202 protein-coding genes, 3 tRNA genes and 3 pseudogenes are annotated in these 229,694 nt (G+C 65.8%); 118 read left to right on the top strand and 90 right to left on the bottom strand.

The features are described from left to right. Positions 1 to 339 (top strand): aldehyde dehydrogenase family protein (locus BLR03_RS02230; protein WP_139184455.1); only part of this gene is annotated, 339 nt, incomplete at its 5' end. A 26-nt stretch (positions 340 to 365) separates the two neighbouring features. On the opposite strand, the gene mmuM is transcribed toward BLR03_RS02230, so the two are convergent. Next, entirely contained in the window at positions 366 to 1,334 is a 969-nt protein-coding gene (gene mmuM / locus BLR03_RS02225; protein ID WP_091248768.1) for a homocysteine S-methyltransferase, read from the bottom strand. A gap of 205 nt (positions 1,335 to 1,539) precedes the next feature. Here mmuM and BLR03_RS02220 point away from each other — a divergent pair, with 205 nt between their 5' ends. The 3 genes from BLR03_RS02220 to BLR03_RS02210 are packed head-to-tail and all read left to right on the top strand — an operon-like array spanning position 1,540 to position 3,547. Next, on the top strand, positions 1,540 to 1,989 hold the full coding sequence (locus BLR03_RS02220) for a YqfO family protein (protein WP_091248767.1): 450 nt from the start codon (positions 1,540 to 1,542) through the stop codon (positions 1,987 to 1,989). Then, positions 1,986 to 2,738: a cyclase family protein gene (locus tag BLR03_RS02215; RefSeq protein ID WP_091248765.1), complete on the top strand. Its 753-nt coding sequence runs from the start codon at positions 1,986 to 1,988 to the stop codon at positions 2,736 to 2,738. The genes BLR03_RS02220 and BLR03_RS02215 overlap by 4 nt, the downstream gene beginning before the upstream one ends. A gap of 32 nt (positions 2,739 to 2,770) precedes the next feature. Then, the gene (locus BLR03_RS02210) at positions 2,771 to 3,547 is read left to right on the top strand and encodes an IclR family transcriptional regulator (RefSeq protein ID WP_091248763.1); all 777 of its coding nucleotides are present in this window, start codon (positions 2,771 to 2,773) and stop codon (positions 3,545 to 3,547) included. On the opposite strand, the gene BLR03_RS02205 is transcribed toward BLR03_RS02210, so the two are convergent. From BLR03_RS02205 to BLR03_RS02195, 3 genes are all read right to left on the bottom strand, one after another. Further along, positions 3,544 to 4,344 (bottom strand): IclR family transcriptional regulator, encoded by an 801-nt coding sequence (locus tag BLR03_RS02205; RefSeq protein ID WP_091248761.1) that lies wholly within the window; start codon positions 4,342 to 4,344, stop codon positions 3,544 to 3,546. The two genes, BLR03_RS02210 and BLR03_RS02205, sit on opposite strands and share 4 nt — an antisense overlap. A 37-nt stretch (positions 4,345 to 4,381) precedes the next feature. Next, positions 4,382 to 5,545 (bottom strand): alanine racemase, encoded by a 1,164-nt coding sequence (gene alr, locus BLR03_RS02200; RefSeq protein ID WP_091248759.1) that lies wholly within the window; start codon positions 5,543 to 5,545, stop codon positions 4,382 to 4,384. 81 nt (positions 5,546 to 5,626) lie between these two features. Further along, positions 5,627 to 7,066 (bottom strand): amino acid permease, encoded by a 1,440-nt coding sequence (locus BLR03_RS02195; RefSeq protein WP_091248758.1) that lies wholly within the window; start codon positions 7,064 to 7,066, stop codon positions 5,627 to 5,629. 301 nt (positions 7,067 to 7,367) lie between these two features. On the opposite strand from BLR03_RS02195, the gene BLR03_RS02190 reads away from it, so the two are divergent. From BLR03_RS02190 to BLR03_RS02180, 3 genes are all read left to right on the top strand, one after another. Continuing rightward, the gene (locus BLR03_RS02190) at positions 7,368 to 8,420 is read left to right on the top strand and encodes a homoserine dehydrogenase (RefSeq protein WP_091248756.1); all 1,053 of its coding nucleotides are present in this window, start codon (positions 7,368 to 7,370) and stop codon (positions 8,418 to 8,420) included. Continuing rightward, the gene (locus BLR03_RS02185) at positions 8,413 to 9,825 is read left to right on the top strand and encodes an aldehyde dehydrogenase family protein (RefSeq protein ID WP_091248754.1); all 1,413 of its coding nucleotides are present in this window, start codon (positions 8,413 to 8,415) and stop codon (positions 9,823 to 9,825) included. The genes BLR03_RS02190 and BLR03_RS02185 overlap by 8 nt, the downstream gene beginning before the upstream one ends. 106 nt (positions 9,826 to 9,931) lie before the next feature. Next, entirely contained in the window at positions 9,932 to 11,341 is a 1,410-nt protein-coding gene (locus BLR03_RS02180; protein WP_091248753.1) for an aspartate ammonia-lyase, read from the top strand. A 6-nt stretch (positions 11,342 to 11,347) separates the two neighbouring features. Here the strand turns inward: BLR03_RS02180 and BLR03_RS02175 are convergent, their stop codons facing one another. Beyond that, positions 11,348 to 11,815 carry an Lrp/AsnC family transcriptional regulator gene (locus BLR03_RS02175; RefSeq protein ID WP_091248751.1) on the bottom strand — a complete coding sequence of 156 codons (468 nt, stop codon included), beginning with the start codon at positions 11,813 to 11,815 and terminating at the stop codon, positions 11,348 to 11,350. A 76-nt stretch (positions 11,816 to 11,891) separates the two neighbouring features. Between BLR03_RS02175 and BLR03_RS02170 the strand changes: the two genes are divergently transcribed. Next, on the top strand, positions 11,892 to 12,647 hold the full coding sequence (locus BLR03_RS02170) for an HAD hydrolase-like protein (RefSeq protein ID WP_091248750.1): 756 nt from the start codon (positions 11,892 to 11,894) through the stop codon (positions 12,645 to 12,647). Positions 12,648 to 12,833: 186 nt separating this feature from the next. On the opposite strand, the gene BLR03_RS02165 is transcribed toward BLR03_RS02170, so the two are convergent. Then, entirely contained in the window at positions 12,834 to 13,451 is a 618-nt protein-coding gene (locus tag BLR03_RS02165; RefSeq protein WP_091248748.1) for a TetR/AcrR family transcriptional regulator, read from the bottom strand. A gap of 141 nt (positions 13,452 to 13,592) precedes the next feature. Then, a complete protein-coding gene (locus BLR03_RS24835; protein WP_302846561.1) occupies positions 13,593 to 14,018 on the bottom strand; it encodes a YegP family protein in 426 nt (141 codons plus the stop codon). Positions 14,019 to 14,366: 348 nt separating this feature from the next. Here BLR03_RS24835 and BLR03_RS02155 point away from each other — a divergent pair, with 348 nt between their 5' ends. The 4 genes from BLR03_RS02155 (at position 14,367) to BLR03_RS02140 (ending at position 16,449) form a co-directional block, all read left to right on the top strand. Continuing rightward, positions 14,367 to 14,729 (top strand): ArsR/SmtB family transcription factor, encoded by a 363-nt coding sequence (locus BLR03_RS02155; RefSeq protein WP_091248747.1) that lies wholly within the window; start codon positions 14,367 to 14,369, stop codon positions 14,727 to 14,729. A gap of 170 nt (positions 14,730 to 14,899) precedes the next feature. Further along, positions 14,900 to 15,136, top strand: coding sequence for a hypothetical protein (locus BLR03_RS02150; RefSeq protein WP_091248745.1), 237 nt, complete (start codon positions 14,900 to 14,902; stop codon positions 15,134 to 15,136). Positions 15,137 to 15,257: 121 nt separating this feature from the next. Then, complete coding sequence (locus BLR03_RS02145; protein ID WP_091248874.1) at positions 15,258 to 15,893, top strand: LysE family translocator; 636 nt, start codon at positions 15,258 to 15,260, stop codon at positions 15,891 to 15,893. 31 nt (positions 15,894 to 15,924) lie between these two features. After that, positions 15,925 to 16,449: a DUF2127 domain-containing protein gene (locus BLR03_RS02140; RefSeq protein ID WP_091248743.1), complete on the top strand. Its 525-nt coding sequence runs from the start codon at positions 15,925 to 15,927 to the stop codon at positions 16,447 to 16,449. 11 nt (positions 16,450 to 16,460) lie between these two features. Here BLR03_RS02140 and BLR03_RS02135 read toward each other — a convergent pair whose 3' ends face one another. Then, positions 16,461 to 17,432 carry a magnesium transporter CorA family protein gene (locus BLR03_RS02135; protein ID WP_091248742.1) on the bottom strand — a complete coding sequence of 324 codons (972 nt, stop codon included), beginning with the start codon at positions 17,430 to 17,432 and terminating at the stop codon, positions 16,461 to 16,463. A gap of 221 nt (positions 17,433 to 17,653) precedes the next feature. Here BLR03_RS02135 and BLR03_RS02130 point away from each other — a divergent pair, with 221 nt between their 5' ends. The 5 genes from BLR03_RS02130 (at position 17,654) to BLR03_RS02110 (ending at position 26,980) form a co-directional block, all read left to right on the top strand. After that, positions 17,654 to 18,820: an alkaline phosphatase family protein gene (locus tag BLR03_RS02130; RefSeq protein ID WP_091248740.1), complete on the top strand. Its 1,167-nt coding sequence runs from the start codon at positions 17,654 to 17,656 to the stop codon at positions 18,818 to 18,820. 168 nt (positions 18,821 to 18,988) lie between these two features. Further along, on the top strand, positions 18,989 to 21,664 hold the full coding sequence (locus BLR03_RS02125) for a PEP/pyruvate-binding domain-containing protein (RefSeq protein ID WP_091248738.1): 2,676 nt from the start codon (positions 18,989 to 18,991) through the stop codon (positions 21,662 to 21,664). Positions 21,665 to 21,860: 196 nt separating this feature from the next. After that, positions 21,861 to 22,886 (top strand): DUF6454 family protein, encoded by a 1,026-nt coding sequence (locus tag BLR03_RS02120; protein ID WP_091248736.1) that lies wholly within the window; start codon positions 21,861 to 21,863, stop codon positions 22,884 to 22,886. A 188-nt stretch (positions 22,887 to 23,074) separates the two neighbouring features. After that, positions 23,075 to 24,808 carry a phospholipase C gene (locus BLR03_RS02115; protein WP_091248734.1) on the top strand — a complete coding sequence of 578 codons (1,734 nt, stop codon included), beginning with the start codon at positions 23,075 to 23,077 and terminating at the stop codon, positions 24,806 to 24,808. 192 nt (positions 24,809 to 25,000) lie between these two features. Next, positions 25,001 to 26,980 carry an APC family permease gene (locus BLR03_RS02110; RefSeq protein ID WP_091248733.1) on the top strand — a complete coding sequence of 660 codons (1,980 nt, stop codon included), beginning with the start codon at positions 25,001 to 25,003 and terminating at the stop codon, positions 26,978 to 26,980. A 62-nt stretch (positions 26,981 to 27,042) separates the two neighbouring features. Here BLR03_RS02110 and BLR03_RS02105 read toward each other — a convergent pair whose 3' ends face one another. Then, positions 27,043 to 28,497, bottom strand: a complete 1,455-nt coding sequence (locus BLR03_RS02105; RefSeq protein ID WP_091248731.1) for a purine-cytosine permease family protein — start codon at positions 28,495 to 28,497, stop codon at positions 27,043 to 27,045. 346 nt (positions 28,498 to 28,843) lie between these two features. Between BLR03_RS02105 and BLR03_RS02100 the strand changes: the two genes are divergently transcribed. Both BLR03_RS02100 and BLR03_RS24675 read left to right on the top strand, forming a co-directional pair. Beyond that, the gene (locus BLR03_RS02100; RefSeq protein WP_091248729.1) at positions 28,844 to 29,728 is read left to right on the top strand and encodes a carbon-nitrogen hydrolase family protein; all 885 of its coding nucleotides are present in this window, start codon (positions 28,844 to 28,846) and stop codon (positions 29,726 to 29,728) included. Positions 29,729 to 29,927: 199 nt separating this feature from the next. After that, the gene (locus tag BLR03_RS24675; protein ID WP_217639729.1) at positions 29,928 to 30,170 is read left to right on the top strand and encodes a hypothetical protein; all 243 of its coding nucleotides are present in this window, start codon (positions 29,928 to 29,930) and stop codon (positions 30,168 to 30,170) included. A gap of 98 nt (positions 30,171 to 30,268) precedes the next feature. Here BLR03_RS24675 and BLR03_RS23845 read toward each other — a convergent pair whose 3' ends face one another. From BLR03_RS23845 to BLR03_RS02085, 3 genes are read right to left on the bottom strand one after another with little or no spacing between them, the layout of a single operon-like run. Beyond that, the gene (locus BLR03_RS23845) at positions 30,269 to 30,421 is read right to left on the bottom strand and encodes an LPXTG cell wall anchor domain-containing protein (protein WP_116766408.1); all 153 of its coding nucleotides are present in this window, start codon (positions 30,419 to 30,421) and stop codon (positions 30,269 to 30,271) included. Between the two features lie 10 nt (positions 30,422 to 30,431). Then, the gene (locus BLR03_RS02090; protein ID WP_139184454.1) at positions 30,432 to 30,782 is read right to left on the bottom strand and encodes a hypothetical protein; all 351 of its coding nucleotides are present in this window, start codon (positions 30,780 to 30,782) and stop codon (positions 30,432 to 30,434) included. 5 nt (positions 30,783 to 30,787) lie between these two features. Beyond that, complete coding sequence (locus BLR03_RS02085; RefSeq protein WP_091248726.1) at positions 30,788 to 31,045, bottom strand: hypothetical protein; 258 nt, start codon at positions 31,043 to 31,045, stop codon at positions 30,788 to 30,790. 271 nt (positions 31,046 to 31,316) lie between these two features. Between BLR03_RS02085 and BLR03_RS02080 the strand changes: the two genes are divergently transcribed. Beyond that, a complete protein-coding gene (locus BLR03_RS02080; protein WP_091248724.1) occupies positions 31,317 to 32,030 on the top strand; it encodes a TetR/AcrR family transcriptional regulator C-terminal domain-containing protein in 714 nt (237 codons plus the stop codon). 13 nt (positions 32,031 to 32,043) lie between these two features. Here the strand turns inward: BLR03_RS02080 and BLR03_RS02075 are convergent, their stop codons facing one another. Both BLR03_RS02075 and BLR03_RS02070 read right to left on the bottom strand, forming a co-directional pair. Continuing rightward, complete coding sequence (locus BLR03_RS02075) at positions 32,044 to 32,481, bottom strand: DUF1003 domain-containing protein (protein WP_091248723.1); 438 nt, start codon at positions 32,479 to 32,481, stop codon at positions 32,044 to 32,046. Positions 32,482 to 32,531: 50 nt separating this feature from the next. Then, positions 32,532 to 33,794: a S1C family serine protease gene (locus tag BLR03_RS02070; protein ID WP_091248721.1), complete on the bottom strand. Its 1,263-nt coding sequence runs from the start codon at positions 33,792 to 33,794 to the stop codon at positions 32,532 to 32,534. Between the two features lie 371 nt (positions 33,795 to 34,165). Between BLR03_RS02070 and BLR03_RS24290 the strand changes: the two genes are divergently transcribed. From BLR03_RS24290 to BLR03_RS02060, 3 genes are all read left to right on the top strand, one after another. Further along, positions 34,166 to 34,333 carry a hypothetical protein gene (locus BLR03_RS24290; RefSeq protein WP_175460373.1) on the top strand — a complete coding sequence of 56 codons (168 nt, stop codon included), beginning with the start codon at positions 34,166 to 34,168 and terminating at the stop codon, positions 34,331 to 34,333. Positions 34,334 to 34,435: 102 nt separating this feature from the next. Then, positions 34,436 to 35,059, top strand: a complete 624-nt coding sequence (locus BLR03_RS02065) for a PadR family transcriptional regulator (RefSeq protein ID WP_091248719.1) — start codon at positions 34,436 to 34,438, stop codon at positions 35,057 to 35,059. Between the two features lie 207 nt (positions 35,060 to 35,266). After that, the gene (locus tag BLR03_RS02060; RefSeq protein WP_175460372.1) at positions 35,267 to 36,463 is read left to right on the top strand and encodes an MFS transporter; all 1,197 of its coding nucleotides are present in this window, start codon (positions 35,267 to 35,269) and stop codon (positions 36,461 to 36,463) included. A gap of 18 nt (positions 36,464 to 36,481) precedes the next feature. On the opposite strand, the gene BLR03_RS02055 is transcribed toward BLR03_RS02060, so the two are convergent. The 5 genes from BLR03_RS02055 to BLR03_RS02035 all read right to left on the bottom strand — a co-directional run bounded on the left by BLR03_RS02055 (position 36,482) and on the right by BLR03_RS02035 (position 41,540). Continuing rightward, positions 36,482 to 37,603 (bottom strand): ABC transporter ATP-binding protein, encoded by a 1,122-nt coding sequence (locus BLR03_RS02055; RefSeq protein WP_091248716.1) that lies wholly within the window; start codon positions 37,601 to 37,603, stop codon positions 36,482 to 36,484. Positions 37,604 to 37,613: 10 nt separating this feature from the next. Next, a complete protein-coding gene (locus tag BLR03_RS02050) occupies positions 37,614 to 38,441 on the bottom strand; it encodes an ABC transporter permease (protein WP_091248713.1) in 828 nt (275 codons plus the stop codon). Then, positions 38,428 to 39,315, bottom strand: coding sequence for an ABC transporter permease (locus tag BLR03_RS02045; RefSeq protein WP_091248710.1), 888 nt, complete (start codon positions 39,313 to 39,315; stop codon positions 38,428 to 38,430). Before BLR03_RS02045 ends, BLR03_RS02050 begins: the two co-directional genes overlap by 14 nt. A gap of 1 nt (position 39,316) precedes the next feature. Continuing rightward, entirely contained in the window at positions 39,317 to 40,414 is a 1,098-nt protein-coding gene (locus BLR03_RS02040; protein WP_091248708.1) for an extracellular solute-binding protein, read from the bottom strand. Positions 40,415 to 40,721: 307 nt separating this feature from the next. Next, positions 40,722 to 41,540, bottom strand: coding sequence for a helix-turn-helix transcriptional regulator (locus BLR03_RS02035; RefSeq protein WP_254788110.1), 819 nt, complete (start codon positions 41,538 to 41,540; stop codon positions 40,722 to 40,724). A gap of 237 nt (positions 41,541 to 41,777) precedes the next feature. Here BLR03_RS02035 and BLR03_RS02030 point away from each other — a divergent pair, with 237 nt between their 5' ends. Continuing rightward, the gene (locus BLR03_RS02030) at positions 41,778 to 42,752 is read left to right on the top strand and encodes a class I SAM-dependent methyltransferase (protein ID WP_091248703.1); all 975 of its coding nucleotides are present in this window, start codon (positions 41,778 to 41,780) and stop codon (positions 42,750 to 42,752) included. A gap of 49 nt (positions 42,753 to 42,801) precedes the next feature. Here the strand turns inward: BLR03_RS02030 and BLR03_RS02025 are convergent, their stop codons facing one another. Next, positions 42,802 to 43,581 (bottom strand): MBL fold metallo-hydrolase, encoded by a 780-nt coding sequence (locus BLR03_RS02025; RefSeq protein WP_254788109.1) that lies wholly within the window; start codon positions 43,579 to 43,581, stop codon positions 42,802 to 42,804. Positions 43,582 to 43,847: 266 nt separating this feature from the next. On the opposite strand from BLR03_RS02025, the gene BLR03_RS02020 reads away from it, so the two are divergent. The 6 genes from BLR03_RS02020 to BLR03_RS01995 all read left to right on the top strand — a co-directional run bounded on the left by BLR03_RS02020 (position 43,848) and on the right by BLR03_RS01995 (position 51,911). Then, on the top strand, positions 43,848 to 44,909 hold the full coding sequence (locus tag BLR03_RS02020) for a hypothetical protein (protein WP_091248700.1): 1,062 nt from the start codon (positions 43,848 to 43,850) through the stop codon (positions 44,907 to 44,909). A 59-nt stretch (positions 44,910 to 44,968) separates the two neighbouring features. Next, the gene (locus BLR03_RS02015) at positions 44,969 to 45,853 is read left to right on the top strand and encodes a LysR family transcriptional regulator (protein WP_091248697.1); all 885 of its coding nucleotides are present in this window, start codon (positions 44,969 to 44,971) and stop codon (positions 45,851 to 45,853) included. 199 nt (positions 45,854 to 46,052) lie between these two features. Further along, positions 46,053 to 47,150 (top strand): tartrate dehydrogenase, encoded by a 1,098-nt coding sequence (locus BLR03_RS02010; protein WP_091248694.1) that lies wholly within the window; start codon positions 46,053 to 46,055, stop codon positions 47,148 to 47,150. 111 nt (positions 47,151 to 47,261) lie between these two features. Further along, positions 47,262 to 48,665, top strand: coding sequence for a C4-dicarboxylate transporter DctA (dctA, locus tag BLR03_RS02005; protein ID WP_254788108.1), 1,404 nt, complete (start codon positions 47,262 to 47,264; stop codon positions 48,663 to 48,665). Between the two features lies 1 nt (position 48,666). Beyond that, positions 48,667 to 49,824 (top strand): glycerate kinase, encoded by a 1,158-nt coding sequence (locus BLR03_RS02000; protein WP_091248691.1) that lies wholly within the window; start codon positions 48,667 to 48,669, stop codon positions 49,822 to 49,824. Between the two features lie 446 nt (positions 49,825 to 50,270). Then, positions 50,271 to 51,911: a S53 family peptidase gene (locus tag BLR03_RS01995; RefSeq protein ID WP_091248690.1), complete on the top strand. Its 1,641-nt coding sequence runs from the start codon at positions 50,271 to 50,273 to the stop codon at positions 51,909 to 51,911. A 172-nt stretch (positions 51,912 to 52,083) separates the two neighbouring features. Here BLR03_RS01995 and BLR03_RS01990 read toward each other — a convergent pair whose 3' ends face one another. After that, complete coding sequence (locus tag BLR03_RS01990) at positions 52,084 to 52,773, bottom strand: GntR family transcriptional regulator (protein WP_254788107.1); 690 nt, start codon at positions 52,771 to 52,773, stop codon at positions 52,084 to 52,086. 303 nt (positions 52,774 to 53,076) lie between these two features. Here BLR03_RS01990 and BLR03_RS01985 point away from each other — a divergent pair, with 303 nt between their 5' ends. From BLR03_RS01985 to BLR03_RS01960, 6 genes are read left to right on the top strand one after another with little or no spacing between them, the layout of a single operon-like run. Beyond that, positions 53,077 to 54,162, top strand: coding sequence for an ABC transporter permease (locus BLR03_RS01985; RefSeq protein ID WP_254788106.1), 1,086 nt, complete (start codon positions 53,077 to 53,079; stop codon positions 54,160 to 54,162). 36 nt (positions 54,163 to 54,198) lie between these two features. Then, complete coding sequence (locus tag BLR03_RS01980) at positions 54,199 to 55,923, top strand: ABC transporter substrate-binding protein (protein WP_091248687.1); 1,725 nt, start codon at positions 54,199 to 54,201, stop codon at positions 55,921 to 55,923. 60 nt (positions 55,924 to 55,983) lie between these two features. Continuing rightward, a complete protein-coding gene (locus tag BLR03_RS01975; RefSeq protein ID WP_091248684.1) occupies positions 55,984 to 56,985 on the top strand; it encodes an ABC transporter permease in 1,002 nt (333 codons plus the stop codon). Further along, positions 56,982 to 58,058: an ABC transporter ATP-binding protein gene (locus BLR03_RS01970; protein WP_091248682.1), complete on the top strand. Its 1,077-nt coding sequence runs from the start codon at positions 56,982 to 56,984 to the stop codon at positions 58,056 to 58,058. The genes BLR03_RS01975 and BLR03_RS01970 overlap by 4 nt, the downstream gene beginning before the upstream one ends. Before the next feature lie 8 nt (positions 58,059 to 58,066). After that, on the top strand, positions 58,067 to 59,098 hold the full coding sequence (locus BLR03_RS01965) for an ABC transporter ATP-binding protein (RefSeq protein ID WP_091248680.1): 1,032 nt from the start codon (positions 58,067 to 58,069) through the stop codon (positions 59,096 to 59,098). A 23-nt stretch (positions 59,099 to 59,121) separates the two neighbouring features. Beyond that, positions 59,122 to 60,363, top strand: a complete 1,242-nt coding sequence (locus tag BLR03_RS01960; protein ID WP_091248677.1) for an amidohydrolase family protein — start codon at positions 59,122 to 59,124, stop codon at positions 60,361 to 60,363. 78 nt (positions 60,364 to 60,441) lie between these two features. Here BLR03_RS01960 and BLR03_RS01955 read toward each other — a convergent pair whose 3' ends face one another. Continuing rightward, positions 60,442 to 61,758 (bottom strand): MFS transporter, encoded by a 1,317-nt coding sequence (locus BLR03_RS01955; protein WP_254788105.1) that lies wholly within the window; start codon positions 61,756 to 61,758, stop codon positions 60,442 to 60,444. 209 nt (positions 61,759 to 61,967) lie between these two features. Further along, on the bottom strand, positions 61,968 to 63,233 hold the full coding sequence (locus tag BLR03_RS01950) for a DUF3100 domain-containing protein (protein WP_254788104.1): 1,266 nt from the start codon (positions 63,231 to 63,233) through the stop codon (positions 61,968 to 61,970). A 392-nt stretch (positions 63,234 to 63,625) separates the two neighbouring features. Here BLR03_RS01950 and BLR03_RS01945 point away from each other — a divergent pair, with 392 nt between their 5' ends. After that, positions 63,626 to 65,113 carry a chlorohydrolase family protein gene (locus tag BLR03_RS01945; protein WP_091248672.1) on the top strand — a complete coding sequence of 496 codons (1,488 nt, stop codon included), beginning with the start codon at positions 63,626 to 63,628 and terminating at the stop codon, positions 65,111 to 65,113. Positions 65,114 to 65,193: 80 nt separating this feature from the next. Here BLR03_RS01945 and BLR03_RS01940 read toward each other — a convergent pair whose 3' ends face one another. Then, on the bottom strand, positions 65,194 to 66,333 hold the full coding sequence (locus tag BLR03_RS01940; protein ID WP_139184453.1) for an ROK family protein: 1,140 nt from the start codon (positions 66,331 to 66,333) through the stop codon (positions 65,194 to 65,196). A 310-nt stretch (positions 66,334 to 66,643) separates the two neighbouring features. Here BLR03_RS01940 and BLR03_RS01935 point away from each other — a divergent pair, with 310 nt between their 5' ends. Next, positions 66,644 to 67,915 carry a DUF1479 domain-containing protein gene (locus BLR03_RS01935; protein WP_091248669.1) on the top strand — a complete coding sequence of 424 codons (1,272 nt, stop codon included), beginning with the start codon at positions 66,644 to 66,646 and terminating at the stop codon, positions 67,913 to 67,915. A 105-nt stretch (positions 67,916 to 68,020) separates the two neighbouring features. Further along, positions 68,021 to 68,467, top strand: a complete 447-nt coding sequence (locus tag BLR03_RS01930) for an HAD family hydrolase (protein WP_254788103.1) — start codon at positions 68,021 to 68,023, stop codon at positions 68,465 to 68,467. Here BLR03_RS01930 and BLR03_RS01925 read toward each other — a convergent pair. Next, positions 68,396 to 69,139, bottom strand: coding sequence for an HD domain-containing protein (locus tag BLR03_RS01925; RefSeq protein ID WP_091248668.1), 744 nt, complete (start codon positions 69,137 to 69,139; stop codon positions 68,396 to 68,398). The genes BLR03_RS01930 and BLR03_RS01925 overlap by 72 nt on opposite strands. A 232-nt stretch (positions 69,140 to 69,371) precedes the next feature. Here BLR03_RS01925 and BLR03_RS24285 point away from each other — a divergent pair, with 232 nt between their 5' ends. Together BLR03_RS24285 and BLR03_RS01920 are read left to right on the top strand one after the other, a co-directional pair. Continuing rightward, on the top strand, positions 69,372 to 69,524 hold the full coding sequence (locus BLR03_RS24285) for a hypothetical protein (protein WP_175460370.1): 153 nt from the start codon (positions 69,372 to 69,374) through the stop codon (positions 69,522 to 69,524). A gap of 200 nt (positions 69,525 to 69,724) precedes the next feature. Then, positions 69,725 to 69,901, top strand: coding sequence for a CsbD family protein (locus BLR03_RS01920; protein ID WP_091248667.1), 177 nt, complete (start codon positions 69,725 to 69,727; stop codon positions 69,899 to 69,901). Positions 69,902 to 70,042: 141 nt separating this feature from the next. Here the strand turns inward: BLR03_RS01920 and BLR03_RS01915 are convergent, their stop codons facing one another. The 4 genes from BLR03_RS01915 to BLR03_RS01900 form a co-directional block, all read right to left on the bottom strand. Next, on the bottom strand, positions 70,043 to 71,800 hold the full coding sequence (locus tag BLR03_RS01915) for an acetyl/propionyl/methylcrotonyl-CoA carboxylase subunit alpha (protein WP_091248664.1): 1,758 nt from the start codon (positions 71,798 to 71,800) through the stop codon (positions 70,043 to 70,045). Next, entirely contained in the window at positions 71,800 to 73,539 is a 1,740-nt protein-coding gene (locus BLR03_RS01910) for a 5-oxoprolinase subunit B/C family protein (protein WP_091248863.1), read from the bottom strand. Before BLR03_RS01910 ends, BLR03_RS01915 begins: the two co-directional genes overlap by 1 nt. Before the next feature lie 47 nt (positions 73,540 to 73,586). Continuing rightward, positions 73,587 to 74,924, bottom strand: coding sequence for an MFS transporter (locus tag BLR03_RS01905; RefSeq protein WP_091248663.1), 1,338 nt, complete (start codon positions 74,922 to 74,924; stop codon positions 73,587 to 73,589). 148 nt (positions 74,925 to 75,072) lie between these two features. Further along, on the bottom strand, positions 75,073 to 75,831 hold the full coding sequence (locus BLR03_RS01900) for a LamB/YcsF family protein (RefSeq protein ID WP_091248660.1): 759 nt from the start codon (positions 75,829 to 75,831) through the stop codon (positions 75,073 to 75,075). A gap of 107 nt (positions 75,832 to 75,938) precedes the next feature. Here BLR03_RS01900 and BLR03_RS01895 point away from each other — a divergent pair, with 107 nt between their 5' ends. Beyond that, a complete protein-coding gene (locus BLR03_RS01895) occupies positions 75,939 to 76,703 on the top strand; it encodes a GntR family transcriptional regulator (protein ID WP_254788102.1) in 765 nt (254 codons plus the stop codon). Positions 76,704 to 76,763: 60 nt separating this feature from the next. On the opposite strand, the gene BLR03_RS01890 is transcribed toward BLR03_RS01895, so the two are convergent. The 4 genes from BLR03_RS01890 to BLR03_RS01875 form a co-directional block, all read right to left on the bottom strand. Beyond that, on the bottom strand, positions 76,764 to 77,318 hold the full coding sequence (locus BLR03_RS01890) for a hypothetical protein (protein WP_091248655.1): 555 nt from the start codon (positions 77,316 to 77,318) through the stop codon (positions 76,764 to 76,766). A 296-nt stretch (positions 77,319 to 77,614) separates the two neighbouring features. Next, complete coding sequence (locus tag BLR03_RS01885) at positions 77,615 to 79,213, bottom strand: glycoside hydrolase family 32 protein (RefSeq protein WP_091248652.1); 1,599 nt, start codon at positions 79,211 to 79,213, stop codon at positions 77,615 to 77,617. Positions 79,214 to 79,311: 98 nt separating this feature from the next. Beyond that, the gene (locus BLR03_RS01880) at positions 79,312 to 80,403 is read right to left on the bottom strand and encodes a LacI family DNA-binding transcriptional regulator (RefSeq protein ID WP_091248649.1); all 1,092 of its coding nucleotides are present in this window, start codon (positions 80,401 to 80,403) and stop codon (positions 79,312 to 79,314) included. Position 80,404: 1 nt separating this feature from the next. Further along, a complete protein-coding gene (locus BLR03_RS01875; RefSeq protein ID WP_091248861.1) occupies positions 80,405 to 81,655 on the bottom strand; it encodes a Gfo/Idh/MocA family protein in 1,251 nt (416 codons plus the stop codon). Between the two features lie 292 nt (positions 81,656 to 81,947). On the opposite strand from BLR03_RS01875, the gene BLR03_RS01870 reads away from it, so the two are divergent. From BLR03_RS01870 to BLR03_RS01855, 4 genes are all read left to right on the top strand, one after another. Next, positions 81,948 to 82,769 (top strand): carbohydrate ABC transporter permease, encoded by an 822-nt coding sequence (locus tag BLR03_RS01870; RefSeq protein ID WP_237563366.1) that lies wholly within the window; start codon positions 81,948 to 81,950, stop codon positions 82,767 to 82,769. 11 nt (positions 82,770 to 82,780) lie between these two features. Further along, positions 82,781 to 83,692, top strand: coding sequence for a carbohydrate ABC transporter permease (locus BLR03_RS01865; RefSeq protein WP_091248643.1), 912 nt, complete (start codon positions 82,781 to 82,783; stop codon positions 83,690 to 83,692). Positions 83,693 to 83,788: 96 nt separating this feature from the next. After that, positions 83,789 to 85,147, top strand: coding sequence for an ABC transporter substrate-binding protein (locus tag BLR03_RS01860; protein WP_091248642.1), 1,359 nt, complete (start codon positions 83,789 to 83,791; stop codon positions 85,145 to 85,147). Between the two features lie 139 nt (positions 85,148 to 85,286). Continuing rightward, on the top strand, positions 85,287 to 87,452 hold the full coding sequence (locus BLR03_RS01855) for an alpha-galactosidase (RefSeq protein ID WP_091248639.1): 2,166 nt from the start codon (positions 85,287 to 85,289) through the stop codon (positions 87,450 to 87,452). 76 nt (positions 87,453 to 87,528) lie between these two features. Here the strand turns inward: BLR03_RS01855 and BLR03_RS01850 are convergent. The 10 genes and pseudogenes from BLR03_RS01850 to BLR03_RS01805 form a co-directional block, all read right to left on the bottom strand. Beyond that, a pseudogene (locus BLR03_RS01850) lies at positions 87,529 to 88,216 on the bottom strand (hypothetical protein). Positions 88,217 to 88,233: 17 nt separating this feature from the next. After that, a complete protein-coding gene (locus BLR03_RS01845; RefSeq protein ID WP_091248859.1) occupies positions 88,234 to 88,950 on the bottom strand; it encodes an urease accessory protein UreD in 717 nt (238 codons plus the stop codon). A gap of 242 nt (positions 88,951 to 89,192) precedes the next feature. Next, entirely contained in the window at positions 89,193 to 89,810 is a 618-nt protein-coding gene (ureG, locus tag BLR03_RS01840; protein WP_091248638.1) for an urease accessory protein UreG, read from the bottom strand. A 49-nt stretch (positions 89,811 to 89,859) separates the two neighbouring features. Next, entirely contained in the window at positions 89,860 to 90,549 is a 690-nt protein-coding gene (locus BLR03_RS01835) for an urease accessory protein UreF (protein ID WP_091248635.1), read from the bottom strand. Next, complete coding sequence (ureE, locus tag BLR03_RS01830; protein WP_091248632.1) at positions 90,530 to 91,012, bottom strand: urease accessory protein UreE; 483 nt, start codon at positions 91,010 to 91,012, stop codon at positions 90,530 to 90,532. The genes BLR03_RS01835 and ureE overlap by 20 nt, the downstream gene beginning before the upstream one ends. Before the next feature lie 19 nt (positions 91,013 to 91,031). Then, complete coding sequence (gene ureC / locus BLR03_RS01825) at positions 91,032 to 92,801, bottom strand: urease subunit alpha (protein WP_091248629.1); 1,770 nt, start codon at positions 92,799 to 92,801, stop codon at positions 91,032 to 91,034. Then, a complete protein-coding gene (locus tag BLR03_RS01820; RefSeq protein ID WP_091248626.1) occupies positions 92,798 to 93,148 on the bottom strand; it encodes an urease subunit beta in 351 nt (116 codons plus the stop codon). Before BLR03_RS01820 ends, ureC begins: the two co-directional genes overlap by 4 nt. A 10-nt stretch (positions 93,149 to 93,158) precedes the next feature. Next, entirely contained in the window at positions 93,159 to 93,461 is a 303-nt protein-coding gene (locus BLR03_RS01815; protein ID WP_091248625.1) for an urease subunit gamma, read from the bottom strand. Between the two features lie 142 nt (positions 93,462 to 93,603). Next, positions 93,604 to 93,924 (bottom strand): DUF6221 family protein, encoded by a 321-nt coding sequence (locus BLR03_RS01810; protein ID WP_091248622.1) that lies wholly within the window; start codon positions 93,922 to 93,924, stop codon positions 93,604 to 93,606. A gap of 39 nt (positions 93,925 to 93,963) precedes the next feature. Continuing rightward, positions 93,964 to 94,713, bottom strand: coding sequence for a LysR family substrate-binding domain-containing protein (locus tag BLR03_RS01805; RefSeq protein ID WP_175460368.1), 750 nt, complete (start codon positions 94,711 to 94,713; stop codon positions 93,964 to 93,966). 78 nt (positions 94,714 to 94,791) lie between these two features. Between BLR03_RS01805 and BLR03_RS01800 the strand changes: the two genes are divergently transcribed. Together BLR03_RS01800 and BLR03_RS01795 are read left to right on the top strand one after the other, a co-directional pair. Continuing rightward, a complete protein-coding gene (locus BLR03_RS01800) occupies positions 94,792 to 95,196 on the top strand; it encodes a DUF5997 family protein (RefSeq protein ID WP_091248620.1) in 405 nt (134 codons plus the stop codon). Positions 95,197 to 95,339: 143 nt separating this feature from the next. Continuing rightward, a complete protein-coding gene (locus BLR03_RS01795) occupies positions 95,340 to 95,948 on the top strand; it encodes an NADPH-dependent FMN reductase (protein ID WP_091248618.1) in 609 nt (202 codons plus the stop codon). Between the two features lie 47 nt (positions 95,949 to 95,995). On the opposite strand, the gene BLR03_RS01790 is transcribed toward BLR03_RS01795, so the two are convergent. Beyond that, positions 95,996 to 96,373: a VOC family protein gene (locus BLR03_RS01790; protein ID WP_091248617.1), complete on the bottom strand. Its 378-nt coding sequence runs from the start codon at positions 96,371 to 96,373 to the stop codon at positions 95,996 to 95,998. A 207-nt stretch (positions 96,374 to 96,580) separates the two neighbouring features. Here BLR03_RS01790 and BLR03_RS01785 point away from each other — a divergent pair, with 207 nt between their 5' ends. Both BLR03_RS01785 and BLR03_RS01780 read left to right on the top strand, forming a co-directional pair. Next, entirely contained in the window at positions 96,581 to 97,276 is a 696-nt protein-coding gene (locus BLR03_RS01785) for a hypothetical protein (protein ID WP_091248614.1), read from the top strand. Further along, a complete protein-coding gene (locus tag BLR03_RS01780) occupies positions 97,269 to 97,907 on the top strand; it encodes an NADPH-dependent F420 reductase (RefSeq protein ID WP_091248611.1) in 639 nt (212 codons plus the stop codon). Before BLR03_RS01785 ends, BLR03_RS01780 begins: the two co-directional genes overlap by 8 nt. Before the next feature lie 48 nt (positions 97,908 to 97,955). On the opposite strand, the gene BLR03_RS01775 is transcribed toward BLR03_RS01780, so the two are convergent. The 4 genes from BLR03_RS01775 to BLR03_RS01760 form a co-directional block, all read right to left on the bottom strand. Then, positions 97,956 to 98,438: a pyridoxamine 5'-phosphate oxidase family protein gene (locus BLR03_RS01775; RefSeq protein WP_091248608.1), complete on the bottom strand. Its 483-nt coding sequence runs from the start codon at positions 98,436 to 98,438 to the stop codon at positions 97,956 to 97,958. A 122-nt stretch (positions 98,439 to 98,560) separates the two neighbouring features. Then, positions 98,561 to 100,093: an APC family permease gene (locus tag BLR03_RS01770; RefSeq protein ID WP_091248854.1), complete on the bottom strand. Its 1,533-nt coding sequence runs from the start codon at positions 100,091 to 100,093 to the stop codon at positions 98,561 to 98,563. A 14-nt stretch (positions 100,094 to 100,107) separates the two neighbouring features. After that, positions 100,108 to 101,031 carry a universal stress protein gene (locus BLR03_RS01765; protein WP_091248605.1) on the bottom strand — a complete coding sequence of 308 codons (924 nt, stop codon included), beginning with the start codon at positions 101,029 to 101,031 and terminating at the stop codon, positions 100,108 to 100,110. Positions 101,032 to 101,076: 45 nt separating this feature from the next. Beyond that, complete coding sequence (locus BLR03_RS01760) at positions 101,077 to 102,465, bottom strand: flavin monoamine oxidase family protein (protein WP_091248602.1); 1,389 nt, start codon at positions 102,463 to 102,465, stop codon at positions 101,077 to 101,079. Positions 102,466 to 102,648: 183 nt separating this feature from the next. On the opposite strand from BLR03_RS01760, the gene BLR03_RS01755 reads away from it, so the two are divergent. Further along, entirely contained in the window at positions 102,649 to 103,341 is a 693-nt protein-coding gene (locus BLR03_RS01755; RefSeq protein WP_091248599.1) for a TetR/AcrR family transcriptional regulator, read from the top strand. 198 nt (positions 103,342 to 103,539) lie between these two features. Here BLR03_RS01755 and BLR03_RS01750 read toward each other — a convergent pair. Beyond that, a tRNA-Leu gene (locus BLR03_RS01750) sits at positions 103,540 to 103,622 on the bottom strand. A 384-nt stretch (positions 103,623 to 104,006) separates the two neighbouring features. Here BLR03_RS01750 and BLR03_RS01745 point away from each other — a divergent pair. The 7 genes from BLR03_RS01745 to pknB are packed head-to-tail and all read left to right on the top strand — an operon-like array spanning position 104,007 to position 113,706. Further along, positions 104,007 to 104,756 (top strand): FhaA domain-containing protein, encoded by a 750-nt coding sequence (locus tag BLR03_RS01745; RefSeq protein ID WP_091248596.1) that lies wholly within the window; start codon positions 104,007 to 104,009, stop codon positions 104,754 to 104,756. Further along, positions 104,753 to 105,235 (top strand): FHA domain-containing protein FhaB/FipA, encoded by a 483-nt coding sequence (locus BLR03_RS01740; protein WP_091248594.1) that lies wholly within the window; start codon positions 104,753 to 104,755, stop codon positions 105,233 to 105,235. Before BLR03_RS01745 ends, BLR03_RS01740 begins: the two co-directional genes overlap by 4 nt. Before the next feature lie 2 nt (positions 105,236 to 105,237). Further along, on the top strand, positions 105,238 to 106,992 hold the full coding sequence (locus BLR03_RS01735) for a PP2C family protein-serine/threonine phosphatase (RefSeq protein WP_091248591.1): 1,755 nt from the start codon (positions 105,238 to 105,240) through the stop codon (positions 106,990 to 106,992). Then, positions 106,989 to 108,431 carry an FtsW/RodA/SpoVE family cell cycle protein gene (locus tag BLR03_RS01730; RefSeq protein ID WP_091248588.1) on the top strand — a complete coding sequence of 481 codons (1,443 nt, stop codon included), beginning with the start codon at positions 106,989 to 106,991 and terminating at the stop codon, positions 108,429 to 108,431. The genes BLR03_RS01735 and BLR03_RS01730 overlap by 4 nt, the downstream gene beginning before the upstream one ends. Next, positions 108,428 to 109,885 carry a peptidoglycan D,D-transpeptidase FtsI family protein gene (locus BLR03_RS01725; protein WP_091248585.1) on the top strand — a complete coding sequence of 486 codons (1,458 nt, stop codon included), beginning with the start codon at positions 108,428 to 108,430 and terminating at the stop codon, positions 109,883 to 109,885. Before BLR03_RS01730 ends, BLR03_RS01725 begins: the two co-directional genes overlap by 4 nt. Further along, a complete protein-coding gene (locus tag BLR03_RS01720) occupies positions 109,882 to 111,723 on the top strand; it encodes a protein kinase domain-containing protein (protein ID WP_091248583.1) in 1,842 nt (613 codons plus the stop codon). Before BLR03_RS01725 ends, BLR03_RS01720 begins: the two co-directional genes overlap by 4 nt. A 6-nt stretch (positions 111,724 to 111,729) precedes the next feature. Next, complete coding sequence (gene pknB, locus BLR03_RS01715; RefSeq protein ID WP_091248581.1) at positions 111,730 to 113,706, top strand: Stk1 family PASTA domain-containing Ser/Thr kinase; 1,977 nt, start codon at positions 111,730 to 111,732, stop codon at positions 113,704 to 113,706. A 36-nt stretch (positions 113,707 to 113,742) separates the two neighbouring features. On the opposite strand, the gene BLR03_RS01710 is transcribed toward pknB, so the two are convergent. Then, complete coding sequence (locus tag BLR03_RS01710) at positions 113,743 to 114,384, bottom strand: anthranilate synthase component II (protein WP_091248579.1); 642 nt, start codon at positions 114,382 to 114,384, stop codon at positions 113,743 to 113,745. Positions 114,385 to 114,554: 170 nt separating this feature from the next. Further along, a pseudogene (locus BLR03_RS01705) lies at positions 114,555 to 115,167 on the bottom strand (sortase). 167 nt (positions 115,168 to 115,334) lie between these two features. Here BLR03_RS01705 and BLR03_RS01700 point away from each other — a divergent pair. Both BLR03_RS01700 and BLR03_RS01695 read left to right on the top strand, forming a co-directional pair. Further along, positions 115,335 to 115,586: a cell division protein CrgA gene (locus tag BLR03_RS01700; RefSeq protein WP_091248577.1), complete on the top strand. Its 252-nt coding sequence runs from the start codon at positions 115,335 to 115,337 to the stop codon at positions 115,584 to 115,586. Positions 115,587 to 115,751: 165 nt separating this feature from the next. Beyond that, positions 115,752 to 116,357, top strand: coding sequence for a DNA-3-methyladenine glycosylase I (locus BLR03_RS01695; RefSeq protein ID WP_091248575.1), 606 nt, complete (start codon positions 115,752 to 115,754; stop codon positions 116,355 to 116,357). 1,182 nt (positions 116,358 to 117,539) lie between these two features. On the opposite strand, the gene BLR03_RS01690 is transcribed toward BLR03_RS01695, so the two are convergent. Next, the gene (locus BLR03_RS01690; protein ID WP_091248573.1) at positions 117,540 to 118,406 is read right to left on the bottom strand and encodes a rhomboid family intramembrane serine protease; all 867 of its coding nucleotides are present in this window, start codon (positions 118,404 to 118,406) and stop codon (positions 117,540 to 117,542) included. A 9-nt stretch (positions 118,407 to 118,415) separates the two neighbouring features. Then, complete coding sequence (locus tag BLR03_RS01685; RefSeq protein ID WP_091248570.1) at positions 118,416 to 118,961, bottom strand: peptidylprolyl isomerase; 546 nt, start codon at positions 118,959 to 118,961, stop codon at positions 118,416 to 118,418. A gap of 155 nt (positions 118,962 to 119,116) precedes the next feature. Here BLR03_RS01685 and BLR03_RS01680 point away from each other — a divergent pair, with 155 nt between their 5' ends. Together BLR03_RS01680 and BLR03_RS01675 are read left to right on the top strand one after the other, a co-directional pair. Continuing rightward, positions 119,117 to 120,112 carry a hypothetical protein gene (locus tag BLR03_RS01680; RefSeq protein WP_091248569.1) on the top strand — a complete coding sequence of 332 codons (996 nt, stop codon included), beginning with the start codon at positions 119,117 to 119,119 and terminating at the stop codon, positions 120,110 to 120,112. A gap of 177 nt (positions 120,113 to 120,289) precedes the next feature. Further along, positions 120,290 to 121,162: a glycosyltransferase family 2 protein gene (locus BLR03_RS01675; protein WP_091248566.1), complete on the top strand. Its 873-nt coding sequence runs from the start codon at positions 120,290 to 120,292 to the stop codon at positions 121,160 to 121,162. Positions 121,163 to 121,195: 33 nt separating this feature from the next. On the opposite strand, the gene BLR03_RS01670 is transcribed toward BLR03_RS01675, so the two are convergent. After that, positions 121,196 to 122,140, bottom strand: a complete 945-nt coding sequence (locus BLR03_RS01670; RefSeq protein WP_091248564.1) for a DMT family transporter — start codon at positions 122,138 to 122,140, stop codon at positions 121,196 to 121,198. 130 nt (positions 122,141 to 122,270) lie between these two features. On the opposite strand from BLR03_RS01670, the gene BLR03_RS01665 reads away from it, so the two are divergent. After that, on the top strand, positions 122,271 to 122,639 hold the full coding sequence (locus tag BLR03_RS01665; RefSeq protein WP_091248561.1) for a cupin domain-containing protein: 369 nt from the start codon (positions 122,271 to 122,273) through the stop codon (positions 122,637 to 122,639). Between the two features lie 75 nt (positions 122,640 to 122,714). Here BLR03_RS01665 and BLR03_RS01660 read toward each other — a convergent pair. The 11 genes from BLR03_RS01660 to dnaA all read right to left on the bottom strand — a co-directional run bounded on the left by BLR03_RS01660 (position 122,715) and on the right by dnaA (position 135,081). After that, positions 122,715 to 122,790: transfer RNA gene (locus tag BLR03_RS01660), tRNA-Ala, on the bottom strand. A gap of 70 nt (positions 122,791 to 122,860) precedes the next feature. Continuing rightward, positions 122,861 to 122,977 (bottom strand): DLW-39 family protein, encoded by a 117-nt coding sequence (locus BLR03_RS24670; protein WP_217639728.1) that lies wholly within the window; start codon positions 122,975 to 122,977, stop codon positions 122,861 to 122,863. A gap of 69 nt (positions 122,978 to 123,046) precedes the next feature. After that, positions 123,047 to 123,120, bottom strand: a tRNA-Ile gene (locus BLR03_RS01655). 97 nt (positions 123,121 to 123,217) lie between these two features. Beyond that, positions 123,218 to 123,850: a DUF3566 domain-containing protein gene (locus BLR03_RS01650; protein ID WP_091248559.1), complete on the bottom strand. Its 633-nt coding sequence runs from the start codon at positions 123,848 to 123,850 to the stop codon at positions 123,218 to 123,220. Beyond that, positions 123,847 to 126,594: a DNA gyrase subunit A gene (gene gyrA, locus BLR03_RS01645; RefSeq protein WP_091248556.1), complete on the bottom strand. Its 2,748-nt coding sequence runs from the start codon at positions 126,592 to 126,594 to the stop codon at positions 123,847 to 123,849. Before gyrA ends, BLR03_RS01650 begins: the two co-directional genes overlap by 4 nt. Positions 126,595 to 126,653: 59 nt before the next feature. Beyond that, entirely contained in the window at positions 126,654 to 128,699 is a 2,046-nt protein-coding gene (gene gyrB / locus BLR03_RS01640; RefSeq protein ID WP_302846560.1) for a DNA topoisomerase (ATP-hydrolyzing) subunit B, read from the bottom strand. A gap of 465 nt (positions 128,700 to 129,164) precedes the next feature. Continuing rightward, complete coding sequence (locus BLR03_RS01635) at positions 129,165 to 129,725, bottom strand: DciA family protein (RefSeq protein ID WP_091248553.1); 561 nt, start codon at positions 129,723 to 129,725, stop codon at positions 129,165 to 129,167. Further along, positions 129,722 to 130,939: a DNA replication/repair protein RecF gene (gene recF / locus BLR03_RS01630; RefSeq protein ID WP_091248549.1), complete on the bottom strand. Its 1,218-nt coding sequence runs from the start codon at positions 130,937 to 130,939 to the stop codon at positions 129,722 to 129,724. The genes BLR03_RS01635 and recF overlap by 4 nt, the downstream gene beginning before the upstream one ends. Positions 130,940 to 130,966: 27 nt before the next feature. Then, the gene (gene gnd / locus BLR03_RS01625) at positions 130,967 to 131,851 is read right to left on the bottom strand and encodes a phosphogluconate dehydrogenase (NAD(+)-dependent, decarboxylating) (protein ID WP_091248546.1); all 885 of its coding nucleotides are present in this window, start codon (positions 131,849 to 131,851) and stop codon (positions 130,967 to 130,969) included. Between the two features lie 98 nt (positions 131,852 to 131,949). Continuing rightward, the gene (dnaN, locus tag BLR03_RS01620) at positions 131,950 to 133,074 is read right to left on the bottom strand and encodes a DNA polymerase III subunit beta (protein WP_091248545.1); all 1,125 of its coding nucleotides are present in this window, start codon (positions 133,072 to 133,074) and stop codon (positions 131,950 to 131,952) included. A 585-nt stretch (positions 133,075 to 133,659) separates the two neighbouring features. Next, entirely contained in the window at positions 133,660 to 135,081 is a 1,422-nt protein-coding gene (dnaA, locus tag BLR03_RS01615) for a chromosomal replication initiator protein DnaA (protein ID WP_018775671.1), read from the bottom strand. A gap of 463 nt (positions 135,082 to 135,544) precedes the next feature. Here dnaA and rpmH point away from each other — a divergent pair, with 463 nt between their 5' ends. The 8 genes from rpmH (at position 135,545) to BLR03_RS01575 (ending at position 141,268) form a co-directional block, all read left to right on the top strand. Continuing rightward, positions 135,545 to 135,682: a 50S ribosomal protein L34 gene (gene rpmH, locus BLR03_RS01610; protein WP_003800212.1), complete on the top strand. Its 138-nt coding sequence runs from the start codon at positions 135,545 to 135,547 to the stop codon at positions 135,680 to 135,682. A 41-nt stretch (positions 135,683 to 135,723) separates the two neighbouring features. Further along, positions 135,724 to 136,164, top strand: a complete 441-nt coding sequence (rnpA, locus tag BLR03_RS01605) for a ribonuclease P protein component (RefSeq protein WP_091248542.1) — start codon at positions 135,724 to 135,726, stop codon at positions 136,162 to 136,164. After that, positions 136,161 to 136,538, top strand: coding sequence for a membrane protein insertion efficiency factor YidD (gene yidD / locus BLR03_RS01600; RefSeq protein WP_091248850.1), 378 nt, complete (start codon positions 136,161 to 136,163; stop codon positions 136,536 to 136,538). Before rnpA ends, yidD begins: the two co-directional genes overlap by 4 nt. A gap of 15 nt (positions 136,539 to 136,553) precedes the next feature. After that, positions 136,554 to 137,528 carry a membrane protein insertase YidC gene (gene yidC, locus BLR03_RS01595; protein ID WP_091248540.1) on the top strand — a complete coding sequence of 325 codons (975 nt, stop codon included), beginning with the start codon at positions 136,554 to 136,556 and terminating at the stop codon, positions 137,526 to 137,528. Then, positions 137,528 to 138,118 (top strand): Jag family protein, encoded by a 591-nt coding sequence (locus BLR03_RS01590; RefSeq protein ID WP_091248538.1) that lies wholly within the window; start codon positions 137,528 to 137,530, stop codon positions 138,116 to 138,118. The genes yidC and BLR03_RS01590 overlap by 1 nt, the downstream gene beginning before the upstream one ends. Before the next feature lie 16 nt (positions 138,119 to 138,134). After that, positions 138,135 to 138,785 (top strand): 16S rRNA (guanine(527)-N(7))-methyltransferase RsmG, encoded by a 651-nt coding sequence (rsmG, locus tag BLR03_RS01585; RefSeq protein WP_091248535.1) that lies wholly within the window; start codon positions 138,135 to 138,137, stop codon positions 138,783 to 138,785. An 87-nt stretch (positions 138,786 to 138,872) separates the two neighbouring features. Continuing rightward, a complete protein-coding gene (locus tag BLR03_RS01580; protein WP_091248533.1) occupies positions 138,873 to 139,940 on the top strand; it encodes a ParA family protein in 1,068 nt (355 codons plus the stop codon). Between the two features lie 68 nt (positions 139,941 to 140,008). Next, on the top strand, positions 140,009 to 141,268 hold the full coding sequence (locus tag BLR03_RS01575; protein ID WP_091248530.1) for a ParB/RepB/Spo0J family partition protein: 1,260 nt from the start codon (positions 140,009 to 140,011) through the stop codon (positions 141,266 to 141,268). A gap of 760 nt (positions 141,269 to 142,028) precedes the next feature. On the opposite strand, the pseudogene BLR03_RS01570 reads toward BLR03_RS01575, so the two are convergent. After that, positions 142,029 to 143,133 (bottom strand): annotated as a pseudogene (locus BLR03_RS01570) (IS256 family transposase). Between the two features lie 1,249 nt (positions 143,134 to 144,382). On the opposite strand from BLR03_RS01570, the gene BLR03_RS25265 reads away from it, so the two are divergent. Then, positions 144,383 to 144,931 carry a DUF5320 family protein gene (locus tag BLR03_RS25265; RefSeq protein ID WP_139184452.1) on the top strand — a complete coding sequence of 183 codons (549 nt, stop codon included), beginning with the start codon at positions 144,383 to 144,385 and terminating at the stop codon, positions 144,929 to 144,931. Between the two features lie 3,832 nt (positions 144,932 to 148,763). On the opposite strand, the gene trxA is transcribed toward BLR03_RS25265, so the two are convergent. The 5 genes from trxA to BLR03_RS01545 form a co-directional block, all read right to left on the bottom strand. Further along, positions 148,764 to 149,090, bottom strand: coding sequence for a thioredoxin (trxA, locus tag BLR03_RS01565; RefSeq protein WP_091248528.1), 327 nt, complete (start codon positions 149,088 to 149,090; stop codon positions 148,764 to 148,766). A 40-nt stretch (positions 149,091 to 149,130) separates the two neighbouring features. After that, the gene (trxB, locus tag BLR03_RS01560) at positions 149,131 to 150,087 is read right to left on the bottom strand and encodes a thioredoxin-disulfide reductase (RefSeq protein ID WP_091248848.1); all 957 of its coding nucleotides are present in this window, start codon (positions 150,085 to 150,087) and stop codon (positions 149,131 to 149,133) included. A 227-nt stretch (positions 150,088 to 150,314) separates the two neighbouring features. After that, positions 150,315 to 151,931: a protein kinase family protein gene (locus tag BLR03_RS01555; protein ID WP_091248526.1), complete on the bottom strand. Its 1,617-nt coding sequence runs from the start codon at positions 151,929 to 151,931 to the stop codon at positions 150,315 to 150,317. A gap of 171 nt (positions 151,932 to 152,102) precedes the next feature. Beyond that, positions 152,103 to 154,169: a murein biosynthesis integral membrane protein MurJ gene (gene murJ, locus BLR03_RS01550; protein WP_091248846.1), complete on the bottom strand. Its 2,067-nt coding sequence runs from the start codon at positions 154,167 to 154,169 to the stop codon at positions 152,103 to 152,105. A gap of 60 nt (positions 154,170 to 154,229) precedes the next feature. Beyond that, positions 154,230 to 154,778 carry an NUDIX hydrolase gene (locus BLR03_RS01545; protein ID WP_254788101.1) on the bottom strand — a complete coding sequence of 183 codons (549 nt, stop codon included), beginning with the start codon at positions 154,776 to 154,778 and terminating at the stop codon, positions 154,230 to 154,232. Positions 154,779 to 154,949: 171 nt separating this feature from the next. On the opposite strand from BLR03_RS01545, the gene BLR03_RS01540 reads away from it, so the two are divergent. The 5 genes from BLR03_RS01540 to BLR03_RS01525 all read left to right on the top strand — a co-directional run bounded on the left by BLR03_RS01540 (position 154,950) and on the right by BLR03_RS01525 (position 161,086). Continuing rightward, positions 154,950 to 156,428 (top strand): CCA tRNA nucleotidyltransferase, encoded by a 1,479-nt coding sequence (locus BLR03_RS01540; protein WP_091248522.1) that lies wholly within the window; start codon positions 154,950 to 154,952, stop codon positions 156,426 to 156,428. After that, complete coding sequence (locus BLR03_RS01535; protein ID WP_175460367.1) at positions 156,429 to 157,013, top strand: histidine phosphatase family protein; 585 nt, start codon at positions 156,429 to 156,431, stop codon at positions 157,011 to 157,013. It abuts the gene before it with no gap. Between the two features lie 739 nt (positions 157,014 to 157,752). Then, complete coding sequence (locus BLR03_RS24280) at positions 157,753 to 157,893, top strand: hypothetical protein (protein WP_175460366.1); 141 nt, start codon at positions 157,753 to 157,755, stop codon at positions 157,891 to 157,893. Between the two features lie 282 nt (positions 157,894 to 158,175). After that, positions 158,176 to 159,645, top strand: coding sequence for a glycosyltransferase family 87 protein (locus BLR03_RS01530; RefSeq protein ID WP_091248520.1), 1,470 nt, complete (start codon positions 158,176 to 158,178; stop codon positions 159,643 to 159,645). Beyond that, positions 159,638 to 161,086, top strand: a complete 1,449-nt coding sequence (locus BLR03_RS01525) for a phytoene desaturase family protein (RefSeq protein ID WP_091248516.1) — start codon at positions 159,638 to 159,640, stop codon at positions 161,084 to 161,086. The genes BLR03_RS01530 and BLR03_RS01525 overlap by 8 nt, the downstream gene beginning before the upstream one ends. Before the next feature lie 33 nt (positions 161,087 to 161,119). Here the strand turns inward: BLR03_RS01525 and BLR03_RS01520 are convergent, their stop codons facing one another. Beyond that, a complete protein-coding gene (locus BLR03_RS01520; RefSeq protein ID WP_254788100.1) occupies positions 161,120 to 161,902 on the bottom strand; it encodes an ABC transporter ATP-binding protein in 783 nt (260 codons plus the stop codon). A 44-nt stretch (positions 161,903 to 161,946) separates the two neighbouring features. Further along, positions 161,947 to 163,056, bottom strand: a complete 1,110-nt coding sequence (locus tag BLR03_RS01515; protein WP_091248514.1) for an ABC transporter permease — start codon at positions 163,054 to 163,056, stop codon at positions 161,947 to 161,949. A 188-nt stretch (positions 163,057 to 163,244) separates the two neighbouring features. Here BLR03_RS01515 and BLR03_RS01510 point away from each other — a divergent pair, with 188 nt between their 5' ends. The 14 genes from BLR03_RS01510 (at position 163,245) to BLR03_RS01445 (ending at position 185,359) form a co-directional block, all read left to right on the top strand. Then, complete coding sequence (locus tag BLR03_RS01510; protein ID WP_091248512.1) at positions 163,245 to 164,615, top strand: sensor histidine kinase; 1,371 nt, start codon at positions 163,245 to 163,247, stop codon at positions 164,613 to 164,615. Further along, positions 164,612 to 165,268 carry a response regulator gene (locus BLR03_RS01505; protein WP_091248840.1) on the top strand — a complete coding sequence of 219 codons (657 nt, stop codon included), beginning with the start codon at positions 164,612 to 164,614 and terminating at the stop codon, positions 165,266 to 165,268. Before BLR03_RS01510 ends, BLR03_RS01505 begins: the two co-directional genes overlap by 4 nt. Positions 165,269 to 165,384: 116 nt before the next feature. After that, entirely contained in the window at positions 165,385 to 167,415 is a 2,031-nt protein-coding gene (locus BLR03_RS01500) for a penicillin-binding transpeptidase domain-containing protein (protein WP_091248509.1), read from the top strand. A 103-nt stretch (positions 167,416 to 167,518) separates the two neighbouring features. Further along, positions 167,519 to 169,201, top strand: coding sequence for an ABC-F family ATP-binding cassette domain-containing protein (locus BLR03_RS01495; protein WP_091248508.1), 1,683 nt, complete (start codon positions 167,519 to 167,521; stop codon positions 169,199 to 169,201). Between the two features lie 130 nt (positions 169,202 to 169,331). Continuing rightward, positions 169,332 to 170,105 (top strand): DeoR/GlpR family DNA-binding transcription regulator, encoded by a 774-nt coding sequence (locus BLR03_RS01490; protein WP_091248505.1) that lies wholly within the window; start codon positions 169,332 to 169,334, stop codon positions 170,103 to 170,105. Further along, positions 170,102 to 171,289 carry an MFS transporter gene (locus BLR03_RS01485; protein ID WP_091248502.1) on the top strand — a complete coding sequence of 396 codons (1,188 nt, stop codon included), beginning with the start codon at positions 170,102 to 170,104 and terminating at the stop codon, positions 171,287 to 171,289. The genes BLR03_RS01490 and BLR03_RS01485 overlap by 4 nt, the downstream gene beginning before the upstream one ends. Before the next feature lie 74 nt (positions 171,290 to 171,363). After that, complete coding sequence (locus BLR03_RS01480; protein ID WP_091248499.1) at positions 171,364 to 172,860, top strand: bifunctional phosphatase PAP2/diacylglycerol kinase family protein; 1,497 nt, start codon at positions 171,364 to 171,366, stop codon at positions 172,858 to 172,860. Positions 172,861 to 173,040: 180 nt separating this feature from the next. Next, on the top strand, positions 173,041 to 173,982 hold the full coding sequence (locus BLR03_RS01475; RefSeq protein ID WP_091248496.1) for an ABC transporter ATP-binding protein: 942 nt from the start codon (positions 173,041 to 173,043) through the stop codon (positions 173,980 to 173,982). A 3-nt stretch (positions 173,983 to 173,985) separates the two neighbouring features. Further along, a complete protein-coding gene (locus BLR03_RS01470; RefSeq protein ID WP_091248495.1) occupies positions 173,986 to 174,876 on the top strand; it encodes an ABC transporter in 891 nt (296 codons plus the stop codon). 31 nt (positions 174,877 to 174,907) lie between these two features. Further along, positions 174,908 to 176,326 carry a sensor histidine kinase gene (locus BLR03_RS01465; RefSeq protein ID WP_091248490.1) on the top strand — a complete coding sequence of 473 codons (1,419 nt, stop codon included), beginning with the start codon at positions 174,908 to 174,910 and terminating at the stop codon, positions 176,324 to 176,326. Next, positions 176,286 to 177,029 (top strand): response regulator, encoded by a 744-nt coding sequence (locus BLR03_RS01460; protein ID WP_091248487.1) that lies wholly within the window; start codon positions 176,286 to 176,288, stop codon positions 177,027 to 177,029. Before BLR03_RS01465 ends, BLR03_RS01460 begins: the two co-directional genes overlap by 41 nt. A 340-nt stretch (positions 177,030 to 177,369) precedes the next feature. Further along, the gene (locus tag BLR03_RS01455) at positions 177,370 to 178,878 is read left to right on the top strand and encodes an amino acid permease (protein WP_254788099.1); all 1,509 of its coding nucleotides are present in this window, start codon (positions 177,370 to 177,372) and stop codon (positions 178,876 to 178,878) included. 158 nt (positions 178,879 to 179,036) lie between these two features. Next, on the top strand, positions 179,037 to 180,350 hold the full coding sequence (locus BLR03_RS01450) for a M18 family aminopeptidase (protein WP_091248485.1): 1,314 nt from the start codon (positions 179,037 to 179,039) through the stop codon (positions 180,348 to 180,350). Positions 180,351 to 180,712: 362 nt separating this feature from the next. Continuing rightward, entirely contained in the window at positions 180,713 to 185,359 is a 4,647-nt protein-coding gene (locus tag BLR03_RS01445) for a DUF4082 domain-containing protein (protein ID WP_091248482.1), read from the top strand. Between the two features lie 365 nt (positions 185,360 to 185,724). Here the strand turns inward: BLR03_RS01445 and BLR03_RS01440 are convergent, their stop codons facing one another. Then, positions 185,725 to 187,098: a hypothetical protein gene (locus BLR03_RS01440; protein ID WP_254788098.1), complete on the bottom strand. Its 1,374-nt coding sequence runs from the start codon at positions 187,096 to 187,098 to the stop codon at positions 185,725 to 185,727. Positions 187,099 to 187,399: 301 nt separating this feature from the next. On the opposite strand from BLR03_RS01440, the gene BLR03_RS01435 reads away from it, so the two are divergent. The 3 genes from BLR03_RS01435 to BLR03_RS01425 are packed head-to-tail and all read left to right on the top strand — an operon-like array spanning position 187,400 to position 190,717. After that, positions 187,400 to 188,671: an O-antigen ligase family protein gene (locus BLR03_RS01435; RefSeq protein WP_091248835.1), complete on the top strand. Its 1,272-nt coding sequence runs from the start codon at positions 187,400 to 187,402 to the stop codon at positions 188,669 to 188,671. A gap of 20 nt (positions 188,672 to 188,691) precedes the next feature. Next, positions 188,692 to 189,528 (top strand): YveK family protein, encoded by an 837-nt coding sequence (locus BLR03_RS01430; protein ID WP_091248480.1) that lies wholly within the window; start codon positions 188,692 to 188,694, stop codon positions 189,526 to 189,528. Then, complete coding sequence (locus BLR03_RS01425; protein ID WP_091248477.1) at positions 189,509 to 190,717, top strand: glycosyltransferase; 1,209 nt, start codon at positions 189,509 to 189,511, stop codon at positions 190,715 to 190,717. Before BLR03_RS01430 ends, BLR03_RS01425 begins: the two co-directional genes overlap by 20 nt. On the opposite strand, the gene BLR03_RS01420 is transcribed toward BLR03_RS01425, so the two are convergent. The 5 genes from BLR03_RS01420 to BLR03_RS01400 form a co-directional block, all read right to left on the bottom strand. Continuing rightward, positions 190,638 to 192,287, bottom strand: coding sequence for a glycosyltransferase (locus BLR03_RS01420; RefSeq protein ID WP_175460365.1), 1,650 nt, complete (start codon positions 192,285 to 192,287; stop codon positions 190,638 to 190,640). The two genes, BLR03_RS01425 and BLR03_RS01420, sit on opposite strands and share 80 nt — an antisense overlap. Next, the gene (locus BLR03_RS01415; protein WP_302846559.1) at positions 192,274 to 193,671 is read right to left on the bottom strand and encodes an oligosaccharide flippase family protein; all 1,398 of its coding nucleotides are present in this window, start codon (positions 193,669 to 193,671) and stop codon (positions 192,274 to 192,276) included. Before BLR03_RS01415 ends, BLR03_RS01420 begins: the two co-directional genes overlap by 14 nt. Before the next feature lie 184 nt (positions 193,672 to 193,855). After that, positions 193,856 to 194,977, bottom strand: coding sequence for a DegT/DnrJ/EryC1/StrS family aminotransferase (locus tag BLR03_RS01410; protein WP_254788096.1), 1,122 nt, complete (start codon positions 194,975 to 194,977; stop codon positions 193,856 to 193,858). Positions 194,978 to 195,250: 273 nt separating this feature from the next. Further along, positions 195,251 to 197,944 carry a helix-turn-helix transcriptional regulator gene (locus BLR03_RS01405; RefSeq protein WP_091248461.1) on the bottom strand — a complete coding sequence of 898 codons (2,694 nt, stop codon included), beginning with the start codon at positions 197,942 to 197,944 and terminating at the stop codon, positions 195,251 to 195,253. Positions 197,945 to 198,283: 339 nt separating this feature from the next. Next, positions 198,284 to 198,967, bottom strand: a complete 684-nt coding sequence (locus tag BLR03_RS01400; protein WP_091248459.1) for a DUF1345 domain-containing protein — start codon at positions 198,965 to 198,967, stop codon at positions 198,284 to 198,286. A gap of 274 nt (positions 198,968 to 199,241) precedes the next feature. Here BLR03_RS01400 and rpsF point away from each other — a divergent pair, with 274 nt between their 5' ends. From rpsF to BLR03_RS01370, 6 genes are all read left to right on the top strand, one after another. Then, positions 199,242 to 199,547 carry a 30S ribosomal protein S6 gene (rpsF, locus tag BLR03_RS01395; protein ID WP_091248457.1) on the top strand — a complete coding sequence of 102 codons (306 nt, stop codon included), beginning with the start codon at positions 199,242 to 199,244 and terminating at the stop codon, positions 199,545 to 199,547. 55 nt (positions 199,548 to 199,602) lie between these two features. Next, complete coding sequence (locus BLR03_RS01390) at positions 199,603 to 200,187, top strand: single-stranded DNA-binding protein (protein WP_091248454.1); 585 nt, start codon at positions 199,603 to 199,605, stop codon at positions 200,185 to 200,187. Between the two features lie 125 nt (positions 200,188 to 200,312). Then, positions 200,313 to 200,552 carry a 30S ribosomal protein S18 gene (rpsR, locus tag BLR03_RS01385; RefSeq protein ID WP_003800144.1) on the top strand — a complete coding sequence of 80 codons (240 nt, stop codon included), beginning with the start codon at positions 200,313 to 200,315 and terminating at the stop codon, positions 200,550 to 200,552. A 17-nt stretch (positions 200,553 to 200,569) separates the two neighbouring features. Continuing rightward, positions 200,570 to 201,022, top strand: a complete 453-nt coding sequence (gene rplI, locus BLR03_RS01380) for a 50S ribosomal protein L9 (RefSeq protein WP_018775331.1) — start codon at positions 200,570 to 200,572, stop codon at positions 201,020 to 201,022. A gap of 160 nt (positions 201,023 to 201,182) precedes the next feature. Further along, entirely contained in the window at positions 201,183 to 202,043 is an 861-nt protein-coding gene (locus BLR03_RS01375) for a PhzF family phenazine biosynthesis protein (RefSeq protein ID WP_091248451.1), read from the top strand. A gap of 162 nt (positions 202,044 to 202,205) precedes the next feature. Next, positions 202,206 to 202,832, top strand: coding sequence for an FMN reductase (locus BLR03_RS01370; protein ID WP_091248449.1), 627 nt, complete (start codon positions 202,206 to 202,208; stop codon positions 202,830 to 202,832). 44 nt (positions 202,833 to 202,876) lie between these two features. Here the strand turns inward: BLR03_RS01370 and BLR03_RS01365 are convergent, their stop codons facing one another. Both BLR03_RS01365 and BLR03_RS01360 read right to left on the bottom strand, forming a co-directional pair. Next, positions 202,877 to 203,449: a hypothetical protein gene (locus BLR03_RS01365; RefSeq protein ID WP_091248447.1), complete on the bottom strand. Its 573-nt coding sequence runs from the start codon at positions 203,447 to 203,449 to the stop codon at positions 202,877 to 202,879. A gap of 3 nt (positions 203,450 to 203,452) precedes the next feature. Next, positions 203,453 to 203,914 carry a hypothetical protein gene (locus BLR03_RS01360; RefSeq protein ID WP_091248444.1) on the bottom strand — a complete coding sequence of 154 codons (462 nt, stop codon included), beginning with the start codon at positions 203,912 to 203,914 and terminating at the stop codon, positions 203,453 to 203,455. Positions 203,915 to 204,700: 786 nt separating this feature from the next. Between BLR03_RS01360 and dnaB the strand changes: the two genes are divergently transcribed. Next, positions 204,701 to 206,086: a replicative DNA helicase gene (gene dnaB / locus BLR03_RS01355; protein ID WP_091248443.1), complete on the top strand. Its 1,386-nt coding sequence runs from the start codon at positions 204,701 to 204,703 to the stop codon at positions 206,084 to 206,086. A gap of 37 nt (positions 206,087 to 206,123) precedes the next feature. Here the strand turns inward: dnaB and BLR03_RS01350 are convergent, their stop codons facing one another. Together BLR03_RS01350 and BLR03_RS01345 are read right to left on the bottom strand one after the other, a co-directional pair. Beyond that, positions 206,124 to 207,098: an acyl-CoA thioesterase gene (locus BLR03_RS01350; protein ID WP_091248440.1), complete on the bottom strand. Its 975-nt coding sequence runs from the start codon at positions 207,096 to 207,098 to the stop codon at positions 206,124 to 206,126. A 181-nt stretch (positions 207,099 to 207,279) separates the two neighbouring features. Further along, complete coding sequence (locus tag BLR03_RS01345) at positions 207,280 to 207,714, bottom strand: DoxX family protein (RefSeq protein WP_091248439.1); 435 nt, start codon at positions 207,712 to 207,714, stop codon at positions 207,280 to 207,282. A gap of 198 nt (positions 207,715 to 207,912) precedes the next feature. Between BLR03_RS01345 and BLR03_RS01340 the strand changes: the two genes are divergently transcribed. The 3 genes from BLR03_RS01340 (at position 207,913) to BLR03_RS01330 (ending at position 210,419) form a co-directional block, all read left to right on the top strand. Next, complete coding sequence (locus BLR03_RS01340; protein WP_254788095.1) at positions 207,913 to 209,268, top strand: MATE family efflux transporter; 1,356 nt, start codon at positions 207,913 to 207,915, stop codon at positions 209,266 to 209,268. 99 nt (positions 209,269 to 209,367) lie between these two features. After that, positions 209,368 to 209,961 (top strand): hypothetical protein, encoded by a 594-nt coding sequence (locus tag BLR03_RS01335; protein ID WP_175460364.1) that lies wholly within the window; start codon positions 209,368 to 209,370, stop codon positions 209,959 to 209,961. Positions 209,962 to 210,104: 143 nt separating this feature from the next. Continuing rightward, a complete protein-coding gene (locus BLR03_RS01330; protein WP_344365304.1) occupies positions 210,105 to 210,419 on the top strand; it encodes a hypothetical protein in 315 nt (104 codons plus the stop codon). A 39-nt stretch (positions 210,420 to 210,458) separates the two neighbouring features. Here BLR03_RS01330 and BLR03_RS01325 read toward each other — a convergent pair whose 3' ends face one another. Beyond that, positions 210,459 to 211,001 (bottom strand): CGNR zinc finger domain-containing protein, encoded by a 543-nt coding sequence (locus BLR03_RS01325; RefSeq protein ID WP_091248433.1) that lies wholly within the window; start codon positions 210,999 to 211,001, stop codon positions 210,459 to 210,461. A 227-nt stretch (positions 211,002 to 211,228) separates the two neighbouring features. On the opposite strand from BLR03_RS01325, the gene BLR03_RS01320 reads away from it, so the two are divergent. Both BLR03_RS01320 and BLR03_RS01315 read left to right on the top strand, forming a co-directional pair. Beyond that, positions 211,229 to 212,176, top strand: a complete 948-nt coding sequence (locus BLR03_RS01320; protein ID WP_175460381.1) for an EamA family transporter — start codon at positions 211,229 to 211,231, stop codon at positions 212,174 to 212,176. Positions 212,177 to 212,264: 88 nt separating this feature from the next. After that, positions 212,265 to 212,537: a DUF2277 domain-containing protein gene (locus BLR03_RS01315; RefSeq protein WP_091248432.1), complete on the top strand. Its 273-nt coding sequence runs from the start codon at positions 212,265 to 212,267 to the stop codon at positions 212,535 to 212,537. 25 nt (positions 212,538 to 212,562) lie between these two features. Here the strand turns inward: BLR03_RS01315 and BLR03_RS01310 are convergent, their stop codons facing one another. The 4 genes from BLR03_RS01310 to BLR03_RS01295 form a co-directional block, all read right to left on the bottom strand. Next, on the bottom strand, positions 212,563 to 214,893 hold the full coding sequence (locus BLR03_RS01310; protein WP_091248430.1) for a heavy metal translocating P-type ATPase: 2,331 nt from the start codon (positions 214,891 to 214,893) through the stop codon (positions 212,563 to 212,565). Positions 214,894 to 214,954: 61 nt separating this feature from the next. After that, complete coding sequence (locus BLR03_RS01305) at positions 214,955 to 215,185, bottom strand: heavy-metal-associated domain-containing protein (protein WP_091248429.1); 231 nt, start codon at positions 215,183 to 215,185, stop codon at positions 214,955 to 214,957. 67 nt (positions 215,186 to 215,252) lie between these two features. Further along, the gene (locus BLR03_RS01300; RefSeq protein ID WP_091248426.1) at positions 215,253 to 215,594 is read right to left on the bottom strand and encodes a metal-sensitive transcriptional regulator; all 342 of its coding nucleotides are present in this window, start codon (positions 215,592 to 215,594) and stop codon (positions 215,253 to 215,255) included. A 215-nt stretch (positions 215,595 to 215,809) separates the two neighbouring features. Continuing rightward, a complete protein-coding gene (locus tag BLR03_RS01295) occupies positions 215,810 to 216,304 on the bottom strand; it encodes a universal stress protein (protein WP_091248424.1) in 495 nt (164 codons plus the stop codon). Positions 216,305 to 216,453: 149 nt separating this feature from the next. Between BLR03_RS01295 and BLR03_RS01290 the strand changes: the two genes are divergently transcribed. The 3 genes from BLR03_RS01290 to BLR03_RS01280 all read left to right on the top strand — a co-directional run bounded on the left by BLR03_RS01290 (position 216,454) and on the right by BLR03_RS01280 (position 218,207). Further along, on the top strand, positions 216,454 to 216,636 hold the full coding sequence (locus BLR03_RS01290; RefSeq protein WP_091248826.1) for a hypothetical protein: 183 nt from the start codon (positions 216,454 to 216,456) through the stop codon (positions 216,634 to 216,636). Positions 216,637 to 216,725: 89 nt separating this feature from the next. Continuing rightward, positions 216,726 to 217,850: a WD40/YVTN/BNR-like repeat-containing protein gene (locus tag BLR03_RS01285; RefSeq protein ID WP_091248422.1), complete on the top strand. Its 1,125-nt coding sequence runs from the start codon at positions 216,726 to 216,728 to the stop codon at positions 217,848 to 217,850. 54 nt (positions 217,851 to 217,904) lie between these two features. Further along, entirely contained in the window at positions 217,905 to 218,207 is a 303-nt protein-coding gene (locus tag BLR03_RS01280) for a MoaD/ThiS family protein (protein WP_091248824.1), read from the top strand. Positions 218,208 to 218,211: 4 nt separating this feature from the next. Here BLR03_RS01280 and BLR03_RS01275 read toward each other — a convergent pair whose 3' ends face one another. Continuing rightward, positions 218,212 to 218,448, bottom strand: coding sequence for a hypothetical protein (locus BLR03_RS01275; RefSeq protein WP_091248419.1), 237 nt, complete (start codon positions 218,446 to 218,448; stop codon positions 218,212 to 218,214). Between the two features lie 287 nt (positions 218,449 to 218,735). Then, on the bottom strand, positions 218,736 to 220,049 hold the full coding sequence (locus tag BLR03_RS01270) for an MFS transporter (RefSeq protein WP_091248417.1): 1,314 nt from the start codon (positions 220,047 to 220,049) through the stop codon (positions 218,736 to 218,738). A gap of 225 nt (positions 220,050 to 220,274) precedes the next feature. On the opposite strand from BLR03_RS01270, the gene BLR03_RS01265 reads away from it, so the two are divergent. The 9 genes from BLR03_RS01265 to BLR03_RS24665 form a co-directional block, all read left to right on the top strand. Beyond that, complete coding sequence (locus BLR03_RS01265) at positions 220,275 to 221,117, top strand: IclR family transcriptional regulator (RefSeq protein ID WP_175460363.1); 843 nt, start codon at positions 220,275 to 220,277, stop codon at positions 221,115 to 221,117. A gap of 184 nt (positions 221,118 to 221,301) precedes the next feature. Then, the gene (locus tag BLR03_RS01260; RefSeq protein WP_091248411.1) at positions 221,302 to 222,183 is read left to right on the top strand and encodes a shikimate dehydrogenase; all 882 of its coding nucleotides are present in this window, start codon (positions 221,302 to 221,304) and stop codon (positions 222,181 to 222,183) included. Then, positions 222,183 to 224,177: a bifunctional sugar phosphate isomerase/epimerase/4-hydroxyphenylpyruvate dioxygenase family protein gene (locus tag BLR03_RS01255; RefSeq protein WP_091248406.1), complete on the top strand. Its 1,995-nt coding sequence runs from the start codon at positions 222,183 to 222,185 to the stop codon at positions 224,175 to 224,177. The genes BLR03_RS01260 and BLR03_RS01255 overlap by 1 nt, the downstream gene beginning before the upstream one ends. A 96-nt stretch (positions 224,178 to 224,273) precedes the next feature. Continuing rightward, entirely contained in the window at positions 224,274 to 225,116 is an 843-nt protein-coding gene (gene pcaH, locus BLR03_RS01250) for a protocatechuate 3,4-dioxygenase subunit beta (RefSeq protein ID WP_254788117.1), read from the top strand. After that, entirely contained in the window at positions 225,109 to 225,684 is a 576-nt protein-coding gene (gene pcaG / locus BLR03_RS01245) for a protocatechuate 3,4-dioxygenase subunit alpha (protein WP_091248400.1), read from the top strand. Before pcaH ends, pcaG begins: the two co-directional genes overlap by 8 nt. Then, complete coding sequence (locus tag BLR03_RS01240) at positions 225,681 to 227,228, top strand: lyase family protein (protein WP_091248397.1); 1,548 nt, start codon at positions 225,681 to 225,683, stop codon at positions 227,226 to 227,228. The genes pcaG and BLR03_RS01240 overlap by 4 nt, the downstream gene beginning before the upstream one ends. Next, positions 227,221 to 228,039 (top strand): alpha/beta fold hydrolase, encoded by an 819-nt coding sequence (locus tag BLR03_RS01235; RefSeq protein ID WP_091248394.1) that lies wholly within the window; start codon positions 227,221 to 227,223, stop codon positions 228,037 to 228,039. The genes BLR03_RS01240 and BLR03_RS01235 overlap by 8 nt, the downstream gene beginning before the upstream one ends. Further along, positions 228,036 to 228,488 carry a 4-carboxymuconolactone decarboxylase gene (gene pcaC, locus BLR03_RS01230; protein WP_091248391.1) on the top strand — a complete coding sequence of 151 codons (453 nt, stop codon included), beginning with the start codon at positions 228,036 to 228,038 and terminating at the stop codon, positions 228,486 to 228,488. The genes BLR03_RS01235 and pcaC overlap by 4 nt, the downstream gene beginning before the upstream one ends. An 85-nt stretch (positions 228,489 to 228,573) precedes the next feature. Further along, a partial coding sequence (locus tag BLR03_RS24665; RefSeq protein ID WP_217639730.1) for a thiolase family protein occupies positions 228,574 to 229,694 on the top strand: 1,121 nt, incomplete at its 3' end.

The raw sequence follows: 229,694 nt of genomic DNA, 5'->3' as shown, positions 1-229,694 counted from the left end.
CCCAACGACGCGGAGATCCTGCGCCAGGAAATCTTCGGACCCGTCGCCCCCGTCACCACCTTCACCACCGAGCAAGACGCCATCCGGCTGGCCAACGCCACCGAATACGGGCTGGCCTCCTACCTCTACAGCCGCGACTTCAACCGGCTCCTGCGCGTCGCGGAACAGATCGAATTCGGCATGGTCGGCCTCAACGCCGGCGTCATCTCCAACGCCGCCGCCCCCTTCGGCGGCGTCAAACACTCCGGACTCGGCCGCGAAGGCGGCACCGAAGGCATCGCCGAATACACCACCACCCAATACATCGGCATCGCCGACCCCTGGGCCGCCAAGGGATGACTCGGGGAAGCCATTACCCGGCCCCTTTAGGGACTTACTGACAGCCTGGCCACGGCGGCAATATCCGCCGGGGTAGTTCGACAGCACCCGCCAACGAGCCGGGCGCCAAGTTCACGCCAGATGGGGGTTCCTTCCGCAAGGCTTGAGGGCTGTTTACCACCGCGTCCCGCTAGGGGGTGCCCCGTCGCGGCCGGCCGCCATGTCTTGGTGACTGCGTCGTAGCTTTCGCCCGAATTTGGATAGGCGATGAGGGGCGTATCGGTGGCTTTGCCCAGTGCCTCCAAGGAAGGCGAGACCAGCTCCAGCGGTACACAGTTCACGCCGATTGCCGCCACGAGCGGTTGCTCTCTGCACAGCAGAGCCACGTGAGCCAGCGGCGTACCGTCGCTGATGTGCCCTCCGTCCCGCAGCGTGAAGGAGAGCCAGCATTCGACGTCGAACTCTTCTATGAGTGTCAACAGGGCCTCGACCTCAGGCAATGAAGGCAGGGTCTCACAGGCAAGGAGGTCCACTCCCGCCTCCACCAGTGCCGCGATCCGAGGCCGGTGGAACTCCAGGAACTCGTTTCGGCTGAGAACGTAGTCACCCCGGTATTCGGATCCGTCCGCGAGGTACGCGCCGTAGGGCCCGACCGATCCTGCAATCAGCAGGGGGCCCGAATCCGGGTTTTCGGCCAGATATTCGCGGCGCGCCTCGTCGGCCAGGCGCACACTCAATGCCACTCGTTCCAAGGCCTCTTTCTCGCCAATGCCGCGCCGCGCAAAACCCAGGGGTGTGGCCTGATAGCTCGCCGTGATGGCGACGGCGGCTCCGGCGCGGAAGTAATCGTGGTGTACGCGTTTGATGAGCTGGGGCTGCTCCAGAAGGACTTTCGCCGACCACAAGGGGTCTCCCAGGTCGCAGCCATGCGCTTCAAGCTCGGTGGCGAGTGCACCGTCCACCGTCAGGTTCACTCCGGCGTCGAGCATGCGTGAAAGCTTGGTATTCGTAGGCATCGTTAGGGCTCCAAGCGGTTCGGTTCGTTCTTGCCTGCCGGTCGGACGTGCACCTCATGGTACGGCAATGCAACGTAGCACAAGGTGACGACCTCCGTCCGAAAGATGTGCGTAATAAGCATTTTTTAATGCTTGTAATGACCATCACTCTATGCCACCATGGCTGTCAAACACCTTTTGCGACCCGCTCAGGAAGAGGCCTCCCGTGAAAATTGAAATGAAATCAGTACGCAAGCTGCGCGTCCATTGGCCCATAGCGCCGGAAACCTTCTCGCGGCTCGCCACCGGCGACGTCGAAGCATTCACGGATGAAACGGGCATCGCGGCCCTGCTCCAGGCTTTGTCGGATTCCCCCGACTTAGGGGACTTTGGCAACTACCGGCATGTCTTCGAATCCGGCCTGGGTTTCGAGGGATTCACCTGCGCTGAAGGCGCTAACCCCACTTTGGGGCAAGTGGGCCAGCGGACAATTTCGCCTACCTTTGTCTGCACGACGTATTTCGATGCCGCGCTCGATGACGCTGCCGTGGAACGGTTCCTGCAGCACATCGTGGAGATCCACCCCTGGGAAGTACCGGTCATCGAACTGGCAGGGCCCATCAGCGTCTCCAGCACTGCCCTTCCGGCAGTCCTTGAGTGCGAGGCCGCATCATGATTGAAGCAGCAACGACCGGACTTTGGGACGGCTTGCAGTCGCTGCTTGCAGGCAGGTCCTTTACCGACCTGACGCACGCCTTTCACCCCGGCCAGCCGCATTTCCCGGCATTCCCCGACGAAACCCGGGAGACCGTTTTCGATCTGGATAAAGGCGACGGGTTCACCGCTCACCGTTATTCGATCATCGGCCAATGGGGAACACACGTTGATCCTCCCTCGCATTTCATCCGCGGGGGACGAACCCTGGACCAGATCCCTGTCGAGGACATGGTCCTTCCGCTGGTCGTCCTGGACATCACCGCACGGGTCACCGCCAATGCGGACGCCACCCCCACGATCGAGGACGTTCAGGCGTGGGAGCGCCGCAATGGTGCCATCGCGCCCGGGTCCTTTGTGGCGTTGCGGACAGGGTGGAGTCACCGTTGGCCCGACACTGGCGCCATGGCAAACAGGGATGATGAGGGTGTCAGCCACACTCCGGGATGGTCGCAGGAAGTCCTCTCCTTCCTGATCGAGGAGCGCTCGGTGACTGCCGTCGGCCATGAACAGACGGACACGGACCCGGGGAGTGCCACGTCCCGCCAGGATTTCAGCCTGGAGACGTACGTCCTGGCGCAGAACCGGTGGCAGATCGAGCTGATGGCGAATCTGGAGGGACTTCCGGAAGCGGGCGCAGCCCTCGTTGCGAGCTGGCCGAAGCCGCTGCAAGGCAGCGGCTTTCCGGCCCGGGTCTTCGCCATCCACTAGGACACGTTCGTCCAGTGACTAGAATCGGTTCCATGTCTAAGACGTCCAGCATGGGCCGGGGAATCATGGCTGTCCTAGCGGTGGGCGCCCGCAGCGCAGGAGGCCTGCCCGGCGGAACGGTCGCTGACATAGCAGCCGACCTGGGTAAGGACCGCAGCCAGGTTTCGCGCAGCCTGCGGACCGCCGAGCAGGAGGGGTTCCTGGCGCGCGGAGACCACCGGTCCTACACCCTGGATTGGTCGCTCCTGACAGACGCGCAGCTATTGACAGACCAACGGCTGCAGACCGATGGTGTGACCGCCCTGGAAGGCCTGGCGGGTGAAGCTGATGAGGGATGCTTCCTTGGCATTCTGCGCGGCGACAGTACGGTCACCATCGGTGAGCGTGTTCCGGAAAGTAGCAACATGGTCGGTTCCTGGCTTGGCCGGCCCTACCCGGCCTTTTGCAGCGATGCCGGCCAGGCACTGCTGTGGGAAGCCTCGGACGCCGAGGTCCAAACCATATTCTCCGGCGTTCCCTTCGTGCGCCATGGCCCCAATACTCCCCGTGACGTCGAGGACTTCCTGACACGACTGCGCGGTGCGCGGCAGCGGGGGTACTCCATTGTCGACGAGGAAGCCGAGCCAGGGCTGTACTCCCTGGCCGTTCCGATTCACGATTTCAAAGGCGACGTGGTGGCAGCGCTTCAGGTCGTGGGCCCCAAGATACGCCTGGAGCCAAAGCGGGAGTTCTGCGCCACGGCTCTCAGGTCTTGGGGAAAGTGGCTCGAGTCGGCGCTGGGCCATGCGGTACCGGAGGACCACCTTTAGCCGGCAAGGTCCTTCCGGCCCGCGGCGCCACGGATGCGGCCCTCGCAGGATCCCAGCCGTTCGGCAGCGGCCGTGAGGGCCTTGACGACATCATCGGTGTTGGACGCGATCTCAGCCCGGCTGCCCAGGACGCTGAGCGCGGCAAGAATGGATCCCTCAGCAGTGCGGACCGGCACAGCGAGTTCGTAGACTCCGTGCTCGAATTCTTCCTCCGCGACAATGAAGCCCCGGGCCCTGTCCCGTTCCATCAGTTCGGCGACTTCCTGGGACGAATGCGCCGCTCCCGGACCGCCCACTCCGATGAAATTGACGTCTTGGAGGAGGGCTTGAACGGCCGGCTGCTGCTCGTCCCACAGCAGCGCCCGGCCGGACCCGGTACACCATACGGGCGTCACCATGCCGGGTTTCACGAAGCTTCCGGGGACGGCGTCATTGCTGGAGGCACGCAGGAGAATGACCCGGAAGCCCTCGCGGACGGAAACTCTGGCTCTCAGGCCGAAAGAAGCCACCAAGGCCTCAAGTTCGGTTCTCGATTCGCGGACCCAGCCGGCATTCAGCACTGCGGCAAGGCTGAAGAAGCGTGGGCCGGTTCGAAATGGTCCGCGTTCGACACGTTCCAGCAGTCCCAGCTCGCACAATTCCTGCGTCAGCCGGGAGACACGGCTTTGTTCCATGTCCAGCTCGGATGCGAGCTGGGAAACTCCGAGAAGCCGCCTGCCCCACTTCTCCCGGTCTGCGACCAGCCGAACTATTCGAAGCCCTTGGGCCATGGACGACGCTTCCGAGGAAGAATCCATGCTCCATGCTCCTTCCGCCCGATAACTACGCCTATTCTCACATGTGTTCATCGTTGACCAGGACGCGGTTTCCTTGTGCCCACACGGTGTACAGGTCCGCGAGTATCGCTGAATTCGCTGCTTCCAGTTCAGCGGGAGCGATTTCTGCGCTTCCCTGCCGTCCGAACAGCACGACTTCGTCTCCAGGGGAAACGTCCGCCACGTCGGTGACGTCGACAACCATGGAATTCATCGAAACGACGTCGACAATGTCGGCGCGGCGTCCGCGGACAAGCACGCCGCCCTGTCGGGCCAGTGCCCGCCGGTAGCCGTCTCCGTATCCTGCTGTGACTGACGCCAGCTTGGAATCCCGGTCCAGGGTGCGGGTCAGCCCGTAGCCGACCTTAGTTCCGGCTGCGTAGCTGTTGATGGACGCGATCCGGGCCTTGAAGGCCAGGCACCGTTCGAAGGGCCCTGCTGTCGGATCCGAATCGCCGTAGAGGACTGCCCCGGCACGGACCATGTCCAGCCACGAGCCGCGCACGTGCAGGGCGGCGTAGGAATTGGCGCAGTGGAGCAGCACGTCCTCCCGGGGAGTCCCGGTCAGTTGGAGGAGCGTCAACGCTTGGCTTTGAAATCGCTGAAGAGCTGTTTCAACATGGCCGTTGTCGTCCTTGGGGAAATGGGTCATGATCCCGGCCAGTTGAAGTCCAGAGTGGCTCACGATCGCGACCGCAGAGGCGCGCCCAAGTGCGGACGAGACGTCGAGGCTATGCCTGCTGATCCCGGAAGAGTTGATATCGAGGTGGACGCGGACCAACTTCCCGGCTTCGGCAGCGATCTTGTGCATCTCCCACGCGCTCTGCGGGTCGGCAACGAGTTCTTCGATGTCGTGCGGCAGCCCGGCCTTGATCTCTTGCGGCGCCGCGGCCCGGACACGCAGGATCCGTCCCGTAAAACCGCAGCGGCGTGCGATGGCGGCCTCTTCGTTGCTCCCTACTCCCACGAAGGGAACCCCCAGACGGATAAGGGACGGCAGCAATAGCCCAGCTCCGTGTCCGTAGGCATTGGACTTCACCACTGCGCACAGGAGCGCAGTGTCATCGATCATGGTCAGGAGGTTCCGGACGTTTGATTCGAAAGCGGCGGCGTCGATCTCCAGCCAGCTGCCGGCGTCCTGGCCCGAACTGCTCACGTGGTGCATCAGGTCTTGTGAATTCATGGTTTATCCGTTGGACAGCTTCACGGCCGGGGACCAGAGTCCCCGGCCGTGAAGCTGAGTAGGCGTTGGCTGATGATGGCGTCAGGACAACTGGTCGGTGCGCGTCTTGCGTCCGTATTTGATGTGGAAGAAGGCGTAGCAGGCGCCCACAAATGCAACACCGAAATAGAGGGCTGCCACCTGGTTCGGATCAAAGGCGATGCCGACGAGGGAAATGAGGCAAAGCGAGAAGGCCAGGATCGGCACCAGCGGGAACAGCGGGGCCTTGTACCGAAGGGCAGCTACATCGCCGCCGTTCTTGACGAAGGACCTCCTGTGGAAAAAGTGCGAGGCGGTGATGGACATCCAAACCCCGACGACGGCGAAACCCGCCACAGAGACGAGAGCCAGATATACCGTTTCGGGCGCTACGACGCTGCTGATCAGTGACGCCAGGCCGCCGAGCATGCTCACCGATAGCGCGGTCATGGGGATCCCCCGCCGGGTCAGCTTCTTCAGCGCCCGGGGGGCGTGCCCCTCGTCGGCAAGGGAGTAGAGCATCCGCGCGCAGGAGAAGAGCCCGCTGTTTCCGGCCGAGAGGAGTGCAGTGATGATGACGAAGTTCATGATGTCGGCGGCAAAGGGAATGCCGATGGATGAGAAGACCGTCACGAACGGGCTCTCATCCAGTCCGACCTCCGCGAACGGGATGGTGGCGGCGATGACGGCGATTGCCCCGACGAAGAAGATCAGCAGACGGATCACTGTGCTGCGCATCGCCTTGGGGATGCTGGTGGCCGGATCGGCCGTTTCGCCCGCTGCCACGCCGATGAGTTCAGAGCCGGAGAAGGCGTAGAAAACTGCCAGCGCAGTGACCAGGACACCGGAGAAACCGTTGGGGAAGAGCCCGCCGGAGGTGTTGAAGTTCTCAAACAGGAAAGGGTGGTTTGCCCCCTCGCTGAGCGGGTGGAAGCCGAGCAGCGCCGCGCCGCCGAAAACGATGAGGACCAGGATGGCGCCCACCTTGACGATGGCGAACCAGAACTCGGACTCGCCAAAGAATTTCGACGAAACTGCGTTGAAGCCGAAGAGGACCGCGGCGAAGATGACGCACCAGACCCAGACGTCAACACCCGGGAACCACCGCTGCATGAGGAGACCGGAGGCCGTGAACTCCGATCCGATGGCCACTGCCCAGCACAGCCAGTAGAGCCAGGCGGTGGTGAACCCGGTGGCCGGCCCGATTGACCTCGCCGCGTAGATATGGAAGGCGCCTGAGACCGGATAAGCGATGGCCAGTTCGCCGAGGCACGCCATCACCAGGTACACAACAAAGGCGCCGATGAGATAGGCGATGACAGCCCCGAGGGGGCCGGCCTGGGAAATGGTGTAGCCCGAGCTCAGGAACAGCCCGGAGCCGATCACCCCACCCATGGCGATCATGACCAGATGCCGCGCCCCCATGGACCGCCGGAGCCCGGAGTCGGTCGGCGGGGGAATCGTGGGCTGTGGTTCTAGCTGGACGGACGATGAGGGTTCCATGGTTTCTCCCAGATGAGTGGACAGGTCTGATGCGAAGGGTGCGCCCGACGCCCCGGCGTGCGGGGCGGGCCGCTTCGAGCTGCGCAGCACCGATAGTGATGAAAGTAACACGAAAACCATTTTTTGGTCATTAAAAACATTTAAACATGCATATGTTGCACGCAGGTTACCTCGAGGTGTAGATGCCGAATCGGCAGTTAGATGGTCAATTCGCCCTGTTTTTCGGTCACAATCACATGCACTGACGGACATGGAATGCAGACAGCATTGGAGGACCGATGTAACTGATTGAAGGAGCACCATGACCACCTACGACATTGCGCTGATCGGCTTCGGCGGCGTTAACAGGACACTGGCCGAACTGATCGCAACACGTGGCGAGACACTCCACACCGATCTGGGCTTCGGCCTGCGGGTCGTGGCCATCACCGACCTGCGCCTGGGCTCCCTGGTCCAGCCCGAGGGCATCGACCTCTCCATCGCCCTCAAACTGGACGGTGGCAGCGAAACCTTCGCCAAGTACGGCGGATCCGCCGACACCAATAACGAATCAGTTATCCGCAACTGCACCGCTGACATCATCTGCGAGGCCACGTTCACGAATCCCGACGACGGCGAGCCGGCAGTTTCGCACGTGCGGTGGGCACTCGAATCCGGAAAGAGCGTCTGCACGACGAACAAAGGCCCCGTTGCCCTCCGCGGCGCCGAGCTGACCGCCCTGGCCGAACAGAACGGCGTGCACTTCGAGTTCGAGGGTGCCGTCATGAGCGGCACCCCCGTCATTCGCCTCGCCAAGAAGATGTTCGAGGGGCTGAAGCTGAACGGCTTCGAAGGCATCCTCAACGGCACCAGCAACTATGTGCTCGGACGGATGGAAGCCGGACTGGGCCTCGACGCTGCCATCAGTGAGGCACAGGACCTCGGCTACGCCGAGGCAAACCCCGCAGCAGACATCGAGGGGTACGACGTTCAGCTCAAGGTCCTCATCCTCGCCAATGAGCTGCTCGATGCAGGCATAGAACTCAAGGACGTCCAGCGGCAGGGGATTTCGGCCGTGACGCCGGAGAATATCCGGAAGGCAGCCCGCGAGGGACGCCGGTGGAAGCTCGTCGGTGCAGCGCGGCGGAACCCGGACGGGTCAGTGACGGCAGGCGTATCCCCCGTAGCACTCCCCCTCGACCATGGGCTGGCAGGGGTTTCCGGCGCGACCAATGCCGTGTCCTTCGACACCGACCTTCTGGGCGCGGTGACGGTCTCAGGACCGGGGGCCGGCCGTGTGGAGACCGCCTACGCTCTGCTCTCTGACATCATCGCCATGCACGCAGCCAGGACGGGAGCAGCCGCAAATGCCTGAATTCACACTGTGTTCGACGGAAACCGCGCTGCCGCAGTTCCGCGAAGTGACGAGCCCTTTTGACGGCAGAGTGGTCGGCGCGGTTTCGCTGACCGAATCCTCTGCCGGCAAAGCCGTGATCGAAACGGCCCGCATCGGCGCCCGGAAGGCACGGGCACTGTCCCGCAACGCACGCGGGAAGATACTGGACGGCGCCGCAACGGAGATCGAACAGCGCAACGAGGAGTTCGCGCAGACCATTGTGTCCGAAGCCGGTAAGACGATCCGTCAGGCCCGGAAGGAAGTACTGCGCGCGGTCAACACGCTCCGCCTCTCCGCTGCCGAAGCACGCCGGAACGCAGGCGAAGTCATCCCTTTTGACTCGTACGAGGGCTCAGAGGACCGCACCGGATGGTACTCGCGCGAACCCTTGGGCATCATTGCCGCGATCACTCCGTTCAACGACCCCCTCAACCTGGTGGCGCACAAGATCGGGCCCGCAATCGCGGGAGGAAACGCTGTGATCCTCAAACCCTCTGCACTGACTCCCCTGTCAGCCCAGATGCTCACGGACGCCCTTGTGAACTCCGGTCTTCCGCCCGAGGCCCTCACGATTGTTCATGGCGGCCGGGAAGTGGCCGAAACAATCATCAGGTCCCGGGATGTAAGAATGGTGTCCTTCACCGGGGGGTTCTCCACCGGTGAGAGTATCGCCCGCACCGCGGGCCTGAAGAAGCTTTCCATGGATCTTGGCGGAAACGCTCCCGTGATCGTCCTGGACGACGCCGACATCGAGAACGCAGTGGAATCCTGCGTCTCCGGAGCGTTTTGGGCCGCCGGCCAGAACTGCGTGGGAGTGCAGCGGATCCTGGTAGCCGCCCCGGTGTACAGCGCGTTCCGCCAGCGCTTCCTGGAGGCAACGGCACAGTTGGTTACCGGAGATCCAATGGATGAACAGACGGATGTCGGGCCGATGATCAGCCCCGCTGCCGTGCGCGAGTTGCAGTCCAAGCTGGACGAGGCACTCGACGCCGGCGCTGTCCTTCTCGCAGGCAATGTCACGGACGGCAATATGCTTCAGCCGACCGTCCTGGAGGCGGTCCGGACGGACAGCCGGTTGTGGAGGGAGGAGGTTTTCGGGCCAGTGGTCATGCTTCGTAAGATCAACACCTTCGAAGAGGCCATCGAAGTCGCCAACGCCATCGAGTTCAGTCTTCACGCGGGCATATTCACCGACTCCCTGGCCAGGGCCATGGAGGCAGCCCACCGTCTCGAAGCAGGCGGGGTCATGATCAACGACTCCTCGGACTACCGGTTCGACGGCATGCCGTTCGGCGGCGCCAAGTACGGGAGCTTGGGCAGGGAGGGCGTCCATTTCGCGTATGAGGAGATGACCCAGCCAAAGGTCATCTGCATCAAGAAATGATCGAAGCGGAGGGGCGCGGCCGGTCCTTGCGCCCCTCCACTTCCTCCGAGCAAAGCGGCACACAACTACGCCACCACCCACACTTTCACGCAGAGGATCGCAACCCATGACCACCCGCATCGAGACGGATTCGCTCGGGAACGTTCCCCTACCGGCCACAGCCTATTGGGGGGCACACACCGCCCGCGCCCTGGAGAACTTCACTATCAGCGGGATTCCCGTCTCCCGCCACCCGCATCTGGTGCGTGCTCTGGCGATGATCAAGAACGCTGCGGCGCAGGCCAACTGCGAACTGGGCATCCTCAACCCGCGGGAAGCGACAGCGATCCGCGAGGCATGCCAGGAAATCCAGGACGGACATCACCACGAACAATTCTGCGTGGACGTCATCCAGGGCGGTGCAGGCACCAGCACGAACATGAATGCCAACGAGGTGATCGCGAACATTGCGCTGGAAAAACTGGGCCACCAACGCGGTGAATACCAGCACCTGCACCCCATTGATCACGTCAACCGGTGCCAATCCACAAATGACACCTATCCCACAGCGATCAAGCTGGCACTGAATTTCGCTACCGCCGAACTCAATCGGGAGTTGGGGAAACTTGCCGAATCCGCCCGCGACAAGGGCGCCGAATTCGCCGACGTCGTGAAGATGGGCAGAACACAGCTCCAGGACGCCGTCCCGATGACCCTTGGGCAGGAGTTCAATGCCTTCGCCGCGACGCTGGAAGAAGACCGCTGCAGGCTAATGGAATCCACAGCGCTGATGCTCGAGTGCAGCCTCGGCGCCACCGCCATCGGGACGGGTATCACCGCCGCACCTGGATATCAACAACTCGTCCTTCGGGCGCTGTCCGAAGTGTCCGGCGTCCCGGTCTTTCCCGCCACTGATCTCATCGAAGCCACGTCCGACGTCGGCGTGTTCATTCACATGTCAGGCATGCTGAAACGCACGGCCATCAAGCTCTCCAAAATCAGCAGCGACCTCCGGCTGCTGTCGAGCGGTCCACAGAACGGCTTCGGCGAAATCATCCTGCCTCCGCGCCAGGCCGGGTCATCAATCATGCCGGGCAAGGTCAACCCTGTCATCCCGGAGACCATGAACCAGATTGCCTTCGCAGTGGCCGGAGCTGACCCCACAGTGACGATGGCTGCAGACAACGGGCAGCTCCAGCTCAATGCCTTCGAACCTGTCATTGCCCATGTCCTTCTTCAAAGCATTTCGTGGCTCGAACAAGGATCACGCGTTCTTCGTCGGTACTGCATGGAAGGCATTGAAGCGAACACCGAACGCCTCGCCCGCCAGACGGCAACCTCGGTAGGTCTCGCAACGGCCTTGATACCGGCCATCGGGTATGCCGCGGCTGCAGCGGTGGCCAAGGAAGCCCTCCAGGACGGGTCCGCCATCCTGGACATCGTCACCGGCAGGAACCTGTTGGACCGGGACGCAGCTCAGTTGCTGCTTGAATCCGCCGTACTGCCCGTCAGAACTGCGGACCTGTCCGGCGTCTGATCACTTTCACTCGCTGGCGCGGACCCCTCCGGTCCCCCGCCTGATGAAACTCGAAAGCGTCATGGCCGTCACCGTGTCCGTCACGCCGGGAATAGCCGCAATCTGCTCCCAGATCTCCTGAACCCTCTCCAGCGACCGGGCCTCGACCCTGACCAACAGGTCAAAGTCACCGCTCACGACGTCACACAGAACCACCTCCGGAATCGACCGCAAGACGGTGATGACGTCCGACCCCCGCACCCGGTCCTTCCTGTAAACCATCAGGAAGGCGGACACCGGACCTTGGCCCGGCGGCCCGGCAACAATCGTGTACCCCTGGATATACCCCTGCCGCTCCATCCGTTCGATCCGCTGGCGAACGGCATTCCTCGACAGGAGGACCTTGGTCGCCAGCTCCGCATGGCTCATGCGGGCGTTCTTGGTGAGCTCCGCAAGAATCCTCTGATCAATCTGGTCAAGACTCACTCGATCCACGCCTACCCTTCACCGCAACAATCCCCCGGGCACCACCGGAACGGAACCAATATCAAGACCGAAAGCCCTCGAAAAAATGACACCTCTGCACCAGGCCCGCCCCTCTCTCACTGGCGTTAGCTGCATCTTGTTCGACATGGACGGCACGCTCCTGGATTCAGCTCCCGGCGTGACAGCAAGTGCTGCCCAGGCCCTGGCGGCTGTACGTGCGCCAATCCCGGCGATGGACACTCTGCGCCGGTTCGTCGGCCCGCCGATGATCGAGTCCTTCAGAACAGTCTCACAGTTGGACGAAGAAACCGCCCAAAAGGCCCTTCAACATTACCGCAAAGCGTATGCCGCTCATGGCGCTGAACAGTCCAGTCCATACGACGGGATCAAAGACTTGCTTGAGCACCTACACACGGCCGGTATTCCTATGGCCGTAGCCACTTCCAAGGTGGAAGACCAAGCAGTACGACTTGCACGACGGTTTGGGATTGAGCGCCACTTCATCAACGTATGCGGGGCGTCGGACTCCGATGGAAGAGCGAGCAAGGCGGAGGTCATCGCCGAATTGCTGTTCCGGCTCCAACGCGAAGGCGTCGACATCTCCCGTCCCGCAATGGTCGGAGACCGAAGCTACGACGTCGCGGGAGCAGCCAAACACGGCATCCCCACGATATTCGCACGCTGGGGGTACGGGGAGGCCGAGGAAGCATCACAAGCGGCCGCCGTCGCTGCCTCCCCCGCGGCCTTGCTGCCACTGCTCCTGAATCACGACCGCCAGTCAGCCGCCCGGCATGAGAATCGCCCCTGCGATGAGTCCATGGCTTCGACCTTCGGGGATTAACGCTCCACTGTGTGCCAGAAAACTGTGGATTGGCCAGAGTCGCGGCAGTCAACGAAGACCCGCCTATTGGGGGTTAGACGGGCCTTCGCCTGCAACGGTACATCGCGCTGCCTCGGCCATCGAGTGTAGTAATCTCCGCATGGAGGGCGCCCGTCGTGCGGGGCTTGGTAACGAGTGGAACGCCGGTTACAGGCTCCGGTGGTGTTCGATCAACCAGCGGGCCATTTGCTGCGCCCGCTTGGAAGCCAGGATGTCGCCTTCGGTCGCCGAGATGATGGAGCCCTTCATCAGGATGTGCCACGAACGGGCAAATTCCTCGGGGCGGTTCAGCCCGGCTTCCTCGGCCAGAGCCTGGATGTGGTCCCTGATCCTGCTGAGATATCCGATGCTTGCCATCCCCAAGGGGTGCCCCGGTCCCATCTCCAACAGGACGTTGATGAACGTGCACGCCTCGAAGTCTTCTCGCTTGAACCAGTCCCCGAACACGTCAAAGACGGCGAGTAGCCGTTCCTCGGCGGTGTTGCCGCGGCGCCTGGCCTCGGCCACGATGAGGTCCACGGTCCACACCTGGTCGCGCAGCTCCAGGAAGGCAAGCACCAGCGCGTCCTTGGATGGAAAGTGCCGGTAGAACGTTGCTTTGGAGACGCCTGAACTGTCGATCAGCTCGTTGACCCCGACGTCGCGGATGCCGCGGCGGGAGAACAGTTCGTAGGCGGTGGAGAGAATGCGGTCGACTGGATCATCGCGACCGGCCATCGCCGCGGCGGGCAACAACGTGGGACTGGCAGCTTCGTTGGCGGTCATCGTGGAAGAAATTTTACACGGGACCCGCGGAGCGGATTTGTGTGTCGTAGGCCGGGCTTCCATCGCCTCATGCGGAAGAAGGCCGGCAGAACAAAGCTGCCCCGATGTCCTTCCAGAGGATGGCCCGGGAGAATCCGGGGCTCAGCAAGGGCTCAGCCCGGCCGGGGTGGCTGCCGCTCCCGGGGCTTGGCGCCACCGCATCATCATCTGGTGATTCCGGGCAAGGGCCCGCCCGCCCAGAAAATGTGCGGCGGAAGGGATACGGATGCGTGGCAGCCGGGCACGGGCCCCGGACGCTCGATCAGCGGCCGGGCTCTCCTGCCGGACCCGATTCTGTGCAGTGGCCCCCGACGGAACCTGGACCGCCGCGGGTTCCTTTACGCCGTCGTCTCCCGGTGCCGAGATTTCACAAACCAGCCCCATTCCGGCGTACTCCCGTACCGCGGCGATTCCTGCAACTGCGGACGGCTTGTCGGGGAATGACCTGGAGAGCGCCATCACCGTCCCGTCCGGGGCAGTCAAACGAAATCGATAGGAAGCGTCGGAGCCGGTGAACAGTTCGAACATTCCTGCCATTGAACCCTCCTGAAAGTTGGGATCATTCTGCTCCGGTGACGCCGTTGTCACCGGAGCAGAATGAATCCACCTGTAGGACACCGGCCGCTAGCAGAGGGCCGGATCGGATTGATGAATTCATGAAAGTCTGAACTACGCCCGCCGTCTGCGCAAGGGGTGCCCACACACACCTGCCGCTGGCGGCGACACGACGGCAGTCCGACGCTACGATGTATCTGCGAGCGGGACCGCCCGGACGAGTGGGAGACAGACTTTTCTGTCTCGCGTGTGCTAATTTCCTCGGACCAGGTCCGGCACGGGCCTCGGGCCGTGAGTATTGGATGCGAAGGAGAAGGCCCCATGGCGGACGGATTGCCTGCAGGTCTTGTCCTGTCCGATGTGAAGGCCGAACTCTTCAAGGCGATGGGGCACCCTGCACGGGTCCAGCTCTTGGAAATGCTCGCTGACGGCCCAGTGGCCGTGAGCACGCTGCGCCACAACACCGGCCTCGAACCCTCCAATCTGTCCCAGCATCTCGGTGTGCTGCGCCGCCAGCACCTGATTCTCCCGACCCGGCGGGAAGGGCGACTATTTTATGAGCTTGCCTGCCCCGAAGTGAACACCCTGCTGGGCGACGCCCGCTCCTTGCTCGGAGCCCTCCTTCGCACCGCCCGGTTGAGCCTCCCCCAGGGCGAAACCTCAACGGACGACGCGATCCTGTAGGTACCGGCGTGCCGAGACGAGCGGCCGCCCTGCGGTTTCGACACGAACGCGAGACAGACTGGTCCAACGTTCGATATCCTTTCCTGACCGCCGGGTGCGGCCCGTCATCGGGCACGAATCGCTTCCCGGCTCAACTGCAATGAGGCAGAGACGGGACTGGAGGACAACCGGTGATCGATAGTGAAATCCTGGCTGTGGAAGCGGCTGCGGCCCGGCTTGAGACATCCAGAACCAGCGAGGAGAACGCGGCCAACCTGCAGTCCGCCGTCGCCGCGGCAGTCACGCACGGCAAGTCCATCAGGGACGTGGCCGCCGCGGCACACCTCACGGCGCTGGAGGTCCTGGACGCCGCCGACGCAGTCACCTACCCGGGACCGGCGTTGCAGGCGCCGAAGATGGCGCAGTGAGCGTCACCCGCCCCACACATATTCGGAACGCCGGAACGCCTGCTGTCTTCCCGGGCCTCTCGTCCGGGCCGGACGTTGCCGCCGTTGCGCCCGGGCAGCCGGCACCCGGACAATGGTGCTCATGACCGTCGTGACCTTGCTGGCCTTTGCGGGGCTGTGCCTCCTGCTCTCCGTTACCCCCGGCCCGGATACGTTCCTGGTGCTGCGGATCTCGCTGCAGAGTGCCGGGGCAGGCCTTGCCGCCGCGCTCGGCTCGGCCGTGGCATCGATGGTCTGGGCCGCGCTGGTGGGCGTGGGGCTCGCCGCCGTCCTTGAGGAATCCGCGGAAGTGTTCCGCTGGCTCAAGATCGCGGGCGGGCTGTACCTGCTGTACTTGGGAATTTCATCGCTGATCCGGGCCCGCCGCACAAAGTCCTCCGCGACGGCCGGGCACACTCCCCGCCGAAGCTACAGCCGGCGGGCAGGGTTCGGCGCCGGCGGTCTCTCCACGCTGCTCAACCCCAAGGTGGGACTGTTCTACCTCGCCGTCGTGCCGCAGTTCATTCCGCACGGCGGCAACACGCTGGACACCGCCATGGTGCTGGGTGCCATCGAAAGCGCCATCGGGTTCCTCTACCTGGCGGCCGTATCCATCGCGGCGGCGAAGGCCATGGCGTGGCTGCAGCGCCCCCGGGTGAGCAGTTGGCTCGAACGCGGCAGCAGCGGCACCATCGCCGCGCTCGGCCTGGGCGTGCTGGCATCCAGCGCCAGCTCGTAGCCGTGCCGAAAGTCCGTGCCGGGGGTTTGCGGTGACGTTGGCTAAAGCCAGTACCGGCAGGACGTTGCTGGACAAGACCTTCCGGGTCAGCCTGATTCTCAAAGGCCTTGACGGACTCTTGGAACTCGTGGGAGGGATTCTTCTTCTGCTGGTCTCCCCCGCGCAGATCGGCGCCTGGGTCCGGTTACTGACACAGCACGAACTCTCCGAAGATCCGCATGATCTCGTTGCCACCACCCTGGTGCACTGGGCCGGGACCATGACCGTCTCGGCGACCCTCTTCGGCGCCATCTACCTGCTGTTGCACGGAGCGGTGAAGGTGGTCCTGGTCTGGGCGGTGCTCAGGGACAAATTGTGGGCTTACCCATGGATGATTGCCTTCCTGATGGCCTTCATCCTCTACCAAAGTTATGAACTCGTGGTTGCCTTCTCCTGGGGGCTAGCCCTCCTGACAGCCTTCGATGTCTTCATCGTCTGGCTCACCTGGCACGAATACAGGGCCCACCGCGCCCGCAGCGCGAACACCCCCGCCGGCAACGCTGCGCGCCAGGCATAACACTGGCCGGTCTAGATCCAATCCCGCCTCTTGAACCCCAGATACAGGAACACTGACCCGGTGACCATCAATGCGGTGGACAACCAGAGACCGTAATCGCTCTGGAAGCCGAAAAACGGCACGTTCTGCCCGAAGAATCCCGTGACCGCGGTGGGTACAGCGATGATCGCGGCCCAACTGGTGACCTTTTTCATGACCAGGTTCATCTGGTTCCCCTGAATACTGATGTGGGTCTCCAGAATGGTCGTGACCAGGTCACGGAGCGACTCCGTCCATTCCGTGGCCCGCAGCACGTGGTCGTACACGTCCTGCAGGAACGGCTGCATTGCGGGGCTGCAGCCGACGAGGTCGTCCCGCCGGAGGAGGGTGTTGAGGACTTCGCGCATGGGCAGGACCACGCGGCGGAGGCGGACCAGGTTCTTACGCAGCTCGAAGGTCTTTCGCTGCAGGTCGTGGTCGGGTGAGTGGTCATCGAAGAGCGATTCTTCAAGGGCGTCGATGTAGCCGTCCAGTTCCTGCACGGCGTCGAAGTGCCCGTCCACGATCATGTCCAGGAGGCCCCAGAACAGGAAAGGCACCCCGTGGGCGGCCAGGTCCGTCTCGGCATCCCAGTGCGCCATGAGTTTGTCCGTATCAAACCCGGGCCCGTGCACGGTCACGAGGGCGTTCCGGGTCACGAATGCGGAGACCTCGGCAATGTCCACTTCCCCGCTGCCGGGCCGCAGCCCCGCCTGATAGGCCGACAGGAACAGGTGGTTGGCGTAGCGGTCCAGCTTGGGCCGCTGGAAATCATGGACGGCATCCTCAACGGCGAGGCGGTGAAACCCGTACACCGTCTCGACACCCAGAAGGTCATCCGCCGTCGGGTCCGTGAAATCGATCCACAGCACCACGTCGTCCTGGTGCGCCAGGGCCTCGATCTCGTGGGCGCGGACGTCGTCGCGTTCGAGTTTTCCTTCGCGGTACAGCCGTATGAATACCATCCGCCTCATGGTACGGGAGCTGCCTCCGAGCTTCCTCAACCGCGCAGAGGCGTCCTCCCAAGTCTTCCACCGGGCTGTTGGAGAGCGCGGCCCGTGTCTATCCTGTTTAAAAGTGCCGTGCGCCATCCGTTCCACAGGAACGGGCGCCTGGAACCGCCACGGGGGGCACGCCGGATCCGGCGCGGGGAGAAACCGTTCGCCGGGAAGGAAGTCCGGGTCTGATGAGCCGAAGGGCAGCGTTCCTCTGCATCGCCCTGGCCCTGCTTGTGCTCGTTGGGGCCGGGGGCAGCCAGCCGGACAACCGTGCCCGTTTTTCCCCGGTCCGCCATGTGTTTGTGATTGTGCTGGAGAACGCGTCCTACGAGCAGTCGTTCGGGCCGAACTCGCGACTTCCGTATTTGGCCCAGACACTTCGCGGACAGGCTGTTTTGCTGGACCAGTACTACGGGACCGCGCACTACAGTCTGGGAAACTACCTGGCGATGGCGGGCGGGGTCGCCCCGACCCCCGACATTCAGATGGACTGCACCGAGTACACGGAAATGGTCCATCCGTCCGCGGAGCGTTTCGGGCAGGTCAAGTCCGACTCGGGCTGCATCTTTCCGGCGCCGGTGGCCACCCTGGCCGGCCAGCTCGCTGCGCGGAACCTGACCTGGAAAGGCTACATGGAGGACATGGGCAACGTTCCTGGCCGGGAAGAGGCCGCCTGCGGGAAGCCCGCTTTGGGTCCCGACTCCAAGGACCTGACGCAAGAAGCCGTCCCCGGGGATGCCTACACGGCCCGGCACAACCCGTTCCTGTATTTCGCATCCGTAGCGGGGACGGCGGCGTGCGCGGCAAACGTCGGCCCGCTCTCCCGGCTGCCCCAGGATCTGGCGGCGGAGTCAACCACGCCCAACCTGGCCTTCATCTCCCCGAGCCTGTGCAATGACGGACATAACTCGAGCTGTGTCGGCCAGACTGCCGGTCCCGAGGCAGAGGATGCCTGGCTGCGCACCTGGGTGTCCCTGATCTCGGCGTCTCCCGCCTATCAGGACGGCGGCGCCATCGTCATCGTCAACGATGAGGCCGACGGCGACACCAGCGCATGCTGTAACGAGCCCTCCGGTCCGAACGTTGCCGCGCCCGGCCTGCCGCCGTCGGCCGCGAAGGACGGCACGTTTGCGGCTGGGCCCGGCAATGGAAAGGGCGGCGGACGCATCGGCGCGCTGGTGCTCTCGCCCTTCGTCCGGCCCGGGACAACGAGCTCCACACCGTATAACCACTACTCGCTCCTGAAAAGCATCGAGGACCTGTTCGGCCTACCGTACATCGGCTATGCAGGAACTCCCGGGCTCGCCGGTTTCGGGGCTGACGTATGGACCGGCGGGCGCGACGCCGGCCACTGACCCCCGGCCGCTGACCGCGCGAACGGCACGCGTGAGGCGGTCCCTGGCCGCGCGGCCTGGAGCTATGGCAACGGCTGCAGCTATGGCCCCCGGCCTGCGGCAGTGCCAGTATGTTGAGAGTCACGCTCAATGAAGGCGCCCCGGCTCCCGGCAGAAAGGTGCTCGGTCATGACCTACATCAACAACCTCGGCGATGTGGGACAAGGCGACGTCGCCGTGGCCGGCGGCAAGGGCATCGGCTTGGCCGGCCTCGTTCAGGCCGGGCTGCCGGTTCCCCCGGGATTCGTGCTGAACACCGCAGCCTACGCGGATTTTGTGGACGCCAATCGCCTTCAGGCCGACATCCGGGAGCTCGCCGCGCTGTCACCGCTGGCAGCGCCACAGGACTACGAGGATGCCTCGAACCGGATCCGCGCCCTGTTCGCCGGCGGAACCATGCCGGCCGCGATCGCAGCCGAACTCGGCGCCGCCTACCGTCTCCTCGGCGACGGGGATGCAGCCGTGGCGGTGCGCTCTTCCGCTACGGCCGAGGACCTCCCCTCTGCCAGCTTCGCCGGGCAACAGGAAACCTACCTCAACGTCGTCGGGGCGGAAGCCCTGGCCGCGGCCGTGACCGATTGCTGGGCCTCCCTGTGGACGGCGCGTGCCATGGCCTACCGGGCCCGTGAAGGCATCGGACCGGACGCCGTGCGTCTCGCCGTCGTGGTCCAGCGGATGGTCGAGGCCGAGGCCGCCGGGGTGATGTTCACCGCCAATCCGGCCAACGGGCGCCGCGACCAGATCGTGATCAGCGCCGCGTGGGGCCTAGGCGAATCCGTGGTCAGCGGCACGGTCACCACCGATGACGTCGTCGTCGAAGCGGGCTCTGGCCTTGTGCTCTCGCGCCGGACCGCCGACAAGGAAGTCATGACCGTCTTCGCGGACCACGGCACCCGGGAGCAGCCTGTGCCGGCTGCCCGCCGTCGTGAGCCCGTACTCGACGACCAGGCGGCGGCGGAGCTGGCCGGCTACGGAACCCGGATCGCGGATCATTTCGGGGCCCCGCAGGACATCGAGTGGGCACGGGCCGGTGGCGAGTTCTTCCTCCTGCAATCCCGCCCGGTCACCGCGCTGCCGGAACCGGCGGCTGATGCCCCGGACACGTGGAGGGTGCCCTACCCGAAGGGGCTCTACTTCCGGGCAAGCATCGTGGAACAGCTGCCTGACCCGCTCTCACCGCTGTTCGCCGATCTCATTGACGGCTCGGTGTCCCGGTCGCTGAGGGCCTTAATGGCCGGCGCCATCGGCAAGAACATCATCCGCGACGACGAAGTCGGGCTGCCCACCATTAACGGCTACGCCTATTACTACTACCGCACGTCGGCAATGTTGCGCGTGACGGCCATGTCGCTGGCCGCGATGCGCGCGCTGATCCGCGGCACGGCGCACATGGGAGTGGCCGGCTGGCGGGAGTATTCGCATCCCCGCTACGAGCGGGTGATCAAAGACTGGTCGGCGAAGCCCCTCGGGGGGCTCTCCGGGGAGGAACTGCTGGAGGGTGTGCAGACGTTGCTGGACGCCGGCACCGTCTACTACACGGCGGTGCAGTCAATCATTCCGGTCGCCGCGACAAGCGAAATCTCCTTCCGGGCCTACTACGACAAGTTAGTTCGGCGCAACGGAGACGCCCCGGCCCAGACGTTCCTCCTCGGCTACGACAGCGAACCCATCCGGGCGGAGAAGTCGCTGTACGACCTCGCAGCCTGGGTCCGGGGTGTTCCGGGACTCGCCCCGGCGATCCTCAACGCACCGACGCCGGCCCTGGTCGAGTCGCAGCGCACCGGGGTGCCGCCGGCCGGCATGGACCAGGCACTCTGGGGGCAATGGCGTCCCCGCTTCCAAGACCACCTCGGCCGGTACGGCCATGCCGTCTACAATCTGGACTTCGTCTGCCCGGTGCCCGCAGATGATCCCTCGCCGCTGCTGGAGACGGTGAAGTTCTACCTGCGGGGGCAGGGCACGGACCCGTATGAGCGCCAGCGGTTGTTGGCCGCCCGCCGGGAAGAGGAAACCGGCCGAACGGCCGCCCGGCTTGGGCCGCGGCGCCGGGCCGCGTTCCTCCGGCTGCTCCGGTGGGCGCAGAATGCCGCCCCGATCCGCGAGGACGCCCTGGCCGACGTCGGACTGGCCTGGCCGCTGCTGCGGCGGATGCTGCTCGAACTCGGCCAACGGCTGGTTGGCTCCGCCGTCATCGCCGAGCCCGGCGACGTCTTCTGGCTCCGCCACCGGGAACTGCGAAGCGCCGTCGAGTTCGGCCTCGCCGCGCCGGGCGCCCCGGCGGCCGTGGCCATTACCGGGGCAGACCGGCCCGTCCGGGCCGCCGCCATCGAGGAGCGCAAAATGCTCTGGCGGGGCCAGGCCAAGGCCGCCGCCCCGCAGCTGCTGCCCGAGAGCCGGTGGATGGAGCGGGCCTTCGGGTCCATGATGCCGGCCGCCTCACAAGAGCAGCCGGGCGATGTCATCAAAGGCACCGGCGCCAGCTCGGGCCGGGTCAGCGCTCCTGCCCGCGTCCTGCGAGGACCCGAGGATTTCGCGACGATGGTTCCCGGCGACGTCCTGGTCGCCCGCATCACCACTCCCGCGTGGACCTCGCTGTTCGCGATGGCCTCCGCCGTGGTCACCGACGTCGGCGGCCCGTTGAGCCACAGTTCGATCGTCGCCCGGGAGTACGGCATCCCGGCCGTGCTCGGCACCGGCGTGGCCACTCAGAGGCTGACCAGCGGCCAGCGGATCCGGGTCGACGGCGACGCCGGCACCGTCACGATCGAAGGGCACCCGCGGCCGGCGGACGGTGGATCCGCCTAAGCTCTGCGCAACTGCTCCGCCCGCTCACATCCCGCCGCCACCCTCGCGTGGCTGCCGGCCGCCTCATTTCCGAGGTTCTGCACCTGTGCCCGGGCCGCGGCGCAACCTGCCGTTCACCACCCCGCCCCGGGGGATTCATTACCGGTGAGTAACGTGGCGAGTGCTTGTTGATACCCAACCTTTGAGAGGCTCCCCCATGAGCACGACTCGCACCCGAGGCATCCTCACGGCCACCGCGACCATCATCCTGGCCGCATCCGCGATCTGCGCCACCGCGGCCGCCCAGGCGGCAGGCAACATTGACCAGCACGAGGGCAACGCCCAATCCGGCAGCCACCGTGATACGAACCCGTCCCTGGCCGACGCCTTCAACGGCGTTGACCGGAACACGAACTGGCAGCAGACGTCCAAGCTGAAGCTGAACTTCCCCACCTACCACACCGAGGGAATCGCCTACAGCCAGGACCACATCTTCCTCTCTGCCGTCCAGATCATTGAACCGACCACGAAGTTCCCGACCCCGCAGAACGGGTTCGACCGCACCGCCGGCAAGGGCATCGGGCACCTTTTTGTCATGGACAAGGCCGGCAACCTCCAAAAGGACATCACCCTCGGCGAAGGCGACATGTACCACCCGGGAGGCCTTGACTTCGACGGTACCAACGTCTGGATCCCGGTGGCCCAGTACCGGCCAAACAGCAGCGCCATCATCTACCGGGTCGACGCGAACACCCTCGACGTGCACAAGCAGTTCGAGGTCAAGGACCACTTCGGCGGCATCGTGATGGACAAGCAGACCGGCCACCTGATCGGCAACACCTGGGGCTCGCGCCGCTTCGCGGAATGGGATCTGCAGGGCAAGCAGCTTTCCGCCTGGGAGAACCCGAACTTCTTCATCGACTACCAGGACTGCCAGTACGTGCCCAACTCCAAAATGCTCTGCGACGGGATCACCAACCTCCCGCAGGCCCCGGCGGCCGGTGGCAGCGGTGCCACCTACGAACTGGGAGGAATGGCGATGATCGACCTCAAATCCCACAGCGTGATCCGTGACGTCCCGTTCCAGCAGTGGTCCACCGCCGGGCACGTGGCCACCCGCAACCCGTTCAAAATGACCGCCGATGGGAATCACCTCACGATGAAGGTGGCACCCGATAACGGCGACGAAGGCAACGGCACCGAAATCCTCACCTACGAAGCCACCGTCACCCCTGCCGAATAGGGCAATCCGGCGGCGGCCGGACCGCGACACGGCGGATCCCGGCCCATCCATGGCGACCGACACTAAGCAGGCTTTCTTTGGACTCGTGCTGTTTACCGCGGATTCATGACAAGCCCCTACCGTCGGCGATGAATGCGAAGCCGGCCTTTGCCGGCCGGCACCCCTGAACCGGAACGATTGGATAACCCATGCCTCATCCAGCACAACGTTTTACCCGAAAGCGCGTCGCCGCCGCCACCGGCGCTGCAGCCCTGGCGGCCACAGCGCTGACAGCCGGAGCGATCGGCCTCGGCGCAGGGCCGGCCTCCGCCGGCGAAAATCACAGCGGCACCGCGACGCCGATCAAGCACGTGGTGGTGATCTTCCAGGAAAACGTCTCGTTCGACCACTACTTCGCCACCTACCCCCAAGCCGCCAACACCCCGGGTGAAGCCCAGCAAGGCACGGGCACCGCAGCAGCGTCCTTCACCGCCGCGAAGAACACGCCCAAGGACATCAACACCTTGGCTACAGCGGGCCTGCTGGCACCAAACAATCCCAACGCGGTGCAGCCGGCCCGGCTCTCGTCGATGCAGGCCGTCACCTGCGACCAGGACCATGGCTACACTGCCGAGCAGAAGGCGTACAACGGCGGCGCGATGGACCAGTTTGTCCAGTTCACCAGCCGGGACTCCTGCGGCACCAACCAGTACGGCCGCCCCGGGCTGACCATGGACTACTACGACGGCAACACGGTCACCGGCATTTGGAACTACGCCCAGAACTACGCCATGAGCGACAACCACTTCAGTACCGTCTTCGGGCCATCCACTCCGGGCGCGCTGAACCTGGTCTCGGGCCAGACCCACGGGGCCACGGAATACAACGCCGCCGGGCAGCCCGTGGCCACACCGGCAACCGGAAGCAGCACTGTCCGCCAGCCTGACGCGAACGGCGTCGGCACGGTCATCAACGATCCGGACCCGGTCTACGACGACTGCTCGAACAATAGCCACGCCAAAACCGGCAACCTGGCCGGCATGAACGGCAGGAACATCGGTGACCTGCTCAACGCCAAGGGCACCTCCTGGGGCTGGTTCCAGGGCGGCTTCACCCCCACCACAGCCGCTTCCGGGACCACTCCGGCGTCGTGCCTGACGAGCCACACGAACGCCGCCGGCGCCGCCGTGGTGGACTACTCCCCCCACCACCAGCCGTTCCAGTACTACAAGTCCACGGCCAACCCGCACCACCTGGCCCCGGCCTCGGACGCGGAGATCGGCCACGACGGCCAGGCCAACCACCAGTACGACCTCACCGAGTTCAACAAGGTGGTCAACACGGACAACATGCCGGCCGTGTCCTTCCTGAAGGCGGGCATGTACCAGGACGGGCACGCCGCGTACTCCGACCCGATCGATGAGCAGAACTTCATCACCGCCACGGTCAACCAGATCCAGAAGTCCAAGAACTGGGAGAACACGGCCGTGGTACTCGCCTACGACGACTCGGACGGCTGGTACGACCACGCCGCCGCCAAGGTGAAGAACTCCTCCAACACCGCCGACGACGCCGCCTGGTGCCAGACCGCTGCAGCCAGCGGAATCCCGATGGCCGGCGGTTACGCTGACCGCTGCGGCCCCGGCCCGCGCCAGCCGCTCGTGGTCATCTCCCCGTATGCGAAGAAGAACTATGTCGATCACAGCCAGACGGACCAGGCCTCGATCCTGCGCTTCATCGAAGACAACTGGCACACCGGCCAAATCGGCGACGCCTCCGCGGACGCGACAGCCGGCTCGGTGAACGCCATGTTCAACTTCGACAGGCAGCGCACCGACAAAGTCCTGCTCAACGAACAGACCGGCGCCGTCGCCTCCATCACCACTACAGAGGACGGCAACGACGACGGCGGCAACAACCGCCGCAGCAACTCCGGGGAGTAACTGCCCGCAGCGGACCGGTCTGTGGCCGCCAGCAAAACATGACTCCAGGAAACGCCACCCGGCCGGCAGCCGGGTGGCGTTTCGGGTACCTCCTTCAGCTGAGAGCCGGCCGGAGGGACGGCCACTAGAATTGGCCGGTCCCTGTGCTTTGTTCCGGCCCGGTAGACGCCCGGCCACCGACGGAAAGACCCCATGACGACGACTTCTGACCACGCCGTACCGGCCCAGGTTGACCTTAAGCAGGCCGCAGCCCCGGACCGCAAACCCCTGGTCCGCTGGCTGCTCGCCAACCAGGTCGCACCGGCCGGCCCCGAAGCACAGGAAGATCACAAGCCCAACGCCTGGTGGAAGGTCATGTGCCTGACCGGCGTCGACTATTTCTCCACCCTGTCTTACCTACCCGGCATCGCGGCCCTGGCCGCCGGCGCGCTGTCGCCGTTGGCGACCCTGCTGATCGTTGCCCTGACACTGCTGGGCATGTTGCCCATGTACCGGCGCGTCGCGCAGGAGAGCCCGCACGGGCAGGGCTCGGTTGCCATGCTGGAGAAGCTGCTGCCGTTCTGGCGCGGCAAGTTCTTCGTCCTGCTGTTGCTCGGGTTCGTCGCGACCTCGTGGATCATCACCATCACCCTCTCGGGTGCCGACGCCACGGTGCACCTGCTCGAGAATCCGATGATCCCGCAAGGCCTGAAGGGGAGTGCCGTCATCATCACGGTGATCCTGCTGCTGATCCTGGGCGGCGTATTTCTCCTTGGCTTCAATGAGGCCGTCGGCGTCGCCATCCCGCTTGTTGCCGTCTACCTGCTCTTGAACGCCGCCGTCGTCGTCGCCGGGTTCGCGCACGTCTTCTCGGACCCCTCCCTGATCGCCGGCTGGCAGGACCGGCTGCTCTCCAGTGCCGGCGGCGGTCCGATGAGCCTCATTGGTCCGGCAGTCATCGCCTTCCCGCTGCTGGTTCTAGGGCTCTCCGGCTTCGAGACCGGCGTGTCCATGATGCCGCTGATCAAAGCCACCGGGAACACCCCGGAGGAGGTCATGGCCTCCAGGGTCAAGAACACCCGCAAACTCCTCACCACGGCGGCGGCCATCATGAGCGTCTATCTGATGTCCACCAGCTTCCTCACCACGGTCATGATCCCGGCCAAGGAATTCCAGGACGGCGGACAGGCTAACGGCCGCGCCTTGGCGTTCCTCGCCCACGACCTGTTCGGCGCCGGATTCGGCACCGTCTATGACATTTCCAGCGCCCTGATCCTCTGGTTCGCCGGCGCCTCCGCCATGGCCGGGCTCATCAACATCGTGCCCCGCTACCTCCCCGCCTACGGCATGGCACCGGAATGGGGCCGGGCCGTCCGCCCGGTCGTGATCGTCTACACCGTGCTAAGCGTCGGCATCACCATCGCCTTCAACGCCGACGTCAACGCCCAAGCCGGCGCCTACGCCACCGGCATCCTGGCCATGATGGTCTCCGGCGCGGTCGCCGTGACCGTCTCAGCGGTCCGCCGGCACAGCCGTGCCGGGACCCTCGGATTCGGCGCGCTGACCATGGTCCTGCTGTACGCACTGGGCGCGAATGTGATCGAAAAGCCCGACGGCATTGCGATTTCCGCATTCTTCATCGCCGGCATCATCGTCGTCTCGCTGATCTCGCGGGTGAAGCGCACCACCGAACTGCGCCTGGAAACCATCGAGTTCGACGAGGCAGCCCGGCAGTTCATCACCGACTCGATCGCTTTCGACGGCCAGCTGAACGTCATCGCCAACAAGCGGCAGGCCGGCGACGAGGCCGAGTACGCCGACAAGGAGTACGAACAGCGCGGCCTGAACCCGGTCCCGGGTCCGGCGGACGTCATCTTCCTGGAGGTGGAGATCTCCGACCCGTCGGCGTTCAGCCACACGCTCCGGGTCGAAGGTATCGAGGTAGGCGGCTACCGGGTATTGCGGGTGAAGTCGCCGGCGGTCCCGAACGCGATCGCAGCGGTCCTTCTGGCCATGCGCGACTCGACCGGCATCAAGCCCCAATGCTATTTCGAGTGGTCGGAAGGGAACCCGATCAGTCACCTGATGCGGTACCTGTTCCTGGGCCAGGGCGACACGGCCCCGCTGGTGCGTGAAATTCTCCGCGAGGTCGAACGCGACCCGGCCCTCCGCCCGGGCATCCACGTCGGCTGATGGCCGGCGGGTGGCCCGGAGGACACCGCGTGCCCCGCGTCGGATGAGGACCCGACGCCGGATTAGGGCTCGACGTGCATCTTCGCGGCTTCCTCAAGTTCGGATGCCTGGGTCTTTGCCAGGCGCCATTCCGCGGCCGTGTCGATATGGCGGGTGAGTATCCAGTAGAGGACCGCTGCGACCGGCAAGCCGATGATCAGGGAGATGTCAGCGCCTCCCATGGCCTCGGCCACGGGTCCGACGAAGAGTTTTCCGGCGGAGAAGAAGGGAATCATGACCACGAAGCCCACGAGATATGAGACGATTCCGGCCCAGCCCCAGCGTCCGTAAATGCCGTGGGGGTGGAAGATCTCCGCGATGGCATAGTGGCCCTTACGGACGACGAAGTAGTCCGTAAGGTTCACCGCTGTCCACGGGATGAAGAAGTACAGCACCAGCAGCAGGAAGTCGTTGAAGTTGGCGAGGAAGTCCGCGGATGCGAAGTTGGCGAAGACGAGTGAGATGGCTGCGGTGATGACGATGGTGACGACGCGGATTTTGACGGTGGGCCGGATGCGGCGCAGGCTGTCGATCGAGGAGATCAGAGTCAGGGAACCGCCATACATGTTCAACGCGGTGACCGACAGGAGCCCGAGGGAAGCGATGAACAATGCGATCGCCCCGAACCCCGGGAACAACTTGTTGGCAGTGTCCTGGATCGACGTGATGGTATCGAACTCCGTGCCTGCTGCCGCGGCAATGAATGATCCCAGGAACATGACCCAGATACCGCCCAGGGCACTCCCCCAGAACGTCCACTTGAACGTCCCGCGCCCGGACTCCGGGGGGAGGTAGCGGGAATAGTCCGAGACGTAAATGGCCCAGGAAATTTGGTAGCCGGCCGCCACGCCCAGTTGTCCCAGGAAGGGGACGAGATGGAAATCGGCCAGATTGAACGCGCCGCCAGGCAGATCAAGGTGGGTGAGGACCGCCACCGTCAGAAGCGCCAGCATGATGATGGTCAGGTAGGTCAGATAGCGCTCGAAGCCGTGGATGAGGTCATAACCGAAGAGCGCGACGGCGGCAGCGATGATCGTGACGACCCAGAACCATAGCGTTTCGTTTCCGATGTGCAGGGAACCTGCCACCGCCTCGCCGGCCAGGACGGTGTTGAAGACATTGAATCCCGCGTACTGAAGATAGGCGAACAGCCACACCAGCAGAGCCCCCACGTACCCGAACTGTGGACGGGACTGGATCATCTGGGGCAACCCGAGCTGCGGCCCCTGGGAGGAGTGGGCCGCCATGAACAAGGTGCCCACCAGCACGCCGATGGCGATGGCGATCAATGACCAGATCAGGTTCCCGCCGGTCGTGATGCTGATCAGCCCCACCGCGAGCGTGGCGATCTGGGCGTTGCTCATGAACCAGAGCGGCCCAATGTGCGAAACCTTTCCATGCCTCTCGTTGAGCGGAACATAGTCAATCGACCGGACCTCGAGTCCCCCGCCCGCCGCCGGACCTGTGGCTGTACTCATGACGTGTCTCCTGGATGGTGCGATGCGGTCAGCATCGGTGCGGGGTCGAAGGCTGCGGCGGCCGGAACCTGTGTGGTCGCCGAGAGGGCATGAAGCGAATCACATGCAGATCGCGGACAAGAGTAAAGTCGAATCGTGTCGTTCCCCTGTGTGGGGATGACAGAATCGTGGTCGCCATATCGTGCGAATGTCAAGAGCCGTCGGAGGGCACCATGGGGCTCAACGGCAGGCATCATCGGGTCTCTTGCCCCATAGACCGGCGGGCGGCCGGAAGCGGCGCCGACGCTCAGACCGACTCCCGCCGTCGGCCCTCTCCCAATAACCGTCAGTTCAAAGGTAACCGCCGATGTCGAACCTCGCTGTTGCAGCCGTCCAGGCCCCTCCGCGCCCGATCGGTGAGCCCTTCCCCGCGTTCGCCGATGAAGCCGCTCGCGTCTTGGCGGACGTGCCCGAAACGCAGCTGATGGTCTTTCCCGAACTCCACCTGTTCAGCGACGGAATCCCGGACAGGCAACGATCCGAAGCGCTCCGGGATGCCGCGCAGCCGCTCGACGGGCCGCTCGTTAATGAGTTGAGGCAACTCGCCGGAGACCTCAAGCTCTGGCTGGTCCCCGGGAGCATCTGCGAACGCGGGCCGCATGGCCAGCTGTTCAACACGTCCTTGGTCCTCTCCCCCGAGGGTGCCCTGGCGGCCAGCTACCGGAAGATTTTCCCCTGGCGCCCGTTCGAACCCTACGACCCCGGAGACACTTTTGTGACGGTCGATCTACCCGGATTCGGCAGGGCCGGCCTGTCCATCTGCTACGACGCCTGGTTCCCCGAGGTCACCCGCCAGCTGGCCTGGATGGGAGCCGACGTCATCATCAATGTCGTCAAGACCACCACCCCGGACCGCGCCCAGGAGCTGATCCTCGCCCGCGCCAACGCAATCGTCAACCAGGTGTTCATGATCAGCGTCAACTGCGCCGGGCCCACCGGCCAGGGACGCAGCATCATCGTGGACCCCGAGGGCGCCGTCCTGTTCGAAGCCCCGGACGACTCCCCCTGTGTGCTCTCCGCAGCACTGGACATGGGGCACCCGCGCCGGGTCCGTTCAGGAGGCACTGCAGGATTGAACCGGATGTGGTCGCAGTTCCGGACAGATGACCCTCCCATCGAGCTCCCCATCTATGGCGGCAGAATCACCCCAGCTACCTGGACACCGGAAGCCCACACGAAGCACCAGCCGTAGCCTGGCTCACAGAAGGCCGGGCTGCCCGTCGAGCCCGCGGTCGCTTCCGGGCTGCTGACCAACGCGTGCGACATCGGCGTCTTCGATGAGAAGGGCACCGACCTCGCCGGCAAGGGCTTCCGCGGCTGGTCCGGAGGCTTCCGCACGGAGTTCTTCATCACCGCCGCCGAAGCCACCCCGGGATACCTGCCGGGCCCGGTTGGCAAGGGCACCTGGAACATCGCGCTCGGCCCGTACCAGGTGGCAGCAGATTGCCGGCCGGGGCGCCGGTCAGGGCAGCAGCAGCTGGCTGACCACACCGCAACTCGCGGCCTACGTGCGAGTCGAGGTGCGCCACCCGATGACCGTCGGCACACCCAGCGACGGCACGGCCATGGGAACGACTCTCCGGCTGGGGCCGATGGCAGCCCTCACCAACCCAATCTTCCTCGGCACAAAATAGCGGCACCCGTCGTCGCCCGGCAGAGTCAGGGCATACACGAAAGCGGCGGCCGGTCCCGTGTGTTGGACCGGCCGCCGCCGAAAGAGATCAGGTGAGCCTCAGGCCTTGGCCTTCCGCTTCACCCAGCCCCAAACAGCCGTGGCCACGAGCAGCACCAAGCCGATGATGGCCAGCCACAGCAGGCCCTTCACGGCGAAGCCAAGAATCGAAAGAAGGAGCCAAATGATAAGTAGTGTGATTATTAGTCCCATGCCGTAAAGCCTAAGCCACGCCAGAGGTCGCGGATGGCATTTTGGGCAGGGCGTTGGCCGGGCCCACCGCGGACATCGGCTCCCGGCAGTGGCGGTAGGCGTCGTCACGGCGTACGGAGCCGCCACTGTCCCCATCCCATCCCGGGATGGCTGCGAGGAAGGCCGCAGTCGTAGCCACCACGTGCGAGTTGCCGCACTGGGTGCAGCTGATGGCGGCGGCAAGGGTTTCCTGCCGTGGATCCATTATGGTGACGGAGTCCGCGGTCAGGTGCCGGTCGGTGTCGCAGCTCGCGCACCAAGGCCGGCGGCCCCGGGGCTGATGGGCATCCCGGGGTACGTAAGTGTTGGATGTGATTGACATCCGGCTTAGACCAGGACCGGGTAGCTGGCCAGGATGTAGTCCGCCGCGGCCGGGCCTTTCATGCGGAGGCCGGTGCCCTTGGGGTGGACCTGCTTCTTCTTCATGGCCGCCCAGAATGCGTCTTCGGAGCGGGGCGCGGCCTGGCTCAGGAAGCACCAGCTCGTGTACAGCCCGTAGAGCGGGTCCCGGCCCAGGGCGCGATCGGATGCAGGGTCCCGCGTGGTGGCTTCCTGCAGGAATTGGTCATAGTGAGAAGTTGCCATGTGTGGCTCGTTTCCTCGCGGTGCATTCTGTGCCGCCGTGTGGCTACAGCAGCTGGACTTCGAGGCCGTGCACGCGGCATCGAAGCATGATCCCGGGCTGCTGCGTCGCCGCAGAGCCAGGGATAGAAGGTTATCGGGCCGGAAATCCAGGTGTCGCGGAGGCCAGCCAAGCAACCGTTCTACAATGTAGACTTTAGGCGTAGACTACATATTAAGCAACCTGTCTATTGTCGTGGCAGTGTGACCTGTCCCCCGATCCGAACGGAACACGATGTCGCCCGAAGCGAACCCGGCGCCCCCAGCGGCCCCCGGCAAGAAGAAGCGGCTCAGTCGGGAGATTGTTCTGTCTGCGGCACTGGCCCTGGTGGACGCTGAAGGAATCGACGCCCTCACCATGCGCAGGCTCGGCCAGGAACTGGGACGGGACCCCATGGGCTTGTACCGCTACGCCGAAAACCGCGCAGCACTGCTGGACGGAGTCTCAGAACTCGTCCTGAATGAACTGGCCATCTTCCCCGATGATCCCGACTGGCAGGCGCAACTCCGCCGCATCGCCCACGACCTGCGGCTCCTGGCGCTCCGGCACCCCAACGTTGTGCCCCTCCTCGTGACCCGGCCCCTATCGACGCCTCTGGGCCTCCGGCCACTAGGGACACTGCGGCCGCTGGAGCAGATCCTGTCCCTGCTGATCGACGCCGGATTCGCGCCCGCCGATGCGCTGCACGTCTACCGCGCCTACTACGGATTCCTCTACGGGCACATGCTCAACGAGCTGCAGGAATTCATCGTTGACCCTGACGAAAACGAAGCGCTTCTCCGTCTGGGCCTGCACCGCCTGCCGCCGAAGGACTTCCCTCACCTCCGCGCCCTCGCCCCGGTCCTCGCCGACTACGACGGGATGGCCGAACTGGATGAAGGAATCACCATCCTGCTCTCAGGCCTGGCCGCCCGCCTCTCGCTGCCGGAAGCTCCGGCCAAACGCTGACGGTCGAGAATCCCTAAGCGCCGGCGCCGGCATCAATCCTGACGTTTCCGGCGCCCGCAAGGGCCTGCAGCTCCCGAAGGATCTCCAGCTGTTGACTGTTGATGGCCATCAGCAGGTCGATCTCCTCCTTGGACTTCACGTTGGTGTCGCGGTCGTGCTGGGCCATCGCTGCGGCAATCGCGTCCTGCCGCTTGGCCGCGATCAGAAGAATCGCTCCCTGCAGCCCCGCCAGCATCGAAAGAAAGAGATTCAACAGAATATACGGATACGGATCCCAGGCGTTGTTCGCCAGTGCCCAGCTGTTGATTGCCGCCCACACGATCATGAAGCCGATGAAACCGCCGACGAAGGGCCAGCTGCCCATCCCGTTCCGCATGACATCCGCAGCCCGTTGGCCCCGCGTCAAGGATTCCTTATGGGTTTCGTGCCAGGTCTTTCGCTTATCGATCATGCCCAACCCTAACGCCGGGACTCCGATGTGGGCCCGGCGGGCCCGCGGCTTCAGCCCGCGGTGGCCGCGCCGAGGGTGACGTCAGTGCTGTGCTGCTCGCCGTCGCGGTCGAAAGTGGCCTTGACGGTGGCCCCTGCGGCCTGTTCCCGCGCTGCCGCCGTGAGCTCGGAGGCATCAGTCACAGTCCGGCCGCCCAGCTCGGTGATCACGTCGCCGGCTTTCAAGCCGGCCTTGTCCGCCGCGGAGCCCGAGGTCACGGCAGCCACCTCTGCCCCGGCCGTGAATCCCGACGAGGTTCCCGCGGCCTTGTCCTGGACCGAGAGGCCCAGTTGGCCGTGCGTGGCGGTGCCCGTGGCAATGATCTCCTGGGCGACGCGTTTCGCGTCGTTGACCGGGATGGAGAAGCCGACACCGATGTTCCCCGACTGGGCTGAAGAAGAGGACGCGGATCCGGCCGAGGCGATGGCCACGTTGACTCCGATGATCTCGCCGCTGGTGTTCACCAGGGCGCCGCCGGAGTTCCCCGGGTTGATGGCCGCGTCCGTTTGGATGACGTTAATGCTGATGGAATCCTGCGCGGCACCGGAGGACCCGTTCTGCGAGCCGGGCGCGGCCGAGGAAGCGGTCTCAATGGTGCGGTTTGCTGCCGAAACGACGCCGTCCGTCACCGTTCCGCTCAGTCCCAGAGGTGCTCCGATAGCAATCGCCGTGTCACCGACCTTGACCTTGCCGGAGTCAGCCAGGGACGCCGCCACCAGCCCCGGGGCGGTGATGTGGACGATGGCCAGGTCCGAGAGCGGATCCGTTCCGACAATGGTCCCGGGGTAGACCTTGCCGTCGTTCGTCCGAACCTCGATGGCCGCGTTCGCGGCCTGTCCGTCCAGGGTGACCACGTGGGTATTGGTCAGAATATGGCCGGACGTGTCCAGAATGATGCCCGACCCGGTACCGCCGGAAGTGCCGGAGCTGGCGCTGATGGTCACCACACTGGGCGAGGCCTTCTGGGCGGCCGCTGTCACGGCATTGACGCTCTCGGGATTGTTGACAATCACCGGCGTGTATTGGGTCGTTTGGGTGTCGCCGGCTGCCGGGGCTGCGGTGTTCCAGATCGACGTCGCCACTGCAGCCACACCCCCGCCGAAGGAACCCGCAGCCACCAGGCAGGCAACGAGCACACCGGCGCCAACCCGCTTCCCGGGTTTCCGGCCGGTTGCCGCGACCACTCCCGCCCGGGGCGTCTCCGGCCATGGCGGGTCGGCGCCGGCGCCGGTTCGGGCGTTGTTGCTGGGCCTGAGATGGTCGTGCTCGCTCATGGGTCATCCTGATCTCGTCGTTAATGCCTGTGTTGACCTCCCGCCTGACCTGCGGGCGAACGTGTACTCAGGTCAGCTGTGAACATCTGTTACCGGCCGGGGCCGCCAGGGGACGCCGGCGGGCATTCGTGGCGTTGGGGCGGACGCACCCCCGATGCTGCGTCCGCCCCCGAATTCCCGGTCAAGCCGTGTCCCCATCCTCAGACCCCGGACTGTCGACCATCTGTCGCGCCGCTGTGAACAGGCTGTGAGTCTTTTCGCCGGCGACGGCTGACAGGCCACTGCACAGCCAGGGCAAAGGTTCCCCTCAGCCCCCGACAATTCCGCGGCAGGAAAGTGGTTACAGGAACAACGCTCCAAGGAGGACCCTGATGATCGTCTACCGCCCCATCCCGCCGCTGACGGCCGGCGGCACCGGACTCAAGTCGGCGCTGGTCGCCATGGCCTTGACCGCCGTCCTCGGCGCCACCTGGCAGGTCCCCGGCGTCGGGGACACAGGAGAGCCCGCAGAAGGGCTGAGCAGACGATCATCCAGCTAAATTGACCATTGACCGGCGACAGTCTCCGATATATCGTTAACTATCGCCGAAGGATCGGCGATCATCAGAGGAACGTACCTCAAACGGAAGGACGATGCCGGTATGAAAGGCATTCACGACGACAAATTCACAGACGGCGGACCCGCCCAGGGACGCTTCGGGCGCGGCAGAAGCCGCCGCGGACCCCACGGACACGGCGGTTTCGGGCCGGGCCGCGGGTTTGGGCCGGGATTCGGGCCCGGTCCCGGTCCCGGGCCGGGCTTTGGCCCCGGGTTTGGTCCCGGCGGCTCACGTCGGGCCAACAAGGGCGATGTTCGTTCGGCGATTCTCTCCCTTCTGGCCGAATCACCGTCCAACGGCTACGGCCTGATCAAGACAATCGCGGAGAAGACGTCCGGGGCCTGGCGTCCAAGCCCGGGCTCCGTCTACCCGACGCTGCAGCAGCTCGTTGATGAAGAACTCATCGCGCCCGTCAGTGAAGGCCGGCGCACCGAGTTCACTCTCACCGATACGGGCAAGGCCTATGTCGCCGACCACGCCGAGGAACTGCACGATGCGTGGAACACCGATCCCCAGGGATCCGGGCCGGCATTTCACCAGAGCGTAGGAAAGCTCATGGGCGTCATTCACCAGTTCCGCTTCTCGGCCACCGAGGAACAGCGCAATGCCGCGATGGAAAAAATCGACGAAACCCGCCGCGCGCTGTACCAAATCCTCGCCGACTAGACCCCGGCATTCCGGAGCCTTCGTCGGGAGGAACCGGCGCGAAGAGATCATGCCGCGGGGAACGCATGGAGAGGCGGGTCGGCGATGCCGCCTGACAGCCTAAGTCCGGACAGCACGGGCCCTGACAGCACGGGCCCGCCGGTGCCCGGAATGACGCCCGGGGCTCCGCCTCCGCGGCGTGCGGTTGACCTATTGCGGGCGCTGCGGGTGCGGAACTTTGCGCTCTTTTGGACGGGGCAGCTCATCTCCGGCACGGGCACCTGGATGCAGATGGTGGCGATGGCCTGGCTTGTGCTGGACATCAGCGGGTCACCGGCCGTGCTGGGTATAGTGACCACGCTGCAGTTCCTGCCACTGCTGCTGTTCGTGCTGCCGGCGGGAGTCCTGGCCGACCGCTTCCCGAAGCGGACAATAATGCTGGCAGCCCAGGCCCTCGCCACGGTGCAGGCGCTTGTCCTCGGCTTTCTCGCCCTGACCGGGTCCCCGCAAATCTGGCAACTAGCCCTCCTGGCGTTCATCCTTGGAGTGTCCAACGCGTTCAACAATCCTGCACAGCAGGCGTTTGTCCCCGAGATGGTGGGCCTCACGCTGGTGCCGGATGCCGTGGCCATGAACAGTGTGCAGTTCAATTCCAGCCGGATGATCGGCTTCGCCCTTGGCGGGCTGGCGGTGGCCCAGCTTTCGGCCGCGGCGGTCTTTTTCATGAACGCGGCCAGCTTTGCCGCGGCACTGACCGCGTTGCTGGTCCTGCGCACCGGCGAGCTTCGCCTCTCCCGGAGCAAACCGGCCCGTCACGGCGCCCTGCGCGAGGGCCTGCAGTATGTCCTCCACACCCCCGCCGTCCTCTTTGTCCTTGGGGCTTTGGCCGTGGTGGGGACATTCGGCTACAACTGGCCGGTGGCAGCGCCGTTGCTGGCCCGCGATGTGCTGAACGTGGCGTCCGTCGGCTTCGGCGCGCTAATGTCGGCTTTCGGTGCCGGTTCCCTGGTAGCCGGCATCGGCCTGGTAGTTGTCGGCGGTAGCAACGATCGCCGGATGATCGTCTCGGGTGCTGTCCTTGCACTGATTTTGATCCTCCTGGGCATCTCACAGTCCTACCCGGTGAGTCTGGGGCTCATGGCCCTGGCCGGCCTCAGCGGCACGGTGTTCACGACCACTGTCAACACCCGTCTCCAAGGACTCACGCCGGACCGGCTCCGCGGCCGGGTCATGAGCCTGTTCGTGCTGCTGCTCGCCGGCACCACCCCGTTCGGTTCGGCCCTGCTAGGACTGGGCGCGGAAGCCTTCGGCATCTCGTCCGCCATCATCGGATTCGGCGCCGTCACCCTGGCAGGGTTGGCCGTACTGCTCGTCCTTCGCACTCGAAGGGACGGGTCTGCCGCGGCAAGAAATCGACCCTCCTGAGAGCCCGGGCGTTGGCGGTCAGGACTCCAGAACCAGCAACTGGGCCTTGTCCGCGTCCCAGCTCACCCACAGCCCCTCTTCCGGCAGGAGGCTGTCGCCCGCATCAGAGCTGAGCTCGCGAAGCTGAAGTTCGTGGCCGCCGGCCGTGAGGCGGTGGCGCACCGTGGCACCCAGATTCGTGGAGGACACAAGAGTGGCGGTACAGCCGTTTCCCTCCGCGGCCCGCGTGCTGAATTTGAGGTGCTCCGGACGGATCGAGACGGCGTAGTTCTCCCCGCTCGCGCCCCGGTCCCGGACTCTCGCCAGCCCCAATCCGCCGAGATCCACAACAGCCTCCTCCCCGTTGCGTTCAACGATGGTGCAGGGAATCAGGTTGGTGTCACCGAGGAAGCTGGCCACCCAGTCCGTGAGGGGATGGTTGTAGACGTCCGACGGCGGTCCGGCCTGGACAATCTTCCCGTCCCGCATCACCACGATCCGGTCCGACATCGCCATGGCCTCATCCTGGTCATGCGTCACGAACAGCACGGAAATGCCCAGGCTCTTCTGCAGGGTCTTGATCTCCTCCTGCATCTGTTCCCGCAGCCGCTTGTCCAAGGCCGCCATCGGCTCATCCAGCAACAGCGCGGCCGGGTTGAAGACCAGGGCCCGGGCCAGCGCCACCCGCTGCTGCTGCCCGCCGGAGAGCTGGCGCGGTTTGCGGTCGCCCATCTTGCCCAGGCCCACGCGGTCCAGTGCGTCCGCGGCACGCTGCCGGCGTTCGGCACGCGGGACCTTCCGCATCCGGAGGGCGAATTCCACATTTTCAAGCGCGCTCATGTGCGGGAACAGCGCGTAGTTCTGGAACACGACGCCAAGATTCCGCTCCCGCGGCGGCAAGGTGTCCACCGGCCTCCCGTCGATAAGGACAGAACCGGCGGTGTGTTCTTCAAAACCGGCCACCATCATCATGGTGGTGGTCTTGCCGGAGCCGCTGGGGCCCAGCAGGGTGACGAACTCGCCGGGCTGGACCATCAGGTCCAGTTGGTCCACGGCGAGGACGTCGCCGTAGCTCTTGCTGACTTGGCGGAGCTCGATGGCGCCGTGCGTGGCGTTCCCGGCACGCGAAATCGGTTCCGCGGAAACTACTGATGCAGTCATCGACTTTCCTTTACGTTTGTGCGGATACGGCCAGGGGCAGCATCCGGGCGGAGGAGCGGCGCTTGAGGACAAACATGACCTGGAGAAGAAGCCCGATGGTCGCGACGCTGACCAGCAGCGCCGACGATACGGCGATCTTCGGGGTCAGGTTGAACTGGATGTCCGTGAACATCTTGACCGGCAGCGTCGTGGCCCCCGGCGACTGCATGAACAGGGACATCACCGTCTCGTCAATGGAAACCGAGAAGGCAAAAAGCGCCCCGGAGATCAGGCCGGGCAGGATCACGGGCAGGTACACATGGCGCAGAACAGACAGAGCGCCGGCGCCGAGGCTCTGCGCCGACCGGACCAGCGCGGGATTGAGTCCCGCGAGGCTGGCCCGCGTCGTCAGGTACACGTACGGAGTTGCAATCACCGCGTGCGCCAGGCCGATGGGAATGATGCTGCCCACCATGCCGATCGAGATAAAGAACTGGTAGAACGCCAGCGCCAGCACCACGGTGGGCACGATCATGGGAGCCAGGATCAGGCCCACCACGGCGGGCTGGCCCGGGAACTTTCGCCCGTGCAGGCCGATCGCCGCGGTGGCGCCCAGCAGCACACCGATCACGACGGCGATGCCCGCCGATTGGAGGCTGGCCGTCAGGGCGGAAGTCCAGGCCCGGTCGGCGAAGAATCCGGCGACGGCGGCGAAGGAGATCCCCTCGGGCGGGAAGGTGATGTAGCGGCTATCGTTCAGCGCCACCGGCACCACAATCGCTGTCGGAATGACGAGGAAGAGGAAAGCCGGGACGGAAAGTAGCGCCAGCAGGCGGTGCTGCGGATTAGTTGTCTTCATGTTGGCCTCCTGCCTTGAGGACGCGCTGATAGACCGCCACGAGGATGCTGACCATGACCGTCAGGATGACAGCCAGCGCGGCGGCCCCGGAGAAGTCCGTGAGCTGTCGGGCGTAGTAGTCGATCTGGTTGGCGATCATCATGTCGCCGGGTCCGCCCATCACCACGGGCGTGATGAAGAAGCCCGTGCTGATGATGAAGACCAGCAGCCCGGCGGCGGAAATGCCGGGCATGCTCAGCGGCAGCGTGATGCGCCGGAAGACGGATCGTTCCCGCGCACCCAGTGAGCGGGCCGCCAGTCCCAGCCGGTCATCGATGGACGTCAGCGAGGAAAAGATCGGGAACACCGCGTACGGCAGGAGACAGTGCACCATGCCGACGATCACGGCGAACCGGTTGTGCAGCAACGGGATCGGCGCATCCGTCAGCCCGATACCCTGCAGGAAAGCATTCACAATGCCGTTGTCCTGCAGCAGGACCGCCCAGGCGAAGTTCTTCACCAGGATGCCGGTCCAGAACGGCAGGAGTACGACAGCGAACAGGATCACCCGGGTGACGTTCCCGGCACGCCACAGCACCATGGCGATGACGTAGCCGAGGACTACGGTCACGATGGTGCTCGCCAGGCTGATGGTCAGGGTATTGACGAGTGCCCGCACCACGAGCGGGTCCTGGAGGACCCGCTCGTAGGCATTGTCGGCGAAGCTGGCACCGACCAGTTTGCCCAGCGGCGTCAGGAACAGCACGACGTCGAAGGCAAGGATCGGGGCCAACAGCAGCCACCAGCTGCTGCGCCGCCGTCTGGGTGCTGTTTCAGCGGAAGGAGGCGCACCGCGGCCCCGCGGCCGCGTCCGCTCCAGGGTTGCGTGGCTCATGTCAGCTGGCCTGCCAGAGCTTGAACTGCTGCTCGGTCTGCTTCAGGTTCTGCGACCACCATTTGTCGTCGCGGACCAGGATCTTGTCTGCGAGCAGGGGGCTCGTGGGAAGCGTGTCGGCGATTTCCTTGGGCAGCTTCGACAGCGCCGGGATGTTGGCCAGGGTCAGGTTCGTGACCTTGTCGAACGCTGCGCCGGCCTCGGCGTCGTTGGACATGAAGTTCATCAGTTTGAAGGCCGCTTCCTTGTTCTTCGCCCCCTTCGGCACCACGAAGTAGTCGCCGGCCAGTACGGCGTTTTCGGCGGAGAAGTTCAACTTGGCGCCGTCGTTGCGGGCTGCGTTGATCCGGTTGTTGAAGCTGGTGGAGAGGGAGACTTCGCCGGAGGTGAGCTGCTGGATCGGTTCCTGGTTGGCGGAGTGGTACAGCAGCCGGTCCTTGCCGGGGTGCTGCCCCAGGACCCTGAGGGCGCGGTCGACGTCGAGGGGGTAGATCTTGTCGAAGGGGACACCGTCGGCCAGCAGCGCGGCTTCCAGGACGGAGCTGTCGGAGAGCTGGTTGTAGATCGAGCGCTTGGTGTTGTACTTGTTCTGGTCGAAGAACTGGGCCCAGTCCTTCGGCGCCTGCGCATCAGAGATAACCTTCTGATCCCAGGCCATGACGAAGAGGAAGCTCAGGTACTTAATGCCGTACTCGGCCTTGGCGTATGCGGGCAGGCCCTTGTCGCTGATGATGTTGTAGTCGAACTTCTCCAGCAGCCCCTCGGCCACCGCCACCTCGTACTCCGGCGCCGTGATTTCCACGAGGTCCCACTGCACGTCCCCGGACTGCACCTGCGCCTTGAGCGCCGCCAGGCTGGTATTGGCCAACAGTGTGGTCTGGATCCCCGACTGCTTGGAGAACGGATCCAGGATGGTCTGGGTCAGCTGGTCGTTGTAGGAACCGCCGTAGGACGTCACCGTGACCGTCTTGTTGGCTGCCGAGCTTTCGGCCGGCTTCGCTGCACCGCATCCGGAGAGCGCGAGGCCGGCGAGGGGGGTCAGCGCTGCCGCCTTGAGGAGCTGCCTGCGGTCAAACGAAGTGGAACGGAACTGTGTCAAGGAAACTGCCTCTCATTGGTGCCCGCGCCACGGCACGCCAAAAGAGGTCGTGCTGGGGCGGTGGGGCGGGGGCTGATGGCGTGGAGCGGGTGGCGCATAGAAGCGTCAGGGGAATCGACGGCGGCGGTTCTCGCGCACCGTCCATCCACGCAACGTTGGTGACTCAAATCCGCGGTCCGGCGGCTTTTCGGTTTCGCAACTGTAACTGTGAAGTTGCTCACCAGTCAACAGTTGTATTGGTTTAATCAACACGGTCTTTGGGGACCGTACGCGAGGCGGTTCCGTTGGCGTTATTGAGCACCCATGCTCAGTTCCGCGAGTCCCCTTCGGGCGGCCTGGTCATTGCGGTGTGCGGATTGGCTGGAGCCGGTTCGATCGGGCGTTTTCCGGTTGCACTCCAACTGGTGAGGAAGTCGAGCTGTTCCTGGGCATGGCTTCCGGGTTCGGCCGTGTAGGCGATGAGGGTCAGGCCCTCGCCGGGGAGCTCGAGTGCGTCGCCGGTGAGTTCGATGTCTCCAACGAGCGGGTTGCGAAGGGTCTTGCGGGCCGAGCGGTGGAAGCGGACGTTGTGCCGTGCCCATCGTGTCGAGAATTCCGTGCTTCCAGTGGCGAGGTCCCCAATGAGGTTGCTCAAGACTCTGTCGTGTGGGCTGCGTCCGGATTCAGTGCGGAGCGCGGCGGCAAGATCATCTGCAAGGGTGGCCCATTCAACGAAGAAGCCCTGCGACCGTGGGTCGAGGAACATGAACCGTGCGAGGTTCAGCGGCAGCGTCGCAGGGCTAAGGATGTCCGTGTACAGGGTGAAGCACAGGCTGTTCGCGGCCACGATATCCATCCTGGCGTTGCGAATGTAGGCCGGGGTCCCCGTCATACCGGCCAGGATTCGTTCCACGCTCGGGCGCACTTCTGCCCGCAGCCGCCGCGCGGCCGGGACCTCTGATGGCGCGGAGGCCCTGGCCAGGTCCAGCAGGTGGGTGCGCTCAGCCTCGTCGAGCTGGAGCGTGCGTGCGAGGGATTCGAGGACGGAGTCGGACACGCCTCGAAGGTTTCCCCGTTCGAGGCGGGCGTAGTACTCCGTGCTGACGCCGGCGAGCATCGCGACTTCCTCGCGTTTGAGCCCGCGCACCCTTCTGGCCCCGCCGTAGGCGGGTATCCCGGCCTGGGCCGGCGTGATCCGTGACCGCCGCCCCGTGAAACGTGTCCTCCGGGCGTGGTCGCGTTCTGGAAAGGAGCCAGCCGGGCATGGCGCCCGCCGTGGAGTGGGAGCAGTATGAGGGAATGAACCCGCCTAGCCCCGGGACCCTGGTCATATGCAACTGCCTCCATAATCTCCGTTAGGGCCGCGAGTCGAAAGGAACGGGAAATGCGCCAGACAGGTGCCGCCGTCGCCTTCTATGCGCTCAGTATTGTGCTCCTACCGGTCTCGCTGCTCGGCTATGCGATCTGGGTGGTCAAGCTCCGGTCCGCGAAACCGTCCGGTGTGTCGACCAGCGCGCAAGCCCCGCTCTCGGCCAGGTGGGCGATGCACAATTTCGGCGTGCGCGAAGACCAGGCCGCGAACCGGCTGTTGGCCGTCCTGCCCGGCGTGCCCTGGCTGGGCATGCAGCTGGCATTCGGGCCGACGGTCTTCGCGCACCGCGTCACCGGCTACGTCCCGAAGACCTTCCGGTACCCCTTCGAGGGGAGGATCCCTCCCCAGGCCGAGGCATCGGCCAGGGTCACGTTCTTCGACAGGGCCGTGGACCGATTCCTTCCCGACATCGACCAGCTGGTCATCCTCGGCGCCGGCTTCGACACGCGTCCGTACCGCCTCCCGCAGGACACGCCCGTCAGCTCCTTCGAGGTCGATGCCCCGAAGACACAGGCGGTCAAGCGAGCCATGCTGGACAAGGCAGGGATCGACGCACGCAAGATCACGTTCGTGCCTGCTGACTTCGAGAAGGATGACTGGCTCGCCAGGCTTGCCGACGCCGGGTTCGACCCCGGGCGCCCGACGCTGTTCCTCTGGGAAGGCGTGACAATGTACCTCGAGAAAGCAGCGATCGAGGACACGCTGAGCAAGGTCGCGAGCTGCGCCCAGGGCAGCCTGCTCGCCTTCGACTACTTCACGACCGAGACCCTCGAATCGACCATGCTGTACTGGCGGTACGGGAGGGCGGCGGCCAAAGCAGTGGGCGAGCCGTTGAAGTTCGGGGTGGACAGCACACCGCCGTCGCGGGAGCGCCTGTCCGAACTTCTCCGATCCTGCGGGTTGGCGATCCTCGAACAGCACGTGCTCGGTCGTGAGACCACGAAGAAGCGCGCGTGGGGTGGCTTCGCGATTGCCGTGGTGCAGTGAAGCCGCTGTCGAACGCGGCCGACAGCGGAGACGAGCCCGGGCTGAGGCGTCAGGCGCGGAGGGATGCCAGGGCGTAGGAGAGGGGCATGGCTAACGCGGGACCGTGGCCCGGAAGAATGACCGACGCTTCTACGCCGTCCAGGACATGGGTCGCGGACAGTACGGTGCCCGGCTCGGTATGGAACATCGGATGGAGCATCTGCGGGCCCCGTTGCCGAGTCAGAGGGTGCCCGGTGATCAAGGAATCGCCGGTGGCAATCACCCCGGCGCCGCGGAAATAGATGGAGGCGTTGCCCGGCGTGTGGCCGGCAACCAGAATCGCCTCAGGGCTGCCCGGGAGTTCCCGGAGCTGCTCTGCCGTCCAGGCCCGGGCCTCGGTGGCTGGATCGGCGTTCAGCGCACCGGCCCGGATCGCGTGACTCATCCAGCGCAGGACACGCGGACGCCAGGCGCGGAGGACAACCTGTCCCAGGCCGACCTGGTGCTTTTCGTGTCCCTGGACGTGTGCCAGCTCTTCGGGACTGCACAGGATCGGGGTCCCGAACGTACGGGAAAACAGGGCCGCCGACCCGGTGTGGTCGACGTGACCATGCGTAATGAGGATGGCGCGGGCATTGGCCGGCTTCAGCCCGGCGTACTCGATGGATTTCAGGACGAAGTCCGTGTCGCCGGGGTAGCCGCTGTCAACGAGGATGAAACCGGACTCGTCCCGGACAATGATCCAGTTGGATGCCGGGCCTTCGACAAAGAAGAAGCCGGGAGCCGGTTCGGAGACCTGCGATGAGGACCGCCATGCGGTGTGGCCGGAATGCGCAAAACGGTCGGGCAAAGGACTGTACTCCTGAAGATGGTGATCAGATGACGCTTTGTACAGCCTGCCGGGCATCCGCCAGATGGGCTTGGTAGACACATGATGCCAATCGGTTCAGGCAAATTCAAATCCACACGTCGCGATCCATGACCCGTGGCGGCACGGTTTTGACAAAAAATATGACATAAGCCCGAAATGGTGGAGGATGACCCTTGGTCATGCCAATTAGTTGCGTCATAATCCGCGGCGGCAACGACCCTACATGAGCGACGGGCGCAAGAGTCATGAACACGTTAGGCGACACGCGAGGCCGATGGGTCCTGGTGGACTATCTCAACCAGGAGCAGCCCGGTCTCCTGAGCGTCGGTGCGGTGAACTACTCCGGGTCCAGTGTCCGCAAAAACCTCGATCCGCTGGGCCGCGAACTGCTGATGGACCGGATCAAAGCCGTCGCTGAGACCGGACAGCAAATCCACGACCCCGTCCATCATCGGGGCATCAATTACCGTGTTCTCGCAGTGCCGATTAACTCTCCGATGACGAACACGGTTCTTGCAGTTCTGGCCGTCTACACTGCGGCGGGAGACAACCCGCCACCGCGCCCGCCGATCGGCGCCTTGGAGTGGACGATCTCCCCCACCGGGCACATTGAAACGTCCTGGAACGATGACCTCTTCGCCATCTACGAAATCGATCGTTCCGGGGAGAGCCCCACCGGGGACATGAACCAATGGGTCAGCGAACTGATCTCCCCCGAGGACAGAACCCGGATGAAGGTGACCATCGACGCGGCCATCACTTCGATGAACGCGCAACGCTATCTGGTGCCGTACAAGATCATCACCCGGTTCTCGTCCGATTTGCCGGGGATCAAGAACCTCGAGGTGTCCGGTCGGGTCATCCCTGACGAACAACGGCAGGGCAAGTGGCTGCGCGCCATCACACGTGAGGTTCAGGAAGCCACCCCGTACCCGATCACGCCCGGCTTCGGGGACTTCCAATCCAGCAGCCTGCTACGCGCGGTCTTCGAACTCGCCGAGGAGCGGGTGCTGATGGCCGTTGACACCACCTGCTGGCAGACCTTCATGACGTCCGGCTCTTGGCAGCGGTTCGGAATCCAGCCACCGAGATTCGGCTACCTCCCTCACGTCATCCACCCGGACGATTACCGCGCCTTTAGGGACACCGTTGAAAAGGCTCAGCCCTCCACCCGCGCGACAGTGCGCCTGCTGCACACAGACAGCACCTACCGGCCCTACACCGTTTGCGCCAGCAGCGGCGATGGTGGACACGGCGACACTGGCCGCTACGCCGTTGTGGCTTTGTCCCCCCTTACAGGGCTGTAGGGCCCTAAAGGGTTCGGGTGTAACCTGCTCAAAACCTCTGGCCGAGTGAAGGAGCTGGCGTGGACACGCGAAAGCTGAAGTATTTCTTGGCCGTCGTTGACCACGACGGATTCAATCGGGCCGCGGAGCATCTGCTCATCGCCCAGCCGTCTCTTTCCCAGACCATCGCTGCCCTGGAGAAGGAGTTGGGTGTGCCGCTTTTCCACCGGATCGGCCGCCGGGCAGTTCTGAGTGAGGCGGGCAAGGAACTCGTCGGACCGGCTCGGCTGGTGATACGGGACCTTGATGCGGCGCAGTCCGCGGTGCAGGCGCTGCGGGGCGTGCGGAGCGGGCGGCTGGACATTATCACCATGCCGTCGCCCGGCATCGAGCCGCTGACGTCCATGATCGCCGGGTTCACCCGCGCGTATCCGTCGGTCCGGCTCAACGTCAGTGCCGCGTTTACGCCGGAAGAAGTCATCGAGTCCGTCCGCAGCGGCAGCACGGAGATCGGCCTTGCCGGCTCGCCCACGCCCATCCGGGTCCCGGGCGTCCAGGTCCTGGAACTGGAACGCCAGCCGCTGATTCTCATCGTCAATCCGGAGGCTGACACTTTCGCCCCGGGGACGGCCATCCAGCGTGATGACCTTGGCGGACACCGGCTGATCGCCAGCCAGCGCGGCTCCCTCATGCGCTGGCTGGTCGACGATGCGCTGGCGCGCGGGGTCGACGCCGAAATCGTCGTCGAGGTTGCCCACCGGACCTCGATCCTGCCGCTGGTCCTGGCGGGCGTGGGCCACGCCGTGATGCCCTCATCGTGGGCCCCGCTGGCGCACAAGTCAGGTTTGCGGACCCTCCTGATTGAACCCGTGTCCCATCTTGACGTGGCCATTCTGAGCCGCAAGGAAGGCCTGACGCCCGCCGCCAGAGCATTCCTGGACGTCGCCGCCCTCCACACCAAGTAACCCACCCGTCGATTGCTCCGATAACGCCCTTTTGCGCGTCCAAAAGAGCGACCTCTCGGCAGTCGATGGAACAGACCAATAGGCTGCGCCTATCTACCGGATCGGATCTTGGTCTTGGACGGCGGGTGTCGCCGAACCGTCTACTTGAAGAGGACAAGCAGTGTGACGCTGCTAACACACTCAACAAGGAGGTAGGCCCATGAGCGCCACCCAGAAATTCAGCATCGCTTCCATCCCTGCCGATGGCGTCGGCAAGGAAGTTGTCTCTGCCGGCCGCCGCGTCCTGGACGCCCTGGCCCAGAATTCCGGCGGCAAGTTCGCCTTCGAATGGACCGAGTTCCCGTGGGGCTGCGGCTACTACGAAAAGACCGGCCAGATGATGGACCCGAAGGGCCTGGAGGCCCTGAAGAACTTTGACGCCATCTACTTCGGCGCCGTCGGCTGGGAAAACGTCCCGGACCACGTCAGCCTCTGGGGCCTGCGCCTGAACATCACACAGAACTTCGACCAGTGGGCCAACATCCGCCCGGTGAAGTTCCTCCCCGGCATCCAGTCCCCGCTGCGCAAGGCCGACCACACCGAACTCGACTGGATCGTTGTCCGCGAAAACAGCGAAGGCGAATACGCCGGGCTGGGCGGGCGGAACCTCAGCGGGCGCGGGCCCGGCAACGAGGTCGCCCTCCAGACCGCCCTGTTCACCGAAAAGGGCTGCGAGCGGATCATGCGCTTCGCCTTCGACCTCGCCCGCACACGCACCGTGAAAAAGGTCTCCTCCGTCACCAAGTCCAACGCCCAGCAGTACGGCATGGTCCTCTGGGACGAAACCTTCCAGCGCGTGGCCCTGGACTACCCGGACGTGGCCACCGAAAGCGTCCTGGTCGACGCCATGAGCGCCAAGTTCATCCTGCACCCCGAAGACCTCTCCGTCGTCGTCGCCTCGAACCTGAACGCGGACATCCTCTCGGACCTCGGCTCGGCCCTGGCCGGAAGCCTCGGCCTGGCAGCCAGCGCCAACCTGAACCCGGAACGCCGCTTCCCGTCCATGTTCGAACCGGTCCACGGCTCCGCCCCGGACATTGCCGGCAAGGGCATCAGCAACCCGATCGGCGCCATCGCCAGCGCCGCCCTGATGCTGGACCACTTCGGCCTGCACGAGGAAGCACGCCTGGTCGAGGCCGCCATCGAGCAGGCCACCGTAGCCGGTTACCTGACGCGCGACGTCGGCGGCGACGCGAACACCGATGACGTCACCGATGCCATCATCAAGGCCCTCAGCCACACCCTAGCCGCCGTCTAACCATCACGGACGCGGGGCGGGCGGTGCCGCGCACTGCCGCCGCCCGCCCCGACCCACTTTTTTCATTCTTCAAGCACCACGCCATTCACATTCCACAATGAGGTAGGAATCATGGGACGCATCACCACCGCGGGCACGGCAACGCCGGCCCCCAAGACACGCTGGTACAGGCAGCTGTACTTTTGGGTACTGACCGGCATCGTCCTCGGCATCCTGGTCGGCTGGCTCGCCCCGGTCGCGGGCATCGCCCTGGAACCGATCGGCACCACCTTCGTCAACGCTATGCGAATGCTGATCGGCCCGATCGTGTTCCTGACGATCGTCGGCGGCATCGCCAGCGTCGCAGACCTGAAAAAGGTCGGCATGACCGGCCTGAAGGCTCTGACATACTTCCAGATCGGCACCATCTTCGCCCTGCTCTTCGGCCTGGTCGCCATCAACGTCTTCCGCCTCGGCGACGGCGTCAACGCCAACGCCAACACCATCAAGACCACGGACTCCGCGGCCAAGCTGATCGAAACCGGCGCCCACCAGGAATGGTGGCAGTTCCTGACCCACATCATCCCGACCAGCGTCGTTGCGCCCTTCGTGGAGGGCGACATCCTCCAGATCATCTTCATCGCCGTGATCTTCGGCATCGCCCTGAACGCCATGGGCAAAGTCGGTGCCCCCGTCCTGGACGGGGTCCAGCGCCTCACCGGGGTCATGTTCAAGATCCTGGGCTTCATCATGAAGGCCGCTCCCTTGGGTGCGTTCGGCGCGATGGCCTTCGCCGTCGGCAAGTACGGCGTCTCCTCCCTCTCGAGCATGGGCGGGCTGATCGCCCTCTTCTACGCCACCTCGATCCTCTTCGTCGTCGTGGTCCTCGGTTCCGTCATGGCCTTCCTGAAGCTGAACATCTTCAAGATGATCCGCCACCTCAAAGAGGAATACCTCCTCATCCTGGGCACTTCCACGGCCGAGCCGGCCCTGCCGGGCCTGATGCGCAAGCTCGAACACGCCGGAGTCAAGAAGGAAACAGTCGGACTCGTGGTCCCCACCGGGTACAGCTTCAACCTGGACGGCGCCGCCATCTATCTCTCCCTGGCCGCGGTCTACATCGCCCAGGCCACCAACACGAACCTGACCATCGGCCAGCAGCTGGGCCTGATCGCGGTCATGCTCCTCACCTCCAAGGGAGCGGCCGGCGTCGCCGGCGGCGGGTTCATCGCCCTGACCGCCACCCTGGCCACCCTCGGCACCATCCCGGCCGCCGGCATCATGCTCATCTTCGGCATCGACAAGTTCATGTCCGAATGCCGGGCCCTGGTGAACTTCACCGGCAATGCCGTCGCCACCTTGTTCATCGCCTGGTGGGACCGCACGCTGGACGCGGACCGGGTGCGCCGGGTCTTCAACGGCGAAACCGTTGAGCCAATGCCCAGCGAGGACCCAACACCCCTCGACGAGGTCATCGACGCCGACGATGACCTGATCGAATACGACCGCCGCCCCGCCTACTCGGAAACCATCTGACATGCTCAACACCACCGCTGCGAAGACCGTGCGGACCCTCATCGCTCCCGACAAATTCAAAGGCAGCCTCACCGCCGGCGAGGTGGCGGATGCCCTCGCCGCCGGGCTCCTTTCCGCGACGGGTTCCACCGGCAAGTCCGTGGTTCACTGCGAACTGCTTCCCCTTGCGGACGGGGGTGACGGCAGTGTGGACGCCGCCGTCGCCTCCGGCTTCACCCGGCGCAGCTACACCGTTGCCGGGCCCACCGGCCGGCATGTGCACGCCGGCATAGCGTTCGACGGCGTCACCGCCGTCGTCGAGGTCGCCAATACCTGTGGCCTCGGACTTCTTCCGGACGGAATGTTGGAACCGCTGAACGCCTCCAGCCGCGGCTTCGGCGAGGCGGTCCTGTTCGCCCTGAGCCTCAGCCCGGCCAGGATCGTTCTGGCCCTGGGCGGCAGTGCCAGCACGGACGGCGGCATGGGAATGCTCACCGCCCTCGGCTACAGCTTCCTCGACGCCGACGGCCGCCTACTCCACGGCAGCGGCAAGGCACTGACTCAGATCCACACCATCCGCCGGACCAGGCTCCCGGAACTGAACGACACCGAACTCATCGTCGCCAGCGACGTCCACAACCCGCTGCTCGGCACCAACGGAGCACCGGCCGTCTTCGGACCCCAAAAGGGCGCGTCACCACAGGACATCGCGATCCTCGAGCAGGGTCTGGGGCACTTCGTGGCCAAGCTGGCCGAAGCCGGGTTCGCGGATGCGACCGTCCTAGCCGGGCACGAAGGCGCCGGCAGCGCCGGAGGGCTCGGCTACGCGTGCCTGCTGCTCGGTGCCAAGCAGGTCTCAGGCGCCGACTACTTCCTGGACCTGCTGGACTTCAACACCCGCAAGGATAGCTGCGACGTCGTCATCACCGGCGAAGGCAGCATCGACGAACAAACCCTCGCCGGCAAACTGCCTGCCGCCGTCGCCCGGAGATCGGGCTCCAGACCGATCATCGCCGTCGCCGGCCGCTCCCTGCTCCCGAAGTCGCGGTGGCCCGAAATAGCCCTGACACGGGTCTACGCGCTGGCCGATTACACCGATCAGGACTCTGCCAAGGACCCCAAACTGTCCGCCACCCTGCTCCGCAGGATTGGACGAGACATCGGAGCAAGCCTCCTGTAGGCGGTGTTCATCTGCACAAGACAGAAACGCCCGCCCAGGGCCATCCCGGGCGGGCGTTTCTGGACTCTCGGCGACATCTGGCAGGCAAGCACGGTCCGGTGGAACCGCAGCATGGTGGCCACCCCGGTGATGCGCATCTCGGCGAGGGCGCGGCGCCCAGACCCCGTCATTTACCACCGAATTCGACCACTTGATCTCGCTCCAGCTCGGCGCACCAACGCCGTATCGAATCTGCGCCGTGAGCCAAGCGGAAAGGTCTTGAAGTCTGAGTCAGTACCGGCTACACCACTAAGTGAATGTCCCCATAAAGCTGACGGCTGTCCGGCCAGTGACTGACAGCCGTAGGAATGATCGCATCAATGGCCGATCAAAACCTCGGATCCTCGGGGTCCAGGAACACCTGCCTACTCCCTTACGAATGAATGTCCACGTCATAGGAGAACACCATGAGTGACAAGCCAGCTACCCGTCCCGCTTCCGCTGAGGACAGCGTTCCCCTGCCAGGTTCGGAGCGCCGGGGGGTACCTGAAGTCCAGGCCGAACACGGACCAGTTGATCCGTCCCGCAGGATCGAGGTGACCGTGATCCTGCGCCGGAAGGCGCCGATTCCGGAGACGGTCAGGGAACCGATGTCTGTCGAAAATCTGGCAGCAACCCACGGGGCCGGCCAGGATGACATGCAGCTCGCAACGGACACTTTCACGCGGCTCGGGGCTGAAGTCCTGGAGGCTGATCCGGCCTCGCGCCGTCTGCGTCTGGCAGGGACTATTGAAACGCTTAGCGATATCTTCGGCACCCATCTGAATGAAGTGACAAGCGCCGGACCCCACGGCACCGGGGTCACCCACCGCCACCGCACCGGAGGACTAAGAATCCCAGCGGTACTCGACGGCATCGTCACCGCTGTCCTCGGCCTTGACGACCGGCCGCAGGCGCGGGCCCAGTTCCGCGCGATCCCCCTCGCAACCGCGGGCAGAAGCTACACCCCGCCGGAGCTGGGAAAGATCTACAAGTTCCCGGCCGGCACCGATGGCGCCGGGCAGAACGTTGCAATCATCGAACTCGGCGGGGGTTACTCCACATCGGACCTGAACGCCTACTTCAACGGCCTCGGGATCACGCCGCCCAACGTCACGGCTGTCGGGGTGGACGGCGCGGTCAACCAGCCAGGGATGGATCCGAACGGGGCGGACGGCGAAGTGATGCTCGACGTCGAAGTTGTCGGCGCCCTCGCACCGAAAGCGGGCGTCTTGGTCTATTTCGCCCCGAACAACGACGCCGGATTCCTCGATGCGATCATCAACGCCTCCCACGCCAGCCCGACGCCCGCGGCGATCAGCATCAGCTGGGGCCAGAGCGAGGACGCCTGGACGGCGCAGGCGCGCACGGCATTCGACCAGGCCTTCGCCGACGCATCAGCCCTCGGCGTCACCGTCACCGCCGCGGCCGGGGACAACGGCAGCGCTGACGGAGCCAGCGACGGAAAGGACCATGCCGATTTCCCCGCTTCAAGCCCCTATGCCCTCGCCTGCGGCGGAACCCGGCTCGAGGCCGATCCGGTTACCGGAGAAATTACCCGTGAGACGGTCTGGAATGACGGGCCGAACTCGGCAACCGGCGGCGGCTTCAGCGACGCTTTCCCCGTTCCTGTCTGGCAGAACGGTCACGTCGTCCACGGCAAGCATCATAAGTCGGGTAACCCCGCCAAGAAATTTCTGGGCCGTGGCGTGCCGGATGTGAGTGGGGTCGCGGATCCGCAGACCGGATACAAAGTAAGGGTCAACGGCACAAACATGGTCATCGGAGGCACCAGCGCCGTGGCACCGCTCTGGGCAGCCCTCGTCGCGCGTTTGGCCCAGGCGAGCAACCGCCGGTTTGGCCTTATGCAGGCCATCATTTACGGCCAAATGGCATCCTCCAACACGGGCTTCCACGACATTGTTGTCGGCAACAACGGCTCCTACGAGGCTGCGCCAGGCTGGGATCCCTGCACCGGCTTCGGCAGCCCCGACGGAACGGCCCTGCTCGCCGCTATCCAGTCCGGGGCAGAGGCAGGGGCAGGAGCAGGGGCAGGGGCAGGCACCTGATCATCTGGTCCCGCACGCCCTGCTCCGCCAAGTCGGGAAGGACATCGGGACAAACCCCTGTAGGCGGACTTCATCTGCAGGAGACAGTAACGCCCGCCCGGGACTAACCCGGGCGGGCGTTTTTGGACGCTTGGCGACAGCCGGAGACCCGGAGGGCCAATAAATCAGCCGGCTACGGTGCGAGCGTGTGGGCGAGCCCGGCAAGAACCGGTTCACGGCCCAGCTCAATGTGTGAATACGCCAGCGAATAGGCCAGATCGGGGCGGCCCTTGAGGATGGCATTGCAGAGCTCGACATGCTCGTCCCGCTGGAGCTCATTGCTGCGGTTGTGGGCCAGGCCGAAGATCCAGCGCATGCGGCCAAAAAGCGGCTTCACCGATTCGACAAGCAGACGGTTGCCGGAAAGCCGCACTATCTCGGCGTGGAATTCCGCGCTGAGACTCGCAACCTTCGCCTCCGGACCGTCGTCGATGGCCAACCGCGTTTCGTCCACGAGTTCCCGCAGCCTTGCGCCGCTTTGACCCTCGGCAACCCGGACTGCCGCGGTGCGCGCGGCGAACGTCTCGAGGCAAAGCCGGACATCGAAGAGTTCGTTGACGTCCGTTAGCGTTAGCCGCCGCACCGCCGCACCCCTGCGGGGGAAAGTTTCAACGAAGCCGTCCTGCTCAAGACGCTGGATGGCCTCCCGCACGGGAATCCTGGACACGTTGTGCAGTTCTGACAGTTCCCGTTCGCGCAGCCGCATGCCCTGCTCGTATTTGCCGGTCACGATCCCTTCAAGGACCAGCTGATACACGTGTTCGGCCCGGACTTCGTCGTCCCGCCCGTTCAGCGCATCACCTTTCGCTTCAACCACACTCACCCCGCCGTTCATTACTCACCCCGTGGCCCTGGCGGACGGTGCCGCTCAGCGTTCCAACTGAGCATACACGCGCTCAACTGCCGGTTCCGAGCACATACAAAGGCTCCCGCGCAGCTAACCCGCAAGTGCGTTGCCACCCCTATCGGCAGGCCGGCCAAGTCACGGCACCGCCAAGCCAGATCATTCTCTGGTATTCCAGATGATGCCAAGTTGTGATTTACATCGCACAAACGGTGCCCTAATCTTTGTTTGGTATACAAAATGATGGAGCTTGCTCCTTGGACCCTGAATCGAGCGTTCCCGATGACCCAGCTTCAGTCCGGTGCCACACCAACTGCTGCGAGTCCGTTGCCCGGCGCCAGCGACAGCGACGATGGCAGCAGCGGCGTCAGCCGCCCCATGTCCCCCGGCGGCCAAACCGCCGCCAGCGCGGATCCCGCCCAGGCACGGTCGCTGCTGGCCACTGCCTGGCTCAGGATCCGCAGGAGCAAGATCGCCCTGCTGAGCCTCTGTGTCGTGGTCGCCATCGTGCTCTTCGCGGTCCTCGCGCCTGTCCTCAGTGCCTGGTCCGGAACTGATCCCTTCACCTCCAACACCAGCCCGGAGGTGCTTGATGACTTCGAAACCCCGGGCCTGCCTCTCCCCGGCTACATGTATCCCTCTGAGCAGCATTGGCTGGGGGTAGAACCCGGGCTGGGGCGGGATCTGTTCGCCCGGCTTGCCTTTGGCGGTCAGGTCTCCCTCACCATCGCCCTCCTTTCAACCGCCGTCTCCGTTGTCCTTGGCACCGTGCTCGGGGCGGCGGCCGGCTACTTCGGTGGAAAAACGGACGCGATCATCAGCCGCGTCATGGATCTCTTCCTCGCCTTCCCGCACCTCCTGTTGGTGCTGTCGCTGACGCCCATCCTTCAGTCCCGGCTGCGCGGCACGCCCCTGGGCCAGGGCAGCTTCCTGCCCATGGCCTCGCTGGTCATCATCCTGGGATTCTTCGGCTGGGCGTATCTTGCCCGGATCGTCCGGGGCCAGGTCCTCAGCATCCGGGAGCGTGAATTTGTTGAGGCGGCCCGCTCGTTCGGCGCCTCCCACCTCAGCGTGCTGTTTCGGCAGATCATCCCCAACGTGATGGGCGTCGTGCTCGTATACGCGACCATGCTCATCCCCACCAACATCTCCGCGGAAGCCGCGCTGTCCTTCCTCGGCGTCGGCGTCAAAGACCCGACTCCGTCGTGGGGACAGATGCTCAACGCCGCCCAGTCCGGCAACTGGTATCTCAGCGATCCATGGTTCCTGGCCGTCCCCGGCGCCATGCTCATCGTCACCGTCCTGGCGTTCAATCTGCTCGGCGACGCCGTTCGCGACGCCTTAGACCCCAAGGCCTCCCGCCACTAGCACCCATCACCATCACCCACCCGTATGAGGAGAACCATGAAATATCCATCCAGAGTGCTGGCCCTTGCCGTTCTGATCTCCGTGGCAGCCACCGGTTGTTCCGCGGCCCAGGGCCAGCCGGCCGCCAGCAAAGCCAGTGGTTCAACGACGGATTCGGCCGCGGCAGTGGTCAGGCCCGGCTTCACCACCAAGGGAGGCAACATCAACGTCCTGATGTCCTCCGACTTCCAGACACTTGACCCTGGAAACAGCAACTACGTCCAGACGGCCAATGTCGGACAGCTGTACTACCGGACGCTCACCATGGCCAAAGAGACGGCAGGCCAGCCGCCCACCATCGTCCCGGACCTCGCCACGGACACCGGGAAAGTTTCAGCCGACGGCCTCACCTGGACGTTCACGCTCCGGGACGGCGTCAAGTTCGAGGACGGCCGCCCCATCACTTCGGCGGACGTCAAATACGGCATCGAACGCACCTTCGCCCAGGACGTCTACACCCAGGCGCCCCAGGAGCTGAATTCCGCGCTCGACGCCGGCGGCTACAAAGGCCCCTACAAGGATCCTGCCGCCGTGCTCCAGGCAGTCGAGACCCCGGACCAGCGCACTGTCGTCTTCCACCTGAAGAAGCCGTTCGCTGAATTTCCTGCGCTGGCCTCACGGTCCAACACCGCTCCTGTGCCCCATGACAAGGACACCAAGCTGGACTACACTAACCATCCGGTCTCATCCGGCCCCTACATGGTGGAATCGTACAACCGCGGCAAGTCGCTCAAACTCGTCCGCAACCCGCACTGGGATCCCGCGACGGACCCCAACCGCACGGCACTCCCGGACACCTTCAGCTTCTCCCTGTCCACGTCGCAGGCCACCATCAGCCAGCAGCTGCTGGCCAACGCCGACACCAACGCCATCACCCTGGATTCGAACGGTGCCTTGCAGACCTCGGATTCGGCCAAGCTGGCCGATGCCCAGGTCAAGGACCGGGTCGCCTCAGGGCTGCTGGGCTGCAACGACGTGCTGAGCCTTAACACGCAGAAGATCACGGACCCGGATGTCCGCAAGGCAATTGCGCTTGCCCTGGACCGCCAGTCGATCCTGGTCCAGTACGGGGGGCGCCGTTTCGGCGAACTCACCCAGACGCCGCTCAACGACAAGATGCGCGGGTACGTTGCCCAGGAGTTGGAGATCGACCCCAGCGGGAAGCCCAAGCTGGACGAGGCCAAGAAGCTCCTCGAAGGCAAGACCTACCCCAAGACCCTCACCTTTGGCTACGCCAACAACCGGGACGCTTACAAGAACACAGGCACGGTGGTCCAGGAGAACCTCAAGGCTCTGGGCATCGACGTACAGCTGGTGCCGATTCCGGCCCCGAACTATTACTCCGTCATGGCCAGTGAGCAACTGCCGGACATTGGACGGTCAGGCTGGTGCGGCGGCGCCGATCCGTCTTCGATCCGGACCTCGGCGGACCCCATCCTCGGCCCAAACAACGATGGCACCAGTTACGGATTCTCCAACACGTCCCGCTACTTCGACCCGGAGGTGTCCAAGGCCATGTTTGAGCTGCGGGACACCGCGGGGACCTCGGAGGAGCTGGGCAAGAAGTGGTCCGAGGAATTCGGAAAGGCACTGAAGACCTACCCGATCATTCCGCTCGTCCGCAGTCACACGAACAGCGTCGTCGGTTCCAACATCCGCAACGCCCAAGTGGGCTACTTCTTCGGCGGCATCGACCTGTCGATTGTCGGCGTCGAGCACTAACCGGTCCTCACAGAAGGAGACGCGGGCCGCCCGGATTCAGGCGGGCGGCCCGCAACCACAATGATCAGATTCATACTTCGCCGGACAGGCTCCCTGGTCCTGCTACTCATAGCCGTCAGCTTCATCACTTTCACTCTGTTCCAGCTGGGTCCGGCCGATCCGGCCTCGGCCGCATGTGGCCAGGAATGCACGCCGGAACGCGTCGCCGAGGCGCGCGTCGCCCTCGGCATGGACCAGCCGTTCTTCCTTCAGTACGCCGACTACATGCGCGGGCTGGTATCGCCGCGCATGATTGGTGCCCCCGGCGCCGAATCCGTCTGCCAGTGGCCCTGCCTCGGAAAATCGTTCCAGACGAATGAGAATGTCTCGGACATCATCAGCCGGTCGCTGCCCTACACGCTCTCGATGGCAGTCGGCGCGCTGGTCCTTTGGACGGTGTCGGGCGTGGGCCTTGGCCTGCTCGCAGCCCTCAGGAAAGGCAGCCCTACGGACAAGTTCATCGTTGGCGCGGCGTCAGTGGGCGTTTCGCTGCCGATCCCGGTCACGGGCCTGTTCCTGTTGCTGGTGTTCGTCAATCAGCTGCATCTCCTGCCGTTCACCACCAATGAGATCAACAGCCCGTTCGGTGCCCAGGGGCCGTGGGCCTGGGTGTTGAACTATTTGCTGCCATGGATTGCCCTCGCCGTCCTGTTCAGCGCCTCCTACATCCGCGTCACCCGTACGAACATGATTGAAACGTTCGACGAGGACTTTATCCGCACGGCGCGGGCCAAGGGACTGGCCCCGCGGACCGTGACGTTCAAGCATGGCGTCCGGGCCGGAATCACCCCGATTGTGACCATGCTCGGCATGGACATCGGCCTGCTGCTCGGCGGCGCCGTCCTCACCGAACAGATCTTCTCCGTGCCGGGGCTCGGATTCACCGCCGTCCGGGCCGCCATCTCCGGCGACTTGCCCGTCACCATGGCCATCACCATGCTGGCCGCTTTCTTCGTGATCGTCGCCAATGTCGCCGTCGACCTCGCCTATGCCGCCATCGATCCCCGAGTGAGGCTCCAATGACCCAGACCTATCCCGGCGCGCCGGCCACTTTGCCGTCCCCCGCGCCAACCCCTGCAGGGGCCGACGGCGGGGCTGGCGCCTTCCTGGATGTCCGGAACCTGTCAGTCGCGTTCCCCACCGACGACGGCCTGGTCTCGGCCGTCAACGGCATGGACTTCACCCTTGAGCGCGGGCAGACGCTTGGCATCGTTGGCGAATCCGGATCCGGAAAGTCGGTGACGAGCCAGGCACTGATGGGCCTGCTCAAAGGCACCTCCGCCCAGCTCTCCGGCCAGGCCCTGTTCCAGGGCAAGGACCTGATCAAGATGTCCGAGTCAGGGATGCGCCAGCTGCGTGGCCGGAACATCGGCATGATCTTCCAGGATCCGCTGTCGGCACTGCACCCTTTCTATACCGTCGGGCACCAAATTGAGGAGGCCTACCTCGTCCATCACCAGGCGAGCAAGAAGCAGGCCCGGGCTGCGGCCATCAACATGCTCGGCCGGGTGGGGATTCCCAGCCCCGAGCAGCGCTACGACGAGTACCCGCACCATTTCTCCGGCGGTATGCGGCAGCGGGCCATGATCGCCATGGCCCTCATCTGCGAGCCCGAACTGCTCATCGCGGACGAGCCCACCACGGCCCTGGACGTGACGGTCCAGGCGCAGATCCTGGACCTCATGGCCGAACTCCAGGCGGAAACCAACTCTGCGCTGATCCTCATCACCCACGATCTGGGCGTCGTGGCCGAGGTCTGCGATTCCGTGCTTGTTATGTACGGCGGCCAATGCGTCGAGTCCGGACCGGTGGACGAGATCTTCTACGACACCCGGCATCCGTACACCCTGGGCCTCCTCAATTCCATGCCGACGCTCACCGGCACCTCCGGCCGCCTCAACCCGATCCCCGGCCAGCCGCCGTCCCTGCTTGACCTGCCGTCAGGGTGCATCTTCAGCTCCCGGTGCGACTACGCCGCCCTGGCCGGCGCCGACGTCTGCCGGGAGCAGAGGCCCGAGCTCCTGGTGGAGACCGGCCACGGCAAGCGCTGCCATCTCAGCAGCCGCCAGCTCATCACTATCCGGACTTCGCGTTAGGACCCGCCATGGACAGGCAGCCAATTCTCCAGGTGGAGAACCTTCAAAAGCATTTCCCCGTCAAGGGGGGGCTCTTCTCCCCCGGCGGTGGCCGCGCAGCCAAAACCGTCAAGGCCGTCGACGGCGTCTCATTCAGTCTCGAACGAGGCCAGACGCTCGGCCTTGTGGGTGAGTCCGGGTGCGGAAAGTCCACGACGGGCCGCATGGTCGCCCGCCTGCTGGACCCCACGGGCGGACGGATCGTCGTCGACGGCGTCGACATCAGCCAGTTGCGCGGGCAGGATCTGTACAACTTCCGACGCAAGGTCCAGATGATCTTCCAGGACCCGTTCGCGTCGCTCAACCCGAGGCAGACGGTCGGTACCGCGATCGCCGCGCCGATGGTGGCGCAGAAGATCAATCCGCCCGCCGGACTGAAGAACCGCGTCAAAGAACTCATGGAACAGGTGGGCCTCAAGCCCGAACACTACAACCGCTTTCCGCATGAATTCTCTGGCGGCCAGCGCCAGCGCGTGGGTATCGCCCGGGCCATTTCGTTGAACCCCTCGGTGATCGTGTGCGACGAACCGGTGTCCGCCCTGGACGTCTCCGTCCAGGCGCAGGTGGTCAACCTGCTCCAGGAGATCCAGCGCGACACCGGTGTCGCGTACATCTTCATTGCCCACGACCTCTCCGTCGTCCGGCACATCTCCCATCAGGTGGCCGTCATGTACCTGGGCAAGATTGTTGAACAGGGTCCCCGCGAGGAACTGTTCCGTCTTCCCCGGCACCCGTATACGCAGGCGCTGCTGTCCGCCGTGCCGCTGCCCGATCCGCGGGCAGCCCGGCAGCAGGTGAAGATCCGGCTCCGCGGAGACCTTCCGTCACCGGCCAACCCGCCCAGCGGTTGCGTCTTCCGCACCCGCTGTCCGCTGTTCGGCACGCTGCCCGGAAACCAGCAACAGCTCTGCATCAGCGACGTTCCCTCGCCGGCCGGCCCAGCCGCCCCGGCATGCCACCACGCGGGGCTGGCAACTGCCGCCCCCGCCGGTGTGCAATAGACCCAACACAAAGGAGCATTACATTGACTACCCTGATCCGCGCCGTCCGTCCATGGGGACAGCCGCTGAGCGACGTCCTGGTCAAGGACGGCAAGATCGCCGGCGTCGAACCGCATGACCCGGCTCGAACGCCGTCGGACTCGTCCGGCACCCTGGGCGAGACAGTCACGGTCGTGGAGGGCCGCGGCCGGTTGCTGCTCCCGTCCTTCTCGGATGTCCACGTCCACCTGGACTCGACCCGCATCGGCCTGCCGTTCCGCGAGCACACCGGCGGTCCCGGCGTTTGGACCATGATGATGAACGACCGGGAGAACTGGCGCAACGCCGAGGTCCCGCTGCAGGAACGGGTCAACAACACGCTGGGCCGGATGATCGCGCGCGGTACCACCCGCGTCCGTTCCTACGCCCAGATTGACGTGGACTGCCGGCTGGAGCGCTTCGAGGCCGTTGTGGCCGCCAAGGAACAATTCAAGGACCAGGCCGACGTCGAAATCATCGCGTTCCCGCAGGCCGGCCTCCTGCTCGAGGAGGGCACCGTCCCGCTGATGGTGGCAGCACTCAAGGCCGGGGCCAACGTGATGGGTGGCATTGATCCGTGCAGCCTGGATCGCGATCCCGCACGTCATCTGGACATCGTTTTCGGCCTCGCGGAGAAGTACCAGGTTCCCATCGACATCCACCTCCACGAGCCCGGTGAGCTCGGTGTGTTCAGCACGGACCTCGTCCTGGAGCGCACGCGCGCCCTGGGGATGCAGGGCAAGGTCACCATGTCGCATGCCTATCAGCTGGGCAGCGTCTCCGAGGAGACCACGCGCCGGCTGATCGAGGAGTTCGCGGAGCTGGACGTTTCCATGGCCTCCGTGGCTCCGGCGGTATCCGGCCAGCTCCCGCTCCCGCTCCTGGCCGAGGCCGGAGTCCGCGTCGGTCTCGGCGAAGACGGCCAGCGCGACTACTGGTCCCCCTACGGCAATACCGACATGCTGGACCGCACCTGGCAGCTCGCCTTCACCCACGGCTTCCGCCGGGACGAGCTGATCGAACACTGCCTTGCGATCGCCACAGTGGGCGGCGCCAGCGTTCTGGATCCGGCCGCCACCCGGCTGAAAGGCACCGCGCACCGGCCGGGCCTTGAGGCCGGCGATCCGGCCGAGCTGCTGCTGGTCGATGGCGAGACGGTCGCCTCCGCGGTCATGGACCGGGGCGCCGACCGCACCGTGATCCACCGCGGACGCGTCGTGGCGGACCAGCTGCAACTGGTTCCTTAGCCCCGCAACAAAAGCGGCAGGTCCCTCGCTTGAGGGACCTGCCGCTTTTTCTGTCTTTTAGCTGGCTTTATGCCTGGATCAGCTTCCTACGCCAGCCAGCCGGGCCTCTCCGGCGGGCACAGTTCCTTCCTCGACGGACACGATGCGTCCATTCACCGCGAAGTACCCCGCCAGCGCCAGCAGCATGGCCACTCCTGCCAAGGCCCAGAACGCAGCGTCCCAGCCGCCGGTCACATCATGAAGCAGGGCAGCCCCCAAAGGTCCCAGGGAGGCGAGGGCGAAACCCAGGCCCTGGCTCATCGCCGACAGTTTCCCGGCCGTTTGAGGCCCCGTCGACCGGAGCACCACGAGTGCAAGGGCAAGCCCGAATCCTGCGCTCTGGACAACCCCCAAAACACCCACCATGAGGAACTGCAGCTCAGCCGGGCCTGCCAGTACGCCGAGCAACGCGGCCGCCACGAGCACCCCCAAACCTGGTGCCATGATCTTGAGAACCGCCGGCCGGCTGGCCAGCACGGGTGCCAATAGGCTGGCGGGAAGGCCGGCCACGCTGAACCAGGCAAGGAGCGCCGCAGCGTCACCTGCAGCGAGGCCAATCGATACGAGGAAGACCGTCAGCCAGGAAGTAACCGCAAAATACAGCATCGCCTGGAGACCAAAGAATGCTGTCACCGCCCAGGCAGTTGCCTGGTACCGCAGTGCTCGTGCTGCACGGGGCCGCTCCGCGTCAGCAGTCGGGCTGCCGGAGACGTAACCGCGTGAGGGGGAAACGCCGGTCCCCGGGTCAACGGGTCCCGCACGCCTGTCGCCATGCCTGAGGATCAGCGCTGCCCCCAGCACGGCAGGAATAGCCCACATGGCCAGCGCACCCTGCAGGCTTCCGCCCAATACGTGCTGCAGCGGCTGTATCAGCCCCGCTCCCAGTGCCGCTCCCAGACCGAAGCCCATGCTGCACAGCCCCGTCCACCAGCCGTTCCCCTTGTTGGCTTTGACGATCTGGGGCAACAGAACGCTGCCGGTCATAATCGCCATGCCGGCCAGGAACGTCCCGGGGAGCATGAGGGCCGGCAGCAGAACGCGGGCGGTCAGTGCGGCGGCCAACATCAGCATCGCAAGGGCGACGGCGCGCCCTGCTCCCAGACGCCGGGCGAGCCATGGCCCACATGGGGCGGAAATCCCGAAGGCAAGCACCGGTAGCGCCGCGAGCAGGGGAAGCATCCGGGCATTTATCCCGAGCCCCTGTTCCAACTGCCCCATGGATCCGGCAACGGTTGTAATCGCCGGTCGAAGGTTGATGGAAACGAGGCTCAAGGCGATCAGGGTCCATGCGATCTTTGAAGCCGGAGGTGTCCGGGACCGCTCCCCGGGGGCTTGGGGGATTTCTTCCACAGTCATCTCCTGAAAATTATTTGGTATACCAAGAGTACAGCGAGATTTCTCTTGTTGTTGCTGGGTGGAGAATCCCGCGGCCTTGCACACCCCGGAACTTCCTTTTGGAATACCAAAGCCTTGAGGCGGGAGACGGGCCAGGGCGACGGCGAATTCCGCCGTCGCCCCCTGCGCCCCACTGACTCGTCGTTTCCGGCGGCTCGGCGCCCGTTCCGTTACCGCCCGAGGGCCATCTGCCCCAGGGCGGCCGCCGCAATGAAGGATGCACTGTAAGTCACTAAGGCAACCACGACGATCTTCCAACTCAGGGACTTCAGCGCCTTGATGTCCCGCCCGACGGTGAGCCCGATCAAGGTCAGCGCCGGCAGCCCGATGAGAATGACGTCCAGGTGCTGGGTCAGCCCGGCGATGAGCCCCGCAGTGGGCAGGAGCGGCGCCGAAAGCACCGTTGTGATGGTCAGTACCCACACGCTTGATGGCACCGACGGCAGCAACCGCGCCAGACGGAATGACAGGCCCGTCAGCAGCAGCAGGACAATCATGCCCGCCGCATCATTCCAGGAAAAGTTCCTTGTCCCCAGGACGTTCATGACAAGGGCCGAGGCTCCGGCGATGGCAAAGGCGAGAACGGTGATGCGCGGCGTCACCTTGAGCGTGGGGTCCACATCCACTGCTACCGGAGGGGCAAGCCGCGCTGAGGCAGGCAGCGCCTGCGTGTTGCGTGCCCCGCGGGTGGACCGGCCGTCGTCGTCCTTTCCGAAGAGGCGGCTCCAGAAGGCGTAGAGCCTCCGGCACAGAGGCAGCGACAGGAAGACTCCCGCATAGAAGCCGACGATGTTCGTGACGAGGTTGGACAACGCGGCCAGCGCCATGATTTCGCCGGCCTGATCCGGGTAGATCAGGGACAGCGCCCCGACGCCCCCGAGCATCATCGACGCTGAGCCGAGTCCAAGTCCCAGGGCCAATGCGCGGGGATCGAAGATGTTTAGTCCGCCGAGGAATCCGGCGAGCAGGGAGATGAATACAGCACCAAAGAGGCTGCCGAGCAACCATACGGAGAAGACGCCCCTGTACTCGCCGGAACGGACTCCAAAGCGCTGTATGGCGAAGGCGAGGAAGGATTCGCGGTCGATTGACCAGGTGGCTCCGACCGCTACCCTGCCCAGGCCCATGGCTACGGCAATCGGCAGCGCCAGTATGACGGTGCCGAAGATGTGCCCTACTTCCTGAAGAAGGATGGCGGGACCGATCTCAGTCACTTTCGCCAGTGACGGCCCGATCTGGGTGCCGAGCCGGGCGAGGAAGAGGATGATGCCAATCTCCAAGAGCAGAGTTGCAACGGCTCGGCTTGCCCCGGAGACGCGCCGGACGCGCTGGGTTCCGAGGATTCCACCGAGGACCACGGCCCAGATGATCGGGAAGAGGACCACCGGGGCCGGCCCAAGCTGGAACTTGTACGTGCCAATCAGAACGGCCGCCACTGAGACAAGCATCGACACGGTTACCACCGTCCACCAGTGTCGGCGCGTGATCTGTTGATCCGGGACCGCAGCGGCGGATTGATTGATTAACTGGGCTTCTGAGGCCATGGGAGTAACTGTCCTTTGGGGAAAGACCTGCCACCCGTACTAGGCGGTTGCTCGGTCGAGGGTACGTGTCGTGTCTAGCTCACAAACCGGTTTGTATACCAAAATAGAATAGGTCAGTGCGGGCTAGATGTAAATCACTTTCTAAGCTCAGCTTTTTGGCGGCTTGCTGGAGATCGGCGTCCAGCAATCCCATCCGCGTTCTGGCATCGGTATACCAAAATCGCTATGGTTTGATCTGTGCGGTCCGACTGAGTGTCCGCCCCATCATCGAATCGGAGGTTGGTTTGCGCACCAAATTCAGCGCGGAATTCGTGCTCGGACATGAAGCCGGTCAACACGTTCTCATCCGCGACGGCGACGTTGTCTATGAGGACAGTCAGATCGTCTTCGTCGGGCAGAACTACGACGGTCCCGCGGACGAGTCATTGGATCTTGGCCGCTCCCTCATCACACCGGGCCTGATCGATCTTGACGCCCTCACCGACATCGATCACCTGCTGATCGATTCGTGGGCATCCGCGGACCGGGCCAGTGGACTGCAATGGTCCGAGGACTACTTCCGCAACCGCCGCGCGGACGTCTTCACGGCGCAGGAACGCCAGACCATCCGCAAATACGCTTTGGTGCAGCTGGCCCTGCACGGCATCACGACGTACATGCCCATAGCATCGGAAATCCATTCCGCCTGGGCAGAAAGCTTTGAAGAGCTTGCCGGCATGGCTGAAACCTCCCGCCAGATTGGGCTGCGGGGATACCTGGGCCCGGCCTACCGTTCCGGGGTCAATATCGTCAGCGCCGATGGGCAACGTGATGTCGCATTCGACGAGGAGCAGGGGCGTTCCGGGCTTGCCGACGCCGTTCGTTTCCTTGACTACGCACAGGAGTTGGCGGACCCCCTGGTCAACGGAGTTCTTTTGCCGTGCAGGATTGAGACGCTGACCGCGGAGCTTCTGTGTGCAACGGCTGAAATCGCCCGCGAACGGCATGCCCTTGTACGGTTGCACTGCCTTCAGGGGGCCCTGGAGCGGGAGCTCTTGCAACGCTGGCACGGACTAACTCCCCTCCAGCTCCTGAAACAGACAGGGCTAATGGATGAGCGCCTCCTCATCCCGCACGGGATCTTCGTGGACCGCAATCCGCTCGTGCATGGCACCGACCTGGGCGACCTTCAGACCCTGGCGGAGGCCGACATCTCCATCATCCACTGTCCGCTCACATCCTTCAGATACGGCATGGCCCTCGACTCGTTCGCGGCCTTCCGTGAGGCCGGCGTCAACCTGTGTCTCGGAACGGACTCCTTCCCGCCGGACCTCATCCGGGGCATGGATACCGGAGTGCACCTCGCCAAGCTTCTTGACCACAGGCCGGACGCGGCCCCCGCGGAGCACTACTTTGAAGCGGCAACCCTTGGCGGCGCGCGCGCCCTGGACCGCCCGGACCTGGGGAAGTTGGAAGTGGGAACCCAGGCCGACCTCGTTGCGTTCTCCCTTGACGACATCAGGGACGGAGTCCTGGACGACCCGATTCGAACCCTCCTGCTCAACGGAACGGCACGGCAGGCCACTCATTCCGTCGTCGCCGGGCGCTTGATCATGCGCGACGGCGTCATCCCGGGGATCGATATCCCGGGCCTGAAAACGGAGGCCCAACGGCTTTTCGAAAAGATGAAGCAAGCGTATTCGGAGCGCGACAGTGAACACCGAACGCCCGAGCAACTGTTTCCTCCCACTTTTCATGAACTGAAGCAGATCCAGCCGGTCATCGAAAAGTAGATAACCTCGCGTGAACTCACCGGCGGCATTCGTCCATCTGTCAGCCGTCCGGGTCTGGGCACCGTGCCGCGGCCGGCGGGTCACCGGCGGTATTCGGCCCAGATTCCTTCGACGGCCGCGTCACGGGCGTGCAATGAGGCCCCGGCCAGGGGCCCTTCTGTGCCGAGATCGCTGACGGTCACCAGTGTTGAGGGTTCCAGCAGGTGCGGCACCAGGATGACGCGCAAACGGACCACAAATGCCGGGCAGTCCACCAGCGGCCCGCTCAGCACGACTGCCGCGGGGTCGCTCAGGGTGGCCATGTTGCCGATGGCTTCGCCCAGCAGTTCGATGAAGTCATCGGCCGCCGGGGAGTCAGGCTGTTCCGTAAAGAGGCCGTGGTAACGGTCCATGTCCAGGGAATGCCCGCCGGCCGTGGTGATCCCGAGTTCAAGCAGACGCTCCATCAGCGTCCGTCCATTGTGCCGCAGATAGGCGATCTCTCCCGCGATGCCGTGTGAGCCGCGGCGCACCTCGCCGCCCATGACGAGGGACGCACCGATGCCGGCACCGACATAGACCATCAGGAAGTCGTCGACCCCGCGCATCGCTCCGGACTCGCGCTCCGCCAGGGCCGCCCAGTTGACGTCATTGTCAACCCGGACCGGCCCCCGGCAGTCGCCGAGAAACCGTTCGCTCAGGTTCCACTGCCCTTCGGGGAAGGGTGCGTTCGGCAGGCTCAGCACGGCCTGTCCGCCGGCCTCGACGGGGTTGGCCTGGGAGATGCCGGCGGCCAGGCACGGTGTGGAGACATCGCGCCGGTACTCGGCGAACAGGCCGGCGAGGGCGGACTCGAGCTGGTCCCGGGTCTGCGGCGTTCCCGACGAGACCTGGTAATCGCCCACGACGCTGCCGCGCAGATCAGTGGCGCGGAGCTGGGCGCGGCCGGTGGTCACAGCGACGGCGAGAGTATGTCCGTAGCCGGGGGCGATGTCGTAGATCGCCGCAGTGCGGCCGCGCGGCCCGGCCGACTGGCCCGTCTCACTTATCAGGCCGGCTTCCGTCAGCCGGGTGGCCGCCTCGGAGGCGGTGGGCTTGGACAATCCGGCGGCCGCTGCGATGGCCGCCCGGGAGCTGGGCCCGTTGCGGCGGAGATGTTCGAAGAATCGCCGGTCAGTGACCGTGGCCAATGCCTGCGGCGTCGATGCAGCCGGGGCCAGGGAGTGCGGGGAACGGGTCAAGGCAGGGGTCCTCCGATAGGGGTCTTCCCCATCGTAACGGAGTGCCCTACACTGGAGATCAGAATTAGTTAGGATTCTTTACTATAGGAGGAATTGCTGTGGAACCGATGCCCGCTACCCCTCGGATCCAGGCCGATCTCCCCGGCACCGGTGACCGCCGCCATGAGCTAGGCCTTCGCGAAGTCCGGGGTCACGAGCTCCCAGGGATGTGTCACGGAAAGTGCCCTCGGACGGCAGGCCTCCCCCTCACGTCGAAGTGCCCCATGCAAGAAACAGCAGTTCAGGAATGACGACAGAAGGAACGATCAAAATGAGCGAACAGGACACAGTCCACCAAGCCCCTCAGGTCCCCGCCGATGTTCCGGGCCAGATCCGCGCCCTCAAACGCGAACTGCGCCACCGGATCGGCGATGTCGAAGGAGTCTTCCGCCGGCTCGAGGACCGCATCCGGGTACAGGTCGAGGAAATCGAGGCCATCCGGGCCCGCGGCGAGGAGGTCTGGCCGGTTATCAACTTTGGGGACATCGAATCCGGTCAGGTCAGCGAGGCCCAGTTGGCCGCGCTGAAGCGGCGCGGCTGCGCCGTCGTCCGCGGTCACTTCCCCCACGAGACCGCGCTGGGATGGGACCGGCAGCTCGTGGACTACGTGGAGAGCAATGACTTCGATGCCAAGTACCGCGGCCCGGGGGACGACTTCTTCGGCACCCTGTCCGCCTCCCGCCCGGAGATCTACCCGATCTATTGGTCCCGACCCCAGATGGAGGCGCGGCAGGACCCGCGGATGGCCGCCGTGCAGTCATTCCTGAACCGCCGCTGGACCTTCGAATCCGAGGGGAGGATCTGGTTCGACCCGGACCAGGACTCGATGTACCCGGACCGGATCCGCCGCCGCCCGCCGGGCGCCGACTCGAGCGGCCTGGGCCCGCACACCGACTCCGGCGCCCTGGAACGGTGGCTCCTGCCGGCCTACCAGCAGGTGTTCCGGCACGTGTTCGACGGCGAACCGGAGAAGTACGACCCCTGGGACGCCGCCTACCGCACCGAAGTCGACGAGTACGAGGGCGGATCCACGATGTGCTCGGCCTTCCGCACCTTCCAGGGCTGGACGGCGCTTTCGGACATGAACAACGACCAGGGTGTGCTGCAGACGGTCCCTATCCCCGAAGCGATGGCCTACATCCTGCTTCGTCCACTGCTGGATGATGTCCCGGAGGACGAGTTGTGCGGCGTCAGCCCGCGGCGGGTCCTGCCGATCAGCGAGCAGTGGCATCCTCTGCTGATGCGCGCGCTCTCGTCCATCCCCGATGTGCAGGCCGGCGACTCGGTGTGGTGGCACTGCGACGTGATCCACGCCGTCGCCCCCGTGCAGGACCAACAAGGATGGGGCAACGTCATGTACATCCCGGCAGCCCCCCAGTGCGAGAAGAACAACCGGTACGCCGCCGTCGTGGCAGAGGACTTCAAAGCCGGACGCTCACCGCGGGACTTTCCCGAGGAGCACTACGAAACCGACTGGGATAACCGGTTCCCCGAGAACGACCTCAACCCCATCGGCAGGCGGGCGCTCGGGCTGGGCGTTTAGTCACGCCGCCCGGTCGGTGCCGGCGCACCGGTCCCTGGACCATCGCGCCCACGCCGGCGGGACCACCGGCCAGCCCCACCGCGATCCACCCACGGAAGGACAGCATTGCCTGAGATCCAGGACAACAGAACCGGATACCCCGCAGCCGTGCTCTGGGACATGGACGGCACGCTCGTGGACACGGAACCGTTCTGGATCCAGGCCCGCGCCGATCTCGCCGCCGAATACCACGTGCCCTGGAGCGACGCCGACGCCTCCTTCTTCATCGGCAAACCCCTGCCGGTATCCGCGGCCGAGATGCGCAACCGCGGAGTTCCCCTGGCCGAGCCGTACCTCACGGCCGCGGCATCCTTGGGAATCCGCCCCCGAGACTGCCTCGCCATCGAGGACACAGACACCGGGGCGGCCAGCGCCGTGGCCGCCGGCATGACAGTCTTGGTCATCCCACACCTTGGGCCTGTCCCCGACGGGCCGTCCCGGTCAACCCGGGAGACCCTCACCGGCGTCACCCTCGATGATCTTCGTTTCCTCCGGCCCGCCCTGCGCCGTTAGCAGCGCCTGACGCTGCGGCCACAGCGTCACCGATTCCAGCGCCGACAACGCCCGGGCCATGGCCTGCGCCTCTGCCGTGAACAGGTGTCCGTGGACGCGCTGGCTGCACAGGCGCACGGTCTGGCCGCGGTCCAGTCCGAACCAGTCCATCACGGTGTCGATGCCGTGCGGGCTGAGCCGCCAGGTCTTGTCCGCGTCCTTGACGATCGCGTCCTCGATCGAGAGCGCCTCGCGCCGGGAGTCGTGGCCGTCGATGATGTCCAGGATGGCCGGCACTTTCCCGGCGTCGTACCCGGCCTCGGCGAGGATCCCGGCGGCGAGCCGGGCACCCTCCTTCTCGTGCAGCAGCACCAGGTCCGGTCTCCCGCCTCCGGGCGCGATCGCCTGGAGGACTTCCGCCGGCGGCACCTGCGACCAGCCGATATCGTGCAGCATGATCGCGGGAAGGACGACGGCGGCATCCGCTTCCGGGTGCGCATCCAGCAGCGCGCGGGCCAGCCCCACGGCGTAGAGCGTGTGGGCGTCGTTGTCGCGGACTTTCAGGAACGGCGCCGCAAGCTCCCAAAGGGCCGCCAGCTCCGGATCCAGGGCGATAACGCCGTCCGGCTGCGCCTCGATCCCGGCCGAGACGTCAAGGCCGGACATGTTGGCGGCAGGCTGCAGTTTGGTCATCCAGCCAGCCTGCCCGCCCGCGGCACGCACGGCAAGGGGCCGTTTCCGCCCAGCGGAAACGGCCCAGTGGCGGGTTCTACCGCCCGACGGAGCCGAAGCAAGCCCGTACCCCTCCCCGAACAACCCCGGCGAGACTATAATTGGAGTCACACCCTGCAGCGGGAAAAGAGCGATGATGCGCGGAATAGGCAGGCGCCAATCTGGCGGGCGCGGAATAGGTCTGATCGGGATCGTGTATCTTGCCATCGGCGTAGTGGTCGCCGCCACGCATGGATATCTTGTGGCATGGAACGTTCCCGGCAATATTCTGGAAGGCCTGGCGGCCATAATTCTCTGGCCGCTCGTGGCTCTCTTCGGAGTCGATCTGCATTCCTTGATCGCCTAGAGCATTGAGCCCGCATTTCATCGCAGCAGCCGCTCGGTTAGTTGCTGATTTGGGTTGTTGCCCCAGAAACGCACGTTAGTGCGGGGCACCGCATATGGTGCTGGACCATCGCCCCCACTTTCGACAGTTCCGTCCGTACAATTAATTGTTGGCCTCCATGGCATTCACGTCGCGGGGGCGACCAAATAAGGAAGATCATCATGGGCCTGGGTGAGAAGATCCATAACGCCGCCGAGAAACTCCACGGCAAGGGCAAAGCAGCCGCCGGCAATGCCACCGGCAACGACCGACTGAAGGCGGAGGGCAAACGCCAGCAGATCAAAGCCGACCTGAAGCAGGCCGGCGAAAAAGTCAAAGACGCCTTCAAGAAACACTGAAAAACGCGCCGCCCGAGGGCGGAGGTGCGGTCCACCTCCGTCCAAGCCTCGCAGCATATCGTTTCCGCGGGCCGCCGATTCTCGCCGGGAAACCTGCAAGCGCAAAGACCGTGGACGGCCCGGCACGACCTCCAAAAGCATTTAGCCGATCAGCGCCAGGACCGCTCCGGCCGTGACCACTCCGCCGGCCTCGGTGCGGACGTCGGTAACGGTCCCGTCCCGGTGCGCGGAGACCTGGGTTTCCATCTTCATGGCTTCCAGAACAACCACAGGGTCCCCGGTCGAAACCTCGGCGCCCGGTTCGACCAGCCACTTCACCACGGTGCCGGCCATGTCGGCACGCAGTTCCCCGGGGTGGGCAGCGGCGGCAGTACCGCCGTCGGACACTACCGCCACGCCGGCAGGTGCCGCCCCGCCGGAGCGTGCCCAGCCGTCCAACAGGTCGGCCGGAAGCCCGACGGCCAGACGGCGGCCGTCCACCTCGACGGTGATGGTGCGGCGTTCGCCGTCGGGCGCGGTGGTGCTGTAATCGGGATCGGCCGGGATGTAGACACTGTCCGCGAAGTCGGTTTCGATCCAGCGGGTGTGGATGCCCAGCGCGTCCTCGGAGGTGAAGTCCGGGGACTCGAGCACGGCCCGGTGAAAGGGCAGCACGGTGGCGACGCCGGTGATGCGCATCTCGGCGAGGGCGCGGCGGGCGCGGCGCAGGGCCTGCTGGCGGTTCGCGCCCGTGACGATCAGCTTTGCGAGCAGGGAGTCGAACTGCGGCGCCACGAAGGAGCCGGAGCGGACCCCGGTGTCCAGCCGGATGCCCGGGCCGGTGGGGCCGGCGAACTCGCCGATGGTGCCGGGCGAGGGCAGGAAGCCGCGGCCCACGTCCTCGGCGTTGAGCCGGAATTCGAAGGCGTGGCCGCGCGGTGCCGGGTCCTCGGTCAGGCGCAGCGGCTCCCCCGCCGCGATCCGGAACTGTTCCTGGACGAGGTCGATTCCGGTGGTTTCCTCGGTGATGGGGTGCTCCACCTGAAGGCGCGTGTTGACCTCCAGGAACGCCACCGTTCCGTCGGCGGCGACCAGGAATTCCACCGTGCCGGCGCCGGAGTAGCCGGCCTCCCGGCAGACGGCCTTGGCGGCGTTGTAGATCAGCGTGGTCTGCTCCGCGCTGAGGAACGGTGCGGGAGCCTCCTCGAGGAGCTTCTGGTGACGGCGCTGGAGGGAGCAGTCGCGGGTTCCGACGACGACGACGTTGCCGTGCGCGTCTGCCAGGACCTGCGCCTCGACGTGGCGGGGGCGGTCCAGGTAGCGCTCGACGAAGCACTCTCCGCGGCCGAACGCGGCGATCGCCTCACGGACGGCGGAGTCGAAGGCTTCCTCGACCTCGTCGAGGACCCGGACCACCTTCATGCCGCGTCCGCCGCCGCCGAAGGCGGCCTTGATGGCGATCGGCAGGCCGTGCTGCTCGGCGAAGGCGCGGGCCTCGGCGGCCGTGTCCACGGGACCGTCGCTGCCGGCGACCAGCGGTGCGCCGGCACGGACCGCGGCGTCGCGGGCCGTGATCTTGTTGCCGAGCAGCCGGATCGCGTCCGGGCTGGGGCCGATCCAGGTCAGGCCGGCGTCCAGGACGGCCTGGGCGAAGTCGGCGTTCTCGGAGAGGAAGCCGTAGCCGGGGTGGACGGCGTCCGCTCCGGACTCGGCGGCCACGGCGAGGAGCTTGGGGATGTTCAGGTAGGTGTCCGCGGGCGAGTTGCCGTTCAGGCTGAAGGCCTCATCCGCGGCGGAGACGTGCAGGGCATCGGCGTCGATGTCGGCGTACACGGCGACGGACGCCAGCTGCGCGTCATCGCAGGCCCGGGCTATGCGGACCGCGATTTCTCCACGGTTGGCGATCAGGACCTTGCGCATCAGTTACTCACTTCTTTTTCGGTGGTGTTGTGTTCGATGGTGCTGGATTCGGCCCAGCGGAAGCGGATCTTCCCGCCGATGGGGACCTGCGCGGCGAGGTCCAACTGGGAGTCGACCACCACGGCGATCACCGGGTAGCCGCCGGTGATCGGGTGGTCGGCGAGGAAGAGCACGGGCAGCCCCTCCGGCGGGATCTGGAGGGCGCCCGCCACGGTGCCTTCGCTGGGCAGCTCGCCTTGGCGGGTGCGCTGCAGCGGCCTCCCCTCCAGCCGCATGCCGACGCGGTTGGACTGCGGCTTCACCTCCCAGTCCTGGCCGGTGAAGGAGTCCAGGGCGGCCTGACCGAACCAGTCGGCGCGCGGGCCGGGGACGACGTCGAGGACGGTCACCCCGGTGCCGGGGTAGTCCGGCTGCAGCTCAGGGTGCCCGACGACGCCGGACTCGGCCTCGCCGCCGGCGGCAAGGAGCTGCCCGGCGGTCAGCGGTGCGGGGCCGATTCCGGACATGGTGTCCGTGGAGCGGCTGCCCAGCACCGGAGAGACGCCCACTCCGCCGCGGACAGCGAGGTAGCTGCGGAATCCGCTCTGCGGAGCACCGACGCTGAGCGTTTCGCCGTCGAGCAGAGCGAAGGGGGAGGCCATCGGCGCGGTGCGGTGCCAGGTCTCCCCGGTGCCGTCCGGCGCCGACTCGATGCTCAGTTCCGACGGCGCCCCCGCAACCGCGAGGACCTGGTCCCCGGCGGCCTGGACTTTGAGGCCGCCGGCGACGGTCTCAATGGCGGCGGCCGACGGCGCGTTCCCGACGAGGCGGTTGGCCCGGCGCAGCGAGGCCCGGTCCAGCGCGCCGGCGGCGGAGACGCCGAGGCCGGAGTGGCCGTGCCGGCCGAGGTCCTGAACGAGGCTCTGCACGCCCGGCGACACGATCCGGAGTCCGGCTGTGATGCCCTGTTTAACGGCGGGTTCCGGCATGGATCCGGAAATTTCCGTGGCGGCCTCCGGGGCCGGCCCGGCGGCGGACTCGGCGGCTGGCTCCGCGACTGACTCAGCGGCCGACTCTCCTACAAGCGCGACTGCATCCCGGACGGGGCGGAACTGCACCCGGTGGCCGGGGGCTGCCAGGGCGGGCTGCTCCCGGTCCAGGTCCCACATCCGGGCGTTGGTGCGGCCGATCAGCTGCCAGCCGCCCGGGGAGCGGCGCGGGTACACGGCCGAATAGTTGCCGGCCAGCGCCACGGAGCCCGCGGGGACGGCGGTGCGGGGCGAGCTGCGGCGGGGCACTTCCAGCTGCTGGTTCTCCCCCACCATGTAGCCGAAGCCGGGTGCGAAGCCGGCGAAGGCCACGGTCCAGACCTGGCCGGAATGGGCGGCGATCACGCCCTCGGCTCCCAGACCGGTAAGCTGTCCGACTTCGGCGAGGTCCTCGCCGTCGTACACGGTGTCGATGACCACCAGCTCGCCGCCGCGCTGCGCGGGGGCGGTGAGGTCGAGCTGCAGCAACCGGGCGGCGATGCGCCGGGCCGAGGCCGGGGAATCGGCCTTGACCAAGACGGTCTCGGCGGCGGCCAGGATGTCCTGCTGACCCGGCAGCGGCGTCTCGAGGAGCAGAGCCTGCAGGGCAAGGACGTCCTGGGTGCCGGAGAGCTCGGCGAGGACGGCACGGGTGCCCACCGCCCGCACGGAGCGGACCTTGTGAACCGTGCCCTGCTGAACCGCGTCGTTCTGAACTGCCAGGGTTTCCATTGCTGTCTCCATCATCGCCACCGTTTTCCTGAAAGGATCCGCGCCACTCAGACGTGGGCTTCCTGCAGGAGCCGCTCTTCCTCCTGGGTCTGCGGGTTCCGGCCGATTGCCAGGCCGATCACGGTCACGACGGCGGCAACGGCCAGGTAGCCGGCGATCAGGTACCAGTTGCCGGTCGCGGCGTAGAGGGCGGTGAAGATCAGGGGCGCCACGGCGCCGCCGATCACACCGGCAAGGGTGTAGGCCAGCGAGCTGCCGGCGTAGCGCAGGCGGGCCGGGAACTGCTCGGTGATGAAAGCGGCCTGCGGGCCGTACATGAAGGCGTGAAGCGCCAGCCCGATCACAACGCCGATGGTCAGCATGAGGACGGACTTGCCCTGGATCATGAGGAAGAACAGCGGGATGTACAAGGCAGTTCCGACCGTCGCGATGCCGTACACGAGGCGGCGGTTGAAGCGGTCCGTGAGGGCACCGGCGGCGGGGATCAGGAACAACTGGAAGGCGGAGCCGATCAGGATGGCGCCGAGGACGTTCCCAGTGGTCATGCCGAGCTGTTTGGTGGCGTAGAGGGCCACGAACACCGTGAACAGGGAGTAGAGCACGTCCGGGCAGATCCGGGACAGGGCGGCGGCCACGAGGGCGCGGGGTTCTTTGGTGAAGACCTCCTTGATGGGGGCCTTGGGTGCCTCGCCGTGGGCCTGGATGGCCTTGAAGACGGGGGTTTCCTCGAGCTTGAGTCGGATCAGGAGGCCGAAGACCACCAGGAGAGCGGAGGCGAGGAAGGCCACGCGCCAGCCCCAAGAGAGGAAGGCCTCGGTGCTGAGGGTTGCCGCGAGGAGGGCCAGGACGCCGTTGGCCATCAGGTTGCCGGCGGGCGGGCCGATCTGGGCGGCCGAGGACCAGAAGCCGCGTTTCCGGGCATTGCCGAATTCGCTGGAGAGCAGGACGGCCCCGCCCCATTCGCCGCCGACGCCAATACCCTGCGCCAGGCGCAGCAGGACCAGGATCGCCGGGGCGGCGACGCCGATGGCCGCGTAGCCGGGCAGCACGCCGATGAGCACGGTGGCGACGCCGATCAGCATGAGGGTGACCACCAGGACATGCTTGCGGCCGATCTTGTCGCCAAGCCGGCCGAAGATCACGCCGCCAATGGGGCGGGCGAGGTAGCCGACCGCGAACGTGGAGAAGGACAGCAGCAAGCCGACCAGCTCATCGCCCACGGGAAAGAAGATCTTGGGGAAGATCAGTGCCGACGCCACCGAGTAGATCGCGAAGTCGTAGTATTCCAGCGACGTGCCGGTGAGGCTCGCGATGTAGGCCTTGACGGCGCCGGGCGGCAGCTTCCTCTTGCTGGCGGCCGGGGTGGCCTGCTGCGGTGTGGTCATGATTTTTCCTCCAGGTGTGCGGGGTGCTGCCTGTTGCGTGGTGTGCGGTCGGGGGGACCGGGCGGATCCGGTGTGATGCTGTGGTGCTGTGGTGCTGCAATGCTGTGAGCGTCGGCCCGGACGGGGGCCTTGCTTTCCGGGGGCTGACTTAGACGAACGCGGCGGTGGTGATTCCGGCGGCGTTGAGCGCCTCGCGGACGGCCGCGGCCATGGTGACGGCTCCGGGGGAGTCTCCGTGCACGCAGATGCTCTCCGCACGGATCTTCAGGATGGAGCCGTCAATCGTGCGGACGGCGGAATCGGTGGCCATCCGGAGGACATGCTCCGTGACCTCCGTGTGGTCGTGCAGGACCGCACCGGGGAGCGCGCGGGAGACGAGCGTGCCGTCCGGGTTGTAGGCCCGGTCGGCGAAGGCTTCGGTGACGGCCCGGAGACCGGCGGCCTCGGCCAGGCGCAGCACCTCCGAGCCCGGAAGGCCCAGGATCGGCAGGTTCGGGTCCACCGATTTCACGGCCTCGACGACGGCGCGCGCCTGCGCGGTGTGCGCCACGATCGCGTTGTAGAGGCCGCCGTGCGGCTTCACGTAGGCCACCTTGCCGCCTTCTGCCGCAGCCAGGGCCTGCAGCGCGCCGATCTGGTAGACGACGTCGTCCGCCAGTTCGCCGGGATCGATGTCCAGGAATCGGCGGCCGAAACCGGCGAGGTCGCGGTAGCCGACGTGCGCTCCGATCATGATGCCGGCAGCAACGGCCTCGCGGCAGGTCAGGCGGATCACGCTGGGGTCGCCGGCGTGGAATCCACACGCCACGTTGGCGCTGGAGACGGAGCGAAACATCGCCATATCGTCCCCCAGCGTCCACCGCCCATACGACTCGCCGACGTCGCTGTTCAGGTCGATCGTTGCCATTGTGATCCTCATCTCATGATTGGGCCCCTATCTAGGATGCACCAAAAGTTCAGATTGTTCAACGATTCTTCAATCCAACGATGTGACGATCGTGTAAATTCTGGAGTATGACCAGCTCCGAAGCAGGATCCCGAGTCCTTCCCTCCACGCCTCGAAACGGAGCGGGCACCGGCGCCGTGGCGGATAAGAAGCGCGAGGCCGCGGCAGGGGCTGCCCTGGGTGCGGCGGCACGGCTACGCGTGGCGGTGCCGTCCGTGGCGGACCGGGTGGCGGCTGAACTGCGCCTGCAACTGGCGGAGGGGCTGCTCCTGCCGGGAGCCCGGCTCACAGAATCGACCATCGCGGAGGATCTGGGCGTCTCCCGTAACACCGTCCGCGAGGCTTTCGCTGAACTGGCGGCCGAGCGTTTGGTGGTCCGCCACCCGAACCGGGGCGTCTTCGTGGCCAGCCTGGAGGCCGGGGACATCCACGACGTCTACGCGGTGCGCCGCGCCGTCGAAGTGAGCGCGATCCGCGGCGGCGGCAGCCCCGAGCGCGTGGCAGCGGTCCGTGCGGCCGTCGAGGAGGGCAAAGCCGCGGCGGCCGCCGGCGACGAAGAGGCCCTTGGTAACGCCAACCAGCATTTCCACGGCGCGATCGTGGCCCTCGCGGAGAGCCGCCGGCTGGACACGATCATGGCCCAGGTCCTTGCCGAGATGCGGCTCTTCTTCCACAAGGCCACCCTGGATGCGCACTTCTACCGGGGTTACCTGCCTGACAACGAGGAAATTTGCGCGGCCTTGGAAGCCGGCGACCTGGACCGCGCCGGGGACCTGCTGCTGGCCTACCTGGACCGTTCCGAGGAGCGCCAGGCCGCCGTCCACGGAGACTGAGCGGCCGGTCAGGAAAGCCCGGCGACGATTAGTGCGCGCCGGTTGAACTTGGTCCCGCGGTCAGGACAAGCACTCGTCCACGATCTTGCCGGCAACACCGCCAATGACCGTTCCCAGTCCGGCGCCCGCCGCCCCGCCGAGGATGCCGCCGATCGCGGCTCCGGCCCCCGCGAGCGTCTCCTGCCAGTTGCCGCCGGACTTCTTGTAGACCACGGTGGTTCCGCCGCCGCTGTCGGTGCCGTACGTGGCCACGTAGGAGCCGGCCGACGCCGACGCGAACGCCAGCGCTACGGGGCTGGCGCCGGGCTTCAGGAGCATTTCGTCGTAGGTTTTCCGGACCTCTTGATACGCGGCAGACGCGTCCTTCTTCCCGGATGTGGCAGCGAATCCTTCCTCACAGATCCCGGCCAGGACCGGCAGTTCGGATTCGGTGATCAGGCCCATTTCCAGGAGCTTGTCGAGGATGATTTTGGTGGCCGCCAGCCGGTCACCTTTGGCCTCCCGCATGATGCGCTCGGTTTCCCGGGCCACCGCGCTTTGCAGGTCTCCGACGCCGACCCCCACCGCCGGGGCCTTGTGCCAGGGCCGATTTTCCAAGGGCTGCTTGTCCATCATTGTGCCGCACCTCCATCAACTACGGTCTTGCAGATTCGCACAGGTTACGCCCGCGGGATTCCCTCCGGTAGACCTTTCCGCAACCGCGGGGACCCCGGGAACAGGAGGAAAGTCGGCTACCAAAAAATGCCGGTGGCGACTGTGGCCTTAGTGTCGGGCAAACGGCGTCGGGGTTTCCCCATGTTTGCGGGATCCGGCCGGCGTGTTGCGCCGAACCGCCGGCACTTGGCGGCGTCGCGCCGTTGAAGGTGGGGAATCTCCGCGGCGGAACCCGGAGAATTCAACGGCACGCGAGCCTAGCGGCGCCGGATGTCCAGCATTCGTACCCTCGCTCCGTGGCCCTCGGCGAACAACGCCATTCCGGTGCTGGATTCCGCCGGGAAGACAAGGTCCGTGAGGACGGCCAGACCGTCCTGGGCGAAGACCTCCACCGAGCAGGCGTCCAGGTATACCTGTAGCCGCAGCCGCCCGCCGTCGAGGGGCACGTGAACGTGTTCCACCGAGGCGAAGTTCTCGTGGAATTCCACGGCGCCGGACTCCCGACGGTCCAGGGACAGCCTGGACGTGGCGGTGTCGTAGGCCAGTACGGTCCGCTCGGCGCCCCCCGTCCGGAGCAGGAGACCCACTTTGGCAGCGGTTCCCGGCTCGATCGCGACGTCGATGCGCGCGGCGGCCGAGGGGGCGGCCCCGACGGCGGCGCCCCCAAGTCCGCCCCCGGCGGCGCCCGATTCCGGCGTCACAAGGTCCACCGTGCCGGGGTGAAGTTCCCGGGACCCCAGGGAGATCCGGCGGGCGTCCGGGCCGCCGAAGGGATCGATCGCCGCCTGCCGCAGGACGACACCGCCGGAGGGCAGCCGTGTCAGGGTTACTTCCCGCGCCAGGGACATGGCGCCGCGCCAGCCTTTGGTTGGCGTCTTGCCCGCGTAGTCCCAGTTGTTCATCCAGCCGATCGTGATCCGGCGGCCGCCGGGGGCGTCATTGAAGGAAACGGCCGCGTAGTAGTCCCGCCCCCGGTCGAGCCAGGCATAGTCCGGCATCCGGCTTCCGTCCGGCTGGAGGCCCTCGGTGACCGTGGTCTCCGAACGGAAGTGCACGCCGTCGAACGTGCCCGTAAAGTACTGGGCGCCCGAGCCGCCGGCAATGCCGCCCGGATTGAGATTGACCACCAGGACCCATTTGGTGTCGGCCGGGCGGCCGTCCACCGCGAGGGGAAAGAGGTCAGGGCATTCCCAGTCGCCGCCGGTGGCGTTCGCCGGACCGAAGCTGCTCAGGTATTCCCAGTCCTTGAGATCCGCGGAGCGGTACAGGACCACCACACAGTCCGTGGCCTCCACCGCGGCCATCACCCAGTAGCTTCCCGCGGGGCCGTCGTAGCGGAACACCTTGGGGTCGCGGAAGTTGGCCGAGGCACGGTCCAGGACGGGGTTCCCGGCGTACTTGGTCCAGGTCTGGCCCTGGTCCAGGCTGAAGGCCAGGGACTGGGCCTGCCGTCCGCGCACCGGCGAAGCGTCGGTGTACGCGCTGGTGTAGACCGCCACCAGCGGCGGCGTCCCGGGGGTGCCGAAGCCGCTGGTGTTGTCCGGGTCGAACACCACGGAGCCCGAGAAGATCGCCTCATTCCCGTCGCAGGGAATGGCGACCGGCTGCTCCTCCCAGTGCAGGAGATCCGGCGACGTCGCGTGACCCCAGGACATGTTCCCCCAGGCGTCTCCGGAGGGGTTGTGCTGGTAGAAGAGGTGGTACGTGCCGTTCAGGTGGATCAGCCCGTTGGGGTCGTTGAGCCAGTTTTTGCCGGCCGAGTAGTGCCACTCGGGCCGGAACAGGTCGGAGGATAGCGGCAGGGACGCGGCCGATTCCGGCACAGCAGAAACAACAGCAGATGCGGGGACATTCATGGGGACCTCTGGGGTTCGGCAGGGCGCGGCTCATCAACGCGCCCGGTATGTGGAACGGGGAACGGTACGGAGAACGGGGGGACGTGCGGGCGGGAACCTTAGCTGCCAGGCCCGGAAGGCAGACCCGGCGCGGCCGCCGCGGCGGCGGGCACGGGCGCGGGCGCGGGCACGCAACCGCAGGAGGCCCGGAGGACCAGGTCGACGGGGAAGATCCTGTTCCGGGTGGGAGACACGCCGTCGAAGTCGATGAGCGCTTCGACGGCCGCCTCGGCCATGGCCTGCACTGGCTGCACAACCGTGCTCAGCGGCGGCCAGCTGTACTCCGCCTCGGCCGAACCGTCGAAGGAGAAAACAGCCAGGTCCTCGGGAACCCGAAGGCCCGCCTCGGACACGGCGCGCAGCAGCCCGACGGCCTGCAGGTCGGAGCTGACAAATACGGCGGTGGGCCGGTCCGCGGACGCGAGCAGCCGCTGCCCGGCCCGGTAGCCGCCCTGGCGGTCGAAGTCGCAGCGCAGAATGGGCCCTTCCGGGAGCCCGGCTTCCGCGAGCCCTTGCTGCCACCCGACCTCGCGGGCATCCAGATCATTGCCGGAGTTCATACCCATGACCAGCGCGATCTTGCGGTGGCCGTGGCCCGCCAGGTGCTGGACGGCACGCCGGGAGCCTTCCAGCAGCTCCACGCCCACCGAGTTGAAGCCCGGCACCTCGCTGCTGTGGTTGAGCAGCACGGCCGGGATCTCGGAATGCTCGAGTTCGGTGAGGTCGGGTTCGAACAGCACGCTGGAGAGGAAGACGCCGTCCACCCGGCGGCTGGCAAGGTTCCTGATCTGGCGGCGTTCGTTGGCGGCCGATCCGCCCGAGTTGGCCAGCAGCAGCGCGTAGCCGCGGGCGGCGGCGGCTTCCTCCACGGCGCGGGCCAGGGTGGCGAAGAAGGGGTTGGTGGTGTCCGGGACCACCATGCCGAGCATCTCGCTGGAGCCCAGTTTCAGTGCGCGCGCCGCGGCATTCGGCCGGTACCCAAGGGCGCTGATGGCCTCGCGCACCTTCGCGGCCGTCACCGGGGAGACCCGCTTGGGTCCGCCGTTCACCACATAACTGACGACGGCGGTGCTGACGCCGGCCAGTCTGGCCACGTCTTTGCGGGTGATCGTGGGCCTGGCGGAGGCTGGCGAGTGTGGCACAGTGACCATGCTACCGCCGGGTTTCCCCGGCAAAGCCTTCCCTGTCAGAACCTTGCGCGGGCAGCCGGGCCGGGGCGTCGCCATGGTCCGGCACGGGCAGCCGCTCCCCGCCGCGAAGGGCGGACTCGTGCGCCACAATCCCCGGGAGGGTGTAGCGGGCCGCCTCCCAGGCGTTGACCGGCGGGAGCGTCCCGGTGTCCACGGCCATGGCGAAGTCGTCCACCAGGAAGTGGTGGCTGCCCTCGTGCCCGTTGTGCAGTCCGCGGAACTCGGCGGGGAGCCGGCCGGCGTCGTGCACGGCGGCCAGCCCGGAGGTGAAAGCGTCCCGCAGGGCCGGTGCGACGCCGGCCAGCGCCGGATCATCGGCATCGAGCGTGGCGTGCGTGGCCAGTTCCGCACTGACATCGGTCACGGACTCTTTGTCCTGCCACACGCTGACCAGGGCCAGCTGCTCGAAGCTGGCTTCGGTGCCGAAGTAGCGGAAGCGGCTTTCGCGCAGGTGGGAGGGGTAGCCGACGCGGCGCATCTCGTTGATGCGCATCGACCCGCCGGTGGAGAGTTCGAACAGCGCGGTCGCGTTGGAGAAATCGTTGCCGAACATGCTGATGTCTTTGTCGAAGACGCCGTCGCCGCGCTCGTCGGCGACGCCAATGCAGCTGACGCTGACGGCGTGGCCGCCGATCGCGCCCAGGACCCCGCCGGTTGAGTGGGTGGGGTACAGCATGGGCGGGTAGCTGGCGGTGCGCTTCCAGTCCTCCCCGCCGCTGTACTGGTAGGCCTCATAGAAGCCCAGGTCCATGTCGTGCACGTAGTCGCCCTCGGCATAAAAAATGCGGCCGAACGCGCCCTCGGCACGGCGCTTGCGGGCGTACACCGTGGCGGGGTTGTAGTAGCTTGTCTCGCCCATCATGTAGGTCAGGCCCGTCTCGCGGACGGCCTCGATGATCCGGGCGATCTCGTCCTCGCTGATAGCCATCGGCACTGCCGAGTAGACGTGCTTGCCGGCGCGGAGCGCCTGCAAGACCAGCGGCCCGTGCGTCCAGCGCTGGGTGAAGATCGCCACGGCGTCCAGGTCGCCGTCGAGCATGGCCTCGAAGCTGGGATAAGTGCCCGCGAGGCCGAGCCGCTCCCGGAGGGCCTCGGCCCGTTCCGGCAGGACATCGGTGACGTGGACTTCTGAAATTGCGGGGTGGGCGTCGAAGAGTTTGGCGAAGGCACCTGCGAACTGCCCGGCGCCGACGATGCCTAGTGAGAACGTCATGCACGCAAGTTTCACATCAGTTTCTACTCGAGTCAATACCTAGTGATGAGCGGAAAGTTTCACCCCGGAAACATAAAAGAAACTGTTGCGCATTCAAAAGTTACTCGTGTAGATTCAAGCCTCAGTTGTAATCCACCTCACAGCGGAGGAACCTCAAATGACCACCACAACTGCCCGCGGAGCCGCCCCGGCCCGCAAGGCGACCGGCACGGGAACAGGCGATGCCGCCCCCCGCCGCCGGCGTCGAACCCGGAGCGACCTGAGGGTCGCCCTTCTCTTCATCGCCCCGGCCATGCTCGGCTTCGTGGTGTTCTACCTTGTGCCGAGCATCCGGGGTCTCTACCTGAGCTTCACCGAATACAACATCCTCGGAACGCCCAAGTGGATCGGCGGCGCCAACTACGCGGCAATCGCCAAGGACCCGCTGTTCTGGAACGCGCTGGGCGTCACCACCCAGTACGTCCTGATCAACATCGTCCTGCAGACCGTCCTGGCCCTGGGCCTGGCCCTCCTGATGCACCGGGTCGCCAAGTCGACCTTCATCCGCGGCAGCCTGCTGCTGCCCTACCTGATGGCGAACGTGATCGCCGCGCTCCTGTGGTTCTGGCTGCTGGACTACCAGATCGGCATCGTGAACAACCTCATCGACGCCATAGGACTGCCCCGCATCGCCTTCTTCGGCAGCGAGGAATGGGCCATCCCCACCCAGGCCCTGATCAACACCTGGCGGCACATGGGCTACACGGCCCTGCTGATCTTTGCCGGCCTCCAGGCCATCCCCCAGCACCTGTATGAGGTCGCCAACCTGGACGGCGCCTCACCCTTCCAGACCTTCTGGAAGATCACGATGCCGCTGCTTCGGCCCGTCGTCGTGCTGGTCCTGGTTGTCACCGTCATCGGCTCGTTCCAGGTGTTCGACACCGTCGCCGTCACCACCCAGGGCGGCCCGATCAACGCCAGCCGCGTCCTGCAGTACTACATCTACCAGCGGGCGTTCACGGAGTCTGACTTCGGTTATGGCTCGGCCCTCGCTGTCATCCTCTTCGTCATCCTCGCCCTGGTCGCCTTCATCCAGATGAAGTTCCTCAAGGGCAACGAGTCGGACCTGGACTAAGGAGTCCCAGCATGACTACTGCCACTTCAGCCATCCCCGTCCGGCGCCGCCGCTTCAACTGGCGCCGCGCCGGAGCCTGGGCCCTTGTGATCCTTGCCGTCGCCGTCTCGGTACTGCCCTTCTACTGGGTCCTGCGCACCTCACTGTCCTCCAACAGCGCACTGGCCAGCAACGCGTCCAACCTGCTGCCGGCCGACTTCAACCTCGGCGCGTACAAGCGGGTCTTCGGCCTCCAGACCGCCCAGGAAGCCATGGCGGAAGGAGGCTCCGGAGCCAAGATCGACTTCTGGATCTACCTGCGCAACACAGTCCTGTTCGCCGGGATCACCACCGCCGGCGCCGTCTTCTTCAGCGCCATGGCTGCCTACGCCTTCTCCCGCCTGCGCTGGCGGGGCCGGAACGCCGTGTTCAGCCTCTTCCTGGCCACCATGATGGTCCCGCCGATCTTCACCGCACTTCCTAACTTCCTGCTGATCAAGAACCTCGGCCTGCTGAACACCATGCTCGGCATGGTGCTGCCCTACCTCTTCATGACCCCGTTCGCGATCTTCTTCCTGCGGCAGTTCTTCCTGAACATGTCCCGTGAAGTGGAGGAGGCCGCCATGCTCGACGGCGCCAAGCACCTGCGCATCTTCTTCCAGATTGTCCTGCCCAACGCCGCCGCCCCGATCGCCACCCTGGCGTTGTTGACCTTCATCGGGCAGTGGAACGAGTACTTCTGGCCGCTGCTGGTCGGCAATCAGGAAAACGTCCGCGTTCTCACTGTTGGCCTGGGCGTCTTCAAGTCCCAGTCACCCCAGGGTGCACCGGACTGGTCCGGTCTCATGGCCGCGACCCTCATCTCCGCCCTGCCTGTTCTGCTGCTCTTCATCGCCTTCGGTAAGAAGATCGTCAACTCCATCGGCTTCTCCGGAATCAAGTAACCCGCCCCACCCCGTGCTGGACGGTCCAGCCGCCCCCGCATCCAAAAACACCGTCCCAAAGCCCCTTCCCGAAAAAACCGTCCCGAAAGGACCCCCATGAACAAGAAAGCAGTCGGCGCCCTCGCCGCCGCGGCCGCCGCTGTCCTCGCCCTCTCCGCCTGCGGAAGCGGCGGAGAAGCCTCAGGCGCCTCAGGCGATGAAGCCAAGGGTGAGATCAGCTACTGGCTCTGGGACTCCAACCAGCTCCCGGCCTACCAGCAGTGCGCCGATGACTTCCACACGGCCAACCCGGACATCACCGTCAAGATCACCCAGCGCGGCTGGGACGACTACTGGAGCACCCTGACCAACGGCTTTGTCGCCGGCACCGCCCCGGACGTCTTCACCGACCACCTGGCCAAGTACCCCGAATTCGCCAAGACCGGTCAGCTGCTGGCCTTGGACGACGCCGTCGCGAACGATCACGTCGACCTCACCCAGTACAACAAAGGTCTCGCCGATCTCTGGGTCGGCGAGGATGGCAAGCGCTACGGACTGCCCAAGGACTGGGACACGATCTCGCTTTTCTACAACAAGAAGCTCGCCGCCGGCGCCGGAATCAGCGATGAACAGATGAAAACCCTGACCTGGAACCCGCAGGACGGGGGCACCTATGAAAAGGCGATCGCGCACCTGACCGTGGACAAGAACGGCAAGCGCGGAGACGAGCCCGGCTTCGACAAGACGAAGGTGGAGGTCTACGGCCTCGGCCTGAACAGCTCCGGCTCCGGCCAGGGCCAGACCGAGTGGAGCTACCTGACCGGCACCACCGGGTGGACCCACACGGACAAGAACCCGTGGGGCACACACTTCAACTACGACGACCCCAAGTTCCAGGAATCCATCGCCTGGTTCGCCGGGCTGGCGGAGAAGGGTTACATGCCCAAACTGGAAACCACCGTCGGTGCGAGCATGGCGGACACCTTCGCGGCCGGGAAGTCTGTCATCAACGCCCACGGGTCGTGGATGATCGGCCAGTACACCGGCCACAAGGGCGTCGACGTCGGAATCGCCCCGACCCCCACCGGCCCCGACGGCAAGCGGTCCTCCATGTTCAACGGCCTGGCCGACTCCGTGTGGGCCGGCACGAAGAAGCCCGCCGCCGCCGTGAAGTTCGCCGAGTACCTGGGATCCGCCGCCTGCCAGGACGTCGTGGCCTCCAAGGCCGTGGTGTTCCCCGCGATCAAGTCCTCTTCGGACAAGGCAGAAGCCGCCTTCAAGGCCAAGGGCGTGGACGTGACGCCCTTCACCCAGCAGGTCAAGGAGAGCACCACCTTCCTGTTCCCGATCGCCGACAAGGCGGCCAAGGTGGACGGCATCATGAAGCCGGCCATGGACGCCGTGGTCTCCGGAAAGCAGCCGGCCAGTTCCCTCTCGCAGGCCAACGACCAGGTCAACTCGCTGTTCAACAAATAGGCCGTTCAACAAGTAAGCCGTTCAACAAGTGAGCCTCTGAAGCCACAGCCGCCCGCCACGGCGGCGCCCGGTGCGCGGGGTCCCGAGCCGGGATCCCGCGCACCAGCACCTGACTTCCGCACTACTGAAAGCGAATCCCATGCACCCCGTGCACCTGCGTTCTGCCGGCACCAGCCTCCTGCTGGCCTTCGACTCCGGCGAGGCCGAGATCGTCCACTGGGGCGCCGACCTCGGGGACCACCTCCCCGACCTGGCGATCCTCCGCGGGCCCGTCCCCCACTCCGCCTTCGACGTCCCGGTCACCGCCGGACTGCTGCCGCAGGCCTCCTCCGGCTGGGCCGGTCGGCCCGGCCTCCGCGGGTACCGGAGCGCCGACGGCGTCCCCGGCCGGGACTTCTCGCCGGCCCTGCGGGTGGTTTCAACCGAGGTGCGCGGCGGCGGCCGCGGCGTCCTCATCATCCAGCGGGACTCCGACGCCGGGCTGGAGGTCAGCACCGAGCTCACCCTTCACCCCGGTGGCCTCCTGGAGCTGGCGCACACCCTGAGCAACGGCGGCACGGCCGCCTACCAGCTCGAGGAACTTGCAGCAGTGCTGCCGGTGCCACGGAATGCCACGGAACTGCTTGACCTCACCGGGCGCTGGTGCCGCGAAAACCACCCGCGGCGGCACGCCGTCCAGCAGGGCACCTGGGTCCGCACCGGCCGGCACGGCCGCACCGGCCACGATTCCTCACTGCTGGTCGCCGCCGGCACCGCCGGCTTCTCCAACCGCCGAGGCCAAGTCTGGGCAACGCACTTCGGCTGGAGCGGCAACCACGAGCAGTACCTCGACAGCCTCGCCGACGGCCGGCGGATGCTCGGCGCCGCGGAGCTGCTCGGCTCCGGCGAAGTGCTGCTGCACCCCGGCGGCAGCTACCGGACGCCGTCGCTCTTCGCCGCGTACTCCGGGCGCGGCCTGGACGGCATCACCGAGGCCTTCTACGACTGGTTCCGCGCCCGGCCCCAACACGTGGACACCACGTCCGGGCGGCTCCGCCCCGTGGTCCTCAACACCTGGGAGGCGGTGTACTTCGACCACCGCCTCGAACCCCTGCTGGAACTCGCCGACTCCGCCGCCGAGCTCGGCGTGGAACGCTTCGTCCTCGACGACGGCTGGTTCCGCGGCCGCCGCGACGACCACGCTGGCCTGGGCGACTGGTACGTCGACGAAGGCCTCTGGCCCAAGGGCCTGACCCCGCTGATCGACGCCGTCACCGGCCACGGCATGGAGTTCGGTCTGTGGGTGGAGCCGGAGATGGTCAACCTGGACTCCGACGTCGCCCGCGAACACCCGGACTGGATCGTGGGCCCGTCGGCGCTTTCCCACAAGGACGGCGGCCGCCTCCCGCAGCCCTGGCGCCACCAGCACGTCCTGGACCTCGCCAATCCGGAGGCCTGGCAATACATCTATGGCTGCCTCGACGCCCTGCTGCGCGAGAACAACATCGCCTACCTCAAGTGGGACCAGAACCGTGACCTCACCGAGCACGGCAGCGGCGGACGCCCGTCCGTCCACGAACAGACGCTGGCCGCCTACCGCCTCTTCGACGCGCTCAAGGCTACCCACCCGGACGTGGAGATCGAGAGCTGCTCCTCCGGCGGGGCACGCGTGGACCTCGGCATCCTGCAGCGCACTGACCGCGTGTGGGCATCGGACTGCAACGACGCCCTCGAGCGCCAGACCATCCAGCGGTGGACCCAGGCGGTCCTCCCGCCGGAACTCGTCGGAGCGCATGTCGGCCCCACCACCTCGCACACCACCGCACGCACCCACGACATCTCGTTCCGCGCCATCACCGCCCTCTTTGGCCACTTCGGCATGGAGTGGGACATCCGCGCGGCCACGGATGACGAGCGGGCCACACTGCGCCGCGCGATTGCGCTCTACAAGCGCCACCGGGCACTGATCCACTCCGGCAAACGCGTGAACGCGGACACCGCCGAGCCCACCCTGAGTGTCCACGGTGTGGTCGCGCACGACGCCGGCGAGGCCCTGTTCGCGGCCGTGTCGCTGGCCACCGCCCCGGGAGAAGTCCCCGGCCAGGCCTCCCTGCCGGGCCTCGACCCCAAGCGGACCTATCGTGTCCGGGCCGAACTGCCCACCCCCCTCGACGGCGACTACGAGCACACGTTCACGCAGATCCGCCCGCCGGCATGGCTGGAAGACGGCGCCGTCGCCTCCGGCGCCTTCCTCCAGCACGTCGGCCTGCCTCTGCCGGTCCTGAATCCGGAGCATGCCCTGCTCCTGCACGTCCAGGCCGTCTGAACACCGCCGGGCTGCCGGCCGAGGGGCGCGGCGGGCTCGCGGCAGAGGGACTCGCGGCTGTAATCAGCCGCGCGGGTCACTCCCCGGGAGCCCGCCGGCACAGCGAGGCTACGGCCCAGACTGACATCAACAGCGCCACCAGCAGGAGTCCGGCGTCGCCCAGGTCCACCGAGCCGAGCCAGCCCGTCAGCGGGTCCCCCAGCCCGAACACCTCATGAACGGCCCCGCCCAGGGTGATGACCGCAATGAAGAGGGCCGACACCGCAGAAATGCCCGTGATGACGGCATTGAAGCCTAGTTTGCGCCGCGGATCCGTTGAAGGCGCCCATGGCCAGCAGGAACAGCCCCGACACCGCGCTACCGGTCAGCCCCAGCAGCAGGTTCCCGGGAGTCCCCTCGGCAATGAAGCTCCCCACCACGGATGCCCCGGACACCACGAGCAATCCGGCGAGGACCACCACCGAGCTGTGGCCCAGGCTGAACGCGAAGCCCACGCTAATCGGATGGCGGTGTTCGGCCGCGAACTTCCGGGTGGAGTTATCGATCGCCGCGAGGTGGTCCCAGTCGTAGCTGTGTTTCACGCCCGCCAGGTAGGCCGTCAGGACCAGCCCGATCCCCAGCGGCTGTCCGCCTCCGGCCGCGCCGGCTACCAGGAGCACGACGGCGGCAACGTGCAGTGCGGCCACCGCACCGAAGGTCACCAGCATCCGGGTCCGCAGCGGCAGCTGCGCCCGCTCACGGTAGAGCCGGGACAATACCGCCATTTGCCCGGTCGTGGCCATCAGTACTTCCTCAGGTCCAGGGGATCCTGCCCGTACCAGCGTTTCCGCAACAAGGAGGTGGCGGCCCCCGCCACGCGCTGAAGTCCCTCGGTGCTGTTCGAGAGCGACCTCATCACCAGCCCGGCCGTTCCCAGGACCGTGGCGGTGAGGGAGATGCCAGTATGGGCCCCGTAGCCGGCCGTGATCTCGTGGAGTTCATCGGCGAGGGCTTGGTCCACCCGCGGATCCACCACGATCAGCGACCCCAGATGACTGAAGCCCTCCATGAACGCCATGCCAGTCACGTCGCCCAAGGGTGGCCGGATGAGCACGTTGTCCAGGGCCAGCAGCCCGCTCTCGCCCCCGCCCTCCCCCGCGGATTCGACCCGTATCTCCGTCCGCAGCCGCAGCTCCTCATATCGGAACGAGGCCCCGTCCGGCGACCACCCGGGAGTGACGATTTCGGCCATGATGAGGCTCGACGACGGCCGTACCGTCACGTGCGTATTCTGCCGGTAGCTGGCCTCCCGGTAGGCAATCACCTGATCCGGGGCGAGCTCCAGGTGCGCTCCCTCCCCCAGGCGCAGCCGCATCCGCTGCTCCGCAAAGGACCCCGGAGTCCGGTAGATCTTGGTGGCCGACTGCGTGGCGAGCAGCAACTTCGCCCCGTCCGCCACCTCCACGTCAATCACATACAGATCGGCCCCCAAATATGCCCCGCCGGGATTGACGAGCACATAACAAACCTGCCCGGACCCATCCAAGTAATGCGGCCGCAGAACCCGCAAAGCCCCGCGATGAAACTGATGCGTGGCCACCGACCTTTCCCCTCGCACGGCGACCACGAGTTCGAGCTCCCCCACCGGGGACTTAACCGCGGAGGCGGCGAGGCCGGATTTTGGGGCCGCGGCGTGGCGGGCACCGCGAAGCGGGCACGGCCCCAAATCCGGCGAAGCCGCCGGTCTCCGCACAATCGCCGTCATGACGCCAGGTCGAGCATCAGGACGTCGCGCCGCACCCATTCGATGACGCGCTCCAGCCCTTCGTCGGTCTTAAGGTTCGTGAAACAGAACGGTTTCTCGCCCCGGAATTCCTTGGAATCCCGTTCCATGACCGACAGGTCTGCGCCCACGTGGGGTGCGAGGTCGGTCTTGTTGATGATGAAGAGATCGGACTTGATCATGCCCTGGCCGGCCTTGCGCGGGATCTTCTCGCCCTGGGCGACGTCGATGATGTAGATGGAGAAATCCACGAGTTCCGGACTGAAGGTGGCAGAGAGGTTGTCGCCGCCGGATTCGACAAAGATCACCTGCAGGTCCGGGTGCCGTTTCTTCAATTCCTCGATGGCCGCCGTGTTCATGGAGGTATCCTCGCGGATGGCGGTGTGCGGGCAGCCGCCGGTTTCGACGCCGATGATCCGGTCCAGCGGGAGGATCCCGTTGGCGGCAAGGATCTTGGCGTCCTCGATCGTGTAGATGTCGTTGGTGATGGCCGCCATGGAGATTTCCCGGCTCATGTGGCGCGTGAGGCGCTCCACGAGCTGGGTCTTGCCGGCACCCACCGGGCCGCCGATGCCGATTTTGATGGGCTCAGACATATTCTTCTCCAGACATATTTCCTGTATTGGACCAACTTGTAGTGCTCGGTCAGCTCATGAACATGCGGGCGCGCTGGCGTTCGTGCCGCATCTGCGAAATTTCCAATCCGGGGCTCACGGCCCCGAAGTCGTCAGGCGTGAGGTGGATGGCCCGCTCGGCCGCGGCAGCGACGCCGTCGGCCGCCTTCCGCAGGAGCCGCTGGCCGGCGTTCTGCCCCAGGGGGATCGCCCGGACGGCGTTTTGCGTCAGCGACGTGACCGTGGCGAACAGGTAGGCGGCGAGGGCCTCGGGCAGCGGGACTCCCAGGGAACAGGCAATCACCGCGAAAGCCAGCGGCTGGTGGCCGGCGCCCCGGCCCGAAGCCACCAACGCCCGGTATTCCGCCAGTTCAGGGGAAGGAAAGACCTCCGCGCCAATCTCCAGCAGCCGGGTTCCCATCTTGGTGCTGGCCTCGCGCATCTGCCGCGCCAACAGCTGGGCGGTCAGCAACGCGTCCAGTTCAGCAACAGCAACGCCCTCGTAGAGGAACCGGATGGCCAGCGCGTCCGAATACGTCAGCTGCTGCGAAATGAACGCCGCCAGCCACACCCCAAACGACTCCTCATCGTGCACCAGCCCGCGCTCCACATAGGTCTCAAACCCGAGCGAGTGAGCAAACGCCCCGGTAGGCAGCGCAGAATCCGTCAGCTGCTGGAGGGCGAGCTGGTAGGGCGCGAAATCAGTGCGAGTGTTCGGCATGGCGGAAGGGGACGGGCATCACGCGCTCCTGGCGGTCGTAGGGCGCTCCGACGCGTTTGAGATAGTCCTCCACAGTGTGGTCGTACTGGCACACCATCACCTCTGCCCCATAGTCCGAGGACGCATCGAAGAACTGGGCCTGCAGGTGCCGGTTGCCCAGGGAGTGCGCCACCACGCCCATCTCGTGGATGGAGCGCGGGGCGATCACCAGGACGTCGGTGGGCAGCACCGAGACCACGATCATGTTGGTCCCGGCCACGTGCAGGATGTCGCCGTCGCGCAGGTCCCCGGAACCGGAGGGGAGGCGCAGGCCCAACTCTTTCCCGTGGTCGGTGGTGACGCGCTGGATGCGCTTGACCAGCTGGGCGCTGGGCAGGACGACCTTTTCCTGGTGCAGCCCGGCATACGGGTCCGGCCCGGGAGGAAGTTCGTGTGTGTTGCCGAGGACCTTTTCGATGATCATGTGCGTCTCCTCTGGAAGCCTAGAAAAGGAAGTAGCGCTGCGCCAGGGGCAGGACGTCCGACGGTTCGCACGTGACGTCCTCGCCGTCGACCGTCACCTTGTACGTTTCCGGATCCACCACGATCTCCGGGGTGGCGCCGTTGTACTTCAGGTCCGCCTTCGTCAGACTGCGGATGCCGGACACCGGCCGGATGACTTTCTCCAGTCCGAGTTCTTCCGGAACCCCGGCCTCGATGGCGGCCTGGGACAGGAAGGTGATGGAGGACTGCTGCAGTGCCTTGCCGTAGGCGGCAAACATCGGCCGCATGGTGCGCGGCTGCGGAGTGGGAATGGAGGCGTTGGCGTCCCCCATGAGGGCGTAGGCGATCTGGCCGCCCTTGATCACCAGCTCCGGTTTGACTCCGAAGAAAGCCGGATCCCAGAGCACGAGGTCCGCGAACTTGCCGACCTCCACCGAGCCGATCGAGTCGGCCATGCCCTGCGCGATGGCCGGATTGATGGTGTATTTCGCCACGTAGCGCTTCAACCGGAAGTTATCGCTCTCAGCGCCCAGACCAGAAGCCGCTCCGTGGACACCGCCGTCGGGGTCCTTGAGCACGCCGCGCTGCTTCTTCATCTTGTCCGCCACCTGCCAGGTTCGGATGATGACCTCGCCCACTCGGCCCATGGCCTGGGAGTCCGAGGACGTGATCGCGAAGATGCCCAGGTCCTGCAGGACGTCCTCGGCGGCGATGGTCTCGGCGCGGATGCGGGAGTCCGCGAACGCAACGTCCTCGGGGATGTCCGGGTTCAGGTGGTGACACACCATGAGCATGTCCAGGTGCTCTTCGATCGTGTTGCGCGTGTACGGCAGCGTGGGGTTCGTGGAGGCCGGCAGGACGTTGGGCAGCCCGGCGATCTTGATGATGTCCGGGGCGTGGCCACCGCCGGCGCCCTCGGTGTGGAAGGTGTGGATCACGCGGCCGTCGATGGCCCGGATGGTGTCCTCCACGAACCCGCACTCGTTCAGGGTGTCGGTGTGGATGGCCACCTGGACGTCGTACTGGTCCGCGACCTGCAGCGAGGTGTCGATCGAGGAGGTGGTGGAGCCCCAGTCCTCATGGACTTTCAGCCCGATCGCGCCGGCGCGGATCTGCTCGGCCAGGGGTTCGACGGCGGACGCGTGCCCCTTGCCGAACAGGCCGATGTTGATCGGCAGCCCTTCGGCGGCCTGCAGCATCCGCTGGATGTGCCATTTCCCGGGCGTGACCGTGGTGGCCTTGGTGCCTTCGGCGGGGCCCGTGCCGCCGCCCACCATCGTGGTCACCCCGCTGCACAGGGCGGCGGGAACCTGGTCCGGGGAGATGAAGTGGATGTGGGAGTCCACGCCGCCGGCGGTCAGGATCTTCCGTTCGCCGGCAATGATCTCGGTGCTGGCACCGATCACGATGTCCACGCCGTCGGTGATCTGCGGGTTGCCTGCCTTGCCGATCCGGAAGATGTGGCCGTCGCGGAGCGCGACGTCGGCCTTGTAAATGCCGGTGTAGTCCAGCACCACGACGTTCGTGATCACGGTGTCCGGAATTTCGCCGCCGAAACCAGTACTGCCCTCCCCGTCCCGGGTCAGTTGGCCGTTCTGGCCCATGCCGTCGCGGATCACCTTGCCGCCGCCGAACACCACTTCCTCGCCGTAGACGGTGAGGTCATTCTCGATCTCGAGGAACAGATCGGTGTCGGCGAGCCGGATGGCGTCGCCAGTCGTCGGGCCGTAGAGGTCCGCGTACTGCCTGCGGGACAATTCGAAACTCACTGTGGATCGCCTTTCCGTCCGGGAACGTGGAGTCCGGTCTCGTGGAGTGCGCCGTTGACGGCGTTGCTGAGGCCGTACACTTCACGGCGGCCCGCGAGTTCGATCAGCCGGACGGTCCTTCTATCCCCTGGTTCGAACCGTGCGGCGGTGCCGGCCGGAATGTCCAGGCGGCGGCCGTAGGCGGCCTGCCGGTCGAACTGCAGCGCGGCGTTCGCTTCGGCGAAGTGGTAGTGCGAGCCCACCTGGACGGGCCGGTCGCCGGTGTTGGTCACGGCGACATCGATCGCCTCGCGGCCGGCATTGAGCGTCAGCGGCGCGGTGCCGAGAACGTATTCTCCGGGAATCATCGGGGCTCTCCTAGCGGATGGGATCGTGGACGGTGACGAGCTTGGTGCCGTCCGGGAAGGTGGCCTCGACCTGGACGTCGTGGATCATTTCCGGCACGCCCTCCATGACGTCGTCGCGGCCCAGGAGGGTGGTTCCGTAACTCATGAGCTCCGCCACGGTCCGGCCGTCCCGGGCGCCCTCGATCAGTTCATAGCTGATGATGGCGACGGCCTCGGGGAAGTTCAGCTTCAGGCCGCGTGCCTGGCGGCGCCGGGCGAGGTCCGCCGCGACCACGATCATGAGCTTTTCCTGCTCACGGGGCAATAAGTGCATGACGGAATCCCTTCAAGAACCGGCCGGCTGGCGGACCGCAGATGCTGCGGTGTGACCAGCGTAGGCCGGGAAGATTTCCCTCGTGTTTCCGGCGTCACATGTGCCGGCGTCCGGCACGGCTCCCGCGCCCCTACCCGCATCCCTACCCGGGGGGCCGCCAGCGGGCCTGGAATTCGGGGTGGTCGGCGTACGGCAGGGCCAGCGTGTTCAAGGACAGGGTGGTCCATTCGATCACGTCCGGCACCCATCCGGCGTCCGCCGGTTCCTGGCTGACCAGTGCCGCCAGGACGGACTGCCGGGCGGATTCAATGATGTCGATCAGCCGGCGTTTGGCCTCGCACTCGCGAAGCAGGCGGCGTTCGTACCACTCGCCGGAAACGGCCAGGGTGGGGTCGCCGAGCAGCTTCAGGGCGGCAGCTTCGTCTTCTCTTATCCGTGCGGTCAGGAACTCGACGATGTCCACGGACCGAGCCTATGCGTGCTGGCCGTCACACGGCTATGCCTAGCGTTTGCCCTTTTTCCGGGATCCCTTGCCGCGGCCCTTGTCCGGGTTCGGCGCGTACCGCTGGGCCACCTTGGGCTTCTTGACCGCGGGGCCACGCCGGTCCGGCTTGGGTTCCCGCTTGGGCTTTTCCTGCTGCGCCGAGGGCTGGCGGGAGCTCGCCGCGGTGCGCCCGCGGACAATCCCGATGAATTCCTCGATCACCTCATCCGTAGTGTCGCTGGGCCACGCCAGGGCGATCTCCGTGACGGGCGCACCGGTGAGTTTCCGGGCCACGGTGTCTTTGACGTTGAAGTGCCGGGCTATGGACATCGGCAGGATCACCAGCCCGGCACCGGTCGCCACCACCTGCAGGGCCATCGCGGCGCCGCCAAGTTCCCGCACGTCGAGGAAGGTCTCCTTGGAGAGGTCCGCCAGGTCCACTTCCTCGAACACCGAGATCTCGTGTCCCTTGGGTCCCACCACCACCGGCTGTTCCTCGTAAAGCGGGATCACACTGAGGCCTTCGCGTTCCACCGGCAACCGGACGAAACTCAGGTCCGCGGAGCCGTCGCGGAGCACGGCAAGCTGGGTGCCGTCGTCGGACATAAAGGAGTGCAACGGAACATCGGGCATCCGTTCCTCCCAGCGCCGGATCCATTTTCCTGGCGTGACGCCGGCGACGTACGCGAAGCGCAGCTCCCGCACTGCTTCGGCCGGGACGGCGGCGGTTTCGTCGGGGGTCTGGGGTGTTTCATCGGCTGCGGACACATGTTCACAGTACCGCCCGGGCTGGTGCAGGGCTCAGTGCCGGTGCCCGGTCAGCCTCTGGCCGGATACCCTTGAAGCATGACCTCTGCAAACTCCCAGTCCATGAAGCCGGCCACCGTTGCCAAGAAGCTTGGCATCTACCTGCCCGCAACACCCCAGGAGTTCCAGGATTCGGTCATCACCCGCGCCGATTTCGCCGAGCTCCAGGCCAACCCGCCGGAGTGGCTCGCGGAACTGCGGCGCAACGGCCCGCATCCCCGCCCGGTGGTCGCGCAGAAACTCAACGTCTCCATCAGCGGCCTGGCCCGCGGCGGTATTGAGGAAGCGCTGACGACGGCGGAAATCACCGCGCTGCTGCAGGCTCCCCCCGCGTGGCTGGTCGCCGAACGCTCCACCCACGCCGCCGTCCGCGCCGAGGCCCAGCGGGTCAAGGACGAGGCCGCCAAGAAGGACGCCAAAAAGGCCCGCGCCAAGGCCGAATAGCGGCGGGGGGCTCCTCCCGGCCCCTATTTTCATGCTGCGGACGCAGGACTATGCTCGCGGGATGAGTCGGGACCGCCGGCCCGATCCCCATGTTCACTCCCCATCCACCAGCCACCGGCGGAGCATCGGGAAGGAAACAGGCCATGGCCTTCAAGATCGGATACTTTGTCGGGAGCCTTTCGAGCCATTCCATCAACCGCACCCTGTCCAAGGCCCTGATCCGGCTTGCACCCGCGGAGCTGGAGTTCACGGAAATCCCCATCAAAGACCTGCCGCTGTACAGCCCGGACTTTGACGCCGCCTTTCCGCCGGAAGCGCAGGCCCTCAAGGATGCAATCGCCGCGTCCGACGGCATCCTGTTTGTCTCGCCCGAATACAACCGGTCCATCCCCGGAGCGCTCAAGAACGCCATCGACTGGGGATCCCGGCCCTGGGGCACCAACTCCTTCGCCCGCAAGCCCACCGGGATCACCGGCGCCTCCCCCGGCGGCATCGGCACGGCCGTGATGCAGTCCTCATTCCGGAGCGTGCTGAGCTTCCTCGACGCGCCGCAACTCAATGCGCCGGAGGCGTACATCCGCTTCGTTCCGGAGGTCTACGGCGAGGACGGCGAAGTCAAAGACGAGGCCACGGCCAAGCTGCTGCGCCACTACATGGAGGAGTATGCCTCCTTCGTGGAGCGGGTCCTGGCCGCCAACGCGCCCGGCCATATCGGCGACGAGCACCCGGACAAGGACAAAGTGAGCCGCTAGGCCCTGCACCCCGGGTGGCTGGCCTCTTCCGGCCGGTCCTGGTGTGGCTAGTCCTGGTGCAGCTGCACGTAGTTGCCGCAGCCGTCATCCAACACCGCGGTGGTCCCGCCAGGGCCCTCGGACGGCTCCGCCTGGAACATCACGCCCTTGGCCGCCAGCCGGGCATATTCGGCGCGCACGTCGGGCACGCCAAAGACGATCGCGGGAATTCCGGCGTCGTGCAGGCCGTTCATGTACGCCGCCCCGATCGGGTTGTCACTGGGCTCCAGCAGCAGTCCGGCGCCGCCGGCCCCGTCCGGATCCTTGACGATGAAGAGGTTGTGCTCTGGCATGGCCATCAGCGTTTCAAAGCCCAGGATGCCGGTGTAGAACTCATGGGCCGAGGCCGGATCCTTGACGTGGATACTGCACATTTTCAGTCGCATGGCCCCTAGGCTACGCCGGGCGCACCCCTGAAGGAACCGCGGCGCGGCCTCCGCGACAGCCTCAGCGGCGGCCGTCCCGGCTCACCGGCGCGGGGTCCTGCCGGCTGTCCGGCAGGGCCGAACGGCCATTGACGGTCCCGCCGCGAGGGATTCCAATGGAACTAGCGGAACAGCACCCGTCCGGGACGGTTCCGCCGGAGGTGTGCAATGACGTCGCTCTCACAATCCGGTGCCCTCGCGGCCGGGCAGTTCCTGGCCCTTGCGCTCGTCGTTGCCGGGGCGGCATTCGTCTCGGTGTACCTGGCCCGCAAGCACCTGGCAGCCGGCGAGGGGCGCTCAGAGGGCGCAGACGGCGCGTTTTGGGACGTTTTCGCCGGACTCGCCGTTATGGTTCCCGCCGTCCTGATCGCCTCCTTCACGTGGCCCTGGGCCGGCCTGGCGCTCGGCATGCTGGCCACGGTGACGGCCTTGGCGGCTTTTGCGGCCGCTCCCCGGCTGCTCCGCCGGCAGGAATCGCGCCGGGCCGGCCGGAAGACTCAGCTCATGAACGAGGCCGCGGCTGAGCGGCACAAGAGCGCCCTCGCCCGGTGGCAACGCTACGAACTTGATCCCGGGTACTCGATTGACTACCCGGCGATGAGCGATCCCCGGCAGCCAGAAACGGCCGCCCTGATCCGGGCCATCAAGGCCGCCGGGCGTCCCGGCGGCCGCACGGACAGCGGCTCCGCTGATACGGCGTACGCTCCGGCAGTGGACCAGCTGGAACGTGCCCTGGCTGCCGCTGAACGCGCGGCCGGCGTCGACCCCGCGGGGCTCCATGGCCCGGACCGCGCCCACAGCTCACTTTCGGAATTGCTGATTCCGCAGTTCCCGCCCAACCTCGGAAGGAACCACCATGACTGACATCACGATCATCGGCAGCGGCAATATGGCACGGGCGATCGGAACCCGGGCCGTCGCCGCCGGCCGCTCCGTTCAGGTTCTGGACCGGACACCGGAGAATGCCGCCAAGCTCGCTGCTGAACTTGGCGGCACCACCACCTCCGGCGGCCTGAGCGAGGTTCCCGAGGGCGACATCGTCGTCCTGGCGCTCTACTTCGGCCCCGCGAAGGAAGTTGCCACGCATTTCGGCGACACGCTCAGCGGCAAGACGGTCGTGGAGATCAGCAATCCGATCGACACTGAAACCTTCGATTCACTGGTAGTCGGCCCGGGGACGTCAGCGGCCGAGGAAATCGCCGCGCTGCTGCCGGGCGCACGGGTGGTGAAAGCGTTCAACACCACCTTCGCCGGGACGCTCGGCGCCGGGACCACCGGCGGCATGCCGCTGGATGTCTTCATCGCCTCGGACTCGGAACAAGCCCGCAATGAGGTCGCAGCATTTGCAGAAGCCGCGGGCCTGCGTCCGATTCAGGTCGGCGGACTGCGCCACGCCCGGGAGCTCGAAGGCTTCCAGCTGCTGATCATGGCGCTGCAGGTCAACCCCGCGTATCCCGACTTCAATTGGGGCACCGGCCTGAAAATCATCGACTAGGAATCGGCCGGCAGCAGCCCGGATTCCCCGCCGGCCCGGTCCGGCACGCTACAGCTCTACCGTTGCGCTCTCGCCCACACTCATGCGGCTGTTGGAGACCTTGGACTTGATCCACTGCAGCGCGGTGGCCGCCGTGCCGCCCGGGCTGGTCCAGTACTCGGCGGAGTCCGAGTCGACGTGCAGCAGAACCACCTCCGGGGTGTCAGGTCCGTCCGGGAACCAGGCCTCCACCACTTGGTTCCACATGTCACGGATCAGCTGCCGGTCGGTCACGACTTCGGCGGTCCCCGCCACGGAGACCCATTCGGTGCGCTTACCGAAGGAAACGTTCACGGCCGGGTTCGCCCGGATGTGGGCCACCTGCGAGGTGGTCGCCGACGTGAAGAACCACATGTCGCCGTCGTCCTTGACCTCCTGGACGGCCAGCGGCCGGCTGACGAGCGCGCCTTCTTCGTTGATGGTGGTGAACATTCCGATGTGCGAATCGTTGATGATGTCCGTGACTTTGCTGATGCTGGCGGCATCCGACATGCTCTCACCTCGTTCTCGTTCCAACAGAGGAAGGTCCCCCTCCGGACAGCCTATTGGTAAGTGTGCTTACTTTCCAAGGGCTGCCGGACGGGGACCTTCCCTGGCCGGAAGAGGCCGCGGGCTCAATTTCCCCGGGACAGGACCTCGCCCTTGAAGAACTCGGGCCGCACCTTGGCCATGGCCAGCATGAGCACCACGCCCAGCAGGATGACGCCCATGCCAAGGATGAAGACCAGTCCCAGACCGCCGATCGAGGAGCCTGAACCGTATGCCGGATCCATGGAGTCGTAGGCGGTCTTGAAGAACATGACCAGCAGGATGACGCCGCCCAGAAGGGGCGCGAGGAACTTGAAGAAGAACGCATGCGCTCCGCTGAACGCCTCGGCGCGGAAGAACCAGACACAGGCCAGCGCGGTGATGCCGTAGTAGAAACAGATCATCATGCCCAGCGCCGTGATGGTATCCCACAGCGCGTTCTCCGACGTCGTGCGGGTAATGACGTAGAACGCGGCGGCCGCCACGGCCGAGGCGATCGTGGCATAGCTCGGCGACTTGTGCGTGGGGCTGATCCTGCTGAACTTCTTCGGCAGGGCCTTGTAGTGGCCCATGGACAGCAGGGTCCGCGCCGGCGAGACGAAGGTGGACTGCAGGGACGCGGCCGAGCTGCTGAGGATGGCCAGGGACATCAGGATGGCGAAGGGGCCCATCACGGGTCCCGCGAGAACGGCGAAGATGCTGCCCTGGTTCTCCGGATTGCCGGCGCCCAGGCCTTCCGTACCGATTCCGGCGTACGACAGCGTGGCCAGGGCAACGGTCATGTAAATGATCACGATGACCAGCACGGTGACGGTAGCGGCACGGCCCGGGGTCTTTTCCGGGTTCTTGGTCTCCTCATTCATGGTCAGCGTGACGTCCCAGCCCCAGTAAATGAAGATGGACAGCGAAACGCCGGCGGCAAAGGCGGAGAAGGATTCGACCGCGAAGGGGTTGAACCAGTCCGGCGCGATGGCCGTGGCGTCAAAAGCAGTTCCGTTGGCGACGTGGCTGAACGCAGCCACGGCGAACCAGCCGAGCACCAGCAGCTGGAATCCCACGAGCACGTACTGCACCGTCTTGGTGGTTTCCATGCCGCGGTACGAGATCCAGCACGCGAGCGTGATGAACACCAGCGTGGTGGCGATATTCAGCGGCAGGTTCTTGGTGAGATCGGCGAGGTCCGGATTGCCGAAGATCTGCCCCAGCATCAGGTAGAAGAAGTCCACCGCGACGGCGGCCAGATTCGAGAGCACGATGATGGTCGCCGCAACGAGCCCCCAGCCGCCCATCCAGCCAAGCCACGGGCCAAAGGCCCGCGAGGCCCACGTGAAGGAGGTGCCGGCGTCGGGCATGGCGTTGTTCAGCTCGCGGTAGCCGAACGCCACGAGCAGCATCGGGACGAAGCCCACCAGGAAGACCGCCGGCAAGTGCACGCCGACCTCGGCGACGGTGGGGCCCAGGGCCGCCGTCAAGGTATACGCCGGGGCGATGCAGGAAACGCCGATCACAACGGCGCCAATCAGGCCTACCGAGCCTGCTTTCAGGCCCTTCTCGCTGAGTCCGTGCTGGTCTTCAGTGTTCTCTCCGGGGTGCTGTCCGGTTTGCGACGTATTGGACATCGCGTGGTCGGCGCTCATTGTTGTGCCTCTCGGGGGACGTCATTCGACGCTGAATGGTTCATCTGCTTGAGTTCATAGTCACTCGGGACCACAATCATCGGCACCGGCAGGGCGCGCAGAATGCGGTTGGCCGTGCTGCCGAGGAAGATGGACCGGCTCCTGGCAAGCCTGCTCGATCCGATCAACAGGACCTCGCCGTCTTCCCAGTTCAGGCGGTCCACCGCTTCCTCGATGCTGCGGCCCTGCGCGACGACGACTTCCGTCTTCGGTTCCTCCCGGACGTCATGCTCGCTACCGGGCAGGGCCGCTACGAGGTGTTTCGTCGCGTACTCCCGCGCCGCTTCGGCGGCGCTGGCGGCACCGGCAGCATCGCCGCCGTCGAGCGCCAGAAGCGACACCACGCGCAGCGGGACGTCCCGGTTCGCGGCCATGCCGAGGGCGAAATCGAGCAGCTTCTCGGCGCCCGCCCGGGTGCCGAGCCCGCAGCTGATCCGGGTCAGGGCCTCCTGGCGGTGGTAGCCATGCGGTGCCAGGGCCACCGGAACGGTGGACGCGTGGAGCAGGGCGCTGGCCACCGACCCGATCGAGAACCGCTTGAAGATCCCGCTGCTGGTGGCACCGATGATGAGCAGGTCCGCCCCGAACTCCTCGGCGGCCGCGATGAGCGCGTGGGCGTCGGAATCGCCGCTGCGGACGTGGGCCCGGGCGGGGACACCGGCCGGAACCAGTGCCAGCGCCTGGTCCAGCCACTCCTGCGCCTGCTCATTGAGCAGGTGCTCGAATCCGACCCTGGGTGCGTGGGCGGCCCCGAACTGCTGCACTTCGGGAACCACCAGCACAAGTTCCAGGCTCGCGCCCCGCCCGAGAGCCAGGGAAACGGCCAGATTGACCGCATCGTGGCCTCTGGCATTGGCTGAGTACCCCACTACGTAACGCATCCGGCCGCTCTCCTTACTGAACTGAACAGGACTGTTGGGTGATTTTCAGGAGGTGACGGAGGCGCGGTCCGCGGCGGCGACGATCCGTGCCGCCGTGATCTGACCCATCCGCACGGCGCCGTCGACGTGCTGGTAGCCCTCGGCCGCGAGGTCGGAGGAGGACCAGTAGATCGGGCCGACCGGCTTCAGCTGGTCCTTGCCGTAACGGTGCAGGCCGCCGAGGTCGTAGCTCGCGGCGTAGGCACCGCGGGTCCATTCCTCCGAGCCCCAGTCGGACTCGTAATAGACCTCGGGATCCAGGGCCTTTTCGCCGAGGAAGGACGCGATCGATTCGAGGATGGCGCGGCGGCGGTCCTCTGCGCTGAGCTCGAACATGGCGTCGGCTTTCTCGTCCGAGACGAAGCCCACCAGCGTGCCGCGGGGGTCCTCGTGGTTCGTGTTGTCGTAGACCTCCTGCACCAGGGCGCCGGCGCCGAACGCGGTGCCGGAGAGGCCGTCTTCACGCCAGAACGGCGTGCTGTAGACGGCGTGAACCTTGATGACCAGGCCCAGCGACTGGTGCTGGTGCATCTGGTGCTGGCGGCGGGGCAGCGGCGGGTTGAAGGACACCCGGGAGTAGAGGTTCGGCGGCACGGCCATGATGACGAACCGGGCGTTCACGATGGCCCGTTCGGAAACGGCGGTGACACGGTGTGCGCCGCTCGCATCTTCGGCCCAGTTGATGGTGCGGACCGGGCTGTCCAGGACGACGTCGTCCCCCAGTTCCGCTGCCTGCAGCAGCGAAACCTGCTGCATCCCGCCGACAACCCGCTTGTCCAGGATGAAGTCCTCATCCGTGAGATTGGTGAAGGACCCGGCGGAGGCTGCCATCAGGACGGCCTGCAGGGCGGAGAAGGCGTGGGCGGGCTTGGTCAGCATGCCGCCGGCGATGAACAGGCCGATGTTGTTGCAGGCTTCCTCATCTGAGGAATTCTCCCGCAGCCAGTGGTGGAAGGAAATGGTGTCCAGCTCGCGGGCCTTGGGGTGTGCCCACGGCTCCTCGGGACCGATTTCCGCGGCCAGGGAGTCCAGCAGGGCCGTGAGCTTGTCCATTTCGGCGGCCGTGGTTTCGTTGACCGGGAAGGTCTCGCCGGTGTAGAGGGTGCGCTTGCCGTCCGCGCCGATGTAGACGGACTTGCCGTCGCGGTAGCGGGAGTAGGTCTGCAATCCAAGATCTTCGATCAGGGCCAGGAGCGCCGTCTGATCCGGCGAAACCCACTGGCCGCCGATTTCGAGCATGGCGCCGTCGACCGTGTCGGTCCAGGTCCGGCCGCCGACCCGGTCCCGCGCCTCGAGCACTGCGACGCTCAGTCCGGCCTTCTTCAGTTGGCGTGCGGCGGTCAGCCCGGACGGGCCTGCTCCGACGATGACGACGTCGCGGTCAAGTTCCAGCATGATGTTTCCTCCCCGTGGCCGCTTAGGTGATGCGGACCACTAAATGAATGACGTTCATTTATGATGATAGGACTTTCTGCCGGATTGGGGAAGACCCCCGGGCTAAAGAAAATTTCGCCCGTAAAGTGGGAGCAGAATAGGAACATCCGAAACCGCCAGCCAAGCTGAGCAGAAAGGCCCGGAATGTCGGCAGCAACCAGCGCCCCCGCGGATCCGCACAGCTCCGCCACCAATCCGCGCCGCCGCGTGGGCCGGCCCGCCGCGGCCGTGCTGGACCAGGCAGGCATCACGTTGGCGGCCCTGCAGCTGATCGGCAAGAGCGGTTACGACGGCTTCACCATGGCGGCTCTGGCGAGAACCCTCGACGTGGCTCCGTCTGCGCTGTACAACCATGTCTCCTCCAAGCGGGACGTCCTGGTACTGGTCCAGGACCACCTGACCTCGTTCGTGGACGTCGCCGCGTTCGAGTCCGGGCCCTGGGAGCAGGCCGTGCGGGACTGGGCCTGGAGCTACCGCGACGTGTTCTCCAAGCACACGCCCCTGATCCCCGTCATCGCCGTACTGCCCGTCGCCGATGCGCCCAGGACGCTTGCCATGTATGAGGCCGTCAGCGCCGGCTTCAGCCGCGCGGGCTTCCCGCAAGAGCGCATCATTCCGGCCATCGTGGCGCTCGAGTCCTTCATCTTTGGCTCGGCCTACGACGCCACGGCGCCGGCGGACATCTTCGATTCCGGCAGCATGGCGTCCTCGACGCCGAATTTCACCTCCGCGGTCCAGCGCCTGGCCGAGGACAGCCAAGAAAAACCTGCCGACGTCGCTTTCAGCCTGGGGCTCGAGGCACTCCTGGCCGGACTCGGGGCGCTGCGGACCGCGTAGCGGGCTGGAGTTTCCCCACCTTCAACGCCACGGGGCAGCCACACGCCGGCGGTTCGGCGCAACACGCTGCCCCAAGCCTCCGAAGGTGGGGAAACCCCGACGCCATTGGGCCTTCCAGCATTGTGGATCGGTGATTCCAGCCGCGTGGGTTAAACGAAAGGAACCCCGGTCCGAAGACCGGGGTTCCTTTCGATTGCGTGCGCGAGGGGGGATTTGAACCCCCACGCCCTTTCGGACACTGGCACCTGAAGCCAGCGCGTCTGCCGTTCCGCCACTCGCGCGCAACTTCTTCCACTCGGATAGCGCCGGTTTCCCGGACCGCCAACCTCGTAAAAGCAGCGAGATCAAGCATAACGGACAATTGCGGGAAAACACCAATCGGGCCGGTTGGGTGCCGGTTCCCGGAGTATTCCGAGGTCCGGGCGCCCTGCTGCCGGGCCTCTCGGCGGGTACCGTCGGGACGGCCGCCCCGGGGATGTCCGCGCACTTCAGGGCGTGGCCGGGGCTGTTTTCGGCGTCGCACCGGGGGCGTCCATTGAGGCCATTCCCAGACACGCCCAGTAGTATCTGATGTAGGAGTGTCCGCGGACAGCGGGCTCGCAAAAGTTGGAAACCGAGTTCCGGAACGAACGCTGCCCGGCAGCCATCAGGAAAGGAGAAGGACCATGGGATTGCTGGACAAAGTCGAGCGCGGCATCGAAAAGGCCGTCCGCGGCGTCTTCTCCACCGGCTCTCGCGCCCAGGTTGAGCCTGTCGAAATCGCTAGCCGACTCCGTGCCGAAGTGGACAACAAGGCCATCACCATTGCCGCGGGACGCACGCTGGCCCCCAACGTTTTTGATGTTCTCCTCAGCCCCGACGATTTCCAGCGCGCCCAAGAATGGGGCACCCCGCTTGCGGAAGAACTGTGCGACGTCGTCATCAACCACGTCCGCAGCCAGGGCTACACCCTCCAGGGACCGGTCCGGATCAGTTTCCGCCGCGATGAGGAGCAGCGCGCCGGAAATTTCGACATTACCTCGCGGACCGAGAAGGCTTCTGCGCCTTCCGTCCCGGCCCATCCGGGAGTTCACGGCCATGTGCCGGCCGCTCCGACCCGCCAGCCCGCGCAGCTTCAACCCGTGCTTGACATCGATGGGCAGCGCTATTCTCTCAACGCGCCGTCGATCGTCCTCGGACGGTCCTCGGACGCGGACATCCTCATTGACGACACCGGTGTTTCGCGCCGCCACCTGGAAATCCGGACGGGGCCGGGTTCAGCCCAGGCGATCGATCTCGGCTCCACGAACGGCAGCTATGTCAACGGCCAAAAGATCGTGGGCAGTTCGGAACTTACTGACGGCGCCACAATCACGATGGGACGGACCAAAATCATATTCCGCCTACTGCCCGCCACAACAGGCGGACGCGCATGAGCGAACTGACCATCACGGCCCTGCGTTTCGGGTTCCTTATCCTCCTGTGGGTGCTGATCTTCAGCATCGTCTCTGCCATGCGCCGGGATCTGATGATCGGCCGCAAGGCAGCGGCCGGAGCCCCCACCGCACGGCAGGTGCGCAAGAACCCGTCCCTCGCCGAGCCGCCGCCCGCACCCGTCAAGCAGCAGGCACGCCAGCTCGTGGTGACCGAGGGTCCGCTCAAGGGCACCACAATCCCGCTGGCGGCGAGCCCCATCCTTTTGGGCCGGGCGCAGGAAGCCACCCTTGTCCTGGAGGATGACTATGCCTCGGGCCGTCACGCCCGTCTGTTCCCGCAGGGCAGCCGCTGGTTCATCGAGGACCTCGGCTCCACAAATGGCACGTATCTGGCAGACCAGCAGCTGACCCGGGCCCTCCCGGTCGAGCTGGGCGTCCCCGTGAGAATCGGCAAGACGGTCATTGAATTGAGGCCGTAGCCATGGCTGCCCCGGATCTTCCCGCAGACAGGGCCGAAGGCAAAACAACTGCCCCGAAGCGGCCCCTCATCATGCGCTACGCCGCGCGTTCGGACGTTGGCCGCGTGCGCGCCAAGAACGACGACTCTGCCTACGCGGGACGGCACCTCGCCGTCGTCGCCGACGGCATGGGCGGCCACGCCGGCGGCGACGTCGCCTCGGCAGCGACCGTCCTTGACATGATCCACCTGGATCATGATGACTACGACGGCGACGCTGGCACCGTACTGGCCGACGAAATCCAGACGGCTAACTCCCTGCTGTCCGAACTGGTCCATATCAATCCGAAGCTCGCCGGGATGGGCACCACAGTCACGGCTCTGTTGCTCGCCGAGGGCAAGCTTCATTTCGCCCACATCGGAGACTCCCGGGCCTACCGGCTGCGCAACGGCGAGTGGGAACAGGTCAGCATCGACCACACCTTTGTCCAGCGGCTCATCGACGAAGGCCGCCTGCGGCCCGAAGAAGCCGAAACACACCCGCACAAAAACGTCCTCATGCGTGTCTTGGGCGACGTCGATGCCAGCCCTGAGCTGGACCTCGATACCCTCGCCGTCCAGCCCGGGGAACGCTGGCTGCTGTGCTCGGACGGTCTGAACTACGTGGCGGGCCATGTCGTGGAACGCACGGTTCGGGAAACCAAAGACCTCAACGAATGCGCCGACCTGCTCATTGAACTGACCCTGGAAGCCGGCGCCCCGGACAACGTGACCGTTGTGGTGCTGGACATCGGCGACCAGACGCCCGACGACGTCCGGACGGCCGCCGTCGACGTCGTCCCCGCGCCGGCCGCCCCCGGCGCCGGGACTTCAGCCGCCGCGTTGCCCGGAGCGCAGGCCGGCAGTGCCGTCGGTGCAGCGAAGTCCCCCGGCGAGCCCGGGAAGAAGAACGACGCCGGCGCCGCTGGACCCGCGGGCGGGTCCCCGGCCGCGACAGGCAACCAAGCCCCCGCCACCGGGTCCGACGGCAAGGAAGCGGACAAGACGGCCGGCAACAAAGAACCCGAGACCACCACGGACCCGCATCTGGGCGAACATCTCTCGGCCGAAGTCCTGCGCGACGAGCTCTCCACCCGTCCGCACGAACTTGTTGGAGCCGCCGCCGCAGCGGCGGAATCAGGGTCCATTCCGTCCATCGCCGGACGCACCGTGGCCCGGCGCGCGGCCACGGTGCTCACGCACAAGTCGGAACAGACCCGCGAGGACACCGAAGAATTCAAGGCCGCCGGGCGGCCGCGCCGCTGGCTCACGATGTCCGTTGCCGCCGCCATCGTCGCGCTGCTGGCAATCGGGCTCTGGCTTGGCTACGCCTGGACCCAGACGCGGTACTACATCGGCGAGCACGATCAGCATGTGGCCATCTTCAACGGGGTCTCCCAGCGTCTGGGACCCATCCAGCTTTCCACTCTCGAAGCGGTGACCGACATTAAGATGTCCGACCTTCCGGAATTCTCGCAGCAGCGGGTCCGCCAGACCGTGCCTGCCCGCGATCTCTACGACGCACAGCGGATCGTCAAGAACCTTGAGCGCACCGGCACCACAGCCCCGGCCGATGAGTGCCTCACGCCTTCCCCCTCCGCCACGGCCGGCGCCAGTCCCACCCCCGGCGCCACAGCCTCGCCGGGCGCCACCGCGAAACCCGGCGCGACGGCTGCGCCGGGAGCGGCCAAGCCTTCGGCGTCCCCCGCCCCGACAACGAACTGCGAGGGGGCCAAATGACACCCATCGACTCCGTGCCCAAGCCACGACGGAACGTGGAGCTTGTCCTGCTGGTCCTGGCCCTCGCCGTCGGAATCGGCGCCCAGGCCCTCGTGGGCGTGGACCGGCAAAAAGCGTTCGACACTGACTTCTGGTTCCAGTCCGGCCTCCTGGCAGCAGCCGCACTCGCCTTCCATGTGGTGCTGCGGATCCGCGCGAAATATGCCGATCCGGTAATACTTCCGCTGGTGGTCGCCCTCAACGGACTGGGACTTGCCATGATCCACCGGCTGGACAGGGTGGGAGAAGACACCGGCAACAACCAGCTCCGCTGGACCCTGGTGGCCATGGCGGTCGCCATCGCGGTCATTTGGTTCCTCAAGGACCACCGGATACTGCGCCGCTTCACCTATATTTCGCTGGCCGTCAGTGCGGTGCTGCTCATCCTGCCGCTGGTTCCGGGCATCTCGGCCGGAGAAGTCCTGGGCGCGAGCGTCTGGATCAAGATCGGTTCCATGACCTTCCAACCGGGTGAAATCGCCAAGATCACGCTCGCCATATTCTTTGCTGGGTATCTGTCCTCGAACCGGGACCTGATTCTGCTGGCCGGCCGCAAGATCGGCCCGGTGCAGTTCCCGCGGTTCAAAGACATGGGACCGATGATCACCGCCTGGCTCGTAAGCATCGGTGTGCTCGTCTTCCAGCGCGACCTCGGCACCTCGATCCTGTTCTTCGGTCTGTTCCTCGTCATGATCTACGTCGCGACGAGCCGCATCAGCTGGGTCATCATCGGCCTGGTCCTGATGGTGATAGGCGGCTTCGTGGCAGCCAAGGCGTTCTCCCACGTCGCCCTGCGGATCGACGGCTGGATTAATGCCTTTACCCCTGAGGTCTACGGCCGGGAGTTCGGCGGCAGCCTCCAAATCGTCGAAGGCCTGTTTGGCATGGCCAACGGCGGGCTGGTCGGCACCGGCCTCGGCCAGGGCCGCCCCAACCTCGTCCCGTTTGCCAACAGCGACATGATCATCGCTTCATTCGGCGAGGAACTCGGGCTGATCGGTGTCTTCGCGATCGTCCTGATGTACCTGCTGCTGTTCACCCGGGGCTTCCGCGCCGCGCTGGGCACGCGCGACGCCTTCGGCAAGCTGCTGGCCACTGGACTTTCCTTCGCGATCGCGCTGCAGTGCTTTGTGGTGATCGGCGGCGTCACGCGCCTGATCCCTCTGACCGGGCTCACGACGCCGTTCCTCGCCGCCGGCGGATCCTCCCTCCTGGCGAACTGGATCATCGTGGGCCTGCTGCTAATGATCTCGCACACCGCGCGCCGGCCGGTTGATACGACGCCGCTGCCACCCGGCCAGGAACCAGGCGCCGGAAAGAACCTGCCCGCGGCGCCTTCCAGCGCTCCCGCTCCCCAAGCCAGTCCCTTCGCACCCACCGAGGCGGTGAAACAGCTATGAACCAGGCCATCCGCAATTCATGGATCGCCGCCATCGCGATGTTCGTGCTGATCTTCGGCGCGCTCAGCTACGTGCAGGTGGTTGGCGCGGACGAGCTCCAGGCCAACGCCTGGAACAGGCGGGCCATCCTGCAGAACTACTGCAACGACCGCGGCGCCATCATTGTCGGCGGCACCCCGGTGGCCGAGTCCGTGCCTGCCACGGAGAGCTGCAAATTCCAGCGGACCTATTCCCAGCCCGAGCTCTACGCGGGAGTCACCGGATACTTCTCCAAGAACTACGGCCTCACCGGCCTTGAGAAGTCGATGAACGACGTGCTGGCCGGCAGCTCGGACCAGCAGTTCCTCGACCGGGTCGGCCAGCTGTTCCTCGGCAACCAGCCCAAGGGCGCGTCCGTCGAGCTGACACTGGACCCCAAGATCCAGAAGCTTGCCTACGACCTCATCCCGGACGGCCAGCGCGGTTCCATAGTGGTCACCAACCCGAAGACCGGCGCGATCCTGGCCATGGTCTCCAAGCCCTCTTATGACCCCAACCTGATTGCTACGCAGGATCCGGTGGCCGAGCAGTCCAACTACAACGAGCTGAACCAGATCCCCGGGATCAACCTCAACCAGAACGTCAGCGGCCCCACCGGGGCATTGCTGGCTCCCGGATCGGTGTTCAAGCTCATCGACACCGCTGCGGCGCTGAAGTCGGGCAAGTACAACAAGGACAGTGTCCTGCCCAACCCGGCGGAGATGTCGTTCCCGGGCATCGAATACAAACTCCCCAACTATGCGGGAGGCAACTGCTACACCCGCAGCACCGCGTCGTTCGCGTTTGCCCTGCAGCAGTCCTGCAACACGCCGTTCGCCAGCATCGCCCTGGACCTGGGCCAGCAGGCCATCGGGGACCAGGCGTCAAAGTTCGGCTTCGGGCAGGACTTCGGCGACCAGTTGAAGCTGGACTCGGCGCCGAGCTTTTTCCCGAGCGATCCGCTGGACGACGCAGGACTGGCGCAGTCCTCGATCGGCCAGCGGGACGTCCGGGCCACCCCGCTCCAGATCAACACGATGACGGCCGCGATCGCCAACGACGGCGTGCAGATGCAGCCGAACCTGATCAAGGCCGTGCGCGCCCCGGACCTGCGGACTATCAGCGAGCCGAAACCGCAGGCCCTGCGCACCTCCACCACGCCGGAGATCGCGCGGCAGATCAACGAGTGGATGGTCAGCGTCGTTGACGACGGCATCGCCAAGCGGGCAGCCGTGCCCGGCGTCCAGGTGGCCGGCAAGACCGGAACCGCGGAACTCGGCAACGGCCTGAACAACTCATGGTTCACCGGGTTTGCCCCGGCGAATGACCCGCAGGTGGCTGTCACCATCGTCATGGAAGGCGTAGACATCACCACCGGCGCAAACCTAACCAGTCCGAACGCGAAGAAGATTTTTGAGGCGGTGTTGAATAAGTGAGGCCTACTTCAGGAATCACCCTCGGCGGCAGATTCCAGCTGACCACACGCATTGCGATCGGCGGCATGGGAGAAGTCTGGAAAGCCAAAGACCTGATCCTTGGCCGCATTGTCGCCATCAAGGTGCTCAAGGAGGAATACACGGGTGATCCCGGGTTCCTGCAGCGGTTCCGCGCCGAGGCGCGCCATACCGCGCTCCTGAACCACGTGGGCATCGCCAACGTCTTCGATTACGGCGAGGAAGAGGGCTCGGCCTACCTCGTCATGGAACTGGTCCCGGGCCAGCCGTTGAGCAGCATCATCGAGCACGAGCAGGTCCTCTCCCCGGACCGGACCCTCTCGATGATGGCGCAGACGGCGCGTGCCCTCGCCGTCGCCCATGCGCAGGGCCTCGTGCACCGCGACATCAAGCCGGGAAACCTGCTCATCACCCCGGACGGCCGCGTCAAGGTCACCGACTTCGGCATCGCCCGCCTGGCCGACCAGGTTCCGCTGACCCAGACCGGTCAGGTGATGGGCACCGCCCAGTACCTGGCACCGGAACAGGCCACGGGGCAGACGGCCACGGGAGCTTCGGACATCTACTCCCTCGGCGTGATCGGCTACGAGTGCCTCACGGGCCACCGGCCGTTCTCCGGGGAGTCCCAGATCGCCATCGCACTGGCCCAGGTCAATGATGCGCCGCCGCCGCTGCCGGAGACACTGCCCCGGCCCGTCCGGGCGCTCCTAATGTCCATGCTGGCCAAGGATCCGAAGAACCGCCCTGCTGACGCCATCAAGCTGTCCGAGGCGGCCGAGGCCATCCGCAACGGTGACATCGCGGCGGCCCACGCAGCTGTTCCGGGCATGCTCCTCTTCGACGCGGCGACCGGGCCCATCACGGCCCCGGTCGATCTCCCCACGGCAGCCACCAGCGTCATTGCCTCCAGCGCCGCGGAGGACAAGTCGACGTCGGCAACCTCCGCACTGCCCGTCGTCGGCGCCGCCGGTGCCGGCGCGGCGGCAGGCCTTGCGGCCGGCGCGGCAGCAGCCAGCGGCTACGGGGCACGCAATGCGCTCAACCGCGCCGACGCCCTGGCCGCCGAGCGCAACTGGGTGCAGGACGAGGCAGAGTACGAGGAGGAAGACGAACACGCCGAGGAACCGCAGCGCCGCAAGCGCAGCCCGTGGACCTGGCCGCTGATTGCCCTGATCCTGCTGGTGGTTTTCGCCCTGGCCGGTGTGGTCATCAGCCAGGCCGGTAACCTCTTCCCCTCACAGGCGCCGGTCACAAGTGCCCCCACGTCCAGCAGCGTGAAGCCGAGCAGCGCCAGCCCCTCGCCGTCGTCCGCGTCGCCCTCCGATACCCCCACCCCCACTGCCACTTCCGCGACGCCCACCGAGTCCACCCCGGCAGCCATCAACCTGATCCCGGACGCCTACCTGGGGCGCCCCTACGCCGACGTCCGCAACGAGCTGGTCGGCAAGGGGCTCCAGGTCACCGGCGCCGAGGTCTTCAACGACGCGACACCGGGTACCGTCACCAATATTGACCCCTCCGGTCCGGTCCAGCCCGGGACCACCATCACCGTGAGCTACTCCAAGGGTCCGGAAATGGTCGCCGTCCCGTCCATTCCGGCAGGCGCCAGCGAGGCCGAAGTCCAGCAGGCCATCCAGAACGCCGGACTGCGCTGGGCCAAGGGAGCCGACGTCAGCCCCACGAACAAGAAGGAAGACCCAGGAACCTTTGTGAGCTCAGAACCCGCGTCCGGGAGCAAGGTGCCCTCCGGGAGCGTCGTGACCTACCACCTCGCCAAGTCCTCGGCCACAACGCCTTCACCTACCAAGTCCGCACCCTAAGAAATCATGAACAACACACCCCGCACACCGTCGCACAGGGAGGATCGCCCTGTGAACACGCAGCGCGTCCTCAGCGGACGCTATGAGCTGGGTGAGCTGATCGGCCGCGGCGGCATGGCGGACGTGTTCCGCGGTCTCGATACCCGGCTGGGACGCACTGTCGCCGTCAAACTGCTGCGCCCGGACCTGGCCCGGGATCCCCAATTCCAGGCCCGGTTCAAACGCGAAGCCCAGGCCGTCGCCGCGCTCAACCATCCCTCGATCGTGGCTGTCTTCGACACCGGGGACCATGCTGTCCCCGGTGACCGCGAAGACAACCTCCGGGTGCCCTACATCGTGATGGAATTTGTCTCCGGCAAAACCATCCGTGACCTGGTCCGGGCCAAGGAAGTCACCATCGATCAGGCCATCGACTTCACCCTGGGTGTGCTGTCCGCCCTCGATTACAGCCACAAGGCCGGAATCGTGCACCGCGACATCAAACCCGCCAACGTGATGTTCTGCCCGGAATCGAACGGCGTGAAGGTCATGGACTTCGGGATCGCCCGCGCCATTGCGGACTCCTCGGCCACCATGACGCAGACGCAGGCCGTGGTGGGCACGGCCCAGTACCTGTCCCCCGAGCAGGCCCGCGGTGAAACGGTCGACGCACGGAGCGATCTCTACTCCGCCGGGTGCCTCCTGTATGAAATGCTGACCGGCCGGCCGCCGTTCATCGGGGACAGCCCGGTCTCTGTGGCGTACCAGCATGTCCGTGAAATTCCTGAGCCGGCCAGCAGCCTCAACCCTGAGGTCTCCGAGGCGCTGGACAGCGTGCTGATGAAGGCGCTGCAGAAGAACCGCGCGGACCGTTTCCAGGACGCGGCTGCGTTCCGCCGGGCGCTGCGGGCCGCGCGCAACGGTGTACCGGTGACCGCGCCGGCGGCCAGTGAGGCCCCAACCGACCCCACCAACGCCGTTTCCCGTCAAGACCCGCTGGCGCCCACGGCAGCCTTCTCGCTGACCGGGGCCAAGTTCCTGGACGAGTCCCCCGGCGGCCGGCTGCGGCCCGCCGAGGAAGCGCCCCTTGACGATCACGTGCTGCAGCCTGCCGGCACCGAACTGTACGGCACCGCAGACACCGGTAGCCTGCCCCTGGCGCTGCCGGTCGAACGCGAACGCACGCCGGGGCAGAAATCCCGCCGCCGCACTTGGATCGCTACCCTGGTGGTCCTCACGATGCTGGTGCTGGCCGGGGGCGGCCTGTGGCTGTACAACCTCATGAACCAAAGCCCGCCGCAGGCGACCAAGGTCCTGATACCCACCGTGACGTCCTTGACGGAATCAGAGGCTCTGCAGAGGCTCTATAACGCCGGATTCAAGCCGCAACTCAAACGGCTGCAGCACGACACGATTCCGAAGGGCACTGCCATTGGCACGGTGCCGTCCTCGGGAAGTTCCCTGGAAGCCAACTCAGACATCATCCTGAACATCTCCGAAGGCCCCAGCACTATCGCCATCCCTACGGACCTGCCCGGCCGGACGGAGGCGGCGGCCCGCGACCTCCTGCACCAAGAGGGGCTGACCGGTTCCCTCACCACCAAGACATCCAACAACCCCACGGTCCCGGCCGGCATCGTCATCACGACCAACCCGGCTCCGGGCCAGGTGGTGGCCGTGGGGGACGCCGTCGAAATCGTCGTCTCGACCGGGAAGGTTGCCGTGCCGCAGCTGATCGGGCTGCCCCTGGCGGACGCGGAGGCGGCCCTGACGGCCCAGGGCTTGAAGCTCAATGCCACCGAAGTGGAGAATTCCCAGGTGGCTCCGGGCAAGGTGACAGGGCAGGCCGATGCCGCGGATTCGCTCGTGGAACAGGGCAAGACCATCACGGTGACTGTGGCGAAGGCGCCCGCTCCGGTTCCGACGCCCACACCGACGCCCACGCCGACTCCCACCAAGACCGCGTCCAAGGAGGACGCCGTCCTGAACGGGTTGTTCCCCTGATCCGGGCTGTTCCCTGCCTAGGTTGTCCCCGACCGGTCAGTGCTTGATGAGCGGGCTCAGGTCCGCTGCCCGTTCGGCGGCGCCAGCCATGCCTAGCGACTCGAGCCAGTTGCCGAGCATCTGGTAGCCGCCTTCGGTCAGGACGGATTCCGGGTGGAACTGGACACCGCACAGCGGGGCGGTGCGATGCTGCAGACCCATCACAACACCCGTGGCCGTTTCCGCGGTAATCTCCAGGACCTCCGGGATGCTCTCGCGGACAGCGGCCAGTGAATGGTAGCGGGTGGCCGTGAGGGGCGACTGGAGCCCGGCAAACACACTGGTTCCGTGGTGTTCGACCAGGGACGTCTTGCCGTGCATCAGTTCGGGCGCGTGCGTCACGGTTCCCCCGTAGGCCTCCGCCAGCGCCTGATGGCCCAGGCACACGCCCAGCATGGGCTTTGCGTGGCGGCCGCACCATTTAATCAGCTCAATACAGATGCCGGCCTCGGCCGGATTCCCCGGACCGGGGGAGATGAGCACGCCGTCGCGTGCCTCGGCCATTTCAATCGCCTCGGCGAGCGTGACGTCGTCGTTGCGGACCACGGTGGTCTCCGCGCCGAGCTCCTGGAGGTAGCCCACCAGGGTGTAGACAAAGCTGTCGTAGTTGTCTACGACCAAGATTTTGGTTGTGCTCATGGGTGCCTTGCTGAACCAATCGTTGAATCTGTTAACTGGGTGAATTGCGCCAGCCAGGGAAAAAGGAACTGAACCATCAATACCAGTGCTCCGGCCGCCAGCACCAGCGCCGTCACAATCCTGAGCCACAGGGGCCCTGGAAGGTGGCGGAATAGCCAGCTGTACATGTCTCAGCCTTCCCCGGCCGCGCGGGCCGCCTGGGGAGCGATTTCGGCCGGCGGACCCGCCGGCAAAGGTTGCCACCGCTGAAGCAGTGCGTAGGCGACAAAGCGTTCCTGCGAGCCAAACCGCGGATTGCAGCTCGTCATGGTCAGGTGGCGCTCCGTGGCTACTGCGCCCGGCTGCGTCGGCACCGGCAGCAGTACATCCGTCCGCGAGGGCAGGACTATCTGGCTGTTCCGGAACACGTAGACATAGTAGCCCTCGCGGGTCTGGACGTAGATTCGGTCCCCGGGCACCAGGGCATCAATGTTCTCCAGGACCGCGCCGTGAGTCTGCCGGTGGCCGGCAACCGCGAAGTTTCCCGCCGCGCCCGGCATCGCCGTGCCCTGACAGTGCCCGATGCCAAGGGTGCCGGCAGTGCCGGAGTGGTTCCCTAACGACGTCAACGACGTCGCGCTGCCGGGCGTCGGAGGCCACATTCGTCCACCACAACTGCCACGCCACGAAGAGCAGGCGAATGACGCCGACCGTCATGAGCAGTTCACCGGCGATCCGGACGCCGCGCCGGAACAGTCCCCGCCGGCGGCCGTTCCGGCCGTAACCCTGCTCCAACTGCAGCACTGCGGGTTCTCCTCGTGGGCGATAGGGGGTCAACGGTGTGGCCTGAACTACAGCTAGAATTGACTGCGAACAAGAATTCAAACTTGACCAAGAGCACGCTGGCCGCCGGGGGCTTACCTCCTGCACGATACCAAGCCGCTCTTGTTCCGGCCCGCCAAGGAGGATCAGTGCCCGTCTCGAAGCCGCGTAAGAGGACTGCCAGTGTGGCCCCGCAGACTTCTGCTGCGGCCTACAAGCCCAATCCGGTCTGGTTCAAGCCCGTCATGTTTGGCCTGATGATCGTAGGTCTGCTGTGGATCATCACGTTCTACATCACTCAAGGCGCCTTCCCGGTGCAGGCCTGGGCTTCGTGGAACATCGTCGTCGGGTTCGGAATCGCGATCATCGGCTTCCTGATGACCACCCGCTGGCGTTCCTGAACCACGCCTCCGCGGAGCATTTCCCCTGATGGGCCGGTACACACTGTGTGCCGGCCCATCACCGTTAAGCCGGGCGCTCGAGCGCCCGGCTGCCCAGGCTTCAGGCGGCCGTGTCCTTTTGACCGATAATGCTGGGAGCGGCATTAACCCAGAGAAGGATTCCAGATGACCCCGGCAGTAAGCGGCTCAATTATTGGCGACGACGGGCTGGCGCGGCCTGTGTGGGCAGCCGTGGATCCCATGCTGCGTGAGTACTACGACACCGAGTGGGGAATGCCCGTCCGGGATGAGCGGGGTCTCTACGAACGAATCTGCCTCGAGGGGTTCCAGGCCGGGTTGTCCTGGGCGACGATCCTGCGGAAGCGGCCCGCTTTCCGTGCGGCATTCAAGGACTTCCACCCGGAGACGGTTGCGTCCTTCACCGACGCCGATGTGGAACGGCTCATGCTTGATACCGGCATTGTCCGGAACAGGCTCAAGATCCAGGCAACGATCACCAACGCCAGGGCCACTCTGGCTTTGCGGGACGACGGCGGCCTGGTCGACTTCGTCTGGGCGTTTCAGCCCTCAACCACGCCCCGGCCCCATTCGCTGGATCAGGTCCCCACGACCTCGGCCGAGTCCGTGGCGCTGTCCAAGGCGCTGCGCAAGAAGGGCTTTGCGTTCGTCGGACCCACCACCATGTTTGCGCTCATGGAAGCCATCGGCATGGTGGATACCCATCTGCTGGACAGCCACCGGCGCGGAACGTCGGGCGTCTGGCCGCACTGATGCCGCGGTCCTGCAGGGCAGCCTGACGCGGTGCCGCGCAGCGCCGGATGCGTGAGCCGGCTTTATCCACAGGTGTGCAAAAGTCTGGGGAAACTTATCCACATTGTTCATAAGTTTCCGTTCATTTGCGCCTTCCAGCCCGGTTAAAAGGCCGCATCTGGCCGCCCCGGAGACGGCGGGATCTCCCCCGGGCCATGAATTACAAAGCTGTAAGTTATTAACAGTGTGGATTCCCTGTGGAAAAGTGTCGTGGATCGGCCGACCGGTCCGTCAGGCCCTCCGCAGCCATGCCGGGCCACCCCAGAAGCGACTGTTCCGGCCGACGGACTGCGACGAATAAGTTATCCACTTAGTAACAGTGTTCTACCCACAAGTTATCCACAGTTGGGGATAACCGCCGGCTCGGGGATCCGGCATGCCTTGCTGGTGGGCCATGAGCCGGATTTCTTCGCGTGCCTGCTAAGGGCATCAAGTTATTAACACTGTGAATAACCCTGTTGAAAGACCTCGGGTCGGCCGGCGGCGCGTGCCGTGCGGCTTGAAGCGCGGCCGGATCACACGACGTGACCGCTGCACATGGCGACGATGTTGACGTACGATCCAGCGACACGGGACGCCGGCAGCGCATCTGCGGTTCCTGGAGCCGCGTTGCTGCAGGGCGATGCAGCGAACCTGGCGAACACAGAGAGTTGTCCACTTACTCACAGGGCAACCCACAGAAGTTATCCACAGGTGTGGAGATCCATCGGACTGTTTCACCACGCTCCCTGAAATTCGCCAGCTGTGGCCGTCAGATCGGGAAACCCGGCACGAACTACACGCATGTAAGTTATTAACAATGTGGATAACCCCTGTGGAAAACTTCCACCCGCGGCAGCGGAAATCGCCGCAGAGCGGACGGGCTTCCCCCGGGGGTGCGGACGGGGGCAGGCGGGTGGGTGTAGACAGCCTGTCCGAGACGTGCCGGCAGGGCCGGTGAGGCACGCCGTCGGGGGCGGCTTTGCGGGCCGGAGACGGCGATAGACGGCCTGGGAGCGGCATGTTCACGTCGAAGTGCCCCCGGACTAAACTGCCCGGAACTGCGCCCGGATGGATGGGCACGAGTACGGCAGGGCGCAGGCGCGATCGGCGGCAAAGGGCGCCGCCGGGGCATACCGCAAAGGTGGCGGAGGCGGGCCTGACTTAAGCGGCGCCGGCCATCCGGACGGCTGAAACGACGATCACCAGGGCCAGGACGCCGGCGAGGCCGATCACCTGGATCAGCGTCTGCCGGGGTCCGCGGGGAGTGTAGGCAATGACGACGGCGCTCAGGGCGCCGGTGACGAGGCCGCCAAGATGGGCCTGCCACGCGATCTGGGGGACCATGAATCCGATGACGCCGTTGATGGCGATCAGGACCAGGAGTTGGCGGATATCGCCGCCGCGTTGCCGCTGGACCACCAACAGGGCGCCGAACAGGCCGAAGATGGCGCCGGAGGCTCCCACGAGGCCAACGGGGCCGTTCACGGGATAGACCGGGGTCAGCAGGAGGAAGCCGGCCGAGCCGCCGACGGCGGAGAGCAGATAGATCGCCAGGAAGCGCACATGGCCCAGCAGCGGTTCAAGGATCTGGCCGAAAATCCACAGCGTGTACATGTTCAGGACGATGTGGAGCAGGAATCCCTGGGAGTGCAGGAATGCCGACGTGAGCATCCGCCATGGCTCGCTGTCAGTGAAGGCGGGGGCGTAGGCCAGCTGCTGGTAGATCCCGTCGTTGGGGACGAGCCACTGCAGGGCATAAACAAGGGCGCACAGGCCGATGATCACGAAAGTGACTACCGGTTTGCCGATGGTCACGGCGCCGCCGTAGACAGTCCTGACGGTCGGCGTCGCGCGTTTGGTTTCGTTGACGCAGTCAACGCATTGGAATCCGACGGCGGCCGCCCGCTGGCAATCGGGGCACGCAGGGCGCCCGCATCGCTGGCAGCGCACATAGGCGGGCCGGTCCGGGTGCCTGGGGCACACCGGGATCTCCGCGGACGGCTCTGCCGCCGGAACTCCGTAGCTCATGGTGTGGGGTTAGAGCTTCTCGATATCAATGCTGTTGATGGTGACGTCCTCGACGGGGCGGTCGCCCATTCCGGTGCGGACGCCCTCGATCGCGTCAACGACCTTCTTGGATTCTTCATCGGCGACCTCGCCGAAGATGCTGTGCTTGCCCTGCAACCAGCCCGTGGGGATGGTGGTGATGAAGAACTGCGAACCGTTGGTGCCGCGGCCCATCTGGATGCCGGCGTTGGCCATGGCCAGCTTGTACGGCTCGTTGAACGTCAGTTCCGGGTGGATTTCGTCGTCGAACTTGTAGCCCGGTCCGCCCGTGCCGCGGCCCAGCGGATCGCCGGCCTGGATCATGAAGTCCTTGATGATGCGGTGGAAGATAGTGCCGTTGTAGAGCGGCGTGCCCGTCTTGTCCTCGCCCGTTTCCGGGTGGGTCCAGGCCTTCTCACCGGTGGCCAGTCCGACGAAGTTGTCGACGGTCTTCGGCGCGTGGTTGCCAAAGAGGTTGACGACGATGTCGCCGAGGCTCGTGTGGATAGTGGCTTTTGCGGTTGCGTTGGCAGTCATAGGGCCCATTCTTCCATGACGGGTCCATGCACATAGGGCCGGGCAGTCAGTTCCGCGCTGGGTGAAATCCACTGGAAATCAGTCTGAAGAATAGCCGGTGCGTTCCTAGACACGTAGGCTAACAGCAGAACCGTCACATTAATCGGGAGGTAGTTGTGAAGAAATCGGATCGTATTGCCCGTGACCTTGAGCAGTCAGTCAGCACCGGAGTAGACAACGCCAAGGATTGGGCGGCACCGCGGGTTGAAGCGGCCGTGAATTGGGCTGTTCCCCGGTTGCAGCATGGACTGGACACCGCATCCCCCAAGATTCAGGAAGGGCTCAAGTCGGCAGCCCACAATCTGGCCGGCAGCGTTGCCACCGTCACCCCCCGCCTTCAGGACAGTCTGGCCCACCTTGCGCCGAAGATCACCGAAGCCGCCGAGGGCGCGACTCCGCGCCTGCACGAAGCCGTGGACAAGGCGTCCCCCGTGATCGCCAGCGCACGCGACCGGGTGGTGGTCGAGTACCTGCCCAAGCTTTCCGACCAGCTCGGGCACGCTTCCGAGGCCGTCCACCGCACGCTGGAGAACGCTCCGGCCCATGTGGACGCCGTGGCGCAGAAGCTTGTTGACTCCGGCGTGGTCCGCAGCGTCCAGGAACAGGCCCAGGTCACCAAAAAGCAGGCCAAGGCTGCCGGAAAGAACATCAAGGCCGCCGCCGCCGAGGCCGGTAAGACCGCCAGCGCGAAGCTCGCCAAGCCGCAGAAGCCCAAGCACAAGCACCGCGGGCTGCTGATCTTCGGCATCATCGCTGCCGCAGCTGCTGCCGGTGTTGCCGCCTGGAAGGCTTCCAAGCCGGTGGAGGACCCCTGGAAGGTGCCGACGCCGGTAACGCCGGCCCCTGTCGCGGCCAGCAGCGTCAACGAGACGCTCAAAGACGCTGCCGACAAGGCCGGCGCCGCCACAGTTGCGGCAGCCGACGCCGCGGCTGATGCCTCCGCGGAGGCATCCGACGCGACAGCGGCAGCGGCCGACGACGCAGCGGAGGCGGCCAAGGACGTTGCCGACGACACCGCGACGGCTGCAGCCAAGGTTGCCACCGATGCCAAGACCGCCGTACGCAACATCGCGTCCAACCTGAACAACGGCTCGAACAAGCCGGGCCAGTAGCACCGGCCGAGCCGAGCCGTCGCCGGGCTCCGCCCGGCGTCCGGCAGGTATTCCGCAACTCTCCGAGGGAGGGATTCCGCCATGGGGCGGGATCCCTCCCTTTATTTCGCCCGGTCCTGCGCCGGTGCGCGCCGCGGCCCGGCTTCAGCCTGCAGGCTAGATGCTAAATTTGTGGTGATGTCACCCCATAGATCACCCCAGGACGACCTGATTACCGCTCCGCCGCCGTCTGTGTCGATCGTGATCCCGGCGTACAACGAGGAAAGCGTCATCCGGCAGTGTCTGATTGCCGCGGTCTACCAGTCGGTGCCGGCCCACGAAATCATTGTGGTGGACAATCTGTCCAAGGACCGCACGGCGGACATCGTGCGCCAGATGCAGCTCGAGTATCCGGAGAGTCCCATCATCCTGCTCAGCCAGCACAGCGCTCAGGGACTCATCCCCACGCGTAACTTCGGTCTGGACCACGCTACAGGCGACATCCTCGGCAGGATCGACGCCGACTCCGTGCTGGAGCCTGACTGGGTGGAGCAGGTCCAGAAAGCCTTCAGGGACGACTCGGTGCACGCCGCAACGGGTCCGGTGGTCTACTACGACATGCCGATGCGCCGCTTCGGGCTCAAGGCCGACGACAAAATGCGCCAACTGATGCTCAAGCTTGCCAAGCACCAGTATCACTTCCTCTTCGGCTCCAACATGGCCCTCCGCCGTTCGGCCTGGGAAACCATCCGGGCCGAAACCTGCCGGGATGAACGGGACGAAATGCACGAGGACATTGACCTCTCGCTGCACCTGGCGGACCACGATCTCCGGATCCAGTACTGGCCGCAGATGATCTCGGGCATGTCCGCCCGGCGGCTCGAGGATTCGCCCCGCGACTACCGCTACTACGTGACGCGCTTTGACCGCACCTACAAGGCCCACAACGTCAAGAAGATGGCCCTGAAGGCGCCCATGGTGGTGTTCTTCTCGGTCTACTTCCCGGCAAAGCTGCTCCGCGCCATTCACACGGTCAACACCGCGCAGCCCGCCCGCCGCGGCGGCCAATAGGCGCTGCCAACAGCCGCCAGCAAGAGCCGCGGTCTAGTCCGTGCCGAGCTCCGCCAGCCGTTCAGTGCCTGGTCCCTCCGCGCGTGGTACCACCGCGCCGCCCCGGGCAAGCCGTGACCTGCGCTGCCCCAGAACGACGACGGCGAGCCCCACCAGGATCATCGCCAGTCCGGCATAGGTCCCGGCCGGCAGCGTCTCGCCAAGGAACGCGGCAGCCAAGAGCGCCGCACCCGGAATTTCCAGCAGGATGATCATCGATACGAGCAGCGGGCTCATCGTCGCCAGCAGGTGGTTGAACGCCGTGTGCCCCACGAGCTGGGCGCACACCGTGACGGCAAGGATCCCCAGCCAGCCAGCCGCCTCGAACCCTGCCAGCGGCTGTCCCGCCAACAAGGCCATCCCCGCCACAATCGCGGCGCACATGCCATAGCAGAGCGTCGTATAGATGCCGGTTCCCATGGTCTGCCGGGCTTTGCCTCCGGCAAGCGTGTACATGCCCGCCAGGGCCCCGCCGGCCACCGCCAGGAGATCGCCCAGGAGCGCCTGCGGAGAGGTGCCCATGTCGAAGCCGGTAATCGTCACGACACCGGCGAACGCGATCCCCAGCCCCACCAGGACCGGCCACGGGTGCCGAACGCCCCGGAACATCTGGAAAACTGCGATCCAGCCCGATTGCAGGCACACCAGCGCCGTCGCCGCTGCAACCGATGTCAGCTGCAGGGAGGTGATGAAGCAAGCAAAATGCAGCGCCAGGGCCACCGCCGCGGCGAGCGACCAGCGGAACTCGATTCCGGTCACTCTGCCGAACTGGCGCGGGCTGCGGACCAACACTGGACCAGCCATGACGACGGCCCCAATCGCGTTGCGCCAGAAGGCGATGGCGAGGGCACTGACCGAGGTGGCACCCAGCGTGGCGGCAATGAGCGGCCCGGACGAAGCCACACCAAGCACCCCGACGGCGGCAAGTAAAAAGTTCACGCTCCCACACTAGTGGGACCGACGGCGGGGCCCTTCCGTCCGCTACTCCTTGACCCGCACATACCGCGGTGCCAGTCTTAAATCGCGGTCTCACAGTCCGGTCTCACCATCATCAAAGAAGGAGACCATCATGGCGTCAATGATCCGCAAGAGCCTGGACCAGCCGGAAGAAACACGCCCCGTTGCCGAAGGCATGGGTCAGGTGGACCTCGTCAACCTCGACGCCGGACCGGTGGCGCGAGCGACCTTCCTGCCGGGCTGGAAGTGGTCTCAGCACGTCAAGCCGATCGCCCAAACGGACAGTTGCATGGTTGCCCACAAGGGCTACACCGTCTCGGGCCGTCTAAAAGTCGTCATGGACGACGGCGAAGAAATCGAATTCGGTCCCGGCGACTTCGGGGTCATCCCGCCGGGTCACGATGCTTGGGTCCTCGGCGACGAACCCTATGTGTACATCGACTGGCAAGGGATGTCGGACTACGCGAAGCCGAAGGAGTGAGTCTGCAGGCAGGCGCCTCTGCCCGGATATGCAAAGAGTCCCGGGCCGCGTTTCCGCGATCCGGGACTCTTCTCATGGTGGAGGCACGGGGACTCGAACCCCGAACCCCCTGCTTGCAAAGCAGGTGCGCTACCAATTGCGCCATGCCCCCATAAGAAGCAACCCGTCAATCATACCCTAGTTCCGGAGAGCTGATTTCAGCTTCCATTTCTGGGGCCGGGCTAATCAACCGTATCGGTTGAGTTGCTCCAGACTACTTTCCGGGCTTCGGATTCCTGCACCTTCCGGTAGAGGAAGACGCCTGCGACCGTGGCTGCGATAACCAGCAACTTCTTCACACGCACCCCGTTCCGGTTCAGTCATCGACGAACCTTCACTAACCTCTATCAGAACCAGTACAGGTTCCGTGGGCGTACCAGGACTTGAACCTGGGACCTCTTCGTTATCAGCGAAGCGCTCTAACCGCCTGAGCTATACGCCCCGATGCCTCATCGGGCCGAGATATGACTTTACAGCACATCCCGGCCCGATCTCAAATCGAGGCACTTTTCCGCAGGATTCCGCGGAAAAATACGGGTTTAGTCGTCCGTGAGGGTCACGCCGATGCCGCCCACGAGCGTCGCCGCGATGTTGTACAGCACCGCGGAAAGCATGGACAGTGCCGTCAGCAGCACCACGTTGATCACGGCGATGATGGTGGCGAACGACGCCACCTGCCCCAGGGATGCCACCTTCTTCAGTTCGAAGCCGCCGCCTTCGGAGCCCGCGAGGGTCCCGAGCAGGCTGTCCACCTGGTCGAAGATCCCGGTCAGGTCCAGGACGGTCCAGAGCACGATTGCCGCCACGACCGTGACGATGCCCAGGGCTACGGAGAGCAGGAAGGCCATTTTCAGCACGGACCAGGGGTCCACCTTGCTGATCAGCAGCCTGGCCCGGCGGACCTTGGCCTTGGGGGCAGGCTTGATCAGTCCGGCCGAGTTCTGCCCCCCGGACTGAGCGGGGCGCTGTCCCGGCGCGGTGGGGCGCTGGCCGGGCACTGCGGGGCGCTGGCCGGGGGCCGGCGGACGCTGGCCTGCAGCCGTGGCCGCGCCGGACACACCGGGGCGCTGCTGCGGACGCGAGGGAGCGCCCACGCGCGGTGCGGCAGTGGGTTGCCGCACTCCGCCCGGCACGCCGCTGCTCGGTTTGGGATATGAGTCGGAATTACTCACTCGTTACCTCCGGTGTTGTCTTCGTCCAGCTCGGCATTGCCTGATGACTCATCTGACTCCGGGGCCGGTACTGATTCTGCCGCTGCGGACCTCTCGTGCAATCCGCCATCTTCAGCCAACGTTACGTCATCCGGCGAGGAAGCCCGAGTTTGAGCGTCGCCGCCGGCCTCTTCCCCGGTATCTTCACCGGTAGATTCGCCTTCGGCTGGTTCTTCGCCTTCCAGCCCGCGTTCGCTGTTGCGCGCAACGGCGATGATGCGGTCGTTCTTGTCCGGCTTGGCGAAGATCACGCCCATCGTGTCCCGGCCCTTGGCCGGCACACCGCTGACCGAGGAGCGGACGACTTTGCCGCCCTCCATGACCACCAGGACCTCGTCCTCTTCCTGGACGATCAGTGCGCCGACAAGGTGCCCGCGCTCCTCCTGGTATTTGCCGACCTTGATGCCGAGGCCGCCGCGGCCTTGGAGCCGGTATTCCTCTACCGCGGTCCGCTTGGCGAAGCCGCCTTCGGTCACGATGAACACGAACGAGCCGTCCTTCACGACGTCGGCTGCGAGCAGTTCGTCGTCCTCACGGAACTTCATGCCGGTAACGCCGGAAGTGGCGCGGCCCATCGGGCGCAGCGCCTCGTCCGTCGCGGTGAAGCGGATGGACTGGCCCTTGCGGGAGACCAGCATGAGATCGTCGGTTTCGGAGACCAGCTGGGCCGAGACGAGCTCGTCGCCGTCTCGCAGGTTGATGGCGATCACGCCGGCGGACCGGTTGGTGTCGTAGTCCTCCAGCCGCGTCTTCTTGACCAGGCCGCGCTTGGTGGCCAGCACCAAGTACGGAGCGTGCTGGTAGTCCTTCAGGTCCAGAACCTGGGCGATGTGCTCATCCGGCTGGAAAGCCAGCAGGTTGGCCACGTGCTGGCCCTTGGCATCGCGTCCGGCCTCGGCGAGCTCGTAGGCCTTGGCCCGGTAGACACGTCCCAAGTTGGTGAAGAAGAGCAGCCAGTGGTGAGTGGTGGTGACAAAGAAGTGCTCCACGACGTCGTCCCCGCGCAACTGGGCACCCTTGATGCCCTTGCCGCCGCGCTGCTGGGAGCGGTAGTTGTCGCTGCGGGTGCGCTTGACGTACCCGCCGCGGGTAATGGTGACCACCATTTCTTCTTCGGGGATCAGGTCCTCCATGGACATGTCGCCATCGAACCCCATGAGCACCTTGGTGCGGCGGTCATCGCCGTGCTTGGCTACGATTTCGCCCAGTTCGGTGCTGATGATCTCGCGCTGGCGCTCTTCCGAGGCCAGGATCGAGTTGTACTCGGCAATGAGGGCCTCGAGTTCGGCATGGCGGTCCTGGATCTTCTGGCGTTCCAGTGCCGCAAGCCGGCGCAGCTGCATGTCCAGGATGGCCCGGGCCTGCAGTTCGTCGATGTCCAGCAGTTCCATGAGCCCGTCGCGGGCGGCCTCAGTGGTGTTGGAGGCGCGGATGAGGGCGATGACCTCGTCCAGCATGTCCAGCGCCTTGAGCAGGGCGCGCAGGATGTGCGCCTCTTCCTCGGCCTTGCGCAGGCGGTAGCGCGTGCGGCGGGCGATGACGTCCATCTGGTGGGTGACCCAGTGGCGGATGAACGCATCAAGGCTGAGCGTGCGAGGCACGCCATCAACGATCGCGAGCATGTTTGCCGCGAAGTTGTCCTGGAGCTGGGTGTGCTTGTAGAGGTTGTTGAGCACCACCTTGGCCACGGCGTCGCGCTTGAGCACGATCACCAGGCGCTGGCCGGTGCGGCCGGAGGTCTCATCGCGGAGGTCGGCGATGCCGGAGATCTTGCCGTCCCTGACCAGCTCGGCGATCTTGATAGCCAGGTTGTCCGGGTTGGCCTGGTACGGCAGTTCGGTGACCACCAGGCACGTGCGGCCCTGGAGCTCCTCGACGTTGACCACCGCGCGCATGGTGATGGAGCCGCGGCCGGTGCGGTAGGCGTCCTCGATGCCCTTGTGCCCGAGGATCGTGGCACCGGTCGGGAAGTCCGGTCCCTTGATGCGCAGGATGAGCTCTTCGAGCAGCTCTTCGCGGCTGGCCGTCGGGTTCTGGAGGTACCACTGGACGCCGTCGGCGACTTCCCGGAGGTTGTGCGGCGGGATATTGGTGGCCATGCCGACGGCGATGCCCGAGGAGCCGTTGACCAGCAGGTTCGGGAACCGGGCCGGCAGAATGGTCGGTTCCTGGTTCTTGCCGTCGTAGTTGTCCTGGAAGTCGACAGTTTCCTCGTCGATGTCCCGGACCATCTCCATTGCGAGCGGCGCCATCTTCGTTTCGGTGTACCGCGGGGCCGCGGCCCCGTCGTTGCCGGGCGAACCGAAGTTTCCCTGGCCGAGCGCCAGCGGGTAGCGCATGGTCCAGTCCTGGATCAGGCGGACCAGGGCATCGTAGATCGCTGTGTCGCCGTGCGGGTGGTACTGGCCCATGACCTCGCCCACCACGCGGGCGCACTTGTTGAAGGAGCGGTCGGGGCGGTAGCCGCCGTCGAACATCGCGTAAAGCACGCGGCGGTGGACCGGCTTGAGGCCGTCCCGGACATCCGGCAGGGCGCGGCCCACGATGACGGCCATGGCGTAGTCGAGGTAGGAGCGCTGCATCTCCGTCTGCAGGTCCACCTGCTCGACGCGGTCGGTCAGTACATCGCCGTCGAGGATGGCGCCTTCAAGGACGGGCTCGGAGCCGGTCGAACCGACCGGCACCTCGGGTGTTTCGTCACTCATAGTCTATATTTTCCGTTTCAGGTATATATCAGCTCAGGAATATTAGGGGTTTTTCGCCGCTAGATATCCAGGAACCGAACGTCCTTGGCGTTCTGCTGAATGAAGTTCCGGCGCGATTCCACGTCCTCGCCCATCAGGACGGAGAAGATCTGGTCCGCTGCTAGGGCGTCGTCCATCGTCACCTGCAGGAGGGTCCGGTGGTCCGGGTCCATGGTGGTGTCCCACAGCTCCGTGTAGTCCATTTCGCCGAGGCCCTTGTAGCGCTGGATGCCGTTGTCCTTGGGGATCCGGCGGCCGGCGGCCTGGCCGGAGAGCAGTTTCGCGTCCCGTTCACGGTCGCTGTAGACGTAATCGTGCGGGGCGTTGGACCACTTGATCCGGTACAGCGGCGGCTGGGCGAGATAGACGAAGCCGTTTTCGATCAGCGGGCGCATGTAGCGGAACAGCAGTGTCATCAGCAGCGTCGTGATGTGCTGGCCGTCGACGTCGGCATCTGCCATGAGCACGATCTTGTGGTACCGCAGCTTGGCGAGGTCGAAGTCTTCGCCAATGCCGGTGCCGAAGGCCGTGATCATGGACTGGACCTCGGCATTGCCGAGTGCCTTGTCCAGGCGGGCGCGTTCCACGTTCAGGATCTTGCCGCGGAGCGGCAGAATGGCCTGGGTCTCCGGGTTCCGGCCGCGTTTGGCCGAACCGCCGGCCGAGTCACCCTCCACAATGTAAACCTCGCACTTCTCCGGGTTCTTGGAGGAGCAGTCGGAAAGCTTGCCGGGCATGCCGAAGGATTCCAGCGGGCTCTTGCGGCGGGCGTTGTCCCGGGCCTTCCGGGCCGCCATGCGCGCCTGGGCGGCCGAGATCGCTTTGCGGATAACGTCCCGGGCGGGGCCGGGGTTGCGCTCGAGCCAGTCGCCCAGCCCGTCGGTGACAACCCGCTGGACAAAGCCCTTGACCTCCGAGTTGCCGAGCTTGGTCTTGGTCTGACCTTCGAACTGCGGCTCGGAGAGCTTCACGGAAATGACCGCCGTCAGGCCTTCTCGGATGTCGTCACCGGTGAGGTTGTCGTCCTTTTCCTTGATGATGTTCTTCTCGCGCGCATAGCGGTTGATGAGCGACGTCATCGCGGCACGGAAGCCTTCTTCGTGGGTGCCGCCCTCATGCGTGTTGATGGTGTTGGCGTAGGTGTGGACGCTCTCGGAGTACGCGTTGGTCCACTGCATCGCCATTTCCAGGGCGATGTGGCGTTCCGTGTCCTCGGTCTCGAAGGCGATGACGTCCTCATGGACCACATCGACCTTCTTGCCGGAGTTCAGGTGCTTGACGTAGTCCAGCAGGCCGTCGTCGTACTGGTAGACGACGGTGTGGAACTCCGCGGGGACTTCGCCCTCGACGGCAACGGCGTCCAGATCGAGGTCCGCGTCCTCGGACGGCTCCTCCGGGGCGCGGCGTTCGTCGGTCAGGGTGATACGCAGCCCCTTGTTCAGGAACGCCATCTGCTGGAAGCGTGCGCGGAGCGTCTCGAAGTCGAATTCCGTGGTCTCGAAGATGCCGGCGTCCGGGTAGAACGTCTGGGTGGTTCCGGTCTCGGAGGTTTCCTCGCCCTGGACCAGGCCGCCCTGTGGCTTGCCGCCATCGGCGAAGGACATCCGCCAGACGTGGCCCTGGCGGCGCACTTCGGTGTTGACCCTGCTGGAGAGCGCGTTGACCACGGAGATGCCGACGCCGTGCAGGCCGCCCGAGACCGCGTAGCCGCCACCACCGAACTTGCCGCCGGCGTGCAGGATGGTCATGACGACTTCCACCGTGGGTTTGTGCTCGGTCGGGTGCATGTCGACCGGGATGCCGCGGCCGTTGTCCACCACTTTGACGCCGCCGTCGGCCTGCAGCACGATTTCGATGTGGGTGCAGTAGCCGGCCAATGCCTCATCAACTGAGTTGTCGACGACTTCGTAGACCAAGTGGTGCAGGCCGCGGGGACCGGTGGAACCGATGTACATGCCCGGACGCTTCCGGACCGCCTCCAGGCCTTCAAGGACCGTGATGTCACTGGCGCCGTATTCGTGCGAAGTCGCGGTCCCGGACGACCCCGCTACCCCCGCCTCTTGCACTACGTCTTCCACTACATCTTCCGCTGACCGGATGTCTGCATTGTCGTTAGCCACAGGCGCTTTCGACTCCTCTATGTTCGTTGAAGGCCGGCCCTTGCCTCTACCGTGGAAAGGGCTCCTGCCAACAGGCACGTCACTGACGGCTCCGGGGTTACGCCGACTTGGGATCCGTCCGCCGCGCGCTGAAACTGCGTCGGAAACGGACTCAGTCAACGTTTCACCGGCGCCCAGTTATCTTCAACGATTCTATCGTGTTATAGGGCGCAAACCCGCATTCCAGGGCGCCAAACGAGCGGGAAAGTGCCGCTGAGAGGCCGCTGGCTCCCCCTGCAAGGCATTCGGGGTCCAGCCCTAGGGTGCCTATACGACTCCGGGGCGTTCGAGCGCCCTACACGCCGTTCGGGGATTTTTCAAGGGTTTTTGCAAGAAGTGCTTCAGATCCGGCGCGGGCCGTGCCCTCCGGGGCTATCCGTACGTGTCCCGGGGTCCTCGGCCGTTGACCGTCCGGAGGCCCTTGCGCCAGCTTGGTGCGGCCGGTCCAAGCACTTGAATGCTGGTCACGACGCCGTCGCCGAGCTCGGTGCGGAATTTTTCCAGCAGGCTGCTGCTTAGCAGCCGCAGCTGGGTTGCCCACGCCGTTGAATCGGTCCGCACATGCAAGGTTGTGTCCGTGAAACTCTCGGGGGTGCAGTGAGCGGAGATTTCCGGCCCCACCAGAACGGCCCACTGTGCCATGACGGATCCGACGGCCACCGGCGAGGTCCAGCCGCGTTCGGCCACAAGGCGTCCCACGACCTTGCCCAGGCCCAGCGGATCCCGCCCGGTGCCGTGGAATTGGGAGAACCCGCGGGTTCCGCGCGCGCTGCGGGCAGGTTTTTGGGGTCCAGTGCCGGAGCGCGGGACCGCACGCCGGATCTCGCCCCGGGCCGCGGCGGCGTCGCGCATCCTGTTCAATGCGGCCTGGGCCGCATCGATGTCGTCGGGGTCGCGGCCCGGCTGCAGGCCGCCGTCGGTATCCTTATTCATCGATTGTCCTGCTCATCGATTCCTCCCGGGATGACCTTCACCCGCCGTCCGGTCAGTTCCGCCGGGATATCGTCCTCGACGGCGGCAGTGACCAGCACTTGCTCGGCGCCGGATACTATTGCGGCCAGTTTACGCCGCCGCTGGACGTCAAGCTCGGCAAAAACGTCGTCCAGGATCAGGATCGGAGGCGAGCCGCCGGTGCGGGCGTCGTCGAGCATGACGTAGTACGAGGCCAGGCGCAGCGACAGGCACATGGACCAGGTTTCCCCGTGCGAGGCGTAGCCCTTGGCCGGGGCCGATCCCAGCACGAGCTCCAGCTCGTCGCGGTGCGGTCCCACCAATGAGATACCCCGTTCCAGTTCCCTGCGGCGGGACGCGGCAAAGGCCTGGATGTACCGGTCGGTGAGCTGCCCGACGTCGAGCAGGCGCAGGTCCTCCGCGGGCGCGGCGGCCTCGGCTCCGTTTCCGGAGTCTCCCGCGGGCCGCGATGCGGCGCCGTCGTCGTCCAGGATGTCCTGCAGCGTGGACCGGTACACCGCGGACGCTTCCTTTGAGCCGTCGGTGAGCTGCGCGTAGGCGCTTTTCAGGTGCGGCTGCAGGCGGTCGACAAGCTCAAGGCGGGCATGCAGGAGTTCGGCCCCGGCCCGCGCCATGTGCTGGTCCCAGACATCCAGCGTTGCCTCATGCCCGGCCGTGAATTTTCCGGCCCGTGCCGATTTGAGCAGGGCGTTGCGCTGCTTCAGGACCCGGTCATAGTCACTTCTGGTGGCGGCGTGCCGCGGCATGAGGCTGACCAGGAGTTCGTCCAGAAACCGGCGGCGGTTGGACGGATCGCCCTTGACCAGCGCCAAGTCTTCCGGTGCGAAGAGCACCGTCTGGCAGATGCCGAGAAGATCCCGGGCGCGGACCGGATTGCTCCGGTTGATCCGTCCGCGGTTGGCCCGGGACGCGTTGATTTCCAGTTCCAGGACGGTGGCCTGCTCGCCGCGGACCAGCTTGGCCCTGATCATCGCCCGCTCGGTGCCGAACCGCAGCAGCGGCGCATCCGTGCTGACCCGGTGCGAGTTGAGCGTGGCCAGATACCCGATTGCTTCCATCAGGTTGGTCTTGCCGATGCCGTTGGACCCCACCAGGACGGTGACTCCGGGCTCCAGGCTGAGATCAACCTGGGCGTAGCTGCGAAAATCTGTGAGCGAGAGCTTTTCTAGGTACACGCGGGATTCAGGACCTCACGGGCAGGATTACTTGGCCGGCCGGGTCGCGTGGCCGCCGAACTGGTGGCGCAGCGCGGACACCATCTTCATGGCCGGCGAGTTGTCCTCGCGGGAGGAGAACCTGGCGAACAGCGCAGCCGTGATGGCCGGCGCGGGCACGGCGTTGGCGATCGCTTCCTCGACAGTCCAGCGGCCTTCGCCCGAATCCTCGACGTAGTCGGAGATCGATTCCAGTCCGGGGTCCTCGTCGAGGGCCTTGACCATGAGGTCCAGGAGCCACGAGCGGACAACAGTGCCCTTCTGCCAGGCCCGGAAGGTCCCGGGAAGATCGGCGACGATGTCCTTCGCGGCCAGGAGTTCGTACCCTTCCGCGTAGGCCTGCATCAGGCCGTATTCGATTCCGTTGTGGACCATCTTGGCGTAGTGGCCGGCGCCGACGCCGCCCACGTGGACGAAGCTGTCGGCGCGTTCGCCGGCAGGACGGAGGGCATCGAAGACGGGGAGGGCGCGCTCGATGTCCGCAGCATCGCCACCCGCCATGAGGCCGTAGCCGTTCTGGAGGCCCCATACTCCGCCCGAGACGCCACAATCCGCAAAGCTGATGCCCTTTTCGGCCAGCGCGGCACCGTGTTTCTGGTCTTCAGTGAACCGCGAGTTGCCGCCGTCAATGACGAGGTCGCCGGCGTCGAGCTTGTTGCCCAGCTCGGTGATTACGGCGTCGGTGATGTCGCCCGAGGGGACCATGACCCAGATGAGGCGCGGAGCCGGGACGGCGGCGATGAGCTCATCCACGGTGGCGACGTCGGTAATGTCCGGGTTCCGGTCAAGACCGGTGACCTCGATCCCGCCGTTGCGCAGGCGTTCGCGCATGTTGAAGCCCATTTTTCCAAGGCCGATTAGTCCGATGTGCACGGGATGAACTCTTTTCTGCGCTGGGGTGCTTCGTTGGTGACGTCACCGAGCTGACTGGCAGTTGTGGCCGTTTTGAGGGGTTAAAACGGCCAGATCTGTTAGTTGGGGAGCCTGACGGGCATGACGAGGTAGCGGTAATCGCCCTGGTCTTCACCCTCTGCGTCCTGCTGGGCCGTGATCATGGCCGGTTTGGGCGCGGTGGTGAAGGAGAAGCGCACGAATTTGGTTTCGATGACGCTCAGGCCTTCGATCAGGTAGTGCGGGTTGAAGGCGACGGTGATGTCCTCACCGGTCAACTGGGCTTCGAGTTCCTCCGAGGCCTGCGCGTCTTCGCCGGTGCCGGCATCCAGATGCAACTGGCCCTGGGTGAAGGCGAGGCGGACAGGGGTGTTCCGTTCGGCGACCAGCGAGACGCGGCGCACGGCCTCGACCAGTTCCTGCGTCTGCACGGTGGCGTGAATGGGCGTGGATTCCGGGAAGAGCGAACGGATCTTGGGGTAGTCACCATCCACCAGGAGCGAGGTGGTGGTCCTGCCGCCGCTCTCGAAACCGATCAGCCGGCTGTCATCGTCGGCAAGGGCGATGTTGATGTCGCCGCTGCTGCCCAGGGTTTTTGCCACTTCGTTCAGTGTCTTAGCCTTGACCAGCGCGCTCGTGGAGATTCCGGGAGTCACAGGCTTCCACGGGACTTCCCGCATGGCCAGGCGGTAGCGGTCGGTGGCCAGGAGGGTGATGAGATCGTCCTCGATCTCCATCCGCACACCGGTCAGGATCGGTAACGTGTCATCCTTGCTGGCCGCGATGATCACCTGGGATACCGCCTGGGCAAACGAATCGCCTGGAACGGTGCCGCTGATGGTGGGCAGGGCCGGCAGTGGCGGGTATTCGGCCTCGGGCATCGTGGCCAAGTGGAAGCTGCTTCGGCGGCACGTCAGTGTCACCTTGTTGCCGTCAGTTTCGACCTCGACGGGGGCGGAGGGGAGGCTGCGGCAGATGTCCGCGAGCAGGCGTCCGGACACCAGGATGGTGCCTTCGGTGCTGATGTCAGCAGGGATTTCGAGCCTGGCGGAGGTCTCGTAATCGAAGCTCGAGAGGCTGACGGTACCGGCTTCAGCCTTCAGGAGCAGGCCTGAAAGTACGGGAACAGGCGGCCGCGGAGACAACGACCGGGCGGTCCATGTCACGGCTTCTGCCAGGACGTCCCGTTCGACTCTGAACTTCACGGAAGGGTGCCGCCTTTCATTGCTGCTGTCAGTGCTGAAAATCGCTAAAACATCTCAAGCTGCCGCGGACCCCGGCAGGACTGCCGAACTCCGTCAACAAGGGAAGCGTCCGCCCTCCCCGGCTCCATGGCCCGGTGGGAACCACAAAAGATGTCCGGGACGGACGCACTGCAGACAGCTTAGCCCCAAGGTGAGCGTTTCTCCCATCCCCGGCTTACACGAGTGTGGTTCACGGGGCCGGTCTCCGGCGCCGGTCCGGAACGGGCCTGGGCGCTGCGGGGAGGCGGGAACGAGATTGTTGTTTGAGGGAATTTCATTTTCTTGGGATTAGTAGTGTTAATAACTGCTGTGGAAACTGTGGATAACTCGATCCTGCCGTGCGAATCCGCGGTTAAGCCCTGTTCATGGGCTGTGGGTGGAGCAGGTTTTAAACAGGGTGTGGATGGGGACAAGATTTTTGGCCGGATCGCCGATCCACAGGCGCCTTAAGGGTTTTAAGCCCATTAACCGCGGTTGTCCCCTTAAGTATCCACAGGGTTGTCCACAGGGCCCTGTTAATAAGGTAAGAGTGCGCCGACCGACGGCTCAGGAATTGCGCTGCTGCTGCTTGATCCGGTTGGTCAGCTCGGTCACCTGGTTGTAGATGACCCGGCGCTCGGCCATCAGTTCGCGGATCTTCCGGTCCGCGTGGATCACGGTGGTGTGGTCGCGGCCGCCGAGCTCCTGGCCGATCTTGGGCAGGGACATGTCCGTGAGCTCCCGGCACAGGTACATTGCGATCTGCCGTGCGGTCACCAGGGTGCGGGTGCGCGACTTGCTGCAGAGCTCTTCCATGCTGAGCTTGAAGTAGTCGGCCGTCTGGGTGAGGATCTGGGCCGAAGTGATTTCCTGCGCACCGTCGTCGGTGATGAGGTCCTTGAGCACCATCTCGGCCAGGGCCACATCCACCGGCTGCCGGTTCAGGCTGGCGAAGGCCGTGACCCGGATGAGGGCGCCTTCAAGTTCGCGGATGTTGCTGGAAATCTTCGACGCGATGTATTCGAGGGCGTCATCCGGGGCGGAGAGGCCTTCGCTCAGGGCCTTCTTCCGAAGGATCGCGATGCGGGTTTCGAGTTCCGGGGGCTGGATATCGGTCAGCAGGCCCCACTCGAAGCGTGACTTCATGCGGTCTTCGAATCCGGCGAGTAGCTTTGGCGGCTGGTCGGAGGTGATGACCACCTGCTTGTTGTTGTTGTGCAGGGCGTTGAACGTGTGGAAGAACTCCTCCAGCGTCCGATCCTTGCCGGCGAGGAACTGGATGTCGTCGATCAGCAGCACATCCACGTTGCGGTACGTGGTTTTGAAGCTGGTGCCTTCATCGTCACGGATGGAGTTGATGAAGTCGTTGGTGAATTCCTCGGAGTTGACGTACCGGACCCGGATTCCGCTGTAGAGCCGGCGTGCGTAGTGGCCGATCGCGTGGAGCAGGTGGGTTTTGCCCAGTCCCGAGTCGCCGTAGATGAACAGCGGGTTGTAGGCCTTCGCCGGCGCCTCCGCCACAGCCACGGCAGCCGCATGGGCGAACCGGTTGGAGGATCCGATGACGAAGGTGTCAAAGACGTACTTCGGGTTGAGCCGGCCGAATTCGTGTGAGGTGCTCGGCAGCATCGGCTGCGGCTTCAACTCCACAGTCGGATCGGCGGCGAGGGAAAGCTCGACGGCGGGTTCGGGTTCCGTGTGCAGCGGCACCAGATCGGTGTCGACGTCGATCGCGCAGCGGATTTCGTCGGAGAAAACGCTCCGGAGGGCGTCGTCCAGGGCTTCCTTGACCTGGGTCTGCAGGACTTCGCGGGTGAGCTCGTTGGGGACAGCCACCAGAAGGGTGGAACCGATCAGGCCCTGTGCCTGGGCCAGGATGACGAAGCCGCGCTGCCGGGGAGAGACCCGGTGGTCGTTCTCCAGAAGGCTCACAACCCGCCGCCAGGAACTTCCGACAGTGTTGGCTTGGTTGGCTTCGTCTACTGTCATCAATCAGTTCCTCAAACTTGCTGGCCTGCATTACGTGCATCCACGCGGTCCGGAGCTGCGCGCCGGCCCGGCTCAATCCACAGGGTTATGCACAGTCCGTGGATAAGGGGTTACTGAGACACTGTAGGGGATGAAAACGCTAGAAGATAGCTGGGTTCTCTCCTGTGGATAATTACACCGTTGTGGTTCTCAAACGGGGCGCGTGACGCACTTCATCCACAGGCTGCGACGGCAGTTAGCCACAGCTGGGGAAAGGCTGCGAGCCGACCCTCGGTTTGACTCCGGAGGCTGGCAAGCCCTAACGTTGTGAAGTCCCATGTGTACGCTTTTCGCCTCATTTGAATCTTTCCCGACGCCCTGCGCCGTGCGAGTTACGAGGGAAGCGGCACATACAAAACTTAGCGTCGGCCAGTTCTTCCCCTTGATCGGGTGGGCGCACCTTTGATCCACTGGAGTAACTAACGTGAGCAAGCGGACTTTTCAGCCGAATAACCGCCGTCGAGCCAAGAAGCACGGCTTCCGCCTTCGTATGCGTACCCGTGCCGGCCGTGCCATCCTGGCAGCCCGTCGTGGCAAGGGCCGCACCGAACTGTCGGCCTAAATAACTGACTCGTCGGTCCACATCCCTGTGCGAGTTTAACGGTGCTAGCCACCAGGAACCGTCTGCGGACATCAACCGATTTTTCAACAACTGTACGTTCCGGTGTCCGCAATGGACGCCGGAACGTAGTGTTATATACGGCAGCTCTCGCTGCCGATGAACCAAGCCGGATCGGATTCATCGTTTCCAAGAGTGTCGGGAACGCTGTTGTCAGGAACCTCGTTAAGAGGAGACTGAGAGAAGCCGGCGCCTTGTCGTTGCAGAAATACGGCAGCGGGTTCGCCATCGTGGTCCGGGCGCTGCCCGCCGCGGCGGGGGCCAGCTGGGACCAGCTGCTCGCAGACTATGACGCCGCTTTGGAAACGACCATGAAGCGGCTGGGCAACCGCCTTCCAAAGGCTGCTTCATCAGGTTCTTACGAGACAACACAGGAAGGGACCCCCGCGTGCGTAACTCAACTGCCGCCGTCGTCCCCCGCCTGAGCGTTGTGACTCTCGGATCTGCATTGCACTGGTTGGGCAAGGTGGTCTGGAACCTGCCCCGCAACATTCTCATCCTGCTGCTGATGGCCTACCGCAAGGTGGTCTCGCCGCTGTACGGCCAGGTGTGCCGCTTCTTCCCCAGCTGTTCGGCCTATGCCCTTGAGGCAATCACGGTACACGGTGCCGTGAAGGGAAGCTGGCTGGCGGCCCGGCGCCTGTTGCGCTGCCATCCATGGAATGCCGGCGGTGTGGACCATGTTCCCGCCGGGCACCGGGAGTGGCCGGCCGACCACACCCCCACAATTGTTGTGCTGAACAATCCGGACAAGTACTTGGCTGCTCAGCCTGATGGAGAAGGCCGCCCTGCGGCCTGACGAATAGGGAATCGTATGGACATCTTTGGAACAATCCTGGCCCCATTTAAATGGCTGGTCTCAGCCATTATGGTGGGCTTCCATGACGGCCTCAGCGCCATCGGCATGTCGCCGGCCAACGGCTGGACGTGGACCCTGTCCATCATCGGGCTCGTGCTGGTCATTCGTGCGGCCCTGATTCCCGTCTTCGTCAAGCAGATCAAGGCCCAGCGCGGCATGCAGCTGCTGCAGCCGGATCTGAAGAAGATGCAGGACAAGTACAAGGGCAAGACCGACCAGCTGTCCCGCCAGGCCATGGCGCAGGAACAGATGGCGCTCTACAAGAAGCACGGCACCAACCCGTTCTCGGCCTGCCTGCCCATGCTGATCCAGATGCCGTTCTTCTTCGCGCTCTTCCAGGTGCTCTCGGGCATCAGCAGCGCGAAAGTCAGCGGCCAGGGCATCGGCGCCATGAGCGCCGAACAGGTCAAGCAGTTCGATGAGTCCACCATTTTCGGCGCCCCGCTGTCGGCGTCCCTGCTCCATGGCGGCGGCGGCAACCAGACGGCTGTGTGGATTCTCTCCATTGTGATGATCCTGGCCATGACGGCCTCGCAGTTCATCACGCAGAAGCAGATCATGGCCAAGAACATGTCCGAAGAGGCCCTGGCCAGCCCGTTCATGCGCCAGCAGAAGATGATGCTCTACATCCTGCCGGTCGTCTTCGGTGTGGGTGGCATCAACTTCCCCATTGGTGTCCTCATCTATTGGACCACCACCAACCTCTGGACCATGGGACAGCAGTTCTTCGTGATCCGCCGGATGCCTACGCCCGGATCACCGGCCGCCAAGGCCCTCGCCGAGCGCCGGGCAGCCAAGGGCCTGCCGGCCCTGCCCCTCCTGGGCGGCAAGAAGGCCGACGCCGAGGCTGCCGAGGCCTCCGCCACTGCCGCACTGGAGGCCAAGGCCCAGCGCATCCAGCCGCAACGTAAAAACAGGAAGAGGAAGTAATGTCCGCCGAGAGCACCGAACACGCTATTTCCGCCGAGTTTGACGACGAGCGGGACGATGCCCAGGAGGCATCCAACGACGCGGCAGAGGGTACGGGAAACAGCCCCGTCAAGGGTGTTTCCGCAAGCCGCCTCGAAGAAGAGGGCGACGTTGCCGCGGATTACCTCGAAGAACTGCTGGACATCGCGGACATCGACGGCGACATCGACATCGAGGTCCGCAACGGGCGCACCTACATTTCGATCGTTGCCGAGGAAGAATCCGCCGGGCTGGAAAGCCTTGTGGGCCGTGACGGCGAAGTCCTTGAGGCGCTCCAGGAACTGACCCGGCTGGCCGTCCTGTCCGCTACGGAGAACCGGTCCCGCCTGGTGCTGGACATCAACGGTTACCGCGCCGAGCGTGCCGGCGACCTGCAGAAGATCGCTGAAGACGCCGTCGCGGCAGTCAAGGAATCCGGCCAGGCTGTTGCCCTGGCTCCGATGAGCGCCTACGAGCGCAAGATCGTGCACGACGCCGTCGCCGATTTGGGGCTCGTGAGCGAGTCCGAAGGCGAAGGCGCCGACCGGCACATCGTTGTCTCCGCAGACTGAACCGTTGACTAGCTTGATGGTTGAAATCACCGCACCCGAACTCAGGGCAGCACAGTCGATCTTCGGCGACCGCCTGGACCTGGCTAAGCGCTACGTCGAGCACCTGGCGACCTCCGGCACCGAACGGGGCCTCATTGGCCCCCGAGAAGTGCCGCGGCTGTGGAGCCGGCACGTCCTGAACTGTGCCGTCATCGAAAGCCAGATTGCCCACGGAAGCCATGTTGCCGACGTCGGCAGCGGCGCCGGCCTGCCCGGCCTGTGCCTGGCCATTGCCCGGCCGGACCTGGAACTGACCCTGATTGAACCGCTGGAACGCCGGGTCGTCTGGCTCCAGGAAGTCGTGGATGATCTCGGGCTCGAGAACGTCACGATCATGCGCACGCGCGCCGAGCTCGCCGTCGGGCTCGTGAACGCCGACGTCGTCACGGCCCGCGCGGTATCCGCGCTCTCCAATCTCGCGGGACTGACCATTCCGCTCCTGGCCGGCAAGGGCGAAGTCGTGGCCATCAAGGGCCGCAGCGCCGGCGAGGAAATTGAAAAGGCAGCCAAGGTTATCCGCAAGCTGGGTGGCATTGAGACGTCCGTGGTGGTGGTGGGCGAAGACCTGCTCGAAGAACCCACCACTGTGGTCCGAATCGTAGTAAACAAGCCTCAAAAGATTGCCTAGCATCGGCCCCGGTGCCCGGGGAGTCTGAGGGGAAGAGGTTAGGCTAGTAACCGGCAGTAAAAGCCGAATGAGAGTGAGCGTGTCATAGTGAGCAGTAGCGAAGCCTCCACACAAAGGATCCCGCCGTTTATGTCCCTGGGGTCCGCACGTGCGTTTACGGCTCCCGCAGTCGCTCATGACTATTCCGGAACTCACACGGGTTCGGTTGCAAGGGCAACGGGAATGGCCGGTGTTTCACGTGAAACATCCCTTCCTCACACCGGCAACGTGCTGGACTCCATCGATGACTCCAGCCCCATCGCCCGCGAGCTCGCGCACGAGAACAGGCGCCGCGAACGGCTGCTGGGACGGCAGCTGCCCAAGCCGGAAAAGACCCGCATCTTCACCGTGTCCAACCAGAAGGGCGGCGTCGGCAAGACGACGACCACCGTCAACATCGCGGCTGCCCTGGCGGCCGCCGGCCTGAACGTGCTCGTGATCGATATCGATCCGCAGGGCAACGCCTCGACGGCCCTGGGCATTGAGCACCACGCCGACGTCGACAGCATCTACGATGTCCTGATCAACGATGTCCCGCTGAAGGACGTTGTGGCCCCGTGCCCCGACATCGACAACCTCATTTGTGCTCCCGCTACCATCCACCTTGCCGGCGCGGAAATCGAACTCGTGAGCCTGGTGGCCCGCGAGCAGCGGCTGCGCCGTGCAATCGACGTGTACTCCAAGGAGCGCGCCAAGAACGGCGAAGAGCGGCTGGACTACATCTTCATTGACTGCCCGCCGAGCCTCGGGCTCCTGACGGTGAATGCCTTCTGCGCGGCCGGTGAAGTCCTGATCCCGATCCAGTGCGAGTACTACGCCCTTGAGGGACTGAGCCAGCTCCTGAAGAACATCGAGATGATCCAGAAGCACCTGAACGCTGATCTGGTTGTCTCCACGATTCTCCTGACCATGTATGACGGCCGCACCAACCTTGCGGCACAGGTTGCGGCGGAGGTACGTGAGCACTTCCCGCAGCAGGTGCTGGGGGCTGTGGTGCCGAGGTCCGTCCGTATTTCCGAGGCTCCGAGCTACCAGCAGACTGTCATGACGTATGATCCTTCTTCCAGCGGTGCCCTGTCCTATCTGGAAGCCGCAGCGGAAATCGCTGAACGTTAGAATCTTTTCAAAAATTGCACTAGCCAGAGCCAGGTGAGTCCCGGCTCTTCCACTGGAGGGATTTATCCATGAGCGATAAGCGACGCGGCCTCGGCCGTGGACTTGGCGCACTCATTCCAAGTTCCGCCGCGGCTAACGCCTCCGGAAACGGTGCTGCTCCATCCCGGCCCGTGGACCTCTTCTTTCCCGAAGCCCGGAAGAAGACTTCCGAGCCGGAGACGGAAACTCTCCTGGACGTCCCCGCCCCGAAAACCAAGGCGTCACCGGCTGCTGCCGCAACGTCCGACGACTCCGCCGATGTCCCGGCTTCTGTTCCTGATTCGGTTTCATCCGGTGGGGCCGACGCTGGGGCCACGGCCCGTGCGGCGGACACCAAGAAAGCACCCGCCCGGAAGACGCCCGCGCCGAAGGCTTCGACTACCGCTGCCAAAGAGGCGACCGCCGGCGAGCAGTTGGCCTTTGATTCCACTCCCGAGCACGATGACGACGGTGGCGTCGAACTCGTGGCCGTGCCCGGTGTCCGGTTTGCCGAAATCCCGGTCACGGACATTCATCCCAACCGCAAACAGCCCCGGTCTGTCTTCGATGAAGACGATATGGCGGAGCTGGTGCACTCCGTGCGCGAAATCGGCGTCCTCCAGCCAATTGTGGTCCGCACTTCAACCGAAGAAGGTGGCGAACCCTATGAGCTCGTCATGGGTGAGAGGCGCTGGCGGGCAGTGCAGGCCGCAGGCCTGGAAACTATCCCGGCGATTGTCCGTGATACGACCGATGACGACCTCCTGCGCGATGCCCTACTGGAGAACCTGCACCGCAGCCAGCTGAATCCGCTCGAAGAGGCCGCGGCCTACCAGCAACTCCTTGAAGACTTCGGAACTACCCATGAGCAGCTGGCGGACAGGATCGGACGTTCCCGCCCTCAGGTGTCCAACACCCTCCGACTGCTGAAGCTTCCACCCCTGGTTCAGCGGCGGGTGGCCGCCAACGTGATTTCGGCAGGTCACGCCCGCGCCTTGCTGGCCCTCCCGGACGCCGCGGCCATGGAACGCCTGGCGCAGAAAATTGTCTCAGAGGGCATGTCAGTCCGCGCGACCGAGGAAGCAGTGACTCTCTATCAGAGCCCCGCGACACCGGCCAAGAACAACATTCCACGTCCGGGAGCACGCCACGAACGGCTCGACTACTTGGCGTCGTCGCTGTCCGACCGGCTGGATACCAACGTCAAGATCTCGCTTGGTGCCCGCAAGGGTCGTGTCAGCATCGAGTTCGCCAGCGTCGAGGACCTAAACCGGATCATGGACGTCTTGACGCCTGGGGCGTCCGGCTAGAGTCACCAAGTCGTTGGGGTGGGTCTGTTTCACGTGAAACAGGCCCACTTTCTCTTTAATGCCCTTGCTTGCCGCTGCAGGGGTGGAGGCCGAAACGTCTCACTGTCGCCGGCGCATTAGGTACGCCGTGCCTCGCTAGTGCCGCCGCCGCATCCGGCAGTAGTCCATGGCGGCGCTTGGGGAAGTTGGTGGGGTGCCTCCGTGCCTTCCTGAACGCGGTCGAAGACCGGCTGCTGGCACTGATCTGTTGGCCCGCGATGCGTAAATTGGTGCAGCGGGCCGCGTCTGGCTGCGTCTTCCGGCTAAGTGGGAGAACTTACAGAACCCCGCATGGATGCTCCCCCAGGTCCGGGTGTGCCTCTGTCATTCCGGAATTGCTGCGGCGTGCGCATCCAAGGTCAGGTCACTCTCCTCAGGCCAACGGCGGCCGCGCGGGTCGGCGGGCCAACCACGCAGTGGCCTCCATGGCAGCAAGCTCGTCCCTTGCGCAATGACGCTGTGCCGGACGTTGGAGACACGGCATGTTCACCTCGTGGCGTCGCCAGCACCACCCAGCAACGCGGCCCAAGGCATAGTAGTGCCCGCTCTGGTGCCTGAGCACCGCAAGGCAAGCTCCCGCGTTCGCAGTTCTCTTCTCCTCCATAGCCCAATCCCGTCCTGCCTCGCGTGTGGATTCGCACCGCCGGACACGACTCCTCATCAGGGTTCACCGGCGCGACGGGGTCTGTCAGATTAACGGTGGGTCTGGCCTGGCTTGTGGTTAGTTGATTCTGTTCTCGAATGCGATCGCGATCGCGTTCAAGGCCGGCTTCCACCTAGTGGCCCATCGTGCCCGGCCCGGCCCTGTGGGGTCAATGGAACGGGTCACGAGGTAGAGGCATTTCAGCGCCGCGGCATCGTTCGGGAATTGGCCGCGTGCCCGCACCGCGCGCCGGTAGCGGGCGTTGAGGGATTCGATCGCGGCCTCGAATTCCGCGAACCGTTCACGGGCGGCCGCTTCGGTCGGGGCGGTGTAAACGGGCTTGAGGTCCCGGGAGAGCTCGTCCCGGTGCTGCCGGGGCGCGTAGCGGAAAGTGTTGCGGATCAGATGGATCACGCACGTCTGGACCGTGGACTGCTCCCAGACCGGGGTGATCGCCTCGGGCAGGCCCTTCAGCCCGTCGCAGACGGCGATGCACACGTCCTCCACGCCGCGGTTCTTGATCTCGGTCAAAACCCCGAGCCAGTGCTTCGCGCCCTCCCGCCGCCTCCGGCCCAGATTCCGAGGATGTCGCGTTCGCCGTTCACGGTGACGCCCAGGACGACGTAGAAGGGTTTGTTGCGCACCTGCCCGTCGCGGACTTTGACGTGAATAGCGTCGATGAAGACCACCGGGTAGGCGCGGTCAAGGGGCCTGTTGGCCCGTTCGGCCATCTCCTCCGAGACCTTCTCGGTGATCCGGCTGGTGGTGTCTTGGAGACGGTGGCGCCGTAGACGTCATCGAAGTGCGCCGCGATCTCTCCGGTTGTCAGGCTGCGGGCGGTCAGTGACAGGACGACCTCGTCGATCCCGTCGATGCGGCGCTGGCGCTTCTTCACGATCGGCGGCTCGAAGCTGCCCTCGCGATCCCTGGGAACATCGATCTCAACGGGGCCGATCTCTGTGAACACGGTCTTGGACCGCGTCCGCACGTTTCCGTTCTCGGCCGGCCCGTGCCTCTCGTGGCCGAGGTGCTCGGTAAGCTCCGACGTCAGCGCGGTCTCGAGCACGTTCTTCGTCAGGCCTGCCAGCAGCCCACCCGGGCCCGGCAGGCTCACGCCGTGCTCGCGTGCCTGCTCCAGCAGCGCCTCCGCGAGCTCCTTCTGATCGATGATCTCTCCGGTCATGGGATCGATCATCTCTGCGGTTTCAGTCATAGCCTTGCCTTTCGGTCAGGCCACGCCGTTCCCACCGTTTTTCTTACAGTGCCGCGCGACGGGAGGTGCATCGTGTTCACTTGGCTAGCCGGGATGGAATCCGGTGCCCTGGTCGCTAGGTCCCCCCTTTCGTTGCTTATGGTCATGGCGTGGGGTACCGGACTAGTGGATGTCCGTCCACGTGACTGCAGACGCACTGTACCGCTTCATGTCGGTGTGGCTCTCGAGGATGGACGGCAGGTTGGTTGGCTGCACAGTTGCGGACTGTATCTGTGTCCTAGCCGGATCGCCCCTCGCCTGCGGGTGCGGACCGGGAGGTTGTGTTCGCGGCGTCCTCATGGGGGCATGCCAGTGGCCCCGTGGGGACATCGGGCGGATTCCGTTGGACAGAAATGACCCGGTGGCGTGGTGACCGTAGCGGCCGCCTGGGTCCAGATCCGTGACTAACATTAGTAGCCGGGGCAGAATTGACGCGCCGTCGCCGGCTCCCGGTTTCTGTTCACCGTGTGGCGTCCGGATCGCTCGCTCCTGTTTCACGTGAAACAGCGCCAGCCGATCCGAGGCCGTAGCGCGCGTACCAAGGCCTGCAAGCCTGGTAGAAGGCTTCTCTAAACATGACGGACGCGGGTAGTAGTGCCTGATGTGCGGTAACTGGATCCCGGGAATCGGACTCGGCCCTGGCGATTCGAGTGGGCGCCGGCAGCGCGACGGGGTCCGGGGAGTCGCCTGCACCTCGGAATTCTGGCCAGTGCCAGCAGGGCGACTCGACTTCGGAATGAGGACCGGGTGCAGGCAAGTCCCCCTCGCACTACAAGTGGAACAGGGAGTAGGGGACATCATTCGGTGCCTCTGGACGACTGAACTCCCCGGATGAGAACGTCGCTCCGATCGTGAGGGGATGGGGCTGCCACGAGGATGGCACAGCCGACGGCACACACCGCTGCAGGCACGGGACAGCCCAGCGGGTGCCGTTGGATTCACTGCCCTCCAGCAGGACCTGCGCCGAGACAGGGGAAGGCTCGTGGACAGGACACGATCTGGGGCGCCCGTTAGCGGTAAGAGGCCGGCACTTGTTGCCGCCGAAGCCATGTCGTCACTGCATCGGCGGCGAATGGCGGCGGCGGTGACGCGGGCCGTCTGTCCCCGACCAAGACGGTGAATCCCTCACTGCGATAGTATCCGTCACGACGTCGACGGGCTGTGCCGGCCCTGGCGAGAGGTGACGGAGCCCCCGACAAAGCTTGGGGTGTGCCATCATCAGCGTGGGCGTGGGCGTGGGCGTGGGCGTGGGCGTGGGCGTGGGCGTGGGCGTGGGCGTGGGCGTGGGCGTGGGCGTGGGCGTGGGCGGAGACTGCCAGCAGCGTGGCCGTACTCCTCACTGCTGAGTCAGAATGCCTCGCGTAGGAGCACTAGTGTGACTGCCTTGGACGACCGCGCTCCCCGGCTCCCCCGGTCACTTGCATGGGCACCGCCTAGTGCAGGTGCTTGCTTTGTTCACGGATCCGGATCCGGATCCGGATGTGGACCAGCGCCGCGTACGTCACGTCTACGGCCCACGGCAGGAGCAGGGACGTCCGCAGGGACGGTAGAGATTCACCCCCGTGACCAAGGCATTCGCCAGCGGACAAGCCGGCGCCAACTCGATCCATCCGGCACGGGCGCGGCTGTTTCACGTGAAACGATGTCGACTCCTGGCGCTAAGCCTGGCCACAGATGTGATCCACGAACTGGTCCGCGCGAACTCCGTCGGCCCAACAGCGAGACGTGATTCGGCTTGAATGCCCTAACCTCGCGTCCAGCGGCTGTGCCGATCTGGAAGCTTTCCGCAGTGCCCGTACCAAGTGTTCGACCGGCAGCGGCCGTGCTCGTCCGGCTCCGCCTGGGGGGCCTGCGGCGCACGCTAGCGCACCCGCTGCCTCCGACCTTCGCGGTGGCTTGTCGGTCACGCTGACGCTTCCTTCAGTCCGCCCTCGTGGCGGCCTACCCCTCAGGCTGACGTCCATCCTTCTCCCCGCCGTCGGCGGTGGTAGGCCGGTTGCACCAACTCTTCCTTTGGTCAGTCCCCGGATCTGGCCTGCCGGTCACTCCGACGCTCCCCGCTCTGTCTCCGTCGTGTGGGGTCAAAGGTGGCGCTTGGCAGGGCTGCCGCTCTCGAAGACGGGTACAGACCACAGAGGCAGAGAACGAGATTCTGCCCGTCAAGCGAGGCTTCGGGCGACAATATTCGACGGCGTCTACGGACGGACCGGGGGAAGGAATCAGTAGCTCGTGAGGCGAACTCTTCCGGCCGCGGCGGTTCACGGTGGTTCCACGGCTTCTACTTCGAGGGCGCGGCCGAGTGCGAAGCGGCGCCCCTCCTGGCGTGGGTCCGGCCATCGGTGTCGCACGGAGGCGCAACCCAGTGGGGAGTGGCGTCGGCGGATCCTGAGTTCGCCGACTCCGTGAGCTGGAGCTATAACGCTAGTGGCGAATCAGGCGTGAGGCACCAGCTGGATGGACTACCGATGTGGCACCCCTCAGGTGATCCAGGGAGTCCCATGGAGACAGCAGACACTCCCAATCCACAGTGGATACATCGGTGGATATTACTGTGGATAACTTTGTGGATTAGTCCCCCACGGGGTCTAGGTCGGCCGGAGCGGATATAGACACGGCAGCAGCGTCTGGCCGGCATCTTAGCCTGGCGCGGAAAGTGGAGAACGGGTTCACGTGAAGCATGATCCCCGACGACGATAGGGCCGCGTGGAGCATTACTCGGTACCTATAAATTCGCCGTCCAATGGTTAATTTTTCGGTGATTTAGGCCATCTCTTGCGGGCATGTCTTGGCTGTGTCCAGCGGCAGCCGGCCGGCTCCGCAAATGCCGTCCTCGAGGCCCACGATGCCGACCGCCCGCTTGTGCGTTCTCATTTCGAGTCGGTTCTTTGGCGTGCAGCATGCAGTGTGAATAATCTCTCAGCGCCTGTGGATAACCATGTGAATAACTTCTGTGGAGAACCTGGTGGAAACACACGATAGGACGGAGCAGATCACCGGCCGGAAGAACCGCTCAGCCCACACGAGGGCAGTCGCTCCTCCCCTCCTGTCGCGGGTCCGAGCCGGCCGCGGATACTCTGTGGACATTGACTGGTAGTACCAGTGCGGGCCGTCGCCAACCCCGCTGAAGGCTATTGGATCGACTACTGACGGCGCCCGGACACAAACCGAGTGACAGTGATGGAGACTGACGGCGCAAGCCGACTGCGCCTTCGTGACGACTCGAGATGCCGCCGAAATGTCCACCATGGATTCGGGCCGGCCCGATTCGCCGAGACAATCTAGGATGGACCGAGGACTCCCCTGTGGGGCCGATGACGGCACTTGGGGACCTCGCGCTGCGCGAGCTATCGCATCGCCGGGCTCCTCATCAGATTCGCGAGGCCGGCTATCGATGCTAGCCAAGCATGGGGAGAGCTGATGACAGGGAGCCCCAGGGGCATTGAATCGCGCTGGGATGCAGGTGGCGTGTGCTCAGTAGAGCAGGGCGCAGTACCTGCTCGGAGAGTCTTGTCCCGAACTGGACGGAGCACCATCGGGCTGGGCTCCACACTCGAACCGGCCAGAAACTAGGACTCGGTGGCGCCGTCGAGAACCACTTAGTACTCCGGCCCCGGGTGAGTTCCGAAGGCGGGGTTGACGAGTCCTAGCGACTGAAGCGTGCGGGGCACCGAGCTGAGTTTGCGGCTGGATGGGCTACGCTCTGTTGCTGGTTTGGCCTTTGCCCTGGCGTTCTACGGGGCTGGGAGCCGGGCTTCACGCCCTCCGTCCCTTCGGCTCCTGAGGGGCCAATCGCGGGATTGTGCGCGACCAGCCTCGCGTGCCGGCTCGCGGGTGCCTCTGCCACTGTCGGGGCTGCGTAGGCGGAGGCGGCGCTGAGATAGCCTCTGCGGACCTGACCGATCCCCCTGCTGTCTCTTGTCCGGGATTGGTCCCTCCCCTCGCGCAGTTCGTAGGCCCGAGATCGCGGTACTCGCCGCCGCGGCGTTGCGCGCGAGCGGGCCTTACCAGCCGGCCTGAGACCTCCTGTCGCGCAGTGTCTGCAGAATGTTTCACGTGAAACGGTGACGCCAAGGACTTCCGGGCCGTCGGGGAACTTGTGGAATGACCAGTGTGCCTCCAGGGGCAGCGGTTGTTGTCATGGTTTCGCGTGGAATCTCGGATCGGGGCCAACCAGGCGTGGGCTGGATGAGGGTTTATGGGGATTCAACGAGGAGCCCAGTTGCCCCAAAGACCGCTGTCCCCCACCCGTCGGGAGCCCGGCAGTCAGGGACCCTGCAGTCGAGGATATAAGCAATAGTTAACAATCACTTCCGTGCGGGCGGCAATGTTCTTCCTAGTTGTTTCACGTGAAACATCGCGTGCTCCCCCGTCGCTCGACGCCTCTATTTGCTCCCGGCAGTACGGTCCGAAGACCTCAGCCCTCTGAATGGAACGGTAGAACGGCCGGAGTGTCGGGACTAAGACCCGACTCAAGGATGTTTCACGTGAAACACTGTCAGCGCCGACTGATAGGGCAGCACCGATTGAAAGGGTGGCGGTGGGTTAGCAGCCGCCAGGAAAGACGTCACGGCTGACGAACTCGCCTGTGGGCACGCCGGCGGTCGCACTTAGCGCCAGGGCTTGTGCGGGCACCACCTGACGAGGCGGCTTGCCCCACCGTCAAGGCTCCGTTGTGGCCATAATGGCGAAGCGGCCACACCTCCGATCTATGCACAGATCGGCGCACGTTTCCCGAAACGGGCCCTCGAGTAAATCACCCTCAAGCGATACTCTCAGGAGAGAATCCGGTTCTAATGGAAGACATCGATCCACTCCCGAGGTCTCTCTGCGTCATCCACCCTCACAACATCGCTTTTCGCTGAATGCGGCCCGTTGGCGTAATCCAGCCACGACGATCATCTGGGAGCCCTTGCAGGCACCCGACGTTTCACGTGAAACAGCCGCGCTTCTGGCCAAGGTTCCGTTCCGGGCCTACTGGGACGGCCGGAGATTTCGCAGAATCAATCTTGGCGATCGGTGATGTATCAGGAGCTCCGGACCGAAACACCCGCGAAGGTGGGGTAGCCAAGTGCAGGCACGTGAGCGGCCAATGTTTCACGTGAAACGCAGACGCACTCCAAAGAAACTCCTCGGCATTCCCCAAAACATCGGTTCCCAAGAGTCCGCGTGGCAGATGTTGGGCCGAAATGCCGCCACCGGTCCCCTCCCGACACGGTTTGCCGATCCCCGGTGAGGAGGGCCCGCTTGCGGAAAAACTCTACGATCAGGCAACTCAATAGGACTGAGGACACCACCAAAACAGGCGCTTCTCTCAATCGGAAGCAGACCATCGGCGGGGAACACCCACTCGGCCCTCCGCGTCCACTCCCCTCGGTCAACGGCAGCCACCTGCAGCCATGCCAAGCGACCAGGGCCGTGACAGGCACCCGGGCAAAAAAGTGACCCCCGCCAGAAGCGGGGGTCACCACGAGCTCAACGGGATACTACGCCCCGAGCAACTCGGGCCGCAGAAAGACCCTCATGAAGCTAGTTGCGAAACTACCGGTGAAGCCGAGCCGGAATTAGGACAGGACGTCCGCGAATTCCTTCTCGAAGAACTGTTTGGGCCGGGCCCCGATGACGGTGCTCTTGACCTCGCCGCCCTGGAACAGGTAAACGGCCGGGATCGAGGTGATGCCGTACTCGGCGGCGATGGCCGGGTTGTCGTCAACGTTTACCTTGACGACATCAACCTTCTCGCTGTACTCCACAGAGATTTCGTCGAGAATCGGACCGAGCTTGCGGCAGGGGCCGCACCATTCGGCCCAGAAGTCCACAATGACCGGCTTGTCGGAGGCCAGTACGTCGGTGCTGAAGCTGGCGTCTGTTACGTCTTTTGCGTTGCTCATGACCTTTGTCTCTCTCTTCGGTTGGTTGCTGCGCGCCGTCTTAGGCGTGAAAATCTGCCAGATAGTGCTCGACGTCGAGAGCCGCCACACAGCCGGAACCCGAGGCGGTGATGGCCTGGCGGTAGGTCGGGTCAATGACGTCGCCGGCAGCGAAAACACCCTGGATGCTGGTCTTCGAGGTGCGGCCATCGACGGCGATGGTCCCCTCTGCCGTCAACTCAAGCTTGCCCTTGACGAGGTCCGTGCGGGGGTCGTTGCCGATTGCCACGAACACGCCGGTCACGCCCAGTTCAGTTTCCGTGCCGTCTACCAGGTTCTTCAACCGCAATCCGGTGACTTTGTCCTGTCCAAGGACGTCTTCGACGGCGGTGTTCCACACGAAGTTGATCTTCTCGTGGGCCAGGGCACGGTCGGCCATGATCTTTGAAGCACGGAGGGCGTCGCGGCGGTGCACCACAGTGACGGACTTGGCGAACTTGGTGAGGAACAGCGCCTCTTCCATGGCGGAGTCGCCGCCGCCGATGACGGCGATGTCCTGATCCTTGAAGAAGAAACCGTCGCAGGTTGCACACCAGCTAACGCCGTGGCCGGACAGCCGCTTCTCGTTCGGCAGCCCGAGCTCGCGGTAGGCGGAGCCGGTGGAAAGGATGATGGAACGGGCTTTGAAGGTCTCCCCCGTGCCGATGGTCACCGTCTTGATCTCGCCGTCGAGGTCCAGGTCGGTAACGTCCTCGAACTGGATCTCCGTGCCGAAGCGGGCGGCCTGCTTCTCGAAGTTCTCCATGAGGTCCGGGCCCATAATGCCTTCGGGGAATCCAGGATAGTTCTCCACGTCCGTGGTGTTCATCAGTTCGCCGCCGGCGGTGACCGAGCCTGCCAGGAGCAGCGGCTTCAGGTTAGCGCGCGCCGTGTACACCGCTGCGGTGTAGCCCGCCGGGCCGGAGCCGACGATGATGACATCACGTACTTCGGAGGCAGTGTCTTCTGCGTTGCTCACTGAACGGTGAACCTCTTCCTTTGTCGATGCGCCCGCCTCGATGGCCGGCCACATGGCACAACTATTGCCGGGCATTGAATATTCCGGCCGACATGGGCGTCACGGAGCGACGCCACTACTCAGGGTACCGGTTTGGCGAGGCCGAGGCCGGAGAGGGCGCCCGGATGACAGGCCCGCTACTGCACTGTCTCCGCTAGTGCACGGCGTCCCCTAGTGCACGGTCTCCACTACTGCACCTTGATCTCGGCCAGGCGGAGGCCGTAGCCATAACGGGTCTTGGGAGCGGCGAGCTTGGGAAGCGTCTTGATGGACACGATCACGTATTGCGCCGTGACCGGTTCCGGCAGCGGCATCGTCAGGTCCGGCGAGGTGAAGCTATTGCTGCCGACTTGCTTCGCGCCATCCAGGGAAGGACGGTCGTTGGTGTAGACGCTGATGTTGCCGCCGGACGCGCCAAGCTGGCTCAGAGTGACGGAAGAGACCTTGGAGGGGCCATTCAGCTTGACGACGAGCGGAACCTCGGAGGCAAGGCCACCCCAGTCCTCCGTGGCGAATTCCATGTCAGACCAGTAACTCGCGCCGTTCCCGTCGAAGGTCTTCACGAGGTCGGAGTCGTAGTTACCGGCGAAGTCGAAGTTGCCCAGTCGCGTCACGTCCTGAATGACGGGCGGCCCGGCCGCGGGCGCCTCGCTGGCGGTCGACGACGGTTGTCCCGTCGACTGTTCCGGCGTGCTGGTCGACGGCGAGGAGGACCCGGCGTTCGTCTGAGGGCTGCTCTTGAAAAGGCTGCCGAGATTGGTGACAGCGAAGATGAGGACCACCACTAGGACGACAGCCAGTAGGCCGCCAACCAACCACCGCATGGAACGAGGCTCCCGGCGCGGCTCGTCTTCGTACTCCACGTACTCGTCCTCGTCCACGGCGTCCCGGGCGGAGGGGGGGAAGTTGCCAGGAGCGCGGTCCGCGGTGTTGAAGTCGGTTCCGCCCAGCCCGGCGGAGGCGGCTGCGGCGCCGTGGTGATCACCGCTGTCTTGCTGGTCTCCGGCGCCTTGCTGAATTCCGTTGCCCTGCTGATCGGTACCGGCGTAGTCGTCGTCGGACCACAAGGAGACCTTGGGAGCCGCTGCGGTTGCGGGGTGCGGCGCTGCCGGCTCGGCCGGGCGGGGCGCTGCGCTCTCCTGGACGGGCTGGGGCGCCGTTGTCTCTTTGGCGCCTTGGTGTGCAGCAGTCTCCTGTGGTGCAGTCTTTGGGGCCTTGGGAGCCCTGGCGGCTGCGGCCGCGGCTCCGGCGGCTGCCGCTGTTGCAGCGCCGGACGAGGGTGCTGACGCGGGGCGGGACGGCATTCCGGCGGCCGGGGCGGCCGGGGGTGCCGGCTGGTGTCCTGCGACCGGCTGGGTGTGCCCGTAGTTGATGTACCCGGCGTCGACTTCCTCGTCGTCGTAGAGCCCGTCATACGTTTCGGGTTCGTGGGAGCGTGCCTGCCCGAAGATCTCGCTGCCCAGGGTATCGGTGAAGAAGGGTTCGATGTACGGCGGGTTGGAGGACACCACAAGGTCCAGCAGATCCGCCGCGGAGGTGTGGTTGGTGATCAGATACGTGGTGGATTCGCTGACGCCGAGGTCAAGGATCTGAACGCTGCCCGGGCGTTCTCCCGTGGCGACTTCGCGGGCACTCTGGGCCACCTGCTCGGCGTTACCCGGCCCGGCGACGAGGATGCTCACGGGACGATTGAGCACCTGGTCCACACCGTCCAGCACCAGATCCTGGTCATGTGAGGTCAGTACAGTGGCAGTGACCTTGTAGCGGCCACCGAGTACTGATCCGACATCGATCGGGTGGGACACGGGCTCCTCCTAGACTGTCCGGGACCTGCCGACGTGGTCACTCTGTGAGCGACCCTGTGCCCTCCGGCAAGCCGGATGACCGCTGGTCTGCAACTCCCCTTGTTAGTCTTCGATCCTAGCCGATGCTCTGTCCGGGCCGCGTGAGCACGGCGTTTTGAAACGGAGCCGGGCTCATTTTTTCTTTTTCCGGTTGAACGGGAAATAGGGGTTGTGACCAGCCGGTCCCTGATAGGTCCGGCGCCCCGGCAGGGGAACGTCGCCCCGGCCCAAACCGCCTTGCGCGGTGCTGGGGAGGTCTTCGGCCGGCAGGTAGCCGCCTTCCGGACCGGCTTGGCGGCTATAGGGGAACGTATCTTCATCCGGGATGTCGGGACCGGCCCGGAAGGACGCGGCATCGAACTCGCCGGAAATTCGCGGAATTAGGCCGGTGTCCACCGAGACGGTGGCCCGCTCCGGCACCCGCCGCACCTCCGCTGCGCCTTGGGCGCGGGGCTCGGTGCCCTGCTCTGCCGGGGCTGCCCGGCGCCGGAGCCGTCCAAGGAGCGGCTGCAGGAGGTCCTGGAGCTCGGTCACACGGAACATTTTCAGCAACAGGAAGTAGACGGCCAGCATGACGGGGCCGACGACGACGATCGTCACCAGAGCGGCGATCCGGTCGCTCCAGACGAAGCCGTCCGGGTTGTAACTGCCCAGCAGCCACAGGGCGACGGCTCCGGCCAGGGCGGACCCCAGGGCCGCATAGCCCATGCGGATGTAGGAGCTGGCGATGCGGGGGCCGTCCAGATGGCCCAGGAGCCGGCGCAGGAAGATCGCGCTGACGATCACCGAGAGGATATTGCCGCCGGTATAGAGGGTGGCGATGGCGAAGATGATCTGATCGAACGGCAGGAACTGGATCACGAACGCGGCCACCACGTTGACCAGCGCCAGGACCAGCTGGATGAAGAAGGGTGTCCGGGCGTCCTCGTTGGCGTAGAAGACCCGCGACATCATGAAGTTGGCGCTCATGAAGGGGGTGCTGAGAGCCAGGATGGTGAGCGTTTGGGCCAGCATGACGCCGTCCTGACGCACCCCGCCGGAGAAGAACATGCCCAGCGGCCCGGCCAGCGCGAAGAGCGCCAGCGCGCCGAAGACGGTCGCCACGGCCATAGTCCGCAGCCCGTGGGAGAGCGCGCTGCGCAGCGCAGCCCGGTCGCCGTCCTGCGACGCCCGGGTCATCCGGTTGAATAACACCGTGGCAAGGGACAGCGCAATGATGGAGTGCGGCAGCAGATACAGCTGGCTGGCCACCTCCAGCACGGCGTTGCCGGGGATGCTTTCCGCCGCGGGGTCCCCGGCCTGTGCCAGGCGGAGCCGTTCCCCGCCCGGAATGGTGGCGATGCGCATGACGTAAAGGAACGCCAGCTGCCCGACGGCGGCCGTCGCCAGGGTCCAGACGCTCAGCTTCGCGGCGTGGCCCAGCCCGACCCCGCGCCAGCCAAAGCGCGGCCGCAGGCCCAGGCGCAGCCTGAACACGGGAATGAGCAGGATGGCGGTCTGCGCGACGACGCCGATGGTGGAGAACCCGGCCACCAGCAAGGTCTGGAAGGACCCCCAGTTGTCGACCGTGTGAGGGTTGACGGCGTTCGCCCCCATGATGCCGATGAACATGCCCAGCCCGGCGATCGCCACGATGTTGTTGACGATCGGCGCCCACATCGCGGGCCCGAAGGCGCCGTGGGCATTGAGGACCTGGGTCAGCAGGGCGTACAGGCCGTAGAAGAAGATCTGCGGGAGGCACCAGAACGCGAACGACACCGCGAGGGCCTTCTGCTGTGGCGAGTAGCCCTGGGTGGTCAGTTGAATGACCGACGGCGCCAGCAACGTGATCGCCAGCGTGAGGACCAGCAGCACCAGCACCGCCAGGGTCAGCAGCCGGCTGATGTAGTCCGCTCCCTTATCCGGGGCCTTGCTGGCCTTGATGATCTGCGGCACCAGAACAGCGTTGAAGACCCCGCCCGCCACCAGCAGGAAGATCAGGTTGGGGAGATTGTTGGCGTTGATGAAGGTGTCATTGACGGTGGAACCCAGACCCAGGGCAGCCGCCAGCATCCACGTCTTGGCGAAGCCCAGAAAGCGCGAAACGAGCGTTCCCGCGGCCATTATGGCGCTGGAACGGGCTTCTCCGGACTGGACAGCTTTGGAATCGGCGGGGCCGGAGGGAACGGGGGCGGGTTTGGCTGATGACATCGTCTTCATCGTCTCACCCGCGCGGGGCATTAGTCGCTATCCGGGGCCGTGACCGGCCGCTCGGGGATCTCAGCGGTCCGCCGGGAGGACTTCCTTGGCCAGATCCGCGATGCGGCGCTCATTGGGGAAGGATAGCTTGCGCGCCAGTTCTTGGATGGGAACCCAGGCGACGTCCACTGCTTCCTTGTCCGGATCGTTTTCGATGGTCAGTTCCCCGCCCGTGGCACGGAGGAGGTAGTGGTGCACGGTCTTGTGGACACGGTGCCCGCTCACGGTGAACCAGTAGTCGATGCTTCCCAGCGGCGCCAGAATTTTCCCTTCGATCCCGGTTTCCTCGGCGATCTCGCGGACGGCGGCTTCCTCGTTGCTTTCCTTGCCTTCCGGGTGGCCCTTCGGCAGGCACCATTCGAGTCGGCCGCCGCGGTTGAGGCGGGCGATAATCGCGACCCGGAGTTCGGCGTCGGACATGTCCACCACGACCCCGCCGGCGGAGATTTCCTCCACGGTGGGGAGGGAAGCCTGTCCCGGGTGCTGGACGGGCGCGACATTGGCACCTATTGCCGACGGCAACGGTGCGTTTGTCCTCCTGCCGGGAGCGCTCGGTACGGGATGGGCCATGATGTCCACTCTAACGACTCTTGCCCGCTGTTGATGACCTAAACATGGCCGTAAAATGGACTGCCGGAAAACTGGGCTTGCGGTGCTTCGTCCGCAATCGTGACGAACCAGGCGGATCCTGGAAGGCTCCGGTGTGGTGCTGGCGCGGATTTCTGACAAGCTTAAGTAACTATGGCGCACGCACATCACAAGACTGACTCCCACACCGTTGCCTTCAAGGTGGATCCGGTGGTTCTGGAGCTTGGGCAGCGCTTCGTCGACGCCGGCCACGAGCTGTCGTTAGTGGGAGGGCCCGTCCGTGACCTGTTTCTCGGCCGGATCTCCCCGGACCTGGACTTCACTACCGACGCCACGCCGGACCAGACCGTCGCCCTGATCAAGAAATGGGCAGACAACTACTGGGAGATCGGGCGCGCGTTCGGCACCATCGGAATGCGCAAGGGTGATTTCCAGATCGAAATCACCACCTACCGGGCCGACGCCTACGATCCTGAGTCCCGCAAGCCCGTGGTGGCCTTCGGAACGTCGCTCACGGATGACCTGCTGCGGCGGGACTTCACGATCAACGCCATGGCGCTGCGGCTGCCCATGCTGGAGCTCGTGGATCCGTTCGGCGGCGTCCGCGACCTGCACGCCTCCGTCCTCAACACACCGGGACCGCCGGAAACGTCCTTCTCCGACGACCCCCTGCGCATGATGCGCGCCGCCAGGTTCGCGGCCCAGCTCGGAGTCTCGGTGCACCCCGAAGTCCGCGAGGCGATGGCCCGCATGGCGGAGCGGATCAGCATCATCTCGGCCGAGCGTGTGCGTGATGAACTGACCAAGCTCATTTGTGCGGCACACCCGCGGGCCGGCGTGGACCTGCTGGTGGACACCGGACTCGCCGACCTTGTGCTGCCCGAAGTCGCGGCCCTGCGCCTTGAATCGGACGAACACCACCGCCACAAGGACGTCTACCAGCACTCGCTCCAGGTGCTGGAACAGGCCGCAGCCTTGGAGACCGGGGCAGACGGCCCGGTTCCCGGTCCGGATTTTGTGCTGCGGTTCGCCGCTCTCATGCACGACGTCGGAAAGCCGGCCACGCGCCGTTTTGAACCGGGCGGGGCCGTGAGCTTCCGCCACCACGACATGGTGGGCGCCAAGCTGACCGCCAAGCGCATGAAGGCGCTCCGCTTCGACAACGACACCATCAAGGCTGTCGCCCGGCTCGTCGAGCTGCACATGCGCTTCTACGGCTACGGCGAGGCCGGCTGGAGCGATTCCGCTGTCCGACGCTATGTCACCGACGCCGGGCCCCTGCTGGAACGCCTGCACCGGCTCACCCGCTCCGACGTCACCACCCGGAACCAGCGCAAGGCGGACCGGCTGTCCTTCGCCTACGACGACCTCGAGGACAGGATTGCGGCGCTGCGGGAACAGGAATCCCTCGACGCCGTCCGCCCGGACCTCGACGGCGGCCAGATCATGGCCCTGCTCGGGCTCAGGCCCGGACCGGTCGTGGGACGCGCCTACAAATTCCTGCTGGAAGAACGCATGGAGCACGGTCCGCTCGATCCCGCCGTCGCCGAATCCCGCCTGCGGGAATGGTGGACGGCCCAGCCCGAGGCGGCGCCCGCCGGCGCCGAACCTTCCACCACCGAGGAGTCCTAAGTGATTGCACCTTCCAACGGCCCCCGCCCCCAACTGTGGATCCTGCGGCACGGGGAAACCGAGTGGTCCAAGAGCGGTCAGTACACCGGGCTGACCGACATGCCCCTCACAGTGGAAGGCGAGCAGCAGGCAGTGGAGGCGCGCAGGGTGCTCGAGACTGTCGACTTTGACCTCGTGCTTACCTCGCCGCTGCGCCGGGCGCGCCGGACCGCCGAACTCGCCGGCTATCCCGACGCCCAGCTGGAGCCGCTGGCGGTCGAATGGGACTACGGCGACTACGAAGGCATCAGCTCGGACCTCATCCGCAAGGACAACCCCGACTACCTGATCTGGACGCACGGCGTCCCCAACGGAGAGGCGCTCGACGACGTCGCCGCCCGCGCGGACAAGATCGTGGCCCGCGTGCTGGAATCGGGCCTGGATAACGTCCTGATCGTCGCGCACGGACACTTCTCCCGCATCCTGACCGCCCGCTGGCTCGGACTGGACCCCCACGAGGGACGGCATTTCGTGTTGGGGACCGCCAAAGTGTGCACGTTGGGATGGGACAAGAAGACGCCGGCAATCGTCCGCTGGGGCCTCTAAATTCACCTAACAAAATAAACTTCAAAAAACTTTATGAATTCGGTAGGCATCTGCCGCATTCGTAGTGTATTTTTATTCATGACCCCAGAGCGACTTGCCAGGGTCACGGCGCGCGTCGCCCGGCCAGTCAGCCGAAGCCTCGGCAGGACAGAAAAGGAGGTTGGGAAAATGATGATTACTTTGACTAGCGGATGGATGTACTCCACCACCGCCAACCCGGCCTCGTTCGCTGTACCGCGCCCAAATTTTGGACTGACCGTCTCCTAACCGCCCGTCCCCCCAGGTAATGCAACCTGGAGACGGCGGCAGCGGGCTTCCCTGAGGGGAACCCCTTTGACCTCAGGCTGAACAGGCGGAACCACGCGGTTGCGCAGCACCCCCATAGTTCGGAACCCAGCTTCTTGTTGAGGTTGCGGCACTACCGCGTCCAGGGCCATTCTCCATCGAATATCTCTTCGCACCCGGGTAATTCCGACTTAAATTAAAGCTCCGGAATTTCACGCTTAATTGTTGTGTCCGGACGATGCTATTCGAATTCAATGCACATATGGCTTTATTTGTTGTGCCCAAGAACTGCCGCCCGTCCGTTTGGTCCGGCTATTTCCGTGAAGCCCCGGCCGGCCGGCGGTTCCCTCACAGAAAGGTTCCCGTGACCACATCAACCACCGCCCCAGTCCGCCGTCCCGCTGCACCCGCCACGCGGCCGCACCGATCAAGCCCTCGAGAGGAGGTGACCACCATGATGACCAAGCTCTACAAGGCCTTGTTTATGACCAGGAAGCCGACCCGCAAGGAGTCAACACGCTTCAACGGGCAACTCCTTGACCAGAAGCGCGACGAAGTCTTCCTCGCCATCCACCAGGCCGGCCTCTTCCGCTGACCCCCGGATGAACACCGGACGCTTCCGCCGCGGTCCCGCACAGGGATGAAATCGCCGGGATGAAATCAGGGACCGGCAGGACTGTCTGCAGCGAAGGAGGGGCTGATGGCTGACATCGGAACCGAACCCCGGGGAGCCCGTGCGGCGACGCACGGGCTCCCTCATTTAAGCCCCGCCGCGGGTGCCTCCGCGGGCGCCTCAGGCGCGGCTCTGGCAATGAACTGACGTGCCGGCCGGGCCGGAGCGCGGCGAGCGGCAACGGCCCCCGGTAAGCTCAAGGTCATGCAGGAGACAAAGGCGCCGGAACACCGCAAACGGGTCCGATTGGTCATCCCGAGCCGCAGCGACCCTTTTCTCCGAAACTTCACGGAACTGGTAGGCGGCCCCTTGGGCCACCGCTCGGCGCCCGGGATCGTGTCGCCCGGATTCTTCACGGTGGACCGGGTGCTCGTGATCCTCACCGTCATCGCCGCCCTGACCGGCATTGTCCTCAAGAACTACTGCCGCACCAACGGCTGGGAAACCCCCGGACAGTTCTACGCCACGTGCTACTCGGATTTTCCGGAGCTGTTCCGCAATCGGGGCCTTGGCGACGGCGCTTTCCCGTTCATCACCCAGGGAGCTCTCTTCGAGTACCCCGTGCTGATGGGACTCATCGCGGGCGCCACGGCGCTCCTGGTGCCCGGCGCCGGTACGGGGAACCCGAGGGTCCTGGGGTACTTCGACGTCAACGCCACCCTGATCGCCGCCGTCTGGATCATCACGGTCCTGGCCACGGCTCGGACGAACCGGCGGCGGTCCTGGGACGCGGCGATGGTTGCCCTGGCCCCCGGCATAGTCCTGGCGGGCGTCATCAACTGGGACATGTGGGCCGTGTGCCTGCTGGCCCTTGGCATGTATTTCTTTTCCCGCAACAAGCTAATCCTCGCCGGAATCTTCATCGGCCTGGGCACCGCCACCAAGCTCTACCCGGTGTTGATTCTCGGCGCCGTCCTGCTGCTGGCACTGCGGACCGGGCGCATCCGGGCGCTCATGATCACTGCCGGTGCCGCGATCGCAGCCTGGCTGGTGGTCAACGTTCCCGTGGCCGCCGCGAATCCGGACGGCTGGAAGTACTTCTACCAATTCACGCAGGAGCGGCCGGCCGGCTACAGCTCACCCTGGTTCGCCTTCAACCTGGTGGCCGGCCGCCTGGGCTGGAACCAGCTCCAGGCCGAAGCCATCAACTCCCTCGCATTGGACCTGTTCCTCGTGGCCTGCGTCCTGATCGCGGTACTCGCCCTGACAGCACCCCGGCGGCCGCGGATCGCGCAACTGGCATTCCTGATCGTGGCGGCCTTCATCCTTACGAATAAGGTCTACTCGCCCCAGTTCGTTTTGTGGCTGATCCCGCTGATCGCCCTCGCACGGCCTCGCTGGCGGGACTTCCTGATCTGGCAGGCCATCGAAGCCCTGCACTGGGGTGCCATCTGGATGTACCTGGGGCAGGCCACCAGCGGCGGCTCCACCCAGCACAACATCGATATGCCGTACTACGTCCTGGCAGTGGCCGCCCACATGCTGGCCACCGGCTACCTGATGGTGCGTGTCGCCTGGGACATCTGGGATCCGTCCTCGGATGTCATCCGGCGGCTTCGCGTGGATGATCCCCACGGCGGCCCCTTCAACGGCGCCCCGGACTGGCTGCGGCTGGATCTCCGCCGACCCGCGGCGTCCCTGCTGCCGTGGCAGAAGGCCGCAGCAGGTGACTGACGTCGCCGTCGTCGGTGCCGGCCCTAACGGGCTGGCAGCGGCGGTGACCATGGCGCGGGCCGGGCTCGAGGTCCGCGTGTTCGAGGCCGCGCCCACCCCCGGCGGCGGACTGCGCACCGCCGAACTGATGGAACCGGCCCACTTCCATGACGTCTGTTCGGCCGTGCACCCCATGGTCCTGGCCTCGCCGTTCTTCCGCCGGTTCGAGCTGTCCCGGCGGGTGTCCCTCGCGGTACCGGACGTCTCCTACGGGTCCCCGCTCGACGGCGGCCGCGTGGCGCTGGCATACCGTTCCCTGGAGCGCACGGCTACTGAACTCGGCCGCGACGGCGCCGCCTACCGCCGCCTCATGGCCCCGCTCGTGCGCGGGGTGGAGGGAGTGGCCGACCTGACCCTGAACCAGCTGCTGCGGATTCCGCGGCACCCCGCGGCAGCCGCCGCGTTCGGGTTCCGGACGCTCGAACAGGGTTCGCGGCTGTGGAATGCGAGGTTCCGGGAGGACCTGGCCCCGGCCCTGCTCAGCGGCGCCGCCGCGCATGCCGTGGCACCGCTGCCCTCGGTCACCGCCGCCGGCGCCGGCCTGATGCTGGGTGCCCTGGGGCACGTCGGCGGCTGGCCGGTTCCGCACGGCGGATCGGCCGCGATTGCCCGGGCGCTGACCGCCGACATCGAAGCCCACGGCGGAGTTATCGAGACCGGGAGGCGGATCAGTACGCTCGCCGAGCTGCCCCCGGCCCGGGCCACCCTGCTGGATGTGGCGCCCCCCGCGCTGCTGGGCCTGGCCGGGGACATGTTCCCGGCGGGCTACCGGCGTGCCCTGGAGGCCTTCCGCTTCGGGAACGCGGCCTGCAAGGTGGACTTCATTCTCTCCGGGCCGGTTCCGTGGGCGGCTGGTGGCCTTGCCGATGCCGGGACGGTCCATGTGGGCGGCACCCGGGCGGAGACTGCCGATGCGGAGAACCAGGTTGCGTCCGGCCGGCACCCTGACCGGCCGTACGTGCTGGTCTCCCAGCCCTCACGCTTCGATGCCGGCCGCGCTCCGGCCGGCCGGCACATCCTCTGGACCTATTGCCACGTTCCGGCGGGCTCTACGGTGGACATGAGCGAAGCGGTGATGGCGCAGCTGGAGCGCTTCGCGCCCGGATTCCGCGACCTGGTTATTCAGTTCAAGGTGACGACCGCTGCCGGGCTGGCAGCGTACGACGAGAACTACGTTGGCGGGGACTTCAGCGCCGGCCGCATGGACCTGCAGGGCATGCTGCGGCGCCCCGTGCTCGGCCGCGTTCCCTGGCGGACGCCGCTGCCCGGCGTGTATCTGTGCTCGTCTTCCACCCCGCCGGGACCCGGGGTCACCGGGATGCCCGGCTTCCACGCGGCGAGCTATGCGCTGAAGGACATGTTTGGGCTAGGTGTCCCGGACCTCGGCCACCGGGTCCCCTAGCCCTAATCCGGTTAACCGGGCCCACACGAGGCGCTATCCCAAGTGCGGCACCTCCACGGCCGCGGCGTCCTCGACACCGGTCGCGGTGTCTTGCACGGCCGCGGCCGGGCGCGGGGCCGAAAGCCGACCGTCGCGCATGCTCGCCACGGCATCCGTGAACGGTACGAAGTCGGTGTCGTGCGTGACCATGATGGTCGCCACGCCGAACTCGTCCGTAACTTCCCGCAGCAGCCGGACAATCGCCTCGCTGCGGTCGTGGTCAAGGGCCGCCGTCGGCTCGTCCACGAGCAACAGGGCAGGGCTTCCCATGAGCGCCCGGGCAATGTTGACGCGCTGGCGCTGTCCGCCGGATAGCTGGTGGGGCCGCTTCGCGAGGGACTGTCCGAGACCGACGCGTTCCAGGAGTCCCGCGGCGCGGTCGGCCGCCGAGCGGGAGGCCCCGCCGCGGAGACGCTGGGTGATCACCAGTTGTTCCATCGCGGTGAGCGAGGGCAGGAGATTGGGCTGCTGGAAGATGATGCCGATCTTGTCCCGGCGCAGTGCCGTCCGGCCGGCGTCGGAGAGCCCGCCCGCATCCTGTCCGTCGATCATCACCAGGCCAGCAGAGGGCCGGACCAGGGTGGCGGCGACGGCTAGCAGGGACGACTTGCCGGACCCCGACGGGCCAATCAAGGAGACAAACTCCCCCGCGTGAACCTTGAGGCTCACATCGTTCAAGGCCTTGAGGGTGCCGTCTCCGTCCGGATACTCCAGTGTGACGTTGACAAGGTTCAGGGCGGTATTGTTCCGGACAGGGTTGTTCAGGGTGGAATGCACTAGATATGCCTTTCTGGGAATATAAGGGGCGGGGCGTGGGCAGGTCAGTTGCCGCCGAGGGCGATGAGCGGATCCACCCGCGCGACGCTGTGGACGGCGAGGGCTGCCCCGGCCAGGCCCAGGAGCACGATTCCGGCGATCGGCAGCAGCGTTGTCCACGGCGTGAGGAGGAACGGCGCGGCCCGGGACGCGAGGACCCCGCCGCCCACGCCGGCCAGGCCTCCCGCCGCCGCGCCGGCCAGCAGAACCAGAGCCGCCTGGGCCATGGCATCCCGGAGGATGTAGCGGGCGGACCCGCCCAGCGCTTTCAGGACGGCGATATCCCGGGTGCGCTGGACCGTCCAGACGGTCAGGAAGGCAACGATCACGAGGGCAGAGATGCCGTACAGGAACGCCTGCATGAGCAGGAGCGAGCCGTTCTCGCTCTTGTAGGAGCCGAGGGCCTGGAAGGATCCGTCCACGGTGGTGCTGACGGTTCCCGCCGCCGCGTTGGCGGCGTTAATATCCACGCCGGCGCCGGCGGCGGAGTTTCCTGGGCCAAACGTCACGGCGAGCACCGTTGCGGCGCCCCGGTCGGGGACGTGGGCCACCTTCTGCCAGTCGGCCAACGTGGTCCAGACGACGCCGGTGTGCGAGTACCACTGCTCCGGAACGACGGCCGTCACGACGAGCTCAGTGCCGCCCACCGAGGCGCGGCTGCCGACGCTGAGGTCCAGTTCCTTCGCCAGGACGGCTCCGACGGCGACACTTCCTTCCGTCAGGTCGGCGGGCGCCAGGTCGGTGCCCGGCTCTGTGCCGAAGACCGCGACACTGGCTGTGCGGGCCGGTACGGCTCCTGCGCCCAGCGCCTGGAAGCGGCTTTGGCTGATTCCCACGGCGTCGGCGCGGTCGACGCCGTCGCGTGACGCCCACTCGGCCTGTTGGGCGCGCGTGACTTCGGATTCGGTGAACGAGGCTTTGGGCGCGCTCCCGGCCGGGGCGCCGAAGACCAGCTGGTCGGCCGGGAGGGCGGCGAGGGCCGACGTCGACTGGTTGCCGAGTCCGGCGGTGAGCCCGGAGAGCATGACGAGCAGGAGCGTGATGAGGGCGACGACCGCCCCCATGAGGGCAAACCGCCCCTTGGCGAAGCGGATATCGCGGATGGCGAGATACATGGTGGTCCTTTTTCGTGAGGAAGGAGGCGTTGCTTCCAGCCTTCCCTTCGCCCGGCTCCCGGACATCGGCCGCCCGGCTGGACCGGCCACACCGTAAGGACGGCTCTGCGATCAACCAAATGGTTGATTCCGCCGTCGTCGCGCCGTTCTCCGCAGGCGGGCCGCCCGGCCGGCACTAGGCTGGAAGCATGGAGGGCGACGCCGGCAACACGGTCCACGACGGCACACGTCACAGCGGTCAGACCGAGTCCACCGGGGCGGCCGTCATTCTGCGCGTTCTGCGCGTGAGCCTTCACGTCGGCTTCGCGGTGCTGCTCCTGGTGGCGCTGGTCCGGCTGGTGGCCGGCGGAATCACGGGCCCGGGCTGGATCACCCTGCTGCTGGCCCTGTTGTTCGCCGCTTTCTATCTCGTGGGTACCATCCTGGAGAAGCGGCATGCCGCCGGGCGTGCCCGGTTCGATCCGAGGCCCTATTCCGGCTGGTGGCTGGGCGGTGTCAGCCTCCTGTGGCTCCTGCTGATCTGGACCAGCGCCGACTTCGTCTGGCTGGCTTTCCCGCTGTTCTTCCTGCAGCTGCACGTGCTTCGGCGGCGGCTGGCGCTGCCGGCGATCGCCCTAAGCACCCTTCTGGTCATTGCGGCGCTCTGGTTCCACAACGGCGGTATCTCACCTTCGGAACAGGCCAGCGGGGAGCCGGCCGGCATGGCGCTGCAGCTGCCCATGGTGCTCGGGCCGGCGTTCGGCGCAGCCTTCGCTGTGGTCACGGGCCTGGCCTACCGGGCGCTGTTTCTGGAGGCGGAAAACCAGCGGCAGGCGGCCGAGGATCTCCGCCGCACCCGTGCCGAACTCGCCCGTACCCAGCACGATGCCGGCACCCTGGCCGAGCGCGGCCGGCTGGCCCGCGAAATCCATGACACCCTCGCCCAAGGCCTTTCGAGCATCGTGCTGATGGCGCGCGCGGCCGAGAAAGCCCTGGACAACGGTGAGCCCGCCGTGGCCCGGGAGAGGCTCCGCATAGTCCAGGACACGGCCGCCGCCAACCTTGCAGAGGCCCGCAACTTCGTCCGGGCCCTCCAATCCCCCGATCTTGAGGACGGTTCCCTCGTGACCAGTCTCCTTCGGCTGTGTGAAAAGACTGAAGCGGAAGCCGCCGCCCGCGGCGCGGGCCTGTCCTGCCGCCTCGACGTCGAGGGAGCGCCTGTGGACCTTCCCGGAGCCTTCCAGACCGCCCTGCTCCGCGCCGCACAAGCGAGCCTGGCCAATGTCCGGGTTCATGCGAAGGCGAGTACCGCCGTCGTCACCCTGTCCTTCCTGGGTCCGGACGTGGCCATGGACATCTACGACGACGGCACCGGGTTCGACCCCGCGGCGCTGACCGCCCGCCCGGACGGTTCCGGCTATGGATTGACGGCGCTGCGGGAGCGCGTGGCGGCCCTGCACGGCCGGTTGGACATCGAATCCGCCCCGGGAGAGGGAACCGTGGTGGCCATCCGGCTGCCCCTGGGCGAAGCCAGCCGTTCCGCCGCCGGGCCCGCGCACGTTAAGGAGGGATGGCAGTGAACAACATTCGGGTGTTCCTCGTGGACGACCACCCCGTGGTCCGGGCCGGGCTGCGGGCCATGCTCGGTGATCTGGAAGGCATCACCGTCGTGGCCGAGGCAGCCGACGGCGGCGCCGCCCTGGCCGGACTGGCCAGGCTCCACACCTTGGGTGAGCCCGCGGACGTGGTGCTCATGGACCTGCAGATGGGCGACGGCATGGACGGGGTCACCGCCACCGGCAGGATCAAAGCCGGAGAAACCGGCCAGCCCGCGCCGCCGGTACTCATCCTCACCACCTACGACTCCGATGCCGACATCCTCGCCGCCGTCGAGGCTGGCGCCAGCGGCTACATGCTCAAGGACGCCCCGCCCGAGCAGATCCGCCAGGCGGTACTGTCCGCCGCCGCGGGCGGAACGGCGCTGGCCCCAGAGGTCGCGGCCCGGCTGATGGGCCGGATCCGGAACCCGGAGCCGGCCCTGTCCGCCCGCGAGATCCAGTTGCTGGAACTGCTGGCTACGGGCATGGGAAACCGGGCGATCGCGAAGCAGCTCTTCATCTCGGAGGCAACGGTCAAGACCCACCTGGTGCACATCTACGGCAAGCTCGGCGTGGACAACCGCACCGCCGCAATCGCCGTGGCCGCGCAGCGGCGCATCATCCGGAGGCCCTAGTCGGCGTCGTGCGGGGAAGTTGGGCGGTTGTGCGGTGTGGTTGAGCGGCGTGACCGCGTTGTGTGACTGCGCTGTGTGACAAGGGCGTTGTCCGTGGCCCGGGGCATAATGTCGCCATGGGGAACTCACCAAAACTTGCACTGGCCCTTGTGGGCCTTGTTCTTTGCGGCTCGCTGGCCGCCTGCGGCGACGGCCGGGCGGGCGCGCAAGATGCTGCCAACCAGCTCGCCACCGCAGTGTCCGCGCTCGACGTCGGATCCGTCGCCTTTGAGGGCAAGGACTCGGGCGCCGCAAACGACCAGCTCAAGGAAATTTTCAAGGGACTTGATCCGGACAAACCGGCCGTGCAGGCCGGAGACCTTGCATTCGACGCGGACACGGCCACTTTTCCGCTGAACTACATCTGGAAGGTCGGGGCGGAGGAATGGAAATATACCGTTTCCGCGCAGCTAAAGAAGTCCGGCGACAAGTGGCTCACCGTATGGAAACCGGCCATCCTTGTCCCGGACCTCGCTGACGGGGAAGTGGTCACCCGCGCCACCCAGACGCCGCAGCGGGCCGACATTCTGGGCGCCGGCGACGTCCCGCTGGTCACGTACCGGCCCGTGGTCAACGTTGGCATCGACAAGCCCGCACTCGGCGGCGCGGACCCCGCTGACTCCGCCACGAAGCTTGCCCAACTCGTCGGCGTCGACCCGGCCGCCTACGCCCAGCAGGTCGCCGCGACCGGTCCTGAGGCATTCGTCCCCGCCATCACCCTGCGCGAAGACGGCTCCCGGACCGTCACCGACGAGCAGATCTCGGCCATCCCGGGCGCCCGAACCATCCCGGACACCCTGCCGCTGGCCCCCACCCGGACGTTTGCGCGGGCCCTGCTGGGTACCGTCTCCGAAGCCAATGCGGAGCAGATCGAGAAGTCCGGCGGCGCACTCAAACCCGGGGACACCACCGGAAACGGCGGCCTGCAGCAGCAGTATGACGCGCAGCTGCGGGGAACCGACGGCATCGTGATCCGGGCGCAGAAGGCCGGCCTTACCGCCGCGGAAATCCAGGCGACCTCCCCGGATCCGCGGCGGGTGCTCTTCCAGACCGGGATGAAGCCCGGAACCGCGCTGAAAACCACCCTGGACCCGAAGTTGCAGCAGCTCGCGGAGGACGTCCTCGGCAACGTCGGTCCGGCGTCGGCCATCGTGGCGCTCCGGCCCTCCAGCGGCGCCGTCCTGGCGGCGGCCTCCGGCCCGGGCAGCAACGGCTATGACACGGCAATGCTGGGCCAGTACGCCCCCGGCTCAATCTTCAAGATGGTTGATTCCCTGGCCATGTTCCGCAACGGAATGACGCCCGACTCCAAGGTGGACTGCCCGCCCACCCTCACGGTGGACGGCCGCACTTTCAAGAACGCCGAGGGGTACCCTGCGTCCTCCCTGGGTTCCGTGACGCTGCGCGATGCCTTCGCGCACTCCTGCAACACCGCCTTCATCAACGCCCGGGACTCCGTGAGCCAGGCGCAGCTCGAATCGGCCGCGACCTCCCTCGGCGTGGCCGTCGAGGCGCCCGCGCTGGGGGCGGCCGCGTTCCTTGGCTCAGTTCCCGGGGAAGCCGCCGGCACCGAGCACGCCGCGTCCATGATCGGCCAGGGCAAGGTTCTCCTGTCCCCGCTGGCCGCCGCCATCATGGCCGGCTCCGTGGCCAAGGGGGCCCCGGTGGCAGCCCAGCTGGTGCTGAATCCGAATGCGGGCGCCACTTCCCCGGGCGCCGAGAGCACCCCCGCGGCCGGCACCGGAGCCTCTGACGCGGCGCCGGCAGCGCCGCCGTCCGGTGATGCGACGACATCCGCTGCTGCGGCACCGGCACCGGCCACGGCCGCTGGGACGCCGGTTACGGCGGCGGAAGCGGCGTCACTGGCTGACATGATGCGTGCCGTCGTGACCAGCGGGCACGCCGGGTTCCTGGCGTCCGTCCCGGGTGAGCCCGTCGGAGCAAAGACCGGAACGGCCGAGTTCGGCAATGACACCCCGCCCAAGACCCATGCCTGGATCGTCGCCGTGCACGGTGATCTGGCCGTCGCCGTCTTCGTGGAGGACGGCGGCCTCGGGGCCACCACGTCGGGTCCGCTGCTCAAGGAGTTCCTCACCCGGGCCAGCTGACCCGGCCGCTCCCTCAGGTTCCGCGGGGGAAGGGCGGACGCTCCTCACGTCCTGCGGGGGGCGTCCGCCGGGAGGCCCGCGCGGCCGTGGGAAGATTGAAGGCGTGGCTCATATTGACGTTTCCGGCATCGATTACTTCCTCTCCGACGGCACCCAGCTGCTCAACGGGGTGACCTTCAAGGTCCCGGACGGCACCAAGACCGCGCTGATCGGGCCGAACGGAACCGGCAAGACCACGCTGTTCCGGATCATTTCCGGCGACCTCGTCCCGGACGAAGGCGTGATTGGCCGCTCCGGGAACATGGGCATCATGCGCCAGTTCGTGGGCCAAGTCCGCGACGACTCCACGGTCCGGGACCTCCTGGTGTCAGCCGCCCCGCCGGCGCTGGCGGCTGCCGCGCGCGCCGTGGACGAGGCGGAAATGGCAATGTTGGAGCACGACGACGAGCCCACGCAAATGAACTATGCCCAGGCGATCGTGGACTGGGGCGATGCCGGCGGCTACGACGTCGAGACCGTCTGGGACGAGGTGTGCATGGCGGCCCTCGGCCTGCCGTTTGACCGCGCGCAGCACCGCCCGGCGTCGAGCCTCTCCGGAGGAGAGCAGAAGCGGCTGGTGCTCGAGGCTCTTTTTGCGGGCCCCGATGAACTGCTGCTCCTCGACGAACCCGACAACTACCTCGATGTCCCGGGCAAGCGCTGGCTCGAAGCGAAGCTGAATGACTCGAAGAAGACCGTGTTCTTCATCAGCCACGACCGTGAACTGCTCAACAACGCCGCGGGACGCATCGTCACGCTGGAACCGGGCATCAACGGTGCCGGCGCGTGGATCCACGGCGGCGGCTTCGGGTCCTACGTGGACGCCCGCGCGGACCGGAACGCACGCTTTGAGGAGCTGCGCAAGCGCTGGGATGAGGAGCACGTGAAGCTCAAGGAACTCGTCAACATGTACAAGAACAAGGCAGCATTCCGCTCAGACATGGCCAACCGGTACCACGCCGCGCAGACCCGCCTGGCGAAGTTCCTCGAGGCCGGCCCGCCCGAGGCCCTCCCGATCGAGCAAAACGTGCAGATGCGGCTTAAGGGCGGACGCACCGCCAAGCGCGCCATCGTGGCCGAAAAGCTTGAGCTGACCGGCCTCATGAAGCCCTTCTCGACGGAAATCTGGTTCGGTGACCGCGTGGGCGTCCTCGGGTCCAACGGTTCGGGCAAGAGCCACTTCCTGCGCCTGCTCGCCACCGGCGGCACCGACCCGGAACGGGAGCACCTGCCGGTGTCCGACGTCGAGATTGCGGAGGTTCCGCACGAGGGCACCGTGAAACTCGGCGCCCGGATCCGGCCCGGCTTCTTCGCCCAGACCCACGTCCGGCCCGATCTGTTGGGCAAGACCCTGCTGGAGATCCTGCACCGCGGCGACGAGCACCGCTCCGGGCTCGGCCGTGAAGCCGCCGCCGGCGCCCTGGACGGTTATGGCCTCGCGGGGCAGTCCGAGCAGAAGTACGAATCGCTCTCCGGCGGCCAGCAGGCCCGCTTCCAGATCCTGCTCCTCCAGCTCTCCGGCGCGACGCTGCTGCTGCTCGACGAGCCGACCGACAACCTTGACCTGCATTCGGCCGAGGCCCTGGAACGGGCGATCGACCACTTCGAGGGCACCGTCCTGGCGGTCACCCACGACCGCTGGTTCGCCCGCACCTTCGACCGCTTCCTGGTCTTTGGCTCCGACGGCAAGGTCTATGAATCGGCCGAGCCGGTCTGGGACGAAAAGCGCGTCGAGCGCGCCCGCTAAGGTAGACCCTCCCTCACGTCCTGCACTTCCCCACGTTGCCGTTGGGGCATAGCTGTCATCCCGTCCCATACGGTCTGATCGCAGTTGCGCATTTGATGATCAAACGATCATCAACTGTTATCATTCATTCATGAATACTGATGAGCGGCATCGCCTGATTGGCGAGCTGCTGCGGCATCGGGACCAGATGACCGTGGACGAACTGATGAGCGCCTGCGGGGCGTCCGGGGCCACCATCCGGCGCGATCTCGACGTCCTGGCGCTCCACGGCGTCCTCCGAAGGGTCCACGGCGGCGCCCGAAGCCTGGTGCTGCGGGGAGAAAGCCCTGCCTACGGCCAGCGCGAGCTAGAGGACCACGCCGTCAAGGTCCGGATTGCCGCCGGCGTGGCGGCCATGCTCCAGGACCGGGGCCACATCTGGCTGGACAGCGGCACCACGGCCACCGAGATCGCCCGCCAGTTGCGCCAGCGCGACATGACCATCATGCCCATGTCGCTGCGGGCCGTCAGCATACTGTCCCCTGAGGATGCGCCCGCGGGTCGGCGCCCCGAGCTCCTGATGCCCGGGGGCAGCCTCATCCCCGGCGAGATGTCCTTTCGGGGACCGATGACGGAATCGAACATCCGCTCGCTGCGCTTCGACACAGCCGTGGTCACTCCCTGCGCCCTGAACCTCAAAGACGGGCTGTTGGCGCACGATCTTGACGACGCCGCCGTGAAGCGCGCCGGCCTCGAATCCGCCGGTAGGGTGATCGTCGCCTGCGCAGGATCCAAGTGGGATGCCAGCGCCGTCGCCCTCGTGGCACCCCTGGACGCCGTGGACGCCATCGTGACGGACCGGCGGCTCAGTCCGGAAGAACATGCCCAACTCGCGCAACACTCAGTGGAAGCAGTGATCGTATGACCAGCACCGCAACCCAACCGCAACTGAAGGCCGCCGCAGGGGCCACATTCCTCGTCTTCGGGATCAACGGACTGGTCTTCGCCAGTTGGGCCGCCCGCATCCCCGCGGTGACGGAAATCCTGCACATCACCTCGGGGCAGATGGGAACACTGCTGCTGTGCCTGGCGGTCGGCTCGCTGATCGCCCTGCCCACGGCCGGATTCGTCGTGGGCCGGATCGGCACCGCCAACACGGTCCGCAGTGCCGGGCTGTTTGCCGCGGCGGCCGGCGTCGGCGTGGCGCTGTCCCTGATGGCGGCCTCCGTGCCGGGGACTGCCGCTTCCCTGTTCCTCTTCGGGATCGGCGTCGGGTTGTGGGATGTTTCGCAGAACATCGAAGGCGCCGACGTCGAACACCGGCTCGGGCGCACCATCATGCCGCAGTTCCACGCCGCCTACAGCGGCGGCGCGTTCGTCGGAGCCCTCATCGGCGCCGGACTGTCCACCCTGGGGGTCGGGCTCCCGGAGCACCTGCTGGTCGTCGCCGCGATCGTCGCCGTCCTGACCACAGTGGCCCCGCGCTACTTCCTGCCCTATCAGGCCGCCACCGGGTCCGCCACCGGGGAAACGGGCCGTGGCAAGGCCGTCTCCGCCTGGCGGGACGGCCGCACACTCCTGATCGGCGTCGTCGTGCTGGGCGCCACCCTGACCGAAGGCGCCGGCAACGACTGGATTGCCAAGGCTGCGGTCGACGGCCTCGGCGCTGAACAGTCCACGGGCGCGCTCATGTTCGCTGCCTTCGTGCTGGCCATGACAGCCATGCGTTTCTTCGGCGGCCGCGCGATCGACGCCTACGGCCGTGTGGCCGTGCTCCGCGCCAGCATGGCCGCAGCGGCTGCGGGCCTCTGCCTCTTCGTATTCGCCGGCACCATCTGGCTGGCCGCCGCCGGTGCCGTGCTCTGGGGCGTGGGGGCTGCCCTTGCGTTTCCGATCGGGATGTCCGCCGCGGCGGATGACCCCCGGAAGGCGGCCGCACGGGTGTCCGTGGTGTCCACGCTGGGCTACATCGCGTTCCTCGCCGGGCCGCCTCTGCTGGGCTTCCTGGGCGATGCGACGGGGATCAGGACTGCACTGCTGGCGATCGGGATTCCCATTCTCGTGGCCCTGCTGCTCGCCGGCGCCGCGAAGCCGCTGCCCGCCAAGTAGGGACCCCTGCGAAGCTGATAGCCTGCCGCGGGGCACTGCCCGCGGCGCCCAGGGTCCGGCAGTATGGTGGTCAGATGCGAACCATGCTGAGGAAAGCTCCCGGCCGCCTGTCGACCCTCGACCGCAAACTTATGCGCGCCGTGTCCAAGCTCCCGGGCGGTGGCCACGATGAGTTTTTCCGCGGCCTGTCCGCAGCCGCCAACAAAGGCAAGCTCTGGTTCGGCATCGCCGCAGTCATGGCCCTGGTGCCCGGAAAGACGCGGCGGGCGGCCGTGCACGGGCTCATTGCGCAAGGCGTGGCGTCCGCCGTCACCAACGTGGTGTTCAAGACGCTCCTGCCCCGGAGGCGCCCCCTGCCCGAACACCTGCCGGTCTTCCGCTTCGTCCGCCCCCAGCCCACGAGTTCGTCGATGCCGTCGGGCCACTCCGCCTCCGCGGTTGCCTTCGCGCTGGGCGTCGGCATGGTCCGGCCGGGACTCGGAGCGGCGCTGGCCCCTGTCGCGGCCGGGGTGGCCTACTCGCGGGTCCACACGGGAGCCCACTGGCCTTCTGACGTGCTGTTCGGCTCCGCGATCGGCGCCGGGGCGGCCATGGTGACGCGGAAATGGTGGCCTGTCCGGCCGCCGTTCCCGGAGGCCCGCCGGAGCGCCCTCCAGGCTCCAGACCTGCCGGAGGGCCGGGGCCTCGGCATCGCGATTAACGCCCTCGGCGGCTCTTATGCCGACGAGACCGCAGACGCTCTCCAGAAAATATTCCCTAAAGCGTATATACAGGAAATCGGCCAGGGCGAGGACATCGCGGCGGAAATCGCCGGAGTGGCGACCCGCCCGGGGATTGTGGCCCTCGGCGTCTGGGGCGGTGACGGAACCGTCGGCACGGCGGCGGCCACCGCTGTCGAACATTCGCTCCCGCTCCTGGTGCTTCCCGGCGGAACGCTCAATCACTTCGCCCGCGACGCCGGGACACCCACCTTGGAGGCGGCCGTCCGGGCGGCATCGCGCGGCGAGGCGGCCGTGGCCGACGTCGGCCACGTGAGCGTTGAGCGAGGGCTCCCCGACAGCCCCGAGCACCTCGAACTGAGCATGCTCAACACCGCCAGCATCGGCCTCTATCCGAACTTGGTCCGCCGGCGCGAACAGCTCCAGCCGGCACTTGGCAAACCCCTTGCCGGCGTGGTGGCCATGTTCCGGACCTTCGCGGCCGGCACCCCCACCACGCTGATCGTCAACGGGGTGCGGCACCGGCTGTGGATTCTCTACATCGGCCGCGGCCGCTACTACCCCCGCGACCACGCGCCGCTGGTGCGCCCCGTGCTGGCCGACGGAGTCCTGGACCTGCGGATGATCACCGCCGACGAGCCGTTCGCCCGGCTGCGGCTGCTGTGGGCCGTGCTGACCGGCACCGTGGCCACCTCCGGGATCACCCACCTCACCGAAACGGACAGGATCACGGTGGAACCAGGGAACGGGCCCATGGTCCTGGCCGTTGACGGTGAGGTCATGCCCGGCGTGCGGAGCGTGGAGTTCGCGGTCCGCCGCGGCGCGCTGACGTACTATTCGCCGCTCAACTGAACCACGCTCGGGCCGCCCCCGCCCGCGGGCGGCCTGTCATCCTCCCGGACTACCCTGATTCGCCCCTGAATCATCCCTGAGACCGGCGAAATACGTCCCCGGCGTCGGTAGCGTGGTGTGCAGACGGGCCCGTGACTGCGGCGCCCCGGACAACAGCCCGCTACGCAAAGGAACGCTTCCATGATCGAAGCACGAGGCCTGACCAAGGTTTACGGCGACAAGACCGCCGTCGCCGGCGTCAACTTCACCGTCGAAGCCGGCCGGGTCACCGGCTTCCTGGGCCCGAACGGGGCCGGAAAATCCACCACAATGCGCATGATCATGGGACTGGACCGGCCGACGTCGGGCTCCGTGACCGTCAACGGATCGCCGCTCACCAAGCACGCTGCCCCGCTGCGGGACGTCGGCGCGCTGCTGGACGCCAAAGCCGTCCACACGAGCCGCTCCGCCTACAACCACCTGCTGGCCATGGCCGCGACGCACAGCATCCCCAAGAAGCGCGTCCACGACGTCATCGAGATGACCGGACTGGCCGAAGTGGCCAGGAAAAAGGTCGGCGGCTTCTCGCTCGGCATGGGCCAGCGGCTGGGCATCGCCGCGGCCCTCTTGGGCGACCCGCAGACCGTCATCCTCGACGAGCCCGTCAACGGTCTCGACCCGGAGGGGGTGGTGTGGGTCCGCAATCTGGTGAAGTACCTGGCCTCCGAAGGGCGCACGGTCTTCCTCTCCAGCCACCTCATGAGTGAGATGGCCGTCACGGCGGACCACCTGATCGTGATCGGCCGCGGGAGGATCATCGCCGACGCCCCGATCCAGGAGATCATCACGGGCAAGGGCCAAGGCCGCACGCGGGTCCGGACCGACCAGCCGGACCGGCTCATGCAGCTGCTGGCCGGAACCGGCGTCTCGGTGGAGGTCCAGGAACGCGAGCTCCTGGAAGTCAAGGGGCTGGACCCCCGGCAGATCGCCACCGCCGCGCTGGAACACCAGGTCATGATCTACGAACTCACGCCGCTCCAGGCCAGCCTCGAGGAGGCCTACATGGAACTGACCAAGGACGAGGTCGAATACCACTCGCTGATCACCACGGGCGCCGATCCCGTCGAAGCGGGAGGCAAGTAAGCCATGAGTTCCACTACCGTTGAATCCACGCCCTCGCCCCGCGGCGCCGACGCCGGCCCCCAACGGTCCGGAGACGGCACCAGTTCCGGGCCCGGCCCCACCTTCCCACGGGTCCTCAACTCCGAATTCATCAAGTTCCGCACCCTGCTCTCCACCCTGATCCTGCTCGGGTCCACGATTGTGGTGATGGTGGGGTTCGGCGCACTCTCCGCCTGGGGAACGGGGCAGTTCTCCGAGGCCGCGGCGCGGGACCCGCAGGCGGCCGCCAGGATCGCGGCGCAGGGCGGGGACCTCGCCGTCGGCGTCCCCACCTCCGGCATCGCCTTCGCCCAGCTCATCCTCGGTTCCCTCGGCGTGCTGCTGATGAGCTCGGAATTCACCACCGGCATGGCCCGGTCCACGTTCGCGGCCGTGCCCAAGCGCATCCCGGCGTTCGCAGCCAAGCTCGTGGTGGTGGTGCTGACGTCCTTCGTGGTCACGGCCGCGTCCACCCTGGCCGCCGGTTTCGTCTCGGTGCCGATCCTGGACAACTACGGCCTTGGCCTTGACCTGGGCAGCTCGCAGTCGGTCAAGATGCTCATCGTCAACAGCATCTACGTAGCAGCCGTCGCGGCGATCGGCCTGGCCCTGGGCACCCTGATCCGCAACTCGGCGGGAGGCATCATGAGCCTGGTGGGCCTGTTCTTCGTGGCCCCCATCGCCTTCCAGCTCATTCCGGGGGACTTCTTCGTGGAGGCCCGCAAGTACCTGCCGGGCAACACGGTGGATCCGCTCACAGCTTTGGACCACGTCCCGGACACCCTGGAAGCCTGGCAGGCCGGCCTGGTCCTGGGGGCCTGGGTTGTTGTTCCCGTGGTCCTCGCCGGCGTCCTGCTCAAGAAGCGGGATGTCTAGGCCTGCAGATCCCACCGTCTAGGCTCAGAGCATGATCGATGCTGTGCCCGTGAAGGACGCGTCAGCCGCTCCGGCCGACGCGTCCTTCGCCGAAATCACCGCACGCCGGCGCGGCCGGCTCCGCCGCTACCTGTTGGCCCGTCCGCGGGTCATGGATGTCCTGGTGGTGCTCTGCTACCTGCTTCTGGTCACGCCCACGGCGGTCGAGTCACTCATCCACGGCGAATGGCAGGTCACCGTGCTGCTCGCGGCGGCCGCTCCCGTCCTGCTTTTCCGGCGCTCCCGTCCGGTGCAGGTAGCGGCGGCCGTGGGGGCGCTCGAACTGGCCGTCACGTTCCTGCATCCGTGGGGATCCAATGTCTCCGCCGGGCTCTGGTTTGCGCTGTACGCGGTGGCGGTGGTCCGCACCCGGCGTTTCGCCCTGGCGGCCCTCGCCGTGACGACGGCCCCGCTCGTGCTCCTGTACTTCATGCTCGCCGTCGGCCCGCTGGACGGGCGGCTCCCGGACATGGCCCTCAGCACGCCGGAGAACTTCCAGCTGATCACGAGCATCGCGGCCGCCATCAGCATCACCCTTTCCAACGTGATCGCCACGGGGATCGGGATCTCGGTGCGGCAACGGCGCGCGCACGAGCACGAGATAGCCGCCTGGGCGGCCCGAGCCCAGCAGCTCGGCTCGGTCACCGAACGCAACCGGATCGCACGCGAAATGCACGACGTCGTGGCGCACTCGCTGACCGTCATGATCAGCCTGTCCGACGGCGCCGCCGTCGTGGTCAAGAAGGATCCGCAGCGCGCCGCCGTCGTTCTCGAGGAACTCTCCCGGACAGGGCGGACCGCGCTGTCCGACATGCGGCGCGTCCTCGGCGTGCTGCGCGACGATTCCGCCACCGGACATGCTCCGCGCGAACCGCTCGTGGACGGCGGCAGCCTCGCCAAACTGCTTGAAGGCTTCCGCACCGCCGGCCTGCCGCTGCACTACACGCACACCGGACCGGCGCTGCCCGGCGATGCGGCGTTCCAGCTGACCGTCTACAGGATCGTGCAGGAGTCGCTGACCAATGTGCTGCGCTACGGGCGTGCGCTGAGCCGCGTGGACGTGGGCATCGTCCGGAACGGTTCGCTCGTAACCATTGACGTGGCCGACGACGGCCGCGGCACCGTGGAATTCGGCGGTCCGGGCGCCGGCGCGCACGCTGATTCACGGGAATCGCTCGGCACCGGTCAGGGAATTGCCGGGATGCGGGAGCGGGCCAAAATTTACGCTGGCGCTGTGCAGGCGGGGCGGGCCGGCAACGGCGGCTGGCGGGTGCACGCGGAGCTGAACTGCAATGAAGACACGGCAACTCCACCAGCCGCAACACCAACAGCTCTAATACCAACAGCCGCAATACAAACAAGGGGGAACAGTGGCCGACAAAGAACCCATACGCGTTCTGCTGGTGGATGACCAGCCGCTGCTTCGGATGGGGTTCCGCCTCATCCTCGAGGGCGAAGATGACTTGTGCATCGTCGGCGAGGCGTCTGACGGCGCCGAAGCGGTCCGGCAAGCCGGGGAGCTCGTGCCCGACGTCGTCCTGATGGACGTCCGGATGCCGGTGCTGGACGGGATCGAGGCGACCCGGGCCATTGCGGCCTCAGCGTCCCGCGCCAAGATCATCATCCTGACCACCTTTGACCTCGATGAATACGCCTTTGCCGGGCTGCAGGCCGGTGCCTCGGCGTTTCTGCTCAAGGACGTGGCCCCTGCCGACCTGATCAGTGCCGTGCGGGTCGTGGCCAGCGGCGACGCCGTCGTGGCTCCGCGTGTCACGCAGCGGCTGCTGGAGACCTATGTCCGCGGTGCCGGTGGCGGCGCCGACCCGGCGGGGGGCGGCCCGTCCGGGGTGGGCGGCGGCCCGGCCGGTAATCCGGCGCGTCCGGCGAGGGATCCCCTGCTGGAGGACCTGACCCCGCGCGAAACCGAAATGCTCGGGGCGATGGCGGAGGGTCTCTCCAACGCCGAAATCGCGCACAGGTACTTCCTGTCCGAGGCCACGGTCAAGACGCACGTGCGCCGGATCCTGACCAAGCTGCACCTCCGCGACCGCGTCCAGGCGGTTGTGTACGCCTACGAGACCGGGCTCGTGGTGCCGAGCAACGCGGATTACTAGCGACTGCTAGCGGAAGCGGACGACTGGCGGAAACACCCCCTCGGACGGGCGCCTGCCCGACGGCTGGCCGGACAGGTGACTTGGTTACCGGCTGGTAGTTTTGAAGCAGTGGTTTCAGGCACATTACCAAATTGCCCTTGAGGCAACTTTGGTTGCTTGCTGCACCTCTTTGTTGGGTCATGGCCTGGTCTGACCCCGCGTCATTTGTAGGACTGCACAAGACGGGCCGTGCGCGAGGCGGTCTAGGGTGAAACGACATTGTGGCCCGCCGCACAGTATGGAACCCATGCATTGCCGGCATAAGAACGGGCCCGGACCCCCCACGAAGGACGGCGCTTCCATGCACGCTGACCAGCAGCTCTCAAAATCACTGAAACCCAGGCATCTGTCCATGATCGCCATCGCCGGCGTGATCGGCGCCGGACTGTTTGTCGGTTCGGGCGCCGCGATCCAGCAGGCCGGCCCCGGCATCCTGGTGGCCTACGCCGCGGCGGGACTCGTCGTCATCCTCGTCATGCGCATGCTCGGCGAAATGGCTGCGGCCAACCCGGAAACCGGCTCATTCTCGAGCTACGCGGACAAGGCGCTGGGCCGGTGGGCAGGGTTCAGCATCGGCTGGCTCTACGCATGGTTCTGGATCATTGTCCTCGGCATCGAAGCCACGGCGGGGGCGGCCATCATGCACCGCTGGGTACCCGGTATTGACCAGTGGGTCTGGGCGCTAGCCCTGATGGTGCTGCTGACGCTAACCAACCTCGGCTCCGTGAAGTCGTACGGCGAGTTCGAATTCTGGTTCGCGTCCATCAAAGTCGCGGCAATCGTGCTCTTCCTGCTCTTCGGTGTCGCCGCGATCCTGGGCCTCATCCCGGGCGTCCCGGCACCCGGGCTAGACAACCTGATCGGTCACGGCGGGTTCATGCCCAACGGTCCCGGCGCCGTCCTGGCCGGCATCCTCGTCGTCGTCTTCTCCTTCTTCGGGGCGGAAATTGCCACCATCGCCGCCGGCGAATCCGAGAACCCGGTCGACGCCGTCAAGAAAGCCGTGAAATCCACCGTCTGGCGCATCCTCGTCTTCTACATCGGATCCATCGCGATCGTGGTCACCCTGCTGCCCTGGAACTCCGCCTCCGTCGCCAAGAGCCCCTACGTTGCAGTCATCGAACTGTTCGGCATCCCCGGAGCCGGCACCATCATGGACATCGTCGTGCTGACCTCGGTGCTCTCCTGCCTGAACTCGGGCCTCTATACCGCCAGCCGCATGCTGTTCTCGCTGTCGCGGCGCGGGGACGCCCCCCGGTCCTGGATGCGGATCTCCAAGACCGGCGTGCCCTCCTCCGCTGTGCTGGCCTCCACGGTGGTCGGATTCGTCACGGTCGGCCTGAACTACATCGCCCCGGACACTGTCTTCCTGTTCCTGGTCAACACCTCCGGCGCCATCGCGCTGTTCGTGTGGCTCGTGATCGCCGTCTCCCAGCTGATCCTGCGCCGCCGCATGGGCGCCGCCGCCAAGGACCTCCAGCTGAAGATGTGGCTCTTCCCGTACCTGACCTGGGCGGCCATCGTCAGCATCGTCGCGCTCCTGATCGGCATGGTGATCCTGGAATCCACGCGGGAATCGCTGGTGCTCTCGCTGGCACTCGCCGCCGTCGTCGTGGGACTCGGAGTCTTCCGCTACCGCAAGAACGGCGGCAAGGCCACCGTCCTGGCAGGCATTGCCGAGGCTCCTGCAAAGGACGCCGCCGAGGCTTCGGCCGACAATGCCGCGGTGAATCCCGTCGAAGCGCCTGCCGAGGACGCCTCGTTCGCGCCTGCCGAGGAAGCAACAGTAGGCGGCCGCCCGGCGTCGTAGGCTCCAGCGCTCCCGGACCACCGGACATGCCCTCCACCGGCGCCCTGCAGTGGACATAATGCCTTCATGTCCATTCCTTGGCGCTAAGGGAGGGCATGTCCGTGTGCACCGACGCGTCCGCCCCAGCGCCCCGCGCGGCTCGGGCTAGACTCGAAACCATGCCAACACCGAGCTCTGCCGCAGACCACATCCAGGACCTCGGCGCCTATGTCAGCGCGTCGCCGTCGAGCTTCCACGCGGTCCACGAGGTCGCGCGCCGGCTGGACGAGGCGGGCTTCACCGGCCTCGACGAGCTGCATCCCTGGCCGGCACCCGCCGCCACGGCCGGCAAGTTCTACGTGGTCCGTGACGGCGCCCTCGTCGCCTGGGTAGTGCCCCCGGGCGCCGGACCGATCACAGGATTCAATATCCTCGGCGCCCACACGGACTCGCCGTCGTTCAAACTCAAGCCCAAACCCACCACGGGCAAGTTCGGCTGGCTGCAGGCCGGCGTCGAGGTCTACGGCGGCCCCCTCCTGAACTCCTGGCTGGACCGCGAACTCCAGCTCGCCGGCCGGCTCGTCATGCGCGACGGCACGCAGCACCTCACGGCCACCGGCCCTCTTCTGCGTTTCCCGCAGCTCGCCATCCACCTGGACCGGGCCGTGAACGAAGGCCTGGCCCTGGACAAGCAGCAGCACATGAATCCGGTGTTCGGGCTGGGCGATCCCGCCGCCGAGGACTTGCTTGGCCTCCTCGCGGCGAAGGTCACGGATGCCGCAGTGGATCCGGCGCAGATCGGCGGGTACGACGTCGTCATCGCCGACACCCAGGCCCCCGCGGTGTTCGGCGCGAAACGCGAATTCTTCGCCTCCGGCCGGCTCGATAACCTCTCCGCGACGCACGCCGGGCTCACGGCGCTGATCGCGCACTCCGGCACGCCCCTGCCGGAGGGTGCACCGATCGCCGTGCTCGCAGCCTTCGACCACGAGGAAATCGGCTCCGCATCACGCTCCGGCGCCTGCGGACCGGTCCTTGAAGACATCCTGGTGCGGATCTCCGACGGGCTCGGGGCTTCGGCGAGCCAGCGGCGGCAGGCCTTTGCGGCGTCGTTCTGTGTCTCCGCGGACGCGGGCCATGCCGTCCACCCGAACTACCCGGAACGGCACGACCCCGCCAACCGGCCGGTCCTGAACGGCGGCCCCCTGCTGAAGATCAACGCCAACCAGCGCTATGCCACCGACGCCGCCGGGGCCGCCCTCTGGGCGCGGCTGTGCACCGAGGCCGGCATCCCATACCAGGAATTCGTCTCCAACAACGTGATGCCGTGCGGCTCCACGATCGGCCCCCTGACTGCCACCCGGCTGGGGATCCGAACGGTCGACGTCGGCGTCCCCCTGCTCTCGATGCACTCGGCGCGCGAGCTGTGCGGGGTCGAGGACCCGCACAGGCTGGCCACGGTCACCCGGACGTTCTTCCGCACGCCGGCCTAACAGACCGGCGTAACAGCAGGTCAGAGGTGGTTGAGCGGGAAACTGCGGACCCACATGGATCCTGCGGATACCCACAAAGTTGGCTCCGATGCTCTGGCCGGGGTTCCGGGGCGGTCCTAGAGTTCAAGGCGTATGGAAGCCCCGCAGGTTGGTGGTCCAGGTTCCGGACTGCCGCGGACGGCGGGTGCCTTCTCTGAATACAGCGCCGGTCCGGGAGTGCTTTCCGGAACGCAGCTGAATTGTCCTTGAAGAGCGGTCACGGGTGGTGCAGACACCTGGGGGGCGCACGTCGAATAGTCGCGTGTCGAACTGGAGTCAGCGTGTTTGCAAATGTGAAGTCAGCACCCCGTCGGCTGCGGCGGATGTCATCGTTCCTTGCACTGGTCCTGGTCGGCGGGTCCTTGACCGTCAGCTCCGCTCTGGTGTCTGCAGCACCGGCGTCGGCGGCCGTCTGCACCCCGCCGGTGACCAATGCGGTCGCGTGCGAGAACTCCCTGCCGGGAACTCCGACGTCGGACTGGGAAGTCACCGGATCCGGCGACTCCACCATCCAGGGGTTCGGCACCACCATGAGCGTCAATCTGGGTGAATCCATCGGCTTCAAGATCAAGACTCCGGCGACGGCCTACCACATCGACATCCTGCGCTTCGGCTACTACCAGGGGGACGGGGCCCGGAAGATCGCAGCTAGTATTCCGCTGTCGGTATCTTTGCCCCAATCCCAGCCGGCTTGCCTGACGGACGCCACATCAGGACTGGTGGATTGCGGCAACTGGGCCGTCTCCGCATCGTGGACGGTGCCGTCCACCGCCGTCTCGGGAGTGTACTTCGCCCATCTGGTCCGCAATGACACCGGCGGCGACAGCATGATCCCCTTCGTAGTGCGCAATGATTCGAGCACCAGCCCCATGGTGGTCCAGACCTCGGACACCACATGGCAGGCCTACAACAACTACGGGGGCAACAGCCTCTACTCCTGCACCGTCGCATGCCCCAGCGGAAGTCCCCTCGCCTACAAAGCCGCCTACAAGGTCTCCTACAACCGCCCGTTCAACTCCACAGGCGACCAGGGCCACAGTTGGCTCATGGACACGGAATACCCGATGATCCGCTTCATCGAGGCCAACGGCTACGACGTGAGCTACCTCAGCGGATGGGACGTGAACACCCGGGGCAGCCTCCTCCTTAACCACAAGATGTTCATTTCATCCGGCCACGACGAGTACTGGAGCGGCCCCCAGAGGTCAAATGTCCAGGCAGCCCGGGACGCGGGAGTGAACCTCGCATTCTTCAGCGGCAACGAAATGTTCTGGCGGACGCGCTGGGAGGCAAGTATCGACCCTTCCCACACGAATGGCCGCACCCTCGTGTCCTACAAAGACACGCATTTCAACGGTCCTACCGACCCGGTCGAATGGACCGGTACCTGGCGGGATCCCCGGTACGGGACCGCAACGGGCGGCGGTAATCCAGAAAACGCGTTGACCGGACAGTTCTTCCTGGTCAATTCGGGGTCCGCCGACATCAAGGTTCCGGCGCAGTTCGCCGCCATGCGGCTGTGGAAGAATACCGCCGCGGCCGCCCTGACCGGCACCCAGTCCCTGACGCTGGGAGCCGGACTGGACACCCTGGGCTACGAATGGGACATCGACGCCGACAACGGCTTCAGGCCACCCGGAGCCTTCAGACTCTCATCGACCACGGTAGCCGTGCCCGAAGCCTTCACTGACTACGGCAGCACTACGGCCGCATCCACGCAGACGCACAACCTCACGATGTACCGGGCCGCCAGTGGCGCCCTGGTCTTCGGCGCCGGAACCGTGCAGTGGGCCTACGGACTGGATGGATACACCACGCTGACGCAGCCTGACCGGAACATGCAGCAGGCGACAGTCAACCTGTTTGCCGACATGGGCGCCCAGCCGGCCACCCTCCTGACCGGGCTCGTGGCAGCCACCAAGTCCACTGACACCACAAAGCCGGTCTCCAACATTACGTCCGGCCTGAACGGACAGACCCTGACTGACGGTTCCAAGGTGACGGTATCGGGAACCGCATCCGACGTCGGCGGCGTCGTGGGCGGTGTCGAGGTCTCCACGGACGGCGGAACCACATGGCACCCTGCGACGGGGACAACCAACTGGACCTACAGCTGGACGGTACACGGAAGCCCTGCCACGACCGTCAAGACCCGCGCCGTGGATGACTCCGGAAATCTGGAGACGCCCGGGGCCGGGGCGGCAGTCAACGTTTCCTGCCCCTGCTCCATCTTCGGCTCGAGCGTCGTGCCGGACACCCCCGATTCAGGGGACGGCGGCAGCCTGGAAGTCGGGATGAAGTTCACTACCCAGACGGCCGGCGTGGTCAATGGCGTCAGCTTCTACAAGTCGAGCCTGAACAAGGGCACGCATATCGGAAACCTGTGGACCTCCGGCGGAGCGCTGCTGGCCACAGCCACCTTCACTGGGGAAACCGCAACCGGCTGGCAGAACGTCAACTTTTCAACGCCCGTGTCCGTTGCGGCCAACACCACCTACCTGGTCTCGTATTTTGCCCCCCAGGGCCACTACGCCCAGGCCCCTGGCTACATGTATCCCAACCCGTCACCCATGCCGGCAGGATATTCTTCCCTGGACAGCGGACCATTGCACGGCCAGAGAAACACGACAGCCTCCGGCAATGGGGTTTATGCATACGGAGCCAGCAGCACGTTCCCCACATCCTCCTACAACGCTGAGAACTATTGGGTGGACGTCCGGTTCACCCCGTCAGCGCCTGCGGCCCCTGCTGTATCCTCCACAACGCCGGCGAACTTGGCTACCGGAGTGGCAACTAACGTCGCCCCCACCGCAACATTCAATCAATCCGTGACGGCCAGCAGCGTGAACTTCACGCTGAAGAAGGCCGACAACACCGCCGTCGCCGGGTCGACGAGCTACGCAGCGGGCACGGCGACGTTCACACCGTCGGCGTCACTCGACTACGGCGCCACCTACACGGCAACGGTCAGCGGCGCGACAAACGCTGCCGGACAAACAATGGCCAGCCCCTACAGCTGGACATTCACGACGGCGGCGGCACCGGTTCCGCCTGCAGTTTCCTCAACGGCGCCCGCGAATCAGGCAACCGGGGTTCCGGTCTCGGTGACACCGTCCGCAACCTTCAGCCAGGCTGTTGTGCCATCGTCGGTAGTCTTCACGGTCCTCAATTCCTCCGGCGCCGTGGTCCAGGGCACCTCCAGCTACGCGTCCGGGACCAACACCTCCACCTTCACACCGGCCGCGGCGCTGGCATACGCCACCACCTATACAGCCACCGTCAGTGGTGCCACCAACTCAAGCGGCCAGACCATGGCAGCCCCCTACAGTTGGACGTTTACGACGGCGACCGCGCCGACTCCGCCGGCGGTCACATCGACGGCGCCCGCCAACCAGGCGACCGGCGTCGGTATTAACGTCGCCCCGAGTGCCACCTTCAACCAGCCCATCTCCACGAGCGGTGCAACGTTCACACTCGCGGCGGGCACCACGAACGTGACCGGCACGCTGGCGTACAACGGGAGTACCCTCACGTTCACTCCGGCCTCTGCACTGGCGTACAACACCAGCTATAAGGCCACTGTCAGCGGAGCAAGCAACGCCACCGGACAGTCAATGGCCAGCCCGTACACCTGGACATTCACCACGGCGGCCCAACCGGCCGTGACGTGCCCGTGTACCGTCTTCACTGCTAACGCCCTCCCCGCCACCGTCGATGTGTCCGACGGATCCTCGGTGGAGCTGGGGATGAAATTCCGCTCAGACGTGGCCGGCTCGGTGACGGGAATCCGGTTCTACAAGAGCACGCAGAACCTCGGAACCCACACCGGCAAGCTGTGGACGAGCGGCGGGCAGCTGCTCGGATCGGTGACGTTCGCCGGAGAGTCCGCGTCGGGCTGGCAGCAGGCAAACCTTTCGACGCCGGTGTCGATCCAGGCAAACACCACGTACGTCGTGTCCTACTACGCCCCGGGCGGCCATTACTCGGCCAACGGCGGTTTCTTCGCCTCGGGAGCGGATAACTATCCGCTCCACGGCCTGGCCAGCGGCGTCGATGGACTCAACGGTGTGTACAAGTACGGGACCACGTCCTTCCCAACGGACAGCTACAACTCAACCAACTACTGGGTTGACGTGGTGATGAACGGGTCGAGCTCGCCAACGGTCCCGGTGGTCTCCTCCACGGTTCCTGCGAGCGGAGCGAGCAACGTGGCCGTCACCACCACCATCCGGGCAAGCTACGACAGGGCCGTAGATCCGAGCACCGTGGTCTTCAACGTCAAGGACGCTGCGAACACCAATGTCCCGGGCACGCTCAGCTACGACAGCCTCACGAACACCTCGGTGTTCACGCCGTCCGCGTCCCTCGCCTACAACACCGCCTTCACGGCCACTGTGTCCGGAGCCACCAGCAGCAGCGGTGGAGTAGCGATGGCTGCGCCATACACCTGGACGTTCACGACGACGACACAGTCGGCAGGATGTCCCTGTTCCGTCTTCGATCCCACCGCGTTGCCATCAACCGTGACAGCGCAGGATGGATCCTCGGTCGAACTGGGAATGAAATTCCGCTCCGACGTTGCCGGCACCGTCACCGCAGTGCGTTTCTACAAGGGACCGCAGAACACCGGCACCCACGTCGGGAAGCTGTGGACCTCAGGAGGGCAGCTCCTCGGCAGCGTGACATTCACCAACGAAAGCGCGTCCGGCTGGCAGCGGGCAACGTTCTCCAGCCCCATCGCCATCAGTGCCAACACAACATATGTGGTGTCCTACCTGGCGCCCAACGGGTACTACTCGGCCGATGGTGCTTTCTTTGCCGGCAAGTCCGCCGACCGGGGAATCCTGCACGGCCTCGCTGACGGGACGAGCGGACCGAACGGGGTCTACCTGTACGGTGCGGGCGGTTTCCCGAGCAACAGTTGGAATGCCACCAACTACTGGGTGGACGTCGAAGTCACAACGCCCTGATTGCGCCGAGGTGCGCGGGTCCGGCCAGTGGTCGGGCCCGCGTTCCCGTCTGTAGGCTGAATGTACTCAGGTTGAGACGCCGGAACCCCGTGTTGGCGGGGATTCCGGCGTTTGGGTGCGTGGGATTCCGGCCACTTTCGGTGGGTGGTTGCCAATGAGCCCCCCGGGGTAATCCGGCACCCCGTCGACATGCCCTGCCGGCGGGGAGCGGGCCACGTTCAGCCCGGGGGTCGCCTCGCGCGGGATCTCCCGGCCTGCGCGGTCTGCAAGGACTCGATGGCATTCCCGGGAGGGTTCGGAAACTCAACTTCCCCGGGCCGGGTCCCCAGGCAACGTCGGTTTAGGGGGCCCAATAATGTGCCGGGCTATTCAAGTCCCAGCCCGCAGGTATTTCCTCCGTTGAGCTGGTAAATATGAACGGAATTCGAGTCTTCGAAAGTGTCCGTAAAAGAATTCGCGGAGATGGGAATGGCTCGGTTCTCGTCGAGCACCTGGGCGGTGAGAGGACTGCCGCACGCAACGGAAAACGATATCTGTTGACGGCCTGCCGAGGTGGAGGCTGCCAGGACGTAGAAGTGACCATCGTGGGCTTTTACCGAAAGGTCAACCCCGCCGCCACTGGCTGTCACCAGTCCGCGGACGGACGGGGAATTCAGCACCGGTGCAAGCCCGGTGATTTGCTGGTTGACTGCCGTGACCGTCGGCCTGACGGCAGCCCCGCAGTCCTCGCGAAGAACATGCTGCGAGACGCAGGGGCCCCCGAAATTGTGGTTGAAGTACACGATGCCGCGGGCACCGTGGATGATGCTGCTCCAAACCGCCGCCCGGATCTGCGGGGCGGTAATGGTGAGCGAATCCTGTTCCGAGAACGGATGGCCGACCTCTACGAAGGCCCACACCGGCTTGCTGCCTTGCGGCTGGACGAGGGACCGTACACGGTCGACGGTCCAGCCGTAATGTGCGGCGGTGCGGCATTCGGCGTCCGTTAGGTCCCGTCCGGCGGCAAATACGGCCCCGCCCTCCACCCAACTGCAGATATAGGGATCCGTAAACCAGTAGTTGTCCGCCGACACAACGTCCTGATATGTGTTGACAAACCGGGCGGCCTCGGGGTTCTTTATCTGGAACGTCACCCCTTTGCCATAGTTGGCGTACTTCAGGGCACGCGAGGGAAGCTTGGCGGACAGGGCTTCCTGGACGGTGAACCCGCATCCTGAGCCGGGCGGGGTGCAGATCTCGCCCTCGCCCTGACCGTGGCCGGTCCAGATGTTTGACCCCGCGCCGGCCCACATGTCGACCTCGTCTGAGAGCAGGTATCCCGATGCGGCCGGCGAAGTGGAGGAGGGAAGCGCATGAAGGCCCTGTGCCCGAATGAGTCCAGGATCGGAGTCTTCCGTCAATTGAACGTACATATTGAGGCCGGCGGAGCGGTCCTGGTCTACGTCGGCGGACGTCAGGACGCTTTCAAACCAGACGCCGAGGGGGAAGAAAGTGTTGCTGCCGGGGAGCGTCGGTGAAAAGCGCCCGTAAAAGTCCGGGCCGCCGTCCACCTGCTGGAGGGTCACGCCGTCGGGCAGCGGGTCTTGGACAATTGCCCCCGGGCCGGAAAGGGCACCGCCCGGGGGAGTGAAGCCCCCAACCACCAAGGCGACCAGGGCGAGCTGGATCAAACGCATTCGGAGCGCCCGCGTGGAGTTGTTCATTCGGATCATTGGCAGCTTCATGGGTGGCTTCTTCATTCCGATTTCCTGACTGGAAATGGTGATCGGCACCGATTTACCGGGCCAAACCAATAGTGAAAAACTAGCGACAAGTCCGGAATTTTCCCGCTAGAGTATCACCCATAGCAGGGGGCGTAAACGGTCTCGCGAGGCGCCTCCGCACAGCACGGTTGGGGGTGGCGTGGCCAAGCATCTGCCAGGCGGGCGAAAACCGCCGGCCCCGGTCCTCATTGACGCGTCACTGCCCGACGAGAAGAGGCAGCGCCCGCCGGCACTGCTGCAGGCGACCGCCCTTGCATGTTTTATCTTTCCGGCCAACATGATTCTTCAGCCCCTGGGGGCTGCGGGATATGTGGCGCACATCCTCGCCCTGCTGGTGTTTGCCCTTTGGCTGGCCTCCGTTGCGTTTGGCCTGCATCGCACGCTGGAATTTGGGCATCCGGGACGCGTCGCACTGGGTGCCCTGGTCTTCGTATCCTGTCTGTCGTATGCCGCGATGTATGTGGGAATCAGCGGTCCTTCGACCGCAACGACCCGGGCGAGTGCGGACCGGTGGATGTTCCTGATGATCGCTTCGTCGGGGATCGTCCTGGTCACGACCGAGTCGACCAGGACCGTTGATTCGGCGATGATCCTGGTGCGGGCCTTACTTCGAGGCGCCGTCTTCTGCAGCGTCGTGGCCGCCGTCCAGTTCGTAACGCACTATGACCCTATGGTGTGGATCCAGGGAATCATGCCCGGGTTCCAAAACAACGGCGGAAACCAGCCCTTCCAGGAACGGGGGAGTTTCCTGCGAGTCGCCGGCAGCACGTTCCATCCCATCGAGCTCGGCGTGCTCGCCTCAATGCTGGTCCCACTGTCCCTGTGGCGGGCGCTCTATGACCGGACCGGACGGAAGTGGATGCATTGGGCAGGGACCGGTCTGCTGGTGTTCGCCATAGCAGCCACCGTTTCCCGATCAGGAATGGTGGGCATCCTGACTGTCGCGCTCGTCTTAGTTCCATTCCTGCCGTCGCGGGCCCGGCAGTGGTCCCTGCTGGCGTTCCTGGGAATAGCCATGGCACTTTTCGTTGCCGTGCCGGGGCTGATGGCTACCTTGTTCGGAACCGCGACCGCAGGTACCGCCGACACTTCCATAACTGCCAGGCTTGAGGACTATCCGCGTGTCGAAGCCATGGTGTCGGCACGTCCCTGGACCGGCATCGGGCCCGGCGCATACCTAACCCGCAACGCCATCGAAATCCTCGACAACCAATACCTCAAGACGATCGTCGAAATGGGCATTCCTGGATTTGTCGCACTTCTGGCCTATACGGTGGTTCCCGGGGTGGCGGCATGGATCGCTGCGTTCTATGCAAAGGACGAGCGGCTGAAGACGCTAGCGGGGGCCGTAGCTGCCGCCTGCCTGGTAGCTGCGCCGGCGGCCGCCGCTTTCGACGCGTTGGGATTCCCGGTTTTCGCCCTCGTGTATCCCTTTTGCGTCGGGCTCTCAGGATCCGTGTGGCTAATGGTCACAAAGGAACGTAGTGCACTTGAATTGACAAATCCAAGGCACAATCTTGGTATTGGACGATCGGAAAGGCAGGCATGAATCCAGTCTCGGTTCTAAAAATGCTCTGGCAACACAAAATCTCTGTGGTTTCGGTGCTGGTTCTTACCCTGCTGGCCGGTTCCTATGTGTTTTTCCTGGCCCCCCGCAGTTATTCCGCCTCGACCGTCTATGTGTTGGTGACGCCGAAGGTCCCGACCGCATTGCAGCTGTCGAAGGACCCGGCACTCGCGGCGCTGAATTCCGACAACCCGTATTTGCGCTCAGCTGACAGTTCGCTCATTGCCCAGGTCATGGTCACAAAGCTCAGTTCAAGTGACACGGCCGACTCGGTGGTGGCAGCCGGCCTGAAGCCTGACTACACAGTGACGCTCCCCGCCACATCAGGAACGGGACAGCTCATCCGGATCGAAGCCTCCGGTTCCAGCCCGGCGAATGCCATTGCGACGGCGGACGCGCTAGGAGACCGCCTGAAGTCCGAGCTTCGCTCCGTACAGAAGGTAAACAACGCGGACGACCTCTACCTCTTCACGGCGCTCCAGATCGATGCGCCCAACAAGGCGACAGAACAGTTCTCGAGCCGACTCCGCGCCCTCATCGTCGTGCTGATCGGCGGTGTTATTCTCTTGTTCGGTGCCGTCTCGATTGCCCGACTCGTGGAAAATTCGCGGGCCGCGGGGGATGACTCACTGTCCATGGAGGAGCGGCGTAGCTCCCGGCGCAGGCGAGGGCCCCGGGTAGCCCGGCGCGGCTTCGGCGAATCGCCGGAGCCCTCTTCGCCGGAGCCCGCTCCGCCGCAGCGGAATCCGGTGCAACGGGGCGAGGCAGCCGCAGCCAGAGATATTGAACCGGAGGCTGCGGTCCACCATAGTGAACCTGATGTCCACGCCAAGCGGTGATCGTTCGATGCGACAACCAGTTTCCGTAATCTGCGTCTTCAACAACCCGACGGTGCTCCGGGACTGCTTGACCGCTTCGGTAGAGGCAGGGATGGCCGAGGCCCCGGCGACCGAATACATCCCTGTGGATAACACAGCAGGACAGTTCTCATCTGCCGGGGCAGCCTTGAATCACGGTGCTTCGCTGGCCCGGAACGACGTTGTCGTCTTCGTCCATCAGGATGTGTACCTCCACTCGCTGGCCGCGCTTGAAGAAGTCGCCGGAATGCTCCTGCGAGATCATTCCGTGGGGCTAGCCGGCGCCATCGGCGTGACCCCCGACGGCCGCCTTCTCGGCCGGATCCGGGATCGCGTCATCTATTTGGGCGAAAGCAGCAACGGACTCTCCGACGTCGACAGCCTCGACGAAGTGCTCTTCATGGCCCGCACGGAGCAAGTCATCCTCCACCCGCTGGCGGAGGCCCGGGATCTTTCATGGCATGCCTACGCGGTGGAGTACGGCGTACGGCTTCGGTCTTTGGGACTTCGCGTAGCGGCGACCGATATACCCCTCACCCACAACAGCCTCACGATCAATCTGGACCGCCTGACCGAAGCCCATGCCTGGATCGCGAAGGCCTACCCGGCGCAGATGCCGGTGGAAACGACCTGTGGCAGGGTCCAGGGTATGTCCCCGATCCGGACGGTTCCCCTGCTTGGAGGGCTTTTCGAGGCCCATAAGTGGCGCTACCGGTGGCTGCGGGAGTCGCAGGCGGCACACCGGTTGCGGAGGCAGGCGAAGGCGGCCACCGTGCTCGGCGATATTCGCCGGGATATTGATGAGATCTGTTCTGCGGCGTCCCTCGACGCCGTGTTGGTCATCAACGCCGCGCCGATTGGCCACCCCGGGCTTCCGATTGCCGATCCGCTGGCACTGAACCGCAGGGATGTGAGGTTCAACTTCTTGGCCGCAGACCAGACGTCGATGCCCGCCTTCGTTCGCTCGCGTCCGGAAGATCAGTCGATAGTCGTGACGAATATTGGGTTTCAGACTTCAGGGCGCATCACGGAGGCGCTGGCTGGTCGACCAGTCCTGCTGGGTTTCCATGAAAACACCGGACCGTGGCTGCTCATCGGACCCGCTGTTGCCTCTGCGTTGCCGTATTACCGAACCCAGCGGTCGACACCTTTTGCGATGAGGGCAACTTAGCAAGTCTCTGGGCGTCCGCGGCCCTGGAGTACGCCCACTCGGGCAGTAGCTGGGACAGCCTCACCTGCCGGGTCCTCCTCAAGGTCGACCACTGTCCGATCCGCTGCGGCAGCTTGCGCAACGACACGACGTCGGCGGCGGCCGCCCCGATTCCGGCGAAACCGGTCTGCTGCTGGACGAGGGCGACAAGCTGATCCAGCGGCCCGTCCTGCCACGGCGCCTGTCCGGTCGTGATAGGCCCGACGGCGTCGCTTGCCTTCGCGTAAATGGCTGCGGCCGTGTCGCGCCAGGCCGAGTGGCTGTGTCCGTGCAGGACGGCTGCCTTGGTGGCTGCGCCCCGCGCGGCCCTGAACTCCGGAAAATCGGCGAGCGAGGCAAGGGCAGCGACAAACTCCTGCTCGGTCGACGGCACTAAGAGTTCATCGTCGAGTCCCGGGGAGTCGGCGCCGAGCACCGCGCATTCGGCGGGGTGTCCTCGAAACGTTATCAATGGCAAACCGTGTGCCCCGGCCTCGAGCAGTGACGTCAACGACGCAAACGGAAAAGAATCAACATAGGCATCGGCGGCAGACAGCAGCTCGGGAACGTTGGACAGGCGCCCCAGGGCCTTGATGCGTCCTCCCGTCGCTTCCGCAGCCTCTGACCACATGCCCTGCGCGGACGGCCCTGCGACCAGGAGCCGGGCGCGGGGGTGCCGGGCAAGGAATGACGTGAAGAGTCCAATGAGGGACTGCGTCCCAATCGGTTCGTACTTGCTTTCCGCGGCCGCTGAGACCACCAGGAACTCGTCGTCGCTGACGCCCCAGTCCGAGCGGCACTTGGAACGCTGCTTCTCCACCCGGCGGTCCGCAGGCGCCAGTTCGAGTGGGCGGTTGGCCACTATGCAGCGGGAAGGATCAACGCCACGCCGGCTGACGCAGAGAGCCAGGCCGCTCCGGCGCAGGTTCAGGACCACACTGGACGCCGAGGTTCCGAGCCAGAACACATGGTCAGCATGGTTGACGTAAACCGCGGGGGGCGATCCTTCAAGGCCGAGCGCCAGTGCGGGCACCACATCATGGGGATGGGCGTGGACCACCACCACGTCAGCATCCGATACGAGGCGTCGGAGGGCGACGGCCCGCTTCACCAGGCCGCCCGGCCGCCGGTCCAGGAAGACGGGGCCGGCGGAGGTTTGGAAGCACTCCGCGATCTTCGGGGGGACCTCCACACCTCCTTGACGGGTCAGAATGAGCCGGTGGTCGGAGCCAGGATCCTGCCGGACCCAGCGCGAAATCGTCTGGGTGTGGCCGCCCGCACCATAGAGCTGCGTTGCAACATGGGCGACGACCCGAGGGGCGCGCTTTTCCCGGGTCCGTGTTTTGGGGGAAGGCGGAATCGAGCGGCGGATACGGCCCAAAACGAATTCAAGGTCTTCGCTGGCGAACAGTCCGGAATGATCGATCCAGGCGAACCGTCCCGCCTGCTGTGTCTCTATTGCCGCCGCTTCCCAGTTGCCTGCTGCAGCGAAGGAGAGGGCCCGGTCGACAAGTTCATCAAAGGTCCGGCGGTTAGCGTCAATGCTGGTCAAGCCCACCACTCCTGCCCATCTGCCTCAGCGTGGCCACGTCCGCGCGCCTAAGCCACAGCATGCTGCCTGCTGCACCCAGGGCTGCGAAGGAGGAGATAATGAGACCGGCCGGAAACGGCAGGCCTTTGTCCTGCAGCAGGGCAGAAAGGGCCATGATGGCCGCCGAACAAACGGTCGGGAGCCAAACTTGGCGGCCGACTTTTCGGGGGCTCAGGCCTGCCGCATTGAGCCTCCACAAATATGCGGGGAGGACCACCGCTGCCACAACCACTAGTTGCGCCGCAGCGACGCCGGCGATTCCGCCGGCAGCGCCGAGCAACAGGGCCGGAATCAAGGCAATCAGCCAAGAAATCTGGGTGGTCATGATGGAGCCGGTCATGCCAGCCACCACCAGGTAGTCGTACATCAGTTCAAAGAGGATCCGGAACCCCGCCAGGAGCGCTAGCCAGTACAGGGCCGAGGCAGCGCCAGCCCACGGTTCGCCGTAAACGAAACGGACAATCGGACCGGATTCCGCAGCCAGGAGAGCCACCATTGGGAAAGTGACAGATGTCAGTACGCCGATCAGCGCAGTCATCGTGGCCTGCATGCGCGCGGCATCATGCTGAAGCCGCGCGAGAACCGCCGGTGCGACGCTGCGGAGCGGCTGCGAAAATACTGTGACGGGCCAACTGGCCAGATTGAAGGCAAGGACGTAGAGCCCGAGCATTGTGGCGCCCAGAAGATTGCCCGTGACGAGCTGGTCGAGGTATCCGACGCAGAACACAATGATGCTGGCGCCGGCCAACGGCAAACCAAACCGCAGCAGTGGCCTCAGGACTTTCACGTCCAGCCCAAACCGGAGCCTTAACGGGGACTTCATGACGAACATGACCCCAGAGATCAGTGTTCCGGCCACTCGCCCGATTGCCAGGCTCATGGCACCCAGACCGACGAGGGCCAGGACAATAGACACGACCGCCCCCACCCACACATTCACCTGGTCAATGACCATTTTTGTCTTCTGGTCGAAACCGCGCTGCATGAGGGCTGCCGGCGTCGCAACGACGCCGCTCACCAGGACGCAGCAAACCATGACGCGGACCACGTCTGTGGCGCCGGGATCACCCATGGTCGCGGCAAACCACGGAGCGGCAGCCAGAGCCCCCGCGCAGAATAGGACGCTGCCAACAACGGAAATCGTGGTCACTGTCGGGGCGATCCGCGCCGGATCACCGGGCCACCGGACGATTGCGAGGCTTACCCCCAATTCATTGAAGGTTAGGACCGCCAGGAGTGCCACCATCGCTACGGCGAACGTGCCGTAGGAGTCCGGTCCGAGAACGCGTGCAAGGACAATTCCAATGCCCAGGGTTCCCAATTTGGCCACACCCGTGTTGAGCAGGCTCCAACCCAGTGCGGCACTAGCCCCGGCTCCCTTCTGAACGCCGGGTCTGTCGGGCCCCTCGTCTAGAACTGGGGCAGTGCGCCCGGCAGGTTGTTTCATCGCTTGCCCTCGTAGGCCGCCGCCGGCACACCGTTGGGGTTCCTGGACGCCGACCGTTCCGTGCGGACTTCGCTGTGTGCCATCACAGCCTTCCCATCGCTGCGATGAGCCGCTCCGCCACGTATTCCTGCTGGTCAGCCGTGATGTGGGGATAGATCGGCAGCGACAGCATGGTGTCGGCGGCCCGTTCCGCCACCGGGAAATCACCGCGACCGAGGTTCAGTTCGCGGTACGCCCCGCTGAGGTGAATGGGAACGGGATAGTGGATGCCGGCCCCGATCCCGGCCGCCTGCAGCTCGGCCAGAACCCGGTCTCGCTCGTCCACCCGGATGACATAGAGATGCCAGGCATCGATGTTGCCTGCGGCACTGCTCGGCAGGACGACGCCGGGAAGGTCTGAGAGCAGGGAAGAATACCGTCTGGCGGCGTCCCGCCGCCGCTGGTTCCACCCGTGAAGCCGGCGCAACTTGGCGCTCAGCACTACCGCCTGCACGGTGTCCAGCCGGGAATTCATCCCGATGGCGTCATGCTGGTACCGGACGGTGCTGCCGTGGGCGCCAAGTAGACGCACTCGGGCCGCGATGTCGGGATCGTTTGTCGTGACAGCGCCGGCGTCACCAGCAGCCCCGAGGTTCTTGCCTGGGTAGAAGCTGGTGCCGGCGGCATGGCCCAGTGTGCCGGCGAAGCGGCCGTCTCTGGTTGCGCCCTGTGATTGGGCGGCGTCCTCCACAAGTGCGGCGCCGACGGACTCCGCCAGGGATTCCAGCCGTTCGACCGGAGCGGTCTGGCCGAAGAGGTGGACCGGGACGATGGCCTGTGTCCGGGGCCCCGTTGCGTCGGCCACCCGTGCAGGGTCGATGAGCAGGTGAACAGGATCGACATCCACGGGGACGGGAGTCGCGCCGATGCGTGAGACGGCTTCCGCGGTGGCAATGAAGGTATTGGCGGGCAGGACGACTTCGCCCCCGCGACTGACGCCGCACGCCCGTAGGGCCAGCTCCAGGGCGTCCGTTCCGTTGGCCACGCCAACACAGTGCCGCGCCCCGAGGAACGTGGCATAGGCGTCTTCAAATTCGGCCACCTGCGGGCCTCCGATGAAGGTTGTCCGGGCGAAGACTTCCTTCATTCCGATCTCTACTTCGTCGGCGATTTCCTCCTGCTGCGCGCCCAGGTCAACCAAGGGAATCGCTGTGGGAAAGTTCATGATTCTCATCCTTCTGCGGCAGCTGTGTGGTTGGACTTACGCAATTTCACTGATGAAGCATCCGTGCCCCGGAGCCGCGCAGGACCGCTGGAGTTCGGCGGAAGAGTGAATGCGGCCGGCGGTCTCTGAACCAGGGTTCCGTCAGGTTCGGGGACCGCCAGCCGCGATCGTAGGTCCGCTGTGCAGCAACGGACCTGGCAATCAGGCCCGAAGGGGCCGGATTGAACCTTTGATGTGCCGTGTTGGTGCACCCGGCGACGATGTGGGCCGCACTCAGACAGATAGCCGCAACGACTCACGGGATGGCTCCTGTTCCCTCATGGTGAGCAATGAGGTCAACTGCGACCGCGATTGGACGCCCAGCTTCCGGTAGATCCCGGTAAGACGGACTTCAACCGTTCGCACTGACACGAACAATGTGGCCGCTATTTCCTTGTTACGGCGGCCTCGGGCAACGAGCTGGACCAGGTCGCGCTCGTGTTCGGTGAGCAGCAGCAATGCCGGGTTCTGGATCTCCGGCACGCGCGGAATCCGGTCGGTGAAGAGCAGAGTTTCGACGCGCTGGGTCCACGACGCGGCGCCAATTTCCTCGAAAAATGCCCTGGCCCGCAAGAGTGAATCCTTCGCTTCGCCCGGCCTTCCGCAGGACTGAAGCCGTTCGGCAAAGCAAAGCAGGGTCCTGGCCCGCTCGAAGACGGAATCGTCCCTTTGCCACGGCTCCAAAGCACGGGCAAAGAGCTCGAGGGAAGACGCGCCCTCGGCCACCAAGGCCCGGGAGCGGCTGACTGCCGTGCGCAGCCAGCGGGACTTCAGCCCGGTTGAGCGGTATTCGAGCCGGGTCAGGACCCGGGCAGCTTCATGCCTGTTGCCGGACCTCACCAGCACTTCGATGAGATCGGCCTCACAGCGCAGGAGGGCGGGATTCGCGAAGTCCATACCAAGTTCGGTAGCGCGGGAAAGCAGCGCACCGGCCTCGGCAAGGTCGCCCCGCATCAGGGCAAACTGCCCCTCACACGCGTAGAGTTGCGCGGCCACTTGGGGTTGCGGATGGGAGGCAGCGTAATGCTTGGCCTCTGCGAGGCGCGCCTTGGCGTCCGCATCATCCCCTACCGCGTTGGCGCGCCAGAGCAGAAGATGGCTACGGAGCCCACAGTGGAAATGCTCGCCCGCGACGGAACCCGCCATTTCGTCTATCAGCGCTATCGCGGCGCGGAAATTTCCGGCACGTATTTCGTTGTCGGCCGCGAAATAACGGGCGATCTCTGCCCGCATGGCGTTGCCGGGGGCGCTGACATTGCGGACCAACGCAAAAAGATCGCGTGCGCCGTCGTAGTTTTCGGCGTAGCTGAGCGCGCGGCCCTTAATCAGCAGGGACGCGGGGAAGCTGCTGCCGTTGCCGTCCGCGGCCCGTGGAATCCGTTCGATGTTCCCTTTGGCGGCGTCGATCAGGAGCCGGGCGCGTCGGTTCACCGCCAAGGCCTCGCCGGAGGCGTCGGCCGAGAGTTGATCCGCTTGCAGCAGTAGACGCTCGGCGTCGTCGAACTGCCAGCGTTCCGCCAGGTGGAGTGCGCCGATCGAGAGGAGGCAGGCGGAGAACATGCGGTCGTGCTGACCGAACTCTTCGACGAGGCGAAGCATCATGCTTGGCCTGACGGTTTCGCCGCGCATCAACTCGATCTGGAAATCGAGACCCGTAAGCCGCAACGTCAGGGCCCGGTCACGGCTGATCCGCTGCGCCCACTCCAGGTATCGCTTGGCGAGGACGAACTGGCCCCTGTTAAAGAGGACCTCGGCGAGCGTTCCCAGCCTTGCAGCGGTTTCCGCCTCCCATGGATTGATTGCGAGGGCCCGCTCTGTGTATTCGGCGGCGCATTGGATCTCTCCGCTCCGCACCAGTTCCACAGCGCCGCGCAACAGACTGAACGCAGTATCCCGCCGTGCTGCGGTGAAGCTTAGGTGCCACGGGCATGCCAGCGGATCATCGTTTTCCACGTGTGCCGCCAGGGCTTGGTGGTCTACGGACTTCTGCGCCGCCGACATTGCTGAGACAACGTGTCCTCTTAGCATCGGGTTCTGAATTCTGATGTGGCACCCCGATTGAACTGCGACACCTGCGGCAAGTAGTTCGTCCACGCCGACCATAAGATCACCGGGCATTTTCTCCAAGACGGCGAGGCTGCTCCGGTAGGAAAGAGCAATAAGGTCCAACGCGCGCCGGGCGGTGACTGAGAGGTTCGAAATGGATCTGGCCAGATCGGTTTCGAAACTTCCCTGCCAATACAGCGGCACGGGCAGCGCATATTGTCCCCGCTGTTGCAGGCGGTTGAATTCGGCGTACAGTTCGATCGCGGCGAGGGGGTTTCCCTGGCTGGTGTCGGCCACTGCGTACAGTACGGAGCGACTGGACTGGCTTGCCGGCAGGGATTCCAGCATGCTAACGGTGGCGCCTCGGTCCAGGTTCGGCAAGTTGAGGGACGGGAGCCGCGCGAACGGGCTGCCCGGCGGTTCATGGCGCATCGTTGCAATGAGGACAAGGCCCGTCCCTGCCAAGCGTCGGGCCAGGAAGCCGATGACGGTCTGGCTGGCTGAATCGAGTTCGTCGGCGTCGTCGATCAGGACAACCATCTTTCCTGCCGGTCGTTGCCGCAGGGTGGCAAGAAGCAGGAACGTCAATGCTGAAACGGCTGGTTCTTGCGCGCAGTGCCGGGCCGCCTGTTCCAGGATTGAACCCATGCCGGGCAGATCCATCCCGTTTAGGAGGCCAGTCAGACCTGAATACGGCCATTCGCCTTCTGCCGCGTTCGCCCGGAACAGTATTGTCGGGTATTCGTCCAACGCTGCAATTTCAGCCAGCAGCGATGATTTCCCGCTGCCTTGCGTGCCCAGAATCGTCAATGCGGACTCCTTGGGCCCTCGGATGAGGGCAAGGATATGTCCCAACTCTTTGTTGCGTCCGAACAAAACCATGAATCCCCCGCTCGTCCCCCAGAGACCGATCAGCCAGGGCTCTTTTCATTTCCGGAGGAGACGATGGAGACCCAACTGACGTAATTCTTTTCAGACCAATACATCAGCCGGGGCATCCACTCTTTTCGGAGTGACGAAAGACCTGCCCGTTGGCTGCGTTGCCGCCAATCTAACGCGGGAATTGAACGCAGTCCTAGGGAATATCAATAATCGGGTAGAGACACGGCGAAAGATGCGTAGCGGAACGCCGATGGGCGCGTAAGCCGATTCGGAAAATACTTGGACGAAGCAGTGCGGACCATCCGTGGCGGCCCGCACCGGCGCGCATCCGCACCAGTGTTAGGCGGTCAGACCGACCACGAGGTTGAGTGTGGCGGCCAGGATGATGGTCCCAAAAACGTAGGACAACAGGCTGTGCTTGAGCGCCTCGGCACGCACGCCATGGTTCTTCAGGGCGGTATCCGAGACCTGGTAGGTCATCCCGAGGCTCGTGGCGAGGTACGCGAAATCCGTGTACTGCGGGGGTTCGTCCTGATTGAAGTCGATCCCGCCAACGGCCCCGCCCGCACGTGGCTCCGTGCTGTAGTAGAGCTCCGCGTACCGCAGTGTGAACAGGGTCTGGACCAGCAGCCAGGACAGCGCCACCGATGCCAGGGCCAGCACCCCGCCGCCCAGGCGCGCCGCGTTGTCGCTGCTGTGTGAATCGATGACGACGGCGACCACCGCCACAAGGCTCGCCGCATTCGTGGCCAGGATCAGCAGGTCGGTGGCGCTGCGGGACGGGTCCTCCGCCGTGGCGTGAGCCCGGGTTTCGGCGGGGCCCAGCCGGCCCACGACCAGCCAGACCCAGACCACATAGCAGGCGGCGGCGCAGCCCCATCCGACCGCCGGGGCCTCCACCCAGTGCCCTGCCATCCCTGTTGCCGCGGCGGCGAGGAGCCCTACCAGCACCATGACGGCGAAGCGAAGCCGGCTGCGGCGGACCGGCGGCAGCGCGGCGGCGGGGTCGGTGTCGGTATCCATTTGCAGATCATGACACAGACCACCGGCCGGCTTCCCGACCCCCGGCCGCGCGGCGGTTTTCCACATGAGGGTCCTACCCCGTTCCCGCCGCCGGGCGCCCGGGCTAGCGTTGACCCATTAGGAATCGCCGAAACAAGCCACGATGCACTAAGATATTGAAGTCTGTGCTGCGCCCTGCCTCCGTTCCGTTGGCCGGGCATCGCACGGCACCGCAAATGAACCTCCTGTTACGGAAATGCCGTAACCGCTTAGCCCAAAGGAGGTGGGTTCACATATGCGTCCTTACGAATTGATGGTAATCATCGACCCCGAGGTCGAAGAGCGTGCCGTTGAGCCGTCGCTTCAGAAGTTCCTGAACGTCATCACCAACGATGGTGGAACCATCGAAAAGGTTGACATCTGGGGCCGTCGTCGCCTGGCTTACGAAATCCAGAAGAAGTCCGAAGGTATCTACGCCGTGGTGAACTTCACCGCTGCGCCGGCTACCGCCAAGGAACTTGACCGCCAGCTGAGTCTCAACGAGACCATCATGCGCACCAAGATCACCCGCCCTGAAGAGCAGAAAGTTGTTGCTGAGTAATTCAGCGGTCAACCTTCAATCTTCATCCCCGCAGGAACGCACAAGGAGGCAGTAGATGGCAGGCGAAACCACTATCACGGTCATCGGTAATCTCACCAGTGACCCCGAACTCAGGTTCACACCGTCCGGTTCGGCCGTAGCGAATTTCACCATCGCTTCTACTCCCCGTACCTTCGATCGGCAGTCCAATGAGTGGAAGGACGGGGAAACCCTGTTCCTCCGCGCGTCGGTCTGGCGTGAAGCAGCCGAAAACGTCGCCGAATCCCTGACCAAGGGCATGCGCGTGATCGTCTCCGGCCGGCTGAAGAGCCGTTCCTACGAAACCAAAGAAGGCGAGAAGCGCACCGTTATCGAGCTCGAAGTCGATGAAATCGGCCCGAGCCTGCGCTACGCCAATGCTAAGGTCAACCGCACCCAGCGCTCCGGCGCTGGGGGTGCCGGCAACGGCGGTCAGGGCGGCTTCGGCGGCGGCAACAGCGGCGGTTTCGGTGGCAACTCTGGTGGAAACCAGGGCGGCAACGCCGGTGGAAACTGGGGCGGCAACCAGCCCGCAGCGCAGGAAGACCCCTGGGCCACGCCCGGGGTCAGCAATGCAGGCGGCGGCTGGGGCAACGGCCCGGATTCCGAACCTCCCTTCTAAACAACATTTAAGGTCCGGCAACGAAAGCCGCCGGGACGCCGCAAGGCGGCCGGGTGCAGACTGCGCCGGATCACCACCATCCCGTGGATCAATATCCACGGGCTCCATCGAATAGGAGCTCCACGATGGCTAAGGCTGAACTCCGTAAGCCCAAACCAAAGTCCAACCCCTTGAAGGCCGCTGACATCACTGTCATCGACTACAAGGACGTAGCATTGCTGCGCAAGTTCATCTCCGACCGCGGAAAGATCCGCGCCCGTCGCGTCACTGGCGTCACGGTGCAGGAACAGCGCAAGATCGCCCAGGCAATCAAGAACGCCCGCGAAGTTGCTCTGCTGCCTTACTCCGGCGCTGGCCGCGGCTAAGGAAGGGATTAACTAACATGGCAAAGCTCATTCTGACCCACGAAGTAACCGGTCTCGGTGCTGCTGGCGATGTTGTCGAGGTCAAGGACGGTTACGCACGTAACTACCTGCTGCCCCGCAACTTCGCCCTGACCTGGTCCAAGGGTGGCGAGAAGCAGGTTGAGTCCATCAAGGCTGCCCGCGTTGCCCGCGAGCACGCTTCCCTGGAAGACGCTCAGAAGCAGGCCGCTGCACTCTCCGCCAAGCCGGTCAAGCTGGTCGTCAAGGCTGGCGCAACCGGACGCTTGTTCGGCACCGTCAAGCAGGGCGACGTGGCCGACGCTGTTGAGGCCGCTGGCCTGGGCCGCATCGACAAGCGCAAGGTTGAACTGCCGGCACACATCAAGTCGACCGGTTCCTACCAGGCAAACGTCCGTCTGCACGACGACGTTTCCGCTGTGATCGAACTCGACGTCGTCGCAGGCAAGTAGTCTTTTCGACTACTCGCCTCCCCGGCTAGGCAGTCCTGGACTGCCGGAAGGCCCCCGCCGTCGGATCCCTCTGAGGATCCGACAGCGGGGGCTTCTGCTTTAACGTCAACGCGGGTCACTCACGGCCCATATTGGGCGGCGCTGATGCTAGCCTGCTGCGGTGAACCCTGATCCCGCCGCGGCGCCCCGCCTTCGTCCCTTCAACCAGGTCGACGTCTTCTCCGCCGAGCCGTACCGTGGAAACCCGCTGGCCGTCGTCGTCGACGCCGAGGGGCTCGCGGCAGGGACAATGCAGCAGTTCGCCAACTGGACCAATCTTGCGGAGACCGCGTTTCTCCTGCCGCCCACGCACCCCGACGCCGACTACCGGGTGCGGATCTTCACCGGCAGCGAAGAGTTTCCCTTTGCCGGCCATCCCACCCTGGGCTCGGCGCACGCCTGGCTTGAGGCGGGCGGCATCCCGCAGCAGGACGACGTGGTGGTCCAGGAATGCGGTGCCGGGCTCGTGAGGGTGAAGCGCGACGCCGGACGCCTGGCGTTCGCGGCCCCGCCGCTGACCCGCTCGGGAGCGGTGGCGGAGGAAGACCTGGGGCGTATCGCCGCCGGCCTGCGGCTGCCCCTGGAAGCCCTGCTGGATGCGTCGTGGCTGGTCAACGGCCCGGACTGGATCGGTGTGCTGCTGGAATCGGCGGAACAGGTGCTGGGCATCCGCCCGGACTATGCGGCTATGGCCGGGCTCAAGGTGGGCGTCATCGGGCGGCACCGGGCCCGATCCGCCGTCGACTTCGAGGTGCGCACCTTCATTCCGGGGGACGCCGCCGCGGAAGACCCGGTCACGGGCAGCTTCAATGCCGGCGCGGCCCAGTGGCTGATCGGCAGCGGACGTGCTCCGGAGGCCTACGTCGCGGCGCAGGGGACAGTCCTGGGTCGCGCCGGCCGGATCTACGTCGAGGCGGCCGGTGAGGACATCTGGGTGGGCGGAGATTCCACGAGCTGCGTCGAGGGATGGGTCATGCTCTGAGCCGTTGCGCCATCAGCTGTGGTTGTGATTTGCCCGCATCTTAGGGACCAGGAGTGATAGCGCAACGAGGGCGGGAATAAATCCCCACGGCCGGCGCTTGAGTGGGTAGATGCAAACGCATGTATTGGCGTTGCTGACCTGGATTCAACTTAGGAGCACTCCGTGGAAACCCGCCGTATCACCGTTATCTCCGCCGGACTCGGCGTCCCCTCGTCGAGCCGCCTGCTGGCGGATCAGCTGGCGGCTTCGGCCGAGCGGCAGCTTGCTGCGGCCGGCTACGCCGTGGACATCGAGGTCGTGGAACTGCGGGACCTCGCCGTGGACATCGCCAACAACTTCGTGACCGGCTATGCAGCTCCGCGGCTGGCCGACGTGATCTCCGGCGTCGAGGCCTCCGACGGCGTCATCGCCGTCAGCCCGGTGTTCAGCGCGTCCTACAGCGGGTTATTCAAGTCCTTCATCGACGTGCTCGATCCCAAGGCGCTGGAGGGCAAGGCGGTTCTCCTCGGTGCCACCGCCGGCACGGACCGGCACCAGATGGTGCTGGACTTCGCGATGCGGCCGCTCTTCACCTACCTTCGGACCCGGATCGCCGCCACGGCGGTCTTCGCCGGTCCCCAGGATTGGGGAAACAACGACGACGGCGGCTCGCCGCTGTCCGAGCGTGTGGATCGGGCAGCGGGGGAGTTCGTCCGCCTGCTCCAGGACTCAGGGTCGCAACAAAAGCCGGCCATGCTGGAGTCCCTGCCGTTTGAGCAGCTGCTCGCCGGGATCTCCGGCCAGCGGTAGCACCCGCGGGCCGGACAACCCGGGCCTCTTCGAGCGGTCCGTGATCAGTCGTCGAGCAAAGCGATAAACTCTCTGGCCTGCTTCATGGAAATATCCGAGTGGCGGGTCAGTGCGGTCGCCGCCGCCTCGGTGTCCCCGCTCTTGGCCAGGGTGCGGATCCTTCCGTAGATCTCGTCATTGAGCATGTTGCTGCTCACCTCGCGCGTGACGTCGCCCTTGCTCGCGATCGCGCGGTAGCGGTACGAAAACCGCTGCGGCACCTCGTCCTCGTCCGGGGCCGGCTCCTTGACGGCCTCTGGGGCACGGAACGGCTGGGGGTGGGCCGCGAGGGCCGCGACAGCGTCGCGGGACGCCCGGAGGCCGTCTCCCGTGGCTTCGAGGTACACCTTGATGGCCGCCATGGCCTGTCCCTGCGCGATCAGTGCGTACAGCCGCCGGTGTTGCTCCTGGTTGAGCTTGGCGGCCGCCGCCCGGGCGAGCTCCGCGGAGTCGGGGTCCGGCTGTGGCATGGCCGCCGGTCGGGAGCGTTGGCCGCGGCGGCTCCATGCCCGGACCGCCAGCAGCACGCCGGCGGCCACGAGCACCAGGATCAGTACGGGAATGAGCAGCGCTTCCATGTGCTACAGCCGATCTACATAATTCTTGGCGGTCTTGAGGTCCGAGTGCGTCGACTGCCGAAGCAGCCGGGTGGCCTTGGTCTTATGGCCGCTGCGGGCCAGCGCCTGCAGCTCCTGCAGGAGCTGGGGACTGAGGTGTCCGACGGCGAGCAGGGGGTCTCCGTGTCGCGTCCCTGCGGGGACTGGGGCGTTCCGGGTGAGCAGCGCAGAGCGGGCATGGTCCTCTTGTTGCGACTGCTGCTGGGAGTTCTGGCTGGGGCGCGTGGTCGCCTCAATCCGGGCTCGGGCGGCCACGGCAGCCTCGACTTGCGCGGCATAGTGGGCCTGGGACTTTACTGCCAGTTCCCGCTGGTAGCGCTCGGCGTCTGAGATGCCGAAATTCCGCGGTTTCAGGGCCGTGGCGACCGCCCAGAGCACCGCCGCCAGAATGAGGCCAGGCAACATGACTATCAGTACATCGCCCATGGTTAGAGCTTATGCCAGATTGCGGTTGTCCACAGCATGTTCTGCATCGGGTCTACAGTGCGCCGCGGCCCGCGTCAACTCCACCTCAATCTCCCCCAATGGCGTGAGTCCGCTCACAAAATGCGCGCATCGGGCCGCGAATGTGGCCTCCCAAGCGGCGGCGTATCCCCAGCCACAAGGTGCAGGCTGTGGATGAACCTTGGCGAAAATAGTTTTGTGTCCACAAGATGAATCCAATGTTTCCGCAGGTCAAGAACGGATTACGGACGCAACTTTTTTTCTATCCACAGCTCTACCCACAGACTGTGCACAAGCATCTGCCACTAGTGCACAGGTTATCCACAGGGGGGCGCGCCGTCCGGGTTGGTGCCTGCCCGATCGGGGGATAACGTTGCAGGATATCGGGCTTTGGAAGCGGAAATCCTTCGGTCGCCGGGCGGTGCCCATTGAGGAAGCCCGCCCCGGGATCCCGGCGGCGTACGGCCGCACCAGTGCTGTGGATAACCGCGGCAGGGAGGGCCGGCGCGAATTGTCGGAGCTGACTGATACGAATTGGGTGGCCGGGTGGCGCCAGGCCACGCTGTTGGGCATAACAGCTGTTGGGCATCACAGCTGTTGGGCATCACAGCCGTTGGGCGGCACGGCCGTTGGGCGGCACGGCCGCTGGCACCACAGCGGGTAGGCACCGCAGCAGTTAGGCATCAGGGCAGCTGGGCATCACCGCACAGCGCTTACGCGTCGCGGCGAAAGGATATCCGCCGCGGCACACAATGAAGGACGGCAGTTTTGTCAGTTACGCATCTGGATTCAGTCGAGGGTACGCGAGGAGCCGAGGGCAGCCGCAAGCCCCCGCAGGACATTCCCGCGGAGCAGTCAGTCCTGGGTGGCATGATGCTGTCCAAGGACGCCATCGCAGACGTCGTCGAGATCCTGCGCGGCCAGGACTTCTACCGTCCGGCACACGAAACCATCTACGAGGCCATCATTGACCTCTACGGCCGCGGTGAACCTGCCGATGCCGTGACGGTCTCGGACGAGCTGACCAAACGCGGGGAAATCAACAGGATCGGCGGACCCGCCTACCTGCACGAACTCATCCAGACGGTCCCCACCGCCGCCAACGCCGGGTACTACGCCGAAATCGTGGGCGAACGCGCGGTGCTGCGCCGCCTTGTCAACGCCGGCACCAAGATTGTCCAGCTCGGCTACGGACAGGACGGAGAGGTGGAGGACCTCGTCAACCAGGCCCAGGCCGAGGTCTACGCCGTCGCCGAACGCCGCACCGCCGAGGATTATGTGGTCCTCAAGGACGTTATGGAGTCCACGGTGGACGAGATCGAGGCCTCGGGACACCGCGGCGAGGGCATGGTGGGTGTCCCCACCGGCTTCTACGAGCTCGATGAACTGACCCACGGCCTGCATCCCGGCCAGATGATCGTCATCGCCGCGCGCCCCGCCGTCGGTAAATCCACGTTCGCGCTGGACTTCGCCCGCTCGGCCGCCATCAAGAACAACCTCACCACCGTTATGTTTTCCCTCGAAATGGGCCGCAACGAGATCGCCATGCGCCTGCTGTCCGCCGAGGCCACGATCGGCCTTCAGGACCTCCGCAAGGGCACCATCAAAGACGAGCAGTGGTCCAAAATCGCCACCACGATGGGCCGCATGAACGATGCCCCGCTCTTCATCGATGACAGCCCCAACATGTCGCTTATGGAAATCCGCGCCAAGTGCCGGCGCCTGAAACAGCAGCATGACCTCAAGCTCGTGATCCTGGACTACCTGCAGCTGATGAGCTCGGGCAAGAAGGTGGAATCCCGTCAGCAGGAAGTCTCCGAGTTCTCCCGTGCGCTGAAGCTCCTGGCCAAGGAACTCCAGGTCCCCGTGATTGCGCTGTCGCAGCTGAACCGTGGCTCGGAGCAGCGCCAGGACAAGCGGCCCATGGTCTCGGATCTGCGTGAATCCGGCTCCATCGAGCAGGATGCCGACATGGTGATCTTGCTGCACCGTGAAGACGTTTACGACAAAGAGTCCCCGCGCGCCGGCGAGGCGGACATCCTGATCGCCAAGCACCGTAACGGCCCCACGAAGGACATTGTTGTGGCCTTTCAAGGCCACTACTCGCGGTTTGCCAACATGGCGGCCGACGCCGGCGGTGGCGGCGGCTTCTAGCCGCCCGGCCGCCCGGCCCGGCCCGCGTGGCCCGGACCTAGCTGCCGCCTGCCGCGAGCAGATGGTTGGGCAGCCGGTTCCCTGGGGCCCGGCCGCGGATTTCCAGCAGTTCGCGGGCATGGGCGTGCAGCCGCTTGTCTTCCTCGGAGACCGGAACCCACTGCGGGATCGGGACCGAAGTTCCCGTCTCGTCGCGGGCCACCATGACCGTCAGGCAGTATGTGGTGAGGTTCAGCTCGCGTCCCTTGGGGTCTCCCGAACGGACGTGCACGGCGATATGCATGCCTTTCGTGCCGGTGTACACCAGCCGGGCCTCCACTTCCACCACGTGGCCGATCAGCAACGGACGGTAGAACCGCACCCCGCCGGAGAACACGGCCACGGTATCCTTTCCGCAGTACCGGGAGGCGCAGACGTACGCGGCCTCATCGATCCACTTCATAACGATCCCGCCGTGGACCTTGCCGCCCCAGTTCACGTCCGTGGGCGCCGCCATGAACCTCAGCACCACGCGTTCGGCCGTGCCGGCATCGGTATATTCCTGCTCGCTCATGGCTTGGACGATTTCTTCACGGACCTTGATCCGGGCCAGCGCGTCGTCCCGCTGCTCGATTTCTGCCGGCGTCGCGGGTTCAAACTGCGGCACCGGTATGGGCTTGCCGTCTGCGCCCACGGCCACGAAGATCACGATGCACTGACTGCGCATGGTGGCGGGTCCGCCCTTGGGATCGCTCGAGGACACCACGGTGCGGATGTGCATCGAGGACCGCCCGGTGTAGACGATCGTTGCCTCGACCTCCACCATGTCACCGCTGTTGACCGGATCTGCGAAGTGGATGTTTCCCACGTAGGCCGTCACGCAATAGGACTTTGACCAGCCGACGGCGGCCGCGTAGGCCGCCTTGTCCACCCATTCCAGCACGGTGCCGGCGTCGACCGAGCCGCTGTGGCCGACGTCGGTGGGGGCCGCCAGGAAGCGCAGGGTCACGGAATTGGGCGCGTTCTCGCTCATGCTGTGAGTTTACTGAAGGGCCGGCCGGGAGCCGTGGGCCGGCGACACAATCGCTGTCCGGGACGCCATAAGCCGCGACATGCGAACCCGCTGGCATGCGAAGCCGATGACATGCGACGGCGGGCGGCCACCGCGAGGTGACCGCCCGCCGGGAGCGCTGGAAGGTGCCGGGAAAAACGCCTCAGGCGAGGACGCGGAGCCTGGATCCGCTACGGCCAAAGAGCGCCTTGTCCACAGAGACCGTGCCGGCGCCAACGAGGGCCACGGCCAGGGCGGCGGCCGCCAGGATCAGCACCAGCTCGTAGCCGCCGGTGGCAACGAAGACGCCGGCGGAGGCGTGGACCAGGAAGAGGGCGCCGAGCATGTCTAGTGCGAGGAGGGCGGCGAACACGCGGGTGAGCACGCCCAGGATCAGTGCGACGCCGCCGACGAGCTCGAGGGTCGCGACGACGGGGGCCACCGCTTGGGCCGCCGGGACGCCCATCTGGGTGAAGGCAGCCTGGGTGCCGGCGATGGTGAATTCGTTGAATTTCTGCCAGCCGTGGGCCGCGAACAGGAATCCCGTAATAACGCGCAGGATGGTCCGGGCGGAGGTGGTCAGTGCGGGCTGGTTCATGGGGGCCTTTTCTCGAGTGGACCGCCGCTTCGGCCGGCGCGAAACGATAGGGTCCCAAAAAAGTGGAATCCCCAAACTGCGGAACGGACCGAAGCGGCGAAGAAGTTGTACTTTCAACTTTAAGGGTTCCCCAGTTTAGTTGAAATGTCAACTAAATGACGCCGGGCGACGTCGCATTCACCCCGCTAGGGTTAAGCCGTGCCTGCCTCCCCTTCCCTGCCCAAGACCCTGCCGCCGTCCGCGGGGCACCGTCGGGAAATCCTCCGCCTGGCGGTGCCGGCCTTCGGCGCCCTTATTGCCGAACCGCTGTTCCTGCTCGCGGATTCGGCAATCGTGGGTCACCTCGGAGTGGCCGAACTGGCCGGCGTCGGGCTCGCATCGGCGGTCCTCCACACGGCCGTGGGTCTCATGGTGTTCCTCGCGTACTCCACGACGCCGGCGGTCGCGCGGGCCATCGGCAACGGCCAGCTCGCAAAGGCCCTCGCTGCCGGACGGGACGGCATCTGGCTGGCGCTTCTGCTGGGCATCGTCCTGGCGATCGCCGGGTTCCTGGCCGCCGGGCCCCTCCTGGACCTGATGGGTGCCCGCGGCGAGGTGCATGGGTATGCCATGGACTACTTGCGTGGGTCCATGCCGGGCCTGGTGGCGATGCTGCTCATCTTCGCGGGCACCGGCGTGCTGCGCGGGCTTCAGGACACCCGGACCCCTTTGGCCGTCGCCGCTGCCGGATTCACGCTGAACATCGTGCTAAACCTGTTCCTCGTCTACGGGCTGGGCTGGTCCGTGACCGGTTCCGCCGTGGGCACGAGCATCGCGCAATGGGCCATGGCGGCCGTGTACGTGCTGATCGTCCGGCGCAACGCCCGCAACCACGGGGTGTCCCTGCTGCCGGACTGGCGCGGGATCCGGGCCCTGACCAAGGTCGGCTCGTGGCTCATGCTGCGCACGCTCAGCCTGCGCATCGCGATTCTTGCCACGGTAGTGGTGGTGACGGCCCAGGGTCCCGTCAATCTTGCCGCGCACCAGCTGGCAATGACCATCTTCACGTTCTTCGCCTTCGCCCTGGACGCCCTGGCGATCGCGGCCCAGGCCCTGATCGGCAAGGAACTCGGGGCGGCCCGGCCCGGCGCCGTCCGGGCGCTGACCCGCACCATGACGCGGTGGGGACTCGGTTTCGGTGCCCTGACCGGGATCCTCCTCGCGGCGGCCGCGCCGTGGGCGGGCGCCCTCTTCACGTCCGACGCCGAGGTCCGGGCGGCGCTTACGCTCGCCCTGTGGGTCCTCGCCGCGGGCCAGCCGATCGCCGGCTACGTCTTCGTCCTCGACGGCGTCCTCATTGGAGCGGGCGACGCCCGCTATCTTGCGATCGCCGGCGTCGTGAATCTCGCGGCCTATCTTCCCCTGCTGCTGGCCGTGTGGCACTCCGGCGCCGGCGGCGGCGCGGGGCTGCTGTGGCTCTGGGCCGCCTTCTCCCTGGGCTACATGGCGGCGCGGGCGCTGACGCTGGGCCTCCGGGCGCGGACGGACCGCTGGGTGGTCCTGGGCGCGCGGTGAGCCGGACCCGGCCGGGGGCCGCCGGACTCTGCCGGACCTCCGCCGGCTGGCTTCCCGCTCCCGGCGCGCGCAGTGCCGGCTTCGCACTAAACTGGACGGGTGACTCTTCCCGCAGCGCCTGACGCGACCCCTGCCATCCGCGCCGCGGCCGACCTCTGGAAGCCCGTGCTGGTCAGGGCTGCCGTTGCGCTCGTGTTTGGCGCGGTGACCGTGTTCTGGGCCGCGCCATCCGAGGCGGGCATGGGCTGGGCCGGCGGCCTGTACCTGCTGGCCACCGGCGTGGTGCTGATCTGGACCGTGACGAAGTCCGGGTACCGTCCGCGGGAACGTGCGGGCAGGATCCTCTCCGCCGGCGGGGCCGTTCTGGCCGGGGCCGGTGCAGCCGTGGCCATGATCCCCGGCTCCCTCGTCTTCGGAACGATCGCCGCAATCGGTCTCGGAGTTGCCGGTGTTGCGGAGCTGCTCGCGGGCGTTCCGGGCCGCGGCAGGTCCGTACTGGCCCGGGACTGGATCGCCTCCGGCGTGATCGGGCTGGGCACGGCGATCGCGCTGCCGTTCTTCATCGGCCTTGGCGCGCACGCGCTCCTCGGCGTGGCCGGCGGCGGGGCCATCATCAGCGGCGTGCTGTGGATGTTGTCCGGGCTGACCCTGCGGCACGATGCTCGGGGCGATTCCGCGGAGGCCGTAAACTAGTACCGACAGGTTCTACCCGGCGTAGAACAATTGCGGTAACAAGACAGCCACGCTTCCCGCGCAGGCTGCAGGAGGAAAACACCTTGGCACAGCAGAAATCCGGAGCGTCCCGCAACGTGCGGACCTCGGTCAAGGGAACGCTCATGTTCTCCGCGTTCTGGGCCGTCGTGGTGTTCTTCGGCGTCCTGATCTTCGCCTCGGGCGGCAGCGCCCGTTCGCCCCGCTTTGACCTGGCCTTCATCGGCGCCGGGATCGCCTTCATTGTGATCCTCGTGGTGGCCGCCATGCTCTCGATGAGCTACAAGGACAACGCCGAGCACCTGGGGAAGGGCTCCGGCGTCAACCTCAGCTCCAAGCGGTCCCCTTCCGGCCACGGCGGCCCGTCTGTGCAGCCCGGGCCCGAAACTGGTGGCCCCGTCGATTCGGCCGATTCCGGCGACAACGGACCGCACGCCTGACGCCGCAGGCCTAACCACCCAACACCGGGACCCCGCACGTCAGGACACCGCCTTGCGGGCCCGGTATGCGGCCACATGCGCGCGGTTGGCGCAGTTTCCCGTGTCGCAGTAGCGCTTCGAGCGGTTGCGGCTCAGATCGAGCACCACGGCGTCGCAGTCTTCCGCCGCGCACACCAGCAGGCGGTCCATTTCCTTGCTGCGGATCACGTCCACGATCGCCATGGCCGCCTCCGTGCTCATGCGGTCGGCCAGCGGGGCCTCGGGCGTGGTGGCGTGCAAGTGCCAGTCCCACGGATGGTGCTTGACCAGCTGGGGGAGTGCCCGGGCCTCGCGGAGCAGCCGGTTCACGGTCTCCGCGGCAGCGGCCTCCTCCGCCACCCAGAGCTCGGCGAGTTCGCCGCGGAGCCGCCGTATGCTTTCCAGCTCGGCCTGGTCCCGGGTTCGGGAACCGGTGAAGCCCTCAGCCGCCAGGAAACCGTCCAGATCCTTGACCGTGGCCAGATGTTCCTGGCCGTTCGCGGCGGTGTTGATGAGGTTGACCACGGAACGCAGGGCAACTTCTGTGTCAGGGGCAAAGACCATCTTGACTCCTTACCTTGCGGGGGCGTAATGTCATGACCATAACCCCACTTTACTCCTGACAGGAGAATGCCGTGTCTGCCCCCCGCCGCACCGTCGCCGCCCCGGTCGAAGACCTTGCCGCCCTGCGGCCTGCCTCGGAATCGGCCGGCAGCGCAATGGGGGCGACAACGGGCACGGCGCGGGGCGCCACGGCCGGCACCAGGCGGGCCGGTGTCGCGTCCAGCTTCATGGCCTCGGGCCTGGGCATCGCGTTGTTCTCCTCCGCGGTCTTTGGCGTCTCCGGATCGTTCGCGAAGGCCCTCCTCGAAACGGGCTGGACGCCCGGGGCCGCCGTTACGGGCCGCCTCACCGGCGCCGCGCTGATCCTCGCGGTTCCCGCCATCCCGGCGCTGCGCGGCCGCTGGCACCAACTCAAGGACAACTGGCTGACCATACTGCTTTTCGGCGTCATTGGGGTCGCCGCCTGCCAGCTGTTCTATTTCAACGCGGTGGCCCGGCTGTCGGTGGGCGTCGCCCTCCTGCTGGAGTACCTCGCGCCCGTCATCATCGTGCTGTGGCTGTGGGCCGCGAGCCGGAAGCGTCCCCGCCCGCTGACCATCGCCGGCACCCTGCTGTCGCTGGGCGGACTGGTCCTGGTCCTGGACCTGACGGGTGCCGTGAAGATCGACCTGATCGGCGTGCTGTGGGGAATAGCGGCCGCGGTCTGCCTCGCGATCTACTTCTTCATCACGGCCAAGGAAAACGACACCCTCCCGCCGATTGTCCTGGCCTCAGGCGGCCTGATGGTCGGAGCCGTCGTGATGTGGCTCGCGGCCGCCACCGGTCTGGTGCCGATGTCGTTCGGCACGGCCGACACGCGGCTGGGACCTTGGATCACCCCTTGGTGGGTCGCCCTCGGCGGCCTCGTGGTCCTGGCCACGGTCCTGGCGTACGTTTCCGGAATTGTCGCCGCGCGGGCCCTCGGATCCAAGGTGGCGTCCTTCGTGTCGCTGACCGAAGTCCTCTTCGCCGTCATCTGGGCTTGGCTGTTGCTCGGCGAACTGCCCGGCACCATTCAGCTGCTCGGCGGTCTCCTGATCGTCGGCGGTGTGGTTCTGGTCCGGCTGGACGAACTGCGCGCCGCCCCGCTGCCGGCCCCGTTGGACCACGCAAACGACGTCGAACCCGTCCCGTAGGCGCGTTCGGCCCTCGTTCCCAATGAGGGTCCGGCACCGTGCAGCGGGTGCCCTCGTTCCCGGGCCCCGGGACACCTAGCATGGAGCTATGTGCCGAAATATCCGGACCCTCCATAATTTTGAACCCCACGCGACCACCGCCGAGGTGGAAGCCGCCGCGCTGCAGTACGTGCGCAAGATCAGTGGCAGCACCAGACCGTCCAAGGCGAACGAAGAGGCCTTCAACCGGGCTGTGCACGAGATTGCCCACGCCACCCAGCACCTGCTCGACTCCCTCGTGACCCACGCACCGGCAATGGACCGCGGGGAGGAAGCTGCCAAGGCGAAAGCCAAGGCTGCCGCCCGCTTTGGCGCGGCCTGAGGGAAGGGCCCGGGCGAAAGCCGGCCTACCTGCCGAAGCCGCGCAGCCGCAGCGAATTGGCCACCACCAGCACGGAACTCGCGGCCATGGCGCCCCCTGCGATCATTGGATTCAGGAGTCCCAGGGCCGCAATGGGAATGCCGATGGCGTTGTAGAAAAAGGCCCAGAAGAGGTTCGTTTTGATGGTCGCCAGGGTCCGGCGGGAGAGCTCGATGGCCTGGGCGACCTGCCCCAGATCGTTGCCCATGACCGTCAGGTCGGCGGCCTCGATTGCAACATCGGTGCCGGAGCCCATCGCGATGCCCAGATCCGACTGGGCCAGCGCCGCGGCGTCATTGACGCCGTCACCGGCCATGGCGACCGTGGCGCCGTCGGACTGCAGCTTCCGCACCGCCTCGACCTTGCCCTCCGGCAGCACCCCTGCGAACACATCCTCCGGAGCAATGCCGACGGCGGCTGCCACCTGCGCGGCCACGGCGGCGTTGTCCCCGGTCAGGAGGATCGGCCGGAGACCCAGCCCGCGCAGCCGCGAGATCGCGGCAGCAGAGCCCGGCTTGAGCGTATCCCGCAGGCTGATGATGCCCGCGGGCTCCCCGTCCACGGCGAGCCAGATCGCTGTGGCGCCCGAGGCCTCGGCGGTGCTGAGGGCCTCCAGCTGCGCGGCGGCGGGCGCGATGCCATTCTGCTCCAGCCAGCCCGTACGGCCTGCCGTCAGGAGCCGGCCCTCCACGGTGCCCTGGACCCCGCCGCCGGGCGCGGAGCGGAAACCGGCGACGGCGGCCAGGGCGGCGCCGTCGTTCGCGACCTCGGGGATCCCTGAACCCAGCGCCCCAGCCGCGGCGTCCGGTGACGTAACAGGTGCCGGAACCAGTGCCGCGTCCCGTGCCGCGGCAGCGATGGCGCGGGCGATCGGGTGTTCAGACGCGGCCTCCAGGGCTCCGGCCAGACGCAGCACCTCAGCAGGGGTGAACGCTCCGAAGGCCTCCGTGCCGTCGACAGCGAGGTGGCCGGTGGTCACGGTGCCGGTCTTGTCCAGCAGGATGGTGTCAACGGTCCGGGTGTCCTCGAGGACCTGGGGGCCCCTGATCAGGATGCCCAGCTGGGCGCCCCGGCCGGTTCCGGTGAGCAACCCCACCGGGGTGGCCAGGCCCAGGGCGCAGGGGCAGGCAATGACCAGCACGGCGACGGCCGCCGTAAACGCTGCCCGGATTTCGGCCTCGCTGATCTCCGGGCCCGCCGCGAGCAGCCAGGCGCCAAACGTCACCACGGCGATGGCCAGGACCACGGGCACGAAGACGGCGCTGATCCGGTCCGCGAGGCGCGCGATCTGCGCCTTGCCGGTCTGCGCCTCGGAGACCAACCGGCCCATCTGGGCCAAGGTGGTTTCGGCGCCGACGCGCGTGGCGCGGACCAACAGCCGGCCGGAGGTGTTGATTGTGGCGCCCGTGACCGCGCTGTCCGGGCCGACTTCCACCGGCACCGATTCACCCGTGACCAGCGACGCGTCGACCGCGGAGGACCCCTCGACGACGATGCCGTCAGTCGCGATCTTCTCGCCGGGGCGGACCACAATGAGGTCGCCTACTCCCAGCCGATCGGCGGGAATCTGCTGCTCCTGGCCGTCGCGGAGCACCGTGGCATCCTTGGCACCCAGATTCAGCAGTGCCTTGAGGGCGTTTCCGGCTTTTTGCTTGGCATTGGCCTCCAGATACCGGCCCAGCAACAGGAAGGTGGTGACGACCGAGGCAACCTCGAAGTAGAGTCCGCCGGAGTCCATCCCCGTTCCGTCCATCCCCGGGTGGGCGGTCATTAGCGGGTCAGCGAAGAGCTGCCAGGCTGAGAAGACGTAGGCCGCTGTCACGCCAATGGAGACGAGCGTGTCCATCGTGGAGGAGAGGTGCCGGGCGTTGACGGCGGCCGCCCGGTGGAATGGCCACGCCGCCCAGGTAACCACGGGCAGGGCGAGGATGGCTGCTGCCCAGCCCCAGTTGGCGAAGTGGACGGCCGGGAACATCGAAATGAGGAACACCGGGACGGTGAGGACGGCTGCTCCGACGAGCCGCGGGCCGAGCTTGGGGCTTTCGACGGGGCCACTCACGTCAGTCGGGTGCTTGGGGGGCCGGATCGTGGCCTTGTAGCCTGCTGCGGCGACGGTGGCGGTGATTTGTTCGTCTGTGATGGCCGCCGGGACGGTGACGTGGGCGGTCTCAAGGGGCAAATTGACGGAGGCTTCGACGCCGTCGAGCTTTCCGAGTTTGCGTTCGATCCGGTTGACGCAGGAGGCGCACGTCATGCCTTCGATATCGAGGTCAATGACACGGCTTCCGGATTGGTGCAGCAGCTGCTCGTTACGCACGGCGCCCTTCTGTTCTCATCGCTCGGTCCGTTCTGGGCCGTCCGCCGGCCCGCGAGGGCGCTCAGGCTTCGGTGGCGACCACGAGGTAGCCCGCTTCAGCGACCGCCTCGCCGATCTCGGCAAACGACAATGCTTCGCTGGAGGTGATCGTGACGGCGGAAATGCCGCCGGCCTTGAGGTCGACGTCGACCTTTTCGACCCCTGAGAGCGCCTCAAGTTCTTCGCTGACGGAGGACACGCAGTGGCCGCAGGTCATTCCGGAAACGTTGACGGTGGTGGAAACGGTGCCCATGGCGTGCTCCTTGTCGCTGGGCGGGGGATGGTCCCCCGGCCCGGTGGTGGGGTGGGTGGTGCAGTTCCTAGCGCAGGAGGCGGCCGATGGCGTCGGCGGCCTCCTTGACTTTGAAATCGATGGCTTCGGCCCGTAGTTCCGGATCCGGCTCCGAGGCGGCGCCGACGACGCAGTGGCCGATATGCTCTTCCACGAGCCCCAGGCTCACGGCGTGCAGGGCCTTGGTGACGGCGGCAACCTGGGTGAGGATGTCGATGCAGTATTTGTCCTCGTCAACCATTCGGGCGATGCCTCGCACCTGGCCTTCGATCCGCTTGAGCCGGCGCAGGTAGGCCTCCTTATTGGAGGTGTAGCCGCGCTGCTCGTGGGGCGCCAGGGGGGCGGTGACGGGAACTTCGGACTCGCTCATGCCCTCAACATATACCCCCTAGGGGTATGTTTCAAGCGACCGGGGCGGCCAGGCGGTGAATTCGGCGCATGGCGGAAATTAAAGAGCTCCGGAGTGCGTTATTGGGGGATACGCACTCCGGAGCAGCTATTGGGTAGGCGGTTCATCCGGCCTACATATCGAGCTTACTTGGCGGTAGTGGGATAGCGCCAGCACCCCGAATAACTACTTTCGCTTTATTTTCCTGCCGCCGGAACGATCAGAATTGGATGCTCCTGGTGGTGGCTGAGCCATGCCGCCACGGAGCCGTTGAGCGCCGCGGAAATGCGGTGACCGAGTCCGGGTTCCGGGGTCCCCACCACGATCATGAGCGCGTTCGTCTCAGTGGCCAGCCTGCCGAGCGCCCGGGCCGGGTCGCCCGCCAGGGTGCGCAGGGTCCAGTCGATGGCCAGGCCTCCGCAGCGTGCCTCAATGACGGAGCGCAGCTCCTGGGTTGTCGCCCGGATCTCGTCGTTGTCCGTGTCCGGGTGCAGCGACAGCCGGTGCGCGGACCGCTCCGGGTCCCACTCCACGAGGTAGCTGGCCTCGTCCACATACGCGCAGACCAGAGGCACGGCGAGGCGCTTGGCAAGCGCGCCGGCGGTCTGCAGCACCTCGGGATGCTGTCCCGGAAGCACGGCCACCACGACGGGCGAGGGCCCGGCGGCGGACTCGGCGGACTCGGCAGACATACTTCATTCTTGCCCGGCGGTGTCGCCCTGAACAGGGACTTACTTCCCGGTCCCGCCGCCGGACCCGTTGTGGCGCCGGTCCCGGCGTATCCCTTGTACACCCCGGTGGCGGGGCCTACGGTTGAAGAACACAGGAGGAGGTGGCTGCCGTGGAGATCTACATGTGGTGGCTGGATCTGGATTTGGCGAGTAAGGAATGGCTCCGGGAAAACCTCCGGACCATCGAGCTGCCCGAGACCGTAAAGCGGGGGATCTTCGACGCTGGCGGCGCCGGGTCATTGACGGACGCGGACTGGGACTTTATCGAGACGCAGTCGGAGTTCGTCGACTGACGGCGCGGCCCGGCACGCCGGCGCACCGTCGCGGGACCACGGCGGCATCGCAAAAAAAATCGTTGCGGCCTTCCGGCGCGGGTGGTTGCATGGGGGGCATGGCTACTGCAGAGAGTTATGTCCTGGCGATCGGCACCAAGAAGGGTCTGTGGCTGGCGACCAGCCCGGACCGGCGGGAATGGTCCCTGTCCGGGCCGCATTTTCTGATGAGTGAAGTGCCCAGCATCGGCATCGACAGCCGCGGCGGGCGGACCCGGATCCTGGTGGGGGTCCGCTCCGAGCACTGGGGTCCCACCGTCTTTCACTCGGATGATCTGGGCGGGACGTGGGAGGAGCCAGAAAACGGCGCCATCACGTTCCCCGACGGGACGGACGCGGCCTTGGAACGGATCTGGCAGATCCACCCCGATGCCGAGTCCCGGCCCGGCGTCGTCTGGGCAGGGTGCGAGCCGATATCCGTCTGGAAATCGACCGACGGCGGCGAGCACTTCGAGCTCAACCGCGGCCTCTGGGACCATCCGCACCGCAGCGAATGGGGTGCCGGCTATGGCGGCGCCGCGGCCCACTCGATCGTCGTTGACCCCACGGGTGAGAAAGTCCACGTCGCCATGAGCACAGGCGGGGTCTACCGCTCGCTCGACGGCGGAGCTTCCTGGGAACCCCGCAACAGGGGGATCTCCGCCTACTTCATGCCGGACCCCAACCCGGAATTCGGCCAGTGCGTCCACAAGATCGCGGCGGACGCCGCCGTCGACGGCCGCCTGTATGCGCAGAACCACCACGGCGTGTACCGCAGCGACGACGACGCCGAATCGTGGGAATCGATCGCCGAAGGGCTCCCGGCGGACTTCGGCTTTGTGATGCTGACGCACCCGCGCCGGGCCGGTACGGCCTGGGTGATCCCGCTGAAGGCCGACGGCGAGCGGATTCCGCCTGACGGCAAGCTGGCGGTGCACCGGACGGACGACGCCGGTGCCAGCTGGAAGCGGCTCGACTCCGGTCTGCCGGACCCCGAGTACAACGCCGTGCTGCGCGATGCTGCGTGCGTCGACGAGGCTGAGCCCGCCGGCGTCTACTTCGGAACGCGGGGCGGCAGCGTCTATGCCAGTGCCGACGAGGGGGAGCACTTCAGCGAAGTGGCCTCGCACCTGCCGGACGTGCTGTGCGTGCGGGCTGCTACGGTCTCCGCTGCCCTGCTCCCGATGCAGCTGTGAACCATTGCAGCCGTGAAGGGCTGGAAGCGCATGAACGGCGTCGTGGCTAACGGCATGCCCGTGCCGGCGGATTCCGCGATCAGTGTGGTCCTGCCGAGCGTCCTCCAACCGCTGGCCGGCGGGCAGTCCATCCTGACTGCGCCCGCGGAGGAAGCGGTGACGGTGGAGTGGGTGCTGGATACGGTGACCGGGGATTATCCGGCGCTGTCGCGGCGGTTGCGGGATGAAACCGGCACCGTTCGCCGTTACGTGAATATATACGTCAACGGGAATGAGATCCGGCGGCTGCAGGGCTTGGTGACGACGGTGGCACCGGGCCAGGAAGTCCTGATCATCCAGTCCGTGGCGGGAGGCTGACGCCTCAGGCGACCCGCCAGACGGTGCATTCGTCCGCGTTGATGGCCTTCCGCATGCCGGAATGGCGGTCCATGATCCAAACGACGCCGATTCCGGGCGCCGTCTCCTGGACGCGGCCGCGGCGGATCACGACGTCGTCGTAGTTCGGGCCGACGCGCAAACGGGCCTCGATCTCGTCGCCGCGGTGCAGCTGGTCGAGGGCACGGATACGGGTTACATGGGTTTTCGCTTCCTTCAACATGGCGGGGGCCTCCTGGACTGGAGTTGGTGCCTGCTCTTGCCGGCCCTTCCAGTGTCCTGCGGCAATGTTGCGTCCGCGTTTCAGCACGGTAAGGGGACGGTTAGTTTTCGGCGGCGGCCCGATTTCCTGCCCCGGCTCCGGTCCGATTCTTGCTCCGATGGCCGCCTGCGCACGTCTTTGACCGCTTGCACGCACAACGGCGGCCCGCCCCCGAAGGGACGGGCCGCCGTCGTAGGTGCGGAACTTCCGGTTGAGTGCGGTGCCCGGTCAGGAGCGCCGCGGGCGGGCTACTTGACGCCGAGCTGCTTGGTGGGCACCTTGAAGGTTTCCTTGGCCGTCAGGGCCGCGATGGTGGCGATCAGGCAGATGACTGCGGTGAAAATGCTGATCTGGACCCAGCCGCCGGGCTGGATGCCGCCCATGGCCGCCACGATCGCCGGGGCGAAACCCGCCATGAGGAAGCCCAGCTGTGTGCCGATTGCGAGGCCGGAGAAGCGGACGTTGGTGCTGAACATCTCGGCGTAGAAGGAGGGCCAGACCGCGTTGGCCGCAGCGTAGCCGAAGGAGAAGAACGCGATTGCCGTGAGGAACATCAGCGGGACGCTGCCGGACTCGAGGCTCAGCAGGAAGACCGGGGTCAGGGCTGCGCTGGACAGTGCGCCGTAGATGAAGACCGGCTTCCGCCCGATCTTGTCGGCGAGCATGCCGAAGAGCGGCTGGGTGCCCAGGGCCATGAAGTTGGCGCCGACGACGAGCCAGAGGGTGGTGGTGCCGTCCACGCCGGCGACGTTCTTGGCGTAGCTGATGGCCAGGGTCCCGAATACGGTGGACACGGCGGCGATAAAGGCACAGGCGATCACGCGGAGGACATCGCGCCAGTGGCTCTTGAGGAGGTCGGCCACCGGGAGCTTGGAGATCTGCGCGGTCTTCCGGGCTTCCTCGAATGCCGGCGGTTCGTGCAGGGTGCGGCGGATGAAGAACGCGACCAGCACCACCACGGCGCTAAGCCAGAACGGGATGCGCCAGCCGATGCTGTACTTGATCTCATCGGGCAGGGCGAGGACCGGGATGAAGACGAGGGCCGCGAGGATCTGGCCGCCCTGGGTGCCCGTGAGCGTCCAGGAGGTGAAGAAGGAGCGGCGGTTGTCCGGGGCGTGCTCCAGCGTCATTGATGACGCGCCGGCCTGCTCGCCGGCCGCGGAAAAGCCCTGGCAAAGACGCGCCAGCACCAGCAGGACAGGAGCCCACCAGCCCACCGTCTTGAAGTCCGGCAGGCAGCCGATGGCAAAGGTGGAGGCGCCCATCAGCAGCAGCGTGAACATGAGGACCTTCCGGCGGCCGATCCTGTCGCCGAAGTGGCCGAGGACGACTGCGCCGATCGGGCGGGCAATGTAGGCGAAGCCGAAGGTAGCGAATGACATGATCGCCGCGTTGGTGTCGGCATCAGGGAAGAAAACATGCGGGAAGATCAGTGCCGCTGCCGAACCGAAGATGAAGAAGTCGTAGTACTCGACGGCGCTGCCCAGGAAGCTGGCAAGGGCCGCCTTCTTCGGCGTCCCTCCCGTGGTGGTGCCCGTCGCGGACGGGAGAGTCTGGCTCATGGTGTTCCTTTGGTGTGACGACGTTGTCGCGGATGGATCAGGAATGTCTCGACTGCCGCTTGCTTAAGTTTGGTGCAGCCGGAGGTCCGTGGAAAGACCCGGACTAGTAGCCACATGGTGGAAGCTACTTGTGCGATGTAGCAATCATGACTGTGAGCACAGTCACTTGTCAAGAAAAATAATCACCATCTAGAAATAGCTCTCACTATGTGGGAACATCTTTGTATGAGTGTGAATCAAGCCACAGACGAGTCCGCCGCCCCCGCCGTCCCTGGGGGAGCCCTTGTGAAGCCTGCCAAGGCCGCCAAGGAGGACTCTCGAACCGACATGGTGGGGAAAGCCCTGGGCCTGCTGGTCCTCCTGGGTGACGAGCCGCGCGGCGCCAGCGCCGCGGAGATCTCCCGCCGGGCCGATCTGCCGTTCAGCACCACGTACCGCCTGCTCGGCTCGCTGACGCGGGACGGCTTCGTGGACTACGAGCCCGACGGGCGCCGTTACCACCTGGGCCTGCGCGTCTTCCAGCTGGGCCAGCGGGTTTCCAATCATCACGGCTTCGCCGGCACGGCACTTCCCATCCTGCGCCGGGTGACCGAGGAAACGGGCGAGGCCACCATTCTTTCCGTGCGTGACGGCATCCACCATCTGACGGTGAACAAGGTGGACGGCCCGCGGACTTTCCGCGTCACAAGCGATCCCGGCCATCTGGGGGCGCTGCACACCACCTCGGTGGGTAAGGCGCTGGTGGCGTTCGCCGATGACGCCACCCGCGCCCAGCTTCTCGATGAACTGCCCCTCGATCCGCTGACGGAGCATTCCATTACCGATCGCGACGCGTTCCGGGCGGAGATTGAACTGGTCCGCCGCCGTGGCTACGCCACGATGGACGAGGAAAACGAGGCCGGCATGCGCGCCGTCGCGGTTCCGGTGTTCAACGCCCAGGGTCACGCGTTTGCCTCCCTCGCCACGGCCGTGCCGGTGTTCCGGCTCAGCATGGAGGACCTGGTGGCCTGCGTGCCCCTGCTCCAGTCGGCCGCAGCTGAGCTGTCGGCCCGGCTGCCCCAGCGGTGACGTGCTCCGCCCGCCGCCCTGGGGTGCCCCGGGATGGCAGGCGCCGTCGTAACAATATGTTCGTCATTCGAACAAGAGTGCAACATGTGAACAAAGTCTGTAGTGTAATCCCTATCACCCGGCCCGCCGCGGACGCCTCAAGCGCCACGGCCCGCCGAGTGCCGTTGTCAAAGGAGCTAACCGGATGAGCAATCGAGCAGAGTCCTTCCTCGTGGGCCTCGTGGGAGACGGCGTCATGCCCTCGCTCACGCCCTACATGCACGAACGCGAAGGCGACGTTCAGGGCCTCCGGTACCTCTACCGCCCCATCGACCTGATCGAACTTGGCCTGCCCGGTCAGGCCGTGGGGGATCTGCTGTCCGGTGCCCGGAGCCTCGGTTTCAACGGATTGAACATCACCCACCCCTGCAAGCAGCTCGTGCTCGACTACCTTGACGAGGTCTCCGCCGACGCCCGGCGACTCGGCGCCGTCAACACCGTCGTCATCCGGGACGGCCGCTTCATCGGGCATAACACCGACTTTTCCGGCTTCGCGGCGGCACTTGCCTCCGGTCTTCCCGGGGCCGCCCTGGACCGCGTGGTCCAGCTGGGGGCCGGCGGCGCCGGATCCGCCGTCGCCTACGCCCTGCTCACGGCGGGTGTCCGGGAACTGGACCTCGTGGACACGGATGCGGCGCGCTGCGCCGCCCGGGCTGCAGAACTCGGCGGATTCTTCCCGGACCGGACGGTCACGGCCCGCACGACGGCGGAGCTGCCGCAGCTCATGCCCCGGGCCGACGGCCTGGTGCACTGCACCCCGGTCGGCATGGCCGCGCATCCGGGCGTCCCGCTGGACATGTCCCTCGTGGAGTCCCGGCACTGGGTGGCCGACATCGTGTACCGGCCGATCGAAACCGAGCTCGTCCGTGCGGCCCGGGCCAAGGGCTGCGAGGTCCTTGACGGCGGCCGGATGGCCGTGGGGCAGGCCGCGGACGCGTTCCGGATCTTCACCGGGCGTGAGCCTGACGCGGACCGCATGCGCTCCCACTTCCTGGAACTCGTGGCCGCGGAAGAGGTGGCAGCCTGATGCGCACCGGAATCGCGACCGTCTGCCTCTCCGGCACCCTGCGGGAAAAAATGCGGGCCTGTGCGGTTGCCGGCTTTGACGGCATTGAAATCTTCGAACAGGACCTCGTCACGTCATCGCTGAGCCCGGAGGATGTCCGGAAGCTGGCCGCCGACCTCGGACTCACGCTGGACCTCTACCAGCCGTTCCGCGACTTTGACAGCGTTCCCGAGGATCTGCTCGCCGCCAATCTGCGCCGCGCGGACGCCAAGTTCCGGCTCATGTCCCGGCTGGGCATGGACACCATGCTGCTGTGCTCCAACGTGGGCACGGCCACGATCGACGACGACGAACTCCGGGCCACCCAGCTCTCCCGGCTCGCGGACCTCGCGGGCGAACACGGCGTCAAGGTCGCCTACGAGGCCCTGGCCTGGGGCAAATACGTCAGCGACTACGAGCACGCCCACCGACTGGTTGACATGGTGGACCACCCCCACCTGGGCACCTGCCTGGACTCCTTCCACATCCTCTCCCGCGGCTGGGACACCGCGCCGATTGAGGCCTTCAACCCGGCGAAAATCTTCTTCGTCCAGGTGGCCGATGCCCCCAAGCTGACGATGGACGTGCTGTCATGGAGCCGGCACTACCGGGTGTTCCCGGGCGAGGGCCAGTTCGACCTCGCCAAGTTCATGGGCCACGTGGTCCGCGCCGGCTACACCGGACCGGTATCTCTGGAAGTGTTCAACGACGTCTTCCGCCAGTCCGACGTCGAACGCACGGCCGTCGATGCCATGCGGTCGCTGATCTGGCTCGAAGAGCAGAGCGCCCGATGGCTCGAGGCCAACCCGGCCGCGGCTGAAAGCGGTGCGGCCGGCACTGCGGCCCGGCGCCGCTACCCGATGGAGCTTGCCACGCTTCCCCGGGTGGCCGAGCCCGCCGGCTTCAACTTCGCCGAAGTCCGGGCCGGGGACACCGCCGGCCTGGAAACGCTGCTCGGCCAGCTGGGATTCGCGTTCAACGGGCGCCATCGCACCAAGAACGTGCAATTGTGGACCATGGGCCGCGCCCGCTTGATCATCAACGAAGAACCCCCCGCCGGTCAGCAGGCGTCCGCCCCCGCTGCCATTTCCACTGCTATTTCGGCCGTGGGGTTCGACGTCGACTCTCCCGTCATCGCCGCCGCCCGCGCCCAGCAGCTCAAGGCCCCCGCGGTGCCGCGCAAGAGCCAGGCCAACGAGGAAGTCTTCCAGGGCTTCGCAGCGCCGGACTCCACCGAGATCTTCCTCTGCCAGGGCAGCCCGGACGGCACGGCGGCCTGGGTCGGCGAATTCGGGGAGCCTCACGAACCCGGCGACGGACTGCCTCCCGTTGTTACAGCCGGCGGCACCGCTCCCGCCGCGGGTTCCGCGGCCGGTACCGTGATCGACCACGTGAACCTGGCCCAGCCGTGGCAGCACTTCGACGAGGCCGTGCTCTTCTACACGAGCGCCCTCGCGCTGGAACCGCAGCCGTATGCCGAGGTGGCGAGCCCCACCGGGCTGGTCCGCTCCCAGGTGATGCTCACCGAGGACCGGGGCGTCCGCCTGGTGCTGAACCTGGCACCGTTGCTGCAGCAGGAGGCCGCCGGAACAAAAGAGCCCGGCGAGTCAGGGACCGGCCACCGCCGCACCTACCAGGAGCACGTGGCCTTCGCGGTGACTGACCTCGTGGCCACGGCCCGTGCCGCCCGGGACCGCGGCCTGGACTTCCTGCAGATTCCGGCGAACTACTACGAGGACCTCGACGCCCGGTTCGCCCTAGACCCGGACTTCCTGGCCACGCTCCGCGAGTTCAACCTGCTCTATGACCGTGATGCCGACGGCGAATTCCTGCATTTCTACACGGCCACGGTAGGCAGCGTGTTTTTCGAAATGGTGGAACGCCGCGGCGCCTACGACGGCTACGGCGCTCCGAACGCACCCGTGCGGCACGCCGTCCAGTACGACCACCTGCACCAGCTGACCCGCAGTTCCTGATCCCCACCCGAACAACAATCACACCCATGAAAGGAGGCTGCTGTGCCTGAAGAATTGAACCTCGAGATCTTCAACGCCGACCCGATCACCGAAGACGTGTCCGACGAAGCCACGGAGGCCGCACCAAAGACGTACGCGCCTCTCGATGCCGCCGCAGAGTCCCAGGCGGACCTCAGCGCCGAGATGAAGGCGATCGGCGAGGCCTACGCGCTGGCCCTCAAGAACGGCGCCCCGGCCGAAACCCAGCCGCGGCTCGACTACGCGCCCTACCGCAGCAGCGTCCTGCGCCACCCCACCAAGGACCTGCACCACGCGGACCCGGAAACCATCGAGCTCTACTCTCCGGCGTTCGGGCACATGGACGTGCACGCGCTGGAGGCGGACCTGACCATCCAGCACAACGGTGAACCGCTGGGCGAACGCATCGTGGTCTCCGGCCGCGTGCTCGACGGCGACGGCCGTCCCGTCGCCGGCCAGCTCGTGGAGATCTGGCAGGCGAACTCCGCCGGACGCTACATCCACAAACGGGACCAGCACCCGGCACCGCTGGACCCCAACTTCACCGGCGTCGGACGCTGCATCACGGGCGCCGACGGCTCCTACAGCTTCACCACCATCAAGCCCGGCGCCTACCCCTGGAAGAATCACCTCAACGCCTGGCGACCGGCCCACATCCACTTCTCCCTGTTCGGGCAGGAGTTCACCCAGCGGATCGTCACCCAGATGTACTTCCCCGGTGACCAGCTCTTCCCGCTGGACCCGATCTACCAGTCGATCGTGGACCAGGACGCCCGCGACCGGCTCGTGGCCACCTACAACCACGAGCAGACCAGGCCTGAATGGGCTCTGGCATACAACTGGGACATTGTCCTGACCGGGCCCAAACGGACCTGGACCGAGAACGAAGCCCTGGGAGCAGAGGGAGATGACCATGAGTAAACTCACCCCGACACCGGGCCAGACCGTGGGCCCGTTCTACGGCTACGCCCTGCCCTACGCCAAGGACCGCGAGCTGCTCGCCCCCGGGTCCCCGGGCTCCATCCGGCTCCAGGGCACTGTCTATGACGGCGCCGGCCACCCGATCCCGGACGCCATCCTGGAAATCTGGCAGGCCGACGCGGACGGCAGGGTTCCGCACCACACGGGCTCTCTGGTCCGCGACGGCTATACCTTCACCGGGTTCGGCCGCAGCGCGGTGGGCAACACCGGCGTCTTCACGTTCACGACCGTGAATCCGGGACCCACCGAAGAGGGCGCGGCGCCGTTCATCGCTGTTGCGGTCTTCGCCCGCGGCCTCATGAACCGCCTGTTCACCCGGATCTACCTGCCGGAGAACGAGGAGGCCCTGGCCAAGGATCCGCTGCTGTCCTCCCTGGAGCCGGACCGCCGCGAGACCCTGATCGCCCGCCGGGATCCCGACGGCGGCCTGACCTGGGACATCCGCCTCCAAGGCGACGGCGAGACCGTGTTCCTGGATTTCAGCGACGTCGAGGGTGCCTCGAAGTGACCTCCTTCGAGACCGGCGGCACGGGCCTGCACGGCGACTTTGGCCTGCTGAACCCCGTGTCGGCGTCGCCCCTGGTGGCTGCGCTGACCGGGGACCGTGCAGTGCTCGCCGCCATCCTGGAGGTCGAGGCGGCCTGGGCGGCGGTCCTGGATGAGGCGGGCCTTGCTCCGGCCGGGTCCGCAGCGGTGGTGGCCACCGCCGCGCAGGTGCAGCGCTACGACGTCGCAGACATCGCCGTGCGCGCTCAGGGCGGCGGAAACCCGGTCATCCCGCTGCTCGCCGACCTCCGTGAACAGGTCAGGGCCCTAGACGGCGCCGGCCTTGGCGCGGTACGGGCCGTCCACACGTCGCTGACCAGCCAGGACGTCCTCGACTCGGCCCTGATGGTGCTCGCCGCCGGGGCCGTGCGCGAGCTGCGCACCGAACTCACGGCGGCGACGTCGGCCCTCGCCGGCCTGGCCGAAGCCCATGCCCGGACTCTCTGCGTGGGCCGCAGCCTGACCCAGCACTCGCTGCCCTTCAGCTTCGGACTCCGGGCCGCGCAGTGGTTTGCCGGGCTGGCCGCCGCCGGCCGCCGGCTCGAAGCCCTCGAACTGCCGGTCCAGACCGGCGGCGCCGCCGGGACCCTGGCCGCCGGCACTGTACTGACGTCCGGCGGTGCACGAACGTCCGGCACCCGGCAGACCGCCGGACCCCTGTCACCCTTCGATCTCTCCGACCGGCTGGCCGCCCGCCTCGGACTCGCCACCGTTCCGGCTCCCTGGCACACCAACCGTGTTGCCGTGACCTCGCTCGGCGATGCCCTGGCCACCGTGACGGACGCCGCCGGAAAGATCGCTGCCGACGTCCTGTTCCTGAGCCGGCCGGAAGTGGGGGAGCTGGCCGAACCGCGCGCCGCGGGCCGCGGCGTGTCCTCGGCCATGCCGCAGAAGCAGAACCCGGTGCTGTCCGTGCTGATCCGCAGCGCCGCCCTGCAGGCGCCAGCCCTGGCCGCCCAACTGCACCTTGCCGCCGCCAATTTCAATGACGAACGGCCCGACGGAGCCTGGCACAGCGAATGGGCGGCCCTGCGCCAGCTGCTGCGCCTGGCCCTGGGCGCCGCAGGTCAGCTCCGCGAACTGGCCGAAGGGCTGCAGGTGTTCCCCGGTCCCATGCGACGCAACCTCGACCTCGCCGGCCCGCTGCTTCTTTCCGAAGCCGTCAACTCCGCCGTCGCGCCGCTCCTGGACGCCCGCGGCACTGGAACGGGACCGGGCCGTGCCGGCAAGCAACTCCTGCAGGAGGTCGTCGACCAGACCCTCCAGGCCCCGGCCTCGGAGCAGGCGGCCACCTACCGGAAACTGCTCCGCGCGGCCGTCCCTGAGGAACTGCTCGCGCACAGCCGGCTTGAGGAGCTCCTGGACCCGGCCAACTACCTCGGCCAGGCCGTTGAGATCACCCGCCGCATCCTCGCGGCGTACCCGGAATACGCCGCCGGCCCGGCCTCACCGGAATATGACCGTGCCACCGCCCACCAACTCCAGAACGGAGCCCCCCGTGGCTAGACCTACCGTCAAAGCAGTCCTGCTCTCGCCCCAGCGCGCGCTCGGCGACAAGCCCCTCCTGATCGTGGGGCCCTCGCTCGGGACGTCCTCGCTGCTGTGGAGCCAGGCCGGCACCCTGCTGGGGTCCGACGTCGACGTCGTCGCCTGGGACCTGCCCGGCCACGGCGTCTCGCCCGCGGCGCAAGAGACGTTCACTGTCGCTGAACTGGCCGACGCCGTGATCGGCCTGGTCGATTCGATCGCCCCCGGCGCACGCTTCCACTACGCCGGGGTGTCGCTCGGCGGGGCCACCGGCCTGCAACTGGGCATTAAGCACGGCGACCGGCTCAAGAGCCTCTCCGTGCAGTGCTCCGGCGCGAAGCTGGGCACTCCCGAGGGCTGGCTGGAACGGGCCGAGACCGTGCGCACCCAGGGAACCCCGGTGATGATCCAGGGATCCGCTCAGCGCTGGTTCGCCCCGGGGTTCATGGACCGCCAGCCGGAGCTCAGCGGCCGGCTCCTGCACACCCTCCGTGACGCCGACCGCTTCAGCTACGCCTTCTGCTGCGATGCCCTGGCGGGCTTTGACGTCCGGGACCAGCTCGGCACCATCCGAGTCCCCACCCAGGTGATTGCCGGCGCCCTGGACTCCGTGGCTCCGCCCTCGATGGCCGAGGAAGTGGCCGCGGGCATCACCGCCGGCGGCGGCACCGCCACGGCCGTCAGCCTGGAGGGCGTGGCACACCTGGCCCCGTTCGAGGCACCTGCCCACGTTGCCGAACTACTCAAGAGCCTCATCACCTGGACCGAGACCCAAGGAGCCGGCGAATGAGCGACCCGGAGCTCGACGGACCCCAGCGAAACGGCGTAGTCCAGCCCGGCGCGACAAGCCAGGAAATCTACGACGGCGGCATGAAAGTCCGCCGCGAAGTCCTCGGCGCCGCGCACGTGGACCGTGCCAACGCCAACAAGGATGCCTTCACCGAGGACTTCCAGGACATGATCACCAGGATCGCCTGGGGCGGCATCTGGACCCGGCCCGGGATCAGCCGGCCGATGCGTTCCGCCGTCACCATCACCGCCATGGTGGCGCACGGGCACTGGGAAGAACTGGCCATGCATATCCGCGCCGCCATCACCAACGGCCTGAGCCGGGATGAGATCAAGGAAATCCTGCTCCAGACCGCCATCTACTGCGGAGTCCCCTCCGCCAACACCGCCTTCAAGACCGCCCAGCAGGTCTTTGCTGAGCTCGACGAAACCCCCACCCCACCCAACTAGCTGGCAGCAGATGTCGTTATGAGCCCTCATAACGACATTAACTGCGACCTAGTTGGGATTATCAGACTGAATCAGAGGAATGGTTATGAATCAGGCTTTTGTTTACGATGCCGTGCGGACGCCGTTCGGGAAGTTCGGCGGCGGGCTCGCGGCCGTGCGTCCGGATGATCTTGCCGCGCACGTGATCCGGGAAGCGGTGAAGCGTGCCCCGGGCCTCGATGTGGAGCGGATCGATGAGGTGGTGTTCGGCAACGCGAACGGCGCGGGCGAGGAGAACCGCAACGTCGCCCGGATGGGGACGCTGCTGGCCGGGCTGCCGGTCTCGATCCCGGGGACCACGGTCAACCGTTTGTGCGGGTCCTCTTTGGATGCGGCGATCATCGCGTCCCGGCAGATCACCACTGGTGACGCGGAGCTGATGCTGGTCGGCGGGGCGGAGTCGATGTCCCGGGCGCCGTGGGTGCTGCCGAAGACGGAGAAGCCCTACCCGGCCGGGGACCTGACCCTGGCCTCGACCACGCTGGGCTGGCGCCTGGTGAACCCGGCGATGCGCCCGGAGTGGACGATTTCCCTGGGCGAGGCCACCGAACGGCTGGCGGAGAAGTACGGGATCACCCGGGCGGCGCAGGACGAGTTCTCCGCCGCCTCGCACAACCTTGCCGCGGCGGCGTGGGACGAGGGCTTCTATGACAGCCTCGTCGCCCCGGTCCCGGGCACGGACCTGGTCCGGGACGAGGGGATCCGTCCGGGGTCCTCGGCGGAGAAGCTCGCCGGGCTCAAGACGGTGTTCCGGGCCGAGAACGGCACCGTGACGGCCGGGAACGCGTCCCCGCTCTCGGACGGCGCCTCCGCGGCGTGGCTCGGATCCGAGGCCGCGGCCGGGCTCCTGGGGATGGACCCGCTGGCTAGGATCGCCGGGCGCGGCGCGCACGCGAACGACCCGCAGTACTTCGGCTACGCCCCGGTCGAGGCCGCGAACAAGGCCCTCGCGAAGGCCGGGATCGGCTGGGACCAGGTCGGCGCCGTGGAACTGAACGAGGCGTTCGCCGCGCAGTCCCTGGCCTGCATCACCGCCTGGGGCATCGATGCCTCGATCGTGAACCGGCACGGCGGCGCGATCGCGATGGGCCACCCGCTGGGCGCCTCGGGCGGCCGGATCCTGGGCACCCTGGCCCGCACCCTGCAGGCCACCGGGGAACGCTGGGG

Origin of the sequence: Arthrobacter sp. ok909 (assembly GCF_900104405.1) — a bacterium.
GTDB lineage: Bacteria > Actinomycetota > Actinomycetes > Actinomycetales > Micrococcaceae > Arthrobacter > Arthrobacter humicola.
The sequence above is the reverse complement of the archived record's forward strand: the minus strand, read 5'-3'. Positions and strand labels throughout refer to the sequence as shown.

Excerpts from the sequence above, each read along its gene's own strand:
- BLR03_RS01260 (WP_091248411.1), top strand. The coding sequence starts at position 221,302 with ATGAGCAATCGAGCAGAGTCCTTCCTCGTGGGCCTCGTGGGAGACGGC.
- BLR03_RS01865 (WP_091248643.1), top strand. The coding sequence starts at position 82,781 with ATGACTACTGCCACTTCAGCCATCCCCGTCCGGCGCCGCCGCTTCAAC.
- BLR03_RS01875 (WP_091248861.1), bottom strand. The coding sequence starts at position 81,655 with ATGACGTTCTCACTAGGCATCGTCGGCGCCGGGCAGTTCGCAGGTGCC.
- BLR03_RS01500 (WP_091248509.1), top strand. The coding sequence starts at position 165,385 with ATGGGGAACTCACCAAAACTTGCACTGGCCCTTGTGGGCCTTGTTCTT.
- BLR03_RS01910 (WP_091248863.1), bottom strand. The coding sequence starts at position 73,539 with ATGGAAACCCTGGCAGTTCAGAACGACGCGGTTCAGCAGGGCACGGTT.
- BLR03_RS02110 (WP_091248733.1), top strand. The coding sequence starts at position 25,001 with ATGACGACGACTTCTGACCACGCCGTACCGGCCCAGGTTGACCTTAAG.
- BLR03_RS01320 (WP_175460381.1), top strand. The coding sequence starts at position 211,229 with ATGGCCTCGGGCCTGGGCATCGCGTTGTTCTCCTCCGCGGTCTTTGGC.
- BLR03_RS01315 (WP_091248432.1), top strand. The coding sequence starts at position 212,265 with ATGTGCCGAAATATCCGGACCCTCCATAATTTTGAACCCCACGCGACC.
- BLR03_RS01515 (WP_091248514.1), bottom strand. The coding sequence starts at position 163,056 with ATGTATCTCGCCATCCGCGATATCCGCTTCGCCAAGGGGCGGTTTGCC.
- BLR03_RS01275 (WP_091248419.1), bottom strand. The coding sequence starts at position 218,448 with ATGTTGAAGGAAGCGAAAACCCATGTAACCCGTATCCGTGCCCTCGAC.
- BLR03_RS01690 (WP_091248573.1), bottom strand. The coding sequence starts at position 118,406 with ATGAGCTACGGAGTTCCGGCGGCAGAGCCGTCCGCGGAGATCCCGGTG.
- BLR03_RS24835 (WP_302846561.1), bottom strand. The coding sequence starts at position 14,018 with ATGTTCGAACTGTTCACCGGCTCCGACGCTTCCTATCGATTTCGTTTG.
- dnaA (WP_018775671.1), bottom strand. The coding sequence starts at position 135,081 with ATGACAGTAGACGAAGCCAACCAAGCCAACACTGTCGGAAGTTCCTGG.
- BLR03_RS02100 (WP_091248729.1), top strand. The coding sequence starts at position 28,844 with ATGTCGAACCTCGCTGTTGCAGCCGTCCAGGCCCCTCCGCGCCCGATC.
- BLR03_RS01870 (WP_237563366.1), top strand. The coding sequence starts at position 81,948 with ATGCTCGGCTTCGTGGTGTTCTACCTTGTGCCGAGCATCCGGGGTCTC.
- ureG (WP_091248638.1), bottom strand. The coding sequence starts at position 89,810 with ATGTCTGAGCCCATCAAAATCGGCATCGGCGGCCCGGTGGGTGCCGGC.
- BLR03_RS01435 (WP_091248835.1), top strand. The coding sequence starts at position 187,400 with ATGATTCTTCAGCCCCTGGGGGCTGCGGGATATGTGGCGCACATCCTC.
- BLR03_RS01905 (WP_091248663.1), bottom strand. The coding sequence starts at position 74,924 with ATGACCACACCGCAGCAGGCCACCCCGGCCGCCAGCAAGAGGAAGCTG.
- BLR03_RS01590 (WP_091248538.1), top strand. The coding sequence starts at position 137,528 with ATGTCCGCCGAGAGCACCGAACACGCTATTTCCGCCGAGTTTGACGAC.
- BLR03_RS01860 (WP_091248642.1), top strand. The coding sequence starts at position 83,789 with ATGAACAAGAAAGCAGTCGGCGCCCTCGCCGCCGCGGCCGCCGCTGTC.
- BLR03_RS01510 (WP_091248512.1), top strand. The coding sequence starts at position 163,245 with ATGGAGGGCGACGCCGGCAACACGGTCCACGACGGCACACGTCACAGC.
- BLR03_RS01785 (WP_091248614.1), top strand. The coding sequence starts at position 96,581 with ATGACGTCGCTCTCACAATCCGGTGCCCTCGCGGCCGGGCAGTTCCTG.
- BLR03_RS01465 (WP_091248490.1), top strand. The coding sequence starts at position 174,908 with ATGATCGATGCTGTGCCCGTGAAGGACGCGTCAGCCGCTCCGGCCGAC.
- BLR03_RS01710 (WP_091248579.1), bottom strand. The coding sequence starts at position 114,384 with ATGAGCACAACCAAAATCTTGGTCGTAGACAACTACGACAGCTTTGTC.
- BLR03_RS01890 (WP_091248655.1), bottom strand. The coding sequence starts at position 77,318 with ATGATGGACAAGCAGCCCTTGGAAAATCGGCCCTGGCACAAGGCCCCG.
- BLR03_RS01745 (WP_091248596.1), top strand. The coding sequence starts at position 104,007 with ATGGGATTGCTGGACAAAGTCGAGCGCGGCATCGAAAAGGCCGTCCGC.
- BLR03_RS01665 (WP_091248561.1), top strand. The coding sequence starts at position 122,271 with ATGGCGTCAATGATCCGCAAGAGCCTGGACCAGCCGGAAGAAACACGC.
- BLR03_RS01885 (WP_091248652.1), bottom strand. The coding sequence starts at position 79,213 with ATGAATGTCCCCGCATCTGCTGTTGTTTCTGCTGTGCCGGAATCGGCC.
- BLR03_RS01965 (WP_091248680.1), top strand. The coding sequence starts at position 58,067 with ATGGACAGGCAGCCAATTCTCCAGGTGGAGAACCTTCAAAAGCATTTC.
- BLR03_RS01675 (WP_091248566.1), top strand. The coding sequence starts at position 120,290 with ATGTCACCCCATAGATCACCCCAGGACGACCTGATTACCGCTCCGCCG.
- BLR03_RS02125 (WP_091248738.1), top strand. The coding sequence starts at position 18,989 with ATGACCTACATCAACAACCTCGGCGATGTGGGACAAGGCGACGTCGCC.
- BLR03_RS01730 (WP_091248588.1), top strand. The coding sequence starts at position 106,989 with ATGACACCCATCGACTCCGTGCCCAAGCCACGACGGAACGTGGAGCTT.
- BLR03_RS01255 (WP_091248406.1), top strand. The coding sequence starts at position 222,183 with ATGCGCACCGGAATCGCGACCGTCTGCCTCTCCGGCACCCTGCGGGAA.
- BLR03_RS23845 (WP_116766408.1), bottom strand. The coding sequence starts at position 30,421 with ATGGGACTAATAATCACACTACTTATCATTTGGCTCCTTCTTTCGATT.
- rsmG (WP_091248535.1), top strand. The coding sequence starts at position 138,135 with ATGGTTGAAATCACCGCACCCGAACTCAGGGCAGCACAGTCGATCTTC.
- rplI (WP_018775331.1), top strand. The coding sequence starts at position 200,570 with ATGGCAAAGCTCATTCTGACCCACGAAGTAACCGGTCTCGGTGCTGCT.
- BLR03_RS02155 (WP_091248747.1), top strand. The coding sequence starts at position 14,367 with ATGGCGGACGGATTGCCTGCAGGTCTTGTCCTGTCCGATGTGAAGGCC.
- BLR03_RS01935 (WP_091248669.1), top strand. The coding sequence starts at position 66,644 with ATGAGCGAACAGGACACAGTCCACCAAGCCCCTCAGGTCCCCGCCGAT.
- BLR03_RS01365 (WP_091248447.1), bottom strand. The coding sequence starts at position 203,449 with ATGGAAGCGCTGCTCATTCCCGTACTGATCCTGGTGCTCGTGGCCGCC.
- BLR03_RS02030 (WP_091248703.1), top strand. The coding sequence starts at position 41,778 with ATGCGCCAGACAGGTGCCGCCGTCGCCTTCTATGCGCTCAGTATTGTG.
- BLR03_RS01780 (WP_091248611.1), top strand. The coding sequence starts at position 97,269 with ATGACTGACATCACGATCATCGGCAGCGGCAATATGGCACGGGCGATC.
- ureE (WP_091248632.1), bottom strand. The coding sequence starts at position 91,012 with ATGATCATCGAAAAGGTCCTCGGCAACACACACGAACTTCCTCCCGGG.
- BLR03_RS02065 (WP_091248719.1), top strand. The coding sequence starts at position 34,436 with ATGAAAGGCATTCACGACGACAAATTCACAGACGGCGGACCCGCCCAG.
- BLR03_RS01270 (WP_091248417.1), bottom strand. The coding sequence starts at position 220,049 with ATGAGCCAGACTCTCCCGTCCGCGACGGGCACCACCACGGGAGGGACG.
- BLR03_RS01540 (WP_091248522.1), top strand. The coding sequence starts at position 154,950 with ATGGCGCACGCACATCACAAGACTGACTCCCACACCGTTGCCTTCAAG.
- BLR03_RS02090 (WP_139184454.1), bottom strand. The coding sequence starts at position 30,782 with ATGTCAATCACATCCAACACTTACGTACCCCGGGATGCCCATCAGCCC.
- trxA (WP_091248528.1), bottom strand. The coding sequence starts at position 149,090 with ATGAGCAACGCAAAAGACGTAACAGACGCCAGCTTCAGCACCGACGTA.
- BLR03_RS01770 (WP_091248854.1), bottom strand. The coding sequence starts at position 100,093 with ATGTCCAATACGTCGCAAACCGGACAGCACCCCGGAGAGAACACTGAA.
- BLR03_RS01360 (WP_091248444.1), bottom strand. The coding sequence starts at position 203,914 with ATGGGCGATGTACTGATAGTCATGTTGCCTGGCCTCATTCTGGCGGCG.
- BLR03_RS01975 (WP_091248684.1), top strand. The coding sequence starts at position 55,984 with ATGATCAGATTCATACTTCGCCGGACAGGCTCCCTGGTCCTGCTACTC.
- BLR03_RS01815 (WP_091248625.1), bottom strand. The coding sequence starts at position 93,461 with ATGCACTTATTGCCCCGTGAGCAGGAAAAGCTCATGATCGTGGTCGCG.
- BLR03_RS01280 (WP_091248824.1), top strand. The coding sequence starts at position 217,905 with ATGCCCGTGCCGGCGGATTCCGCGATCAGTGTGGTCCTGCCGAGCGTC.
- BLR03_RS01775 (WP_091248608.1), bottom strand. The coding sequence starts at position 98,438 with ATGTCGGATGCCGCCAGCATCAGCAAAGTCACGGACATCATCAACGAT.
- BLR03_RS01740 (WP_091248594.1), top strand. The coding sequence starts at position 104,753 with ATGAGCGAACTGACCATCACGGCCCTGCGTTTCGGGTTCCTTATCCTC.
- BLR03_RS24280 (WP_175460366.1), top strand. The coding sequence starts at position 157,753 with ATGATGACCAAGCTCTACAAGGCCTTGTTTATGACCAGGAAGCCGACC.
- BLR03_RS01735 (WP_091248591.1), top strand. The coding sequence starts at position 105,238 with ATGGCTGCCCCGGATCTTCCCGCAGACAGGGCCGAAGGCAAAACAACT.
- BLR03_RS01475 (WP_091248496.1), top strand. The coding sequence starts at position 173,041 with ATGATCGAAGCACGAGGCCTGACCAAGGTTTACGGCGACAAGACCGCC.
- BLR03_RS01440 (WP_254788098.1), bottom strand. The coding sequence starts at position 187,098 with ATGAAGAAGCCACCCATGAAGCTGCCAATGATCCGAATGAACAACTCC.
- BLR03_RS02165 (WP_091248748.1), bottom strand. The coding sequence starts at position 13,451 with ATGACCGCCAACGAAGCTGCCAGTCCCACGTTGTTGCCCGCCGCGGCG.
- mmuM (WP_091248768.1), bottom strand. The coding sequence starts at position 1,334 with ATGCCTACGAATACCAAGCTTTCACGCATGCTCGACGCCGGAGTGAAC.
- yidC (WP_091248540.1), top strand. The coding sequence starts at position 136,554 with ATGGACATCTTTGGAACAATCCTGGCCCCATTTAAATGGCTGGTCTCA.
- BLR03_RS02075 (WP_091248723.1), bottom strand. The coding sequence starts at position 32,481 with ATGATCGATAAGCGAAAGACCTGGCACGAAACCCATAAGGAATCCTTG.
- BLR03_RS01765 (WP_091248605.1), bottom strand. The coding sequence starts at position 101,031 with ATGCGTTACGTAGTGGGGTACTCAGCCAATGCCAGAGGCCACGATGCG.
- BLR03_RS02020 (WP_091248700.1), top strand. The coding sequence starts at position 43,848 with ATGAACACGTTAGGCGACACGCGAGGCCGATGGGTCCTGGTGGACTAT.
- BLR03_RS01410 (WP_254788096.1), bottom strand. The coding sequence starts at position 194,977 with ATGAACTTTCCCACAGCGATTCCCTTGGTTGACCTGGGCGCGCAGCAG.
- BLR03_RS02105 (WP_091248731.1), bottom strand. The coding sequence starts at position 28,497 with ATGAGTACAGCCACAGGTCCGGCGGCGGGCGGGGGACTCGAGGTCCGG.
- BLR03_RS01695 (WP_091248575.1), top strand. The coding sequence starts at position 115,752 with ATGACCCCGGCAGTAAGCGGCTCAATTATTGGCGACGACGGGCTGGCG.
- pcaC (WP_091248391.1), top strand. The coding sequence starts at position 228,036 with ATGAGCGACCCGGAGCTCGACGGACCCCAGCGAAACGGCGTAGTCCAG.
- BLR03_RS01685 (WP_091248570.1), bottom strand. The coding sequence starts at position 118,961 with ATGACTGCCAACGCAACCGCAAAAGCCACTATCCACACGAGCCTCGGC.
- BLR03_RS02085 (WP_091248726.1), bottom strand. The coding sequence starts at position 31,045 with ATGGCAACTTCTCACTATGACCAATTCCTGCAGGAAGCCACCACGCGG.
- BLR03_RS01485 (WP_091248502.1), top strand. The coding sequence starts at position 170,102 with ATGACCAGCACCGCAACCCAACCGCAACTGAAGGCCGCCGCAGGGGCC.
- BLR03_RS01300 (WP_091248426.1), bottom strand. The coding sequence starts at position 215,594 with ATGAGCGAGTCCGAAGTTCCCGTCACCGCCCCCCTGGCGCCCCACGAG.
- BLR03_RS01895 (WP_254788102.1), top strand. The coding sequence starts at position 75,939 with ATGACCAGCTCCGAAGCAGGATCCCGAGTCCTTCCCTCCACGCCTCGA.
- BLR03_RS02215 (WP_091248765.1), top strand. The coding sequence starts at position 1,986 with ATGATTGAAGCAGCAACGACCGGACTTTGGGACGGCTTGCAGTCGCTG.
- BLR03_RS01760 (WP_091248602.1), bottom strand. The coding sequence starts at position 102,465 with ATGCTGGAACTTGACCGCGACGTCGTCATCGTCGGAGCAGGCCCGTCC.
- BLR03_RS01635 (WP_091248553.1), bottom strand. The coding sequence starts at position 129,725 with ATGAATAAGGATACCGACGGCGGCCTGCAGCCGGGCCGCGACCCCGAC.
- rpsR (WP_003800144.1), top strand. The coding sequence starts at position 200,313 with ATGGCTAAGGCTGAACTCCGTAAGCCCAAACCAAAGTCCAACCCCTTG.
- BLR03_RS01265 (WP_175460363.1), top strand. The coding sequence starts at position 220,275 with ATGAGTGTGAATCAAGCCACAGACGAGTCCGCCGCCCCCGCCGTCCCT.
- BLR03_RS02050 (WP_091248713.1), bottom strand. The coding sequence starts at position 38,441 with ATGAAGACAACTAATCCGCAGCACCGCCTGCTGGCGCTACTTTCCGTC.
- BLR03_RS01390 (WP_091248454.1), top strand. The coding sequence starts at position 199,603 with ATGGCAGGCGAAACCACTATCACGGTCATCGGTAATCTCACCAGTGAC.
- BLR03_RS02070 (WP_091248721.1), bottom strand. The coding sequence starts at position 33,794 with ATGAGCGAGCACGACCATCTCAGGCCCAGCAACAACGCCCGAACCGGC.
- BLR03_RS02115 (WP_091248734.1), top strand. The coding sequence starts at position 23,075 with ATGCCTCATCCAGCACAACGTTTTACCCGAAAGCGCGTCGCCGCCGCC.
- BLR03_RS02205 (WP_091248761.1), bottom strand. The coding sequence starts at position 4,344 with ATGGATTCTTCCTCGGAAGCGTCGTCCATGGCCCAAGGGCTTCGAATA.
- BLR03_RS02045 (WP_091248710.1), bottom strand. The coding sequence starts at position 39,315 with ATGAGCCACGCAACCCTGGAGCGGACGCGGCCGCGGGGCCGCGGTGCG.
- BLR03_RS24290 (WP_175460373.1), top strand. The coding sequence starts at position 34,166 with ATGATCGTCTACCGCCCCATCCCGCCGCTGACGGCCGGCGGCACCGGA.
- BLR03_RS01995 (WP_091248690.1), top strand. The coding sequence starts at position 50,271 with ATGAGTGACAAGCCAGCTACCCGTCCCGCTTCCGCTGAGGACAGCGTT.
- BLR03_RS02000 (WP_091248691.1), top strand. The coding sequence starts at position 48,667 with ATGCTCAACACCACCGCTGCGAAGACCGTGCGGACCCTCATCGCTCCC.
- BLR03_RS01285 (WP_091248422.1), top strand. The coding sequence starts at position 216,726 with ATGGGGGGCATGGCTACTGCAGAGAGTTATGTCCTGGCGATCGGCACC.
- BLR03_RS01755 (WP_091248599.1), top strand. The coding sequence starts at position 102,649 with ATGTCGGCAGCAACCAGCGCCCCCGCGGATCCGCACAGCTCCGCCACC.
- BLR03_RS01725 (WP_091248585.1), top strand. The coding sequence starts at position 108,428 with ATGAACCAGGCCATCCGCAATTCATGGATCGCCGCCATCGCGATGTTC.
- BLR03_RS01400 (WP_091248459.1), bottom strand. The coding sequence starts at position 198,967 with ATGGATACCGACACCGACCCCGCCGCCGCGCTGCCGCCGGTCCGCCGC.
- BLR03_RS01295 (WP_091248424.1), bottom strand. The coding sequence starts at position 216,304 with ATGTCTGCCGAGTCCGCCGAGTCCGCCGCCGGGCCCTCGCCCGTCGTG.
- BLR03_RS02195 (WP_091248758.1), bottom strand. The coding sequence starts at position 7,066 with ATGGAACCCTCATCGTCCGTCCAGCTAGAACCACAGCCCACGATTCCC.
- alr (WP_091248759.1), bottom strand. The coding sequence starts at position 5,545 with ATGAATTCACAAGACCTGATGCACCACGTGAGCAGTTCGGGCCAGGAC.
- BLR03_RS01925 (WP_091248668.1), bottom strand. The coding sequence starts at position 69,139 with ATGACCAAACTGCAGCCTGCCGCCAACATGTCCGGCCTTGACGTCTCG.
- BLR03_RS01855 (WP_091248639.1), top strand. The coding sequence starts at position 85,287 with ATGCACCCCGTGCACCTGCGTTCTGCCGGCACCAGCCTCCTGCTGGCC.
- BLR03_RS01345 (WP_091248439.1), bottom strand. The coding sequence starts at position 207,714 with ATGAACCAGCCCGCACTGACCACCTCCGCCCGGACCATCCTGCGCGTT.
- BLR03_RS01920 (WP_091248667.1), top strand. The coding sequence starts at position 69,725 with ATGGGCCTGGGTGAGAAGATCCATAACGCCGCCGAGAAACTCCACGGC.
- rpsF (WP_091248457.1), top strand. The coding sequence starts at position 199,242 with ATGCGTCCTTACGAATTGATGGTAATCATCGACCCCGAGGTCGAAGAG.
- BLR03_RS02080 (WP_091248724.1), top strand. The coding sequence starts at position 31,317 with ATGTCGCCCGAAGCGAACCCGGCGCCCCCAGCGGCCCCCGGCAAGAAG.
- pknB (WP_091248581.1), top strand. The coding sequence starts at position 111,730 with ATGAACAACACACCCCGCACACCGTCGCACAGGGAGGATCGCCCTGTG.
- BLR03_RS02145 (WP_091248874.1), top strand. The coding sequence starts at position 15,258 with ATGACCGTCGTGACCTTGCTGGCCTTTGCGGGGCTGTGCCTCCTGCTC.
- BLR03_RS02010 (WP_091248694.1), top strand. The coding sequence starts at position 46,053 with ATGAGCGCCACCCAGAAATTCAGCATCGCTTCCATCCCTGCCGATGGC.
- BLR03_RS01790 (WP_091248617.1), bottom strand. The coding sequence starts at position 96,373 with ATGCGACTGAAAATGTGCAGTATCCACGTCAAGGATCCGGCCTCGGCC.
- BLR03_RS01880 (WP_091248649.1), bottom strand. The coding sequence starts at position 80,403 with ATGGTCACTGTGCCACACTCGCCAGCCTCCGCCAGGCCCACGATCACC.
- BLR03_RS02170 (WP_091248750.1), top strand. The coding sequence starts at position 11,892 with ATGACACCTCTGCACCAGGCCCGCCCCTCTCTCACTGGCGTTAGCTGC.
- BLR03_RS01900 (WP_091248660.1), bottom strand. The coding sequence starts at position 75,831 with ATGGCAACGATCGACCTGAACAGCGACGTCGGCGAGTCGTATGGGCGG.
- BLR03_RS01490 (WP_091248505.1), top strand. The coding sequence starts at position 169,332 with ATGAATACTGATGAGCGGCATCGCCTGATTGGCGAGCTGCTGCGGCAT.
- BLR03_RS02210 (WP_091248763.1), top strand. The coding sequence starts at position 2,771 with ATGTCTAAGACGTCCAGCATGGGCCGGGGAATCATGGCTGTCCTAGCG.
- BLR03_RS01425 (WP_091248477.1), top strand. The coding sequence starts at position 189,509 with ATGTCCACGCCAAGCGGTGATCGTTCGATGCGACAACCAGTTTCCGTA.
- gyrA (WP_091248556.1), bottom strand. The coding sequence starts at position 126,594 with ATGAGTGACGAAACACCCGAGGTGCCGGTCGGTTCGACCGGCTCCGAG.
- BLR03_RS01955 (WP_254788105.1), bottom strand. The coding sequence starts at position 61,758 with ATGACTGTGGAAGAAATCCCCCAAGCCCCCGGGGAGCGGTCCCGGACA.
- BLR03_RS01795 (WP_091248618.1), top strand. The coding sequence starts at position 95,340 with ATGGCCTTCAAGATCGGATACTTTGTCGGGAGCCTTTCGAGCCATTCC.
- BLR03_RS01450 (WP_091248485.1), top strand. The coding sequence starts at position 179,037 with ATGCCAACACCGAGCTCTGCCGCAGACCACATCCAGGACCTCGGCGCC.
- BLR03_RS01470 (WP_091248495.1), top strand. The coding sequence starts at position 173,986 with ATGAGTTCCACTACCGTTGAATCCACGCCCTCGCCCCGCGGCGCCGAC.
- BLR03_RS02185 (WP_091248754.1), top strand. The coding sequence starts at position 8,413 with ATGCCTGAATTCACACTGTGTTCGACGGAAACCGCGCTGCCGCAGTTC.
- BLR03_RS01480 (WP_091248499.1), top strand. The coding sequence starts at position 171,364 with ATGCGAACCATGCTGAGGAAAGCTCCCGGCCGCCTGTCGACCCTCGAC.
- BLR03_RS01820 (WP_091248626.1), bottom strand. The coding sequence starts at position 93,148 with ATGATTCCCGGAGAATACGTTCTCGGCACCGCGCCGCTGACGCTCAAT.
- pcaG (WP_091248400.1), top strand. The coding sequence starts at position 225,109 with ATGAGTAAACTCACCCCGACACCGGGCCAGACCGTGGGCCCGTTCTAC.
- BLR03_RS01985 (WP_254788106.1), top strand. The coding sequence starts at position 53,077 with ATGACCCAGCTTCAGTCCGGTGCCACACCAACTGCTGCGAGTCCGTTG.
- BLR03_RS01445 (WP_091248482.1), top strand. The coding sequence starts at position 180,713 with ATGTCATCGTTCCTTGCACTGGTCCTGGTCGGCGGGTCCTTGACCGTC.
- dctA (WP_254788108.1), top strand. The coding sequence starts at position 47,262 with ATGGGACGCATCACCACCGCGGGCACGGCAACGCCGGCCCCCAAGACA.
- BLR03_RS01430 (WP_091248480.1), top strand. The coding sequence starts at position 188,692 with ATGCTCTGGCAACACAAAATCTCTGTGGTTTCGGTGCTGGTTCTTACC.
- BLR03_RS02055 (WP_091248716.1), bottom strand. The coding sequence starts at position 37,603 with ATGACTGCATCAGTAGTTTCCGCGGAACCGATTTCGCGTGCCGGGAAC.
- BLR03_RS01530 (WP_091248520.1), top strand. The coding sequence starts at position 158,176 with ATGCAGGAGACAAAGGCGCCGGAACACCGCAAACGGGTCCGATTGGTC.
- BLR03_RS02180 (WP_091248753.1), top strand. The coding sequence starts at position 9,932 with ATGACCACCCGCATCGAGACGGATTCGCTCGGGAACGTTCCCCTACCG.
- BLR03_RS02130 (WP_091248740.1), top strand. The coding sequence starts at position 17,654 with ATGAGCCGAAGGGCAGCGTTCCTCTGCATCGCCCTGGCCCTGCTTGTG.
- BLR03_RS01545 (WP_254788101.1), bottom strand. The coding sequence starts at position 154,778 with ATGGCCCATCCCGTACCGAGCGCTCCCGGCAGGAGGACAAACGCACCG.
- BLR03_RS01330 (WP_344365304.1), top strand. The coding sequence starts at position 210,105 with ATGTTCTCCGCGTTCTGGGCCGTCGTGGTGTTCTTCGGCGTCCTGATC.
- BLR03_RS01970 (WP_091248682.1), top strand. The coding sequence starts at position 56,982 with ATGACCCAGACCTATCCCGGCGCGCCGGCCACTTTGCCGTCCCCCGCG.
- BLR03_RS01915 (WP_091248664.1), bottom strand. The coding sequence starts at position 71,800 with ATGCGCAAGGTCCTGATCGCCAACCGTGGAGAAATCGCGGTCCGCATA.
- murJ (WP_091248846.1), bottom strand. The coding sequence starts at position 154,169 with ATGAAGACGATGTCATCAGCCAAACCCGCCCCCGTTCCCTCCGGCCCC.
- BLR03_RS02135 (WP_091248742.1), bottom strand. The coding sequence starts at position 17,432 with ATGGTATTCATACGGCTGTACCGCGAAGGAAAACTCGAACGCGACGAC.
- BLR03_RS01405 (WP_091248461.1), bottom strand. The coding sequence starts at position 197,944 with ATGGTTTTGTTCGGACGCAACAAAGAGTTGGGACATATCCTTGCCCTC.
- BLR03_RS02120 (WP_091248736.1), top strand. The coding sequence starts at position 21,861 with ATGAGCACGACTCGCACCCGAGGCATCCTCACGGCCACCGCGACCATC.
- BLR03_RS01800 (WP_091248620.1), top strand. The coding sequence starts at position 94,792 with ATGACCTCTGCAAACTCCCAGTCCATGAAGCCGGCCACCGTTGCCAAG.
- BLR03_RS01575 (WP_091248530.1), top strand. The coding sequence starts at position 140,009 with ATGAGCGATAAGCGACGCGGCCTCGGCCGTGGACTTGGCGCACTCATT.
- BLR03_RS01835 (WP_091248635.1), bottom strand. The coding sequence starts at position 90,549 with ATGCCGAACACTCGCACTGATTTCGCGCCCTACCAGCTCGCCCTCCAG.
- BLR03_RS01305 (WP_091248429.1), bottom strand. The coding sequence starts at position 215,185 with ATGGGCACCGTTTCCACCACCGTCAACGTTTCCGGAATGACCTGCGGC.
- BLR03_RS02190 (WP_091248756.1), top strand. The coding sequence starts at position 7,368 with ATGACCACCTACGACATTGCGCTGATCGGCTTCGGCGGCGTTAACAGG.
- BLR03_RS01980 (WP_091248687.1), top strand. The coding sequence starts at position 54,199 with ATGAAATATCCATCCAGAGTGCTGGCCCTTGCCGTTCTGATCTCCGTG.
- BLR03_RS01350 (WP_091248440.1), bottom strand. The coding sequence starts at position 207,098 with ATGAGCGAGAACGCGCCCAATTCCGTGACCCTGCGCTTCCTGGCGGCC.
- BLR03_RS01455 (WP_254788099.1), top strand. The coding sequence starts at position 177,370 with ATGCACGCTGACCAGCAGCTCTCAAAATCACTGAAACCCAGGCATCTG.
- BLR03_RS01325 (WP_091248433.1), bottom strand. The coding sequence starts at position 211,001 with ATGGTCTTTGCCCCTGACACAGAAGTTGCCCTGCGTTCCGTGGTCAAC.